The 225,742-nt window shown below is 71.8% G+C and carries 208 protein-coding genes, 2 pseudogenes and 1 riboswitch (1 of these 211 cut by a window edge); of the genes and pseudogenes, 134 read left to right on the forward strand and 76 right to left on the reverse strand.

The window, feature by feature from the left end; all coding sequences use genetic code 11:
* Positions 1-204: 204 nt before the first annotated feature.
* The 8 genes from map to truA all read left to right on the forward strand — a co-directional run bounded on the left by map (position 205) and on the right by truA (position 5,483).
* Positions 205-1,041, forward strand: a complete 837-nt coding sequence (map, locus tag ACFYQ6_RS09995) for a type I methionyl aminopeptidase (RefSeq protein WP_361584469.1) — start codon at positions 205-207, stop codon at positions 1,039-1,041.
* 223 nt (positions 1,042-1,264) lie between these two features.
* Entirely contained in the window at positions 1,265-1,486 is a 222-nt protein-coding gene (gene infA / locus ACFYQ6_RS10000; protein ID WP_003956442.1) for a translation initiation factor IF-1, read from the forward strand.
* A gap of 60 nt (positions 1,487-1,546) precedes the next feature.
* The gene (rpmJ, locus tag ACFYQ6_RS10005; RefSeq protein WP_003956441.1) at positions 1,547-1,660 is read left to right on the forward strand and encodes a 50S ribosomal protein L36; all 114 of its coding nucleotides are present in this window, start codon (positions 1,547-1,549) and stop codon (positions 1,658-1,660) included.
* A gap of 197 nt (positions 1,661-1,857) precedes the next feature.
* The gene (rpsM, locus tag ACFYQ6_RS10010; protein WP_145804037.1) at positions 1,858-2,238 is read left to right on the forward strand and encodes a 30S ribosomal protein S13; all 381 of its coding nucleotides are present in this window, start codon (positions 1,858-1,860) and stop codon (positions 2,236-2,238) included.
* Between the two features lie 106 nt (positions 2,239-2,344).
* On the forward strand, positions 2,345-2,749 hold the full coding sequence (gene rpsK / locus ACFYQ6_RS10015) for a 30S ribosomal protein S11 (protein ID WP_003956432.1): 405 nt from the start codon (positions 2,345-2,347) through the stop codon (positions 2,747-2,749).
* Positions 2,750-2,887: 138 nt separating this feature from the next.
* Complete coding sequence (locus ACFYQ6_RS10020) at positions 2,888-3,910, forward strand: DNA-directed RNA polymerase subunit alpha (RefSeq protein WP_003966937.1); 1,023 nt, start codon at positions 2,888-2,890, stop codon at positions 3,908-3,910.
* 134 nt (positions 3,911-4,044) lie between these two features.
* Positions 4,045-4,551 carry a 50S ribosomal protein L17 gene (gene rplQ / locus ACFYQ6_RS10025; RefSeq protein WP_014154578.1) on the forward strand — a complete coding sequence of 169 codons (507 nt, stop codon included), beginning with the start codon at positions 4,045-4,047 and terminating at the stop codon, positions 4,549-4,551.
* 77 nt (positions 4,552-4,628) lie between these two features.
* Positions 4,629-5,483: a tRNA pseudouridine(38-40) synthase TruA gene (gene truA, locus ACFYQ6_RS10030; RefSeq protein ID WP_388762281.1), complete on the forward strand. Its 855-nt coding sequence runs from the start codon at positions 4,629-4,631 to the stop codon at positions 5,481-5,483.
* Here the strand turns inward: truA and ACFYQ6_RS10035 are convergent.
* Positions 5,452-7,341, reverse strand: a complete 1,890-nt coding sequence (locus tag ACFYQ6_RS10035) for a hypothetical protein (protein ID WP_388762284.1) — start codon at positions 7,339-7,341, stop codon at positions 5,452-5,454. The two genes, truA and ACFYQ6_RS10035, sit on opposite strands and share 32 nt — an antisense overlap.
* A gap of 65 nt (positions 7,342-7,406) precedes the next feature.
* A complete protein-coding gene (locus ACFYQ6_RS10040) occupies positions 7,407-8,258 on the reverse strand; it encodes a hypothetical protein (RefSeq protein WP_361584462.1) in 852 nt (283 codons plus the stop codon).
* Positions 8,259-8,324: 66 nt separating this feature from the next.
* Between ACFYQ6_RS10040 and ACFYQ6_RS10045 the strand changes: the two genes are divergently transcribed.
* From ACFYQ6_RS10045 to glmM, 4 genes are all read left to right on the forward strand, one after another.
* Positions 8,325-9,944 (forward strand): ATP-binding cassette domain-containing protein, encoded by a 1,620-nt coding sequence (locus ACFYQ6_RS10045; protein WP_356737344.1) that lies wholly within the window; start codon positions 8,325-8,327, stop codon positions 9,942-9,944.
* 226 nt (positions 9,945-10,170) lie between these two features.
* Positions 10,171-10,614 (forward strand): 50S ribosomal protein L13, encoded by a 444-nt coding sequence (gene rplM / locus ACFYQ6_RS10050; protein ID WP_073744271.1) that lies wholly within the window; start codon positions 10,171-10,173, stop codon positions 10,612-10,614.
* A 46-nt stretch (positions 10,615-10,660) separates the two neighbouring features.
* The gene (gene rpsI / locus ACFYQ6_RS10055) at positions 10,661-11,188 is read left to right on the forward strand and encodes a 30S ribosomal protein S9 (RefSeq protein ID WP_031096420.1); all 528 of its coding nucleotides are present in this window, start codon (positions 10,661-10,663) and stop codon (positions 11,186-11,188) included.
* Between the two features lie 217 nt (positions 11,189-11,405).
* The gene (gene glmM / locus ACFYQ6_RS10060; RefSeq protein ID WP_361584457.1) at positions 11,406-12,764 is read left to right on the forward strand and encodes a phosphoglucosamine mutase; all 1,359 of its coding nucleotides are present in this window, start codon (positions 11,406-11,408) and stop codon (positions 12,762-12,764) included.
* An 8-nt stretch (positions 12,765-12,772) separates the two neighbouring features.
* Here the strand turns inward: glmM and ACFYQ6_RS10065 are convergent, their stop codons facing one another.
* Together ACFYQ6_RS10065 and coaA are read right to left on the reverse strand one after the other, a co-directional pair.
* Positions 12,773-13,732 (reverse strand): DUF389 domain-containing protein, encoded by a 960-nt coding sequence (locus ACFYQ6_RS10065; protein ID WP_361584455.1) that lies wholly within the window; start codon positions 13,730-13,732, stop codon positions 12,773-12,775.
* 18 nt (positions 13,733-13,750) lie between these two features.
* Entirely contained in the window at positions 13,751-14,743 is a 993-nt protein-coding gene (gene coaA / locus ACFYQ6_RS10070) for a type I pantothenate kinase (protein WP_361584452.1), read from the reverse strand.
* A gap of 178 nt (positions 14,744-14,921) precedes the next feature.
* Here coaA and ACFYQ6_RS10075 point away from each other — a divergent pair, with 178 nt between their 5' ends.
* On the forward strand, positions 14,922-15,737 hold the full coding sequence (locus tag ACFYQ6_RS10075) for a hypothetical protein (RefSeq protein WP_361584449.1): 816 nt from the start codon (positions 14,922-14,924) through the stop codon (positions 15,735-15,737).
* A 117-nt stretch (positions 15,738-15,854) separates the two neighbouring features.
* Here ACFYQ6_RS10075 and ACFYQ6_RS10080 read toward each other — a convergent pair whose 3' ends face one another.
* Positions 15,855-16,310 (reverse strand): HIT family protein, encoded by a 456-nt coding sequence (locus tag ACFYQ6_RS10080; protein ID WP_361584446.1) that lies wholly within the window; start codon positions 16,308-16,310, stop codon positions 15,855-15,857.
* A gap of 162 nt (positions 16,311-16,472) precedes the next feature.
* On the opposite strand from ACFYQ6_RS10080, the gene glmS reads away from it, so the two are divergent.
* From glmS to ACFYQ6_RS10120, 8 genes are all read left to right on the forward strand, one after another.
* Positions 16,473-18,320: a glutamine--fructose-6-phosphate transaminase (isomerizing) gene (gene glmS / locus ACFYQ6_RS10085; RefSeq protein ID WP_361584443.1), complete on the forward strand. Its 1,848-nt coding sequence runs from the start codon at positions 16,473-16,475 to the stop codon at positions 18,318-18,320.
* A gap of 12 nt (positions 18,321-18,332) precedes the next feature.
* Positions 18,333-18,701, forward strand: a complete 369-nt coding sequence (locus ACFYQ6_RS10090; protein ID WP_145804015.1) for a holo-ACP synthase — start codon at positions 18,333-18,335, stop codon at positions 18,699-18,701.
* A 4-nt stretch (positions 18,702-18,705) separates the two neighbouring features.
* Positions 18,706-20,157 carry an NAD(P)H-hydrate dehydratase gene (locus ACFYQ6_RS10095; protein WP_361584440.1) on the forward strand — a complete coding sequence of 484 codons (1,452 nt, stop codon included), beginning with the start codon at positions 18,706-18,708 and terminating at the stop codon, positions 20,155-20,157.
* Positions 20,158-20,191: 34 nt separating this feature from the next.
* A complete protein-coding gene (locus ACFYQ6_RS10100) occupies positions 20,192-20,578 on the forward strand; it encodes a DUF488 domain-containing protein (RefSeq protein ID WP_388762294.1) in 387 nt (128 codons plus the stop codon).
* A gap of 61 nt (positions 20,579-20,639) precedes the next feature.
* Complete coding sequence (gene alr / locus ACFYQ6_RS10105; RefSeq protein ID WP_361584434.1) at positions 20,640-21,794, forward strand: alanine racemase; 1,155 nt, start codon at positions 20,640-20,642, stop codon at positions 21,792-21,794.
* 79 nt (positions 21,795-21,873) lie between these two features.
* Positions 21,874-23,094 carry an alpha/beta hydrolase gene (locus tag ACFYQ6_RS10110; protein WP_361584431.1) on the forward strand — a complete coding sequence of 407 codons (1,221 nt, stop codon included), beginning with the start codon at positions 21,874-21,876 and terminating at the stop codon, positions 23,092-23,094.
* Between the two features lie 62 nt (positions 23,095-23,156).
* Positions 23,157-23,690 carry a tRNA (adenosine(37)-N6)-threonylcarbamoyltransferase complex ATPase subunit type 1 TsaE gene (gene tsaE / locus ACFYQ6_RS10115; protein WP_388762299.1) on the forward strand — a complete coding sequence of 178 codons (534 nt, stop codon included), beginning with the start codon at positions 23,157-23,159 and terminating at the stop codon, positions 23,688-23,690.
* A 169-nt stretch (positions 23,691-23,859) separates the two neighbouring features.
* Positions 23,860-24,057 carry a hypothetical protein gene (locus ACFYQ6_RS10120; RefSeq protein ID WP_388762302.1) on the forward strand — a complete coding sequence of 66 codons (198 nt, stop codon included), beginning with the start codon at positions 23,860-23,862 and terminating at the stop codon, positions 24,055-24,057.
* 55 nt (positions 24,058-24,112) lie between these two features.
* Here ACFYQ6_RS10120 and ACFYQ6_RS10125 read toward each other — a convergent pair whose 3' ends face one another.
* On the reverse strand, positions 24,113-24,670 hold the full coding sequence (locus ACFYQ6_RS10125; protein ID WP_361584422.1) for a hypothetical protein: 558 nt from the start codon (positions 24,668-24,670) through the stop codon (positions 24,113-24,115).
* A gap of 170 nt (positions 24,671-24,840) precedes the next feature.
* Between ACFYQ6_RS10125 and tsaB the strand changes: the two genes are divergently transcribed.
* The 9 genes from tsaB (at position 24,841) to ACFYQ6_RS10170 (ending at position 30,752) form a co-directional block, all read left to right on the forward strand.
* Positions 24,841-25,488, forward strand: a complete 648-nt coding sequence (gene tsaB, locus ACFYQ6_RS10130; protein ID WP_361584484.1) for a tRNA (adenosine(37)-N6)-threonylcarbamoyltransferase complex dimerization subunit type 1 TsaB — start codon at positions 24,841-24,843, stop codon at positions 25,486-25,488.
* Positions 25,485-25,976 carry a ribosomal protein S18-alanine N-acetyltransferase gene (gene rimI, locus ACFYQ6_RS10135; RefSeq protein ID WP_361584419.1) on the forward strand — a complete coding sequence of 164 codons (492 nt, stop codon included), beginning with the start codon at positions 25,485-25,487 and terminating at the stop codon, positions 25,974-25,976. Before tsaB ends, rimI begins: the two co-directional genes overlap by 4 nt.
* Positions 25,976-27,076: a tRNA (adenosine(37)-N6)-threonylcarbamoyltransferase complex transferase subunit TsaD gene (gene tsaD, locus ACFYQ6_RS10140; protein ID WP_388762306.1), complete on the forward strand. Its 1,101-nt coding sequence runs from the start codon at positions 25,976-25,978 to the stop codon at positions 27,074-27,076. Before rimI ends, tsaD begins: the two co-directional genes overlap by 1 nt.
* Positions 27,073-27,342: a hypothetical protein gene (locus ACFYQ6_RS10145; protein ID WP_361584413.1), complete on the forward strand. Its 270-nt coding sequence runs from the start codon at positions 27,073-27,075 to the stop codon at positions 27,340-27,342. Before tsaD ends, ACFYQ6_RS10145 begins: the two co-directional genes overlap by 4 nt.
* 145 nt (positions 27,343-27,487) lie before the next feature.
* Complete coding sequence (locus ACFYQ6_RS10150) at positions 27,488-27,844, forward strand: YciI family protein (RefSeq protein WP_361584411.1); 357 nt, start codon at positions 27,488-27,490, stop codon at positions 27,842-27,844.
* Positions 27,845-27,922: 78 nt separating this feature from the next.
* Positions 27,923-29,164, forward strand: a complete 1,242-nt coding sequence (locus tag ACFYQ6_RS10155) for an RNA polymerase sigma factor (RefSeq protein WP_388762309.1) — start codon at positions 27,923-27,925, stop codon at positions 29,162-29,164.
* A 72-nt stretch (positions 29,165-29,236) separates the two neighbouring features.
* Entirely contained in the window at positions 29,237-29,701 is a 465-nt protein-coding gene (locus tag ACFYQ6_RS10160; RefSeq protein ID WP_361584406.1) for a VOC family protein, read from the forward strand.
* Between the two features lie 78 nt (positions 29,702-29,779).
* Positions 29,780-30,052, forward strand: coding sequence for a DUF1876 domain-containing protein (locus ACFYQ6_RS10165; protein WP_356737382.1), 273 nt, complete (start codon positions 29,780-29,782; stop codon positions 30,050-30,052).
* A gap of 46 nt (positions 30,053-30,098) precedes the next feature.
* Entirely contained in the window at positions 30,099-30,752 is a 654-nt protein-coding gene (locus ACFYQ6_RS10170; RefSeq protein WP_388762314.1) for a hypothetical protein, read from the forward strand.
* Here the strand turns inward: ACFYQ6_RS10170 and ACFYQ6_RS10175 are convergent, their stop codons facing one another.
* On the reverse strand, positions 30,753-31,967 hold the full coding sequence (locus ACFYQ6_RS10175) for a methyltransferase domain-containing protein (protein ID WP_361584400.1): 1,215 nt from the start codon (positions 31,965-31,967) through the stop codon (positions 30,753-30,755).
* A 90-nt stretch (positions 31,968-32,057) separates the two neighbouring features.
* Here ACFYQ6_RS10175 and ACFYQ6_RS10180 point away from each other — a divergent pair, with 90 nt between their 5' ends.
* The 3 genes from ACFYQ6_RS10180 (at position 32,058) to groL (ending at position 35,510) form a co-directional block, all read left to right on the forward strand.
* Positions 32,058-33,005 carry a polysaccharide deacetylase family protein gene (locus ACFYQ6_RS10180; RefSeq protein ID WP_361584397.1) on the forward strand — a complete coding sequence of 316 codons (948 nt, stop codon included), beginning with the start codon at positions 32,058-32,060 and terminating at the stop codon, positions 33,003-33,005.
* A 472-nt stretch (positions 33,006-33,477) separates the two neighbouring features.
* A complete protein-coding gene (groES, locus tag ACFYQ6_RS10185) occupies positions 33,478-33,786 on the forward strand; it encodes a co-chaperone GroES (RefSeq protein WP_003966899.1) in 309 nt (102 codons plus the stop codon).
* Between the two features lie 98 nt (positions 33,787-33,884).
* Positions 33,885-35,510: a chaperonin GroEL gene (gene groL / locus ACFYQ6_RS10190; RefSeq protein ID WP_361584395.1), complete on the forward strand. Its 1,626-nt coding sequence runs from the start codon at positions 33,885-33,887 to the stop codon at positions 35,508-35,510.
* Between the two features lie 99 nt (positions 35,511-35,609).
* Here groL and ACFYQ6_RS10195 read toward each other — a convergent pair whose 3' ends face one another.
* Together ACFYQ6_RS10195 and ACFYQ6_RS10200 are read right to left on the reverse strand one after the other, a co-directional pair.
* Complete coding sequence (locus tag ACFYQ6_RS10195) at positions 35,610-36,383, reverse strand: SDR family NAD(P)-dependent oxidoreductase (protein ID WP_388762319.1); 774 nt, start codon at positions 36,381-36,383, stop codon at positions 35,610-35,612.
* A gap of 297 nt (positions 36,384-36,680) precedes the next feature.
* Entirely contained in the window at positions 36,681-37,361 is a 681-nt protein-coding gene (locus ACFYQ6_RS10200; protein WP_388762321.1) for an MOSC domain-containing protein, read from the reverse strand.
* Between the two features lie 82 nt (positions 37,362-37,443).
* On the opposite strand from ACFYQ6_RS10200, the gene ACFYQ6_RS10205 reads away from it, so the two are divergent.
* On the forward strand, positions 37,444-38,334 hold the full coding sequence (locus ACFYQ6_RS10205; RefSeq protein ID WP_361584387.1) for a LysR family transcriptional regulator: 891 nt from the start codon (positions 37,444-37,446) through the stop codon (positions 38,332-38,334).
* 94 nt (positions 38,335-38,428) lie between these two features.
* Here the strand turns inward: ACFYQ6_RS10205 and ACFYQ6_RS10210 are convergent, their stop codons facing one another.
* Positions 38,429-38,758 (reverse strand): WhiB family transcriptional regulator, encoded by a 330-nt coding sequence (locus ACFYQ6_RS10210; RefSeq protein WP_361584384.1) that lies wholly within the window; start codon positions 38,756-38,758, stop codon positions 38,429-38,431.
* A gap of 423 nt (positions 38,759-39,181) precedes the next feature.
* Between ACFYQ6_RS10210 and ACFYQ6_RS10215 the strand changes: the two genes are divergently transcribed.
* The 4 genes from ACFYQ6_RS10215 to ACFYQ6_RS10230 all read left to right on the forward strand — a co-directional run bounded on the left by ACFYQ6_RS10215 (position 39,182) and on the right by ACFYQ6_RS10230 (position 43,823).
* On the forward strand, positions 39,182-39,793 hold the full coding sequence (locus ACFYQ6_RS10215; RefSeq protein ID WP_003948568.1) for a response regulator transcription factor: 612 nt from the start codon (positions 39,182-39,184) through the stop codon (positions 39,791-39,793).
* Between the two features lie 586 nt (positions 39,794-40,379).
* Positions 40,380-40,955 carry a sigma-70 family RNA polymerase sigma factor gene (locus tag ACFYQ6_RS10220; protein WP_030123887.1) on the forward strand — a complete coding sequence of 192 codons (576 nt, stop codon included), beginning with the start codon at positions 40,380-40,382 and terminating at the stop codon, positions 40,953-40,955.
* A gap of 136 nt (positions 40,956-41,091) precedes the next feature.
* The gene (guaB, locus tag ACFYQ6_RS10225; RefSeq protein ID WP_361584381.1) at positions 41,092-42,594 is read left to right on the forward strand and encodes an IMP dehydrogenase; all 1,503 of its coding nucleotides are present in this window, start codon (positions 41,092-41,094) and stop codon (positions 42,592-42,594) included.
* Between the two features lie 104 nt (positions 42,595-42,698).
* Positions 42,699-43,823: a GuaB3 family IMP dehydrogenase-related protein gene (locus ACFYQ6_RS10230; RefSeq protein ID WP_361584377.1), complete on the forward strand. Its 1,125-nt coding sequence runs from the start codon at positions 42,699-42,701 to the stop codon at positions 43,821-43,823.
* 72 nt (positions 43,824-43,895) lie between these two features.
* Here the strand turns inward: ACFYQ6_RS10230 and ACFYQ6_RS10235 are convergent, their stop codons facing one another.
* Positions 43,896-44,516: a hypothetical protein gene (locus ACFYQ6_RS10235; RefSeq protein WP_361584374.1), complete on the reverse strand. Its 621-nt coding sequence runs from the start codon at positions 44,514-44,516 to the stop codon at positions 43,896-43,898.
* 129 nt (positions 44,517-44,645) lie between these two features.
* The gene (locus ACFYQ6_RS10240; protein WP_361584371.1) at positions 44,646-45,908 is read right to left on the reverse strand and encodes a nucleotide sugar dehydrogenase; all 1,263 of its coding nucleotides are present in this window, start codon (positions 45,906-45,908) and stop codon (positions 44,646-44,648) included.
* Positions 45,909-46,167: 259 nt separating this feature from the next.
* Between ACFYQ6_RS10240 and ACFYQ6_RS10245 the strand changes: the two genes are divergently transcribed.
* The 6 genes from ACFYQ6_RS10245 (at position 46,168) to ACFYQ6_RS10270 (ending at position 59,074) form a co-directional block, all read left to right on the forward strand.
* On the forward strand, positions 46,168-47,874 hold the full coding sequence (locus ACFYQ6_RS10245; RefSeq protein WP_361584368.1) for a glycerol-3-phosphate dehydrogenase/oxidase: 1,707 nt from the start codon (positions 46,168-46,170) through the stop codon (positions 47,872-47,874).
* 527 nt (positions 47,875-48,401) lie between these two features.
* The gene (locus ACFYQ6_RS10250) at positions 48,402-50,459 is read left to right on the forward strand and encodes a serine/threonine-protein kinase (RefSeq protein ID WP_361584365.1); all 2,058 of its coding nucleotides are present in this window, start codon (positions 48,402-48,404) and stop codon (positions 50,457-50,459) included.
* Positions 50,460-50,648: 189 nt separating this feature from the next.
* Positions 50,649-53,555 carry a protein kinase gene (locus tag ACFYQ6_RS10255; RefSeq protein WP_388763007.1) on the forward strand — a complete coding sequence of 969 codons (2,907 nt, stop codon included), beginning with the start codon at positions 50,649-50,651 and terminating at the stop codon, positions 53,553-53,555.
* A gap of 117 nt (positions 53,556-53,672) precedes the next feature.
* Complete coding sequence (locus ACFYQ6_RS10260) at positions 53,673-55,334, forward strand: serine/threonine-protein kinase (RefSeq protein ID WP_361584362.1); 1,662 nt, start codon at positions 53,673-53,675, stop codon at positions 55,332-55,334.
* 226 nt (positions 55,335-55,560) lie between these two features.
* Entirely contained in the window at positions 55,561-57,189 is a 1,629-nt protein-coding gene (locus ACFYQ6_RS10265) for a succinic semialdehyde dehydrogenase (protein WP_388762329.1), read from the forward strand.
* A gap of 49 nt (positions 57,190-57,238) precedes the next feature.
* Positions 57,239-59,074, forward strand: coding sequence for a GMC family oxidoreductase (locus tag ACFYQ6_RS10270; RefSeq protein ID WP_361584357.1), 1,836 nt, complete (start codon positions 57,239-57,241; stop codon positions 59,072-59,074).
* A 683-nt stretch (positions 59,075-59,757) separates the two neighbouring features.
* Here ACFYQ6_RS10270 and ACFYQ6_RS10275 read toward each other — a convergent pair.
* Positions 59,758-60,060, reverse strand: coding sequence for a chorismate mutase (locus ACFYQ6_RS10275; protein WP_356737418.1), 303 nt, complete (start codon positions 60,058-60,060; stop codon positions 59,758-59,760).
* Between the two features lie 312 nt (positions 60,061-60,372).
* Here ACFYQ6_RS10275 and guaA point away from each other — a divergent pair, with 312 nt between their 5' ends.
* The 5 genes from guaA to ACFYQ6_RS10300 all read left to right on the forward strand — a co-directional run bounded on the left by guaA (position 60,373) and on the right by ACFYQ6_RS10300 (position 65,579).
* Positions 60,373-61,959, forward strand: coding sequence for a glutamine-hydrolyzing GMP synthase (gene guaA / locus ACFYQ6_RS10280; RefSeq protein WP_361584353.1), 1,587 nt, complete (start codon positions 60,373-60,375; stop codon positions 61,957-61,959).
* Between the two features lie 116 nt (positions 61,960-62,075).
* The gene (locus tag ACFYQ6_RS10285) at positions 62,076-62,684 is read left to right on the forward strand and encodes a Uma2 family endonuclease (RefSeq protein ID WP_361584350.1); all 609 of its coding nucleotides are present in this window, start codon (positions 62,076-62,078) and stop codon (positions 62,682-62,684) included.
* A gap of 43 nt (positions 62,685-62,727) precedes the next feature.
* Positions 62,728-63,483: a class I SAM-dependent methyltransferase gene (locus ACFYQ6_RS10290; protein ID WP_361584347.1), complete on the forward strand. Its 756-nt coding sequence runs from the start codon at positions 62,728-62,730 to the stop codon at positions 63,481-63,483.
* Between the two features lie 243 nt (positions 63,484-63,726).
* Positions 63,727-64,995, forward strand: coding sequence for a hypothetical protein (locus tag ACFYQ6_RS10295; RefSeq protein ID WP_361584345.1), 1,269 nt, complete (start codon positions 63,727-63,729; stop codon positions 64,993-64,995).
* A 74-nt stretch (positions 64,996-65,069) separates the two neighbouring features.
* Positions 65,070-65,579: a DoxX family protein gene (locus ACFYQ6_RS10300; protein WP_361584343.1), complete on the forward strand. Its 510-nt coding sequence runs from the start codon at positions 65,070-65,072 to the stop codon at positions 65,577-65,579.
* On the opposite strand, the gene ACFYQ6_RS10305 is transcribed toward ACFYQ6_RS10300, so the two are convergent.
* Entirely contained in the window at positions 65,486-65,749 is a 264-nt protein-coding gene (locus ACFYQ6_RS10305) for a hypothetical protein (RefSeq protein ID WP_361584341.1), read from the reverse strand. The two genes, ACFYQ6_RS10300 and ACFYQ6_RS10305, sit on opposite strands and share 94 nt — an antisense overlap.
* Positions 65,736-67,070: a PspC domain-containing protein gene (locus ACFYQ6_RS10310; RefSeq protein ID WP_361584339.1), complete on the reverse strand. Its 1,335-nt coding sequence runs from the start codon at positions 67,068-67,070 to the stop codon at positions 65,736-65,738. Before ACFYQ6_RS10310 ends, ACFYQ6_RS10305 begins: the two co-directional genes overlap by 14 nt.
* A 173-nt stretch (positions 67,071-67,243) precedes the next feature.
* On the opposite strand from ACFYQ6_RS10310, the gene ACFYQ6_RS10315 reads away from it, so the two are divergent.
* Positions 67,244-68,530: a PspC domain-containing protein gene (locus ACFYQ6_RS10315; protein ID WP_361584337.1), complete on the forward strand. Its 1,287-nt coding sequence runs from the start codon at positions 67,244-67,246 to the stop codon at positions 68,528-68,530.
* Positions 68,527-69,222, forward strand: coding sequence for a response regulator transcription factor (locus ACFYQ6_RS10320; RefSeq protein ID WP_361584335.1), 696 nt, complete (start codon positions 68,527-68,529; stop codon positions 69,220-69,222). The genes ACFYQ6_RS10315 and ACFYQ6_RS10320 overlap by 4 nt, the downstream gene beginning before the upstream one ends.
* 135 nt (positions 69,223-69,357) lie before the next feature.
* Here ACFYQ6_RS10320 and ACFYQ6_RS10325 read toward each other — a convergent pair whose 3' ends face one another.
* The gene (locus ACFYQ6_RS10325; RefSeq protein WP_361584478.1) at positions 69,358-70,113 is read right to left on the reverse strand and encodes a GNAT family N-acetyltransferase; all 756 of its coding nucleotides are present in this window, start codon (positions 70,111-70,113) and stop codon (positions 69,358-69,360) included.
* Positions 70,114-70,137: 24 nt separating this feature from the next.
* Complete coding sequence (locus ACFYQ6_RS10330; protein WP_388762337.1) at positions 70,138-71,208, reverse strand: NlpC/P60 family protein; 1,071 nt, start codon at positions 71,206-71,208, stop codon at positions 70,138-70,140.
* Positions 71,209-71,566: 358 nt separating this feature from the next.
* Between ACFYQ6_RS10330 and ACFYQ6_RS10335 the strand changes: the two genes are divergently transcribed.
* Positions 71,567-71,920 carry a hypothetical protein gene (locus ACFYQ6_RS10335; protein ID WP_361584331.1) on the forward strand — a complete coding sequence of 118 codons (354 nt, stop codon included), beginning with the start codon at positions 71,567-71,569 and terminating at the stop codon, positions 71,918-71,920.
* A 55-nt stretch (positions 71,921-71,975) separates the two neighbouring features.
* Here the strand turns inward: ACFYQ6_RS10335 and ACFYQ6_RS10340 are convergent, their stop codons facing one another.
* The gene (locus ACFYQ6_RS10340) at positions 71,976-73,130 is read right to left on the reverse strand and encodes an NlpC/P60 family protein (protein WP_388762340.1); all 1,155 of its coding nucleotides are present in this window, start codon (positions 73,128-73,130) and stop codon (positions 71,976-71,978) included.
* Positions 73,129-73,288: riboswitch (cyclic di-AMP (ydaO/yuaA leader) on the reverse strand. Its footprint overlaps the gene before it by 2 nt.
* A 255-nt stretch (positions 73,289-73,543) precedes the next feature.
* On the opposite strand from ACFYQ6_RS10340, the gene pcrA reads away from it, so the two are divergent.
* On the forward strand, positions 73,544-75,982 hold the full coding sequence (gene pcrA / locus ACFYQ6_RS10345) for a DNA helicase PcrA (RefSeq protein WP_388762343.1): 2,439 nt from the start codon (positions 73,544-73,546) through the stop codon (positions 75,980-75,982).
* 48 nt (positions 75,983-76,030) lie between these two features.
* On the opposite strand, the gene ACFYQ6_RS10350 is transcribed toward pcrA, so the two are convergent.
* Positions 76,031-77,701 (reverse strand): M23 family metallopeptidase, encoded by a 1,671-nt coding sequence (locus tag ACFYQ6_RS10350; RefSeq protein ID WP_388762345.1) that lies wholly within the window; start codon positions 77,699-77,701, stop codon positions 76,031-76,033.
* A gap of 240 nt (positions 77,702-77,941) precedes the next feature.
* The gene (locus tag ACFYQ6_RS10355; protein WP_388762348.1) at positions 77,942-78,955 is read right to left on the reverse strand and encodes an esterase/lipase family protein; all 1,014 of its coding nucleotides are present in this window, start codon (positions 78,953-78,955) and stop codon (positions 77,942-77,944) included.
* 347 nt (positions 78,956-79,302) lie between these two features.
* On the opposite strand from ACFYQ6_RS10355, the gene ACFYQ6_RS10360 reads away from it, so the two are divergent.
* Entirely contained in the window at positions 79,303-79,716 is a 414-nt protein-coding gene (locus ACFYQ6_RS10360; RefSeq protein ID WP_356737449.1) for a cobalamin B12-binding domain-containing protein, read from the forward strand.
* A gap of 359 nt (positions 79,717-80,075) precedes the next feature.
* On the opposite strand, the gene ACFYQ6_RS10365 is transcribed toward ACFYQ6_RS10360, so the two are convergent.
* A complete protein-coding gene (locus tag ACFYQ6_RS10365) occupies positions 80,076-81,845 on the reverse strand; it encodes a DUF5691 domain-containing protein (protein ID WP_388762351.1) in 1,770 nt (589 codons plus the stop codon).
* Between the two features lie 146 nt (positions 81,846-81,991).
* Positions 81,992-83,068 (reverse strand): hypothetical protein, encoded by a 1,077-nt coding sequence (locus tag ACFYQ6_RS10370; protein ID WP_388762354.1) that lies wholly within the window; start codon positions 83,066-83,068, stop codon positions 81,992-81,994.
* 132 nt (positions 83,069-83,200) lie between these two features.
* Between ACFYQ6_RS10370 and ACFYQ6_RS10375 the strand changes: the two genes are divergently transcribed.
* The 6 genes from ACFYQ6_RS10375 to sucD all read left to right on the forward strand — a co-directional run bounded on the left by ACFYQ6_RS10375 (position 83,201) and on the right by sucD (position 90,986).
* On the forward strand, positions 83,201-83,653 hold the full coding sequence (locus ACFYQ6_RS10375) for an MmpS family transport accessory protein (RefSeq protein WP_361584312.1): 453 nt from the start codon (positions 83,201-83,203) through the stop codon (positions 83,651-83,653).
* Between the two features lie 119 nt (positions 83,654-83,772).
* A complete protein-coding gene (locus ACFYQ6_RS10380; RefSeq protein ID WP_388762357.1) occupies positions 83,773-84,894 on the forward strand; it encodes an AAA family ATPase in 1,122 nt (373 codons plus the stop codon).
* Positions 84,891-87,194 carry a DUF5682 family protein gene (locus ACFYQ6_RS10385; protein WP_388762360.1) on the forward strand — a complete coding sequence of 768 codons (2,304 nt, stop codon included), beginning with the start codon at positions 84,891-84,893 and terminating at the stop codon, positions 87,192-87,194. Before ACFYQ6_RS10380 ends, ACFYQ6_RS10385 begins: the two co-directional genes overlap by 4 nt.
* A gap of 73 nt (positions 87,195-87,267) precedes the next feature.
* Positions 87,268-88,461: a vWA domain-containing protein gene (locus ACFYQ6_RS10390; protein ID WP_388762362.1), complete on the forward strand. Its 1,194-nt coding sequence runs from the start codon at positions 87,268-87,270 to the stop codon at positions 88,459-88,461.
* Between the two features lie 437 nt (positions 88,462-88,898).
* The gene (gene sucC / locus ACFYQ6_RS10395; protein ID WP_356737461.1) at positions 88,899-90,080 is read left to right on the forward strand and encodes an ADP-forming succinate--CoA ligase subunit beta; all 1,182 of its coding nucleotides are present in this window, start codon (positions 88,899-88,901) and stop codon (positions 90,078-90,080) included.
* A gap of 21 nt (positions 90,081-90,101) precedes the next feature.
* The gene (gene sucD, locus ACFYQ6_RS10400; RefSeq protein WP_150488122.1) at positions 90,102-90,986 is read left to right on the forward strand and encodes a succinate--CoA ligase subunit alpha; all 885 of its coding nucleotides are present in this window, start codon (positions 90,102-90,104) and stop codon (positions 90,984-90,986) included.
* Positions 90,987-91,117: 131 nt separating this feature from the next.
* Here the strand turns inward: sucD and ACFYQ6_RS10405 are convergent, their stop codons facing one another.
* The gene (locus tag ACFYQ6_RS10405; protein WP_388762366.1) at positions 91,118-92,089 is read right to left on the reverse strand and encodes a DNA-directed RNA polymerase sigma-70 factor; all 972 of its coding nucleotides are present in this window, start codon (positions 92,087-92,089) and stop codon (positions 91,118-91,120) included.
* A gap of 91 nt (positions 92,090-92,180) precedes the next feature.
* On the opposite strand from ACFYQ6_RS10405, the gene ACFYQ6_RS10410 reads away from it, so the two are divergent.
* A complete protein-coding gene (locus tag ACFYQ6_RS10410) occupies positions 92,181-92,669 on the forward strand; it encodes a hypothetical protein (protein ID WP_388762369.1) in 489 nt (162 codons plus the stop codon).
* Positions 92,670-93,015: 346 nt separating this feature from the next.
* Positions 93,016-95,082, forward strand: a complete 2,067-nt coding sequence (locus ACFYQ6_RS10415; RefSeq protein WP_388763009.1) for a DUF6350 family protein — start codon at positions 93,016-93,018, stop codon at positions 95,080-95,082.
* 18 nt (positions 95,083-95,100) lie between these two features.
* Here the strand turns inward: ACFYQ6_RS10415 and ACFYQ6_RS10420 are convergent, their stop codons facing one another.
* The gene (locus ACFYQ6_RS10420; RefSeq protein WP_388762372.1) at positions 95,101-96,075 is read right to left on the reverse strand and encodes a hypothetical protein; all 975 of its coding nucleotides are present in this window, start codon (positions 96,073-96,075) and stop codon (positions 95,101-95,103) included.
* Positions 96,076-96,314: 239 nt separating this feature from the next.
* Between ACFYQ6_RS10420 and purN the strand changes: the two genes are divergently transcribed.
* The 3 genes from purN to ACFYQ6_RS10435 all read left to right on the forward strand — a co-directional run bounded on the left by purN (position 96,315) and on the right by ACFYQ6_RS10435 (position 100,165).
* Positions 96,315-96,971 carry a phosphoribosylglycinamide formyltransferase gene (gene purN / locus ACFYQ6_RS10425; protein WP_361584295.1) on the forward strand — a complete coding sequence of 219 codons (657 nt, stop codon included), beginning with the start codon at positions 96,315-96,317 and terminating at the stop codon, positions 96,969-96,971.
* Positions 96,958-98,511 carry a bifunctional phosphoribosylaminoimidazolecarboxamide formyltransferase/IMP cyclohydrolase gene (purH, locus tag ACFYQ6_RS10430; protein WP_388762375.1) on the forward strand — a complete coding sequence of 518 codons (1,554 nt, stop codon included), beginning with the start codon at positions 96,958-96,960 and terminating at the stop codon, positions 98,509-98,511. Before purN ends, purH begins: the two co-directional genes overlap by 14 nt.
* A gap of 208 nt (positions 98,512-98,719) precedes the next feature.
* Entirely contained in the window at positions 98,720-100,165 is a 1,446-nt protein-coding gene (locus tag ACFYQ6_RS10435) for a DUF2079 domain-containing protein (protein WP_388763010.1), read from the forward strand.
* 80 nt (positions 100,166-100,245) lie between these two features.
* Here the strand turns inward: ACFYQ6_RS10435 and ACFYQ6_RS10440 are convergent, their stop codons facing one another.
* Positions 100,246-100,995 carry an RDD family protein gene (locus ACFYQ6_RS10440; RefSeq protein ID WP_361584287.1) on the reverse strand — a complete coding sequence of 250 codons (750 nt, stop codon included), beginning with the start codon at positions 100,993-100,995 and terminating at the stop codon, positions 100,246-100,248.
* A gap of 227 nt (positions 100,996-101,222) precedes the next feature.
* Between ACFYQ6_RS10440 and ACFYQ6_RS10445 the strand changes: the two genes are divergently transcribed.
* Positions 101,223-102,101 carry a bifunctional methylenetetrahydrofolate dehydrogenase/methenyltetrahydrofolate cyclohydrolase gene (locus ACFYQ6_RS10445; protein ID WP_356737475.1) on the forward strand — a complete coding sequence of 293 codons (879 nt, stop codon included), beginning with the start codon at positions 101,223-101,225 and terminating at the stop codon, positions 102,099-102,101.
* 20 nt (positions 102,102-102,121) lie between these two features.
* Entirely contained in the window at positions 102,122-102,910 is a 789-nt protein-coding gene (locus ACFYQ6_RS10450; RefSeq protein WP_388762379.1) for a DUF3017 domain-containing protein, read from the forward strand.
* Between the two features lie 227 nt (positions 102,911-103,137).
* Here the strand turns inward: ACFYQ6_RS10450 and ACFYQ6_RS10455 are convergent, their stop codons facing one another.
* Positions 103,138-103,680, reverse strand: coding sequence for a DUF1707 domain-containing protein (locus tag ACFYQ6_RS10455; protein WP_388762382.1), 543 nt, complete (start codon positions 103,678-103,680; stop codon positions 103,138-103,140).
* A gap of 510 nt (positions 103,681-104,190) precedes the next feature.
* Here ACFYQ6_RS10455 and ACFYQ6_RS10460 point away from each other — a divergent pair.
* Together ACFYQ6_RS10460 and ACFYQ6_RS10465 are read left to right on the forward strand one after the other, a co-directional pair.
* Positions 104,191-105,264 carry a DUF2690 domain-containing protein gene (locus tag ACFYQ6_RS10460; RefSeq protein WP_361584282.1) on the forward strand — a complete coding sequence of 358 codons (1,074 nt, stop codon included), beginning with the start codon at positions 104,191-104,193 and terminating at the stop codon, positions 105,262-105,264.
* Between the two features lie 183 nt (positions 105,265-105,447).
* Entirely contained in the window at positions 105,448-106,437 is a 990-nt protein-coding gene (locus ACFYQ6_RS10465; protein ID WP_361584279.1) for a malate dehydrogenase, read from the forward strand.
* Positions 106,438-106,533: 96 nt separating this feature from the next.
* On the opposite strand, the gene ACFYQ6_RS10470 is transcribed toward ACFYQ6_RS10465, so the two are convergent.
* A complete protein-coding gene (locus ACFYQ6_RS10470; protein WP_388762386.1) occupies positions 106,534-107,271 on the reverse strand; it encodes an isocitrate lyase/phosphoenolpyruvate mutase family protein in 738 nt (245 codons plus the stop codon).
* A gap of 46 nt (positions 107,272-107,317) precedes the next feature.
* Complete coding sequence (locus ACFYQ6_RS10475) at positions 107,318-107,833, reverse strand: carboxymuconolactone decarboxylase family protein (protein ID WP_361582236.1); 516 nt, start codon at positions 107,831-107,833, stop codon at positions 107,318-107,320.
* Positions 107,834-107,880: 47 nt separating this feature from the next.
* Between ACFYQ6_RS10475 and ACFYQ6_RS10480 the strand changes: the two genes are divergently transcribed.
* A complete protein-coding gene (locus tag ACFYQ6_RS10480) occupies positions 107,881-109,278 on the forward strand; it encodes a PLP-dependent aminotransferase family protein (RefSeq protein WP_361582239.1) in 1,398 nt (465 codons plus the stop codon).
* Positions 109,279-109,698: 420 nt separating this feature from the next.
* A pseudogene (locus tag ACFYQ6_RS10485) lies at positions 109,699-110,088 on the forward strand (phosphatase PAP2 family protein); the annotation flags it as partial.
* 42 nt (positions 110,089-110,130) lie between these two features.
* Here ACFYQ6_RS10485 and ACFYQ6_RS10490 read toward each other — a convergent pair.
* Entirely contained in the window at positions 110,131-110,811 is a 681-nt protein-coding gene (locus ACFYQ6_RS10490) for a response regulator (protein WP_388762391.1), read from the reverse strand.
* A 7-nt stretch (positions 110,812-110,818) separates the two neighbouring features.
* Positions 110,819-112,282, reverse strand: a complete 1,464-nt coding sequence (locus ACFYQ6_RS10495) for a sensor histidine kinase (RefSeq protein WP_388762394.1) — start codon at positions 112,280-112,282, stop codon at positions 110,819-110,821.
* Between the two features lie 196 nt (positions 112,283-112,478).
* Between ACFYQ6_RS10495 and ACFYQ6_RS10500 the strand changes: the two genes are divergently transcribed.
* Together ACFYQ6_RS10500 and ACFYQ6_RS10505 are read left to right on the forward strand one after the other, a co-directional pair.
* The gene (locus ACFYQ6_RS10500; protein WP_361582242.1) at positions 112,479-112,754 is read left to right on the forward strand and encodes a hypothetical protein; all 276 of its coding nucleotides are present in this window, start codon (positions 112,479-112,481) and stop codon (positions 112,752-112,754) included.
* Positions 112,755-112,760: 6 nt separating this feature from the next.
* The gene (locus ACFYQ6_RS10505; protein ID WP_361582245.1) at positions 112,761-113,948 is read left to right on the forward strand and encodes a glutathionylspermidine synthase family protein; all 1,188 of its coding nucleotides are present in this window, start codon (positions 112,761-112,763) and stop codon (positions 113,946-113,948) included.
* Positions 113,949-114,061: 113 nt separating this feature from the next.
* Here the strand turns inward: ACFYQ6_RS10505 and rocD are convergent, their stop codons facing one another.
* Positions 114,062-115,270, reverse strand: a complete 1,209-nt coding sequence (gene rocD / locus ACFYQ6_RS10510; protein ID WP_361582247.1) for an ornithine--oxo-acid transaminase — start codon at positions 115,268-115,270, stop codon at positions 114,062-114,064.
* Between the two features lie 283 nt (positions 115,271-115,553).
* Between rocD and trpS the strand changes: the two genes are divergently transcribed.
* Positions 115,554-116,567: a tryptophan--tRNA ligase gene (gene trpS / locus ACFYQ6_RS10515; protein WP_361582249.1), complete on the forward strand. Its 1,014-nt coding sequence runs from the start codon at positions 115,554-115,556 to the stop codon at positions 116,565-116,567.
* 90 nt (positions 116,568-116,657) lie between these two features.
* On the forward strand, positions 116,658-117,248 hold the full coding sequence (locus ACFYQ6_RS10520; RefSeq protein WP_361582252.1) for a 2'-5' RNA ligase family protein: 591 nt from the start codon (positions 116,658-116,660) through the stop codon (positions 117,246-117,248).
* Positions 117,249-117,460: 212 nt separating this feature from the next.
* On the opposite strand, the gene ACFYQ6_RS10525 is transcribed toward ACFYQ6_RS10520, so the two are convergent.
* Positions 117,461-118,219, reverse strand: coding sequence for a decaprenylphospho-beta-D-erythro-pentofuranosid-2-ulose 2-reductase (locus ACFYQ6_RS10525; RefSeq protein WP_361582254.1), 759 nt, complete (start codon positions 118,217-118,219; stop codon positions 117,461-117,463).
* Positions 118,220-118,720: 501 nt separating this feature from the next.
* On the opposite strand from ACFYQ6_RS10525, the gene ACFYQ6_RS10530 reads away from it, so the two are divergent.
* Complete coding sequence (locus ACFYQ6_RS10530; RefSeq protein ID WP_388762401.1) at positions 118,721-119,686, forward strand: YihY/virulence factor BrkB family protein; 966 nt, start codon at positions 118,721-118,723, stop codon at positions 119,684-119,686.
* Here ACFYQ6_RS10530 and ACFYQ6_RS10535 read toward each other — a convergent pair.
* A complete protein-coding gene (locus tag ACFYQ6_RS10535; RefSeq protein ID WP_388762404.1) occupies positions 119,634-120,884 on the reverse strand; it encodes a D-alanyl-D-alanine carboxypeptidase family protein in 1,251 nt (416 codons plus the stop codon). The two genes, ACFYQ6_RS10530 and ACFYQ6_RS10535, sit on opposite strands and share 53 nt — an antisense overlap.
* A gap of 121 nt (positions 120,885-121,005) precedes the next feature.
* Here ACFYQ6_RS10535 and ACFYQ6_RS10540 point away from each other — a divergent pair, with 121 nt between their 5' ends.
* The 3 genes from ACFYQ6_RS10540 to ACFYQ6_RS10550 all read left to right on the forward strand — a co-directional run bounded on the left by ACFYQ6_RS10540 (position 121,006) and on the right by ACFYQ6_RS10550 (position 124,407).
* Positions 121,006-121,275, forward strand: a complete 270-nt coding sequence (locus ACFYQ6_RS10540) for an SCO4848 family membrane protein (RefSeq protein WP_361582262.1) — start codon at positions 121,006-121,008, stop codon at positions 121,273-121,275.
* Between the two features lie 121 nt (positions 121,276-121,396).
* Complete coding sequence (locus ACFYQ6_RS10545; RefSeq protein ID WP_388763012.1) at positions 121,397-122,725, forward strand: metallophosphoesterase; 1,329 nt, start codon at positions 121,397-121,399, stop codon at positions 122,723-122,725.
* 128 nt (positions 122,726-122,853) lie between these two features.
* The gene (locus ACFYQ6_RS10550) at positions 122,854-124,407 is read left to right on the forward strand and encodes an ABC transporter substrate-binding protein (protein WP_388762408.1); all 1,554 of its coding nucleotides are present in this window, start codon (positions 122,854-122,856) and stop codon (positions 124,405-124,407) included.
* On the opposite strand, the gene ACFYQ6_RS10555 is transcribed toward ACFYQ6_RS10550, so the two are convergent.
* The 6 genes from ACFYQ6_RS10555 to ACFYQ6_RS10580 form a co-directional block, all read right to left on the reverse strand.
* Complete coding sequence (locus ACFYQ6_RS10555; RefSeq protein ID WP_388762411.1) at positions 124,394-125,137, reverse strand: TetR family transcriptional regulator; 744 nt, start codon at positions 125,135-125,137, stop codon at positions 124,394-124,396. The two genes, ACFYQ6_RS10550 and ACFYQ6_RS10555, sit on opposite strands and share 14 nt — an antisense overlap.
* A 158-nt stretch (positions 125,138-125,295) precedes the next feature.
* Positions 125,296-126,072: a succinate dehydrogenase iron-sulfur subunit gene (locus tag ACFYQ6_RS10560; RefSeq protein WP_361582268.1), complete on the reverse strand. Its 777-nt coding sequence runs from the start codon at positions 126,070-126,072 to the stop codon at positions 125,296-125,298.
* Positions 126,072-127,826 (reverse strand): succinate dehydrogenase flavoprotein subunit, encoded by a 1,755-nt coding sequence (gene sdhA, locus ACFYQ6_RS10565; RefSeq protein ID WP_361582270.1) that lies wholly within the window; start codon positions 127,824-127,826, stop codon positions 126,072-126,074. Before sdhA ends, ACFYQ6_RS10560 begins: the two co-directional genes overlap by 1 nt.
* Positions 127,827-127,856: 30 nt before the next feature.
* The gene (locus ACFYQ6_RS10570; RefSeq protein WP_361582273.1) at positions 127,857-128,339 is read right to left on the reverse strand and encodes a succinate dehydrogenase hydrophobic membrane anchor subunit; all 483 of its coding nucleotides are present in this window, start codon (positions 128,337-128,339) and stop codon (positions 127,857-127,859) included.
* Positions 128,340-128,344: 5 nt separating this feature from the next.
* Entirely contained in the window at positions 128,345-128,725 is a 381-nt protein-coding gene (sdhC, locus tag ACFYQ6_RS10575; RefSeq protein ID WP_073744455.1) for a succinate dehydrogenase, cytochrome b556 subunit, read from the reverse strand.
* A 167-nt stretch (positions 128,726-128,892) separates the two neighbouring features.
* Positions 128,893-129,423 (reverse strand): 2-oxo-4-hydroxy-4-carboxy-5-ureidoimidazoline decarboxylase, encoded by a 531-nt coding sequence (locus ACFYQ6_RS10580; protein ID WP_361582276.1) that lies wholly within the window; start codon positions 129,421-129,423, stop codon positions 128,893-128,895.
* A 404-nt stretch (positions 129,424-129,827) separates the two neighbouring features.
* Between ACFYQ6_RS10580 and ACFYQ6_RS10585 the strand changes: the two genes are divergently transcribed.
* The 6 genes from ACFYQ6_RS10585 to ACFYQ6_RS10610 all read left to right on the forward strand — a co-directional run bounded on the left by ACFYQ6_RS10585 (position 129,828) and on the right by ACFYQ6_RS10610 (position 135,763).
* A complete protein-coding gene (locus ACFYQ6_RS10585; RefSeq protein ID WP_361582279.1) occupies positions 129,828-131,414 on the forward strand; it encodes a family 20 glycosylhydrolase in 1,587 nt (528 codons plus the stop codon).
* 115 nt (positions 131,415-131,529) lie between these two features.
* Positions 131,530-132,345, forward strand: a complete 816-nt coding sequence (locus tag ACFYQ6_RS10590; RefSeq protein WP_361582282.1) for a DUF4328 domain-containing protein — start codon at positions 131,530-131,532, stop codon at positions 132,343-132,345.
* A gap of 74 nt (positions 132,346-132,419) precedes the next feature.
* Positions 132,420-132,911 carry a hypothetical protein gene (locus ACFYQ6_RS10595; protein ID WP_361582284.1) on the forward strand — a complete coding sequence of 164 codons (492 nt, stop codon included), beginning with the start codon at positions 132,420-132,422 and terminating at the stop codon, positions 132,909-132,911.
* Between the two features lie 132 nt (positions 132,912-133,043).
* Positions 133,044-133,646, forward strand: coding sequence for a hypothetical protein (locus ACFYQ6_RS10600; RefSeq protein WP_361582287.1), 603 nt, complete (start codon positions 133,044-133,046; stop codon positions 133,644-133,646).
* A 270-nt stretch (positions 133,647-133,916) separates the two neighbouring features.
* Positions 133,917-134,600 carry an RNA polymerase sigma factor gene (locus tag ACFYQ6_RS10605; protein WP_361582290.1) on the forward strand — a complete coding sequence of 228 codons (684 nt, stop codon included), beginning with the start codon at positions 133,917-133,919 and terminating at the stop codon, positions 134,598-134,600.
* On the forward strand, positions 134,600-135,763 hold the full coding sequence (locus ACFYQ6_RS10610) for a hypothetical protein (RefSeq protein WP_361582293.1): 1,164 nt from the start codon (positions 134,600-134,602) through the stop codon (positions 135,761-135,763). Before ACFYQ6_RS10605 ends, ACFYQ6_RS10610 begins: the two co-directional genes overlap by 1 nt.
* Positions 135,764-135,953: 190 nt before the next feature.
* Here ACFYQ6_RS10610 and ACFYQ6_RS10615 read toward each other — a convergent pair whose 3' ends face one another.
* Complete coding sequence (locus ACFYQ6_RS10615; RefSeq protein ID WP_361582295.1) at positions 135,954-136,829, reverse strand: L,D-transpeptidase family protein; 876 nt, start codon at positions 136,827-136,829, stop codon at positions 135,954-135,956.
* A 327-nt stretch (positions 136,830-137,156) separates the two neighbouring features.
* Between ACFYQ6_RS10615 and ACFYQ6_RS10620 the strand changes: the two genes are divergently transcribed.
* Positions 137,157-138,746 (forward strand): methylmalonyl-CoA mutase family protein, encoded by a 1,590-nt coding sequence (locus tag ACFYQ6_RS10620; RefSeq protein WP_361582298.1) that lies wholly within the window; start codon positions 137,157-137,159, stop codon positions 138,744-138,746.
* A gap of 243 nt (positions 138,747-138,989) precedes the next feature.
* Positions 138,990-139,649 carry a leucine efflux protein LeuE gene (leuE, locus tag ACFYQ6_RS10625; RefSeq protein WP_361582301.1) on the forward strand — a complete coding sequence of 220 codons (660 nt, stop codon included), beginning with the start codon at positions 138,990-138,992 and terminating at the stop codon, positions 139,647-139,649.
* Between the two features lie 64 nt (positions 139,650-139,713).
* Here the strand turns inward: leuE and ACFYQ6_RS10630 are convergent, their stop codons facing one another.
* Entirely contained in the window at positions 139,714-140,172 is a 459-nt protein-coding gene (locus ACFYQ6_RS10630) for a MarR family winged helix-turn-helix transcriptional regulator (RefSeq protein ID WP_361582303.1), read from the reverse strand.
* Between the two features lie 202 nt (positions 140,173-140,374).
* Here ACFYQ6_RS10630 and ACFYQ6_RS10635 point away from each other — a divergent pair, with 202 nt between their 5' ends.
* The 5 genes from ACFYQ6_RS10635 to ACFYQ6_RS10655 are packed head-to-tail and all read left to right on the forward strand — an operon-like array spanning position 140,375 to position 147,636.
* Positions 140,375-141,340 carry a glycosyltransferase family 2 protein gene (locus tag ACFYQ6_RS10635; RefSeq protein WP_361582306.1) on the forward strand — a complete coding sequence of 322 codons (966 nt, stop codon included), beginning with the start codon at positions 140,375-140,377 and terminating at the stop codon, positions 141,338-141,340.
* 3 nt (positions 141,341-141,343) lie between these two features.
* A complete protein-coding gene (locus ACFYQ6_RS10640) occupies positions 141,344-142,693 on the forward strand; it encodes a polysialyltransferase family glycosyltransferase (RefSeq protein ID WP_388762422.1) in 1,350 nt (449 codons plus the stop codon).
* Positions 142,694-142,751: 58 nt separating this feature from the next.
* Positions 142,752-144,038, forward strand: coding sequence for a tetratricopeptide repeat protein (locus tag ACFYQ6_RS10645; protein ID WP_361582311.1), 1,287 nt, complete (start codon positions 142,752-142,754; stop codon positions 144,036-144,038).
* On the forward strand, positions 144,035-146,485 hold the full coding sequence (locus ACFYQ6_RS10650; RefSeq protein ID WP_361582313.1) for a polysaccharide pyruvyl transferase family protein: 2,451 nt from the start codon (positions 144,035-144,037) through the stop codon (positions 146,483-146,485). Before ACFYQ6_RS10645 ends, ACFYQ6_RS10650 begins: the two co-directional genes overlap by 4 nt.
* A 50-nt stretch (positions 146,486-146,535) precedes the next feature.
* Positions 146,536-147,636 carry an acyltransferase gene (locus ACFYQ6_RS10655; protein WP_361582316.1) on the forward strand — a complete coding sequence of 367 codons (1,101 nt, stop codon included), beginning with the start codon at positions 146,536-146,538 and terminating at the stop codon, positions 147,634-147,636.
* A 29-nt stretch (positions 147,637-147,665) separates the two neighbouring features.
* Here ACFYQ6_RS10655 and ACFYQ6_RS10660 read toward each other — a convergent pair whose 3' ends face one another.
* Positions 147,666-149,006, reverse strand: coding sequence for a polysialyltransferase family glycosyltransferase (locus ACFYQ6_RS10660; protein WP_361582319.1), 1,341 nt, complete (start codon positions 149,004-149,006; stop codon positions 147,666-147,668).
* Positions 149,003-149,986 (reverse strand): glycosyltransferase family 2 protein, encoded by a 984-nt coding sequence (locus ACFYQ6_RS10665; RefSeq protein WP_361582322.1) that lies wholly within the window; start codon positions 149,984-149,986, stop codon positions 149,003-149,005. Before ACFYQ6_RS10665 ends, ACFYQ6_RS10660 begins: the two co-directional genes overlap by 4 nt.
* 208 nt (positions 149,987-150,194) lie before the next feature.
* On the opposite strand from ACFYQ6_RS10665, the gene ACFYQ6_RS10670 reads away from it, so the two are divergent.
* From ACFYQ6_RS10670 to ACFYQ6_RS10690, 5 genes are all read left to right on the forward strand, one after another.
* On the forward strand, positions 150,195-151,580 hold the full coding sequence (locus ACFYQ6_RS10670; RefSeq protein WP_361582325.1) for a DUF6716 putative glycosyltransferase: 1,386 nt from the start codon (positions 150,195-150,197) through the stop codon (positions 151,578-151,580).
* A 20-nt stretch (positions 151,581-151,600) separates the two neighbouring features.
* Positions 151,601-152,839: an acylneuraminate cytidylyltransferase gene (locus ACFYQ6_RS10675; protein ID WP_361582328.1), complete on the forward strand. Its 1,239-nt coding sequence runs from the start codon at positions 151,601-151,603 to the stop codon at positions 152,837-152,839.
* Between the two features lie 12 nt (positions 152,840-152,851).
* Complete coding sequence (locus ACFYQ6_RS10680) at positions 152,852-153,787, forward strand: N-acetylneuraminate synthase family protein (protein WP_388762430.1); 936 nt, start codon at positions 152,852-152,854, stop codon at positions 153,785-153,787.
* Positions 153,788-153,798: 11 nt separating this feature from the next.
* Positions 153,799-154,839: a hypothetical protein gene (locus tag ACFYQ6_RS10685; protein ID WP_361582334.1), complete on the forward strand. Its 1,041-nt coding sequence runs from the start codon at positions 153,799-153,801 to the stop codon at positions 154,837-154,839.
* A gap of 324 nt (positions 154,840-155,163) precedes the next feature.
* Entirely contained in the window at positions 155,164-155,775 is a 612-nt protein-coding gene (locus ACFYQ6_RS10690; protein ID WP_361582336.1) for a hypothetical protein, read from the forward strand.
* A 35-nt stretch (positions 155,776-155,810) separates the two neighbouring features.
* Here ACFYQ6_RS10690 and ACFYQ6_RS10695 read toward each other — a convergent pair whose 3' ends face one another.
* The gene (locus tag ACFYQ6_RS10695) at positions 155,811-156,491 is read right to left on the reverse strand and encodes a macro domain-containing protein (protein WP_361582340.1); all 681 of its coding nucleotides are present in this window, start codon (positions 156,489-156,491) and stop codon (positions 155,811-155,813) included.
* Between the two features lie 264 nt (positions 156,492-156,755).
* Between ACFYQ6_RS10695 and ACFYQ6_RS10700 the strand changes: the two genes are divergently transcribed.
* The 11 genes and pseudogenes from ACFYQ6_RS10700 (at position 156,756) to ACFYQ6_RS10750 (ending at position 169,121) form a co-directional block, all read left to right on the forward strand.
* Positions 156,756-158,372, forward strand: coding sequence for an ADP-ribosyltransferase domain-containing protein (locus ACFYQ6_RS10700; protein WP_361582343.1), 1,617 nt, complete (start codon positions 156,756-156,758; stop codon positions 158,370-158,372).
* A 285-nt stretch (positions 158,373-158,657) separates the two neighbouring features.
* A complete protein-coding gene (locus ACFYQ6_RS10705) occupies positions 158,658-159,338 on the forward strand; it encodes a hypothetical protein (RefSeq protein ID WP_361582346.1) in 681 nt (226 codons plus the stop codon).
* 150 nt (positions 159,339-159,488) lie between these two features.
* The gene (locus ACFYQ6_RS10710; RefSeq protein WP_388762436.1) at positions 159,489-160,703 is read left to right on the forward strand and encodes an amidohydrolase; all 1,215 of its coding nucleotides are present in this window, start codon (positions 159,489-159,491) and stop codon (positions 160,701-160,703) included.
* A gap of 311 nt (positions 160,704-161,014) precedes the next feature.
* Positions 161,015-162,067, forward strand: a complete 1,053-nt coding sequence (locus tag ACFYQ6_RS10715; RefSeq protein ID WP_361582349.1) for a BMP family ABC transporter substrate-binding protein — start codon at positions 161,015-161,017, stop codon at positions 162,065-162,067.
* Positions 162,068-162,307: 240 nt separating this feature from the next.
* Positions 162,308-163,891 carry an ABC transporter ATP-binding protein gene (locus tag ACFYQ6_RS10720; protein WP_388763014.1) on the forward strand — a complete coding sequence of 528 codons (1,584 nt, stop codon included), beginning with the start codon at positions 162,308-162,310 and terminating at the stop codon, positions 163,889-163,891.
* Positions 163,891-165,009, forward strand: coding sequence for an ABC transporter permease (locus tag ACFYQ6_RS10725; RefSeq protein ID WP_361582352.1), 1,119 nt, complete (start codon positions 163,891-163,893; stop codon positions 165,007-165,009). Before ACFYQ6_RS10720 ends, ACFYQ6_RS10725 begins: the two co-directional genes overlap by 1 nt.
* Positions 165,006-166,271, forward strand: a complete 1,266-nt coding sequence (locus tag ACFYQ6_RS10730) for an ABC transporter permease (RefSeq protein ID WP_361582354.1) — start codon at positions 165,006-165,008, stop codon at positions 166,269-166,271. The genes ACFYQ6_RS10725 and ACFYQ6_RS10730 overlap by 4 nt, the downstream gene beginning before the upstream one ends.
* Complete coding sequence (locus tag ACFYQ6_RS10735) at positions 166,268-166,666, forward strand: cytidine deaminase (RefSeq protein ID WP_361582357.1); 399 nt, start codon at positions 166,268-166,270, stop codon at positions 166,664-166,666. The genes ACFYQ6_RS10730 and ACFYQ6_RS10735 overlap by 4 nt, the downstream gene beginning before the upstream one ends.
* Positions 166,667-166,789: 123 nt before the next feature.
* A complete protein-coding gene (locus ACFYQ6_RS10740; RefSeq protein ID WP_361582359.1) occupies positions 166,790-168,067 on the forward strand; it encodes a thymidine phosphorylase in 1,278 nt (425 codons plus the stop codon).
* Positions 168,068-168,165: 98 nt separating this feature from the next.
* A pseudogene (locus ACFYQ6_RS10745) lies at positions 168,166-168,755 on the forward strand (Uma2 family endonuclease).
* Positions 168,756-168,776: 21 nt separating this feature from the next.
* Positions 168,777-169,121: an STAS domain-containing protein gene (locus ACFYQ6_RS10750; protein ID WP_361582364.1), complete on the forward strand. Its 345-nt coding sequence runs from the start codon at positions 168,777-168,779 to the stop codon at positions 169,119-169,121.
* A gap of 7 nt (positions 169,122-169,128) precedes the next feature.
* Here ACFYQ6_RS10750 and ACFYQ6_RS10755 read toward each other — a convergent pair whose 3' ends face one another.
* The 4 genes from ACFYQ6_RS10755 to ACFYQ6_RS10770 all read right to left on the reverse strand — a co-directional run bounded on the left by ACFYQ6_RS10755 (position 169,129) and on the right by ACFYQ6_RS10770 (position 172,640).
* Positions 169,129-169,419 (reverse strand): hypothetical protein, encoded by a 291-nt coding sequence (locus ACFYQ6_RS10755; protein WP_388762443.1) that lies wholly within the window; start codon positions 169,417-169,419, stop codon positions 169,129-169,131.
* Between the two features lie 17 nt (positions 169,420-169,436).
* Positions 169,437-170,453, reverse strand: a complete 1,017-nt coding sequence (locus ACFYQ6_RS10760) for a sigma-70 family RNA polymerase sigma factor (protein WP_361582370.1) — start codon at positions 170,451-170,453, stop codon at positions 169,437-169,439.
* A gap of 70 nt (positions 170,454-170,523) precedes the next feature.
* A complete protein-coding gene (locus tag ACFYQ6_RS10765; protein ID WP_361582373.1) occupies positions 170,524-171,240 on the reverse strand; it encodes a L,D-transpeptidase family protein in 717 nt (238 codons plus the stop codon).
* An 89-nt stretch (positions 171,241-171,329) separates the two neighbouring features.
* Positions 171,330-172,640, reverse strand: coding sequence for an MFS transporter (locus ACFYQ6_RS10770; protein WP_388762448.1), 1,311 nt, complete (start codon positions 172,638-172,640; stop codon positions 171,330-171,332).
* A 62-nt stretch (positions 172,641-172,702) separates the two neighbouring features.
* Here ACFYQ6_RS10770 and ACFYQ6_RS10775 point away from each other — a divergent pair, with 62 nt between their 5' ends.
* Entirely contained in the window at positions 172,703-173,656 is a 954-nt protein-coding gene (locus ACFYQ6_RS10775; RefSeq protein WP_361582378.1) for a LysR family transcriptional regulator, read from the forward strand.
* A gap of 361 nt (positions 173,657-174,017) precedes the next feature.
* Here ACFYQ6_RS10775 and ACFYQ6_RS10780 read toward each other — a convergent pair whose 3' ends face one another.
* Positions 174,018-174,770, reverse strand: a complete 753-nt coding sequence (locus ACFYQ6_RS10780; protein WP_361582380.1) for an alpha/beta hydrolase — start codon at positions 174,768-174,770, stop codon at positions 174,018-174,020.
* 103 nt (positions 174,771-174,873) lie between these two features.
* Here ACFYQ6_RS10780 and ACFYQ6_RS10785 point away from each other — a divergent pair, with 103 nt between their 5' ends.
* Both ACFYQ6_RS10785 and ACFYQ6_RS10790 read left to right on the forward strand, forming a co-directional pair.
* Positions 174,874-176,028, forward strand: a complete 1,155-nt coding sequence (locus tag ACFYQ6_RS10785; protein WP_388762451.1) for an adenosine deaminase — start codon at positions 174,874-174,876, stop codon at positions 176,026-176,028.
* 134 nt (positions 176,029-176,162) lie between these two features.
* On the forward strand, positions 176,163-176,459 hold the full coding sequence (locus ACFYQ6_RS10790) for a hypothetical protein (RefSeq protein WP_361582385.1): 297 nt from the start codon (positions 176,163-176,165) through the stop codon (positions 176,457-176,459).
* 77 nt (positions 176,460-176,536) lie between these two features.
* Here ACFYQ6_RS10790 and ACFYQ6_RS10795 read toward each other — a convergent pair whose 3' ends face one another.
* The 5 genes from ACFYQ6_RS10795 to afsQ1 all read right to left on the reverse strand — a co-directional run bounded on the left by ACFYQ6_RS10795 (position 176,537) and on the right by afsQ1 (position 180,368).
* A complete protein-coding gene (locus ACFYQ6_RS10795; RefSeq protein WP_356737600.1) occupies positions 176,537-176,740 on the reverse strand; it encodes a PspC domain-containing protein in 204 nt (67 codons plus the stop codon).
* A gap of 91 nt (positions 176,741-176,831) precedes the next feature.
* Positions 176,832-177,407: a VanZ family protein gene (locus tag ACFYQ6_RS10800; RefSeq protein WP_388762455.1), complete on the reverse strand. Its 576-nt coding sequence runs from the start codon at positions 177,405-177,407 to the stop codon at positions 176,832-176,834.
* Between the two features lie 104 nt (positions 177,408-177,511).
* The gene (locus tag ACFYQ6_RS10805; RefSeq protein ID WP_388762458.1) at positions 177,512-178,162 is read right to left on the reverse strand and encodes a hypothetical protein; all 651 of its coding nucleotides are present in this window, start codon (positions 178,160-178,162) and stop codon (positions 177,512-177,514) included.
* Positions 178,162-179,694, reverse strand: coding sequence for a HAMP domain-containing sensor histidine kinase (locus ACFYQ6_RS10810; RefSeq protein WP_361582393.1), 1,533 nt, complete (start codon positions 179,692-179,694; stop codon positions 178,162-178,164). The genes ACFYQ6_RS10805 and ACFYQ6_RS10810 overlap by 1 nt, the downstream gene beginning before the upstream one ends.
* Positions 179,691-180,368, reverse strand: a complete 678-nt coding sequence (gene afsQ1 / locus ACFYQ6_RS10815; RefSeq protein WP_015578482.1) for a two-component system response regulator AfsQ1 — start codon at positions 180,366-180,368, stop codon at positions 179,691-179,693. The genes ACFYQ6_RS10810 and afsQ1 overlap by 4 nt, the downstream gene beginning before the upstream one ends.
* 182 nt (positions 180,369-180,550) lie before the next feature.
* Here afsQ1 and ACFYQ6_RS10820 point away from each other — a divergent pair, with 182 nt between their 5' ends.
* On the forward strand, positions 180,551-181,297 hold the full coding sequence (locus tag ACFYQ6_RS10820) for a SigE family RNA polymerase sigma factor (RefSeq protein ID WP_361582396.1): 747 nt from the start codon (positions 180,551-180,553) through the stop codon (positions 181,295-181,297).
* A 169-nt stretch (positions 181,298-181,466) separates the two neighbouring features.
* Here ACFYQ6_RS10820 and ACFYQ6_RS10825 read toward each other — a convergent pair whose 3' ends face one another.
* The gene (locus tag ACFYQ6_RS10825; RefSeq protein ID WP_361582398.1) at positions 181,467-182,171 is read right to left on the reverse strand and encodes a uridine kinase; all 705 of its coding nucleotides are present in this window, start codon (positions 182,169-182,171) and stop codon (positions 181,467-181,469) included.
* Between the two features lie 85 nt (positions 182,172-182,256).
* On the opposite strand from ACFYQ6_RS10825, the gene ACFYQ6_RS10830 reads away from it, so the two are divergent.
* Entirely contained in the window at positions 182,257-182,682 is a 426-nt protein-coding gene (locus ACFYQ6_RS10830) for a hypothetical protein (protein WP_356737611.1), read from the forward strand.
* 58 nt (positions 182,683-182,740) lie between these two features.
* Here ACFYQ6_RS10830 and ACFYQ6_RS10835 read toward each other — a convergent pair whose 3' ends face one another.
* The 3 genes from ACFYQ6_RS10835 to deoC are packed head-to-tail and all read right to left on the reverse strand — an operon-like array spanning position 182,741 to position 186,019.
* Positions 182,741-183,637: an aldehyde dehydrogenase family protein gene (locus tag ACFYQ6_RS10835; protein WP_361582401.1), complete on the reverse strand. Its 897-nt coding sequence runs from the start codon at positions 183,635-183,637 to the stop codon at positions 182,741-182,743.
* Complete coding sequence (locus ACFYQ6_RS10840; protein WP_361582404.1) at positions 183,630-185,066, reverse strand: aldehyde dehydrogenase family protein; 1,437 nt, start codon at positions 185,064-185,066, stop codon at positions 183,630-183,632. The genes ACFYQ6_RS10835 and ACFYQ6_RS10840 overlap by 8 nt, the downstream gene beginning before the upstream one ends.
* A gap of 5 nt (positions 185,067-185,071) precedes the next feature.
* The gene (deoC, locus tag ACFYQ6_RS10845) at positions 185,072-186,019 is read right to left on the reverse strand and encodes a deoxyribose-phosphate aldolase (RefSeq protein ID WP_361582560.1); all 948 of its coding nucleotides are present in this window, start codon (positions 186,017-186,019) and stop codon (positions 185,072-185,074) included.
* 124 nt (positions 186,020-186,143) lie between these two features.
* On the opposite strand from deoC, the gene ACFYQ6_RS10850 reads away from it, so the two are divergent.
* Positions 186,144-186,782 carry a PH domain-containing protein gene (locus ACFYQ6_RS10850; RefSeq protein ID WP_361582407.1) on the forward strand — a complete coding sequence of 213 codons (639 nt, stop codon included), beginning with the start codon at positions 186,144-186,146 and terminating at the stop codon, positions 186,780-186,782.
* A gap of 117 nt (positions 186,783-186,899) precedes the next feature.
* Here ACFYQ6_RS10850 and ACFYQ6_RS10855 read toward each other — a convergent pair whose 3' ends face one another.
* From ACFYQ6_RS10855 to ACFYQ6_RS10865, 3 genes are all read right to left on the reverse strand, one after another.
* Positions 186,900-188,540, reverse strand: a complete 1,641-nt coding sequence (locus ACFYQ6_RS10855; RefSeq protein ID WP_388762465.1) for a phospho-sugar mutase — start codon at positions 188,538-188,540, stop codon at positions 186,900-186,902.
* A 113-nt stretch (positions 188,541-188,653) separates the two neighbouring features.
* Entirely contained in the window at positions 188,654-189,478 is an 825-nt protein-coding gene (locus ACFYQ6_RS10860; protein ID WP_361582413.1) for a purine-nucleoside phosphorylase, read from the reverse strand.
* 104 nt (positions 189,479-189,582) lie between these two features.
* A complete protein-coding gene (locus ACFYQ6_RS10865) occupies positions 189,583-190,020 on the reverse strand; it encodes a gamma-glutamylcyclotransferase (RefSeq protein WP_073746014.1) in 438 nt (145 codons plus the stop codon).
* A 254-nt stretch (positions 190,021-190,274) separates the two neighbouring features.
* On the opposite strand from ACFYQ6_RS10865, the gene ACFYQ6_RS10870 reads away from it, so the two are divergent.
* Positions 190,275-191,714, forward strand: coding sequence for an NAD(P)H-quinone dehydrogenase (locus ACFYQ6_RS10870; RefSeq protein WP_356737623.1), 1,440 nt, complete (start codon positions 190,275-190,277; stop codon positions 191,712-191,714).
* Between the two features lie 122 nt (positions 191,715-191,836).
* Complete coding sequence (locus ACFYQ6_RS10875) at positions 191,837-192,805, forward strand: DeoR/GlpR family DNA-binding transcription regulator (protein ID WP_361582415.1); 969 nt, start codon at positions 191,837-191,839, stop codon at positions 192,803-192,805.
* An 85-nt stretch (positions 192,806-192,890) separates the two neighbouring features.
* On the opposite strand, the gene ACFYQ6_RS10880 is transcribed toward ACFYQ6_RS10875, so the two are convergent.
* Both ACFYQ6_RS10880 and ACFYQ6_RS10885 read right to left on the reverse strand, forming a co-directional pair.
* Positions 192,891-193,496, reverse strand: coding sequence for a helix-turn-helix domain-containing protein (locus ACFYQ6_RS10880; protein WP_361582418.1), 606 nt, complete (start codon positions 193,494-193,496; stop codon positions 192,891-192,893).
* 89 nt (positions 193,497-193,585) lie between these two features.
* Entirely contained in the window at positions 193,586-195,340 is a 1,755-nt protein-coding gene (locus ACFYQ6_RS10885) for a biotin carboxylase N-terminal domain-containing protein (protein WP_361582421.1), read from the reverse strand.
* A gap of 365 nt (positions 195,341-195,705) precedes the next feature.
* On the opposite strand from ACFYQ6_RS10885, the gene ACFYQ6_RS10890 reads away from it, so the two are divergent.
* Positions 195,706-196,155, forward strand: a complete 450-nt coding sequence (locus ACFYQ6_RS10890; RefSeq protein ID WP_361582424.1) for a hypothetical protein — start codon at positions 195,706-195,708, stop codon at positions 196,153-196,155.
* Positions 196,156-196,200: 45 nt separating this feature from the next.
* Here ACFYQ6_RS10890 and ACFYQ6_RS10895 read toward each other — a convergent pair whose 3' ends face one another.
* From ACFYQ6_RS10895 to ACFYQ6_RS10910, 4 genes are all read right to left on the reverse strand, one after another.
* A complete protein-coding gene (locus tag ACFYQ6_RS10895; protein WP_361582427.1) occupies positions 196,201-196,812 on the reverse strand; it encodes a nucleoside triphosphate pyrophosphatase in 612 nt (203 codons plus the stop codon).
* A 20-nt stretch (positions 196,813-196,832) separates the two neighbouring features.
* Positions 196,833-196,961 carry a morphogenic membrane protein MmpB gene (gene mmpB / locus ACFYQ6_RS10900; RefSeq protein WP_014047983.1) on the reverse strand — a complete coding sequence of 43 codons (129 nt, stop codon included), beginning with the start codon at positions 196,959-196,961 and terminating at the stop codon, positions 196,833-196,835.
* Between the two features lie 73 nt (positions 196,962-197,034).
* On the reverse strand, positions 197,035-197,241 hold the full coding sequence (locus ACFYQ6_RS10905; protein ID WP_361582431.1) for an acyl-CoA carboxylase epsilon subunit: 207 nt from the start codon (positions 197,239-197,241) through the stop codon (positions 197,035-197,037).
* A 15-nt stretch (positions 197,242-197,256) separates the two neighbouring features.
* The gene (locus ACFYQ6_RS10910; protein WP_361582433.1) at positions 197,257-198,837 is read right to left on the reverse strand and encodes an acyl-CoA carboxylase subunit beta; all 1,581 of its coding nucleotides are present in this window, start codon (positions 198,835-198,837) and stop codon (positions 197,257-197,259) included.
* 183 nt (positions 198,838-199,020) lie between these two features.
* On the opposite strand from ACFYQ6_RS10910, the gene ACFYQ6_RS10915 reads away from it, so the two are divergent.
* The 5 genes from ACFYQ6_RS10915 (at position 199,021) to hutH (ending at position 205,270) form a co-directional block, all read left to right on the forward strand.
* On the forward strand, positions 199,021-199,890 hold the full coding sequence (locus ACFYQ6_RS10915) for a biotin--[acetyl-CoA-carboxylase] ligase (RefSeq protein WP_361582435.1): 870 nt from the start codon (positions 199,021-199,023) through the stop codon (positions 199,888-199,890).
* A gap of 165 nt (positions 199,891-200,055) precedes the next feature.
* Entirely contained in the window at positions 200,056-201,255 is a 1,200-nt protein-coding gene (locus ACFYQ6_RS10920; RefSeq protein WP_361582438.1) for an adenylate/guanylate cyclase domain-containing protein, read from the forward strand.
* Positions 201,256-201,618: 363 nt separating this feature from the next.
* The gene (locus tag ACFYQ6_RS10925) at positions 201,619-202,431 is read left to right on the forward strand and encodes an enoyl-CoA hydratase-related protein (RefSeq protein ID WP_361582441.1); all 813 of its coding nucleotides are present in this window, start codon (positions 201,619-201,621) and stop codon (positions 202,429-202,431) included.
* A 63-nt stretch (positions 202,432-202,494) separates the two neighbouring features.
* Complete coding sequence (locus ACFYQ6_RS10930; protein WP_361582443.1) at positions 202,495-203,661, forward strand: GGDEF domain-containing protein; 1,167 nt, start codon at positions 202,495-202,497, stop codon at positions 203,659-203,661.
* Positions 203,662-203,719: 58 nt separating this feature from the next.
* Positions 203,720-205,270 (forward strand): histidine ammonia-lyase, encoded by a 1,551-nt coding sequence (hutH, locus tag ACFYQ6_RS10935; protein WP_361582451.1) that lies wholly within the window; start codon positions 203,720-203,722, stop codon positions 205,268-205,270.
* 60 nt (positions 205,271-205,330) lie between these two features.
* On the opposite strand, the gene ACFYQ6_RS10940 is transcribed toward hutH, so the two are convergent.
* Complete coding sequence (locus tag ACFYQ6_RS10940; protein ID WP_361582454.1) at positions 205,331-205,651, reverse strand: hypothetical protein; 321 nt, start codon at positions 205,649-205,651, stop codon at positions 205,331-205,333.
* A 108-nt stretch (positions 205,652-205,759) separates the two neighbouring features.
* Between ACFYQ6_RS10940 and ACFYQ6_RS10945 the strand changes: the two genes are divergently transcribed.
* The 5 genes from ACFYQ6_RS10945 (at position 205,760) to gdhA (ending at position 211,635) form a co-directional block, all read left to right on the forward strand.
* Complete coding sequence (locus ACFYQ6_RS10945) at positions 205,760-206,161, forward strand: hypothetical protein (protein ID WP_361582457.1); 402 nt, start codon at positions 205,760-205,762, stop codon at positions 206,159-206,161.
* Between the two features lie 181 nt (positions 206,162-206,342).
* Positions 206,343-207,608: an Ig-like domain-containing protein gene (locus ACFYQ6_RS10950; protein ID WP_361582460.1), complete on the forward strand. Its 1,266-nt coding sequence runs from the start codon at positions 206,343-206,345 to the stop codon at positions 207,606-207,608.
* Between the two features lie 140 nt (positions 207,609-207,748).
* Positions 207,749-209,224, forward strand: a complete 1,476-nt coding sequence (locus ACFYQ6_RS10955) for an ABC transporter permease (RefSeq protein WP_388762479.1) — start codon at positions 207,749-207,751, stop codon at positions 209,222-209,224.
* A gap of 46 nt (positions 209,225-209,270) precedes the next feature.
* The gene (locus tag ACFYQ6_RS10960; protein WP_361582466.1) at positions 209,271-209,954 is read left to right on the forward strand and encodes an ABC transporter ATP-binding protein; all 684 of its coding nucleotides are present in this window, start codon (positions 209,271-209,273) and stop codon (positions 209,952-209,954) included.
* Between the two features lie 295 nt (positions 209,955-210,249).
* Entirely contained in the window at positions 210,250-211,635 is a 1,386-nt protein-coding gene (gdhA, locus tag ACFYQ6_RS10965; RefSeq protein WP_361582469.1) for an NADP-specific glutamate dehydrogenase, read from the forward strand.
* 79 nt (positions 211,636-211,714) lie between these two features.
* On the opposite strand, the gene ACFYQ6_RS10970 is transcribed toward gdhA, so the two are convergent.
* Positions 211,715-213,877, reverse strand: coding sequence for a sigma-70 family RNA polymerase sigma factor (locus ACFYQ6_RS10970; RefSeq protein ID WP_388762482.1), 2,163 nt, complete (start codon positions 213,875-213,877; stop codon positions 211,715-211,717).
* 290 nt (positions 213,878-214,167) lie between these two features.
* Between ACFYQ6_RS10970 and ACFYQ6_RS10975 the strand changes: the two genes are divergently transcribed.
* Positions 214,168-215,601: a pectinesterase family protein gene (locus ACFYQ6_RS10975; protein ID WP_361582474.1), complete on the forward strand. Its 1,434-nt coding sequence runs from the start codon at positions 214,168-214,170 to the stop codon at positions 215,599-215,601.
* 50 nt (positions 215,602-215,651) lie between these two features.
* On the forward strand, positions 215,652-217,106 hold the full coding sequence (locus ACFYQ6_RS10980) for an RICIN domain-containing protein (RefSeq protein ID WP_388762486.1): 1,455 nt from the start codon (positions 215,652-215,654) through the stop codon (positions 217,104-217,106).
* Between the two features lie 119 nt (positions 217,107-217,225).
* Here ACFYQ6_RS10980 and ACFYQ6_RS10985 read toward each other — a convergent pair whose 3' ends face one another.
* Positions 217,226-217,597 (reverse strand): helix-turn-helix domain-containing protein, encoded by a 372-nt coding sequence (locus ACFYQ6_RS10985; RefSeq protein WP_361582480.1) that lies wholly within the window; start codon positions 217,595-217,597, stop codon positions 217,226-217,228.
* 83 nt (positions 217,598-217,680) lie between these two features.
* Here ACFYQ6_RS10985 and ACFYQ6_RS10990 point away from each other — a divergent pair, with 83 nt between their 5' ends.
* Both ACFYQ6_RS10990 and ACFYQ6_RS10995 read left to right on the forward strand, forming a co-directional pair.
* Positions 217,681-218,610, forward strand: a complete 930-nt coding sequence (locus ACFYQ6_RS10990) for an NAD(P)-binding domain-containing protein (protein ID WP_361582483.1) — start codon at positions 217,681-217,683, stop codon at positions 218,608-218,610.
* 107 nt (positions 218,611-218,717) lie between these two features.
* Entirely contained in the window at positions 218,718-219,095 is a 378-nt protein-coding gene (locus ACFYQ6_RS10995) for a helix-turn-helix transcriptional regulator (RefSeq protein WP_361582486.1), read from the forward strand.
* A 28-nt stretch (positions 219,096-219,123) separates the two neighbouring features.
* Here ACFYQ6_RS10995 and ACFYQ6_RS11000 read toward each other — a convergent pair whose 3' ends face one another.
* The 4 genes from ACFYQ6_RS11000 to ACFYQ6_RS11015 form a co-directional block, all read right to left on the reverse strand.
* The gene (locus tag ACFYQ6_RS11000; RefSeq protein WP_361582489.1) at positions 219,124-219,318 is read right to left on the reverse strand and encodes a hypothetical protein; all 195 of its coding nucleotides are present in this window, start codon (positions 219,316-219,318) and stop codon (positions 219,124-219,126) included.
* 250 nt (positions 219,319-219,568) lie between these two features.
* The gene (gene msrA, locus ACFYQ6_RS11005; protein ID WP_361582492.1) at positions 219,569-220,273 is read right to left on the reverse strand and encodes a peptide-methionine (S)-S-oxide reductase MsrA; all 705 of its coding nucleotides are present in this window, start codon (positions 220,271-220,273) and stop codon (positions 219,569-219,571) included.
* A gap of 69 nt (positions 220,274-220,342) precedes the next feature.
* Positions 220,343-220,549 carry a hypothetical protein gene (locus ACFYQ6_RS11010; protein ID WP_361582495.1) on the reverse strand — a complete coding sequence of 69 codons (207 nt, stop codon included), beginning with the start codon at positions 220,547-220,549 and terminating at the stop codon, positions 220,343-220,345.
* A 41-nt stretch (positions 220,550-220,590) separates the two neighbouring features.
* Positions 220,591-221,694: a hypothetical protein gene (locus ACFYQ6_RS11015; protein ID WP_361582497.1), complete on the reverse strand. Its 1,104-nt coding sequence runs from the start codon at positions 221,692-221,694 to the stop codon at positions 220,591-220,593.
* A gap of 79 nt (positions 221,695-221,773) precedes the next feature.
* On the opposite strand from ACFYQ6_RS11015, the gene ACFYQ6_RS11020 reads away from it, so the two are divergent.
* Positions 221,774-222,919, forward strand: coding sequence for a cystathionine gamma-synthase (locus ACFYQ6_RS11020; protein WP_356737679.1), 1,146 nt, complete (start codon positions 221,774-221,776; stop codon positions 222,917-222,919).
* 50 nt (positions 222,920-222,969) lie between these two features.
* Here ACFYQ6_RS11020 and ACFYQ6_RS11025 read toward each other — a convergent pair whose 3' ends face one another.
* Entirely contained in the window at positions 222,970-223,161 is a 192-nt protein-coding gene (locus tag ACFYQ6_RS11025; protein ID WP_361582500.1) for a DUF1059 domain-containing protein, read from the reverse strand.
* Positions 223,162-223,240: 79 nt separating this feature from the next.
* Complete coding sequence (locus ACFYQ6_RS11030) at positions 223,241-223,771, reverse strand: MarR family transcriptional regulator (RefSeq protein ID WP_361582503.1); 531 nt, start codon at positions 223,769-223,771, stop codon at positions 223,241-223,243.
* A 157-nt stretch (positions 223,772-223,928) separates the two neighbouring features.
* Here ACFYQ6_RS11030 and ilvA point away from each other — a divergent pair, with 157 nt between their 5' ends.
* Positions 223,929-225,158, forward strand: coding sequence for a threonine ammonia-lyase (ilvA, locus tag ACFYQ6_RS11035; RefSeq protein WP_361582506.1), 1,230 nt, complete (start codon positions 223,929-223,931; stop codon positions 225,156-225,158).
* Positions 225,159-225,412: 254 nt separating this feature from the next.
* Positions 225,413-225,742, forward strand: the start of a protein-coding gene (locus ACFYQ6_RS11040; protein ID WP_361582509.1) for an ATP-binding cassette domain-containing protein. 675 nt of this gene lie beyond the right edge of the window; only the first 330 of its 1,005 coding nucleotides appear in the window; it begins with the start codon at positions 225,413-225,415; its stop codon lies off the right edge, out of view.

The following is a 225,742-nucleotide window of genomic DNA, read 5'->3' on the forward strand; positions in this document are numbered from 1 at the left end:
TGGTGAGTTGCCCGGCGCTCGCCACGTACCGCGGGGTCACGGCGGGGGCTTGGGCGGCCCAAATGCCGCCCGGGGGCTCACCAAACCCCCTAAACACCCCACCCGCCGGCGGCGGCGCCCTCGGGCGCCGCGGCCGACTGTTTGCGGCCGTATCGTGGAGTACGGCTTCGACCTTTTCCTCCGTACCCAGAAAGGCGCCGAGCGATGGTGCAGATCAAGACCCCCGAGCAGATCGCGAAGATGCGTGAGGCGGGCCTCGTGGTCGCAGCCATTCACGCTGCCACGCGCGAGGCGGCCGTCCCCGGGGCGACGACGAAGGACCTGGACGAGGTCGCACGCAAGGTGATCGCCGATCACGGCGCGAAGTCGAACTTCCTGGGGTACGGCGGTTTCCCCGCCACGATCTGCACCTCGGTCAACGACGTCGTCGTGCACGGCATCCCGGACGAGAAGACCGTCCTCAAGGACGGCGACATCATCTCGATCGACGCCGGCGCGATCGTGGACGGCTGGCACGGCGACGCGGCGTACACCGCGTTCGTGGGCACCGGTCACGCTCCGGAGGTCGTCGAGCTCTCCCGGGTGACCGAGGAGTCCATGTGGGCCGGGATCGCCGCGATGAAGGTGAACAACCGGCTCGTCGACATCTCCAAGGCCATCGAGTCCTACATCCGCCGCCAGCCCCGCCCGGCCACCGGCAAGTACGGGATCATCGAGGACTACGGCGGCCACGGCATCGGCACCGAGATGCACATGGACCCGCACCTGCTGAACTACGTCTCCCGCAAGCGGGGCAAGGGCATCAAGCTGGTCCCCGGGGTCTGCCTGGCCATCGAGCCGATGGTCTCGCTCGGGACGCCGCAGACGAAGGTGCTGGCCGACGAGTGGACGGTCCTCACGACCGACGGCACCTGGTCCTCGCACTGGGAGCACTCCATCGCGCTGACCGAGCAGGGCCCGCTCGTCCTGACCGCCCCCGACTGCGGCCGGGCGAAGCTCGCCCAGTACGGGATCGAGGCGGCACCGGACCCGCTGGGCTGAGCCGGCACGACTCGCTGGGCTGAGCCGGCACGACCCGCTGGGCCGAGCCCGGCACGACGACTGCCCGCCCGATCCGTGTCTAAGGATCAGGGGAAGTGGGCAAACTTGACGGATTCGTCTTTTGGAGTCCGCTGACGTAGACTGACTCGTCGGCTCTCGTGCATCCCTGTGTCCACATGCGGTGACGTGAGTCGATCAAGGTAGCCGATTCGAAGGGCGAAGCGTGGCCAAGAAGCAAGGTGCCATCGAAATTGAGGGCACCGTGATCGAGTCCCTCCCGAACGCCATGTTCAAGGTGGAACTTCAGAACGGTCACAAGGTCCTCGCGCACATCAGCGGCAAGATGCGGATGCACTACATCCGTATCCTCCCGGATGACCGGGTCGTCGTGGAGCTGTCTCCGTACGACCTGACGCGTGGCCGGATCGTCTACCGCTACAAGTAGATCTTGCCGCCATCCCGCTTCGGCGTGGTGTGGGCACTGACCCGGAGAACCTGACATCCCATGAAGGTCAAGCCGAGCGTCAAGAAGATCTGCGACAAGTGCAAGGTGATCCGCCGTCACGGCCGGGTCATGGTCATCTGCGACAACCTGCGCCACAAGCAGCGCCAGGGCTGACGCACGACCACCTGCATCTCGCAGCTCTTCGCGCGACGCACGTAAACGTACATACGCAGAGCCCGTCCACGCTTCGGCTGACGACACCTCCGGCGGGGGCCGGGGACCCGGGCGTACCACCTCTTCCCCTGTGGACGAGGTCGGCGTTCGGGAGTGGCACTGTGGAAGACCCCCGAAATAACAACTGGAGCCATTGAATGGCACGCGTTTCAGGTGTTGACATCCCGCGCGAAAAGCGCGTGGAGGTTGCCCTCACCTACGTCTTCGGCATCGGGCGTACCCGGTCCAAGGAGATCCTCGCCGCCGCCGGCGTGAACCCGAACACCCGCGTTCGTGACCTGGCCGAAGAGGACCTGGTCAAGATCCGCGAGTACGTGGACGCCAACCTCCGCACCGAGGGTGACCTTCGCCGCGAGATCCAGGCCGACATCCGCCGCAAGGTCGAGATCGGCTGCTACCAGGGCATCCGCCACCGTCGTGGCCTGCCCGTCCACGGTCAGCGCACCAGCACGAACGCGCGTACCCGCAAGGGCCCGCGTCGCGCCATCGCCGGTAAGAAGAAGCCGGGCAAGAAGTAGTCCTCAGCGGACGCACTGCGCGTCTCCGGGGCACCCGGGGGTTCGCAGCAACCAGCGGTCTTCGCTGTAGGACCGATCACCTCCCCTCTCCATCTGGAGTCAAGACATGCCCCCCAAGGGTCGTCAGGGCGCAGCCAAGAAGGTGCGTCGCAAGGAAAAGAAGAACGTCGCTCACGGGCACGCCCACATCAAGAGCACGTTCAACAACACCATCGTCTCGATCACGGACCCCTCGGGCAACGTGATCTCCTGGGCCTCCGCCGGCCACGTCGGCTTCAAGGGCTCGCGCAAGTCCACCCCCTTCGCCGCGCAGATGGCCGCCGAGTCGGCCGCCCGCCGCGCGCAGGAGCACGGCATGCGCAAGGTCGACGTCTTCGTGAAGGGTCCCGGCTCCGGCCGCGAGACCGCGATCCGCTCCCTCCAGGCCACGGGCCTCGAGGTCGGTTCGATCCAGGACGTCACCCCGACGCCGCACAACGGCTGCCGTCCGCCGAAGCGTCGCCGCGTCTGATCCGCTCCGGCCGGTGACGGCCGTGCGTCAGTAGCGTGGGTCCGGGCGGCATGCCCCCTTTCGGGGCGTGCCGCCCGTACCCTTGTTTCATCTGTCGGGCATCAAATAGTGGGTGCCCACGACTGAAGGATTCGCACCATGCTTATCGCTCAGCGTCCGTCGCTGACCGAAGAGGTCGTCGACGAGTTCCGCTCCCGGTTCGTGATCGAGCCGCTGGAGCCGGGCTTCGGTTACACCCTCGGCAACTCCCTGCGTCGCACGCTCCTCTCCTCGATCCCCGGTGCCGCTGTCACCAGCATCCGGATCGACGGTGTCCTGCACGAGTTCACCACCGTGCCGGGCGTCAAGGAGGACGTGACCGACCTCATCCTCAACATCAAGCAGCTGGTCGTCTCCTCGGAGCACGACGAGCCGGTCGTGATGTACCTGCGCAAGCAGGGTCCCGGCCTGGTCACCGCTGCTGACATCGCCCCGCCGGCCGGTGTCGAGGTCCACAACCCGGACCTGGTCCTGGCCACGCTGAACGGCAAGGGCAAGCTGGAGATGGAGCTGACCGTCGAGCGCGGTCGCGGCTACGTCTCCGCCGTCCAGAACAAGCAGGTGGGCCAGGAGATCGGCCGTATCCCGGTCGACTCCATCTACTCGCCGGTGCTCAAGGTCACGTACAAGGTCGAGGCGACCCGTGTCGAGCAGCGCACCGACTTCGACAAGCTGATCGTCGACGTCGAGACCAAGCAGGCCATGCGTCCCCGTGACGCCATGGCGTCGGCCGGTAAGACCCTGGTCGAGCTGTTCGGTCTGGCGCGCGAGCTCAACATCGACGCCGAGGGCATCGACATGGGCCCGTCCCCGACGGACGCCGCGCTCGCCGCCGATCTGGCTCTGCCGATCGAGGAGCTCGAGCTCACGGTCCGTTCGTACAACTGCCTCAAGCGCGAGGGCATCCACTCGGTGGGCGAGCTCGTGGCCCGCTCCGAGGCGGACCTGCTCGACATCCGCAACTTCGGTGCGAAGTCGATCGACGAGGTCAAGGCGAAGCTGGCCGGTATGGGCCTGGCGCTCAAGGACTCGCCTCCCGGCTTCGACCCGACCGCCGCCGCTGACGCCTTCGGCGCCGACGACGACGCGGACGCCGGTTTCGTGGAGACCGAGCAGTACTGAGCCGCCTCCCGGCCGGGGGTGCCTGACGTCCAGGTGCCCCCGCCGGTCACGTAAGGACTTCCGCGGGGCGTCCGCCTCGCGGGAACTGACACCGGTACCTGATACGGCCGGTGCAGCACACAAGGAGAAACACCATGCCTCAGCCCGCCAAGGGTGCCCGTCTGGGCGGCAGCGCTGCGCACGAGAAGCTTCTTCTCATCAACCTCGCGAAGTCGCTGTTCGAGCACGGCCGCATCACCACGACCGAGGCCAAGGCCCGCCGCCTGCGTCCGGTCGCCGAGCGTTTCATCACCAAGGCGAAGAAGGGCGACATCCACAACCGTCGCCTGGTGCTGCAGTCGATCACGGACAAGAGCATCGTGCACACGCTCTTCACCGAGATCGCCCCGCGGTACGAGAACCGCCCCGGTGGTTACACCCGCATCACCAAGATCGGCAACCGTCGTGGCGACAACGCCCCGATGGCCGTCATCGAGCTGGTCGAGGCGCTGACCGTGGCCCAGCAGGCCACCGGTGAGGCCGAGGCCGCGACGAAGCGCGCCGTCAAGGAAGACGCCCTCAAGAAGGACGAGGCTCCGGCCGAGACCGTCGAGGACGCCAAGCCGGCCGACGCCGCCGCTGAGGAGTCCAAGGACGCCTGAGCGTTCTAGACCCAGGTACGGGCCCGCATCACCCTTCGGGGCGGTGCGGGCCCGTTCGGTTTCGAGAGGATCTTCGGGTGAGTGACGAGGCAGAGCCCGGCTTCGTACGGGTACGACTGGACCTTTCCTACGACGGGAAGGACTTCTCCGGCTGGGCGAAGCAGACCAGCAGGCGCACCGTGCAGGGCGAGATCGAGGACGCGCTGCGCACCGTGACGCGGTCGTCGGTGACGTACGACCTGACGGTCGCCGGGCGTACCGACGCGGGCGTGCACGCCCGTGGACAGGTGGCGCACGTCGATCTGCCGGTGGAGGTGTGGGCCGAGCACGAGGAGAAGCTGCTGCGGCGGATGGCGGGACGTCTGCCGCTGGACGTACGGATCTGGCGGGCGGCGGAGGCCCCGGCGGGGTTCAACGCGCGCTTCTCCGCGCTGTGGCGCCGCTACGCGTACCGGGTGGGCGACCGTCCCGGCGGGGTGGACCCGCTGCTGCGGGGCCATGTGCTGTGGCACGACCGGCCGCTGGACCTGGACGCGATGAACGAGGCCGCCGCGCTGATGGTCGGCGAGCACGACTTCGCCGCGTACTGCAAGAAGCGTGAGGGCGCGACGACCATCCGGACGCTCCAGAAGCTGCACTGGGTGCGGGACGCGGAGTCGGAGGTGCTCACGGCGACCGTCCAGGCCGACGCCTTCTGCCACAACATGGTGCGGGCCCTGATCGGGGCGGCCCTGTTCGTGGGGGACGGGCGCCGCCCGGCGGGCTGGCCGGCCGAGGTGCTGGCGGCGAAGGTGCGGGACCCAGGCGTCCACGTGGTGCGTCCGCACGGGCTGACGCTGGAGGAAGTGGCCTACCCGGCCGACGCGTTGCTGGCCTCCCGCGCCCAGGAGGCCCGGAACGTCAGGACGCTCCCCGGGGCGGGCTGCTGCTGACCGGGCGGCGGCGCAGGGCGCGGATCAGCTTGCCCGCGAAGTACAGGGCCACGGCGGTGGAGACGGTGGAGCGGAACCACCCGATGTCGGGTGTCCACCAGGCGTAGACCGCCGCCGCGGTGAACAGCAGCAGGGCCGCGGTGCGCAGCAGCCACCAGCGGGCCGGGTGCGGTTCGTCCGGGGGCGGGGTCTCCGGGTGGACGCCGTCCTTCGTGGTCATCGTGTCCCGCATGCCCGCGAGGAATCCGCGTCGGGCGAGTACCCGGGCGCCCGGGAGCGCGGCGAGGATCTCCTGCTCGCCGCCGTAGCCGTCGGGCAGCGGCGGGAGGCCCAGGGCGGCGACGAGCTCGCTCTGGTGGCGTGCGGGGTCGCCGGTGGCCCGCAGGAGGTGAGCCAGGGGCCGGGCGTCGGTGAGCCCGTACACCCGGGCGAGCGCGGTCGCCGTGGCGGTGGCCTCGGTGTGGTCGGTGGCGGGGGCGGCGGTCTCCCAGGTGTGGTCCGCCACCTTCCTGCCCCGGTGGACGAGGGTGAAGCTGCTGCGCTCCGGGGTGCGGTGCAGGATCAGGGCGGGCCAGTCCTCGGCCGTGGTGAAGTTGTCGGCCGCCGAGGTGAGCGGGTCCTCGGGGAGCAGGGCCGCGCGCTTGCCGCGCACGGGGTCCGGGACGATCTCGACGTACGTGTGCCGGCTGCCCGCCGGGGCCGTCCGCAGACTGTGCCCGCAGATCAGGGCGGCCTGGGCCACCTCGGTCGGGCCGGTGGAGGCGATGGCGACCGACCGGGGTGCCAGTTCGCGTTCCCAGTCGGGTGCGCCGGCGGCCGGAGCCGCGGGGGAGGCGCGGAAGAACGGGATCCGCATCGCCAGCTCGACGCGGGTGTCGGAGCGGGCCTCCAGGAACTCCGCGCGCGGCTCGCCGAAGTAGGTCCAGGGGAACGTCGTGGCGTGCACACCGATGCCGCGGAACGCGGTGAGGGCCTCCTCGTAGCGGTTCATGGACCACAGGACGAGGGCCAGGTGGTTGCGGAAGCCCGCGGCCTCCCGGTCCCCCGGGGCGTAGCTGTCGGACAGCGCCTGCGCGCGGGTCACCGCCGCCTCGGCGCGCGAGGTGTACGGGTCGGAGCCGGGTGTCTCCTCGTCGGCGATCAGGTACTCCACGACGGCCTGGAGCGGCAGTGCGTGGAGCCGGGAGCCGGGTGGTGCCTGGTCGGCGGCCCGCTCGGCGAAGGCGAACATCTCCTCGTGCGAGCCGTACCACTTGGCGCAGAGGTACTGGAGCGCCTGCACGTGGCAGCCCTCGTGGTGCGGATCGCGGGCGTTCGCCTCGGCCAGGTAGGTGTCGAAGACCTCGCGCGGCGCCTGGATGCCCCGCGCCTGGGTCAGCGCGATGCGCCACGGGACCGGATCGTGGGGGTTGAGCTCGGCGGCGGCCGAGATCACCGGCACCGAGTCCCGCAGCACCGCGTGGAACGCCCGGAACTGGTCGGCCTCGACGTGCTTGGCCCGGGCTCCCGTGCGGATCTGCCAGGCCTGGTTGACGTACTGGTCGGCCTTGACCAGGACGGCGTCGGGGTCCTCCGGGGACTCCTCGAGCCAGCTGTCCAGCCAGCCGGGGTGGTGCAGCGAGGCCCGTGCGAGGCGGGAGACGCAGGTGTCCCGGCGCTCCCACTGGGTGTGCCTGCGGGTGGCCGCGAGCAGCTCGGCGGCCGGGGCGTGGTCACCCGCCGCGGCGGCGGCGAGTGCCGCCCGCAGCGTGGAGTCGGGGGCGTCGAGGACCACGGCGTCGTCCGGCGGGAGGTCGGCGCCTATCGCGTCGCTGTGGCGCAGGACGCGCGGGATGGTGAAGAGGGCGGTCAGACGCACGGCGGCGGGTCCTCGGTCGAGGGGAGGGAGAGGGCTGGTGCGTGAGAGGAGGGACGTGCCGCGGATCAGGTGGCGGGAGCGCCCGCGGCGGCCGAGGCCTGTACCTCGCCGCGGTGGCGGATCTGCCGGAACGTGAAGTCGGTCAGGTCGTTGCCGACCGCGTAGACGTTCTTGTCCGCCGTGGTGACGTTCTTCCCGCTGGTGAAGCCGCCGACCGTGAAATAGGCGTAGCGCCCGTAGGAGTTGGCGGTGCGACGGCAGACCGATCCGCCGCGGCAGTAGGTGGGTACACCGGACCCGCTGAGGGAGGCGATGCCGCCGGAGGCCTGCTGGGCGGCCTTCCTGGCCTCGGCCTCGGTGCCGAAGACGGCGACCCCGACGGTGACCGCGACGCCGTCCTTGCTGTACGTGGCGCGGATGACCTGGTCGCAGCCGTTGCCGGTGAGGACCGATCCGAGGGCGCCCTGCGTGGTCGTGGCGCAGTTCGCCGTCCGTGCGGTGGCGCCCTTGAGGTAGACGCGGTCGCCCATGGTCAGCTTCTTGCCGGGGAAGAAGGCGTCGACGGTGACCGGGGCCTTGTCCTTCTTCTCGTCGGCTATGTAGTCCTTCGGGTCCGGCGGGGGCGGCGGCGCCACCGAGGAGAAGGACGGCTGGGGCGCGGAGCTCTCCGAGGGCAGGTCGGCGGGGGAGGGCAGGTCACCGGCGTTCCTGTCCGACCCCGAGGTGCCGCCGCCGTTGGTCGTGATGACGGCTGTGGCGACGATCGCGGCGACGGCGGCGGTGGCCAGGGCGCCTGTGCCGATCAGCAGCCACTTCTTACGCCTGTTGCGTGCCGCGGACGCCTCGGCCAGCGCCGCCCAGTCCGGAGTCCGGCTCTCTCCCGGCCCCCAGGAGGGCCCCCCTTGCCCAAAGCTCATGCGGCGAATCCTAGAGCCTCGGGAAACCGGTTGGGCCAGGGGTTCGCGGGCCGTGACAATGCTGTCATGGGACATCTTGAAGCGGGCCACCTGGAGTACTACCTGCCGGACGGGCGGGTGCTGCTCAACGACGCGTCGTTCCGGGTGGCGGACGGCGCGGTCGTCGCCCTCGTCGGGGCGAACGGAGCGGGGAAGACCACGCTGCTGAAGCTGCTGTCCGGGGAGCTCCAGCCGCACGGCGGCTCGGTCTCGGTGAGCGGCGGGCTCGGGGTGATGGGCCAGTTCGTCGGCTCCGTACGGGACGAGCGCACGGTGCGTGACCTGCTGGTCTCCGTGGCCCAGCCGCGCATCCGGGAGGCGGCCCGGGCCGTCGACGCGGCCGAGGAGCGCATCCTCACCGTCGACGACGAGGCGGCGCAGATGGCGTACGCGCAGGCGCTGAGCGACTGGGCGGAGGTGCGGGGTTACGAGGCCGAGACGGTGTGGGACATGTGCACCACGGCCGCGCTCGGTGTCCCGTACGAGAAGGCGCAGTGGCGTGAGGTGCGCACCCTGAGCGGGGGCGAGCAGAAGCGGCTGGTCCTGGAGGCGCTGCTCCGGGGCCCGGACGAGGTGCTGCTCCTGGACGAGCCGGACAACTACCTGGACGTCCCCGGCAAGCGGTGGCTGGAGGAGAAGCTCAAGGAGACCCGCAAGACGGTGCTCTTCGTCTCCCACGACCGGGAGCTGCTCTCGCGGGCCGCCGAGAAGATCGTGAGCGTGGAGCCCAGCCCGGCCGGTTCGGACGTCTGGGTGCACGGCGGGGGGTTCGGGACGTACCACCAGGCCCGCAAGGAGCGCTTCGCGCGCTTCGAGGAGCTCCTGCGGCGGTGGGAGGAGGAGCACGCCCGGCTGAAGGCGCTGGTCCTGCGGATGCGGCAGCAGGCGGCGAACAGCCCGGACATGGCGAACCGCTACCACGCGATGCAGACCCGCTTCAAGAAGTTCGAGGACGCGGGCCCGCCGCCCGAGCCGCCCCGCGAGCAGGAGATCAGGATGCGGCTGCGCGGTGGGCGGACCGGGGTGCGTGCCGTGACCTGCACCGGCCTGGAACTGACCGGGTTGATGAAACCGTTCGACCTGGAGATCTACTACGGCGAGCGGGTCGCGGTGCTCGGCTCCAACGGGTCGGGAAAGTCACACTTCCTGCGGCTGCTGGCGGGGGAGCCGGTGGCGCACACCGGTCAGTGGAAGCTCGGCGCGCGGGTCGTCCCCGGGCACTTCGCCCAGACGCACGCCCACCCGGAACTCCTGGGCCGGACGCTCGTGGAGATCCTGTGGCAGGAGCACTCCAAGGACCGCGGCGGCGCGATGTCGGTGCTGCGGCGCTACGAGCTGGAGCGCCAGGGCGACCAGGCCTTCGAGAGGCTCTCCGGCGGGCAGCAGGCGCGGTTCCAGATCCTGCTCCTGGAGCTGGCCGGCACGACAGCCCTGCTGCTGGACGAGCCCACGGACAACCTGGACCTGGAGTCGGCCGAGGCGCTCCAGGACGGGCTGGAGGTGTACGACGGGACGGTCATGGCCGTCACCCACGACCGCTGGTTCGCGAAGTCCTTCGACCGGTACCTGGTCTTCGGCTCGGACGGGGTGGTCCGGGAGTCCACGGAGCCGGTCTGGGACGAGCGCAGGGTCGAGCGGGCGCGGTAGGCCGGAGCGTTTTGACCCGTCCCGGGCGGGGCGGGTACTGTCGGGGGTTGTTATACGTATCGGCTTCGTCGTTCTCACGCGAGAAGCCCTTACGCAGGTTCTCTGGAGCAGTTACCAGTGGCTCGCATACGGGCAGTGTCCCCGGCAGTGTGAGCCCCAGCTGCATGATCGCTTCAGGGGTGCCATCTTTCTGGACCTCATCCACTGAAGAAGCGAAGGCTACGAAGTGCGTACGTACAGCCCCAAGCCCGGCGATGTCACTCGCCAGTGGCACATCATCGACGCTGAGGACATCGTCCTCGGCCGTCTGGCCACCACGGCCGCGAACCTCCTCCGAGGCAAGCACAAGGCGATCTACGCCCCCCACATGGACATGGGCGACTTCGTCATCATCATCAACGCCGAGAAGGTCCACCTCTCCGGCAACAAGAAGACCCAGAAGATGGCGTACCGCCACTCGGGCTTCCCGGGCGGTCTCCGTTCGGTGCGTTACGACGAGCTCCTCGCGAAGAACCCCGAGAAGGCCATCGAGAAGGCCATCAAGGGCATGATCCCCAAGAACACCCTGGGTCGTCAGATGATCTCGAAGCTCAAGGTCTACGCGGGCGACCAGCACCCGCACGCTGCGCAGCAGCCGGTCCCGTTCGAGATCACCCAGGTCGCGCAGTAGTTCCGGCCTCCCCCCTAAGACGTCAAAGAAAGATCTGAGGAGAATCGTGGCCGAGACCACTGCAGAGACGCCCGTCGAGGGCACCGAGGGCGAAGAGACCTTCGCCGAGGTGACCACCTTCGAGTCGGAGGTCCCCGTCGAGGGTGAGTACACCTCCGAGTCGCTCGCCGGCCGCTTCGGCGACCCGCAGCCCGCCGCCGGCCTTGGCCGTCGCAAGAACGCCATCGCCCGCGTCCGGATCGTTCCGGGCACCGGCAAGTGGAAGATCAACGGTCGCACCCTTGAGGACTACTTCCCCAACAAGGTGCACCAGCAGGAAGTCAACGAGCCCTTCAAGGTGCTCGAGCTCGACGGCCGTTACGACGTCATCGCCCGCATCTCGGGTGGCGGCGTCTCCGGTCAGGCCGGTGCCCTGCGCCTCGGCGTGGCCCGCGCGCTGAACGAGGCCGACGTGGACAACAACCGCGCCACGCTGAAGAAGGCCGGCTTCCTCTCCCGCGACGACCGTGCGGTCGAGCGCAAGAAGGCCGGTCTCAAGAAGGCCCGTAAGGCCCCGCAGTACAGCAAGCGCTAAATCGCCTGCTCGTTTGCATTACACGTTCGCCCCGGCGGCACACCCCGTGCTGCTGGGGCGTTCGTTTATCAGCCCCTCCGGGCGTATAACGGCTTAAGACGTTTGCATGCTTATAGGGCTGACGGCATCGCCGCGCCTCTTTGCTGCGCCTTGCCTTGCTTTGCCCTGTTTTGATTACTTTGGTTTTGCGGTTTCGGAGCACTTTCGGAGGACACCAGTGGGACGACTCTTCGGCACGGACGGCGTGCGTGGTGTTGCCAACGCGGACCTGACAGCTGAGCTCGCGCTCGGGCTCTCGGTCGCGGCGGCGCACGTACTCGCCGAGGCGGGCACCTTCGAGGGGCACCGGCCGACCGCCGTGGTGGGCCGCGACCCCCGCGCCTCCGGAGAGTTCCTGGAGGCCGCCGTCGTGGCCGGTCTGGCCAGCGCCGGGGTGGACGTCCTGCGCGTCGGCGTGCTGCCGACCCCGGCCGTGGCGTACCTCACCGGGGCGCTCGGTGCCGACATCGGTGTCATGCTCTCGGCCAGCCACAACGCCATGCCGGACAACGGCATCAAGTTCTTCGCCCGCGGCGGCCACAAGCTCGCCGACGAGCTGGAGGACCGCATCGAGACGGTCTACGAGCAGCACCGCACCGGCGAGCCCTGGGCCCGCCCCACCGGCGCCGGAGTGGGCCGGGTCACGGACTACGCCGAGGGCTTCGACCGCTACGTCGCGCACCTCATCGGCGTCCTCCCGAACCGGCTCGACGGTCTCAAGGTCGTCCTCGACGAGGCCCACGGTGCCGCCGCCCGTGTCTCGCCCGAGGCTTTCGCCCGGGCGGGGGCGGAGGTCGTCACCATCGGTGCCGAGCCGGACGGCCTCAACATCAACGACGGCTGTGGCTCGACCCACATGGACCTGCTGCGGGCGGCCGTCGTGGAGCACGGCGCCGACCTCGGCATCGCGCACGACGGTGACGCGGACCGCTGCCTGGCGGTGGACGCGAGCGGCGAGGAGGTCGACGGGGACCAGATCCTGGCCGTGCTCGCCCTCGCCATGCGCGAGGCCGGCCAGCTGCGCAAGAACACCGTCGTCGGCACGGTCATGTCGAACCTCGGCTTCAAGACGGCGATGGAGCGGGAGGGCATCCAGCTCGTCCAGACCGCCGTGGGCGACCGCTACGTCCTGGAGTCGATGAAGGCCGAGGGCTTCGCGCTGGGCGGCGAGCAGTCCGGCCACGTCATCGTCCTGGACCACGCCACCACGGGTGACGGCACGCTCACCGGGCTGATGCTCGCGGCGCGCGTCGCCGCGACCGGCCGGACGCTCGCCGACCTCGCCGGCGTGATGCAGCGCCTCCCGCAGGTCCTCGTCAACGTGCCGGACGTCGACAAGTCCCGCGTGGACACCTCGCCCGAGCTGGCCGCCGCGGTGGCCGAGGCGGAGCGCGAGCTGGGAGCCACCGGACGCGTGCTGCTGCGCAAGTCGGGCACCGAGCCGCTCGTACGGGTCATGGTCGAGGCCGCGGACATCGAGCAGGCGCGCGCGGTGGCCGGTCAGCTGGCCGACGTCGTGAAGTCCGCCCTCGGCTGACGCACCCCTCAGCGCACGGAAGGACCCGGCCGGACGGCCGGGTCCTTCCGGCGTTGTGCAGCCCACAGCGCCCTCTGCACCAGCAGCGTGCAGGTGCCCGCCAGCACGATGCCGCCCAGGTTGGCCAGCAGCTGCGCCGAGGACCCCCACGTCTGCTGGAGGTCCTGGTAGCTGAACGCGACCGCCGCGTTGGCGGCGGCCGGCACCGTGGTCACCGAGATCGCCACGCCGATCAGCGCCCCGGACTTCGCCGAGGTCAGCGAGAGCGTCCCCGCGATGCCCGCCAGGACCGCCACCACGAAGGACATCCAGTCCGGGTGCCAGATGAAGCCGGTGTTGGGCCTTTCGGCCGTGACCATGTCCGCGTCGAAGAGCCCCAACGCGTCCATCAGCCAGGAGAATCCGGCTGTCAGCACCATCGCCACGGCGAAGCCGCCGATCAGGGCCCACAGCGACCGTGCCACCAGCCGTGGCGCCCGCTGCACGAGCGCCGTCGAGATCCCGGCCAGCGGGCCGAACTCCGGGCCCACCGCCATCGCGCCCACGATCAGCACCGCGTTGTCCAGCATCACCCCGCAGGCCGCGAGCATCGTCGCGAGGGCCAGGAAGGCCACGTAGGTGGCGCTGAACGTCGACTCCTCGTGGGTCACCTCGCTCAGCTCTTCCCAGAGCACCGCGTCGGCGCCCTCTCCCGGCGCGGCCTTCTCCGCCTCTGCCGCGTGCTCGGAGAGGGTGAGGTCTATGTTCTCCACGGTGATCGAGCCGACGCTGTCGATGCCCAAGTCCCTCAGGGCGCCGATCAGTTCATCGCCCGCTTCCCGTGCCACATCGCACATGACCACGTCGCCGGCGGGGCTCCGCGCGGCACCCGCGAGCACCGCGACATGGGTGGTGCCGACGGTCCGCTCGATCAGCCCGAGCACCTCGTCGGTGCGGTCGGCGGGCACGATGAGGCGCAGATGCAGCACGGTGCACCCTTTCCGGAGTCAGAGCTTGCGCAGCGACAGACGCTGGACCTTGTGGTCCGGCCCCTTGCGCAGGACCAGGGTGGCACGGCCGCGCGTCGGCGCCACGTTCTCCAGCAGATTGGGCTTGTTGATGGTCCGCCACATCGTGCGCGCGTAGTCCAGGGCCTCCTCCTCGGAGACCTGGGTGTACTTGCGGAAGTACGAGAACGGGTTCTGGAACGCGGTCTCGCGCAGCCGGCGGAAGCGGTGCAGGTACCACTTCTCGATGTCCTCGGCGCGCGCGTCGACGTACACGCTGAAGTCGAAGTAGTCGGCGAGACCGACCCGGGTCCGGCCGTCCTTGCCGGGCAGCGCGGGCTGGAGCACGTTCAGCCCTTCGACGATCAGGATGTCCGGGCGGCGCACGGTGAGCCGCTCGCCGGGCACGATGTCGTAGATCAGGTGCGAGTAGACGGGCGCCGTCACCTCGTCCTTGCCCGCCTTGATGTCGGCGACGAAGCGGGTCAGCGCCCGCCGGTCGTACGACTCGGGAAAGCCCTTGCGCGACATCAGTCCGCGCGATTCGAGCTCCTTCATCGGCAGCAGGAACCCGTCGGTCGTGACCAGCTCCACCCGGGGGTGCTCCGGCCAGCGCGCCAGCAGCGCCTGAAGGATGCGGGCGGTGGTGGACTTGCCGACGGCGACGCTGCCCGCGACCCCTATGACGAACGGGGTGCCCCGCTGCTCCCCGTGCCCGTTGCCGGCGTCGCCCAGGAAGGTGTTCAGGGCGCCGCGCAGGCCCGAGGTGGCCTGGACGTAGAGGTTGAGCAGCCGGGACAGCGGCAGATAGACGTCCCGCACCTCGTCGAGGTCGATGACGTCGCCCAGCCCTCGCAGCTTCTCGACCTCCTCGGCACTCAGCGGCAGCGGGGTCTTGTCACGCAGAGCGCTCCACTCGGCCCGGGTCAGGTCGACGTAGGGCGTCGGCGCGTGCTCGGTGCGGCGCGGGCTCCGTGCGGGCGAAGTGATCACGTACTCATTGTCGCGGGAGTTCGGACGGAGTGGGGGGTGGGGTCGGTCACGTGGCCGACGCCGAAGGCCCGGTCGAGGGGCCCGGCGCTTGCGCTGGTAGCCTGCCGCCCCGCCGTCCGGACATGATCGTCCCGGGCGGCGTCTCCCGTATCCGTACGTACGCAGCATCGAGGTGCGCATGAAAACTGGCAGAACCGGCGCCGTCGCCGCATTCGCGGGGGCGGCCGTCGCTCTCTCCACCCTCACGGCTCCCGCCGCGCAGGCCGCCGGCACGGGAATCACGGTTTCCGAGGTCGTCGTCAACGGGGGGAAGTCCGTCATCGTGGGCACCTCGGACGTGAAGGAGCCGTCCCTCACCTTCCGGGTCACCCTTCCCGTCGGCTACAGCACGGCCGACTGGTCCGCGTGGTCCGCGCGCCCGTTCCTCTACCACGGCACCACCGTGGCCAAGGGGCTCGACAGCGGCGGGCTCCGCACCGGCATCTACACCTGCTACCCGACGACTCCCCGGATCGCGGACTGCGAGGGCAGCCTGTACATCGACCCGCGCTACGACCTCGACTCGAACAATGACGCCACCACCTGGAACATCGGCGTCCTGACGCAGCTCTGGAAGCCCAGCGGCGGGCTCGAGGCGGAGCAGGCCGTCACCGCCTCCGGCGGCGTGAAGGTCAAGCGCTGGGCGAAGGCCACGGTCAACGCCTCGCCCGAGCCGGTGACCAAGGGCGGGACGATCACCGTGACCGGCAGCCTCAAGCGGGCCGACTGGGTGAAGCACACGTACACCGGTTACGCGGGGAAGACGGTCAGCCTGCAGTTCCGCAAGGCCGGCAGCTCCGTCTACTCCACGGTCAAGACCGCCACGACGTCCAGCACGGGCGCCCTGAAGACCACCGTCAAGGCGTCCGCCGACGGCTACTGGCGCTGGACCTTCGGCGGCTCGTCCACCTCGGGGACGGCCACCGCGGCCGGTGACTTCGTCGACGTGCGCTGAACCACCCCTGCCGACGGCGCCCCGCGCGCGGTCGGCAGGGCGTCGGCACCGCGCCGCACGGGGCCCTTCGAAAGGCCCTCGCGCGGCACCGCGCCGCCCGGGGGCCGTTCGAAGGCCCTACGCGCCGCCGAGCTCCGCCTGGAGCGCGCGGGCCACGCCGTCCGCCTGCCCGGCCGTCACCCGCCGGCCCTCCGGAGGCCGCAGCAGCCCGAAGACGCCCGGTCCCCGGTACTGCGGCGGCAGATCGCCGTCGCGGGGCACGATGTGGAAGTGCACATGGGCAAAGCCCTCGGCCTCGGCGAACTGGACGACGTACGTCTTGTCGCAGCCCGTCACCGCACGCAGCGCCCTGGAGAGCCTGACCTGCCAGGTCCCCAGGCCGGCCGCCTCCTCGTCCGTGAGGTCGTGCACGGCGGTCAGGTGGCGCCGGGGCAGCAGCACCAGCCAGCCCGGCAGGGAGGTCCCGGTCGCGTGGGCCACCCGCCAGAGCCGGTCGTGGGCGACGCGCTCGCGCGGCGGAAGCGTGTCGAACTCCGCTTCCATGGCGCACGTGTAGCACTCGGAAGTCGTCATGGACCGAGAGCGTAGAACCGTCCGGCCGGGAACACGCCGGTCTCCGCGAAGGCGGTCCGGCCGGCGCACGGCGCCTCCGGCGGTCCGGCCGGGACACCTTTGGCGCAACAGCGGACACCCCGGCGACACCCCGGCCGGGGGAACCGGCCTTATGGTGGCGATATGTGCGGAATCGTGGGTTACGTCGGGACGCAGTCGGCGCAGGATGTCGTGGTCGCGGGGCTGAAGCGGCTGGAGTACAGGGGGTACGACTCCGCGGGGGTCGCCGTCCTCGCGGACGGCGGGCTGGCCGCGGCGAAGAAGGCCGGGAAGCTCGTCAATCTGGAGAAGGAACTCAAGGACCGGCCTCTCCCGGCCGGGAACACCGGTATCGGGCACACCCGTTGGGCCACGCACGGCGGGCCCACCGATGCCAACGCCCACCCGCACCTCGACAACGCGGGCCGGGTCGCCGTCGTGCACAACGGGATCATCGAGAACTTCGCCGCCCTGCGCGAGGAACTGGCCGGGCGGGGACATGACCTCGCCTCGGAGACCGACACCGAGGTGGTCGCCCATCTGCTGGCCGAGGCCTACTCGTCGGGCGGTGACCTGGCGGAGGCCATGCGGCAGGTGTGCCGGCGGCTTGAGGGTGCCTTCACCCTGGTGGCCGTGCACGCGGACGAACCCGACGCCGTGGTCGGTGCCAGGCGGAACTCGCCGCTCGTGGTCGGCGTCGGCGAGGGGGAGGTGTTCCTCGCCTCCGACGTCGCCGCGTTCATCGCGCACACCCGGTCCGCGATCGAGCTGGGCCAGGACCAGGTCGTCGAGCTGCGCCGGGACGGGGTGACGGTCACCGGGTTCGACGGCCGCCCCGCCGACGTGCGCGAGTACCACGTCGACTGGGACGCGTCGGCCGCCGAGAAGGGCGGTTACGCCTCCTTCATGCTCAAGGAGATCGCCGACCAGCCCAAGGCCGTCGCGGACACCCTCCTCGGCCGGATCGACGGCTCCGGCGCGCTCCACCTCGACGAGGTGCGCATCGCGCCGAGCGTGCTGCGGGAGGTGGACAAGGTCGTCGTCGTCGCCTGCGGGACCGCCTTCCACGCCGGGATGATCGCCAAGTACGCCATCGAGCACTGGACCAGGCTGCCCTGCGAGACGGAGCTGGCCAGCGAGTTCCGCTACCGGGACCCGATCCTGGACCAGCGCACCCTCGTCGTCGCCATCTCGCAGTCCGGCGAGACCATGGACACCCTGATGGCGGTCCGGCACGCCCGCGAGCAGGGCGCGAAGGTCCTCGCCATCTGCAACACGAACGGCTCGACGATCCCGAGGGAGTCCGACGCCGTCCTCTACACGCACGCCGGACCGGAGGTCGCCGTCGCGTCCACCAAGGCCTTCCTGACGCAACTGGTCGCCTGCTACCTCGTCGCGCTGTACCTCGGCCAGGTGCGCGGCACCAAGTGGGGCGACGAGATCCGCACCGTCGTCCGCCAGCTCTCCGAGATGTCCGGCGCCGTCGACCGGGTGCTGGCCACCATGGAGCCCGTACGCGAGCTGGCCCGCTCGCTCGCCTCCCACGGCACCGTGCTCTTCGTGGGCCGGCACGTGGGCTACCCGGTCGCCCTGGAAGGCGCGTTGAAGCTCAAGGAGCTCGCCTACATGCACGCCGAGGGCTTCGCCGCCGGAGAGCTCAAGCACGGGCCGATCGCGCTCATCGACGAAGGGCTGCCGGTCGTCGTCATCGTGCCCTCGCCACGCGGCCGTTCGGTGCTGCACGACAAGATCGTGTCCAACATCCAGGAGATCAGGGCCCGCGGCGCCCGCACCGTCGTCATCGCGGAGGAGGGCGACGAGGAGGTCGTGCCGTACGCCGACCACCTCATCCGGATCCCTGCTACGCCTACGCTTCTCCAGCCACTGGTCGCCACGGTTCCGTTGCAGGTGTTCGCCTGCGAGCTGGCGACCGCCCGGGGCAACGAGGTGGACCAGCCGCGCAATCTGGCGAAGTCCGTGACGGTCGAATGAGTGAGTGATGGCGTGATCATTGGGGTCGGGATCGATGTGGCGGAGATCGAACGCTTCGGCGCGGCGCTGGGGCGGACGCCCCAGCTCGCCGAGCGGCTCTTCCTGGAGCGGGAGTTGCTGCTCCCCGGCGGGGAACGGCGGGGCATCGCCTCGCTGGCGGCCCGCTTCGCCGCCAAGGAGGCGCTGGCCAAGGCGCTCGGAGCGCCGGGCGGACTGCTCTGGACGGACGCCGAGGTCTGCGTCGAGGACAGCGGGCGGCCGCGCCTGGAGGTCCGCGGCACCGTCGCGGCACGGGCGGCCGAGCTCGGCGTACGCAGCTGGCACGTGTCGCTCAGTCACGATGCGGGGGTGGCGTCGGCCGTCGTGATCGCGGAGGGTTGAGCGTATGCGACATGCCTACAGCGTCGAGACCGTACGGGCCGCCGAACAGGCGCTGATGGCACGGCTGCCGGAGGGGGCGCTGATGCGGCGCGCCGCCGCCGGACTGGCCGTGGCCTGCGGTGACCTCCTCCGGCGCAACGGACGGGTGTACGGATCGCGGGTGCTGCTGCTGGCCGGCAGCGGGGACAACGGCGGGGACACGCTGTACGCCGGTGCCCGGCTGGCCCGGCGCGGGGCCGGGGTGCGCGCCCTGCTGACCTCGCCGGGCAAGGCGCACAAGGCCGGGCTGGCCGCCCTGCTCGCGGCCGGTGGACAGCTCCTGGACGGCCCGGACCTCGGCGCGTTCGGCCCCGTCGACCTCGTCGTCGACGGCATCACGGGGATCGGGGGCCGCGGCGGTCTGCGCCCGGAAGCGGCGGAGCTGGTGCGCGTGGTCACCGCGGGCCGTGCGCCTGTGCTCGCCGTGGATCTGCCCAGCGGGGTGGAGGCGGACACCGGGCAGGTGCTGGGAACGGCCGTCCGCGCGGACGCGACGGTCACCTTCGGCGCGTACAAGCCGGGGCTGCTCGTCGACCCGGCCGCCGAGCACGCGGGCGCGCTGCTGCTCGTCGACATCGGCCTGGCCGGCGAACTGCCCGCCCGGCCCGACCTGGAGGCCCTCCAGTACGCCGACGTGGCCGCCCTGCTGCCCGTGCCCGGCGCGGAGAGCGACAAGTACCGCCGCGGTGTCGTCGGGGTGGCGGCCGGCTCGGAGCGCTATCCCGGGGCCGCCGTCCTGGCCGTCGCGGGGGCGCTGCGCGGTGGCGCGGGAGCCGTGCGCTACTCCGGGCCCGGCGCCGACGCCGTGATCGCCCGCTTCCCGGAGACCCTGGTGCACCCGGGGCCCCCGTCGCGGGCCGGCCGGGTGCAGGCCTGGGTAGCCGGACCCGGACTCGGCGACTCCTCGGCGTCCGAGTCGGCGGTGGCCGATGTGCTGGCCGCCGACGTGCCGGTGCTGGTCGACGCCGACGGGCTGCGGCTGATGGACGCCGCCACCGTCCGCGCGCGCACCGCCCCCACCGTGCTCACCCCGCACGCCGGTGAGGCCGCCGCGCTGCTCGGAGTGGGACGCGAGGAGGTCGAGGCCGGGCGGCTCGCCGCCGTACGGGAGCTGGCCGCGCGCTACCGCGCCACGGTGCTGCTCAAGGGCTCCACCACCCTGGTCGCGGGCGACGGGGACGCCCCCGTGAGGGTCAACCCGACCGGCACGTCCTGGCTGGCCACGGCGGGCAGCGGCGACGTGCTCTCAGGGCTGACCGGATCGCTGCTGGCGGCGGGTCTCGCCCCGCGTGACGCCGCGTCCGTGGGCGCCTATCTGCACGGGCTCGCGGCACGCCGGGCCTCGGACGGCGCGCCGGTCGCCGCCCAGGACGTCGCGGACGCGATCCCGGCCGCGTGGCGGGACGTGCGGGCCTGATCCAGGCTGGAAGCACGGGACGGAGGTGACCGGTGTGGGCAGCGGCAGCGACATCCGGGTGCGCAGGGTGTACGACCCGCCGGAGGAGGACGACGGCACCCGGGTGCTCGTCGACCGGCTCTGGCCGCGCGGTGTCTCCAAGGAGCACGCGGCGGTCGACGTGTGGGCCAAGGACGTGACCCCGTCGAAGGAGCTCCGCACCTGGTACCACGAGGACCGGTCCGCCGGCCGGTACGACGACTTCGTGGACCGCTACCGCACCGAGCTGGGCGACCCCGCGCACACCGAGGCCGTCGAGGCGCTGCTCGCCCTGGTGCGCGAGGGCGGTCCGGTCACCCTCGTCACGGCGGTGAAGGACGTCCCGGCCAGCCACGTCCCGGTCCTCGTCGACCACCTGGAGCACGCCCTCGGCCACCGGTGACCGCCTCACCGGGCACAGGAGGTCGAGGGCACAGGCGTACGGCTCTGAGAGACTGGGCGCGATGAACGAGACAGCGACCCTGAGAGCCCGTGCCGAGATCGACCTCGCCGCACTGCGCGCCAACGTGCGCACGCTGCGCGCGCGGGCGTCCGGCGCACAGCTCATGGCCGTGGTGAAGTCCGACGCGTACGGACACGGGGCGGTGCCCTGCGCCAGAGCCGCACTGGAGGCCGGCGCGACCTGGCTGGGAACCGCCACCCCGCAGGAGGCGCTCGCCCTGCGGGCGGCGGGGCTCGGCGGCCGGGTGATGTGCTGGCTGTGGACGCCCGGCGGCCCCTGGCGCGAGGCCGTCGAGGCGGACATCGATGTCTCGGTGAGCGGGATGTGGGCCCTGGACGAGGTCGTCGCCGCGGCCACCGGTGCGGGAGTCCCGGCCCGGGTCCAGCTCAAGGCCGACACGGGACTCGGACGCAACGGCTGCCAGCCGGCCGACTGGCCGGAGCTCGTCTCGGCCGCCCGGGCGGCCGAGGAGGCGGGCACTCTGAGGATCACCGGCCTCTGGTCCCACTTCGCCTGCGCCGACGAGCCGGGACACCCGTCGATCGCCGCCCAGCTGGACGTGTTCCGCGACATGGTGGCGTACGCCGAGAAGGAGGGCGTCCGGCCCGAGGTGCGGCACATCGCCAACTCCCCGGCGACGCTCACCGTGCCCGAGTCGCACTTCGACCTCGTACGCACCGGGATCGCCATGTACGGCATCTCGCCCAGCCCGGAGCTGGGCACCCCGGCCGACTTCGGGCTGCGTCCCGTCATGACGCTCGCGGCCTCCGTCGCGCTCGTCAAGCAGGTGCCCCAGGGCCACGGCATCAGCTACGGGCACCACTACACGACCACCGCCGAGACGACCCTCGCCCTGGTGCCGGTGGGCTACGCGGACGGCATCCCGCGCCACGCCTCGGGCCGAGGTCCCGTGCTGGTCGGCGGCGCCGTCCGCACGATCGCGGGGCGCGTCGCGATGGACCAGTTCGTGGTCGACCTCGACGGCGCCTCCCTCGCGGCGGGCGCCGAGGCGGTGCTGTTCGGTCCGGGCGACCGGGGCGAACCGAGCGCGGAGGACTGGGCGGTGGCGGCGGACACCATCGCGTACGAGATCGTCACACGCATCGGCGGACGCGTCCCGCGCGTCTACACCGACGCGGAACCCGGGCGCGGCTGACGACCGGACCGGGCCCCGCCGGACCGGGGCCCGGCGGGGGCGACGGCGACAACCTACGACGACGAAGGAGCACGGCACGGTGAGCGAGACCAGCGCGGAGGACGTGGTGGCGACGGCGGCCGTCGCGGCGGCCGGCTGGCGCCGGGCGGGCATCGCCGGGGCGGCGATAGGGGTCATCGCGGCGGGCGCCGCGGCCGGCGTCGCCGTGGAGCGGCTCACGGTCGGCCGTGGCATGCGCAAGAAGGCCCGCCTCGCACTGGACGCCTCCGGGCCGTACGGCTCCCTGCGCGGACTGCCGGGCCGGGCGATCGCCGACGACGGCACCGAGCTGTACTACGAGGTCGACGAGGTCGAGCCGGACGGCGGCACGAGTCCCGCGGGCGCGGGGGTGGCCGTCCCCGCGGGCTCCGGATCGCGCAGGCGCAGGCTCTTCGGCCGCAAGGACCCCGCGCCCGTCACCGTCGTGTTCAGCCACGGCTACTGCCTCGGCCAGGACTCCTGGCACTTCCAGCGGGCGGCGCTGCGCGGCCTGGTCCGCACGGTCCACTGGGACCAGCGCAGCCACGGCCGCTCCGAGCGCGGCCGGGCACAGGCCCAGGGCGTGCCGCTCGGGATCGACCAGCTCGGCCGTGACCTGGAGGCGGTCATCGCGGCGGCGGCCCCCGAGGGCCCGCTGGTGCTGGTCGGGCACTCGATGGGCGGCATGACGATGATGGCGCTCGCCGACCTCTTCCCGGAGCTGATCCGGGACCGGGTGGCCGCGGTGGCGTTCGTGGGTACGTCGAGCGGCAAGCTCGGCGAGGTGAACTTCGGGCTGCCGGTGGCGGGCGTGAACGCGGTGCGCCGGGTGCTGCCCGGTGTGCTGAAGGCGCTCGGATCGCAGACGGAGCTCGTGGAGCGGGGCCGGAGGGCGACGGCGGACCTGTTCGCGGGGCTGATCAAGCGGTACTCGTTCGGGTCGCGGGACGTGGACCCGGCGGTCGCGCGGTTCGCCGAGCGGCTCATCGAATCGACCCCGATCGACGTGGTCGCCGAGTTCTATCCGGCGTTCACGGAGCACGACAAGAGCGCCGCGCTGCCCGCGTTCCGGGACCTGCCGGTGCTGATCCTGGCCGGCGACAAGGACCTGGTGACCCCGAGCTCGCACAGCGAGGCCATCGCGGACGTGCTCCCGGACGCGGAGCTTGTCATCGTGCCGGACGCCGGTCACCTGGTGATGCTGGAGCACCCGGAGACGGTCACGGACCGGCTCGCCGATCTGCTCGTACGGATCGGAGCCGTTCCGGCCGAGGCTCGCTGATCTGCTCGTACGGATCGGAGCCGTTCCGGCCGGGGCGCGCCGATCCTCTAACGTTGGTCGGCATGGAAGCAGCGCACAACGGCCCGGTGACCGGCACCGCCGCACCGGGCATCGTCACCGTGGACGTGGCCGTCGAGTCCCCCGAACAGATGAAGGAGCTCGGGCGCCGGATCTCCGGTGTGCTGGCCCCGGGCGACCTGGTGATGCTCACCGGCGAGCTCGGCGCGGGCAAGACCACGCTGACCCGCGGTCTCGGTGAGGGACTCGGGGTCCGCGGTGCCGTGACGTCGCCGACCTTCGTGATCGCCCGGGTCCACCCGTCGCTGGGCGAGGGGCCCGCCCTGGTCCACGTCGACGCGTACCGCCTGGGCGGCGGACTCGACGAGATGGAGGACCTGGATCTCGACGTCTCGCTCCCTGACTCGGTGATCGTCGTGGAATGGGGCGACGGCAAGGTCGAGGAGCTCTCGGACGACCGGTTGCAGGTGGTGATCGACCGCGCCGTCGGGGACACCGACGACGAGCGCCGCACGGTGACGCTGGTGGGGATCGGGGCCCGCTGGGCCGGGCTGCGCGAGGAGCTGGCCGCACGCTGAGAGCCCGCCCGCCGGTCCCGGGCCGACGACGGCTCCTCCGGACGTCCCGGCGCTTTCCGACAGCTCGTCGGTAAAATGTTGCGCAGGGGAGGCCCGTCGTGGTCACATGGGTGGAGGGATTGGTTAGGTCTACCTAACCACGTCCCTCGACGAAGCCCGAGGAGGCAGCATGCCGGCACCCGAGCGTGAAGTGCAGCCGCAGTCGTCGCAGGTGGAGCCGCCACCGGTGTCCGCCGTGTCGATGAAGGACCTGCTCGCCTCCTGTGCGGCGGCGACGGCGGTCTCCACGCCGCCGCGCGACGATCAGGCGGACGAGGACGGCGACGAGCCGGTGGCCCGGCCCGCGGCGGGGCGCGACGCCGCCTAGCGGAGCGGCCGGCGCGGGACGGTGCGCGGGTACGTGAACCGTGTGGCGAAGCGCGTCACGGGACGACGACGACCTTGACGCCGACCGTCGCGAAGGTCCACAGCGCGTTGCCGTCGGCCCGCTTCATGCGCACCCCGCCGGTCTTCATCGTGGGGTCGGGGCTGCGCATCGAGCCGTCCTGCGCGGCGCTGAAGCCCACGGACACGTCGTCGACGTTCGCGAAGCGCACCACGTGCTCGATCAGGACCCCGTCCGAGCCCTTGATGGTGCCGGAGCGCGAGGTCACCTGGTAGACCCCGGGCAGAGGGCTCACGGCGCTCGGCATGACGGAGAACGTCCGGAGCGCCTTCTCCTTGTCGTCCACGATCCATACCCGCCGGTCCTTCAGCGAGTACACGACACGGGCACCCGTGTCGGAGTCCGCGGGCACCGCGAGAGGATCCTTCGCGGGCTTCGGCTTCTCGGAGGGCAGGGCGGCCGAGCGTGACGCCTCGGCGGAGGGGACGGCGACCGAGTCGGGCGCGTTCGCGGATGCCTGGTAGGCGAGGAAACAGACCGCGGCCACCGCCGCGGCAGTGAGCCCGGCCACGATTCCCGAGCTGCCCCTTGCCACCGTGAGCTCCCCTTTCGGATGCCGTCCGTCGCATGTCGTACAAGCATTTACGTCGTACACGCGTGTACCCGGGCGACGGTACCAGCAGCGGGAGGGCGGGCCGGGACGCTGCACAGGCTGCGATGGCCCAGTCGGCGGAGCCGTAGGCTGTTCGTGTGCTGCTGCTCGCCATGGATACCGCCACCCCCGCCGTCACCGTCGCCCTCCACGACGGCACCTCCGTCGTCGCCGAGACCGGTCAGGTCGACGCCCGCAGGCACGGGGAGCTGCTGCTGCCCGCCGTCGACCGGGTCCTCGCGGAGGCGGGCGTGAAACTCGACGCCGTGACCGACGTCGCCGTCGGGGTCGGCCCCGGCCCGTACACGGGGCTGCGCGTCGGCCTCGTCACCGCGGCGACCTTCGGGTCCGCCCTCTCCGTACCGGTGCACGGGCTGTGCACGCTCGACGCGCTCGCGTACGCCGCGGGCCGGGACGGCCTCGAAGGCCCCTTCGCCGTCGCGACCGACGCACGCCGCAAGGAGGTCTACTGGGCGCGCTACGAGGACTTCCGCACCCGGGAGGGCGAACCCTCCGTCGACCGGCCCGCCGACATCGCGGAACAGCTCGCCGGACTGCCCGTCGTCGGTGCCGGCGCCCTGCTCTACCCCGCCGCCTTCCCCGACCCCCGGGGCCCCGAGCACGTCCACGCCGGTGCGCTCGCCTCCCTCGCGGCCGAACGGCTGGCCACGGGGGCGCAGCTGCTGCCCCCGACGCCGCTCTACCTGCGCAGGCCGGACGCCCAGGTGCCGAAGAACTACAAGGTGGTCACCCCCAAGTGACCACCGCGACCGCTGTGCTGCGTGAGATGCGCTGGTGGGACATCGAGCCCGTACTGGAGCTGGAACACGAGCTGTTCCCGGACGACGCCTGGTCGGCCGGCATGTTCTGGTCCGAGCTCGCCCGCGCCCGCGGGCCGCGTGCCACCCACCGCTACGTCGTCGCGGAGGACCCCGCCGACGGCAGAGTCGTCGGTTACGCGGGCCTCGCCTCGGCGGGCGACCTCGCCGACGTCCAGACGATCGCGGTCAGCCGCGACCACTGGGGCGGCGGCCTCGGCTCCGAGCTCCTGACCGACCTGCTCCGGTACGCCACCGCCTTCGAGTGCGGCGCGGTGCTCCTGGAGGTCCGGGTCGACAACACCCGCGCGCAGAAGCTCTACGAACGCTTCGGCTTCGAGCCCATCGGTTTCCGCCGGGGCTACTACCAGCCGGGGAACATCGACGCACTCGTCATGCGCCTGACCGTACAAGGAACAGAGACAGACTGATGGCTGACGAACCCCTCGTACTCGGTATCGAGACCTCCTGCGACGAGACGGGCGTCGGCATCGTGCGCGGGACGACACTCCTCGCCGACGCGGTGGCGTCGAGCGTCGACACCCACGCCCGGTTCGGCGGTGTCGTCCCCGAGATCGCCTCCCGCGCCCACCTGGAGTCGATGGTCCCCACCATCGAGCGCGCCCTCGAGACCGCCGGCATCAGCGCCCGTGACCTCGACGGCATCGCCGTCACGGCCGGCCCCGGGCTCGCCGGGGCGCTCCTGGTCGGCGTATCGGCCGCCAAGGCGTACGCGTACGCCCTGGGCAAGCCGCTGTACGGGGTGAACCACCTGGCCTCGCACATCTGCGTCGACCAGCTGGAGCACGGACCGCTGCCGGAGCCGACGATGGCCCTGCTGGTCAGCGGCGGGCACTCCTCCCTGCTGCTGGCCCCGGACATCACCAACGACGTACGGCCGCTCGGCGCCACCATCGACGACGCGGCCGGAGAGGCCTTCGACAAGATCGCCCGGGTGCTGGACCTCGGCTTCCCCGGCGGCCCGGTCATCGACCGGCTGGCCAGGGAGGGCGACCCGAAGGCGATCGCCTTCCCGCGCGGCCTCAGCGGCTCGCGGGACCCCGCGTACGACTTCTCGTTCTCCGGGCTCAAGACCTCCGTGGCCCGCTGGATCGAGGCGAAGCGCGCGGCCGGCGAGGAGGTGCCCGTCCGGGACGTGGCCGCTTCCTTCCAGGAGGCCGTGGTCGACGTCCTCACCCGCAAGGCCGTCCGCGCCTGCAAGGACGAGGGCGTCGACCACCTCATGATCGGCGGCGGCGTCGCGGCCAACTCGCGGCTGCGCGCGCTCGCGGAGGAGCGGTGCGAGAAGGCGGGTGTCCGGCTGCGGGTCCCCAGGCCGGGCCTGTGCACCGACAACGGCGCGATGGTCGCCGCCCTGGGCGCGGAGATGGTGGCGCGCAACCGCCCGCACTCCGATCTGGACCTCTCCGCCGACTCCTCGCTCCCGGTCACGGAGACCCACGTCCCGGGTGCGCACAGCCACGACCACGACCACGTGCACGAGATCAGCAAGGACAACCTCTACTCATGACCGTCGCCCTGATGTGGGAGGCCCGCGCCACCGAGGGCCGGGGCGCGGAACTGCTGGAGTGGGCCAGGGCCCGGGCGGCCGAACTCGCCCGGGAGCCCCTGCGCAGCGAACTGCTGTGCGCCCCGCAGGACCGGGTGCTCGTGCTGACCTGGTGGGACGCGGCGTACGACGAGGAACTGCCGGAACTGCCGGAGCCGGATGCGGCGATGGTCACGCGCGCCGTGCACCGGTGGCGTTTCGAGTCGCTCGGTCCGGCGAACGGCTGATCCGGGACCGGGGGCAGGGCGGCGCGGAAGCACGGCAGAAAGAAATTCAGAAAATCTTTCCGGACGTGTCGATCCGGGCGTCTACCGTTCGACGCATGGGTGAGAGGCGGGGAACAGCCCCCGCCTCCGGAGTCGAGGAGACACCATGCCGCGCTACCTGACGATGGTCCGGGTCGACGAGAACAACGCCCCGGCCGAGGGACCCAGCCAGGGACTGATGGAGCGTATGGGGGCGCTCATCGAGGAGATGACCAAGGCCGGTGTCCTGCTGGACACCGCGGGTCTCACCCCCACCTCCCAGGGCACCAGGGTCACCTGGTCGAACGGCGAGTTCACCGTCACCGACGGGCCGTTCACCGAGACCAAGGAAGTCGTCGGCGGTTACGCCCTCATCCAGGCCAAGGACAAGGCCGAGATCCTGGAGTGGACCAAGCGCTTCCTCGCGGTCCACGAGTCGTACTGGACGGTGACCTCCGAGATCCGTGAGATCGCGGAGAACTGACAGCCCGACAGCAGGACAGCGTCCGGGGCGGGCGGTGGATCTTGCCGCGCCCGCCCCCGGCTGCTCTCATGGGTGCCCGTGACAGCAACGAACAGCGCCGTCGAGGCCGTGTACCGCATCGAGTCGGCCAGGATCATCGCCGGCACGGCACGCATCGTGCGGGACGTGGCCATCGCTGAGGAGATCGCCCAGGACGCCCTGGTCGCGGCCCTGGAGCAGTGGCCGGAGACCGGTGTCCCCGAGCGGCCCGGCGCCTGGCTCATGACCACGGCCAAGCGGCGCGCGATCGACCTCGTACGCCGCAAGGAGACGTACGCCCGCAAGCTGGCGGAGGTCGGCCGGAGCCTGGAGGACGTGCCTGCTCCGGAGCCCGCCGACCCGGACGCCATCGACGACGACGTGCTCCGGCTGATCTTCACGTCCTGCCATCCGGTGCTCTCCACCGAGGCCCGCGTCGCTCTCACCCTGCGGCTGATCGGCGGCCTGAGCACGGACGAGATCGCCCGGGCCTTCCTGGCGGCCGAATCCACCGTCGCCCAGCGCATCGTCCGCGCCAAACGCGCCCTCGGGCGGGCGAACGTGCCCTTCGAGGTGCCGCGGGGCACCGACCGGGACGGCCGCCTCGGATCGGTGCTGGAGGTCGTCTACCTCGTGTTCAACGAGGGGTACGCGGCGACCGCCGGGGACGACTGGCTGCGCCCCGCGCTGTGCGAGGACGCGCTGCGGCTGGCCCGGTTGCTGGCGGGGCTGATGGACCGGGAACCGGAGGTCCACGGGCTGGCGGCCCTCCTGGAGCTCCAGGCCTCCCGCATCCGCGCGCGGACCGGGCCGGACGGCACGCCGCTCCTCCTGGAGGAGCAGAACCGCGCCCGGTGGGACCAGCTGCTGATCAGGCGCGGTTTCGCGGCTCTGGAACGGGCGTACGCGCCAGGTGCGGCCCCGGGCCCGTACACGCTGCAGGCCGCGATCGCCGCCTGCCACGCCCGCGCCGTGCGGTACGAGGCCACGGACTGGCGGACCGTCGCCACGCTGTACGGCCACCTGGCGAAGGCCGCTCCGTCACCGGTGGTCGAGCTGAACCGTGCGGTCGCCGTCTCCATGGCCGAGGGCCCGGCCGCGGGGCTGGCCCTGACGGACGCCCTGGCGCGGGAGCCCGCGATGGCCGGCTACCACCTGCTGCCGAGCGTGCGGGGCGATCTGCTGGAGCGCCTGGGGCGTGACGGGGAGGCGCGGGAGGCCTTCGTACGCGCGGCGGAGCTGACGCGCAACGCACGGGAGCGGGAGTTGCTGCTCACCCGTGCGCACCGTGTGTCCCGATGAGTTCCGGGGCCGGGGGCGGTCTACCTTTCACAGCGTCCTGAGACGCACCGGACCGCGTGGAGGAGAGACACCATGCAGAAGATCAAGCCCTGTCTGTGGTTCGACGACCAGGCGGAGGACGCGGCTGCCTTCTACGTCTCCGTCTTCGGCGGCGACTCCCGCATCGAAGGCGTCATGCGTAACACCGGCGCGGCGCCGGGGGAGGCCGGCTCGGTCCTGACCGTGGACTTCGTCCTCGCCGGCCAGGAGTACACGGGGCTCAACGGCGGTCCCCACTTCACCTTCTCCGAGGCCATCTCCCTCACCGTCGACTGCGAGTCGCAGGAAGAGGTGGACCACTTCTGGACGGCGCTCACCGAGGGCGGCGAGGAGAGCCGGTGCGGATGGCTGAAGGACAGGTACGGCCTGTCCTGGCAGATCGTCCCGAGGGTGCTTCCCGAACTGCTCGCCGGACCCGACCGGGCCAGGGCCGAGCGGGCGATGAAGGCGATGATGGGGATGGGGAAGCTGGACGTGCAGGCCCTGCTGGACGCCTGAACCGCATGCCCCACGCGCGTGCGGAGGCGAGTGAACGGGCGCACCCTGGAAGCAGGAAAATCCCGGGAGGTGACCGTCATGATGGAGACAGCGGTCGGATGGCACGTCGAGCTGGAATTCGAGGAGGACACCCACCGCACCCGCGCGGCGGCTCTCGTACGGCTCAGTGACGGGACCGAGGTGCGGGCCCATGGATACGCCAGCCGGCACCCGTCCGACGCGGAGCAGCCACGGGTGGGCGAGGAGATCGCCGGAGCCCGCGCGCTGAACGAACTGGCGATGAAGCTGCTGACGAAGGCGCACGACGAGATCGACGAGGCGTCCGGCCGTACGTCGTATCCACTGACGTGAGGCGCCCGGGCCCGGCCGGTGCGGGAGCTCGGTTAATGTCTGGGTCATGCCACCCCGAGCACCGCTCCCGCCGCCGCCTCCGCCGGTGGCGATACGCACCTGGCCCGACCGCGACGCGCTGCTGAGGGACCGGGCGCTGATCCTCGGCGAGCTGGTGAAGATGTACGTCGGCCCCTCGCGTCTGGGCCTGACGCTGATGTGGGCGGGGGTCGCCGCACTGGGCTGGTCCCTGGCCGGGGCGGCGTTCCTCATGTTCGAGGACGCGTCCGACGCGCTCGGCACGGTGCCGGGAGTGCTCTGCCTGGCGGTGGGCGCCTGCGTCCTGATCCCCGTGGCCGGTCTGATGGCCGTCGGCGTCTCCAGGGACCTGCGTGTGCACCGGCTCCTCGTCGAGTGGGGCCGGCTGGACCGCGACGCCGGCAGGGATCTCCTGCTGCGCAGGCCGGGGGCGAGCCTCGCCTGGCTGCTGGTGTCGTTCACGCTCTGCGCCGCGGGGCTGTTCGGCTGCCTCGTGGTCCCGGCGACCGCGAGGGCGGGCGAGGAGACGTACGGACTGGTGGCCTGGCTGGTGGGGCTCGGCTTCATCGCCTGGCTCACCGGACTGACCGGGCTGGTCAAGGCGTTCGCCCACCGCCGCTGGGTGCTGCGGGTGCTCGTCGGCCGCCCGGCCGGCGAACCTCTGGTCAGGCTCGACGGCTGATCAGGGGCGGCCGGCCGGCTGTCCGATCAGCATCGTCGGCGCCCCGGCCACCCGGGTCAGGAAGACGGTGGCCGCGTGCGGCCCCTGGAGCTTCATCTTGCGGCGCAGCTCCTCGGGTTCCACGGCGGAGCCGCGCTTCTTGACGGTCAGGACCCCGACCTGGCGCTCCCTCAGCAACGCCTTCAGCTTCTTCATGTTGAAGGGCAGCTGATCGGTGATCTCGTACGCGGTCGTCGCCTCGGAGTCGTACGCCGTGTCGCTCGTGACGTAGGCGATCGTCTCGTCGATGAGCCTGCCCTCGCACCGCTCCACCACGGCGGCCACCAGATGGGCGCGGATCACGGCGCCGTCGGGCTCGTACAGATACCGCCCCACGGGACCGACCGGCGGGGCGGGGAGAGGGCCCTCGGAGACGAGGGTGGCGCGCGACGGGAGCAGCGTCGCCCGGAAGGCGCCGGGCGTGAAGCCCTCGCCGAACCAGAGCACGGCCTCCTTCACGTCGCCGCCGTCCGAGATCCACTCCGCCTCGGCCTGCGGTTCGATGGCCTCGTGGGGGACGCCGGGTGCGATCTTCAGCGCGGCACGGGGGGCCTTGAGCGCGGCTCCGGTCGCCCAGGAGAGCGGCGGTGAGTAGGCCTCCGGGTCGAAGATCCTGCCGCGCCCGCCCCGTCGCGCCGGGTCGACGAAGACCGCGTCGTACGGGGAGGTGTCGATCTCCGTGACGTCGGCGCACCGCACCTCGACGAGCTCCTGGAGGCCGAGCGCCTCGGCGTTGGCGCGGGCGACCTCGGCCGTGAGCGGGTCGCGGTCCACGGCCAGCACCGGGATGCCCGCCCTGGCCAGCGCGATCGCGTCGCCACCGATGCCGCAGCAGAGATCGGCGACGCTCCGTACCCCCTGCTCGGCGAACCGGCCGGCGCGGTAGGCCGCGACCGAGGTCCGGGTCGCCTGTTCCACGCCGTCAGGGGTGAAGAACATGCGGTACGCGTCCGCCGCCCCGAACTTCGCCACCGCACGCTGCCGCAGCCGCGCCTGGCCGAGTGCCGCCGACACGAGGGCCGCGGGGTGGGTGCGGCGCAGCCGGGTAGCGGTGGCCAGCTCCCGGGCGGGGTCGTGGTCGCGGAGTTCGTCGAGGAGGGCCGCGCCCTCGGGGGTGCGGAGGGCCGCGAAGGCGTCGAGCGGGTCGGCCTGGCCGGCGGGGGGAAGGGCGTTCACGCGTCCATTGTGAGCCAGCCGGGGGACGCGCCGTCTCTCGCGGAGGTGTCGCGGGAGGGGGTCCCGGCGCCGGTGGCAGGATGCGGCGCCATGCAGCTAGTACGACAAAACGAAAATTCACTGCCGAAGCGGTGCAGAACGGCCTGCACGGTCCTGGCGGCCCTGCTGGTGGCCGCCGCCGCGTCCGGGTGTGCCGACGGGGGGCGGGGGCGGGCGGCGGACCCGGGGAAGCGGGCTTCCCCGGCCGCCGGCCGGCCGGGTGCGGCGGCCGGGCCGGAAGCCGCGGCTGCCGAGGCGCGGGCCGAGCGGCTGAAGCGTCAGCAGGCCGCCCGTGCCGCCGCCGCGAAGAAGTGGGGCCTGGCGAAGGTGCCGCTGGCCGCCCCGGAGCCTCCGGCCGAGAAGCCCCGCATCACCACGCGTGAGGGATTCGAGGTGGAGGGAGGGGAGGCGCTGCCGCCGGTCTTCACCACCGTGCCCACCAAGGAGCGGATCGTCTTCCTGACGATGGACGACGGGGCGGAGAAGGACCCGGAACTGCTGCGGATGATGACGGAGCTGAAGATCCCGTACAGCGCCTTCCTCAGCGACTACGTGGTGAGCGAGAACTACGGCTACTTCAAGGACATGCAGGCCCGGGGTGTCACCCTCAGCAACCACACCCTCAACCACCGCTATCTCCCGGGGCTTTCGGCGGAGGAGCAGCGCCGGGAGATCTGCGGCGAGCAGGACAAGATCGAGAAGTACTTCGGGAAGCGACCCACCCTCTTCCGTCCGCCGTACGGCAACTACAACGGCGACACCCTCCGCGTCGCCAAGTCCTGCGGCATCAAGGCCGTGCCCCTGTGGGCCGCCGAGGCGTTCCCCGACCACATGGAGTGGCGTGAGTGGGACCGGGACCTGCACCCCGGCGACATCGTCCTCACGCACTTCCGCGGGCGCGAGGACTGGGGCGGGTCCATGACCGACATGATCCGCAACGTCATGAAGACGATCACGGACAAGGGGTACGCCGTGGCCCGGCTGGAGGACTACGTCTGAGTGCGCCGCGAGCCCGGCTGCCGGTACGCGGGGCGGCGAGGGCGAGCCCGGCTGCCGGTACGCGGGGCGTCCCGTTGCCGGGTCTCCTTGCCGGTACGTACGGCATCCGTCGCCGGGTCCGCCTGCTGGTGCGTACGGCGTCCGCCGCCCGGTTCCCCTGCCGGTACGTACGGCGTCCGCCGCCCGGTTCCCCTGCCGGTACGTACGGCGTCCGCCGCCGGAACACCGCGGCTCTCTCCCGCGTTGTCCCGGGCGTGCGCCGGTCGCGAGACGCCACGCGCGGGTGGTGAATTGGCACTCCGCTTGACCGAGTGCTAATCGCCGCCATAGTCTCAGTGCTGGCACTCCCCGATGGAGAGTGCCAGCACAACTGCGCGACACGGCAGGTCCGGCACCCGCGACGACGGATCGACCTGGTCGCCACCCACAGACTGTTAAACCCCGTGAGATCTCCGAAGGGGGAGACCGGATCGTGTCGACCACCAGCTCCAAGGTTGCGATCAAGCCGCTCGAGGACCGCATTGTGGTCCAGCCGCTCGACGCCGAGCAGACCACGGCTTCCGGCCTGGTCATTCCGGACACCGCCAAGGAGAAGCCCCAGGAGGGCGTCGTCCTGGCCGTGGGCCCGGGCCGCTTCGAGAACGGCGAGCGCCTTCCGCTCGACGTCAAGACCGGCGATGTCGTTCTGTACAGCAAGTACGGCGGCACCGAGGTGAAGTACAACGGCGAGGAGTACCTCGTCCTCTCGGCTCGCGACGTTCTCGCGATCGTCGAGAAGTAATTCACCCACGTTTGCTTCTGTTCTGCGCCCCTGGCCCCCTGCGAGACAACTAGCCGGGCGGCGAGGGGCGCAGTTCGTTTGAGAGGACAGCTCAGCCCATGGCGAAGATTCTGAAGTTCGACGAGGACGCCCGTCGCGCCCTTGAGCGCGGCGTCAACAAGCTTGCCGACACGGTGAAGGTGACGATCGGTCCGAAGGGCCGCAACGTCGTCATCGACAAGAAGTTCGGTGCCCCCACCATCACCAACGACGGTGTCACCATCGCGCGCGAGGTCGAGCTCGACGACCCGTACGAGAACCTCGGTGCCCAGCTGGTGAAGGAGGTGGCGACCAAGACCAACGACGTAGCGGGTGACGGCACCACCACCGCCACCGTGCTCGCCCAGGCCCTCGTCCGCGAAGGCCTCCGGAACGTTGCCGCGGGCGCCTCCCCGGCCTCCCTGAAGAAGGGCATCGACGCCGCCGTCAAGGCCGTGTCCGAGGACCTCCTCGCGACCGCGCGCCCGATCGACGACAAGGCCGACATCGCCGCCGTGGCCGCGCTCTCCGCGCAGGACCCGCAGGTCGGCGAGCTCATCGCGGACGCGATGGACAAGGTCGGCAAGGACGGCGTCATCACCGTCGAGGAGTCCAACACCTTCGGTCTGGACCTCGAGTTCACCGAGGGCATGGCCTTCGACAAGGGCTACCTCTCCCCGTACATGGTGACCGACCAGGAGCGTATGGAGGCCGTCCTCGACGACCCGTACATCCTGATCCACCAGGGCAAGATCGGCTCCATCCAGGAGCTGCTCCCGCTGCTGGAGAAGGTCATCCAGGCGGGTGGCTCCAAGCCGCTGCTGATCATCGCCGAGGACGTCGAGGGCGAGGCGCTCTCCACCCTCGTCGTCAACAAGATCCGTGGCACCTTCAACGCCGTCGCGGTGAAGGCCCCGGGCTTCGGTGACCGCCGCAAGGCCATGCTCGGCGACATCGCCACCCTCACCGGTGCGACCGTCATCGCCGAGGAGGTCGGCCTCAAGCTCGACCAGGCCGGTCTGGACGTGCTCGGCACGGCTCGCCGTGTCACCGTCTCCAAGGACGACACGACCATCGTCGACGGCGGCGGCGACTCCGCCGACGTCAAGGGCCGCGTCAACCAGATCAAGGCCGAGATCGAGTCCACGGACTCCGACTGGGACCGTGAGAAGCTCCAGGAGCGCCTCGCGAAGCTGGCCGGCGGCGTGTGCGTCATCCGCGTCGGCGCCGCCACCGAGGTGGAGCTCAAGGAGAAGAAGCACCGTCTGGAGGACGCCATCTCCGCGACCCGCGCCGCGGTCGAGGAGGGCATCGTCTCCGGTGGTGGCTCCGCTCTGGTCCACGCCGTCAAGGTCCTCGAGGGCAACCTCGGCAAGACCGGCGACGAGGCCACGGGTGTCGCGGTCGTGCGCCGCGCCGCCGTCGAGCCGCTGCGCTGGATCGCGGAGAACGCGGGCCTCGAGGGCTACGTCATCACCTCGAAGGTCTCCGAGCTCGACAAGGGTCAGGGCTTCAACGCCGCGACCGGCGAGTACGGCGACCTGGTGAAGGCCGGCGTCATCGACCCGGTCAAGGTCACCCGCTCCGCCCTGGAGAACGCCGCGTCCATCGCGTCGCTGCTGCTCACGACCGAGACCCTGGTCGTCGAGAAGCCGGCCGAGGAAGAGGCCGACGCCGGTCACGGCGGCCACGGCCACTCCCACTAGTACCGCCCCGTACGAACACCGAGGCCCGGTACCCCCGTCGCGGGGGTACCGGGCCTCGCTGTCTCACGCGGAGCCGGGCCTTCTGCCGGGCCGCCAGGGCTACTTGGGACCGTACGTCCGGCCCGCGCGGGAGGTGACCCCGCCGAGAAGGCTGCGGGGCGTCAGCTTCACGAGCCCCATCAGCGCCTTGTAACGCGGGTCCGGGATGGACACCGTCCTGCCCCGGGCCAGGTCCGCCAGTGCCTCGGTCACCAGCTTGTCCGCGTCGAGCCACATCCAGTCCGGGATGTTGCCGGTCCCCATCCCGGCCCGCTGATGGAACTCGGTCCGCACGAAGCCGGGGCACAGTGCCATGAGCCGCACCCCGGAACCCGCGAGGTCCTTCGCCGCGCCCTGGGTGAACTGCACGACCCACGACTTCGAGGCGCCGTACGTCCCACGGGGCAGGAAGGCCGCGACGGACGCCACGTTGACCACCCCGCCCCGGCCGCGCTCCCGCATCGGACCCGCCGCGGCCGAGGTCAGCCGCAGCACCGCCTCGCAGTGGACCTTGAGCATCGTCAGTTCGTCGGCCAGCGAGACGTCGAGATAACGCCCTTTGTTGCCGAAGCCGGCGTTGTTGACCAGCAGGTCGACCGGGCTCACACGGTCCGCCAGCCGTGCTTCGACCGCCTCGATCCCGGCGTCCGTGGACAGGTCGGCGGTCAGCACCTCGGCCTCGATGCCGTGTCCGTCGTGCAGCTCCGTGGCATGGGCCCGCAGCCGCTCCGTGTCGCGGGCCACCAGCACCAGATTGTGCCCGTCACTCGCGAGCCGCCGTGCGAAGGCGGCCCCGATCCCCGCCGTCGCGCCCGTAATCAGTGCAGTCGTCATACGCGGCACGTTAGTGCCCCGCGTGCACGGCGGCCGACCCGCCTCGTCCCGTGACCGCGGGCGCGATCCGGCGGCCTTGCATCCGGGGGTCGTTGTGGGTGTGCGTCGCCGGGCGGCCCGGAACCGCCCAGCCGCCCGCCGTTGGGACGGCCGCGGCCCCCGCTGCCCCGGCAGCCGGCGCTGAAGACGGCTGCCGGCCCCTGCTGCCCCGCGCGAAGACGGCCGTGGCCCCCGTTGCTCCGCGCGAAGACGGCTGCCGGTCCCCGCTGCCCCGGCAGCCCGGGCGGAAGGGCTCGTTCAGGAGGGTGTCGGGGTCCCGTGCTTCGCCACGTACTCCCGGGCGGCCCGCAGGGTCTCCGTGTGCAGCGCTTCCCCGGCGGCCAGCAGGCGGGGCAGCAGTTCCCGTTCCGTCGTCGTCGCCCGGAACTCCATGGCGGCCGTGATGTCGTGGTCGGGCAGGTGCACCAGCTCGACCGGATCGCCTGCACGGATCGTCCCCGGCTCGATGACCCGCAGATACGCGCCCGTCGCACCCTCACGCGTGAAGCGCCTCACCCAGCCGCGCTCGCCGAGATGGTCCGCGAAGGTCCGGCACGGAATGCGGCCCGACGTCACCTCCAGGAGCAACTCGCCGCCGACCCGCCACCGCTCGCCGATCCGCGCCTGGCTCACCGTGACGCCGAGGGTCGTCAGATTCTCGCCGAAGGCACCGTTGGGCAGGGGCCTGCCGAGCTCCTTCTCCCAGGCGTCGAGCTCCTCGCGGGCGTAGGCGTACACCGCCTGGTCCGAGCCTCCGTGGTGCCGGAGGTCGCACACCGAGTCCCCGGCCAGGCCGCTGCCGCCCGTGCCCTTGGGCCCCGGGTCGGTCACCCGCACGAGGCCGTCGGCCGGGTGTTTACCGATTCCGGTGAGCCCGCCGGGCCCGTCCGTGTGGGCGGAGGGAGCGGGACGGCCGACGTTCACGGTGAGGACCTTCATGAGGACACAGGGTAGCCCGCCGACCCCCAAAGACTCTCGGGATTAATCGACCGGAGCTACAAGATGCGCTTATGGTTGGAGGGTGATCGAAGCTCGTCATCTCCGTGTCCTGCGCGCCGTGGCCACCACTGGTTCGTTCTCCGCCGCCGCGCGTGAGCTGGGCTGCACCCAGCCCGCCGTCAGCCAGCAGATGAAGGCCCTGGAGAGCTCCGCGGGTACGCCGCTGCTGATCCGGACCGGCCGCGAGATGCGGCTCACCCAGGCGGGCGAGGCCCTGGTACGGCACGCGTCCGGCATCCTCGCCGGCCTCACCGCCGCCGAGGAGGAGGTCGCGGCGATCGCGGGGCTGAGGGCCGGCCGGGTCCGGCTCGTCTCGTTCCCGAGCGGGAGCTCCGCGCTGGTCCCGGGAGCGCTCGCGGCCCTGCGTGCCGCACATCCCGGCACCCAGGTCTCGCTCGTCGAGGCGGAACCGCCCCGCTCGGTCGAGATGCTGCGCGACGGCGACTGCGACATCGCGCTGGCGTTCCGCTACGGGCCGGTCGGCGGCGAGTGGGACGACCTGGTCGTACGACCGCTGCTCGTGGACCGGCTGATCGGCCTCGTCCCGGAGGGGCACCGGCTGGCCGGGACGGACGCGGTGGGCATCGCGGAGCTGGCCGACGAACCGTGGATCGCCGGCTGCCCTCGGTGCAGGCGGCAACTCGTCGAGGTCTGCGAGGCTTCCGGATTCACCCCCCGGATCGACTTCGCCACGGATGACTACCCGGCGGTGATCGGACTCGTCGGTGCGGGTCTGGGCGTGGCCGTGCTGCCGGAGCTGGCCATCGAGTCCGTACGCCCCAAGGGGGCACGCACCGTGACGGTGGAGCCGGCCGTGGAACGGGAGATCGTCGCGCTCACCCTGCCCGACCTCGCGCGGGTGCCGGCGGTGGCGGCCACGCTGGACCAGCTGTCGCTGGCGGCCTCGCGCTGACCAAAACGCCCCGCCGGCCCGGCCCACCCGTCCGGCGGCGGGCATGCACCGGTTCGGGGGAAACGTTTCTTCAGTCGGTTCCTCGCGCGGAGGGTCAGGTGTTGTCGGCCTCGCGGGCCGGCCCTGAGTGGGCGGAGATCAGTCGGTTCCGGGCCCGGCCCATGAGCTCCTCACGCTCGTCCTCGGTCAGGCCGCCCCACACGCCGTAGGGCTCCCGTACCGCGAGCGCGTGCGCGGCGCACTCGGCGCGCACCGGGCAGCGCATGCAGACCTCCTTCGCCGAGGTCTCACGGGCACTCCGGGCTGCTCCGCGTTCTCCTTCGGGGTGGAAGAACAGCGAACTGTCGACCCCGCGGCAGGCGGCCAGCAGCTGCCAGTCCCACAGATCCGCGTTGGGTCCGGGAAGGCGGGAGAAATCTGCCATTGCGTGTCCCCTCGAAACCTTGCTGAGTCGGAAACGGCGTCCTCGACCGTCGTTGCTCGTCGGCGACCTGAGTCCCGACCGTACATCTACGGTGTTAGTAGATGTAAATATGACTGATTGCGAATCTAGCCTCAGACGCCAGCAAAAGGGAAGAAAACCCGCTAAATGGGGCAGGTCGTTGAGAGGGAGAGTGGTTGACGGGTGAATGACCCCGTGTCCTTCTCCTCCGTGTGCACCCCCTCACTTAGAGTGCCGAACCGGGTGCTTCGGCCCGTAACTCTTTCGAGTGACCGTCGTTGATGAGGGCGAGGCGGTTGACGGAGATCGAGCTCGGGCAGATGTCCGAGGGGGTCAACCGCACAGGTGACGACTTGAATCAGCCTGGAGGCTCAAGGTGACGCGCATCAGCTGCGGAGGACGGTCATGACATCCGTCCTCGTCTGCGACGACTCCCCGCTTGCCCGAGAAGCGCTCCGCCGCGCGGTTGCGACCGTGCCCGGTGTCGAGCGGGTGACGACGGCGGCCAACGGCGAGGAAGTCCTCCGCCGCTGGGGGGCCGATCGTTCGGATTTGATTCTGATGGACGTACGCATGCCCGGTCTGGGGGGTGTGGAGACGGTCCGGCGGCTGCTCTCGGCGGACCCCGGGGCCAGGATCATCATGCTGACCGTCGCCGAGGACCTGGACGGTGTCGCGCTCGCGGTCGCCGCCGGGGCCCGTGGCTATCTGCACAAGGACGCCTCGCGTGCCGAACTGCGCGCGACCGTCACCCAGGCGCTGGCCGACCCGACGTGGCGGCTCGCCCCGCGCCGGCTGCGGTCCGCGGAGATGGGTGCGGCGCCGACGCTCACCGCGCGTGAGATCCAGGTGCTCGAAGGGATGAGCCACGGCCGTTCCAACGCGGAGATCGGGCGCGAGCTCTTCCTCTCCGAGGACACGGTGAAGACGCACGCGAGGCGACTCTTCAAGAAGCTCGGGGCCTCGGACCGTGCGCACGCCGTCGCGCTCGGATTCCGCTGGGGCCTGGTCCGCTGATGCCGCGGCGCGGCGCGTAGCGACGCGATCCCGTCCGCACAGCGGCGGACGGGACGACGGTGGCGGCGGACCTGCGGCCGGGCCCTCCCCATCGGTGCTGTGCGACGCTTCCCGGCCGATGCCGCATCCTTGAGGTGTGGAGTTCCTCCGGGAACATTCGGTCGAGCGGAAGGGGAGGGCGCAGGACATGACATCCGGCGCACCCGCTCAGAACTCTGGAGCACTCGCCCACGACGCCGCGGACGCGGCCCCGGCCGGCGAGGCGTCGGCCGGCAACGTCGAGGCGACGACTGCCGGCCGCCTCGACGGAGCGCCTGCCGGGCGCGCCGGCGGCGCGGATGCCGTCAGGTCCCCAGGCGCACCAGGAGACCGGCCCGCGGAACCGGACGTCCGGTCCGGTGACCCTGTGCCGCAACCCGGAGACCCCGCGGTCCGGGCCGGAGAGCCTGGGGCGCAACCCGGGGAGCCGGCGGTCCGGCCCGGAGACGCGGCCGTGCGAGAGCCCGGCGCACCCGCTGATAACGCTTCGGTGCACAACTCCGGACGCGATGCCTCGGATCGGACGGCGTCAAGGCACCATGGTCCGATGCGCGAGGACGGGACGACGGTGATCGGTGCTCTGGTGCACCGTGCCGTCGACGGCGACGCACAGGCCACCCATGACCTGCTGGCGCATGTGCACCCTCTCGCCCTGCGGTACTGCAGGTCGCGGCTGAACCGTCTTCCCGGTGATGCCCGTCACTTCGTGGAGGACCTCGCTCAGGAGGTCTGCGTCGCGGTCCTGATGGCGCTCCCGCGCTACAAGGACACCGGCAGGCCCTTCGAGGCCTTCGTCTTCGCCATCGCGGGCCACAAGGTCGCCGACCTCCAGCGCGCCGCGATGCGGCACCCCGGATCGACCGCCGTGCCCTCCGACGAGATGCCGGAGCGGCCCGACGATTCGCTCGGCCCGGAGGAACGCGCGCTGCTCAGCAGCGATGCGGCCTGGGCCAAGAAGCTTCTCGCCAATCTTCCGGAGAACCAGCGGGAGCTGCTGGTCCTCCGGGTCGCGGTCGGTCTGACCGCGGAGGAGACCGGGCAGATGCTCGGCATGTCCCCCGGCGCGGTCCGGGTCGCCCAGCACCGTGCCCTGAGCAGGCTGAGAGCCCTCGCGGGCCAGTAGGGGAGCCGACGGCACGGCCCCGGGCTTCTGTAGAAAGGCACAGAACCGCCGGGTGATCTTGCTCGTGGAATGAGACGCCCCGCGAGGCCGTTAGCATGGACATCCGCACCGATCAAGGCCATTTGGGGAAGGTGTCATGACTGCAAACGTCGACGGAGTGCCCGAGAAATTCGCGACGCTCGGGCTGACATACGACGACGTGCTGCTGCTGCCCGGCGCGTCCGAGGTTCTGCCGAACGCGGTCGACACCTCGACTCTCATCTCGCGCAACGTACGGGTGAACATCCCCCTGCTGTCGGCCGCCATGGACAAGGTGACCGAGGCCCGGATGGCCATCGCCATGGCCCGTCAGGGCGGCGTCGGCGTGCTGCACCGCAACCTCTCGATCGAAGACCAGGTCAACCAGGTCGACCTGGTCAAGCGGTCCGAGTCCGGGATGGTCACCGACCCCATCACCGTGCACCCCGACGCGACGCTCGGCGAGGCGGACGCGCTCTGCGCGAAGTTCCGCATCAGCGGCGTCCCGGTCACCGACCCGGCGGGGAAGCTCCTCGGCATCGTGACCAACCGTGACATGGCCTTCGAGTCGGACCGGTCGCGCCAGGTGCGCGAGGTCATGACGCCGATGCCGCTCGTCACCGGCAAGGTCGGGATCTCCGGCGTGGAGGCCATGGAGCTGCTGCGCCGCCACAAGATCGAGAAGCTCCCGCTGGTCGACGAGACCGGGGTCCTCAAGGGCCTCATCACCGTCAAGGACTTCAAGAAGGCCGAGCAGTACCCGAACGCCGCCAAGGACGCCGAAGGCCGCCTGCTGGTCGGCGCGGCCGTCGGCGCCAGCCCCGAGGCGCTGGACCGCGCCCAGGCGCTCGCGTCCGCCGGTGTCGACTTCCTGATCGTCGACACCTCGCACGGCCACAACAGCAACGCCCTCGACTGGATGGCGAAGATCAAGTCGAGCGTCGGCGTCGACGTCATCGGCGGCAACGTCGCCACGCGTGACGGCGCCCAGGCCCTCGTCGACGCCGGTGTCGACGGCGTGAAGGTCGGCGTCGGCCCCGGCTCGATCTGCACCACCCGTGTGGTCGCCGGTATCGGCGTCCCGCAGGTCACCGCGATCTACGAGGCCGCGCTCGCCGCGCGTGCCGCGGGCGTCCCGGTCATCGGTGACGGCGGCCTCCAGTACTCCGGCGACATCGGCAAGGCGCTGGCCGCCGGCGCGGACAGCGTGATGCTGGGCAGCCTCCTCGCGGGCTGTGAGGAGTCCCCGGGCGAGCTGATGTTCATCAACGGCAAGCAGTTCAAGTCGTACCGCGGCATGGGCTCGCTCGGCGCGATGCAGTCCCGTGGCCAGGGCCGGTCGTACTCCAAGGACCGCTACTTCCAGGCCGAGGTGTCCTCGGACGACAAGCTCGTCCCCGAGGGCATCGAGGGCCAGGTGCCCTACCGCGGCCCGCTGGCCAACGTCCTCCACCAGCTGGTCGGCGGTCTCCGCCAGACCATGGGCTACGTCGGCGCCGCCTCCGTCGACGAGATGGAGAGCAAGGGCCGCTTCGTCCGGATCACCTCGGCGGGTCTCAAGGAGAGCCACCCGCACGACATCCAGATGACGGTGGAAGCGCCGAACTACAGCAGGAAGTAAGGCATCAGCCCAGGTGAGGGGCGGACCGGGGTTCCCGGGACCGCCCCTCACGTGTGCGTCGGGGATACTGGACAGCGCAGACGTAGAGGAAAGGCCACATCATCGTGACTGAGATCGAGATCGGGCGCGGCAAGCGCGGTCGGCGGGCATACGCGTTCGACGACATCGCTGTCGTACCGAGCCGGCGCACCCGTGACCCGAAGGAGGTCTCGATCGCCTGGCAGATCGACGCCTACCGTTTCGAGCTGCCCTTCCTGGCCGCTCCCATGGACTCGGTGGTCTCCCCGCAGACCGCCATCCGCATCGGTGAGCTGGGCGGCCTCGGCGTCCTCAACCTCGAGGGCCTGTGGACCCGGCACGAGGACCCGCAGGCGCTGCTCGACGAGATCGCCGAGATGCCCGTCGAGACGGCCACCCCGCGGCTCCAGGAGATCTACTCCGCCCCCATCCAGGAGGAGCTGATCGGCCGGCGCATCAAGGAGGTGCGCGACTCCGGTGTCGTCACCGCCGCCGCGCTCTCGCCGCAGCGCACCGCCCAGTTCTCCAAGGCCGTCGTCGACGCGGGCGTGGACATCTTCGTCATCCGCGGTACGACGGTCTCCGCCGAGCACGTCTCGGGCGCGGCCGAGCCGCTGAACCTGAAGCAGTTCATCTACGAACTGGACGTCCCGGTCATCGTCGGCGGCTGCGCCACGTACACCGCCGCCCTGCACCTGATGCGTACCGGTGCGGCCGGTGTCCTCGTCGGCTTCGGCGGCGGCGCGGCGCACACCACGCGCAACGTCTTCGGCATCCAGGTCCCGATGGCGACCGCGGTCGCCGACGTGGCCGGCGCCCGCCGTGACTACATGGACGAGTCCGGCGGCCGGTACGTGCACGTCATCGCCGACGGCGGCGTGGGCTGGTCCGGCGACCTGCCCAAGGCCATCGCCTGCGGCGCGGACGCCGTGATGATGGGTTCCCCGCTGGCCCGCGCCACCGACTCGCCCGGCCGTGGCCGGCACTGGGGCATGGAGGCCGTCCACGAGGACGTGCCGCGCGGCAAGCTGGTCGACCTGGGCTCCGTCGGTACGACGGAGGAGGTCCTCACCGGGCCCTCGCACAACCCTGACGGCTCGATGAACATCTTCGGCGCGCTGCGCCGGGCGATGGCCACCACGGGCTACAGCGACCTCAAGGAGTTCCAGCGCGTCGAGGTGACGGTGGCGGACTCGCAGCACCGCCGCTGATCTCCCGCACGTCACACGCACGACGGCCCGGACCACCACGGTGGTCCGGGCCGTCGTGCGTGTGACGTGGTGTCAGCCGGCCTTGCGGGCGCCACCGAAGGCGGCGACGGGGCCGAGAAGCAGGAAGAGGTACGTCATGAAGTCGGCCTCCTGCTTCCAGACGTCGACGATGTCGCCGAAGTGCTCGAAGAAGACCTCGGAGAAGCCGACGCCCAGGCCGTCCGCGAGGATCATCGACATGCCGATGAGCTGGCCGAAGAAGACGGCGATGAGGGAGAAGACGGCGGCGGCGCCGAGGACGGCCGGGTTGGCGCCGCCGACCTTGCTCGCCGCGAAGCCGACCAGGAAGCCCACACCGATGGCCGCGTAGCCGATCTCGCGCTCGATGGAACCCGCGAGGACGCCGTAGAGGATTGCGGCGACGATCGCGGCGCCGAAGGCGACCAGCACGCCGACCCCGGCACCGCCGAGGGCCCGCGGGGCCGACGGGGCCGGCGGGAAGCCGCCGCCGAACTGGCCGGGCTGCTGGCCCTGCTGACCGGCGAACGGGTTGCCCGTCGGCGCACCGGGCTGCTGCTGGCCCGCGTAGGGGTTGCCGGGCGTGGGCTGCTGCCCCGCGTACGGGTTGCCGTCGGCCGGCTGGCCGCCGTAGGGCTGCTGCGGCGGGTTCGGCGGCTGTACGGGCTGGCTCATGGTGGTGATCCCCCTGGGACGGTGCGCACGGGCGTGCGAGGCACGGGTGTGCGAGAAGTGACGCCGCAGGCTAGCAGCCCACGCCGACACAGCCCACCGGGAATCCCGGCGGTCACCGTGCGGGGCGTGCTACAGCCGGTGGGCGGCGCCGGCCGGGGTGGCGCCCCGGGTGTCCAGGAGCAGCTGGGCCTTCACCGCGAGGCCCTGGAGGTCGTACGTGCGGTGGTGCTGCAGAAGCACCGTCAGGTCCGCCCCGGCGGCGGCCTCGTAGAGGGAGTCCGCACGCGGTACGGGCAGATCGCGTACGCGCCAGTCCAGGACGTGCGGGTCGTGGTAACCGATCTGGGCGCCCATGTCCATGAGCCGGCTCGCGATCTCCCGGGCCGGGGAGGCCTCCTGGTCGGCCAGGTCAGGCTTGTACGTGACGCCGAGCAGCAGGACCCGGGCCCCCCGCACGGACTTGCCGTGCTCGTTGAGCAGGGTCGCGCAGCGCTGGATCACATACCCGGGCATCCGGTCGTTGATCTCCTTGGCCAGCGAGACCATGCGCAGGGGGTGGCCGGGCGTACGGCTGTTGTACGGGAAGTAGCCGGGGTCCACGGGGACACCGTGGCCGCCGACACCGGGCCCGGGGCGGAAGGGCTGGAAGCCGAAGGGCTTGGTCTCGGCGCACCTGATGACGTCCCAGAGGTCCACCCCCAGGTCGTGGCAGAGCACCGCCATCTCGTTCACCAGCGCGATGTTGACGTGCCGGAAGTTGGTTTCGAGGACCTTCGTCATCTCGGCCTCACGCGGTCCCCGGGCCCGGACGACCTTGTCGGTGAGCCGCCCGTAGAAGGCAGCGGCCGATTCGGTGCACGCGGGGGTGAGACCGCCGATGACCTTGGGGGTGTGGGCGTAGACGTGGGTGCGGTTGCCCGGATCGAGGCGGCCGGGGGAGTGGGCGAGGTGGAAGTCGCGTCCGGCGCGCAGCCCGGACCCCTCCTCCAGCAGGGGGCGTACGACGTTCTCGGTGGTGCCGGGCGGTACGGCCGACTCCACCAGGACGGTGGTGTGCGGCCGGAGCCGGACGGCGAGCGCCCTGGCCGCGTCGGTCACGGCGCCGAGGTCGAGGGTGCGGTCCGGGCCGAGGGGGGTGGGGGCGCAGATCGCGGCGGTGCGGACCCGGCCCAGCTCCGCCGGATCGGCGGTGGGCCGGAAGCCCCCCGAGACCATGCGGCGGATGTCGGAGGCGCTGAGAGTTCCCTCGACCGGCGTACGGCCCGCGGAGAGTTCGGCGAAGGGGCGTGGATCGGTGTCGTAGCCGACGGTCTGGATTCCCGCGCCGACGGCTGCTTGGGCGAGGGGCAGGCCGAGGTGACCGAGTCCGATGACAGCAAGGTCTGCCGGCATGTGGGCCGTCCTTCCCTAAGACCAAGAATGCAGAAAGCGCAACCGCTGGGGACAGCGCAATGTCAGACTAGGCGTAAATATGACCTATATGTCGCATTCTTGGACTCTTGTGGGGCGGGTGTTGTCCACAGGCAGTGGCTGAAGTCGTCGAGCGCGGACAGAATCGAGTGGTGGGCACGGGCGCCCGGCCCTCCGGGCCGGTCCTCGCTCCCGTGCCGAACCACCCACCCCGATGCACCGGGATGACCGGGAGGCAGCAGTGAGGACAGCGACACTGGGACCCGCGGAGCGCACCGAGGCGCTTGCCGCGATGGCCGAGCGCGAACTGGACGTGCTGGTAGTGGGAGCGGGCGTGGTCGGCGCCGGGACCGCGCTGGACGCGGCCACCAGAGGACTCTCGACCGGACTGGTCGAGGCGCGCGACTGGGCGTCGGGGACGTCGAGCAGGTCCAGCAAGCTGATCCACGGCGGGCTGCGGTATCTGGAGATGCTGGACTTCGCGCTCGTGCGGGAGGCGCTGAAGGAGCGCGGACTGCTGCTGGAGCGGCTGGCGCCCCATCTCGTCAAGCCCGTTCCCTTCCTCTACCCCCTGCAGCACAAGGGCTGGGAGCGGCTCTACGCGGGTTCCGGCGTCGCGCTGTACGACGCGATGTCGGTGTCCTCCGGTCACGGCCGGGGCCTGCCCGTCCACCGGCACCTCTCGCGCCGGCGCGCCCTGCGGGTCGCCCCCGCCCTCAAGAAGGACGCCCTGGTGGGCGCCCTCCAGTACTACGACGCGCAGATGGACGACGCGCGCTATGTGGCGACCCTCGTCCGCACGGCCGCGGGCTACGGCGCGCAGGTGGCGAACCGGGCGCGGGTGACGGGCTTCCTGCGGGAGGGCGAGCGGGTCGTCGGCGCCCGGGTGCAGGACGTCGAGGGCGGCGGGGAGTACGAGGTCAGGGCCAAGCAGGTGGTCAACGCGACCGGGGTGTGGACGGACGACACCCAGGCGCTGATCGGCGAGCGCGGGCAGTTCCACGTCAGGGCGTCGAAGGGCATCCATCTCGTCGTGCCCAAGGACCGCATCCACTCCTCGACCGGGCTCATCCTGCGCACCGAGAAGTCGGTCCTCTTCGTGATCCCGTGGGGGCGGCACTGGATCATCGGCACGACCGACACCGACTGGGATCTCGACAAGGCCCACCCGGCCGCGTCCAGCGCCGACATCGACTACCTGCTCGAGCATGTGAACTCGGTGCTGAACACCCCCCTGGGCAGGGACGACGTCGAGGGCGTGTACGCCGGCCTGCGTCCGCTGCTGGCCGGGGAGTCGGACGCCACCAGCAAGCTCTCGCGCGAGCACACGGTGGCCCACCCGGCGCCCGGGCTCGTCGTCGTGGCGGGCGGCAAGTACACGACGTACCGCGTGATGGCGAAGGACGCCGTGGACGAGGCGGTGCACGCGCTCGACCAGCGGGTGGCCGACTGCGTCACGGAGGACGTCCCGCTGCTGGGCGCCGAGGGCTACCGCGCCCTCTGGAACGCGCGCGCCAGGATCGCCGCCAGGACGGGGCTGCACGTGGTGCGCGTGGAGCATCTGCTCAACCGGTACGGCTCGATGACGGAGGAACTCCTGGACCTCGTCCGCAACGACTCCACGCTGGGCGAGCCGCTCGCCGGCGCCGAGGACTACCTGCGGGCGGAGGTCGTCTACGCCGCCTCGCACGAGGGCGCCCGGCACCTCGACGACGTCCTGACGCGGCGAACCCGGATCTCCATCGAGACCTTCGACCGCGGCACGAGGTGCGCCCGCGAGTGCGCGGACCTGATGGCTCCGGTGCTCGGCTGGGACACGGACCAGGTCGAGCGGGAGGTGGAGCACTACCGCAAGCGGGTGGAGGCGGAGCGGGAGTCGCAACGCCAGCCGGACGACCTCACGGCCGACGCGGCACGTCTGGGCGCGCCCGACATCGTGCCGATCTAGGGTCTTCCGTCCGGACCAGGGCCTTTGCGTCGGGACCAAGCCCTTGCGTCCGGACCGGGGCTCTTGCGTCCGGGCCGGGCCGGGCTCCTGGGCCGGTCCGGACGCACGGCTCCGGGTGGGGTGCGCGGCCGGGCCGCCGCGCGGACCTTCCGCAGGAGCCCGCACGGGCACGGGGGTTGAGCCGTCCCGCCCATGGCGGCACGGGTCGGGGCGGGCGGCTTCCCGCCGTTGCCGGAGGCCCGCCACACGCCGGGGTGGCGACCGCCGGGGCGCGGCCCCTCGACGGCGAGCGGGGGGAGGCGCGACGATGTGAGGCGTGAGGTGTGGTTCGCTGGGGGCAGGCGCGCGGTTCCCGGGCGAGCGGGGCCGATGCGGGCGAGGCGGCGTGAAGAGCCCTGGATGTCCGCATGGCGGGGGGTTCCTCCCCCCGGTCGCGCAAGGGCCGCCCCGGACCCGGCACCATGACCGGTCCCGGGGTGAGGGACAATGAACGCTCTGCCAGGGCGGGTTGATCGCAGAGGGGACGCATGTCGGAGGCGGAGCAGGCGCAGGAGCCCCAACGGGACAAGGACGGACGTCTCCTCGCGGGGCGGTACCGCCTTGGGGAGGTGCTCGGCCGGGGCGGCATGGGCACGGTCTGGCGTGCTGTCGACGAGACGTTGGGGCGCACGGTCGCTGTCAAGGAACTGCGGTTCCCGTCCTCCATCGACGAGGACGAGAAGCGGCGTCTGATCACGCGAACCCTCCGCGAGGCGAAGGCCATCGCGAGGATCCGCAACACCAGCGCGGTGACGGTCTACGACGTGGTCGACGAGGACGACCGGCCGTGGATCGTCATGGAACTCATCGAGGGCAAGTCCCTCGCCGAGGTGATCCGCGAGGACGGGACGCTGACGCCGAGACGGGCGGCGGAGGTCGGCCTCGCCATCCTCGACGTGCTGCGCTCGGCGCACCGCGAGGGCATTCTGCACCGGGACGTGAAGCCGTCCAACGTGCTGATCTCCGAGGACGGCCGGGTCGTCCTGACCGACTTCGGGATCGCCCAGGTCGAGGGCGACCCCTCCGTCACCTCGACCGGCATGCTCGTCGGCGCCCCCTCCTACATCTCGCCCGAGCGCGCACGCGGACACAAGCCCGGTCCTCCCGCCGACCTGTGGTCGCTGGGCGGGCTGCTGTACGCGAGCGTCGAGGGCCGCCCTCCGTACGACAAGGGTTCGGCCATCGCCACGCTGACGGCGGTGATGACGGAGCCGGTCGAACCTCCGGTCCACGCGGGGCCGCTGGAGGAGGTCATCTACGGCCTGCTGGCCAGGGACCCCGACCAGCGTCTGGACGACGCCGGGGCGCGCGTCCTGCTCAAGGCCGTGATCAACGCCCCCGAACCGCCCCTCACTCCCCCTGCCGACTCCACCCAGGTCATGGCGCTGCCCACGATCGGCGACGCCACGAGCGGCAAGGGTGCGAAGGCCGCCAAGACCGGCAGGGGTGACTCCGGGAGCGGCGGGAAGGCGGCTGCCGCGGCCGCCGCCGGCGCCGCACACGGATCAGGCACCGCGACACCGGCCGTGGGAAGCCCTGCGGCCGAGACCCCGGCTTCCGGCGCGACCACCGCAGCGGCCTCCGCGTCCGGCGGGATCGGCGCGGCCGACAGCGCTCGCGAGCGGCTGCGCGGCGCCCTGCGCTCCGTACGCAACGCGAAGGCTCCTGCGGCCGCCGCGTCCGTTCCGCACACGCCCTCGCGCGCTCCGGCAACCCCCGCCGCCATGGCGTCGGCCTCCGGCCCTGCCGGAAGCCCCGCCAGGACCACCGCGTCGATCACCGACGTCGTGCCGCGCCGCACGCTGGCGGTGATCGCCGGTGTCGTCGTGCTGGCCGTCCTCGGTACGGTCCTCGCGCTCACCCTCGGCGACGACGGTGAGAGCGACAAGGGCGGGTCCAAGGGCGACACCACGACGTCGGCGGGCGCTGCGGCGGGCGGAGACGGCGCCGCCACCGGTGGCGGGTCGGGCAAGGACGAGACCAGCGGGACGGAGAAGGGCGGCGAGGACGGTCAGGGGGAGGAGAAGGGCGAGGCGTCCGCCGAGCCCTCGGCCTCGCAGGAGACCGGCGAACCCGGCCCCGACGCGCTGCCCTCCGGATACCGGACCGTCGGCAACAAGCAGTTCCACTTCTCCGTGGCGATGCCGGGCTCCTTCAAGTTCGACGCCATAGCGGGACAGAACTCCGGCGCGATCTACAACGCCGACGGAGGCTTTCCCCGCATCCAGATCGACTACAACGGCTCCCCGAAGGACGATGCTGCCGCCGCCTGGGCGGGCGCGGTCGCGGCGACCAGGAGTCTCAGCAACGGCTACAAGCACATCGGCATAAAGAAGGTCGAGTACAACGGCTACCCGACCGTCGCGGACTGGGAGTTCACCCGCAACCAGCAGGGCATGCGGGTGCGGGTCCTCAACCGGGGCTTCAAGGCCGACGCCACTCACGGCTACTCCATCATGATCAGCTGCAAGGCGTCCGAGTGGAACGGCGAGGAGTGCCGGACGCTCCGCGAGACGGCGTTCGCTACCTTCGAGCCCACCGACTGACCTGCCAGGAGGCCGAACAGGCGGCCGGGTTGTGGTGACCCGGCCGCGCAGCCGCGACTTGCCACGTATTGTGAGAGGGCGAGGACCGTACGCAGCCGGAATGGTGAGTCAATCGCACAGTAAGTGACCGCAATTGACAAACTCATGCGGTCTTCTTGGCCGGGGGACAGCGCGCTCTGGGGAGGCGTCGTGGACGACTACGCGGGTCGGGTACTTGCCGACCGCTACCGCCTTCCGTTGCCTCCGTCCGATGCGTACGAACTGGCCGAGACCCGGGCGTTCGACACATACAGCGGACAGGAAGTCCTGGTCCGCCAGGTGCCGTTGCCGGAGGTCGTGGACGCCGAGGTGCTGGACGCCGACGGGATGGCGTCGTCCGCCAGGCGCGCCCCGGGACGTACGGTGCGACGGTCGACCGATCCCGCGGTCCGGCGGGCCATCGAGGCGGCGCAGGCCGCGGCGCAGGTGCCCGACCATCCGCGCCTGGACCAGGTCTTCGACGTGTTCGCCGAGGCCGGATCACTCTGGATAGTGAGCGAGCTGGTCGCCGCCCGGCCGCTCGCCGCGCTGCTCGCGGAGCGGCCGCTCAACCCCTACCGGGCAGCGGAGATCGGCTCCGACGTGCTCACGGCCCTGCGGGTGCTGCACGCGCACGGCTGGACGCACCGCAACATCACCGTCCGCACGGTGCTGGTCTGCGACGACGGCCGCGTCGTACTGACCGGGCTGGCGGCCGGGGCGGCCGAGGAAGCCCTGTGCGGATACGTTCCCGTGCCGCAGCCGGACGGGGAAGAGGCCTACGGGCCCCCCGCCGTGGAGACGGGCCCCACCGGGCCGTACGAACCTGCCGAGGGCGGGACCGGGCCGGAAGCCCTCTCCCCGCCGCACACCTTCCGAGCCCCCGGCGCCCTCCCGGCCCCGGACGGGCCCCCGCACACGCCCCCCGCGCTCCCGGCCCCGGACGGGCTCCCGCACACGCCCCCCGCGCTCCCGGGCCAGGACACCCCGCACATCGCCGGGCCGGGCGCCCAGGACACCCCGTACATCGCCGGGCCACCCGCCCAGGACACCCCGCACGCCGCTGAGCCGCCCGCCCAGGGCGCCTCGCACGGGTCTGACGCCCTGCCCGCTCCCAGAGCGGCGGGCGACGGGCTGCCCGCCCCCGCGTCCCGCGCCGAGGCCGAGCCCGCCCAGCCCCCGGCCCCTCCCGGGGCGGGGAGCGCGGCGCAGTTGCGCGCCGCGCGCGCCGGTGCCATCGCCGCCTACCGTGAGGGCGCCCGTGCGGCGGCCCGTGCGGGGGAGCAGAGGCGCGCCGGTTCGAACCCGGCCGACCACGAACGTGACGCGGCCGAGGCCGAGCGCGAGGAGCCGGCGGCTCCCCCCGCGGCAGGCCCCCCGCAGCTGACGGGCGGCACCTGGGGCAGGGCCGAGGACGACGCCTACGCCTACCCGTACGACGACGAGGACGACGAGGACGACGACGAGGACCCGGGCGGCCCGCCGCCCCCCGGCCGTCGCGTCCACCTCGCGGGCACCTGGGGCGACGGCCCCGGCGCCGGCCGGCCCGTGCCGGCCGGGGGCAGCTCCGCAGGACCGGGACGCTCCGGTGAGGACGCGCTGCGCGCCGACGCCCAGCGCCTCGGCGGCGGAGCCGTGGAGCGCCGGGACCGGCTGCCGCAGCCGGCGGCCGCCGGGCGGCCCGCGGGCGGATGGGACGAGGTCGTGGCGGGCAGGGGCGACACACCCGCCTATCGCGGCCCCGCGACGCCCCTCGCCGCCGAACGCGCCAGGCAGGCCCGTATCGCCGTCGTCGGCGCCGTCACCGAGCGGTGGGCGCCCGAGCAGGCGGGCCCGGTCCACGACAACTGGCAGCTGGCCCCGCCCATCGGCCCCTCGACCGACCTGTGGGCGCTCGGCGCGCTGCTCTACCGTGCCGTGCAGGGTCACGCCCCGTACCCGGAGGAGAACGCGGCCGAGCTCGTCCAGATGGTGTGCGGCGAGCCGCCCGCCTTCGCGGAGGAGTGCGGCCCGCTGCGCCCCGTCGTGGAGTCGCTGCTGCGCCAGGACCCCACGGAGCGCCCCGACTTCGAGGAGCTGCGCGGCTGGTTGCGCTCCCTCGTGCGTTCGGCCCCCGAGCCCGAGGCGGGCGCCGACATCGTCACGATGCCGCCCGCCGACGCCACCCGCCTGCCGATCGTCCGCCGCCGTGGCGAGCTGGTGCGCAGGCGCCGGGGCCGGGGTGCGGCGCACGGCCGGCACCGGCAGGGCAGATCCCAGCGCCACGAGAAGCAGTACGAGAACCGGCAGGCGCACGAGAAGCCGCCGCGCACGCCTCGCGAACCCAAGGGGCCCAAGGTGCTGCGGCAGCCGCCGCCCGGCCGCCGGGCGCCCAGGCGTCTCGGACGGCTGCTGCTGGTGCTGATCCTCCTGCTCATGGCCGCGGCCGTGGCCTACGCCGTGCTGTTCATGCCCAAGGCGGATTCCGGATCAGGGGCGGGAGCCTCGCCCGCGGACTCCGTCGCGCCCGCCGACCCGGATTCCGGCAGCCCGTCCGCGGGGGCGACGCCGTCGTCCGGCGCCTCGGCGTCCTCCGGCTCGTCGGGCTCCGAGAAGCCGCAGACCAGCCGCTCCGCCGTCGCTCTCGCAGACGGTTACGAACTCCGCAAGGACGCCGAGGGCTTCGAGATCGGTGTACCGAAGGACTGGCAGCGCAGCCCGGCTGACGCGGACCGTCAGATCCGTTACGGCGCGGACGGGTTCAGCGTCCTGGTCGTCCCCGGCCGGGACACCGTCAAGACCCACGGCAGCGACCCGCTGGACTACCAGCGGACCGGCGAGCCCGAGCTGAAGCCCTTCCGTGAGTCCAGCTGGGCCACCTCGACGGGGCTGCGCCGTGTCGACGTCGGCAAACAGGCCATGGCGGAGGGGCAGTTCACCTGGCAGGAGAGCAGCGGCCGTCAGGTGTACGTCCGCAACCTGGTCATGATCGTGGACGGCAGGTACCACATCGTGCAGGTCATCGGCCCGGAGAACGAGCGGGACAAGGTCTCCGACATCTACGAGCAGGCCATCTCCTCGTACCGCGTGGGCTCCTGACGGGTCGGCAGCCGGAAGCGACAAGCATCACAGTGCGGTCTCGTGGGCGATGCGAGGTTACGTCGCGCCGCCCCCCGTCCGTACCCTGTCGTCCCGAGGAACGGGGCGAGGACACACGTGGAACACGCGCAGGGAACGGACGCGGGGATCGTACTGGCCGGGCGGTACCGGCTGGGTGACGTCCTGGGCCGGGGCGGCATGGGCAAGGTGTGGCGCGCCCATGACGAGGTGCTCCATCGGACCGTGGCGGTGAAGGAGCTGACCGCCGGGCTGTACGCCGCCGAGGCGGACCGGGCCGTGCTGCACGCCCGCACGCAGAAGGAGGCGCGCGCGGCGGCGCGCATCACCCACCCGGGGGTCGTGACCGTCCACGACGTCATCGACCACGACCACCGCCCCTGGATCGTCATGCAGTACGTCGACGGGCCCTCGCTCGCCGACGCGGCGAAGGAGTCCGGCGAGGTCGAGCCGCGCGAGGCCGCCAGGATCGGGCTGCACGTGCTGAGCGCCCTGCGTGCCGCCCACGGTGCCGGTGTCCTGCACAGGGACGTGAAGCCGGCCAACGTCCTGCTCGCCCGTGACGGACAGGTGCTGCTGACCGACTTCGGGATCGCCGCGATCGAGGGTGACTCCACCATCACCAGGACGGGCGAGCTGGTGGGTTCCATCGACTACCTGGCGCCCGAGCGGGTGCGCGGGGGCGACCCGGGACCCGCGTCCGACCTCTGGTCGCTGGGCGCCACCCTCTACACGGCGGTCGAGGGCACCTCACCCTTCCGCCGCAGCTCGCCCATCTCGACGATGCAGGCCGTCGTCACCGAGGAGCCGCCCCCTCCGCTGCGCGGTGGCGCGCTGGCACCCGTGATCACCGCGCTGCTGCGCAAGGACCCCGCGGACCGGCCGACGGCCGAGGAGACCGAGCGGATGCTCCTGGACGCGATGGAGGGACGCAGACCCCGGGCCGCGCAGGCGCACGTACCGACGCAGCGGGTGTCCGAGGAGGAACTGCGCGCCTTCTCCGTCCCGGACGGCTCGACGGCCCAGCTCTCCCAGCCCCTGCCCCCGCCGCCCGCGCCCCCGTACACCTCCGCGCCCGCCAGGCGGAGCGGCGGGGGACGCCGGCGCGTCGTGGTGCTGGTGCTCGTGCTGGCCGCGCTGCTGGGCGGGGCGGCCGGCCTGGCCGCGATGAAGTTCGGGGTCGACGGCGCGGGCACCGCCGGCGGCTCGGGGGAGCGCGGCACCGCCGGTCCGGCTCCCACACCCTCTTCCTCCGTGCGCTCCGCCGACCCGGCGGCGGAGGAGGTCACGCCGGACGAGATACCCGACGGCTGGAAGCGGGTCGCTGATCCCGAGGGCTTCAGCCTCCTCGTCCCCGAGGGCTGGGAGCGGCGGACGGACAGCGGTCAGATCGACTACACACCGGACGGCGGCGCCCACCGCATCCGGATCAGCCTCGATCCGCAGCCCGACTTCGACGACTCCCTCGCCCACATGCGGAGCATCGAGAAGGATCTGGCCGCACGGCTTCCGGGGTACGAACGTCTGACGCTGGAGTCGAACGTCTTCCGCGACCGCCCCGGCTCCCGCTGGGAGTTCACCTGGGTCGAGTCCAAGGACCATCCGGGCCCCCGGCACGGAATCGACCAGATGTACTTCGCCGAGAGGGGCGGTCCCGAGTACGCGCTCTACATGACCGGCCCCGACGAGGACCGGGAGGAGACGCGGAAGCTCTTCGAGACGATGCTGCGCAGCTGGCAGCCGCCGGAGAGCGCGGGCTGAGCGGCGCCGGGCCGCCTCCGGACCGCAGCGGGGGCGGGAGCGGTCGAAGATTCACGATTCCTGACGTCCGCCGCCCGGACCCATGGCGCATCGCTCCTGATCAGCGGTTATGCCGCCAGTGATCACTGGCTCGGTATCCATGGGCGGGAGGACTCTCGGGCGGGCTCTGTGAAAACCTGTTACCCACGGGTACCCAAAGTGGGCGGGTGGACATACTCTCGCCCTCATGACGGACTCGCAGGCCTCCACGACCACCTCCGCCGCCCGCGTCGGCACCAACCCGGTGGCCGCCGCCCCCGCAGGGGCGCGCACCGCCGCCGACGTGGTCACGCCCGAGGTGATCGCCCAGCTGACCCGTGACGTCGTCGGCTCCGGCCGCACGGCCAACCACAGCCCCTTCACCGGGGAGAAGCTGGCCGACCTGCCCGAGTCCACCCCCGAGGACGTCGAGACCGCCTTCGACCGCGCCCGCGCGGCCCAGCCCGCCTGGGCCGCGACCCCCGTCCGGGCCAGGGCCGCGGTGCTGCTCCGCTTCCACGACCTCGTCCTGCAGCGCCAGTCCGAGGTCCTCGACCTCATCCAGCTGGAGACGGGCAAGGCCAGGCTGCACGCCCACGAGGAGGTGCAGGCCGTCGCCGTCGCCGCCCGGCACTACGGGCGCAAGGCCGTCTCGTATCTGAAGCCGAGGCGGCACACCGGTGTCGTGCCGACCCTCACCAAGGTCACCGAACTGCGCCAGCCGCGCGGGGTCATCGGCCAGATCGCCCCCTGGAACTACCCGCTCGAACTCTCCGTCGGCGACGCGCTGCCCGCCTTCGTCTCCGGCAACGCCGTCGTGATGAAGCCGGACACGGAGACCGCGCTGACCGCGCTGTGGGCCCGCGACCTGCTCATCGAGGCCGGACTGCCCGCCGGGGTGTTCCAGGTCGTCCTGGGCGAGGGCCCCGTCGTCGGCCCCGCGGTCGTCAGCCGCGCCGACTACGTCTCCTTCACCGGCTCCACCCGCACCGGCCGCGAGGTCGCGCAGGGCGCGGCCGCCCGGCTCGTCGGCGTCTCCCTCGAACTCGGCGGCAAGAACGCCATGCTCGTCCTGGAGGACGCCGACGTGGAGAAGGCCGCCGCGGGCGCGGTCCGCGCCTGCTTCTCCTCGGCCGGACAGCTCTGCATCTCCATCGAGCGGCTGTACGTCCACGCCTCGGTCGCCGACGACTTCGTGGCGCGCTTCGCCGCCCGTACGAAGGCGATGCGGCTCGGCAACTCCCTCGCCTACGGAGCCGACATGGGCTCCCTGGTGGGCGAGCGGCAGCTGGAGACCGTCAGCCGGCACGTGGCCGAGGCCGTCGAGAAGGGCGCCACGCTCGTCGCGGGCGGTGTCGCCCGCCCCGACATCGGCCCGCTCTTCTACGAGCCGACCATCCTCGACGGCGTCGAGGCACCCATGTCCGTGTGCAACGAGGAGACCTTCGGGCCCGTCGTCTCCATCTACCGCTTCAGCGACGACGACGAGGCCGTGGCCCTCGCCAACGCCACCCCGTACGGCCTCAACTCCAGTGTCTGGACGAAGAACGCCGGGCGCGGCCACCGCGTCGCCGCGCGGCTGCGCACCGGCACGGTCAACATCAACGAGGGGTACGCCCCCGCGTACGGCAGCGTCCAGTCGCCCATGGGCGGCATGAAGGACTCCGGCCTCGGCCGGCGGCACGGATCGGAGGGCATCCTGAAGTACACCGAGGCCCAGACGATCGCCCAGCAGCGGCTGATCCCCCTCGCTCCGGCCTTCGGGATGGACGACGAGAAGTACGCGGCCTTCATGAGCCGCAGCCTCAAGGCGATGAAGGCCTTCCGGCTGCGCTGAACACCACCTCAGCGCCCCCCCATCTGTCCTTTTCGTACCGAGGAGAGCCATGTCCCAGGACAGCCCTGCCCAGAACCAGGCCGGCCCGGCCGCTCCCGCGGCGGACGACGACGCCTACGACTACGACGTGCTCGTGGTGGGTTCGGGCTTCGGCGGAGCGGTCTCGGCCCTGCGGCTCAGTGAGAAGGGGTACCGGGTCGGCGTCCTGGAGGCGGGCCGCCGCTTCACGCGTGCGACGCTCCCCAAGAGCTCCTGGGACATCAAGAACTACCTGTGGGCCCCCGCCCTCGGTCTGTTCGGCATCCAGCGCGTGCATCTGCTGGGCAAGGTGATGGTACTGGCGGGCGCCGGCGTCGGCGGAGGCTCCCTGAACTACGCCAACACGCTGTACGTGCCGCCGGCGCCGTTCTTCGAGGACGGCCAGTGGGCCGGGATCACCGACTGGAAGACGGAGCTGGCGCCGTACTACGACCAGGCGAAGCGGATGCTGGGGGTACGGCTCAACCCGACCGTCACGCCGGCGGACAAGCACCTCAAGGCCGTCGCCGAGTCCATGGGCGTCGGCGACAGCTTCCACCTCGCCCCGGTCGGGGTGTTCTTCGGGGACGGCCGCGACGCCGACGGAACGGCACGGGCGAAGCCCGGAGGAGAGGTCGCCGACCCCTACTTCGGTGGCGCGGGCCCTTCCCGCAAGGCATGTGCCGAGTGCGGCGAGTGCATGACGGGCTGCCGCCACGGCGCGAAGAACACCCTGAACGAGAACTACCTGTACCTCGCGGAGAAGGCCGGCGCGGTCATCCACCCGATGACGTCCGTCGTCGCGGTCACCGAGGACGCGGACGGCGGCCACCGCGTGTCGACCGTCCCGACGAACCGCCGCAAGGCGGCCCCGACCGTGCTGCGGGCCCGGAAGGTGGTCGTCGCGGCGGGCACGTACGGCACCCAGACCCTGCTGCACACCATGAAGGACGAAGGGCTGCTGCCCCGGCTGTCGTCCCGGCTCGGCGAGCTCACCCGTACCAACTCCGAGGGCCTCGTGGGGGCGCAGACCAGCGACCGCCGCTACCGCAGGAAGCACGGCATCGCCAAGGCCGACTTCACCCAGGGCGTCGCCATCACCTCGTCGATCCACCCCGACGAGAACACCCACATCGAGCCGGTCCGCTACGGCAAGGGCTCCAACGCCATGGGCGCGCTGACCATCCTCCAGGTGCCCTACAGCACGCACCGGGTGCTGAGCTGGTTCGGCAACGTCGCCAGGCACCCGTGGCTCATGATGCGCTCGCTGTCGAACCGGCGGTGGTCGGAGCGGACCATCATCGGCCTCGTCATGCAGTCGCTGGACAACTCGCTGACCGCGTACCGCAAGCCCGCGGGCGTCGGCAAGGGACTGCTCACCGCCCGGCAGGGGCACGGCTCGCCCAATCCGACGCAGATCGCCGAGGCCACCCAGGGCGCGACGCTGCTCGCCGAGGAGATCAACGGGTTCGCCGGGTCGAACATCGGGGAGCTGATGGGCACCCCGCTCACCGCGCACTTCCTCGGCGGCTGTCCCATCGGAGCGGGCCCCGACAAGGGCGTCATCGATCCGTACCACCGGCTGTACGGGCACCCGGGCATCTCCGTGGTCGACGGCTCCGCGGTCTCCGCCAACCTCGGCGTCAACCCGTCGCTGACCATCACGGCGCAGGCCGAGCGAGCCATGTCGTTCTGGCCCAACAAGGGCGAGGAGGATCCCCGCCCCGCCCAGGACGCGGCCTACGAGCGCCTGTCCGCGGTCCCGCCCAAGGCGCCCGCCGTGCCCGAGGAGGCCTTCGGCGCCCTGAAGCTGCCGTTCCTGGCCGTCCCGGTCGTACCCCCGAAGCGGGCCGTCACCGAGGCCTGAGCGGGGCAGCGGGCGGAGCAGCCACCCGGCCGGGCGAGGGCCACGCGTGACGCGGCGGCGTGAGGGGGACCAGGGAGCGGGACAGCGCGAAGGGGCTGCACCCCCCTCCGAGAGCAGCCCCTTCACGTACCTGCCGGTGACGTGCTGCTCCCGTTACGGGGGTACGGACGAGCCGGTGGTGTTCGCCATGCATGACCTGCGAAGCGGGTAAACGGTTGTCCCCGGCTTCACGGAATCCTCATGTGGCCCTCGCCACACCTGGTGCACCGTCGCCGATGTCGCTGATCCGTGGTCCCGTGCCCACCGTGCGGAAGGAGCCGCGCGCGGAAGGGGCCGGGCCGGCCGTACGGAATGCGGCCCTGGAGAGAGAGTCACGGTACGGAGGCCGCCGTACCGGAGAGAAGTCCGAGGGCGGCCGGTCCCGGGCGTCCCCGGGGCCGGCCGCACATGGGTGACCGGGCTGCTGTCCCCTGCCGACCGGTCACACGCGCCGGAACGTGGTCCCACGGCGTACCAGCGGTACGCCACACGTCCCGGCGGAGCCACGCGTGGATTCCTACCGATGCTTCCGCCCCTGGCTGGCACGGACACAGGGACCAACGAAGCCTCCGGCGGCCCGGTCACGCGCCGTACGGGTGAGACCGGGCCCGAACGCGGGTGCGGCCGTACAGCCCTTCCAGGCGTCACACCCGGCCGCGTGACAGCTCCAGCAGCGTCATCGCGAGCGCCGTGCCCGGCTTGCCCAGCGCCTCGCTGTAGTGGCCGAGGACGTCCATCTCCCGGGAGAGGTTCACCCGGCGGCCCCCGGACGTGATCCTCGCCTCCTGGATGACCGCCGAGACGGCCATCCGTTCCTGGACGAGACCGATGATCCGGTCGTCCAGGGCGTCGATGCGCGCGCGGGCGTCCCCGATCAGGGACGCGGCCTCGTCGGTGTGCGCGCCCGTCAGCTCGGCGGCGGTCCTGGTGGGTGCGGTGCTGTTCATCCGATGTCTCCCGGGGGCTGTGGGCCCCGGAGCCACAGGCCCGGAACGCAGAACGCCCCGGACCTGTCGGTCCGGGGCGCCTGGAAAGTTGCTCGTCAGTTGCTCAAGCAGCACGACCATGGCAGCCGGCGGACCGGATGCCATAGGTAAAGACGAAGATCGTGTGCTGACGCATGGGGCCAGTATGGACCTCGTCCCGGGCCCGGGTCCACGCCGGGCCCGGATGGTGAGACGGCAGTCCGGCGGGGCGTCACTCCACGGCCGGTAGAATTGGGAGGACCGACCCCCTCTCCACCGCCGGAAGGCCGCCTCGTGCCAGCAGCACCCCCCGCCGCCGCCGACATCACCACCGACGTGGTCCTCGTCGTCGACTTCGGCGCCCAGTACGCCCAGCTCATCGCCCGCCGCGTCCGTGAGGCCCGGGTCTACAGCGAGATCGTCCCGTCCACGATGCCGGTGGCCGAGATGCTGGCCAAGAACCCCCGGGCGATCATCCTCTCCGGCGGTCCCTCGTCGGTGTACGCGGAGGGCGCGCCCAGCATCGACCGTTCGCTCTTCGAGGCCGGGGTCCCGGTCTTCGGCATGTGCTACGGCTTCCAGCTGATGGCCACCACTCTCGGCGGCACGGTCGACGACAACGGCGCACGCGAGTACGGCCGCACCCCGCTCACCGTCTCCCGGACCGGCTCCACCCTCTTCGAGGGCACCCCCGCCGAGCAGGCGGTCTGGATGTCGCACGGCGACGCCTGCTCCGCCGCCCCCGAGGGCTTCACCGTCACCGCGTCCACGGACGTCGTACCGGTCGCCGCCTTCGAGAACGACGAGAAGAAGCTGTACGGCGTCCAGTACCACCCTGAGGTCATGCACTCGACGCATGGCCAGCAGGTCCTGGAGCACTTCCTCTACCGGGGCGCGGGCATCGAGCCGACCTGGACGACGACCAACGTCGTCGAGGAGCAGATCGCCCTGATCCGCGAGCAGGTCGGCGACAAGCGCGCCATCTGCGGCCTCTCCGGCGGCGTGGACTCCGCGGTGGCCGCTGCCCTCGTGCAGAAGGCCATCGGCTCCCAGCTGACCTGTGTGTACGTCGACCACGGCCTGATGCGCAAGGGCGAGACCGAGCAGGTCGAGAAGGACTTCGTCGCCGCGACCGGCGCGAAGCTGAAGGTCGTCGACGCGGAGAAGCGCTTCCTCGACGCCTTGGCCGGTGTGTCCGACCCGGAGCAGAAGCGGAAGATCATCGGCCGCGAGTTCATCCGCGTCTTCGAGCAGGCCCAGCTGGAGATCCTCCAGGAGGACGGCCCCGAGGTCGCCTTCCTGGTCCAGGGCACCCTCTACCCGGACGTCGTCGAATCCGGTGGCGGCACCGGCACCGCCAACATCAAGTCCCACCACAACGTGGGCGGGCTCCCCGACGACATCGAGTTCGAGCTCGTCGAGCCGCTGCGCCAGCTGTTCAAGGACGAGGTCCGGATGGTCGGCCAGGAGCTCGGCCTGCCGGAGGAGATCGTCCAGCGCCAGCCGTTCCCCGGCCCGGGCCTCGGGATCCGTATCGTCGGCGACGTCACCAAGGAGCGGCTCGACCTGCTGCGCGAGGCCGACGCCATCGCCCGCGAGGAGCTGACCGCCGCCGGCCTGGACCGCGACATCTGGCAGTGCCCCGTGGTCCTGCTCGCGGACGTCCGCAGCGTCGGCGTGCAGGGTGACGGCCGCACCTACGGCCACCCGATCGTGCTGCGCCCGGTCTCCTCCGAGGACGCCATGACGGCCGACTGGTCGCGCCTGCCGTACGAGACGCTGGCGAAGATCTCGACCCGCATCACCAACGAGGTCGCCGACGTCAACCGTGTCGTGCTCGACGTGACGAGCAAGCCGCCGGGGACGATCGAGTGGGAGTGACCCCCGCCCCCTGAGGTCAATGCCGATGCCGTCGCTCATTCGTTTGGGCGGCGGCATCGTCGTATCCACTGGGTACGCTGACCGAGGAGACGAGACTCAGCCCCATGGGAGCAACCATGAGTGCCGCACCCGACGACGAAGCGACCGAGCACTACCACTATCCGGTGCCCCCGCCCCAGGGATGGGTGGCGGAGGATCTCGATCGGCTTCCGGACCTGCCGCGGCACACCGAGCTGATCGACGGGAGTCTCGTCTTCATGAGTCCGCAGACCAGGTTTCACATGCGGACCATGCGTCTGCTGGAGACCTGTCTTCTTGACCAGGCACCGGACGAACTCGATGTCTTCCGTGAGTTCAGCGTCAAGCTGGACGCTCGCAACCGGCCCGAACCGGACGTGCTCGTGGTTCCGCTGGACGCGGACACAGGCCCGAAGGAGACCTGTCTGCGGCCGGAAGACGTCCTTCTGGCTGTGGAGGTCGTGTCGGAGGAGTCCGCGGTCAGGGACAGGGACGCCAAGCCACGGAAATACGCAGCCGCCGGGGTCGTGCACTTCTGGCGGGTGGAGCAGGGCGCCGACGGTCTGCCCGTCGTCTATGTGTACGAGCTCGATCCGGCTCTCAAGGCGTACACGGCGACAGGGATCTACCACAACACCCTGAAGCTCGACGTGCCTTTTCCCCTCGACATCGATCTCACCGCGATCCACAGGCGACGCCCCCGCTAATTCGGTGGCAAGAGGTCCGGCCTCCGTGGAATGGTGCCCCACCATGTCCGACGACGAAGTCCGCGCGCTCATGTCCGCCCCCGGGAACGACCGCCTCACCTGGAACACCCCGCTGTCCGAGGAGCACGCAGCCCAGCTGATCACGGCCTGCGCCCCCGAACCCGGCGCCCGGATCGCCGACTTCGGGAGCGGCTGGGGCGAACTGCTCCTGCGGCTTGTCGAAGCGGCACCCCGATCCACCGGGGACGGCATCGAGACCGACCCGGAAGCCGTCGCGCGAGGACGGCGCCTGGCGGAGGAGCGAAGGCTCACCGGCCGGGTCCGCTTCCACGAGACCCCGGCCACCGGACACACGGAGGACGCCTACGACCTCGCCGTCTGCATCGGTTCCTCGCATGCCTGGCCCGGCGGAACCCCTGACGCGCTGAAGGCCCTGCGGGCAGCGGTGCGGCCCGGCGGCCGGGTGCTGTTCGGCGACGGCTTCTGGGAGCGTGAGCCCTCGCCGGCCGCGCTGGAGGGGCTGGGCGCGGAGCCCGGCGACTTCGGCACGCTCCTGGAGCTGATCCGGCAGGCGGAGGCCGCGGGGCTCAGGCCGCTCCAGGTGACCGTCGCCGACCAGCGCGAGTGGGACCTCTTCGAGTCGGCCGCCAACATCGGACGCGGCGAGCGCTGGGCGCTGGCCAATCCGGGGCACCGGCTGCACGCCGGGGTGACCGAGGCCGTGGACGCGCGCCGCAGCGGCTACTACGGCGGATACCGCGGGACGCTCGGCCTCGCCTACCTCGTGCTCAGCGCCTGAGGACAGCGGTCCCCGGCGCCTGGGAACGGCAGTCGTCACCGCCTGCGAAACGCACCGTCACCGCCCGGGAAGCCCGGTCGCCGGCGCCGGGGCGACGCGCTCGACGGCGCCTGGGAATCGCACATCTCCGCGACACCCGCCCCTGGCCCGCCCCGATGCGGGGCGGGCCCGCCCCGTACGGCACAATTCGCAGAATTAGGCGGCGAGTTGGTTCGATCAGGGTGGGAAAGGGCGGCGTTCCCCGTGGCGTTGGACGAGGCCAGTACGAAGAGTGCGCACGGCGGCAGCTGTACGTGCGGTGACTGCCCGCACGGAGCACGCGAAGGACACCGGCGCGCGGTGGCGGCCTTCCTCACCAGACGGGACGAACTCGCCGCGGGCCGAGGGCTGCCCGCCGGGGTCGCACAGTCCGCGTCGGCGTCCCGCCAGTGGGTGTCGGACGAGCTGACCGAGTCCGCCCGCGCGGTCGCCGAGCACAGCCGCGAGGCGGGTGACGCGTGGCTCCACACGCTCTGGGTGCGCACCCTGGTGATCGTCTGGGGCGGTGTCGCCCTGCTGGTCGTCGGTGAGGCCGTCACCGCGATCGGCGCCGGCTGGTCCACCGCCCGCACGGCGGGCCTGGTCGCCGGCCTCGTCACCGCCGGTCTCCTGACCGGCGCCGCCCGCGTCCACCGCGCCCGCGGTGGCCTCCTCGCCCCGCTGATCGGGGAGGACAACAGGCTCTCCACCTCGCGCACCGTCGCCGCCTCCTGGGTGCTGCTCGCCGTCTTCGCGGTGCTGGTCCTCGCGCTGCAACTGGCGGGCGCGTCCGCCCACGCCGACCGGGACGCCCTGATCGAGGGCCTGGACCTGGTCCGCTCCGCAGGCGTGCTGAGCGTGCTCGCGCTGGTGTGCGCCGTCGCCGTCCTCGTACGCCGGGTGGTGACCGTACGCGTCCTGGCCCAGCGGCTGCAGAAGCTGCGCGCCGACCGGCCCAGGGCGGCCGACCTGCTGACGGACGACTCGGGGCGCGGCAGCTTCACCGATGTGCAGTACGTGCTGGTCAGCGCGGTCGCCGTGCTGTTCGCCGCGGTCCGGCTGGCCCGCCGGCCCGAGCAGTTGCCCGATCTGCCGTGGGGCCTCGCGGTCCTGGTGGCCGTCTCCGCGGCGACGTACTTCGCCGGGAAGTACGCGGAGGGCGGCCGCCCGGTCATCCTGTCCGTCGTACGGGCCAGGGAGGCCGGGGACCTGGACGCGCCGATCCGTACCGGCGACGACATCGAGATTCGTGGTGCCGGATTCGTGCCGCCGGGGGCCGGCAGCCCCGACCGGCTCGCCCGGGTCGTCGTCAGGATCGGCAGGGTGCACGTCCACGTCCCCCTCATCCCCGTCAACGGAGGCTTCGCCAACCCGGCCGACACCGTGCTCACCGTGCCCGTGCCCGTCGAGGTCGAACCCGGCACCGTGGAGGTCCAGGTCGTCACCGCCGCGGGTGTCGAGACCAACTCCTGCCTCATCGACGTCACGGACTGAACCGCACACCTGGTGAGCGGCCCCGAACCGGCGTACGTATGGTCTTCGAAGGGCCGACGGAAGGCGGGGCAGTGATGCATGGGTACGGTGGCGGAAACTACGGACTGGAGGCGCCGAGAAGCCTCGGCGACCGGGCACGGCAGTACGCGCTCCTGCCCCTGCGCCTCTTCCTCGGCGTCACCTTCGTCTACGCGGGTCTCGACAAGCTGACCGACAGCGCGTTCCTGTCGGCGAGCGGAGCCGGCTCCATCGGCGAGATGATGAACGCCGTGCGCGACAGCTCGGCGATCCCGGGCCTCGTCGACCTCGCCCTGAAGAGCCCCGAAGGCTTCGGCTACGCCATCGCGATCGGGGAACTCCTCGTCGGACTCGGCACCCTGGCCGGTCTGTGGGCACGGCTCGCGGCCCTCGGCGGCGCCCTGATCTCGCTGAGCCTGTGGCTGACCGTGAGCTGGCAGACCGAGCCGTACTACTACGGCAACGACCTGATCTACCTCATGGCCTGGCTGCCGCTGCTGCTCGCGGGGGCGGCGGAGTTCTCCGCCGACGCCTTCCTCGCGTCCCGGCGCCGGCGCAGCCGGTAGCTCACCCACGTCGTCGTGGCGGCGAGCCACAGGCCGCCGGCGAACACCGGGACGAAGAACGTCCAGGGAGCGTCCCAGGCTCCCGCCGCATCGGCCGCGTAACCGCCGGCCAGGGCCAGCATGGCGAGGCCGGCGACCGCCCGGCCGGGGCGGAACTCATGACGAAGCACGGATGACCTCCAGCTGTCCGACGCCGACTTCCACGCTCAGTTCGAGCGTGCCGGCGGGCTCACTCCCCCGGGGCGGCGCGAGGGTGCGCCGGACGTGGCGGTCGGGGGCGATGCGCACGTCCGTGCGCGGGTCGGCGGGGAACCGGACGTCGCCCAGACCCACCTCGGCGTCCACCTTCACCGTCGCCCCCGCCGGTACGACGACCCGGGCCCGGCCTGCCCCGACCCCGACGCGCGTACGCAGGGTGCCGTCCTTCGGGACGGTGACCCGGGAGAGGTCGAGCTTCGCGTCCCCGGTGCCCAGCTCGTACTCCGGCTGGACGGTGGCGATCCCGGCCGGACGCCACTCCTCGCGGACCCAGTCGGTGCCGATGTCCTCCGGCACGACGGACGCGCCCGCCAGCAGACCCGCCGTGATCATGGCCAGCAGTACCGTGCCGAAGCCGGTCCTGCCGAGCACGGAGGCGATCAGCAGGCCGAGGCCGAAGACCGCGAGCGCCGAGGCGAAGCCGAACTGCAGACTGACCCCCAGTGCGTGGGTCTCCCAGCTCAGCCCCGTGCCCAGGCCGCCCGCCACCAGGGCGAGCAGGAAGACGAGACCACCGACCGAGCGGGGGCCGCGGGTCCCCGGCGCACGGTAGGGAGGACGGTAGGGGGCCTCCGCCGTCGCACCGCTCCTGCTGATCTCCGCGGCCTCCGCCGTGGCGTTCGCCGGGCCCCACAGATATCCCGTGCCCGCCGGACCCGTCGTGCCGTCCTTGACGATCGGGTCCCGCCACCAGGACGGGCCGCCCGGAGTGGGCGGCGCCTTCACCTCGGGCGGTGCCCCGTGGCCGGCGCCGTGCGGCGCGCCTCCCGGTACGTAGGCCGTGGTGCCCGGGGCGTCCTCGGGCGCCACCGTCCTGCGGTGCTGCGTCCAGACCGAGAAGCCGACGACGCTCAGCGACAGCATCGCGGCGAAGGCCAGCATCCCGCCGTTGTGCAGCATCGACAGCAACAGCCCGCAGCCCACCAGCGCCAGCAGCAGGGCGACCAGGGACGCGCCCTCGACCCGGCCCGACAGCAGCCGGCGTGCCTCGTTCTCCTCCTCGCCCTCCAGGGGGAGCAGCAGCCAGGCGAAGCCGTAGAAGATCAGGCCGATGCCGCCCGTCACCGCGAGGACACCGAGCACGATCCGGAAGATCACCGGGTCCACGTCGCAGTACCGGCCGAGGCCGCCGCAGACCCCGGCCACCACCTTCTGGCGCGGGCTGCGCCGCAGCCGCGGGGCCGGCTCGGGGGGCGGCGTGACGCCGGGAGAGGCGTCCTGGGGAACGGTCATGGGTCCATGGTGACGGCCCGTACGCCCTCGTGGGACCCGCGACGACCCTGGCCGTTCCCTGATATTGCGTCCCGCCTGCCCCTGGGGGCCCGCCGTACGGCGGCCGGGCCCTCAGGGTCGAGTCCGGGCAGACCCTGATGCCACGGCCCGCCGGAACGTGTGACGATCGGTCCATGCCAGCAGCCACGACCCGAGCCCCGAGCTCCCACGCCCCGGAGCCGGAGGAGCCCGCGCCGCGCAAGCTGTACCGCAGCGCCGACGGGCGGATGCTCGGCGGCGTCGCGCGCGGGCTCGCAGGACACCTGGGACTGCCCGTCGCATGGGTCCGGTTCGTCTTCCTGGGACTGTTCTTCGCGGACGGCCTCGGGGCGCTCCTCTACGCCGTGTTCTGGATCGTCGTCCCGCTCGGTGTGGGCGGGGTGGAGACACCGCGGTCCCTCTTCGAGACCGCACCGGACGGCCGGCGCAGACTCCGCAAGCCGGACAAGGGCCAGGTCTTCGCCCTGGTCGCGCTGCTCATCGGCGCCGTGATCTTCGTCGGCAACGTCGACATGGGCAGCAAGGCGGACCGTTACGTCTGGCCCGCCCTGCTGATCGGCGCGGGCTCCGTCCTCGTGTGGCGCCAGGCCGACAACGCGCGGCGCGCCCGCTGGATCGAGGTCGGCCGCCGCCGCAGGGTGCTGCACCTCGCCCGGGGCCTGGCCGGCGTCGCCCTGGTCGGCCTCGGTCTCGCCGCCTTCATGGTGGTGCGGGGTTCGGCGGCCCAGCTCGGCACCGCGCTGACCGCGGCCATAGCGGTGCTCACGGGCATCGCGCTGCTCGCCGGGCCCTATCTCATCCGGATGACCCAGGACCTCTCCGAGGAGCGCCTGATGCGCATCAGGGCGCAGGAGCGGGCCGAGGTCGCCGCGCACGTCCACGACTCGGTCCTGCACACGCTCACCCTGATCCAGCGCAACGCGGACGACAGCGGCGAGGTCCGCAGGCTCGCCCGGGCCCAGGAACGCGAACTGCGCAACTGGCTGTACAACCCGGAAGGCACCGGCAAGGAGGAGGCCGAGGAACCCACGAGCCTCGCCGAGGCCGTCAAGCGCGCCGCCGCCGAGGTCGAGGACAAGCACGGGGTGCCGCTGGAGGTCGTGGTCGTCGGCGACTGCCCCCTGGACGACAAGCTGGTGGCGCAGATGCAGGCCGCGCGCGAGGCGATGGTGAACGCCGCCAAGTACGGTGGCGAGGGCGGCGCCGTACAGGTCTTCGCGGAGGTCGAGGGCCGCACGGTCTTCGTCTCCGTGCGGGACCGGGGGCCGGGATTCGACCTGGACGCCGTACCGGGCGACAGGATGGGCGTACGAGAATCGATCATCGGCCGGATGCAGCGCAACGGCGGTACGGCGCGGCTGCGTTCGGTGCCCGGTGGGGGCACGGAGGTCGAGCTGGAGATGGAGAGGGCGAGCGAATGACCGAGAACACCGAAGCGGCCGGGGGGCCGGAGCGCCGGGTACGGGTCGTGCTCGTCGACGACCACCGGATGTTCCGCACCGGAGTCCAGGCCGAGATCGGCCGCACCGAGGAAACCGGGGTGGAGGTCGTCGGCGAGGCCGCCGACGTCGACCAGGCGGTCACCGTGATCACCGCGACCCGCCCCGAGGTCGTCCTCCTCGACGTCCACCTCCCGGGGGGTGGTGGTGTCGAGGTGCTGCGCCGCTGCGCGCCGATGATGGGCGCGGTCGAGAACCCGGTGCGCTTCCTGGCGCTGTCCGTCTCCGACGCCGCCGAGGACGTCATCGGTGTCATCCGCGGCGGCGCGCGCGGCTACGTCACCAAGACCATCACCGGCACCGACCTGGTCGACTCCGTCTTCCGGGTGCAGGACGGCGACGCGGTCTTCTCGCCGCGCCTGGCCGGATTCGTCCTGGACGCCTTCGCCTCCACGGACGCCCCGCCGGTCGACGAGGACCTGGACCGGCTGACGCAGCGGGAGCGCGAGGTGCTGCGCCTGATCGCCCGCGGATACGCGTACAAGGAGATCGCCAAGCAGCTGTTCATCTCGGTGAAGACGGTCGAGTCCCACGTCTCGGCCGTGCTGCGCAAGCTCCAGCTGTCCAACCGGCACGAGCTGACCCGCTGGGCGACGGCGCGACGGCTGGTCTGAGGCCGGCGAGCGGTCCGGGCGCCGTGCCCGGCGCGAGTGCGGCGGCGGGTGTCGGGGCCCGGCGGTCGCGGGGACGGACGCCGCGGGGAGGGACGCCGCCGGGACGGACGCCGCGGGGGCGGACGGCTTTCGCGGTCACACGGGATCGAGCGAGATGTTGAGCTTCTCGCCCGTCCTGCGGTAGCCGATCCCGGCGTAGACCCGCTCCACGTCGGGCCCGCCCGGCTCCAGCCAGACGGTGTGGAAGCCGCGGTCGAAGGCGGTGCGGGTCAGCCAGGCGGAGAGGGCCGCGCCGACGCCCCGGCGCCGGAAGGACCCGGCGACGGCCAGCCCGGCCAGTTCGCCGATGCCCTCGGCCGGGGGCGAGCAGCCGCCCGCGCCGGCGGGCAGGCCGTCGACGGTGGCGAGGGCACAGACGCCTCCGTCAGCCGTCGCCGCGCGCAGCCAGGCGATCTCGCCCTCGTCGGGGCCGCCCTCGCCGCCGAAGCCGGTGTGCTGGACGGCCGCTGCCGCGGCGAACTCGTCGGCGGTGACCGGTTCGGCGATCCGCAGCCCGTCCACCGGCTTCGGTGTGAGCAGTCCGGCGGCGGTGCAGGCCATGACGGGGGCGCGGCTCTCCTCCGTGAAACCGGCTGCCAGCAGGGCCGGTTCGACGGCGGGCGCCCAGGAGGGCAGGAACTCCAGGCGGGGCAGCCGGTCGTGCTCGCGGAACGCCTCGACCAGGTCGGCGACGTCCCGTGCGGTGGGTTCGGCGTCCCGGTCGGGGATGGCGTAGTTGGCGAACTTCAGCTCCCAGCCCGGGTTGTGGCGCACGGTGAACGGTCCGACCCGGTAGTGGTCCGGGGAGCGGAGGGCCAGCGTGCGCGCGTAGTTCTGGATGTCCTTGTCCATGCCTCTGTCCATGGGACGGGGAGCCTAGGCGACGCGGGTCGCTCCCGCGAAGGGCATTTCGCTGATCGGCGCGATCCGGACAGGGGCGCCCGGACGCGGGGCGTGGATCATCTGGCCGCCGCCGATGTAGAGCCCGACGTGAGTGACTCCGGAGTAGAAGAACACCAGGTCCCCGGGGGCCAGTTCGGAGCGGGAGACGCGTTGCCCGGCATTGATCTGTGTGTACGTCGTGCGCGGCAGCGAGACCCCCGCGGCCCGCCAGGCGGCCTGGGTGAGCCCGGAGCAGTCGTACGAGGACGGGCCCGTCGCCCCCCAGACGTACGGCTTGCCGAGCGCCCCGTAGGCGAAGTCCACGGCCTGTGCGGCGCGGGCGTTGGGCGCCGCCACGGAGCCGCGCGGGGTGCTCCGGTCGGCGCGGACGGCGCTGCCGCCGTGCCCGGCGTCGGCGGAGCGCTCGTAGTCGGCGCGCTGGGCGGCGGTGAGGGTGGCCAGCAGCTTCCGGGCGTCGGCCAGCTTGGTGCGGACCGCGTCCTTCTGCTTCTTCAGCTCGGCCCGGCGGGAGGCGAGGACCTCGAGCTCGTCCTCGGCGCGGGCGCGCAGCTGCGCGAGGTCGCCGATCTGGCGGCGTACGCCGTTGACCGCACCGGCCTGGCGGTCGCCCGCCCGGTCCTCGAAGGAGGCGCGTTCCAGGTACTCGTCCGGGTCGGAGGAGAGGGCGAGCCGCACGGCGGGGTCGATCCCGGCGCTGCGGTACTGCGCGGTGGCGTACGAGCCGAGGAGGTCACGCGCGGCGTTGAGGCGGTCCGTCCTGCGGGCCGCCTCGTCGCGCAGGGCGTCCAGGGACTTCTCCGAGCGGGCCGTGGTCTCCTTGGCGCCGTTGTACTTCTCGGTGGCGGCCTCGGCCTCGTGGTACAGCCGGTCGACCTTGGACTTCACCTGGGCCGGTGTGAGCTGGGGCTCGGCCTGGGCGGCACCCTCCAGGCCGGTCGCGGTGGCGGCCCCGGCCAGGGCGAGGGTCGCGGCGGTGCGGGCAGCAGACCCGGTGAACAGACTCTGCTTGGGCTTGCGGTGAGCGGCTTTACGATGCGCGGCCACGGGGGTGGTTGCGTCCTTCCGTTCGACTGCCCGCCGGGGGTTGCCGGCGGGCCCGCCGGGGGTCCGCCGGCGGGCCACCACAGGGGGGAGTGGCCCGCCGCCGGATCTCCTGGCGGGGTGACCGGGGTGCCGTCCGGTACGGGGCGGCGGTGCAGAGTCGGTCACCTGGGAGGGACGCTAAACCCGGGGCAGGGGGAAGAGGCGTAATGACAGCAATTGCCTGCATGTGCTGTTTCGCTTCCGCAGGATGACCGGAAAAAGCAAGCGGAGTCCGGCAATCCGCGCAGACCGGAGGTCAACTCATCAGGAAGTCGTACCTGGCCGAAGAGTGGTGATATGGCCGCCGTAGGCTGCGGGCATGGACGTACTCATCAATGTCTTCGTGGCCCTGCACATCATCGGTATCGCCTCCCTGCTGGGCGGCTTCCTGACCCAGATGAAGGCCATGGGGGCGGGCACGGCGCGCTTCGTGCCGGCCATGCTGCACGGTGCGCTCACCATGCTCGTGACCGGCGTCGCGCTGGTCGGGCTCAACCAGGCCGACGACCAGGCCGTGAACAACGTCAAGATCGGCGTCAAGCTGCTCGTCCTGATCGTGATCCTGGCGCTCGTCTACGTGAAGCGGGACGAGGAGAAGGTGGGCAAGGGGGCGTTCGCGGCCGTCGGCGGGCTGACCGTCGCCAACATCTTCATCGCCACGCTCTGGACCTGAGCGCGGACGGGCGGGCCCGGGTGCCGGGCCCGCCCGCCGCTGGTGCCCCCGAGTGTCACGCCGGGCGCACGCTGCCGTAGATCGGCATGTAGTAGATCGACTCCTCGCGGACGTTCGCGCCCGGCTTCGGCGCGTGGATCATCATCCCGTCGCCCTTGTAGATGCCGACGTGGCTGATGTCGTCGTAGAAGAACACCAGGTCACCCGGTTGCAGATCGGCTGTGGCGACCCGGGTGCCGACCTCCACCTGGTCCCAGGTGGTACGCGGCAGATCGACGCCCGCCGCCTTCCAGGCGGCCTGGGTGAGCCCGGAGCAGTCGTACGAGGACGGGCCCGTCGCCCCCCAGACGTACGGCTTGCCGATCTGCGCGGCGGCGAAGGCTAGGACCTTGTCGGCCTTGGAGGCGTAGCCGCTGTCGGAACCCGTGCCGCCGGACCCCGTGCCCGCCTCCTCCTTCGCGGCCTCCTCCGCGGCGGCCTGGTCGGCCTTCTCCTTCGCGGCGGCGGCCTGCCGCTTCGCCAGCTCCTCCGCCTTGCGCTCGGCCTCCGCCTCCTTCTTGCGCTCCAGCTCGGCGAGCCGGGCCTTCTCCTCGGCGGTCAGCTGCGACAGCAGCGAGCGCGCCTCGGCGAGCTTCTCCTGCACCTGCTGCTTGCTGGTGCGCAGCGTGGCCTGCGACTCGGTGAGCGTCTCCAGGCTCTTCGTCGCCTCGACGCGCTTCGCCGCCGCCTCCTTCTGCTGCGTGCGGAAGTCGGCGACCGCCTTCTGCTGCTGGCTGGTCATCCGCGCCATCAGCTGGTCCTGGTCGAAGTACGACTGCGGGTCGTCCGCGAGGAAGAAGGTCGCCGTCGGCGCGATCGAGCCGGTGCGGTACTGCGCGGCCGCGTAGTTGCCCAGCTCCCGGCGCGTCTCGTTGAGCTTGTCGGCCCGCTTGGCCGCGGCCTCCAGGAGGGCGTCCACCTCGGAGCGCTGCTGGGCGGACGCGTCCTTGGCCTTGTTGTACTTCTGCGTCGCGGTGCCGGCCTGCCGGTAGAGGGCGTCGACCTTCTTCTGGACTTCCTCGATGCTGGGCTTCGGCTCGGCAGGGGCGGCCGTCGCGCTCTGGGTGGAGAGCAGGGTGACGGAGGCGAGTGCCGCGGTCGTGAGACCGACGGCGGGGGTGGTGGTGCGCACCCGTGTGCGCGGCTTGCGATGCGAGGCCAAGGCCGGCATCTCCTTCCGTGGACCGCCTACCGGGTTAGCTGTCGGGTTCGGGCGGAACGGAAGGCTGCCCTACGGTCGGTGGAGACGGACCGATTCACCCCGGTGCTGCGTGTGGGTCCCCGGTTCCGGGCTCCCGCGGGGAAGTACGGATTCGGCGGGGGTGCCCGTGCGGCGCGGTTCGCCTGAGGGGATACGGGGCACCCGTCGGAGCACGCTAGCCAACCCGTGGTGTCCCTGTGAAGGTTGATGTTCGATATGCCCGATACATTTTCGTGACCTTTTCGCGGCGGCGGTCCGCGCGGCCGTGAGCGCTCCCGGAATCTCACACTCCGTGGGCGGCGTGTCTCGGTACGCGCACAGCTCCGCCCCTTGTCGCCGATGCGGCCCGGGCTGTCGGTGCGGCGGCCTAGACTCGTGAGGCGATGAGCAGCCTCTTTGACGACAGTTTCCTGACCGGCCTCCAGCGATCGGAGGACGGCCCCCCGCCGCCCCCGGAGGAGCACGCCCCCGAAGCGGTGCCCGAGGGCCTCTTCGAGGACGTCTTCGACGCGCCTCCGCCCCCGCGTGACGCGTACTACCGCGACGGCGCCCCGCGCCCCGTCATCGACTCCGCCGCGCTGCTCCACGGGCTGAACACCGAGCAGCGTGCCGCCGTCGTGCACGCGGGCTCGCCGCTGCTCATCGTCGCCGGGGCGGGCTCGGGCAAGACCAGGGTGCTGACCCACCGCATCGCCCACCTGCTGGCCGAGCGCGGGGTGCACCCGGGGCAGATCCTCGCGATCACCTTCACCAACAAGGCCGCGGGCGAGATGAAGGAGCGCGTCGAGCAGCTCGTGGGACCGCGCGCCAACGCCATGTGGGTCATGACCTTCCACAGCGCCTGTGTGCGGATCCTGCGCCGCGAGTCGAAGCTCCTCGGCTTCACCTCGTCGTTCTCGATCTACGACGCGGCGGACTCCAAGCGGCTGATGGCGCTCGTCTGCCGCGACCTGGACCTTGACCCGAAGCGCTACCCCCCGAAGTCGTTCACCGCGAAGGTCTCGAACCTCAAGAACGAGCTGATCGACGAGGAGACCTTCGCCGGCCAGGCCGCCGACGGCTTCGAGAAGACGCTGGCCCAGGCCTACGCCCTCTACCAGGCGCGGCTGCGCGAGGCCAACGCCCTCGACTTCGACGACATCATCATGACCACGGTGCATCTGCTCCAGGCCTTCCCCGACGTCGCCGAGCACTACCGCCGCCGCTTCCGGCACGTCCTGGTCGACGAGTACCAGGACACCAACCACGCGCAGTACACCCTCGTGCGCGAACTGGTGGGACCGTCCGGAGAGGCGGAGGCGCCCGGCGAGCTCTGCGTCGTCGGTGACGCGGACCAGTCGATCTACGCCTTCCGCGGCGCGACCATCCGCAACATCCTCCAGTTCGAGGAGGACTATCCGGACGCGACCACGATCATGCTGGAGCAGAACTACCGCTCCACGCAGACGATCCTCTCCGCGGCCAACGCCGTCATCGAGCGCAACGAGAGCCGGCGCCCCAAGAACCTGTGGACGAACGCGGGCGAGGGCACCCGGATCGCCGGATACGTCGCCGACACCGAGCACGACGAGGCGCAGTTCGTCGCCGACGAGATCGACCGGCTGACGGACGCCGGTGACGCGAAGGCGGGCGACGTCGCCGTCTTCTACCGCACGAACGCCCAGTCCCGTGTCTTCGAAGAGATCTTCATCCGCGTCGGCCTGCCCTACAAGGTCGTCGGCGGGGTGCGCTTCTACGAGCGCAAGGAGGTCAGGGACGTCCTGGCCTACCTCCGTGTCCTCGCCAACCCCGAGGACACCGTCCCGCTGCGCCGCATCCTCAACGTGCCCAAGCGTGGCATCGGCGACCGGGCCGAGGCGATGATCGACGCCCTGTCGATGCGCGAGAAGATCTCCTTCCCGCAGGCGCTGCGCCGTGTCGACGAGGCGTACGGCATGGCGGCCCGCTCGGCCAACGCCGTGAAGCGGTTCAACACGCTCATGGAGGAGCTTCGCACCATCGTGGAGTCCGGTGCGGGCCCCGCCGTCGTGCTGGAAGCGGTCATGGAGCGTACCGGCTACCTCGCCGAACTCCAGGCTTCCACCGACCCGCAGGACGAGACCCGTATCGAGAACCTCCAGGAACTCGCCGCCGTCGCCTTGGAGTTCGAGCAGGAGCGCGCCGAGGAGGAGGGCACGGGGACGCTCGCGGAGTTCCTGGAGAAGGTCGCGCTCGTCGCGGACTCCGACCAGATCCCCGACGAGGACGAGGACGGCTCCGGCGTCATCACACTGATGACCCTGCACACGGCCAAGGGTCTCGAATTCCCCGTGGTGTTCCTGACCGGCATGGAGGACGGGGTCTTCCCGCACATGCGGGCGCTGGGGCAGGTGAAGGAGCTCGAGGAGGAGCGCCGGCTCGCGTACGTGGGCATCACCCGCGCCCGCGAGCGGCTGTATCTGACGCGGGCGGCGATGCGCAGTGCGTGGGGTCAGCCCTCGTACAACCCGCCGTCGCGGTTCCTGGAGGAGATCCCGGACCAGCACCTGGAATGGAAGCGCAAGGGACCGATGGCCGCGCCGGCGGGGCCGACGTCGGGGATCACCTCGTCGCTGTCCTCGGCGCGCTCGAAGGCCGGCCCGTCGGGCTTCGCGACCCGGCGCACCACCGACAAGCCGGTGGTCACCCTGGTGGTCGGGGACCGCGTCACGCACGACCAGTTCGGTCTGGGCACGGTGACGGCGGTCGAGGGCTTCGGCGACCAGGCCAAGGCCACGGTCGACTTCGGCGACGAGCGGCCCAAGAAGCTGCTGCTGCGGTACGCGCCGGTCGAGAAGCTCTGACTCTGTACGGGGCGAGGCCGTGGCCGCGGGGCCACGGCAGGCTCCGGCTCAGTACGGGTTGAGACCGTGGCTTCGGAGCCACGGCATCGGGTCGATCGCCGCGCCGCCGCCGGGCCGTACCTCGAAGTGCAGGTGCGGTCCGGTGGAGTTGCCGGAGTCCCCCGAGTAGGCGATGACGTCACCGGCCTTGACCGAACCGGAACGGATCTTGGCGGCGCTGAGGTGGCAGTACCACGTCTCGGTGCCGTCGGGGGCGGTGACGATCACCATGTTTCCGTACGCGCTGTTCAGCTGCGTGCGCACGGTGCCGTCGGTCGCCGCCATCACGGGCGTGCCGTACCCCACGGGGAAGTCGATGCCCGTGTGCATGGACATCCAGTTCACCCCGGCCTGGCCGTAGGTGGCACTGAGGCCGTGCTGCTTCACGGGCAGCGCGAACTTGGGGCGCGCGGCCTCGCGGCGTGCGGCCTCCTCCTCGCGCTTCTTCTTCTCCGCGGCCTGGCGCTCCCTCAGGTCGATGCGCTCCTGGGTGCGGCTGGCACGGTCGGCGAAGTTCTCGGCGTCGGCGTTGAGTGCGGCGAGCTGGGTGTCCAGCTTGTTGTTGGCCACGGCGGGCTGGACCGTGTCGGCCGCGGCCATGGACGTGGTGTCGTCCTTCGTCTCCTCGCCGCCGACGCCGCTCACCGAGGCGGCGGCGATACCCGCGACGCTCATCACGCAGGCGGAGGGGACGGCCACAGTGAGAAGGGCGGAACGCTTCGCCGGGGTGCGGCGCCTGCCGCCCCGGCCGCCGCCGCGCGGGGCGGCCGAACGGCTCACCGGGCGTGCGGGGGAGGCGGCGGGCTCGTGGGAGTGGCCCGCGGTCACGTCGACGAGGTCGGGCAGCGGCTCGGGCTCACCGGTCCCGGAGGCCCCGTCGTAGGACTCCGTGTGCGCGGTCTCGTCGGTACCGAGCGAGTCGTGGGACTCCTGGGCGCCGGCCGGCTCGTGGGAGTCGTCGATGCCGAGGACGTCGTGGGAGCCGAGGGCGTCGTGGGAGCCGAGGGCGTCGTGTGCGCCGTGAAGGTCGTGGGAGGCGAACTCGGCCGTTCCGTACGGCTCGTAGGCGGCAGTCTGGTGTTCGTACGAGGGATACGACGTCTGTTCGGGGGCGTACGCGGCGTTCTCGGGCGTGGCGCCGGTGTTCCAGGCGGTCGCGTCGTAGGCACCGGTGTCGGCGGTTCCGTAGCCCGCGTATCCGCCGGTCTCGAAGGCGGGGGTGGTGAAGGTGCCGGTCGCGTAGGCCGTGGAGTCGAAGGTCGTGGTGGGGAAGGCCCCGGTGTCGCCCGTCGCCCACTGGTCGGCCTGACCGGTCTGGCCGGTCTGGTCCCAGCCGGTGGTGTTCCACTGGCCGGTGCCCTCCACGGTGGCTCCCGGCGCGGGGATCCCGGGCTCGGACGTCCAGGCCGCGGTGGTGTCGTAACCCTGCGGCGCCTGAGGGTGGGCCTGGGCGCCGTAGGCGTCGTACGAGGCCTGCTGATGGGCGCCGGTGTCCCACTGGGAGGTGTCGTGGGTGCCGTAGCCGCCGTCGTACGCCGTGGCGTAACCGGTGTCGTACGCCGGCTGATGGCTGGTGTCGTGCTGACCCGGCAGTGTTCCGAAGAGCGGGTCGGTGTCGAAGCTGCCGGTTGACTGGCTGTCGTATCCGGCATACCCGGCGTGGGGGTGCTGGTCGTTCACCAACTTCTCTCTCGCCTCGGCAGCAGGACCTGTTTCCGGGTTCCGATGGGGGGATCCCCGGGGTGAGCAGTGGCCGCGACTGTACCCGGCGGTAGGTGAGGACGACAATCTTCGAGGGCTTCCGACCCTCCAGGAAACGGGCAATCGGCCGCCTTTCGGCGGACCGGAGAGTCAGGCTTGGCCCTATGTTCGAAATGCGTTCTATTTGAACGGGGTTGCGGGGCCTCGGCGACGGGGGGATCAGGCGACGGAAGCCGTTCCCGGAGCGCTGACGGAGGCACCGTCGGACTCGAGTGCCTCACGGATCGCGGACGCGACCGCCGGGTGGACCGGGAGCGCGAGATGGCCGATGCCGGTGACGCGTACGTTCACGGCGTCGAGGTCGGGGTGGTCGACGCAGGCCGTCTCCACCGGAAGCATCACCCGGTCCAGCTCGCTCCAGAAGCTGACGAAACGCGTCCGGCAGCCCGGGGCGGGGCGGCGCAGTTCCTGGATCAGATCGGAGCCGCCGCGCATCTGGCGGACGATGGGGTGCGCGCCGGCCAGCCGGGCGACCGCCGTCCCGCCGTGCGGAGTGCCGAGGGTGACCAGGGTGCGCACACGGCGGTCACCGCCGAGCCGCTGCACGTAGTACCGGGCGATCAGACCGCCGAGACTGTGGCCGACGATGTCGATCTCGCGGTGCCCGGTGCGGGCGCAGATCTCCTCCACGTGCCGTTCGAGCAGCTCGGCGGCGATGCGGATGTCGCAGGTCAGGGGCGAGTAGTTCAGCGACTCCAGATGGCGCCAGCCGTGCCGGGCCAGGGAGCGGCGCAGCAGCACGAAGACGGAGCGGTTGTCGATGAAGCCGTGCAGCAGGACGACGGGTGGTCGGTCGCCGATGGTGGGGAGCGCCGTCGTATCGGCCGGACGGGTGATTTTCTCGGGGTCGCTGTCCGTTCCTGTCCCCGTTGCTGTCCCCGTGCGCGCTGCCGGCCCTGCTCCTGTTCCTTCTCCGGGCGCGGTCCCTGCCCTCGTTCCCGTGTCCGTCCCCGTGTTCGCAGCAGTGTCCGGGTCGGTGTCCGGCGCCTTCGTGGAGCCGGGCAGCGGCAGGGGCGGCCGGCGCTCGGGGGTGAGCCCCGACGGGTAGAGGAGCACGTGCCCGGCGAGGATCAGCAGATCCAGCGCGGTGGCTCTGACCAGCGCCGACGGAAGCCGGACTGGGCGCAGACAGGTGCTGCGCATCAGTAGGGGTAGGAAGGACAGGACCTTCATGGCCGACCTCCTGCACTGGCCTGCGGGGGAGGCGGCTCCTGTGCCCCGCACGCCCTCATGGGAGTCACTGCGGAGGCGGTCGGCGGCTCTGGTGCGGCCGGGGGCCGTACCACCGTGCCGTGCGGCTGACGGCGCGGTGGTACGGCGACCTCGTTGCGGCTCCCGTGGCGGCGGTCCCTGCCCGGCCCGTGGGCCGCTCGTTGCCGGGATCGACGCTTGGCGAACATGTCCCATGTGTGATTTCCCCCTCCCGGTCCACCGCGAAACGACGCTGTGCGGGATGCTGTGGATAACGTTCGTTCACATTGCCGGGCCTTCAGGCACGGGAGACGCATGTGGAGGCATTGATGGGTGTGACCGGTCCGATCCGTGTGGTGGTGGCGAAGCCGGGCCTCGACGGCCATGACCGCGGGGCCAAGGTGATCGCTCGGGCGCTGCGGGACGCGGGCATGGAGGTCATCTACACGGGGCTCCACCAGACCCCCGAACAGATCGTGGACACGGCGATCCAGGAGGACGCCGACGCCATCGGCCTCTCGATCCTCTCCGGTGCGCACAACACGCTCTTCGCCAAGGTCATCGAGCTGCTGAAGGAGCGCGACGCCGCGGACATCAAGGTGTTCGGCGGCGGCATCATCCCCGAGGCGGACATCGCTCCGCTGAAGGAGCAGGGCGTCGCGGAGATTTTCACCCCGGGTGCGACGACGGCCTCGATCGTCGACTGGGTGAACGCGCACGTCCGGCAGCCCGCGGAGGCCTGAGCCCGCTGGGCGGGCCTGGGAGGCCTCTGGATCTGCGGACTGCGGAGTCCGTTGAGCCACCCCGGGAGAGCGCGCTGGGCCTGCGGAGCCACGCCGGGCCCGGGCGTCGTTTGGGTCCGGGTGTCCGTTGGGCGCCGGAGTCCGGGCCTGCGGAGCCCTGCTGGGTCAGGGTGTCGTTGGGTCCGGGTGTCCGTTGGGCGCCGGAGTCCGCTGGGCGGCATCGGTGGAGCGCTGGCACGTGGGGGCGGGGCCGGTGCGCCCTGCCCTCGCCGGTATTGCGCCCTTGCCGGTTGGCTCTGCCTCGCCGATCGGCTCTGCCTCGGCGGTCGCGCCGCTCTGCCGGTGACCGGCCCCTCCGGTCAGCCAACCTCTCCGGTCAGCCGGCTCCTCCGGTCAGCCCCGGCCCCTTCGACGCTGGCCGTCCCGTCCTGCCCTTGCTGCCCCTCCCGCGACTCCTTCTCCTCCCGCGCGTCCTGCCCCTCCCGCGCGTCCTGCCCCTCCTGTCCTCCCTGCGCCAGTTCCGCGTCCATCGCGGCGCGTAGGCGCAGGGTGGAGACCAGGCGCTGGAACGCCTCCGACCAGTAGCCACCCGCCCCCGGTGAAGCGCCCTCCGGTTCGTCCGGGGTGGTGGTGAGCACCGCGAGCCGATCTGCTTCGGCCGGGTTCAGGCAGCGCTCGGCGAGGCCCATCACTCCGCTGAAGCTCCAGGGGTAGCTCCCCGCGTCCCGGGCGATGTCCAGCGCGTCGACCACCGACCGGCCGAGCGGCCCGTCCCAGGGCACGGCGCAGACGCCGAGCAACTGGAACGCCTCGGAGAGCCCGTGCGCCGCTATGAAGCCGGCGACCCAGAGGGCCCGCTCCTCGGGGGGCAGGGTGGAGAGGAGCTTGGACCGCTCGGCCAGGGACGCGGTTCCCGGGCCGTTCGCCGGGGGTGTGGAGGGAGCGCCGATCAGAGCGCGTGCCCAGTCGGGATCCCGTTGCCGCACCGCCGCCCGGCACCAGGCGGCATGCAGTTCGCCCGCCCAGCCGTCCGCCACCGGCAGTGACACGAGCTCCTGGGCCGTGCGCCCGTCGAACGTCTCGCGCCAGACCTCCAGCGGTGCGGCCTCCACCAACTGGCCCAGCCACCAGGAGCGTTCACCCCGCCCCGAGGGTGGTACGGGAACGACGCCGTCGCGCTGCATCGCCGCGTCGCACTCGTGCGGCGCCTCGACCGCGATCGAGACCGCGCCGTCCGTACGGTCGGGATTCACGCAGGAGACGGCACGGGCCGCCATCCGCCCGGCGAGCGCCGAATCCGGCAGAGCGGAGAGCAACTGGGCCGCCGTGGAGCGGACATTGCGGCTGCGGTCCGCCAGGGCCGCTTCGAGGAAGGCCTCGTCCGCCCCGGAGAGGCGTGCCCGCAGCGAGTCGAGGAACATCAGCCGGTCCTCGGCCCGTTCCGTGGCCCAGGTGCCGGCGAGCAGGGACCGGGCGGCCCCGGGATCCCGCTCCCGTACGGCGTCGAGTAGAGCGACCCGCTCCGCGAAGAGGCCTTCCTCCCAAAGCCTGCGCACCGCCTCCGGATCCTCCGTCCCGGGCCGCTGCGCAGCCCGGGAGGAGGCGCGCAGCGCGAATCGCCACTCCGGATTCAGCGCGGCCAGCCAGAGCCCGCGCGGCCCGGCGAACGCCAGCGCGAGCGGACGCAGGTCCGTACGCGCCCGGGCCGCGTCGAGCAGCGCGGGCAGCAGCTCAGCGGGTGGGCGGAAGCCCCGGGCCCCCGCGGTGGCCAGCCACTGCGGGATGAGCTCGGTGAGATCCGGAGCCGTTCCCCGCCGTCCGCCACCCGGCGGAGCCGAACGGTCGGCCAGCAACTGTGCGAGCCGCCGGCGCGCCGCCGCGGGGAGCGGGGGCCGTGGGTCGTCAGGTGCCGGCGCGGGGAGCTCGGCCCCCGCGGCCGGACGCAGCCCGGCGCGTCGACGCACCGTGTGCACCGCAGCCACGTCGAGCAGCGCCGCAGGTCCGGACGCACCGCCCCCGGCCGGCCGCGGAGGGCGCCGGTCGGTGCCGAGCAGTGCCGAAGTGACGAGCTCCTCCCACGGGTCCACAGGTGTGCCGTGCGTCGTGAGGGTGGAGCGAGTGGCGGGCATCGGGGTCCCCTCCGGTGGCAGGTGGCAGGTGGCAGGTGGCAGGTGGCAGGCGGCAGGCGAATCAGGAAAGGCGGCAGGCGGATCAGGGAACGGGGGCAGGCGGACCGGGAAAGGCGGCAGACGGACCAGGGAAAGGGGGCAGGCGGTCAGACGAGCGCCACGGGTCCGCCTGTGCCGACCCCGCCGGGAGACTCGGGGCTCCAGGCCGCGATCGGCTCGAAGCCCCGGTGCCCGCATTCACCGAAGACGGTCAGAGGGCCGCCGCCCGAGAGCGCCACGAGCTTCCACAGGCCGGGCCGGGACAGGGCCCGGGGGTTGACCGGCAGGGCGGAGCCGTCCTCGGGGGCGATCAGCTGCCAGCCCTCCCCGCACGGCGCGGGTATGACAGCGCCCAGCGTGGCCGGCCAGGCCTCCAGCCAGGGGTCGTCACGCAGAGCCCGCCCGTACGCCGCGAGGGCGTCGGCCGTCGTGACACCGGGGGGCGGCGCCGGCGTGACCACGGGGTCGGCGAACTGCTCGCCGAGCTCCGCCCGCAGCCGCCCGCCGCCCGGGTACGGAGTCAGCTCGGCGTCGATCACCGCACCCACCGGCAGCGTTCGCGCCGGGACGCGTCCCGGCGCGCCGTAGGACAGCACGAGCGCCGTACGCCTCGACTCCGCGCCGTACAGCCAGATGCGGCGGGTGACGATCCGGCCCTCCGGTGTGTCGTACTGCGCGAGGACCAGCCAGTGGTCGCGGACAGCAGGCTTCTCGGGGGAGGCCGTCAGCCCCACGCGCGCACGCACCGTCGCGGCCAGGGGGCCGGGCAGCCGGTCGAGGCCGAGCCAGGCCGAGTCCAGCATGTGCAGCAACGCGCACTCCTCGAGCAGCCGGGTCGGCCACCCAGGGCCGGAGGCCGGGATCGACCCCAACTCCCGTACACCAGCCGCCAGTCCGGGGGCCTGGGCGTCGACCATGCGGGCGGCCGTCTCCTCCCACAGTCCGTACCCGGGCCGGTCGGTGGCGGCGAGCCCGCCCCGCAGCAGATCGGTGAGCCGCTGCTCCAGCTCCTGCGCGCCGCCGGTGACACGAGCGGCTCTGCGGTCGGCCCGCCGGGCGGCCCCCGCCGCCCGGCCGGCGTCCGTGGACGCGGCTCGGCTGTCCGCCGGCCCCTGCTCGGTCCGGGCCCGCTCTCCCCCGTCGGATAGCTCCATGGAACAGACGGTAGAACCCGCCACTGACAACGGGCCTTGAGCAACGGCACCGACAACGGGCTCCGAGCGGCGACTTCGTCCGTTCCGGGATGACTTGACCGTCTCACCGCCGTGCGCTTTCCTGCGAGGAAGAGTGTTTGCGCATCAAACGGGGGAATTCTGATGAATCGCACCATGCGCACCATCCATCACAGGCGCCTCACCCGTGCCGCGGCGTCCGCGCTGGCCGTCTGCGGCCTCGTACTCGGTGCCGGCGCCTGCTCCGAATCCGTCGAGAAGTCGGCGGGCAACGGCGTGGACGAGTTCGTGGACGAGACCTACGAGGTGACCTACGAAGTCACGGGGACCGGCGCCGACGAGATCCAGTTCCACGGGGGCGGGGGCGACGCCATGGACCCGAAGATCGAGAAGGTCAGTTCGCCAGCGCTGCCGTGGAAGAAGACCGTCACCCTGCGCGGAATCATGCCGGCCGCGGTCATGCCGGTGGGATCGGCCGAGGGTGCGGCAGACATCACCTGCACGATCACGTACAAGGGCAAGGTGATCGAGGAGGTGAAGGGGGAGGAGCTCCTCACGAGCGGCGGCTGCGTCGCCATCTCGCCCATCACCGGCTGACGTTCCGGCCGACACCCTGTCAGCTCCGCATCGGCCCCGGCCCCACGGCCGGGGCCGATTGTCAGTGGCATGGTGCACGGTGGAAACCACATCGGGTCGACCGATCCGGAGGGGGATCCATGACCGTGTCCGTACCGACGTCCGTATCGACCGACGCAGCAGGCGAAGCCCTCAGGCCGCACGCAGAGCACGTCTTCGCCGACGAGCTCGAGGCGCTCGCCGCCGCCGACGACCGCCCCCGGCCCGCACGTTGGAAGCTCTCGCCCTGGGCCGTCTCCACTTATCTGCTCGGCGGGACACTCCCCGACGGCACCCTGATCACACCGAAGTACGTCGGCCCTCGCCGTCTCGTCGAGGTCGCCGTGGCCACACTCGCCACGGACCGCGCCCTCCTCCTGCTCGGCGTGCCGGGCACCGCCAAGACGTGGGTGTCCGAGCATCTCGCGGCAGCCGTCAGCGGAGACTCGACGCTGCTCGTCCAGGGCACCGCGGGCACTCCCGAGGAAGCCGTTCGCTACGGGTGGAACTACGCGGAGCTGCTGACCCACGGGCCCGGCCGCGGGGCCATGGTGCCGAGCCCGGTGATGCGGGCCATGGCCGAGGGCATGACCGTCCGCGTCGAGGAGCTCACCCGCATCCCCGCCGACGTGCAGGACGCGCTCATCACGGTCCTGTCGGAGAAGACGCTCCCCGTGCCGGAGCTGGGACAGGAGGTGCAGGCGGTTCGGGGGTTCAACCTCATCGCCACGGCGAACGACCGTGACCGCGGGGTCAACGAGCTCTCCAGCGCCCTGCGCCGCCGGTTCAACACCGTCGTGCTCCCGCTGCCCGCGACACCCGAGGACGAGGTGGACATCGTGTCCCGGCGCGTCGCCCAGATCGGGCGCACGCTCGACCTCCCGGCGGCTCCCGAGGGCACGGCCGAGATCCGGCGCGTCGTCACGGTCTTCCGCGAACTGCGGGACGGCGTCACCACGGACGGCCGCACGAAGCTCAAGTCCCCGTCGGGGACGCTGTCCACGGCGGAGGCCATCTCCGTCGTCACCGGCGGCCTCGCGCTCGCCACCCACTTCGGCGACGGAGTGCTGCGCCCCGGCGACGTGGCGGCCGGCATCCTCGGTGCCGTCGTCCGCGACCCCGCGACGGACCGCGTCATATGGCAGGAGTACGTGGAGACCGTCGTCCGGGAGCGGGACGGCTGGAAGGACTTCTACCGCGCCTGCCGCGAGGCGGCCGGATGACGGCCCGAGGCCCCGGGCACGGCGGACCACTGCTGCTCGGGGTACGGCATCACGGCCCGGGCTCCGCCCGCGCGGTCCACGCGGCGCTGGAAGCGGCCCGGCCCCGGGCGGTGCTCGTCGAAGGGCCGCCCGAAGGGGACGCGCTGTTGCGGCTCGCCGCGGACGACCGGATGAAGCCGCCGGTCGCTCTGCTCGCCCACGCCGTGGACGACCCGGGGCTCGCCTCGTTCTGGCCGATGGCCGACTTCTCGCCGGAATGGGTGGCGATCCGCTGGGCGCTGGCGCACGACACCCCGGTGCGTTTCGTGGACCTTCCGGCCGCCAACTCCCTGGCGATGGCGGAGTACGCGGCGAAGGAGCAGGGGCAGGCCGGACGGGCCGTCGATCCGATCGGGACACTCGCGGAGACCGCGGGTCACGACGACCCCGAGCGCTGGTGGGAGGACGTCGTCGAGCACCGGGCAGCGGACGGACGGGCGGCCGACCCGCTCGCCCCCTTCGCCGCGCTCGCCGACGCGATGACGGCGCTGCGCGAGGCGCACGGGGACGGGGGCCACCCGCAGGACGCCGTCCGGGAGGCCTGCATGCGCCTTCGGCTGCGTAGCGCCCGCAAGGAGTTCGGCGAGGACATCGCCGTCGTGTGCGGCGCGTGGCACGTCCCCGCCCTCGCCGCGAGGACCACCGTCGCCGCCGACCGGTCGCTCCTCAAGGGCATTCCCAAGGTGCGGACGGAACTGACCTGGGTGCCCTGGACGCATCGCAGGCTCGCCCGGCACAGCGGATACGGCGCGGGGATCGAATCGCCCGGCTGGTACGGGCATGTGTACGGAGCCCCGGACCGGCCGGTGGAGCGCTGGATGACGAAGGTCGCCGGGTTGCTGCGCGAGGAGGACAAGCCCGTCTCCTCCGCACACGTCATCGAGGCCGTCCGGCTCGCGGAGACACTGGCCGCCCTGCGAGACCGCCCGGCCGTCGGTCTGACCGAAGCCACCGACGCGGTCCGCGCCGTCATGTGCGAGGGGTCGGACGTGCCGCTCGATCTGGTGCGGGACCGGCTCGTGGTCGGCGAGGTCCTGGGCGAGGTCCCGGACAGTGCCCCCGCCGTCCCCCTCCAACGGGACCTGGACAGACAGCAGCGCACCCTGAGACTCAGACCCGAGGCACGGGAGCGCGAGCTGGACCTCGACCTGCGCGGGGAGACGGACGCCGCCCGGAGCGGACTCCTGCACCGGCTGAGGCTGCTCGGGGTGGACTGGGGTGTCCCCGTCGCGGGCCGCGGCAGCACGGGGACCTTCCGGGAGAGCTGGCGGCTGCGCTGGGAACCCGAGCTGTTCGTGCGCATCGCGGAAGCCGGGGTCTGGGGCACGACCGTGCTCGCCGCGGCGACCGCGAAGGCCGAATCGGACGCCGTCTCGGTGACGTCGCTCGCAGGCGTCACCGCGCTCGCCGAGCAATGCCTCCTGGCCGGGCTGTCCGAGGTCCTGCCCGTCGTGATGCGTGCGCTCGCCGACCGGGCCGCACTCGACGCCGACGTCGGCCACCTCGCCGACGCGCTGCCCGCCCTGACCCGCGCCCTGCGGTACGGGGACGTCCGGTCCACCGACGGCGCGGCGCTGGCGGAGGTCACGGCCGGCATCGCCGAGCGCGTCTGCGTCGGCCTGCCGTCCGCCTGCACCGGTCTCGACGCGGATGCCGCGGCCGAGATGCACGGCCGGCTGGACGGTGTGCACTCGGCGATCGGACTGCTCGCCGGCGCCGTACGGACCGAGGGGCCTGCCGCCCGCTGGGCAGTCACCCTGCGCAAGCTGTCTGCCAGGGACGCCGTCGCCGGGGTGATCCGGGGGCGTGCCACGCGACTGCTGCTGGACGACGGGCTGCTCACGGAGAGCGAAGCGGCACGGCTGATGGGGCAGGCCCTCTCGCCCGGTACCCCGTCGGCCGAGGCGGCGGCATGGATCGAGGGATTCGTCGGCGCGGAGACGGGCGGGGGCATGCTGCTCGTCCACGACGAGCGGCTCCTCGGACTCGTCGACGCCTGGCTGACGGGCCTGCCCGCCGGGGAGTTCACCGGCGTACTGCCCCTGCTGCGCCGCACGTTCTCGGCCTACGACCCGGGCGTGCGGCGTGCCCTGGGCGACCTCGTACGCCGGGGGCCCGAAGCGGGGCGCACCGGTGGGGACAGCGCCACCGCGCAGGGCTTCGGCGAAGGACTCGACGAGGAACGGGCCGACGCTGTGGTCCCCGTGCTCCGGCTGCTGCTCGGCTCCGGAGCACCTGCGGAGCGGGCGGAGAACGGATGACCACGGGCCGGGCGGAGGCCGGGGCGAAGTACCCCGACCGTGCGCCACGAGGAACGACGGAGAGGAGAAGGCGATGACCGCGGCTCAGGCCGAGGAGGAGCGGCTGCGGCGTTGGCGGCTGGTGCTGGGCGCGGACGGCGCCGGGCCCACGGGACCCGCGCTCGGCGGACGCGACGCGGAGATGGACGCGGCACTGACCTCGCTCTACGGCGACGGGAAGAAGCCGGTCGGCGCGAGAAGGCCGGGCGGCAGGGGGCCGGCCGAGCGTTCCGGGGGCCTCGGGGCGTCGGCCCCTTCCGTCGCCCGCTGGCTGGGCGACATCCGCAGCTACTTCCCGAGCCCCGTCGTCCAGGTCATGCAGCGTGACGCCATCGACCGCCTCGGGTTGTCCTCCCTGCTCCTGGAGCCGGAGATGCTGGAGGCGGTGGAGCCCGACGTCCACCTGGTCGGCACCCTGCTCTCGCTCGGCAAGGCCATGCCGGAGACCACGAGGGAGAGCGCCCGTGCCGTCGTGCGGAGGGTGGCCGAGGACCTGGAGCGCCGACTGGCCGCCCGCACCCGGGCGGCGCTCACCGGGGCGCTGGACCGCTCGGCGAGAGTGGGCCGGCCGCGCCACCGGGACATCGACTGGGACCGCACGATCCGGGCCAACCTCAAGAACTACGTACCGCTGCCCGGAGGCGCGGGCACGGTGATCCCCGAGCGCCTCGTCGGTCACGCCCGCTCCGACCGGTCCGTACGGAAGGACGTCATCCTCTGCGTGGACCAGTCGGGGTCCATGGCCGCCTCCGTCGTCCATGCCGCGGTGTTCGGCGCGGTGCTCGCCTCCATGCGCACCCTGGCGACCCGGCTCGTCGTGTTCGACACGGCGGTCGTGGATCTCACCGACCAGCTCGACGACCCGGTCGACGTCCTCTTCGGCACCCAGCTCGGCGGCGGCACGGACATCAACCGGGCGCTCGCCTACTGCCAGTCCAGGATCACCCGTCCGGCCGACACCGTCGTCGTGCTCATCAGTGACCTCCACGAGGGGGGCATCCGTGACGGCATGATCGAGCGGGCCGCCGCGATGCGGGCGTCCGGCGTGCAGTTCGTGACCCTGCTGGCACTGTCCGACGACGGCACTCCGTCGTACGACCGGGAGCATGCCGCCGCGCTCGGGGCGCTCGGCGCACCGGCCTTCGCCTGCACGCCCGACCTCTTCCCGGAGGTGATGGCCGCCGCGATCGAGAAGCGGCCCCTGCCGATACCGGACACCGGCGTCTGACCGTGACGCGGCCGGTCCCCGCCGCCGCCCGGGAGGACCTGTGCACCTCTCGGCATGGCCGGGGCCGGGTACGTCCGCGCATCTCGACGTGGACGGACAGGGCGCCTTCGCGCACGCCGGCGTGGCCGGGGCCTGGCCCTTCCGCGACGGCGTCGAAATCGGAGCCGGATCCTCCGGATCGCGGCCCCGAACCGCTTCGAACCCACGCCGTTTTGTCCTCGGCACCCCGGTCACCAGCGTGATCTGTGACCGTTATCACCGCCCAGGTGTGATCTGCAATTTAGGGTCCGGGCGAGCGTGGGGGATAACCTGCCGGATGGACATGCCGCGTACCCGGTCACCGTGTGCGCCTCCCTAGTGACTGCGCAGTCACGTTGCCCTCGCGGCACGCCCACGCAGAAAACGAACCGCGAGACCACTAAAAGGGACGGACGCGCGTGGACCTGTTCGAGTACCAGGCGAGGGACCTCTTCGCCAAGCACGGTGTACCGGTGCTGGCCGGTGAAGTCATCGACACGCCTGAGGCAGCCCGCGAGGCGACCGAGCGGCTGGGCGGCAAGTCCGTCGTCAAGGCGCAGGTGAAGGTCGGTGGCCGAGGCAAGGCCGGCGGCGTGAAGCTTGCGGCAGACCCGGACGAGGCGGTCGCTCGCGCGACCGACATCCTCGGCATGGACATCAAGGGCCACACGGTCCACAAGGTGATGATCGCCGAGCTGTCCCCGGAGATCGAGGCGGAGTACTACGTCTCGTACCTCCTCGACCGCACCAACCGCACCTTCCTCGCCATGGCGTCGGTGCAGGGCGGCATGGACATCGAGGAGGTCGCGGAGAAGACCCCCGAGGCCCTCGCGAAGGTCCCGGTCAACGCCGTCGACGGCGTCGACATCGAGAAGGCCCGCGAGATCGTGGCCCAGGCGAAGTTCCCGGCCGAGGTGGCCGAGGGTGTCGCCGAGGCCATGGTGACCCTGTGGGACACCTTCGTTGCCGAGGACGCGCTCCTCGTCGAGGTGAACCCGCTGGTGAAGACCAAGGACGGCCGCATCCTGGCGCTGGACGGAAAGGTGTCTCTCGACGAGAACGCCGACTTCCGTCAGCCCGGCCACGAGGCGCTCGAGGACAAGGCCGCGGCCAACCCGCTCGAGGCCGCCGCCAAGGCCAAGAACCTCAACTACGTCAAGCTCGAGGGCGAGGTCGGCATCATCGGTAACGGTGCCGGTCTGGTCATGTCGACCCTGGACGTCGTCGCGTACGCCGGTGAGAAGCACGGCAACGTGAAGCCCGCCAACTTCCTCGACATCGGTGGCGGCGCCTCCGCCGAGGTCATGGCGAACGGCCTGGAGATCATCCTCGGCGACTCGGACGTCAAGTCCGTCTTCGTCAACGTCTTCGGTGGCATCACCGCCTGCGACGAGGTCGCCAACGGAATCGTCCAGGCCCTGGAGCTCCTCAAGTCCAAGGGCGAGGACGTCACCAAGCCGCTGGTCGTGCGCCTCGACGGCAACAACGCGGAGCTGGGTCGCAAGATCCTCTCCGACGCCAACCACCCGCTCGTTCAGCGTGTGGACACCATGGACGGCGCGGCCGACAAGGCCGCCGAGCTCGCCGCGGCTGCGAAGTAAGGGACGAGGGACTCCAACACCATGGCTATCTTCCTCACCAAGGACAGCAAGGTCATCGTCCAGGGGATGACCGGCGCCACGGGCATGAAGCACACCAAGCTCATGCTGGCCGACGGCACCAACATCGTCGGTGGCGTGAACCCCCGCAAGGCGGGCACGTCCGTCGACTTCGACGGTACCGAGGTACCCGTATTCGGCTCCGTCAAGGAAGCGATGGAGAAGACGGGCGCCGACGTGTCGGTCCTCTTCGTGCCGCCGGCCTTCGCGAAGGCCGCCGTCGTCGAGGCGATCGACGCCGAGATCCCGCTGGCCGTCGTGATCACCGAGGGCATCGCCGTCCACGACTCGGCCGCCTTCTGGGCGTACGCCGGCTCGAAGGGCAACAAGACCCGGATCATCGGCCCGAACTGCCCCGGCCTGATCACCCCCGGCCAGTCCAACGCCGGCATCATCCCGGGCGACATCACCAAGCCCGGCCGCATCGGTCTCGTGTCCAAGTCCGGCACGCTGACCTACCAGATGATGTACGAGCTCCGTGACATCGGCTTCTCGTCCGCCGTCGGCATCGGTGGCGACCCGGTCATCGGCACGACGCACATCGACGCCCTCGCGGCGTTCGAGGCGGACCCGGAGACCGACCTCATCGTGATGATCGGCGAGATCGGTGGCGACGCCGAGGAGCGCGCCGCCGACTACATCGCGAAGAACGTCACCAAGCCGGTCGTCGGCTACGTCGCGGGCTTCACGGCCCCCGAGGGCAAGACCATGGGCCACGCCGGCGCCATCGTCTCCGGCTCCTCCGGCACCGCCGCGGCCAAGAAGGAGGCCCTCGAGGCCGCAGGCGTGAAGGTCGGCAAGACGCCGACCGAGACCGCCAAGCTGGCCCGCGAGATCCTCGGCGGCTGACAGCCCACCGCGTCACCGCCGCACGGCGGATACGGCCGCGGGCCCGCACCCCTCCGCGAAGGGGGGTGCGGGCCCGCGGCCGTTTCCGTACGCCGGGGACACGGCAGCGGGCGGACCGGTCGCGGGCGCCGTCAGGGGATCTTCGGAACCAGGCGCTCCGGTCCGTGCGCCAGCTTCTCCCGCAGCAGCTTCTGCAGCTTCAGGTCCTGCGGAGTCAGCTTCTCGGGACCGCCTCGCGGGGGTACGCCGCCCACGCGTTCGGGCGGGGCCAGCGGCTGTTCGTACTGCGTGGGGGCCGTCTGCAGCGTGAAAGCCGTGGTTCCGATGAGCAGCACGGCGAAGCCGGCCGCCGCACGGGTCCAGAGCCGGGCGATGCGCTCCCCGGCCGCGCGCACGGCCGGGGCGGGAGGCGGTGCGGGCACGTCCTCGGCGAGGGCGAGCTCACCGAGCCGCTCGTGCAGCACCTCGGACCGGCCGACGTTCCCCGCGGGCTCGGCCAGGGCGGGCAGCCGCTCGGTGACGGACGCCCGGGCGTTGAGCAGCCGGCTCGCGGCGGCAGGCGTGCTCGCCTCGGTCTCCGCGGCCGTCTCGGGCAGCCCGAGGCCCACGCCGTCGTGGAGCAGCAGCGTGTGGCGGTACGAGGCCGGGAGGCCGAGCAGCGTGTCCAGCAGCAGCCGCCGCTCCGGGTCCTCGGGCAGCGGGTCGAGCCGGCGGTGCGTACGGCGCAGCCGGTGCCAGGGCGACATCGCGTACTCGTACGCCGCGGCCCGCACCCAGCCCGCCGGATCCCTGTCCCTGGCCACCTCGGGCCAGCGCTGCCAGGCGATACGGAAGGCGTGCTCGACGGCCTCCCGGCACAGCTTCCGGCGGCCTGTCAGCAGGTAGGTCTGGCGGGTGAGGCCGGGAGCCGCGTAGTCGTACAGGGCGTCGAACGCCGCCTCGGCGGTGAGGCTCGCCGGGGCCTCCGGGACCGGCGCGGCGGCCTGGACCGCGGCGGCCGGGGCGGGAGCGTGCGCGTGCGGCAGACGGAGTGCCGGCAGGTCGGTCGGCGCCCCACCCGACGACGGTACGGCCGTTGGTGGCGCGACGACCCTTCGTGGCACCCCCGATGACGGTGCGTCCGGCGAGGTCGCGGCGCTCGACGGGGACGCTGAGCTCGGCGGGGCGCTCGGTGACGGTGCGTCCGGTGGCGGCGTGGGGCTCAGCGGGGACGCTGGGCTCGGTGGCGGTGCGGTCGGCGAGGGCGTGGGGCTCGGCGGGGCGCTCGGTGACGGAGCAGCCGGCGAGGGCGCGGGGCTCGGCGGGGCGCTCGGTGACGGTGCGTCCGGTTGTGGCGTGGCGCTCGACGGGGACGCTGGGCTCGGTGGCGGTGCGGTCGGCGAGGGCGTGGGGCTCGGCGGGGCGCTCGATGACGGTGCGTCCGGTTGTGGCGTGGGGCTCGGCGGGGCGCTCGGTGACGGTGCGTCCGGTGGCGGTGCGGGTGCAGGCGCCAGGTGCGACGGCGGTGTGTCCTGTGGCGGTGCGATTGTCGGTGGTGCGCCGGTTGACGGTGCGTCCGGTGACGGGGCGGCCGGGGCGGGGGCGGTGCCGGGCTCGGTCGGGGACATGGTGGTGCTCCCGGTGGCTTCGACGGAGGGGTGCGGCTCGGGGCGGGTCTCGGTGGCGCCGATCAGCCGGGCGTAGGCCGCGCGCCGGCGGCCCCGTGGGCTGGTGCGCCCGGCTTCCCGGGCGCGGACGGTGGCGGGCGTGGCGCCCACGGCTGCCGCGACCTGCTCCTCACTCAGTGCCCTGGCCTCACGGAGCCTGCGGCGCTCCTCGGCGGAAGGCGGCGGGGCGGCGGGCGCCGGACCGGCGGAACTCCCTGCCGCGCCCGGAGTCATGGCCGTTCTCCGTCCGTGGTGCCACTGCACTGGGTGAAAAAGTACATAAACGTATATTGGGCGACACAGCGGCCATTCGCCCGTTACACGGAATAGGCGCGTGTCGTTGGCAGCATGGCCGTGTGACCCAAGTGACCGAGCGCAGCACGATGTTGCCCGCCGGGCGGAGCAGGTCCGCCGTACTCGTCTCCGCGTTCGGACGCGGGGTGATCGCCGCAGGGCTCGGACTCGGCACGCTGGCCGTCCTGGTCATGGTGCTGTGGATCAGCTCCCCGTACCCCGACAGCGGGCCGGACGGCGCCTTCCACGTGGCGACCTCGCTCTGGCTGCTCGCCCACGGCGCCGAACTCGTCCGGGCGGACACGGTCGGCGGTCACCCCTCGCCCATGGGCGCCGTGCCGTTGCTGCTCTGTGTGCTGCCCGTGTGGCTCGTGCACCGGGCGGCCAGGGACTCGGCCGATGCCGCCGGCGAGGGTGACGGCGACGAGTATGCCGCTGCCACGGACGCGACGGCCGCCGACGCGGAGGCGGCCGGCAGGCACTCGGCCGTCGGGGCCTTCTGCGCGGTGAGCGCCGGGTATCTGCTGGTGGTGCTGGCCGCGGCGGAGTACGCGCGGAGCGGTGCACTGCCGCCGGCGCGGGCCTCGCTCGCCTTTCCCGTCGCCTTGGTGGTGACCGGCGCCGCGGCCGTGGGGGTGTGGACCGCGCGGGGACGGCCGTTGACTCCGCTGCTGGTCTGGGCGCCGCTGAGGGTGCAGGAGGCCGCCGCCCGCACCCGTTTCCGGGCCAAGGCCGGTGCGGCGGTCAGGTCCGCGTCCGCCGGTCTGCTGGTGCTGCTGGGCGGCGGAGCACTGCTGGTGGCGGTGGCGCTGATGTGGCACGCGGGGGCCGCGAGGGAGTCGTTCACGGGGCTCTCGGGCGACTGGGCGGGCCGGGTCTCCGTCCTCCTGCTCGCGGCCGCGCTCGTACCGAACGCCGCGATGTGGGGGGCCGCCTACGGCCTCGGCCCCGGATTCGCACTCGGTACGGCGTCCACGGCCACCCCGTTCGCATTCACCGGGCCCCCCGCGCTGCCGGAGTTCCCGCTTCTCGCGGCGGTGCCCTCCCACGGTCCGGGTACGGCGGTGAACTGGGCGGCAGCCGCGGTGCCCGCCGTGGCCGCCCTGGCCGTCGCCCGGTTCACCGCACGGGGGGCGGCGCCGGTGCGCGGGATGCGCGGAGAGGCGTGGAGCCAGGGTCATACGGCGCTGGTGGCGGGGCTGGCCGCCGTGGGGTGCGGGACCGGTGCCGCGGTGCTGGCCGCGGCGTCGGGCGGCCCGCTGGGCACCGGGGCGCTGGCGGAGTTCGGCCCGGTGTGGTGGCTGGTGGGTCCGGCCGCACTCGTGTGGACGGCAGTGGTCGGCGTGCCGGCGGCGCTGTTGCTGAGGGCGTGGCGGCTGCGGGAGCAGCGGTGGGGCTGGCGGTGGGACGCGGCGAAGGACGAGCCGGTGCGGGCGGAGCGGAAAGCGGAGCAGACGGATCGCAAGGATGAGCGGAAGACGGATCGCAAGGCTGAGCGCGGCGCGGCTGACGGGCTCGGGGGAGCGGACGAGGAGCCGGAGCTGTACGACTTCCTGTCCGCCGACCCGTGGCACGAGGATGGGGCGAGAGAGACGCGCTGGGCGGCGCTGAAGAAGAGCTCGGGTGGCCTGATGGCGGACTTCCCGACGGGCCCTGGTCCTGCCCCGGGGGTGACGGCGACCGTGGACGAGCCTGCGCCGACCCGGGCGAGGCCCGACGCGACGCCGGTGCCGGAGACCGCGACGCCGGCGCCGGACGCGGCACCTTCACGCGAGGCCGCATCCGTGCAGGAGGCCGCACCCGTACGCGAGGCCGCATCCGTGCAGGAGGCCGTACCCGTACGCGAGGCCGCATCCGCGAAGAAGTCCGTACCCGTACGCGAGGCCGCATCCGCGAAGAAGTCCGTACCCGTACGCGAGGCCGCATCCGTGAAGAAGGCCGCACCCGTACGCGAGGCCGCACCCGTGCAGAAGACGGCGCCCGTACGGGAGGCCGCGATGCCCGCCTCAGGGATTCCCCAGGCGGTACCGGAGAGGGCGGCGGAGTCCGGTGCGGCGGCCGGCTCCGGTGGCGCTGCCGAGCCCGGAGAGCGGGCCGGCCGGGGTCCGGATGCCCCTGGGCACCCCGATCCCGGCCGGGACGACGCTCCGCGCTGACCGCGCGGGGCGGCGGAGCTACTTCCGCACGCCGAAGAAGGGCTCCAGCGGGTCGGGCAGCTTGTCGTTGCAGGACAGCGCGCCGGTCTTGGTGAGCGCGTCGTTCACGCAGGTGTAGTAGTCGCGGTAGACCAGCTGGACCGTGTAGCCGGTGGCGACGATCGCCAGGGCGAGCAGCGCCGTCACGAGGCCGCTGACCGCCGCCGTGGTCTGCTGGCGGCCGGTGTTCTGCGTGGCTCTCTGGGCCGCCCCGGGCGGGGTGCCCTGCGGGGTGGACGCGGGCGCCCGGTCCTGGCCGCGCGCGTCACCCGCGGCGCCCGTCGCCGCCCCGGACCCCTGGGTCTTCCGCGGACCGCCGCGCAGTGCGCTGATCGACCAGTACACGGCGAGGGCACCGAGGAGCATCGCGATCTCGGGGAGGTCGAACAGGGCGAAGAAGAAGGCCCACATGCCACCCAGAACCGCATAGCGCGCACGCCGCTGGGCCGGGTCCGTCGGGTCCCAGCGGAGCCCGCCGGGGTTGCCCTCGGGGCCACCGCCCTGGCCGCTCTGTCCGCCGGTACCACCGGGACGGCCGCCGAAGCCGCCGCCCTGCCGGCCGGGCTGCCGGTCGCTCCACTGACTGCCCCAGGCCGGACGGTCGTCGCCGCCGTCGTTTCCGCCGTTGCCCTGGTCACCCGGAGCGTGGGAAGGATGACGGGGCTGCCACGGCTGGTCGGGCCGGTCCTCGGGGGGCGCGGCGAACGGATTGTCGTCGGAGGGCCTGGAAGAGGACCCCGGAGAAGTCCCTCCCGCCGAGGAGGACCCCGACCCCGAGGGAGATCCCGACCCCGAGGAGGAGCCCGAGGACCCCGAGCCCGAAGAGGACCCCGAGCCCGAAGAGGACCCCGAGCCTGAAGAGGATTCCGGCGAAGAGGACTGGCGTTCCCGCATCAGCATGGATGCCCGCTCGGGCAGCGGGTGGCCAAGGGCGGTGCGGAGGCGGTCCGGCATGTGGTGAACGTCTTCCCCATCTCGTCATTTCCGCCCGGGGGCGGTTCCCTGACCCCTGACGCTACCTCTCGGCCACGCCCCCGTCCCGTGGGGGCCGCCAGGAGTGCCGGTATCGTTGCTGACGGTCGGACCGTTCGTAGAGTTCCCCGTATCCCGGGGCAAGCCTCTTTCGTACGACCATACAAACGCACCTCCTGTACATCGCGTACCCGCTCCATCACGCGAGAAAGGGCCCTGCCGTGGCCTCCCCGCCCCCCTCCGCCGCTCCGGCCCGTGTGGTCGTGCTCGTCTCCGGTTCAGGCACGAACCTCCAAGCGCTGCTCGACGCGATCGGTGACGACCCCGAGGGCTACGGTGCCCGGATCGTCGCGGTCGGCGCGGACCGTTACGGCACCGTCGGCATCGAGCGCGCCGAGCGCGCCGGACTTCCCACCTTCGTGTGCAAGCTCGGCGAGTACACGAGCCGCGACGACTGGGACGCCGCCCTGACCGAGGCCGTGGCCGCACACCGCCCGGACCTCGTCGTGTCCGCGGGATTCATGAAGATCGTGGGCAAGGGCTTCCTCGCCGAGTTCGGTGGCCGGGTCGTCAACACCCACCCTGCCCTGCTCCCCAGCTTTCCCGGTGCTCACGGCGTCCGCGACGCGCTCGCGTACGGCGTGAAGGTCACCGGGTGCACCGTCCACTTCGTCGACGACGGCGTCGACACCGGTCCGATCATCGCGCAGGGCGTGGTCGAGGTGACCGAAGAGGAAACGGTGGAGGGCGAAGCCGCCCTCCACGAACGCATCAAGGAAGTCGAGCGCAAGCTGCTCGTCGAGGCCGTGGGGCGGCTCGCCCGTGACGGCTATCGCATTGAGGGACGAAAGGTTCATCTCGGTCATGTCGGTGAATAAGCCCATCCGCCGCGCCCTGGTCAGTGTCTACGACAAGACGGGGCTCGAAGACCTCGCCCGCGGTCTGCACGAGGCGGGTGTCGAGCTGGTCTCCACCGGCTCCACCGCCGGGAAGATCGCAGCCGCCGGCGTCCCGGTCACCAAGGTCGAGGAGCTCACCGGCTTCCCCGAGTGCCTCGACGGCCGCGTCAAGACGCTGCACCCCCGCGTGCACGCCGGCATCCTCGCCGACCTGCGCCTGGACGCCCACCGCGAGCAGCTCGCCGAGCTCGGCGTGGAGCCGTTCGACCTCGTGGTCGTCAACCTCTACCCGTTCAAGGCGACCGTCGCCTCCGGCGCCTCCGACGACGAGTGCGTCGAGCAGATCGACATCGGCGGCCCCTCGATGGTCCGCGCCGCCGCCAAGAACCACCCGTCCGTGGCGGTCGTGACCAGCCCGGAGCGCTACGCCGACGTCCTCGCCGCGGTCAAGGAGGGCGGGTTCGACCTGACCGCCCGCAAGCGGCTCGCCGCCGAGGCCTTCCAGCACACCGCCGCGTACGACGTCGCGGTCGCCTCCTGGTTCGCCGACGGCTACGCGGCCGCGGACGACTCGGGCTTCCCCGACTTCTCCGGTGCGACCTTCGCCCGCAAGAACGTCCTGCGCTACGGCGAGAACCCGCACCAGCCCGCCGCGCTCTACACCTCCGGCGAGGGCGGACTCGCCGAGGCCGAGCAGCTGCACGGCAAGGAGATGTCCTACAACAACTACACGGACACCGATGCCGCGCGCCGTGCCGCCTACGACCACGCCGAGCCGTGCGTCGCGATCATCAAGCACGCCAACCCGTGCGGCATCGCCATCGCCGACGACGTCGCGACGGCGCACCGCAACGCGCACGCCTGCGACCCGCTGTCCGCGTTCGGCGGCGTCATCGCCGTCAACCGTCCGGTGACCGTCGAGATGGCCGAGCAGGTCGCGGAGATCTTCACCGAGGTCATCGTCGCCCCGGCGTACGAGGACGGCGCGGTCGAGGTCCTCGCCCGCAAGAAGAACATCCGCGTCCTGCGCTGCCCCGACGCCCCGGCCTCCACGGTCGAGGTCAAGCCGATCGACGGCGGGGCGCTCCTCCAGGTCACCGACCGGCTCCAGGCCGACGGCGACGACCCGGCCAACTGGACCCTCGCCACCGGAGAGGCCCTCTCCGCCGAGGAGCTCAGGGAGCTCGCCTTCGCGTGGAAGGCGTGCCGCGCGGTCAAGTCCAACGCGATCCTGCTCGCCAAGGACGGCGCCTCGGTCGGCGTCGGCATGGGCCAGGTCAACCGCGTCGACTCCGCGAAGCTCGCGGTCGAGCGCGCGGGCGAGGAGCGGGCCCAGGGGTCCTACGCCGCGTCCGACGCCTTCTTCCCCTTCCCCGACGGTCTGGAGATCCTGACCGCCGCCGGCGTCAAGGCTGTCGCCCAGCCGGGCGGCTCGGTCCGTGACGAGCTCGTCGTCGAGGCCGCGCAGAAGGCGGGCGTGACCATGTACTTCACGGGCACGCGCCACTTCTTCCACTGACCTCCAGGTCGCAGCACCACCGCGGGCCGCACCCTCTCCGGGGTGCGGCCTGCGGCGCGTCCCGGCGTACGGAAGCCGGTCGCCCCTCTGTTCTAATGAATGGCCTTGCCGGACCGTGGCGTGCGGGACCGGTGCGACCGGCAGTTGACCAGTGTGGGATCGGCGTTGCGGGGGCATCGTGGTTGATCTGAACCAGAGCGTGACCGAGGTGTCCGAGGACTCCGAGGACTCCGGGGAGCGGACACCCGCCGGTGTCACGCCACATCCGGCGCCGCTGCGCCCGTACCTGATCGCCGCCGCGGTCCTGTGCGCGATCTACTTCCTGTACGCCTACCTGCGGTACAGCCACTTCCAGTCGCCCTCCTGGGACCTGGGCATCTTCGAGCAGGAAGTGCGCGCGTACGCCGGGTTCGACGCCCCGGTCGTCGACATCAAGGGCCCCGGCTACCTCATACTCGGCGACCACTTCAGCCCTCTGGTGGCCCTCCTCGTCCCGCTCTACTGGATCTGGCCGTCCGCCGTCGCCCTGCTCTTCGCCCAGGCCGCGCTCTTCGCGGCCTCCGCCGTGATCGTCGGGCGCACCGCCCAGCAGATCCTGGGCGGGCGATCCGGTCTCTGCGTCACCATCGCGTACGGGCTGTCCTGGGGGCTCCAGGAGGCGGTGAAGGCGGACTTCCACGAGATAGCCCTCGCCGTCCCGCTGCTGGCCCTGGTCTGCCGCGCCCTGCTCCTGGAGTGCTGGCGGGCCGCCGTCCTGTGGTCGCTGCCGCTGGTGCTGGTCAAGGAGGACCTCGGCGTCACCGTCGCCGTCGTCGGCGTACTGCTGGCTGTGTACGGACGGCGGTTCCAGGGCTTCCTGCTGGCCGCCTTCGGCGTGTTCGCGTTCGTGATGACCGTCCTGGCGCTCATACCGGCGGCGAGCAGCGCGGGGACGTACGACTACTGGAAGAAGATCGAGGAGAACGGCGGGCAGGAGGTCTCCCTCCTCGACTCCGTCCTCGGTGTGTTCAACTCGTCCGTCAAGCTGGAGATGCTGGTCTTCCTCGTCGGCATCACCGCCTTCATGGCCCTGCGCTCCCCCCTGATCCTGCTCGTCCTGCCCACCATCGGCTGGCGTCTGCTCTCCCAGGACTCCAACCACTGGGGCATGGTCTGGCACTACAGCGCGATCCTGATGCCGGTGGTCTTCCTGGCCATGGCCGACGGCATCCGCCGCAGCAGGAGCTCGAAACGGCCCTGGGTCGTCTCCTACGCCGGTGTCGCCGCCCCCGTCGCGGTGGCGATCGCCGTCGCGCTCACCCAGCACCTTCCGTTCCGTGAGCTGCTGCGCCCGGAGACGTACCGCGCCGACGCGCGCACCCACTTCGCCGAGCAGGCTCTGGAGGCCATACCGGCCGGCGCCCGGGTGGAGACGGACATCACGCTGATGGCGCACCTCACCGGCGACCGCACGGTCTACTGGGTCGGCGGGGCCCCCGGCACCGCGCCCGACATCGTCGCGATCAACCGGGACTTCGGCTGGTCACGGCCGATCGACGACCCGGTGAAGTACGCCGAGCAGCTCCACCCCGAGGCGCGTTACCGCGTCACGCGCGAGGCGGGCTCCTTCGTCGTCATGGAGCGGACCAGCCCGGAGCCCGCGGCCTTCCGGTAGGGCGGTGCGGTGTCCTGGCCCGGACAGCACGAAGGGCCGGATCTCTCCGGCCCTTCGTGACGGCTGTACTGCGGTGCGTACTACTTCTTGATCACCAGGGTGCCGGCGGCACGGTCGTGCCAGCCCTGCAGCTTCCCGGAGTTGTCGAAGAACGGCGACAGGTAGACGAGGAGCGCGCCGATGTAGCAGAGGAAGACGCCGACGATCGGGATGATGTAGCGGATGAAGCTGCCGCCGACGCCCGGGTTCTGGCCGGTGTTCTCCTTGACCACGCGCAGGCCCACGGCCATCTTGCCGACCGTGGCGCCGACGAAGGCGATCATCAGCCACTCGTAGAGCAGGGTGATCAGGGCGAAGATCAGGATCGCCCCGAGCATCGTGGCGATGATGCCGGCGCTGGCGTCGTTCACACAGTCCTGGTAACCGGGGTCCATGTACGAACCGCAGTCGTCGGCGCTCTTGGCGATGCCCATGGCGCTGGCGAGACCGATGGCGCTGAGGATGCCGTAGAGCACACCGATGACGACACCGTCGATGGCACGGGCGCCGAGGCGGCGGCCCATCGAGGCGACCTGGACGGTGCCGAGGGCCGGGATGTTGATGTAGCCGCTGTTGGCCTGGATCGTCCCCGGGGCCTGCTGCGGGTAGCCGTAACCGGGCTGGCCCTGCGGCGGCACACCCGGCTGCTGCGGGTAGCCGTAGCCCGGCTGCCCCTGCTGCGGCGGAACGCCCTGGGGGGCCTGCTGCGGGTAGCCGTAACCGGGCTGGCCCTGCGGCGGCTGCTGGCCGTACGGGTTGTTCGGGTTCTGGTTCGGGTCGCCGAAACTCATCTGGGCGGTTCCTCCAACGTGCAAGCGGGGACGACGCGGCCGCACGGAGGAAAGAAAGGTCAGTGGTCCGCCCCCCGGTACTTCTGCGGCACTGCGGCCATCATCGTTATAAGCGACACGTAAGTTTGTCCAGTCGCACTGACTGGCTGTTGCTCAAGTGCAACATCGCGTGCGCCGGGGGACCCGCAATTGGTATGCGGGGCAGGTCATCCGCGAAGATGGGTGTCATGACTGCCCAGATTCTCGATGGCAAGGCCACCGCAGCTGCGATCAAGTCCGATCTGACCGTCCGCGTGGCGGCCCTCAAGGCACAGGGCATCACACCCGGCCTCGGAACCCTGCTCGTCGGGGACGACCCGGGCAGCCGCTGGTACGTGAACGGCAAGCACCGCGACTGTGCCCAGGTCGGCATGGGATCCATCCAGCGTGAACTCCCCGACACCGCCACCCAGGAGGAGATCGAGGAGGTCGTACGGGAGCTCAACGCCAACCCGGACTGCACCGGTTACATCGTGCAACTGCCGCTCCCCAAGGGGATCGACACCAACCGCATCCTGGAGCTGATGGACCCGGCGAAGGACGCCGACGGCCTCCACCCGATGAGCCTGGGCAAACTCGTGCTGAACGAGACGGGCCCGCTGCCCTGCACCCCGCAGGGCGTCGTCACCCTGCTGCGCCGCCACGGCGTGGAGATCAACGGCGCCCACGTGGTCGTCGTCGGCCGGGGCGTCACCATCGGCCGCCCGCTCCCGCTGCTGCTGACGCGCAAGTCCGAGAACGCTACCGTCACCCAGTGCCACACCGGCACCCGTGACCTTTCGTCGCACCTGCGTCAGGCCGACATCATCGTCGCCGCCGCCGGTGTGCCCCACCTGATCAAGCCCGAGGACGTGAAGCCGGGCGCGGCCGTGCTGGACGTCGGCGTCAGCCGGGACGAGAACGGCAAGATCGTCGGCGACGTCCACCCGGGCGTCGCGGAGGTCGCGGCCTGGATCGCGCCCAACCCGGGCGGTGTCGGCCCCATGACCCGCGCCCAGCTGCTGGTCAACGTGGTCGAGGCGGCCGAGCGCGCCGCCGCCGAGGCGTCCGCCGCATCCGCCGGCTGACCCGGACCGGGGAGAGCGGCATGGGTGCTGGTGCGAGTCCGGCGGACGGCACGCACGCGGACGGTCCGGCCGAGGAGGCAGGGACGTCCGCGTCCGTGAGGGCCGCCGCGCCCGAGGAGACGGCATCGTCCCAGCGGGCCGGGGGGCCCGAGGAGACGGCATCGTCCCAGCGGGCCGGGACGCCCGAGGAGACCGTGACGCCAGGGGAGGCCGGGATGCCCGGGAAGACCGTGACATCGAAGGACGCCGTGACGCCGGGAGACGCCACCGCGGCCGCGGAGGCCGCTGCCACACCCGGGGGTCCCGCGGCGCCCGAGGACGCCGGACCGGCCGGTGGGCCCGCCGAACCGGGCGGGGCGCCCGTGGCGGACGAGGGCGGTGGCGACCCGGCCGGGGCGAGCGGTTCGACCTGGGAGCCCTCGCGCCGCTTCTCGCTGACCCGGGACACCGCGCGCCCCGAGGGCGGTGGCCGTGCCGCCCCCGGTGACGCCCCCGCTCCCGCACGGCAGTGGCCGCTGCTCACCGTGCTCTGCACCGCGGGGATCGGGCTGCTGATCGTGGGGACCGACCTGTTCGCCGAGGCGTTCCGGGTCGGCGCCATGCTGATGGGCGTCGCCATGCTCGCGGGGGCGGTGCTGCGCTGGGTCGTCCCCTCCGTCGGCATGCTCGCCGTGCGGTCCCGGTTCACCGACCTCGTCACGTACGGCCTGATGGGGACGCTGATCGTGCTGCTGGCGATGATGGCGCAGCCCGATCCGCTGCTGGACCTGCCGTTCCTCCAGGACGTGGTCCACTTCACCATCCGCTGACACGGTGCCCGCACGGGCCGCCCGGCCGTCGGGCCGCCCGCACGGGGCCCCGGCCGTCGGGCCGCCCGCACGGGCCATCCGGCCGTCGGGCCGCCCGCACGGGCCATCCGGCCGTCGGGCCGCCCGCACGGGGCCCCGGCCGTCGGGCCGGGCGGCCCCGTTGCCGTGCGGCCTGTGTGCGGCGCGACGGACACCGAAGAGCTCCGCCGGCGGAACCGTGGGAAAGCTCAGCGTCGTGCGTGGCAAACGGTCAGCCGCCCGAATCCCATGGTCCCGGAGATCCGGATCGTCGGCCCGCCGGGGCCGGAGGGCTGCCGGACCCTGTGGCGCACGTCCTTCCACCCGGTGTTCAGATCCTCCATGTCGACGATCGCGTCGCGGGGCACCGTGATCCTGGCCCTGCCGGTGCCGAGTTGCAGCACGATGTCGATCACCGGATGCTCGACGACCGCCCGGGACAGATCCAGGCGCACCTTTCCGAACGCGGACTCGACCTTGAGGCGTCGGGGCACCCGCCATGCTCCGCGCCGCGTGATCCGTCCGCCCGCGGCGGCGATGGTGGACGTGGTGTCCGCCTTCCCGGCCGGGAGCGAGGCCAGAGGCGCCGCGAGCTGGTCATGTGTCCTGGCGGTCAGGGCCTGCTGGAGGCGCTCGTCCAGTTCCCCGTGCGAGAGGTGTCCTTCGGCGTACGCGTCCTGCAACCGCCGCACGGCCGTGTCGCGGTCGTCCTCGCCGATCGGCGACGGTGGGTCTTCCGGCAGAGGGGTCACTGTCCCACCATAGGTCCGGACCGGCGGTGGGTGTGCGTCAAGTGCCTTACAACGGCGAGCAATTGGCAGCGCGCTGCGTGGAGGGGGAGAGGGGTGCCCGTCCCCTCCCCCGAGAAGGGACGGACACCGGACCGGGCACACCGGTGCGGGAAGCACCGGAATCAGCTGAGTTGAGCGGCCTTGCCCTGTCCTGCGACAAGCGTCATGGACATGAGGTGCTGGTTCAAGGCCTGCTCGGCGCCTGTGGCACGGAAGTGACCATTCCGCCATCGTGTGATCGCCCCGCAACGGCCGGGTCCGGCGCTCGGTGACGCTACGGCGCACTACGGATCCCGCACTCATGCCGAATGCACCCGTGCGCCTCTTCGTCCGGAACTGCCGGCCTGGAACCGTGCATCCTTCTGGGTAGTCCGGAGCGCGGGGCCGAGCGTGCCGGGAAAGGGAACGGCCCGGCGCCGGGGGAGCGAGGCGCGCCGGGAGAGGCCCGGGGGAATCGACTGGGGGGAAGCAATGCCTCGTTGGAAGGCACTACCGGAAGAACTCGACCCGCAACTGCGGGAGTTCGCCGGTCAGCTGCGCCGGCTGGTGGACCGGAGCGGACTGAGCCTGGCAGCGGTCGCCGACCGCACCGGCTACAGCAAGACGTCCTGGGAGCGTTATCTGAACGGCAGGCTGCTCGCGCCCAAGGGGGCCGTCGTCGCGCTCGCCGAGGCCACGGGCGCGCAGCAGCACCATCTGACGACCATGTGGGAGCTCGCCGAGCGTGCCTGGAGCCGCTCCGAGATGCGCCACGACATGACGATGGAGGCCATCAGGATCTCCCAGGCGCGTGCGGCGCTCGGTGAGGCGGGGGTGGCGGCCGCCCCGCCGACGGGCAGACGCGCGGGCGGCGCCGACGGGGCTGTCTCCACCACCGCCGGTCTGAGGGGCGGCGGGGCCGTCCGTCCGCCGGCCGTCCCCGTGCAGCGTGGCTCCCTCGCGCGCGTTCCGCGGCAGCCGGGGCCCGGGGCGGTACCGGACTCAGAGGGCCGGGGCGAAGGCGGTGCCCGGGCGGGCCGTGCCCCCGAGGGGGAGACCGGCGGGCGGCGCAGGGTGACGATGTTCCTCGCGGGGGCGGTGGGCGCCTTCCTGCTGATGGCGGCTGCCGTGCTGCTGACCGACTTCGGCGGTGGCGGTGACGCCGTTGACGCGGTGGCCGCCACGACCCCGTCCGGACGACAGTCCTCGGGCAGCGCCTCGCAGCGTCCCGCCGGGGTCGGGTGCGAAGGCGCCGACTGCACGGGGCAGGACCCGGAAGCCATGGGCTGCGGAGGCCGGTCCGCCGACACGGTCGCCAGGGCAACGGTCGACGGCGGCCTCCTGGAGGTCCGCTACAGCGAGACCTGCGGCGCCGCGTGGGCCCGCATCACGCGGGCCTCCACCGGCGACACCGTACGGATCACCGCGGGCCCGGCGGAGGAGAAGGGCACGGTGGACGCGGACGCCGACGCGTACACCCCGATGGTCGCCGTGGCCGAGGCCTCCGACGCCAAGGCGTGCGCCACCCTCGCGTCCGGGACGACCGGCTGCGCCGTGGCCGAGTAGGCACAGGGCGGGGACCACGGCGGATCGCGGTACGTAACCGGCTGTGTGCGGTGCCACAGGGGGGCGGACGGCCGGGAGGGCGCGCGTCGGATAGCCTGACCGCTGGATATCTCTTCACGTCAAGATTCAGGGATGTCCAGCACCAGGGGCACCCCCACCGCCAGCTGTCTAACGGAGATCGCCATGACCCGCACTCCCGTGAATGTCACCGTGACCGGCGCAGCCGGCCAGATCGGCTACGCGCTGCTCTTCCGCATCGCGTCCGGCCACCTGCTCGGCCCGGATGTGCCGGTCAACCTCCGACTCCTCGAGATCCCGCAGGGCCTGAAGGCCGCCGAGGGCACCGCGATGGAGCTCGACGACTGCGCCTTCCCGCTGCTGCGCAACATCGAGATCACCGACGACCCGAACGTCGGCTTCGCCGGTGCCAACGTCGCCCTCCTGGTCGGCGCCCGGCCGCGCACCAAGGGCATGGAGCGCGGCGACCTGCTCTCCGCCAACGGTGGCATCTTCAAGCCGCAGGGCAAGGCCATCAACGACAACGCCGCGGACGACATCAAGGTCCTCGTCGTCGGCAACCCGGCCAACACCAACGCCCTCATCGCGCAGGCCGCCGCCCCGGACGTACCGGCGGAGCGCTTCACCGCGATGACCCGCCTGGACCACAACCGCGCGATCTCGCAGCTGGCCGCCAAGACCGGCGCCGCCGTCTCCGACATCAAGCGGCTGACGATCTGGGGCAACCACTCGGCGACCCAGTACCCGGACGTCTTCCACGCGGAGATCGCCGGCAAGAACGCCGCCGAGGTCGTCAACGACGAGGCGTGGCTGGCCGACACCTTCATCCCGACCGTCGCCAAGCGCGGCGCCGCGATCATCGAGGCCCGTGGCGCGTCCTCGGCCGCCTCCGCCGCCAACGCCGCCATCGACCACGTGTACACCTGGGTCAACGGCACCGCCGAGGGCGACTGGACTTCCATGGGTATCCCGTCGGACGGCTCCTACGGCGTCCCCGAGGGCATCATCTCCTCCTTCCCGGTCACCACGAAGGACGGCGCGTACGAGATCGTCCAGGGCCTGGACATCAACGAGTTCTCCCGCGCGCGCATCGACGCGTCGGTCAAGGAGCTCACCGAGGAGCGCGACGCGGTCCGCGAGCTCGGCCTGATCTGACCGGAGCCCCGGCCACCGGCCGGACCCGGAGCTCATGAGGGCGCCCCCCGGCGGCAGCTGCCGCCGGGGGGCGCCCTCATGAGCGGGCCCGTCCGCTCAGCGGCCGAGCAGGCGGTCGCCGAGTCCGCGCACCGCCTCCGCCGCCCTGCGCTGCAACTGGGGCCCGAAGGTGATCCGCGCCGCGCCCAGTTCGCCGAGCCTGCGCGTGGCCTCCGGGCCGTCGGGCGAACCGAGGGCGTTGAGCGGCACGGGTACCGCCGCGGCCAGACCGGGGAGCGCCTGGGCCGGGGCCATGATCGGATAGACGCAGTCCGCGCCGGCCTCCGCGTACAGCAGGGCACGGGAGATCGTCTCGGCGGCCACGTCCGTGACGTCCCGTCCCCCGTGGACGTACGTGTCCACGCGGGCGTTGACGAACAGGCGGTCGCCCGCCGCCGCACGCACCTGGGCGAGCCGGTCGGCCTGCCGCCGCGGATCGATGAGGACGCCGTCGGCCGAATCCTCCAGATTGCAGCCCACCACCCCGGCCTCCAGGAGACGTTCGACGAGCTCCACCGGAGCCAGCCCGTAGCCCGCCTCGACGTCCGCCGACACGGGCACGGACACGGCCCGGGCGATCCGGGCCACCGCAGCGAACATCTCGGCGGGAGGCGTCCGCCCGTCGGCGTGTCCGAGGGAGGCCGCGATGCCGGCGCTCGGTGTCGCGAGCGCCGGGAAGCCGGCGTCCTCGAACGCCCAGGCGCTCGGGACGTCCCACGGGCCGGGCAGGACCAGGGGGTCGCCGGGCTCGCGGCTGTGGTGCAGCGCGCGGAAGAGGGACACGGGCTCGTTCATCAGGGCTCCGGTGCGAGGAGGGGCGGAGGGCGGAGGTGCCGGCCCGTCAGTGGCCGAGCGAGCCGGGCGTGTAGTGGCCGGGCGCCAGTCGGCAGGTGACACCGAAGCGGTTCCAGGCGTTGATGACCGTGATCGAGGCGATCAGCTGGGCGAGTTCGGCCTCCTCGAACCGTGCGGCGGCCTTCGCGTAGACCTCGTCCGGTACGAAACCGTCGGTCAGGACCGTGACGGCCTCCGTCAGTTCGAGGGCCGCGATCTCCCGCTCCGTGTAGAAGTGGTGGGACTCCTGCCAGGCGCTGAGCTGGACGATCCGCTCGACGGACTCACCTGCGGCGATGGCGTCCTTCGTGTGCATGTCCAGGCAGAAACCGCAGTGGTTGAGCTGCGAGGCACGGATCTTCACGAGCTCCAGCAGCTTCGGGTCGACCCCCTTACGGGCCGCGGCGTCCAGCCGGACCATGGCCTTGTAGACCTCGGGGGCGAGCTGGGCCCACTGCAGGCGGGAGGGGTGCTCGGGGGCGCGGTCGTCGGTGCGGGCTTCGTGCTGCGTCTGAGTCGTCATGCCTACGAAGCTAACCGCCGGGTGGCGCACCGGTATGGTCCATTTCCATGACGGATTCCTGGGCCGCTTTCGGCGCCGACCTGCACATCGAACCGGTCGGGGCGGGACTGCGCAGCGGACTGATGAACGCCCTGCGGGACGCGGTGCGCACCGGGCGGCTGACCCCGGGGACCCGGCTGCCCTCCTCCCGTACGCTCGCCGCCGACCTCGGGATCGCGCGCAACACCGTGGCCGACGCCTACGCGGAACTGGTGGCGGAGGGCTGGCTCACCGCCCGGCAGGGCTCGGGGACCAGGGTCGCCCAGCGGGCGACCGCGGCCGGTGCCACCCGGGGGGCCCGGTCCCGGCCGGTGCGGCGGCGGCCCACCCACAATCTGATGCCGGGGTCGCCGGACGTCTCCTCCTTCCCGCGCGCCGAGTGGCTGAAGGCGGCGCGGCGCGCTCTCGCCTCCGCGCCCGACGCGGCGTTCGGCTACGACGACCCACGAGGCCGCGCCGAGCTGCGGACCGCGCTGGCGGACTACCTCGCGCGGGCGCGCGGGGTGTACGCCGATCCCGAACGCATCGTGATCTGCTCGGGATTCGTCCACGGGCTCTCGCTGATGGGGAAGGTGCTGCGGCGCCGCAAGGTACGCGCGACGGCCGTCGAGTCGTGCGGACTCGACATCCACTGGAACCTCCTGGCGGAGGCGGGTCTGCGCACCCCGTGCCTGCCGGTGGACGCGCTGGGCGCCAGGACCGGCGAGCTGGCCCGGGCGCAGGGCGTGGGCGCCGTGCTGCTGACCCCCGCGCACCAGTTCCCCACGGGGGTCCCGCTCCACCCCGACCGGCGGGCCGCGGCCGTCGACTGGGCGCGGTCCTCGGGCGGTCTGATCCTGGAGGACGACTACGACGGCGAGTTCCGCTACGACCGGCAGCCGGTGGGCGCGCTCCAGGGGCTCGATCCGGAGAGCGTCGTCTACATGGGAACGGCCAGCAAGTCGCTGGCGCCGGGGTTGCGGCTGGGCTGGATGGTGCTGCCGGAAGCGCTGGTCGAGGAGGTGTGCGACGTGCGGGGCGGTCCCGAGTGGATGTCCTCCACGCCGGACCAGTTGACCCTCGCGGAGTTCATGGGCTCGGGGGCGTACGACCGGCATGTGCGGGCCATGCGCCTGCGCTACCGCCGCCGCCGCGACCAGCTCGTCGAGGCGCTCGCGGAACGGGCCCCGGACGTCCGGGTCAGCGGGATCGCGGCAGGACTGCACGCCGTGCTCGAACTCCCCGAGGGCACCGAGCGGCCGGTGGTGCAGGCGGCCACCTGGCAGGGGCTCGCGCTGGAGCGGCTCTCCCGCTTCCGGCACCAGGACGCGCCGGCCGGCCGCGACGGCCTGGTCATCGGTTACGGCACCCCGTCGGAGAGCGGCTGGGCGGGCGCGCTGGACGCGCTCTGCCGGGTGCTGCCCTAGGAGACGGCGGGGACAGGGGCGGGAGACCGCCGGGGCCACGGGGGGCCGCCGGAAGGGTGCGGGGGAGGCGCCGTCGCGGAGTTCGGGGCTGTCAACCCTGACGAACGTCCAGGTCCGGGGGTGCCGTTCGGCCCGGGTCCTGCACGGCGCCCACTCCTACCTTCGGTTCCCATGAGACGAGAACCGTGGAAGAGAGTCCCGGCGGGCCGGCTGCTCGGTGCGTCGGCCGTACTGGGTGCGGGGGCGGGAGCGGTCGTGTGGCTGGCCCCCGGAGGACTGGGCGACGCCGGCGCGATCGAGGTGACCGACGGGGCCTCGGCGTCCCTGCGGCAGTCGCTGACCGGTGCGGTGGCGGACGCGCCGTCATGGCTGGGCCCCGTCCTGGAGGTCTCGGGCGAGGCCACGCTGGTGATCCTCGGGATGCTGCTGGCCTGGACGGCGTGGACGGCACTGCGGCGCGCCGACGCGCACGGGGTCGCCGGGTCCGTGCTGACCGGGATCGGGACCGTCGTGGCCTACGCGGCGAGCGAGGCCCTGAAGCTGGTGGTGGACGAGGAGCGGCCGTGCCGCGCCGTGCGGACGCTGTTCGAACCCGTCGCGGAGTGTCCCGCACCGGGGGACTGGTCGTTCCCGAGCAACCACGCCACCCTCGCCGCCGCTCTGGCGGTCGGGCTGGCCCTGCTGCGGCCCCGCCTCGCGGCGGTCACGCTGCCGCTCGCCGGGGCTGCCGCGCTGCTGCGCGTGCTGGTGGGGGTCCACTACCCGCACGACGTGCTCGCCGGCGCGGTGCTCGGCGGCGCCGTGGCGGCGGCCTCGCTGCTCGCGTTCCTGCCCCTCGCCCGGAGGGCGGCATCACGGCTGGGACGGCTGAGGAGGAACGACCCCGGCCTCATGGGCCACGACCGCCGCGGCGGCCCGGTTGTCGACGGCCAGCCGCGCCAGGATGGAACTCACGTGGGCCTTGACCGTGCCTTCCACCACGTGCAGGCGCCGGGCGATCTGCCCGTTGGACAGGCCGCCGCCGAGAAAGGCCAGCACCTCCCGTTCGCGGGCGGTGAGGGCGGCGACCCGTTCGCGGGCGGCGGAGCGCCGGCCGGCCAGGGTGCCGGCACCCGTCGCGGTGAGGTGGGCGACGACCCGGGCCGCGACCTTCGGTGACAGGTAGGCCGCGCCCTCGGCCACCGCGCGGACGCCCGCGATCAGTTCCTCCGGGTCGCCGGACTTGATCAGGAAGCCTGCCGCACCGCCACCGAGGGCCCGCAGGATGTAGTCGTCCTCGCCGAAGGTGGTCAGCATGACGACGCCTGTCGCCGGCGCCACGTCGCGGATCTCCGCCGCCGCGTCGATGCCGTTGAGTCCCGGCATGCGGATGTCGAGGACGGCCACGGCGGGGCGGTGGCGCCGGACCAGCTCCACGGCATCGTGCCCGTCGACGGCCTCGGCGACGACCTCGATGTCCGGGGCCGTGGCGAGCACGGCGCGCACCCCGGCACGGATCATCGGCTCGTCGTCGGCGATCAGCACCCGGATCACCGGACGCTCACGGGGTGATCGTGTCCAGGGACACCAACGTGTCCTTCCGGAAACAGAGTTGGTAGGAGTCGCCGGACCGGTCGTCGAACCGGTCGGCGGTCATCGCGTAGTACACGCACGTCGTGTCGCCTTCCGTCGGCTCGGCAGCGGGCGGTCGGTGGCCCGTCTGCCGGTCCGGCAGCAGGTCCTCCACCTCGGCACGATCCTGCCCCACGCGGAGGCGGGCGAAGTCACGCGGGTCCAGGACCGACTGCGAAGCCGTGTGCATCTCCCAGCCCGCGAGCGCACCGCTGAGCAGCGCCCCCGTCACCAGCGGAACCATCACCACGGCCACCATGGCCCGGCCCGCCCGGCGCCGGGCATGACGGTGCTCCTGCGGCAACCCGCCCTCCCGGGCGGGCACGGGTGCGAGCGGCGTTGGCGGGGAGGAGCGGGTGTGCGGGATGCGCGCGGTGACCGCGTAACCCCCGCCGCGCGGACCGTGTTCGAAGGAGCCGCCGGTCAGCCGCACGCGTTCCTCCATGCCGACGAGGCCGAGCCCCGCCCCTCGCGCCGAGGGCCGCGGTCCTGGCGGCGGGGGCGGGCCGTTCTCCACCACGATCCGTGTCTCCGACGCCGTGTGCGTGGCGTGGACGGTCGCTGACGCACCGGGCGCGTGTTTGGCGACGTTGGTCAGCGCCTCCCGCACGACCCGGTGCGCCGCCCGTTCGACGACGGGCGGCATGCGGTCCGCCTCGCCCTCGACGCGCAGCTCCACCGCGAGCCCGGCGGCGGAGGCCTCGGAGGCCAGCTCCGTGAGACCGGCGCTGCCCATGTCCCAGGGCGTGTCGCCGGTGTCCTCACGCAGGACACCGATCACCTCGCCCAGACGCTCCACCGCGGCCGCGGCTCTGGCCCTGATGTCACCCGCGGCCCTGCGATGGTGATCCTCCAGGCCGGGGGCCAGCTTGAGCGCGCCCGCCGACAGGGCGATCATGCTCAGATCATGGCCGAGCACGTCGTGCATGTCCTGGGCGATGCGCGCCCGTTCACGCAGCCGGGCCTGTTCGGCGACGAGCCGCTGCTCGCGTTGCAGCTGCCCCGCGCGCTCCCATCCCGCCCGTACGAGCTGCTGGTACTGGCGCCAGAAGCGGCCCGCGAACCAGGGCAGCATCAGGGCGGCGACCACCACGGCCACCAACCGGCCTGCCAGGGGCAGCCAGGCGGGCACGAGGGACAGGGCCACCACACCGGCCGCGAGGATCGCGACCAGGGCGAGGGCGGTCGGCGCCGTCCTGCCCGGCCGTCGCCCCGCCAGGAACGCGCTGACGGCGGTCGGGACGGCCCACCACGGGTTCGCCACGCTCAGACCGGCGGCCAGGGCGACGAGAAGGGGCCGGAGGTCCGGGGCGCGCCGTGACCCGTCCGCCCCCGTCCGGGGCCGGGCCCCGGACGCGGTCCCGGTCTCGTCTTTGTTCTTCGTGGTGTCCACGGCAGTGACGGTACGGACCCGGTGCGCCCGTCCGGCACTGCCGAAAGTCCAATCCCTGTGACGCTCCCACGGAGGACGTTCGTGGTACCCGGTTTCGGCCCCATGGGTCGGGCATCTAATCTGACTGGCGGTTCGCTACGGACGGGCACCGGCTCGACGGGCACCGGCTCGTGGAAACGACGGGGGAGAGCAGGACATGAACAGGCGCAAGCTGAGGTCGAGCACCGTGGTGCTCGGTGGCATGGGCGTACTCGCCGCGACGCTCACCGCGTGCGGATCGGAACCGGACGAGCGGTGCGTCGACCGGGTCACCCAGGAGATCCTGCCGGACTACGAGTGCGATGACAGCGACGGTCACGGCACGTACTACTACGGCGGCAGCAGCCACAACAACCGCGTGTCCGGCGGCAGTTTCGACAAGTCCGCCGTCGAACGCCACGGATTCGGCTCCTCCGGCTCCAGCGGCGGCTGAGATCCCATGGAACGCCGTACCACCGAACCGCGCACCGGCTGGCAGGAGACCGTCGAGGAGCAGGGGCTGATCTACCCCCTGACCCGCTACCCCGACGGCTCCCTGCGCCCGTACTGGGACGAGAGCGCCTACTACGTCTTCTCGCTCCCCGAGGTCGAGGCGCTGGAGGAGGTCGTGGAGGAGCTCCACGCCATGTGCCTCGCCGCCGCCGCGCACATCGTCGAGCACGACCGCTTCGCCGACCTCGGCATCACCGACCCCAGGCTGGCGCGCCTGGTCGCCGAGTCCTGGCGGCGCCGCGCCGAACTACCGTCCCTGTACGGCCGGTTCGACCTGCGGTACGACGGGACCGGCCCGGCGAAGATGCTGGAGTACAACGCGGACACGCCGACCTCGCTGGTGGAGGCCGCGAGTCCCCAGTGGTTCTGGATGGAGGAGCGCTTCCCCGGCGCCGACCAGTGGAACTCCCTGCACGAGCGCCTCGTCGACGCCTGGAAGCGGCAGGCCCCGCTGCTGCCGCCCGGCCCCCTGCACTTCGCCCACTCCGACGGCGACGAGCTGGGCGAGGACCTCATGACGGTCGCCTATCTTCGGGAGACCGCCGCGCAGGCCGGGATCGAGACGGAGGCGCTCTCCGTCGAGCGGATCGGCTGGGACCGGCTGTCCGGCCGCTTCGTGGACGAGCGGCTCCGCTTCATCCGCAGCTGCTTCAAGCTCTATCCGTGGGAATGGCTGACCACGGACCGTTTCGGGCCCCACGTGCTGAGCACCCTCGACAACGGCGGAGGCACCGGGACCACCTGCTGGATCGAGCCGGCGTGGAAGATGCTGCTCTCCAACAAGGCGCTGCTGGCCATCCTCTGGGAGCTCTACCCCGGCCACCCCAACCTCCTGCCCGCCTATCTCGACGGCCCCCGCGAGCTGGCCTCGGCGCACGGGGCCGGGTACGTCTCCAAGCCCCTGCTCGGCCGCGAGGGCGCCGGCGTCACCGTCCACGAACCCGGTAGCGGGCCGGTGACGCGCGACGAACCCTGCTGCTACCAGGAGCTGGCGCCGCTGCCCGACTTCGCGGGCAACCGCGTGGTGCTCGGCGCCTGGGTGGTCGGGGACGAGGCTGCCGGCCTCGGCATCCGGGAGTCCTCGGGTCTGGTCACGGACGAGTACGCCCGCTTCCTGCCCCACGTCATTCTCTGAGCCGGGCGGGCCGACGGGCCCTGGGCCCACCGCCCCCGAGCCGGGCCCCCAGGCCAGGCCCTGGGCCCACCGCCCCCGAGCCGGGCCGACGGGCCCTGGGCCCACCGCCGGGCTCAGGCGGCCGCCAGGACGACGCGGAGCTGGTCGAGGCCCCACTCCAGGTCCTCCTTGCTGATCACCAGCGGCGGGGCGATCCGGATCGTGGAGCCGTGGGTGTCCTTGACCAGCACCCCGCGGTCCATCAGCTTCTCCGAGATCTCCCGGCCCGTCCCCAGGGCCGGCACGATGTCGATGCCCGCCCAGAGCCCCCGGCCGCGTACGGCCTCCACCGCACCGCCCCCGACCAGCAGCCCCAGCTCGTGGTGGAGAAGGTCCCCCAGCTCGGCCGCCCGCTGCTGGAACTCGCCGGTGCGCAGCATCGCGATCACCTCCAGGGCGACGGCGCAGGCCAGCGGATTCCCGCCGAACGTCGAGCCGTGCTCCCCTGGGCGGTGGACACCGAGGACGGCGGCCGAGGACACGACGGCCGACACGGGCACCACACCTCCGCCCAGCGCCTTGCCCAGCACGTACATGTCGGGCACGACCCCCTCGTGCTCACACGCGAAGGTCCTGCCGGTGCGGCCCAGGCCCGACTGGACCTCGTCCGCGATGAACAGCACGTTCCGCTCCCGGGTGAGCTGCCGCACCCCGGCGAGGTAGCCCGGCGGCGGGACCAGCACCCCGGCCTCTCCCTGGATCGGCTCCATCAGCACGGCCACGGTGTTCTCGGTCATGGCCGCCGCGAGCGCGGTGAGGTCCCCGTACGGCACGATCTCGAACCCCGGGGTGTACGGGCCGAAGTCCGCCCGTGCCTCGTGGTCCGTGGAGAAGCTGATGACCGTCGTCGTCCTGCCGTGGAAGTTGTCCGCGGCGACGATGATCTTCGCCATGCCGTCCGGAACGCCCTTGACGCGGTAGCCCCACTTGCGGGCCGTCTTCACCGCCGTCTCCACGGCCTCCGCCCCGGTGTTCATGGGCAGGACCATCTCCATGCCGCAGAGGTCGGCGAGTTGCGTACAGAAGTCGGCGAACCGGTCGTGGTGGAAGGCCCGCGAGGTCAGTGTGACGCGGTCGAGCTGGGCCTTCGCCGCGTCGATCAGGCGCCGGTTGCCGTGCCCGAAGTTCAGTGCCGAATAGCCGGCGAGCATGTCGAGGTACCGCCGGCCCTCGACGTCGGTCATCCAGGCGCCGTCCGCCGAGGCGACGACGACCGGCAGCGGGTGGTAGTTGTGCGCGCTGTGCGCCTCGGCGGAGGCGATGGCGTTCTCCGTGGTCGACACGGGATCTCCGTTCGTCGTGCGGCAGGGGGCGGGGGTGGTGCCCACTTTGTATCGTCGGTCGGATCCAGGCCGGGGAAACCTGCGCCGTGCGGCGCGCCTCGTGCCGCCCCCCTGCCGGGGACCTCACGAGCGGCGCGCCCGCTCCCCCCCGGCCCGCCGGGAAGGAGCGCGGCCGGGCTCTCACCGGCCGGTCCGCGGCCGGCCGCACAGCGCCCCGCGCCGTGGCCGGATCTTTCCCCCACCGGCTGCCGGAGATCGGTTCCACACCTGAGACAATGGGTCCATGGCCTCTGATCGTCCCCGCGTGCTCTCCGGAATCCAGCCCACCGCAGGCTCGTTCCACCTCGGCAACTACCTCGGTGCGGTCCGCCAGTGGGTGGCGCTGCAGGAGTCCTACGACGCCTTCTACATGGTGGTGGACCTGCACGCGATCACCGTCCCGCAGGACCCCAAGGAACTCCGCGCCAACACCCGGCTCGCCGCGGCCCAGTTGCTGGCGGCCGGCCTCGACCCGGAGCGCTGCACGCTCTTCGTCCAGAGCCACGTCCCCGAACACGCCCAGCTCGGCTGGATCATGAACTGCCTCACCGGTTTCGGCGAGGCGTCGCGCATGACGCAGTTCAAGGACAAGTCCGCCAAGCAGGGTGCCGACCGGGCGACGGTGGGCCTCTTCACCTACCCGGTCCTCCAGGTCGCCGACATCCTGCTGTACCAGGCCGACCAGGTCCCCGTCGGTGAGGACCAGCGCCAGCACATCGAGCTCACGCGCGATCTCGCCGAGCGTTTCAACGGCCGCTTCGGCGAGACGTTCACCATCCCGGCGCCGTACATCCTCAAGGAGACGGCGAAGATCTTCGACCTCCAGGACCCGGCGGTCAAGATGAGCAAGTCGGCGTCCACGCCGAAGGGCCTGATCAACCTCCTGGACGACCCGAAGGTCACCGCCAAGAAGGTGAAGAGCGCCGTGACGGACACGGACACCGTGATCCGTTTCGACACGGAGAAGAAGCCCGGCGTCAGCAACCTCCTGGGCATCTACTCCACCCTCACCGGCACCACGGTCGCGGATCTGGAACAGAAGTACGAGGGCAAGGGGTACGGCGCGCTGAAGACCGACCTCGCCGAGGTCATGGTGGAGTTCGTCACCCCGTTCCGCACCCGGACCCAGGAATATCTGGACGACCCGGAGACCCTGGACTCCCTGCTGGCCAAGGGCGCCGAGAAGGCCAGGACCGTCGCGGCCGAGACGCTCGCCCTGACCTACGACCGGATGGGCCTTCTGCCCGCGAAGCACTGAGTCCAAGGACCCTGGCGAGATCACGGCCGAAGGGGCCACACTGGCGTCGGCACGACCGAAAACAGACCATCGACGATTGAGGAGAACGCTGTGGGGACCGTAACGCTTGGCGTTTCGATCGCGGTCCCGGAGCCGTACGGCAGCCTGCTCCAGGAGCGGCGCGCGAGCTTCGGGGACCCTGCCGCGCACGGCATCCCCACCCACGTCACCCTTCTCCCGCCGACCGAGGCACAGGCGGCCGACCTGCCCGCGATCGAGGCGCACCTCTCCCAGATCGCCACGGCCGGCCGCCCCTTCCCGATGCGGCTGTCCGGCACGGGCACCTTCCGCCCGCTCTCGCCGGTCGTCTACGTCCAGGTGGTGGAGGGCGCCTCGGCCTGCTCCTGGCTCCAGAAGCGGGTCCGGGACGCCTCCGGGCCGCTGGTGCGTGAGCTGCAGTTTCCGTACCACCCGCACGTGACGGTGGCGCACGGCATCGCTGAGGAGGCGATGGACCGCGCGTACGAGGAGCTCTCCACGTACGAGGCGGCCTGGACCTGTGGTTCCTTCGCGCTGTACGAGCAGGGCGCGGACAGTGTCTGGCGCAAGATCGACGAGTTCCCGTTCGGGGCGGGCGGCGGCACGCCCGCCGTACCGGCCCAGGGCGGCAGCTCGGTGGACCAGCCCTCCCTGCATCCCTGAGCGGGAAGCGGACCGGCCGCGCCCGGACGGCCTGGACGCGTCCTCGCCCCGCACGGGCCTGATCCGGACTCGGGGCCCCGTACCGGCCTCATCCGGGTACGCGGCCTACCGCACGCACCGGCCTGATCCGGACACGCGGCCAACCGCACGGCCTGATCCGGATACGCGGCTTACCGCACCGGCCTGATCCAGCCCCATCCGGATACGCGCCCTTACCGCACCGGAAGCCGCCTGAAGAGCGGCCTGGGGACGTGCCTCAGGGCGGCCATCACCACGCGCAGCGCGCCGGGCACCCACACGGTCTCCGAACGCCGCCGCAGCCCCGTCACGATCGCGTCCGCGACCGCCCCCGGGGTGGTGGCGAGCGGGGACTCCTCACGCCCCGCCGTCATGCGCGAGCGCACGAAGCCGGGGCGTACGACCATCACGTGCACCCCGGTCCCGTACAGCGCGTCGCCGAGCCCCTGCGCGAAGACGTCCAGCCCCGCCTTGCTGGAGCCGTAGATGAAGTCCACGCGCCGGGCGCGTTCCGCGGCCACCGAGGAGAGCACCACCAGCGAGCCATGGCCCTGCGCCTGGAGTGCGCCGGCGCACACGAGCCCGGCGGAGACCGCCCCCGTGTAGTTGGTCTGCGCCACCTGGACCGCGGAGAGCGGCTCCTCCTCGTCGCGCGCCTGGTCGCCCAGGACGCCGAAGGCCAGCAGCACCATGTCGATGTCGCCCTCCGTGAAGAGCTTCCCGAGCACCTCCTCGTGCGAGGCGGGATCGAGCGCGTCGAAGGCGACGGTGCGGACGCCGGCACCCAGCTCACGCAGCTCGGCCGCCGCCCGCTCCAGGGCGGGGGAGGGGCGGCCGGCCAGCAGGACGGACCGGGTACGGCGGGCGATCAGCCTCCGCGCGGTGGCCAGGCCGATCTCCGAGGTACCGCCGAGGACGAGCAGGGACTGCGGGGCGCCGAAGGCGTCCTTCACGGGTGACTCCTTGGGGGTGGCGGTGCGGTTGCGGAGCTGAGAGGCCCGGAACGGGGCCGGAGCCCGGGACGGCGCGACGCGTCCGACCCGAACGCGCCCGCCGGTTCGACCCGAACGCGCCCGGCGGTTCGACCGGAAGGTCCCCCGGTGGATCGGCCGGACCGGGCCGCGCCTGAGCGCTGTGCGCTGGGCGTACGCCCGGCGCGTTCGGGGGTACGTACGCCCCACGGGCGGTGTCCCCGGGGGCCGTCCCAGGCGTCAGAAGGCCGGACCGGGCCGCAGCGGCGTACGCGTGCGTACGAGGGCGGAGCCGCAGGGAGAGCGCCGGGGAGGCGCGGCCCCAGCCGGTCGAGGACACCGTGTCGGCGGACATGGTCGTGACCGTATCGCCCGCGAAAACCCATTTGAGGGATTTGTTACAGCACTCACCGAAATGGGTGATTGCTGATCCGGGAGGTCCGGGACGCCGGTTTTCCGTGCCCGGACGGGTACGCGTAGGTCATGGACTGGCTGAAGAACCTTCCCGTCGTCGGGCCGCTCGTCGCCCGGCTGATGGAGACGCACGCCTGGCGCTCGTACGAGACGCTGGAACGCGTCCACTGGAGCAGGCTCGCCGCGGCGATCACCTTCCTCAGCTTCCTCGCCCTCTTCCCGCTGATCGCGGTCGGCGCCGCGATCGGCGCCGCGCTGCTCTCCGAGAGCCAGCTCGCCAAGATCGAGGACAAGCTCGCCGAGCAGGTTCCCGGGATCTCGGACCAGCTCGGCATCGACAGCCTCGTGGCCCACGCCGGCACGGTGGGGGTGGTCGCCGGCGCGCTGCTGCTCTTCACCGGCATCGGCTGGGTCGGCTCCATGCGGGACTGCCTGCGCGCCGTGTGGGAGAAGGACGACGTGGACGAGGGCAACCCCGTCGTCCGCAAGCTCAAGGACGCCGGTCTGCTCTTCGGCCTCGGCGGCGCCGCGCTGGTGACCCTCGCCGTCTCCACCGGCGCTTCGACGGCCATCGGCTGGACGGCCGACAAGCTGGGCATCCCCGGGCACGGGGCGGGCGGGGTGCTGCTCCAGATCGCCGCCGTGCTCGTGGCGGTCCTCGCCGACTTCCTGATCCTGCTCTACCTGCTGACCCTGCTGCCCGGAGTGGAGCCGCCGCGCCGCCGCCTGATCGTGGCCGGGCTGGTCGGCGCGGTCGGCTTCGAGCTGCTCAAGCTGCTGCTCGGCAGCTACATGCGGGACGTCGCGTCCAAGAGCATGTACGGCGCCTTCGGGGTGCCGATCGCGCTCCTCCTGTGGATCAACCTCAGTGCGAAGCTGCTGCTGGTCTGCGCCGCCTGGACGGCGACGCCGAGCAAGGACGGGCGCAGGAGCGCGGAGGACGGCGACGGCGAGGGCGACGGCGACGGCGCCGGGCGGGACGTCAGCGGCGCGGGAGGCGGCGCACCAGGTCCGGCAGCGGCCAGCGCCGGTTGACCAGGAACGCCCCTGCCGCCAGGAGCAGCAGCACCCCGCCGACGACCGACAGCGCGGTCCAGACCCCGCCGGAAGCCGCCGCCGCGTGTGTGGTCTTCGCGGCCTGCTCCTTCTTGCCGGCCTTGTCCGCGCCGGAAGCGGGTTCCGACCCCTTCGCGGTGCCGGTCACGGCGGATTTCGGCGGCACCAGTTCGCCGACCGGGGTGACCTTGCCGCCGGCCGCGAAGCCCCAGTCCAGGAGGCTTGCGGCCTCCTTGTAGACGGCGTGGCTCTCCTCCGAGGAGGGGTTCATGACGGTCACCAGGAGGACCTTGCCGTCGCGTTCGGCGATGCCCGTGAAGGTGTTGCCCGCGTGGGTGGTGTAGCCGTTCTTGACCCCGGCGATGCCCTTGTACGGATCGACCCCGATGTCCCCGGTGATCAGCCGGTTGGTGTTCTGGATCTCGAAGCTCTCGCGCTTCTTGCCCTTCTTCTGCGCGCCGGGGAACTCCGCCGTCGCCGTGGCGGCGTACTCGCGGAAGTCGGCCTTCTGCATGCCGCTCCGGGCGAACAGCGTCAGGTCGTACGCGCTGGACACCTGGTTCGGGGCGTCGTAGCCGTCGGGCGAGACCACCCGGGTGTCGAGGGCCTGGAGCTCCTCCGCGTGCCGCTGCATCGCGGCCACCGTCGCGGGCACACCGCCGTACATCTCACTCAGCACATGGACCGCGTCGTTGCCGGAGCGCAGGAAGACGCCCAGCCACAGGTCGTGGACCGTGTAGGTGTGGTCCTCCTTGACGCCGACCAGGCTGCTCCCCTCGCCGATCCCGGCGAGTTCGTCCTCGGTCACCATGTGCGTCAGGGTCTTCGGCTGCAGGGCGGGCAGCACGGTGTCGGCGAAGAGCATCTTCAGGGTGGAGGCGGGCGGCAGCCGCCAGTGCGCGTTGTGCGCCGCGAGGACCTGACCGTTCTCCGCGTCGGCGACGATCCAGGAGCGCGCGCTGAGGTCCTTCGGCAGGACCGGGGCGCCGGGTCCCAGCTCGACCTGGGTGCCCTCCTCGCCCAGCCGCTTGCCGCCCACGGTCGACATCGGACCGGTCGGCTTCGGCTGTTTGTCGTCGGTCTTGTCCTTGTCCGCCGCCCCTGCGGGACTGATGACACATACGGACAGCAACGCAGCAGAGAGGACCGTCAATACGGTCTTTTTCAGAGCAGGCACGGTCGGAAACGTACAGGGCGTTGCTGGGTATCGGGACCCGGATGGCCGGACCCGCCGTGCATACCGCCGGGACAGCCCACCCCGTGCGAGCGGGCGGGAGCCCGGCGGCGATACTGGTGGCATGAAGCTCAGCCGCCCCGTTTCCTGGTTCCTGCTCGTCTTCGGAGCGTGGAGCTGGGTCATCTGGGTCACCTTCGTCAAGAACCTGTGGAAGGACGGCAGCGGACTCGCGTTCGACGACGCGGGCGACCCGACCGCCTACTTCTGGGTCCATCTCCTGCTTGCCGTCACCTCGTTTCTTCTGGGGACGGCTGTCGGGGTCATCGGGTTCCGTGGTCTCAGGGCCCTGCGCCGCGAGACCGGCGGCGAGACGGGACGCGCGGGATCGTGAAGAGCTGAGCGAAAGCCACGGCGAAGGTGTCCGCGCAGGCGGATGAGGGACCGGACGCGGGTGGGCGTCCGGACAGGATCGTTTCAGCGGGGGAGCGTACGTGATCGTGGTCTTCGTGCTCATGGCGGTCGCGGTTCTCGCGCTGCTCGCCGGGGTGCACCGCTATGTGTGGCGCCGGCTGATCGGTGACACCACACGGCCCGGCAGCGCCGCGCGCCGCGCCGGTACCGTCGCCGCGTTCGTGCTGCCGCTGCTCTCCGTCGGCGCCCTCACCGCCGGCCGCGCTGGCTTCCCGTTCTGGCTGCAACAGGTACTGGCATGGCCCGGCTATCTGTGGCTGGCCGCGCTGCTGTACCTGACGCTGGCTCTGCTGGCCGGCGAGGCCGTACGCCCCCTGCTGCGCCGCTTCCTCGCCCGCCGTGACACGGCGGCCGGTGCGGAGCCGAGGGAGCAGGTCCCGGCCACGGTCGCGGCCGCCACCGCCGAAGCGGACGCGGTCGCGGCCGCCACCGCCGAAGCGGACGCGGGCCCGGGCGCCCCCGCCGGCGCGGAGGCGGGCTCGGGCGGCACCCGGACGGATGTCGCTCCCCCCGCCGAGGCGCCCGCCTCCCCGCCCGTCGCCGACCCCTCGCGCCGCCTGTTCGTCGCCCGTGCCGTCGGCGGAGCCGCGGCCCTGGCGGGGCTCGGCACCGTCGGCCACGGCACGTACGGAGTGCTGCGCGGCCCGCGCACCAAGCGGCTCACCGTCCCGCTCGCCGGACTCCCGCGCTCGGCCCACGGCTTCAGGATCGCCGTGGTGAGCGACATCCACCTCGGGCCCGTCCTGGGCCGCGCCCACACCCAGCGCATCGTCGACGCGATCAACGCCACGAGCCCGGATCTCGTCGCCGTCGTCGGAGACCTCGTCGACGGGACCGTCGCCGATCTCGGGCCCGCCGCCGAACCGCTCGCCCGGCTCGAATCACGCCACGGCAGCTACTTCGTCACCGGCAATCACGAGTACTTCTCCGGCGCGGCCGAGTGGGTCGACCACGTACGCGAGCTGGGGATGCACCCGCTGGAGAACGCACGCGTCGAGATCGGCGGCTTCGACCTCGCCGGTGTCAACGACGTGGCGGGCGAAAGCGAGGGTCAGGGCCCCGACTTCGCCCGCGCGCTCGGCGACCGCGACCGCAGCCGTGCCTCCGTCCTCCTCGCACACCAGCCCGTCGTCATCGACGAGGCCGTGAAGTACGGGGTCGGCCTCCAGCTCTCGGGCCACACCCACGGAGGCCAGCTCTGGCCGGGCAACCTGCTGGCCGAGCTGGCCAACCCCACCGTCGCGGGCTACGAGCGTTACGGAGACACCCAGTTGTACGTCTCGCGTGGTGCGGGCGCCTGGGGCCCGCCCGTGCGGGTGGGCGCTCCCTCCGACATCACCGTGGTGGAACTCGCCTCCCACCAGGCATGACGTGAACCTGTGAGCTCTCTTTCCGGACTTTCAGATGTGAAGGTCGTGTGGTTGGGTGAGGGAGAACATGCGGCGATGTGCCTTTCTGTGCACATGAGCCGGGGTGGGTTGGTAAGGGAGCACGGCACATGCGGTCGATCCGGATACGGATTCTCGCGATTCTGGTGGTACTGATCATCGCGGGCGCAGGGGCCTGGCAACTTCTCCCCTCGGACGAGGCGGACGATTCCCCGATCGTCGTGGGCACATCGGACGAAGTCACCTCGCTGGACCCGGCCGGTGCCTACGACGCCGGATCCTGGGCGATCTACAGCAACCTCTACCAGTCCCTGATGACGTTCAAGTCCGGGGCGGTCGTCCCGGAACCGGACGCGGCGGAGAGCTGCGGGTTCGTCGGGCAGAAGCTCCAGACCTACCGGTGCACGCTGCGGAACGACCTGAGCTTCTCCAACGGGCGCAAGATCACGGCGTCGGACGTCAAGTACTCCTTCGAGCGGATGCTCAGGATCAAGGCGGACGCGGGCCCTTCGGTGCTGTTCCCCAGCCTCGACACCGTCGTGGCCGAGGGCCGCACGATCACCTTCAACCTCTCGGCCCGTGACGCGACGTTCCCGCAGAAGCTGGCCACGGGTGCGGGGTCGATCGTCGACCCCACGCACTACCCCGCGGACAAGCTCCGCACGGGCGGCCAGGTCGACGGCTCGGGCCCGTACCTCCTCACGTCCTACACGCCCGGCTCCTCGGCCGAACTGGTGCCCAACCCGGCCTACAAGGGCGCCCTGAAGACCACCGGGGGCGCGGTCGACATCCGTTACTTCGACGGCTCCGAGGCGCTCCGGACGGCCTGGGTGGCCGGCGACGTCGACGTCACGCACCGTCAGCTGCCGTCCGAGCAGCTGGCCGGGCTCGACCCGGGCGCCACCGACATGCGCGTCACCGAGGCCGACAGCGCCGAGATCCGCAACCTGGTCTTCGACGTCCGCAAGGACTCACCGTTCGCGGACAAGCGTGTCCGCCAGGCCGTCGCCTGGATCATCGACCGCGGGCCGCTGGTCGCCGATGTGTACCGGAGCACCGTCGACCCTCTCTACTCGCTGATCCCCCAGGGCTACATCGGTCACAGCACCCCCTTCTTCGACGCGTATCCCGAGCCGGACGCGAAGCGCGCCAGGGCCCTCATGGAGGAGGCCGGTGCGGAGCTCCCGCTGCACATCACCTTCGCCCACCGCGACGACGACGCGAACAAGGAGGAGTCGGCCGAGCTGGTCCGCCAGCTGGAGAAGGACGGCCTGTTCGAGGTCACGGAGAAGGCCGTCGAGTGGCAGGCCTTCCAGAAGGGCTACGCGGCCGGCGAGTACGACGCGTACACCGTGGGCTGGCTCCCCGACTTCCCGGACCCCGACACCTTCAGCCAGCCGCTGGTCGGCCGCGACAGCTCCCTGCACACCGGCTACCAGAGCGCCAGGATGGACGCCCTGATCTCGGCCACCCAGCAGTACAGCGACCGCGGCCGGACCTCGGCCGACTTCAAGGAGCTGCAGCAGCTGGTCGGCGAGGACGTTCCGCTGGTCCCGCTGTGGCAGAAGAAGGACTACGTCGTCAGCAAGCAGAGCGTGTCCGGATCCCAGTACCTCTCCGACGGCACCGGGATCTGGCGGCTGTGGGAACTCAGCTGGATCTGACGTCCCGGGCGCCGCGCGAGCCGGCGCCCGGCAGGAACTCCACCAGGACGTCGTGGATCTGCCGCACGAGCGGACGCAGCACCCGGAAGCGGGACAGCGCGATCGCCCGTGCGGCCAGCGGCGCGGTGCGCTCGACGAGCCTGCGGCTGCGTTCGGTGCCCTCGGAGCGGTCGTAGACCCAGAACAGCACCAGCCCCATCTGCATCAGCCACATCAGCTGCGGCAGCAGCACGGCCAGTTCCGCGTCGGCCTTGGCGTCGGAGCCCGACAGGCACCGCTCGTGCAGGGCGATGACCGCCTCACGGGCATCGGCCGACTCCCGCGAGAAGGGGGAGAGCGGGCTGTCCGGGTCGGCGGCGTTCTTGAAGAACTGGGCCGCGAAGCGGTGGTAGGGCCCGGCCACGTCCAGCCAGCACAGCAGCAGGCCCCTGATGCGTACGGTGAGATCGGTGTCCCCGGCCAGTACCGGCTGGACGGCGGCCGCGTGCTCGGCGGCGAGCCGGTCGTAGAAGCCCTGGACCAGGTGCTCCTTCGAGGAGAAGTAGTAATAGGCGTTGCCCACGGAGACGCCCGCCTCCTGGGCGATGGCCCGCATCGTGGTGCGGTCGTAGCCGCGCTCCTCGAAGAGCCGGAGCGCGGTCTCCAGGATCAGGGTGCGGGTCTGCTCGCTCTTCGGCGCCTTGGACTTCCGGGCCGGCCGGTCCGCCACGTTCTTCTCTTCCATCACCACGCCCCAAGGCTATCGGGGAGTCCCGGTGGTGCCCGCCGCCGCGGGGGCCGTCATCAGGAACCGGCAAGCCGCCGGACCACGCCCGGCCGGACACGGAAGAGGCCCCGTCCCGCGCACAGCCGTGCGCGGGACGGGGCCTCTTCGAGGTGACGCGGAGGTCAGAAGCGACGCGTGATCAGCGCGCGCTTCACTTCCTGGATCGCCTTGGTGACCTCGATGCCACGCGGGCAGGCGTCCGTGCAGTTGAACGTCGTGCGGCAACGCCACACACCGTCACGGTCGTTGAGGATCTCCAGGCGCTGCTCGCCGCCCTCGTCACGCGAGTCGAAGATGAACCGGTGCGCGTTGACGATGGCCGCCGGGCCGAAGTACTGGCCGTCGTTCCAGAACACCGGGCACGAGGACGTGCACGCGGCGCACAGGATGCACTTGGTGGTGTCGTCGAAGCGCTCGCGGTCCTCGGGGGACTGCAGACGCTCACGCGTCGGCTCGTTGCCCTTGGTGATGAGGAAGGGCATGACATCGCGGTAGGCCTGGAAGAACGGGTCCATGTCGACCACGAGGTCCTTGAGGACCGTGAGGCCCTTGATGGCCTCGACCGTGATCGGCTTCTCCGGGTTGATGTCCTTGATCAGCGTCTTGCAGGCGAGCCTGTTCTTGCCGTTGATCCGCATCGCGTCGGAGCCGCAGATGCCGTGCGCGCAGGAGCGGCGGAACGTCAGGGTTCCGTCCATCTCCCACTTGATCTTGTGAAGGGCGTCGAGCACACGCTCCTTCGGGTCGATCGAGATCTGGAAGTCCTGCCACTGGGCCTCGTCGGAGACCTCGGGGTTGAACCGGCGGATCCGGAACGTGGCCGTGATGTACGGGGAGTCGGCGAAGCCGGCCTCGGGCTCGGGGGCCTTGTCCGACTTCTCCAGGGTGGGGGTTGCCATCAGTACTTACGCTCCATCGGCTGGTAGCGGGTCGTGACGACCGGCTTGTAGTCGAGCCGGATCGACTCGGTGCCGTCGTCCGCGACCTCGCGGTACGCCATGGTGTGGCGCATGAAGTTGACGTCGTCGCGGTTCGGGTAGTCCTCGCGGTAGTGGCCGCCGCGGGACTCCTTGCGGGCCAGCGCGGAGGTCGCCATGACCTCGGCCAGGTCGAGCAGGTTGCCCAGCTCGATGGCCTCCAGCAGGTCGGTGTTGAACCGCTTGCCCTTGTCCTGGATGGACACGTCGAGGTAGCGCCTGCGCAGCTCGGCGATCTTGTCCACCGCGGTCTTGATCGTCTGCTCGGTGCGGAACACCATCACGTTGGCGTCCATGCACTCCTGGAGCTCCAGGCGCAGCGCCGAGACGCGCTCGGTGCCCGTGGAGTTCCGCAGCCGCTCGACCTGGTCCTGGACCAGCTGGGCCGGGTTCTCGGGAAGCTCGACGAAGTCGTTCTTCGCGGCGTACTCGGCGGCGGCGATACCCGACCGGCGCCCGAAGACGTTGATGTCGAGCAGCGAGTTGGTGCCGAGGCGGTTGGCGCCGTGCACGGAGACACAGGCGACCTCGCCGGCGGCGTACAGGCCCGGGACGACGGTGGTGTTGTCGGCCAGCACCTCGCCCTCGACGTTGGTCGGGATGCCGCCCATGGCGTAGTGCGCGGTCGGCTGGATCGGGATCGGGTCCGTGTAGGGCTCGATGCCGAGGTACGTACGCGCGAACTCGGTGATGTCCGGGAGCTTGGCGTCCAGCTGCTCCGGGGGGAGGTGGGTGAGGTCGAGGTAGACGTGGTCGCCCTCGGGACCGCAGCCGCGGCCCTCACGGATCTCCGTGTAGATGGAGCGGGACACGACGTCACGGGACGCGAGGTCCTTCATGACCGGCGCGTACTTCTCCATGAAGCGCTCGCCGTCCTTGTTGCGGAGGATGCCGCCCTCACCGCGGGCGCCCTCCGTCAGCAGGATGCCCATGCGCCAGATGCCCGTCGGGTGGAACTGGAAGAACTCCATGTCCTCCAGCGGCAGGCCACGGCGGTAGCAGGCGGCCTGGCCGTCACCGGTCAGGGTGTGCGCGTTCGACGTCACCTTGAAGAACTTGCCGGTGCCGCCCGAGGCGTAGATGACCGACTTCGCCTGGAAGACGTGGATCTCGCCGGTGGCCAGCTCGTAGGCGACGACGCCGGCGGACTTCTTGACGCCGTCCTCCTCGACGACCAGCTGGTCCAGGACGTAGAACTCGTTGAAGAACTCCACGCCCTCCTTGACGCAGTTCTGGTACAGCGTCTGGAGGATCATGTGGCCGGTGCGGTCGCCCGAGTAGCAGGCGCGGCGGACCGGGGCCTCACCGTGGTTGCGGGAGTGACCGCCGAACCGGCGCTGGTCGATCTTGCCCTCGGGCGTACGGCCGAACGGCAGGCCCATCTTCTCGAGGTCGAGAACGGCGTCGATGGCCTCCTTCGCGAGGATCTCGGCGGCGTCCTGGTCGACCAGGTAGTCGCCGCCCTTGATCGTGTCGAAGGTGTGCCACTCCCAGTTGTCCTCCTCCACGTTGGCGAGCGCTGCGGCCATGCCGCCCTGCGCCGCGCCCGTGTGGGAGCGGGTGGGGTAGAGCTTCGTCAGCACGGCGGTGCGGCTGCGCTTGGTCGACTCGATGGCCGCGCGCATGCCGGCGCCGCCGGCGCCGACGATGACGGTGTCGTACTTGTGGATCTGCATGGTTTTCCTCTGGTCCCTCTGTCCCGGCGCCTAGCGGATGTTCGGGTCGAAGGTGAAGATCACCAGCGTGCCCAGCAGGACGGTGAACACCGTGGCGGTGTACAGGAGCATCTTCAGCCAGAACCGGGTGTTGTCCCGCTCGGCGTAGTCGTTGATGACCGTACGGAGGCCGTTGGCGCCGTGGAGCATGGCGAGCCACAGCATCGCAAGGTCCCAGACCTGCCAGAACGGCGAGGCCCAGCGGCCCGCGACGAAGGCGAAGCCGATCTTGGAGACGCCGCCGTCCAGCACCAGCTGGATCAGCAGGTGGCCCAGGACCAGGACGACCAGCACGATGCCCGACAGGCGCATGAAGAGCCAGGCGTACATTTCGAAGTTGGTGCGCGAGCCCTTGGGGGTCTTGCCCGTGCGCTTGCGCGGGGGCTCGATCACAGGGGCCGGATTGTCGACGTCGTACAGGCTCACGCCCTCGACGTCACCGATCGCCGACGAGGAAGAAGTCTCGGTGGACATTGGCTTCAGCTCCCGAAGACTTCGCGTACGGCGTGACCGAGCACGGGGTACAGGGCCCCGACCATCAGCACGATCCAGATACCGAGGACGGTCCAGAGCATCTGCTTCTGGTAGCGCGGGCCCTTGGCCCAGAAGTCCACGGCGACGATGCGGAGACCGTTCAGCGCGTGGAAGAGGATCGCGGCCACCAGGCCGTACTCGAGCAGGGCTACGAGCGGGGTCTTGTAGGTGGCCACGACCTCGTCGTACGCCTCGGGGGAGACACGCACGAGAGCGGTGTCCAGGACGTGTACGAACAGGAAGAAGAAAATGAGGACACCGGTGACTCGATGAGCCACCCAGGACCACATGCCTTCCCGGCCGCGGTACAGCGTTCCAGCCGGCACGGAAGAACCCTCCGGGAGCGGGGATTGGGGTCGGCCGGCTTGACTGTCGGTCTGACCCGGCCGGGTACGGTCCACCGGCCCTGGCCATCGTAGCGACGCATTGTCGGTTCCATGGCGGCGGGGCCTGGCGGTGTGATCAAAGTGGCAATCAAACAGGCACGGACGGGCTACTGGGGGTCATATGCCACCGGGGGGAACGGGTCGGGCACCCGGCCCGCCTCCGTCACCAGCTCGATGATGCGGCCCCGGGCGAGTCGCCGCATCTCCTCCGCGGTCAGCGAGCGCTCCTCGTCCGGGTCGTGCGCCAGCCGGGTCCGGATGGCGGCCAGCACCTGGTCGACGTGGAGGGAGGGCCGCAGGCCGTCGAGGCAGATCACGAAGACGTGGCCGAAGCGGCTCTCGTACGCGGCGTGCGCGGCGCGCAGCGCCAGGTGGGCTGCGCGGGGCGCGTCGTGGTGCAGGCAGGGGGCGCTCTCCGCCGCGAGCGCCTCGGAGATGTCGGCGTGCGCGAGGTCGTACCCCGCCTCGTCGGAGGCGGCGAGCAGGGTGTCCAGGTCCGGATAGGGCCGGTGCGCGGCCAGTCTCAGGGCCCAGCGGTGGCTGCCGCAGCACTCCAGCAGGGCGGCTTCGGCCAGGTCCCGGGGCCAGGCGTTGAAGCGGGCGAGACCGCTCGAGTGGGCACTCCCGCGCGTACTCACGGACACTGGTTCCGGAATAGAGGCCTCCGCCGGGGTCTCCCCGACGGCCGGGGCGGTGCCCCGGCTCTGCACGGGTACGGCCGTCCGCCCGGCCTGCCGCTGTGGCTCCGGCAGGCCTGCGTGGGACTCGCTGGACCTGGACAGCGGGACTCCTCGAATGAGTGACATCTGTGACCCTGGAGAGGGGTCGGAGAGCGTCGAGGTTGCGTGGGGGGTGGAAGTGAGGACTGTGCCTTGTGTGCCGTCAACGCTAGCGAGGCCGCGTGACGCGTGACTGAAGGAAGCGCGAAATTCACCCGCACGGGAGAGTTTCGGAACGCCTGATGGACGCTCCAGTGGGGGAAATGCCTGACTTTCTCATCTTCTTTGGACTGTTTTTCTCCCGATCCGGAGGTTTCTGACCGATGTCGCCTTCACGTGGACCCCTGGTGGCCGGCGCGGCCGTCGCGGCGGCCGCCGCCGTCACCCTCACCGTCGTCGTCTGGCCCGAGGGCTCGGGCTCCGGGACGCAGAACGGGCCGGCGTCCGCTGCCCGCACCTCCGCCTCGCCGTCGCCCAGCCGGAGCTATCCGCTCTCCACGACGCCGCGGACGATACCCGCGGTGCGCGAGCACACCCCCGCACGCGGGCCCGGCTGGAAACCGGCCAAGGACAGCACGGTCGTGGCGGCCGACCCCGGGCTCACCGACGAGGCGAAGCTGCTCGCGCGGGAGCTGAAGATCCGCTACGGGGGTGAGAAGGACCCCGGCGCCGGCGACGTCCAGCTCACGCTCGCCTCCTCCGGCAAGGGGGGCCCGGAGTCCTACACGCTCAGGACCGCCGGGGACCGGGTCACCATCAGCGGTACCGGCCAGGCCGGGGTCTTCTACGGGACCCGCACGCTCAAGCAGTCCCTCGACGCCGACGGCTCCGTGCCCGAGGGCGTCGTCCGCGACACCCCCGACCGCCCCCAGCGCGGTCTCAACCTCGACATCGCACGCAAGTACTACTCGGTCGACTGGATCGAGGACCGGCTGCGCGAGATGGCCGACCTCAAGCTGAACCAGCTCGGCCTGCACTTCTCCGACGACCAGGCCTTCCGGATCGAGTCCGACACCCACCCCGAGGTGGTCTCGGAGCAGCACCTCAGCAAGGACGAGGTACGCCGGATCGTGAAGCTGGCCCAGAGCCTCCACATCACGGTCGTCGGCGAGATCGACTCCCCGGGACATCTGGGCGCCGTCCTGCGCGCCCACCCCGACCTCCAGCTGCGCAACACCCAGGGCGTCGCGCGGCAGGGCGCCATCGACATCTCCAAGTCCGCCTCCGCCAAGATCGTCGACGACCTGCTGGCCGAGTACGCCGAGCTCTTCCCCGGCGACTGGTTCCACGTCGGCGCCGACGAGTACCAGGCCCTCACCGTGAGCGATCCGGCCGCCTCCTACCCGCAGCTGGCCACGGCCGCGCGGGAGAAGTACGGCGAGGGCGCCACGGTCCAGGACCTCACCGAGGGCTGGCTGAACGACCGGGCGGCCGTCGTCCGGAAGGCGGAGAAGATCCCCAAGGCGTGGAACGACGGCTTCTTCAGCGGCGGCACGGTCACCGCCCACAAGGGCATCGAGGTCGAGTACTGGACGGGTAAGGAGATCGGCGCCCGGCCGCCCCAGGAGTACCTCGCGGAGGGGCGCGACGTGATCAACCTCAACGACGAGTTCCTCTACTACGTACTCGGCGAGCCCAACGACTTCACCTACCCGACGGGCAAGCGCATCTACGAGCAGTGGACCCCGTTCGTCCTGCGCGGCACCGAGCCGGTGGCCGAGCGCTACTCGAAGCAGATCCTGGGCGGCCGGTTCGCGGTCTGGGGCGACCTGCCGAACGCGCAGACCCAGGAGCAGGTGGCCGAGGGGATACGGATGCCGCTCAACGCCGTCTCGCAGAAGCTGTGGGACCCGCGCGAGCCGAAACTGACCTGGGCCCAGTTCGAGGAACTCGCCGACAGCATCCGGTGAGCGATGTCTGAGTAACCTTCGGGCTCGAAGCGCCGCGCACCCCCGGGAGGGGTGCGCGGCGTCGTCGTCCCCGCGCGCCCGTGGCGCGGGGGACCGGAACCCTGGGGGCCCCACCATGCTCTGTCTCACCTGCGGCACGAGACCCGTCGTCACCGCCGACGGGCGGTGCCGCGGCTGCGCCGTGCTCAGCCGGCGCGCCCCCGGAGGGCTGATGCCCGCGGCCGCGACACCGCCCGGAGAAGGGTGGCACCGGCTGCGCTCGCCCGAGGGGCTCGCGAAGGCCGTGATCGTGTCCCTGTCCGCGGTCATCGCGACGGACCTCCTGGCCGTGGCGGTGGGGCTGTACTACCGCGGGCTGCTCGGCGACGCGATCGCCGGGGACGGGAGCGGTTTCGACGGGGCGCGGGCGAGCGGAGCCGAAGCCCTCTACGCCAGGGCCGGCAGCCTGCAGTTGCTCGCGATGCTCGCCACCGCCGTCCTCTTCGTCATCTGGTTCCACCGCGTCCGGCACAACGCCGAGGTGTTCGACGCGAGCAAGCAGCCCATGAGGCCCGGCTGGGCGATAGGCGGCTGGTTCGTGCCGCTGGCGAACTTCTGGCTGCCGCGCCGGATCGCGGGCGGGATATGGGCCGCGAGCGCCGTGACGGACCCGGACGGCGCCCGGCGCACGGTCTCCCGGACGCCGCTCGACCTCTGGTGGGGGACCTGGATCTTCTCCCTGCTCCTCGCCCGGTACGCCGGCCGGATGTACGAGCAGGCGTTGATGGTGGAGGAGGTCGCGGACGCGGTCACCACCACCGCGGTGGCCGATGTGGCCGACGGCGTCGCGGCGGCGTTCGCGATCGTCGTCGTGCACAAGCTGACCCGCATGCAGCGCGAGCGGGTGGCGCTCGGGCCGGTGAAGTCGCCGGCGGGTCCTCCCAGGCATTGAGTCGACCCGATTCCGCGCTTCCCCGTGGTGTCCGGTGGGCAGGATGACCCCCCGGGTCGCGGGGGGAGTGAGACGTGGGTTTCTGGGGCTGCTATCTGGTGGGCCGCAGCGGTGAGCCGCTCATCGGCCACCCCGCGCTGCGCGGGGCGCGCGAGCGGCTGACGTTACGGGAATACCGCGCGGACGGCTGGCAGGTCTGGGCCCACCCCACCGAACCCTCGCTGGGCAGCATGACTGCCCTCGCCGACGCCGCGCGTGCGCCGGTGCTCCTCGGGTTCGTCATGGACGGCGTCTGCGTGGCGGTGGAGGCGGCGGCCCCGTACAGCGGCTCCTGGTACGCCTGTCTGGGCCGGGCTCCGATGGCCGCGCACATGGACCGGGACGGCATGACGATCGAGGACTTCTTCCTGCCGCCCGAGGACGCGGCCCAGCGCGCCGTGCAGTGGGCGGCGGAATCCGGCCATGGCGTCCTCGAAGGACCCCTGCTCGAACTGCTCCGCGTCGACTGGCCCGAGCGTTCCGCGGAGGAACTTTTCTTTACATTTCTGGACCGCCTGGGCGTCTAGAGCCGGTCCGGCCGAGTCTCGTGGTGATCCTCCGTGTCGGCACAGTGACGCTTTTCGGCCATCGGGCGCTGTATCCGGTAACGGGAAGCGCCGCGCTCCCGTGCAACCGATGGACGGATGGGGGAGGTGCCGATGAGTCTGCTGGAGCTGATCGCGGACGCCGACGAGCGAGGTCTGGCGGCGAGCGGGGTCGCCTGCCTGGACCGCTGCCTTCCGCCGCAGGAGGACGGGAGCGATCCGGAGCCGCTGCGCCCGCTCTGGGCGAGCTGCGAGACGGGCGCGGAGTGGGCCACCAGGCTCGACGCCGTGCTCGCGCGGCTGGCCGGCGCGGACGGCGACTCGGGGAACGCCGCCACGACGGCCCGGGTGGTCACGCTGCTCGCTGCCGCGCCCCGGGACTTCGCGGCGGCGCCGCTGCGCGCGTGGGCGGACGCCTGCTCGCTCCTCGCGCTGGACGTGCACGGGCGGTTCGACTTCCCGTCGGCGACCGACGCGGAGACGCTGAACCGCTGCCGGGTGGGCGGGCCGGTGGAGGGGGGCCCGCTCCTCGCGGGTGAGGTCCGCCGCCAGGCCGAGATCCTGGAGACCCTCTCCGAGGGTCCGGAGACGGCCGGCGGCGCGACGGGCCTGCGCAGGGTCATGGACGTGTCGGTCGAAGGCCGGCGGGTGCTGCGTGCGGTGATGTCCCGCCGCGCTCGCGGCCGGACCCGGCCCGGCGGGGCGTCCCTGGCGTGACGTCGTGCCGGCGCCGACGGAAGGACGGCCGGGGCCGCCACCCCCCACAGGAGAGGCCCCGGCCGTCTTCCACAGGGCCGCAGGGCGACCCCGTACTCATCTCAGCGCCACCGGTGCGTTTTCTGTCACACCGCGCTGTGTCAGGGAACAGTTGCGGGTTGTACAAGTCATGGACGGGGAACCGTCCGACCACGTAGCGTGCTGATTCGCGCAGGGTGGCGCAGCAGCAGTGACCAGCTGCGATTCGGATCAGCGGGGCGGGTTGAGGAAGTGCTGGGGGACGACGCGGAGCTGACCGCCGCGGTGCTCGCGGCACAGGACGGGGACGAGGACGCCTTCCGTACTGTGTACCGCGCTGTGCACCCGCGGTTGCTGGGATACATACGGACGCTGGTCGGTGAACCGGACGCCGAGGACGTGGCCTCCGAGTCCTGGCTCCAGATAGCGCGTGACCTCGCCCGGTTCAGCGGGGACGCCGACCGCTTCCGGGGCTGGGCGGCGCGGATAGCGCGCAACCGGTCCCTCGACCACATACGCATGCGGGGCAGGCGCCCGGCGATCGGCGGGGACGAGAGCGAACTGGCCGGCGAGCCCGCGGAGTCCGACACGGCGGGCGAGGCGCTGGAGTCGATGGCCACCGGACGGGCCATGTCGTTCATCGCGCAGCTGCCCCAGGACCAGGCCGAGGCCGTCGTGCTGCGTGTCGTGGTGGGGCTCGACGCGAAGACCGCGGCCCAGACCCTCGGCAAGCGGCCCGGCGCCGTACGCACCGCAGCCCACCGCGGGCTGAAGCGGCTCGCGGAGCTGCTCGGTGCCGACCCCGGCCCGGACGACGAGTTTCCGGTGGCGGCCAAGGAGCTCGGCGCCGTACCCGCGCAGAGGCCCGGCCGGCAGGGCTCGGTGGCGCCCGCCGGTGTGACGCATTCGCGTCCGTGGACGCAGAAGGACATGTGATGGCCGACGAGCAGCACCAGTGGCTTGACGCGGACGCAGCGGAGATGTTGCTCCGCGGCGATGCCGTCGAGCCCGTCGGCGAGCATGCGAGAGCCGAGGCCCGGCGACTCGACGCGGCACTGCGCACCCTGCGGACGCCGGAACCCTCCGGTGCCGAACTCCCAGGCGAGGCCGCCGTGCTGGCCGCCTTCCGTGAGGCGTCCCGTGGCGGGGAGCGTAGCGGATCCGCGAGCGCGGCGGGACCCGTCGGACGACAGGAAGCGCCGCACACCGTACGCATCGGGAACGCGCCCGAGGTGCCGTTGCGGCGCCCCCGCTGGACCCGGCCGGTGCGCTTCGGCCTCGCGGTCTCGCTCGCCGGGTGTGCGCTCGGCGGGGTGGCGTTCGCCGGGGGCACGGGCGTCCTGCCCACCCCGTTCGGCGGCGAGGGCCCTGCCGCTCCCGCCGTCTCGGTCTCGGCCGCCGCGACACCCGAGGAACTGGGCGCGGAGCTGCCCGACGCCGGAGCGCCGTCCGCCGCGCCCTCCCTCACTCCCGGGGCGTCCGCCTCTCCTGCGCCCTCGGACACGTCCGGCGGTGCGGACGCCGGTACGGCCGACGAAGAGGAGAAGGACGGCGACGGTACGCCGGGCCGCGACCGGGACCGGGAGACCGGCACGGCCGGCGGCGGCACCCAGGACGGCACGGACGGGCGGAGGCCCGGGGAGTCGGCGGCCGAGGTGTACGCGAGGTCCGTCCGGGCCTGCCGTGGCTATCGCGACGACACCCTGAGCGAGGAGGACGAGCGCCGCCTCCTCGAACTGGCCGACGGCGAGCGCAACCTGGACCGTTTCTGCGACCGGCTCCTGGACGGGGACGACCGCGGCGAGGACAGCGGCGGCGACGGCGGCCCCGGCCAGGACGACGACGAGGGCAACGGCGGGAAGAAGGGGGAGGGCGCCGGCGGTAACGGAACGCTCCCCTCGGTCATCTTCCGCACGCAGTCACCGGAGAGCGTGCGGTCACCGGAGGACGCCCCCTCCGCCGGCGGCACCCGGCCCGTGGGCGGCACGCTGTCCTCCGGGGGTACGCAGGGCGGCGCCCGGAAGGGTGGGGAGACCGTGCGGCCGACGGACGGTTCCTCCCGGAACTCGGCGTTCCAGCTCTCCTCCGTACCCCTCTGACCTGCGCAGACGTGGCCGCTGTAACGTTCTTCGGCGCTCCGGCGCAGTAGTGAGTGCCGACTGGTCATCGGCCGCGCAATGAGCCGGGGTTCCCCCCGTACCTTCGGCTCAGCGCACCCCGGCGCGGGCGGGACACGTTCCCCCGGTCCCGTCCGCGCCCCTCATCCGGTCGAGTCGGCCGACGGCCTCGCTACTGGTGGACGACGACCTTGTCGCCGTTCTTCACCTGCTCGAACAGCGCGGCGATCTTTCCCTCGTCCCGTACGTTCACGCAGCCGTGCGAGGCGCCGCTGTAACCGCGGGCCGCGAAGTCCGACGAGTAGTGCACCGCCTGGCCGCCGCTGAAGAACATGGCGTACGGCATGGGGGAGTCGTAGAGGGTCGAGACGTGGTGGCGGGACTTCCAGTACACCGAGAAGGTGCCCTCGCGGGTGGGCGTGTACTGCGAACCGAACCGAACGTCCATCGACGAGACGACCCGGCCGTCGATCATCCAGGACAGCGTGCGGCTGTTCTTGCTGATGCACAGGACTCGGCCCGTCAGGCAGCGGGCGTCGGGGCTCGCCGTGGGTGCGGCGGCCGGCGGATCGAGCTCCTTCGCCGTCGGCTTCCGTGTCATCGCGAGCAGCCGTTGCCAGGTCACCGTGTCGGTCCTGCCCGTGCGGGGCAGGCCCCGCTTGCCCTGGAACGACGTCACGGAGGCGGCGGTGGCGGTGCCGTAGTAACCCGTGGGGCTGCGGTCGAAGTGGCCGATCTGGCGCAGCCGGGCCTGGAGCTCCCGCACCTGCCGGCTCCGGTCCCCCGTGGACATCAGGGTCTCGGGCCGAGGCGAGGGCCGCGCGCTCGGCGTCCGGGACGGCGTGGCCGAGGGGCTCGCCGGGCCGCCGGACGGCTTGGAGTCGTCCGCCGTGCGCGTGGCCGCGGGAGTCGCGGCCGTGGGTTGCGTGACGCCCACGGCGCCGGGCTCGCAGCCCGTGGTCAGGCCGGCCAGCGCGAGCACGCCGATGGCCAGTGCCCTCGGAACGCGCCGTACACGCCCGAGGCTGTACGTCCGTACGTGTCTCATCCCGGCCCCCTGGCCCTCGGCCCGCACCGTCGCCGCCACGCGGCCCGGACATTCCGTCCGGGCTCCCGCACGCGGTTCCGTGCGGGGTCCCGCTCGGACATCTCGCTCGCACATGTCACCGGGACGTCCCACCGGGACGCCCTCTGAGACGGATTCCCGTCCTGCCCGGTCGCCGAATCCTGAGCATGATGGGGACCTGGGCCCGGATGCGCGGGCGCGGGCTGTGAGCAAGGTCCCAGCAAAGGCCCCTCGCAGGTCGTGGCGTCGCCGCTAGAGTCCGTCGCGAGACTTGTTACCGATAAGTAGCTTGAGCGGGAGGCACAGCACATGACGCGTGAGTCCGAGTCGGGACTGCCCATCGAGCCGGTGTACGGGCCGGAAGCACTCGACGGCTGGCGGCCCGAGGAGAAGCTGGGCGGCCCGGGCGAGTTCCCCTTCACGCGCGGTGTCTACCCCACGATGTACACGGGCCGGCCGTGGACGATGCGGCAGTACGCCGGATTCGGCACCGCGACGGAGTCCAACGCCCGTTACAAGCAGCTGATCGCCAACGGCACGACGGGACTGTCCGTCGCCTTCGACCTGCCCACCCAGATGGGACACGACTCGGACGCCCCGATCGCCTCCGGCGAGGTGGGCAAGGTCGGGGTGGCGATCGACTCGATCGACGACATGCGCGTCCTGTTCGACGGCATCCCGCTGGACCAGGTCTCCACCTCCATGACGATCAACGCCCCCGCCTCGCTGCTTCTCCTGCTCTACCAACTCGTCGCGGAGGAGCAGGGAGTTCCGGCCGACCGGCTGACCGGCACCATCCAGAACGACGTGCTCAAGGAGTACATCGCCCGGGGCACCTACATCTTCCCGCCGAAGCCCTCGCTGCGGCTGATCGCCGACATCTTCAAGTACTGCAAGGCCGAGATCCCGAAGTGGAACACCATCTCGATCTCCGGCTACCACATGGCCGAGGCGGGGGCCTCTCCCGCGCAGGAGATCGCGTTCACCCTCGCTGACGGCATCGAGTACGTGCGTACCGCCGTCGCCGCGGGCATGGACGTCGACGACTTCGCCCCCAGGCTCTCCTTCTTCTTCGTCGCCCGTACGACGATCCTGGAGGAGGTCGCCAAGTTCCGTGCCGCGCGCCGGATCTGGGCGAAGGTGATGCGGGAGGAGTTCGGCGCGAAGAACCCCAAGTCGCTGATGCTGCGCTTCCACACCCAGACCGCCGGGGTGCAGCTGACCGCCCAGCAGCCCGAGGTCAACCTGGTCAGGGTGGCCGTGCAGGGACTCGGCGCGGTGCTCGGCGGCACGCAGTCGCTGCACACCAACTCCTTCGACGAGGCGATCGCACTGCCGACGGACAAGTCGGCCCGCCTCGCCCTGCGCACCCAGCAGGTCCTGGCGTACGAGACGGACGTGACCGCGACGGTGGACCCGTTCGCAGGCTCGTACGTCGTCGAGAAGATGACCGACGACGTCGAGGCGGCCGCCCTGGAGCTGATGCTCAAGGTCGAGGACATGGGCGGCGCGGTCGACGCCATCGAACGCGGCTTCCAGAAGGGGGAGATCGAGCGCAGTGCCTATCGCATCGCCCAGGAGACGGACAGCGGCGAGCGCGTCGTGGTCGGCGTGAACCGCTTCCGCCTCGACGAGGAGGAGCCGTACGAGCCGCTCCGCGTGGACCCGGCGATCGAGGCCCAGCAGGCGGCCCGGCTCGCGAAGCTCCGGGCCGAGCGCGACCAGGGGGCGGTGGACGCAGCGCTGGCGGAGCTGCGGAAGGCGGCGGAGAGCGACGCGGGCACGGCCAACGTGCTCTACCCGATGAAGGACGCGCTGAGGGCACGGGCCACGGTGGGCGAGGTCTGCAACGCGCTGCGGGAGGTCTGGGGGGCGTACGTCCCGACGGACGCGTTCTGAGCGGCCGGCCCGTGCGTGGCGGGCGTCCGTCCCGTGCCGGCATCCTCGCCGACGCCCGCCCGTCCCTCGGCGGCGCCCTCGCCGACGCCTGCGCCCGTCCCTCGCCGACCCCCGCTCCCGGACACCCGCGCCCATCCCTCGCCGCCGCCCGCTCCCGAACGGCGAGGGGCGGCGGCGAGGGGTGATCCTCCGTATCGCGGACCACACGGACGGGGTGTCGTACCCGCGTGCGACACTCCGTTCATGCTGGGTGTCACCGATCTTCCGACCTATCTCGCCGGCCTGGTGCTGATCATTCTGCTGCCGGGGCCGAATTCGCTGTACGTGCTGTCCGTCGCCGCCCGGCGCGGGGTGCGCACCGGCTATGTGGCCGCCGCGGGTGTCTGGACCGGCGACACGGTACTGATGACGCTGTCCGCGCTGGGGGCCGCCTCGCTGCTCCAGACGACCCCGCTGCTGTTCGCCGTCGTCAAGTACGCCGGGGCGGGTTATCTGACGTGGATGGCCATAGGGATGCTGCGGGCGGCCGTCTCGACGTGGCGCGAGCGGCACCAGCGTGCGGCGGAGCTGGTGGAGGAGGGCGAGAAGCCCGTACAGGGGGTGGAACACCCCTACAGGCGGGCGCTCGTGGTGAGCCTCTTCAACCCGAAGGCCATCCTGTTCCTGATCTCCTTCTTCGTGCAGTTCGTCGATCCCGGTTACGCCTATCCGGCGCTCTCCTTCCTGGTGCTCGGCACGCTGCTCCAGATCGGCAGCTTCCTCTACCTCTCGACGCTGATCTTCGGCGGCACCCGGCTGGCCGCCGCGTTCCGCCGCCGCAAGCGGCTGTCGGCGGGGGCCACTTCGGCGGCGGGCGTGCTGTTCCTCGGCTTCGCGGCGAAGCTGTCCTTCAGCAGCGTCTGAGCGTTCCGGCCGGGTGCCGACTGCCGACTGCCGACTGCCGGGTGCCGGGTGCCGGGTGCCGGGCTCAGTGGTGCCAGGCCTTGCCGCCCACGTTGTGGATCATGCGCTGGAGGACCTTGAGGGCGGCGACGAACTCCTCGTCCGGGATTCCGGCGTGGATCTCCGCGCTCGCCCTGCTGACCCGCTCGACGGCCCTGGCGCGCAGCGCGTGCCCCTCGGGCGTCAGCCGGAGCCTGGTGTTCGCGTCCTCGGTGATCAGGCCCCGGGCGACGAGGGAGTCGATCTCGGGCTCCAGGGAATCGCCGACGCCCAGATAGCCGCTGAGCATCGCGACCACCTCGGCGCGCGGACGGCCGTGCTCGTCCGCCTCGGTGAGCTGGTTCAGCACCCACCAGGGCGGCTGGGTCAGGCCGTGTTCGGCCAGCGCGGCCCGGATGTGGGTCACGGTCGCATCGTGGGCGGCCCAGCTCCAGTAGCCGATGGGCTGCCGTGCCAGTCCTGCGTCGTCATGTGAGTAGTCCATGGCCCGGACGGTAGGACCTCAAGCGAAGTCGAGGTCAAGGCCCGCCCAGTCGGCGTACGAGGCGAGCCCGCCGGCGGGAGGCCCGCACGGCGGGAGTCACCCCGGGGACGCCCAGAGTTCACCGTTCGTCGGGCCGGGCGACACCCGCTCCTTCCTCCCCCTCACTAGCGTGTGCGGACCATGATCGAAGGTGAGGGCCCGCGTGCCGAAACTGTCCGTTGTCGTTCCGTTCCACAATGTCGGCGCCTTCGCCGACACGACGCTGGGCAGTCTCGCCCGCAACACCGGCCCTGACATCGAGTTCCTGCTGGTGGACGACTGCTCCACGGACGACACACCGGCCGTCATCGACCGCTGGGCCGACAGACTCCCGAACGCCGAGGTCATCCGGCACGAGAAGAACCTCGGCATCGCGGCGGCCCGCAACAGCGGCATCGACGCGGCCCGCGGTGACTTCGTCACCTTCCTGGACGGCGACGACTGGTACGCCCCCGGCCACCTGGGCCGGCTGCTGCACGCCGCCGCCGAGCTGGACTGCGACTTCGCCCGCACCGACCACGTCCAGGTCACCGGGACGAGCCGGGTCGTGAAGCGCGCGCCCGCGCCGCTCCGTGAGACCGTCCTGGACCCGCGGGAGGGCATCGCCTCGCCCGAGTGGGAGACGATGGTCGACTACCCCTTCGTCTGGGCGGGCGTCTACCACCGGCGGCTCTTCGACGACGGCGGCCACCGCTTCACCACCCGGCTGCGCACCGCCGAGGACCGGCTGTGGATCTGGCAGCTGCACCTGCGGGCCCGCACCTGCGCGGCGCTCAACCTGTACGGCATCTTCTACCGGCGCGGGGTCACGACCTCCCTGACCCAGATCAAGGACTCCCGCCAGCTGGACTTCTTCCCCGCCTACGACGCGCTGCTGGACGAGATCCGAGAGGACCGGGACGCGGAGATCCTCCTCCCCAAGGCGGTCCGTACCTACTGCGCGATGATCGCCTTCCACAACGAGAAGGCGGACGTGTACGAGCCCGCCACCTTCCGGCGCCTGCGCCACGAGTCGGCCGCCGCGCTGCACCGCATGCCGCAGCAGGTGCTCGACCACACCCTGACGATGATGGACGCCAAGCGCAGCACCCTGCTCAACCGCCTGCGTGACAAGCAGAAGGCCGCCTGACCCATGCCCACGCGACGCACCCAGATCTTCCAGGTATCGACCCTGTACGGGGCGGCCACGCTCGCCGCGGCCCTCGACGCCGGGCAGTTCGGACCGGGGCAGGACAGCCACCGCGTCCTGCTCGTCTCCAACAACGCCGCGGTCCCCGAGACCGCCCTCCGGCTGGAGGAGATGCGCGGCTACGGCGGCATCGCCGCCCGCTTCGACTCCGTCGTCGACTGGAACGAGGCCATCAGCCCGCACCACCCGAGCGGTTGGGGGCCGCGCGCCGAGGAGACCGAGCTCTGGCAGCGCGCCTTCCGCCTCGCCTGGGGCATCGACCCCACCGGGCCCGTCGAGCTCGCCGTCGAGTCCATCCAGGTCAACCCCGCCCGCGCACTCGCCGCGATCTTCGCCGAGAGCGCCGTGCACGTCTACGCGGACGGCCTGATGAGCTACGGCCCGACCCGCAACAAGGTGCCGCGCTCCATCGCCTGCCGCGTCCAACGGGTGCTCCACCTCGACCTCGTACCAGGACTGCGGCCGCTCCTCCTGGCGGAGTTCGGAGTCGAGCCCGAGCTCGTGCCGAGCGACGCCTTCCGCAAGGTGCTCGGCGAGATCGCGGGATCCGCCGACGGCGACCGGCAGCTCGCGGCGCTCGACGCCGAGGCGCCCACCGCCGTCCTGCTCGGGCAGTACCTCGCGGCCCTGAACATCCTCACCGCCGAGGAGGAGGAGGACCTGCACGTCCGCATGCTGCGCGGCGCGGTGCGGGCGGGCCACACCTCGGTGCTCTTCAAGCCGCACCCCACCGCGCCGGCCGGCTACTCCAAGGCCCTGGACGACGCCGCCGCCGAGCTGGGGGTGCGGCTGACCACGCTGAACAGCCCGCTGCTCGCCGAGACCCTCTTTGAGCGCTGCGCGCCCACCCTCGTCGTCGGCTGCTTCTCGACCGCCATGTTCACCGCCGCGGTGTACTACGGCATCCCCGTCGCCCGCGTCGGCACCGGACTCGTCCTGGACCGCATCACCCCGTACGAGAACAGCAACCGCATCCCGCTGACGATCGTCGACCACCTCGTGCCCGACCTGGACGAGCACGCGGGCGAGCCCGTCCCGCCCCTGCCGTCCACGGCACCCGACACCCTCGCGCCGCTGGTCAGGACCGTCGGCTACTGCATGCAGGCCGGCCTCCACCCCACGCTGCGCGCCGAGGCCGAGTCCTGGCTGCGGGAACACCTCGGCGCCGGTACACAGCACTACTTCAAGCGCCGCCGGCTGCAGAAGCTCACGCTTCCCGGCGGCGGCCCGCGGGGAGCGGCGATCCGGCTGCGCCGCACCGTACGACGCACCCGCACCAGCCTGGGCCTCTGACCCCGGGGCCGGGGCGCGCGCCCCGGTCGGCCACTGATCACAGAACGGCGGAACGAGCATGAGCCAGACCTTCACGGGGCTGCTCAAGGCAGTACGGGCCAGAACGGGACAGGACGCCACGGTGCAGACCGCGCCCGCCGCCCTGCGCCTGTGCGGTGACTACCTCGCCGGCCTCGCCGCGGGCGGCCCCATGAGCGACGCACGCCGGACCCGGCTGGTCGCCGCCATCGGCGGCCTCACGACGGCCTGCGGCACCGACGCGGACAGCCTGTTCGACGCGCTGCTGAGGACCGGCCTGTGTGCCCTGGAGCCGGGCGGCGAGACCGAGACCCGCCTCGCCCTGGACATCGCCGTGGAGGCGACCGGGCTGCGGCCCAGGTCCAAGGGCGCGTGGCGGTTGCGCGGGCGCGCCCTGGACGCCCTCGGCCGGAGGGACGAGGCCGTCGAGGCGTACGAGCGCCACCTGACGCTCCAGCAGAATCCGTCGTCCGCGCAGGACATCGTGCGCAGGATCGCCACGCTCAAGGAACTCCAGGGCTTCCTGGAGGAGGCCGCGGGGCTGGTCCCCGGCGAGGACGGCACCCGTCTGCGCGCCCTGCGCGACGCTCCCGCCGCCGAGGCGCGCACCGAATTCGCCGAGGTCGTACGGCAACGGACCGCCGGGTCCGGCGGTATGTCCGATCCCGCCGTCCGCCGCCTCAACACGCTGTACGCCGCCTACCGGCGCCTGCTGGACCGGGACAGGACCGCGGACCCGCTGCTCGGCGGCGCGGAGCCGCTCGGGGTGCCCGCGCTGCGCCGCCTCGTCGCCGGACGCTCCGTGGTCCTGGTCGCGGGCGCGCCCCGGGTCGCCGAGGAGGAGCGGGCCCCCGGCAGCGGACTCGCCGAGCTGATCGGCGGATACGACCTGGTGGTCCGCTGCGACGGCATCCCCGCGGGCGCCCCGCGCACCGGCCTGCACGCCGTCACCCTGCGCGGCGGCGCCCCGTGGACCGGCCCCGCCTGGAACGACCGGGCGGAGGCCCGGATCGTCTTCGGCGACACACTCGCGCACTGGCGCCGCGCCCTGCGTACCCGGCTGGCCGCGGGTGCCCAGGACCACGTCGGGGACGCCTCCCTGAGACATCCCCTGGACGATCCGGCGCTGCTCGGCGAGGACGGCTGGGGGACACGGACCAGCACCGCGTTCACGGTGCTCCGGCTGCTCGACTTCCTGGACACGGCAGGACGGCTCGACCTCATCGGTTTCGGACTGCCGGGGCAACTGCTGCCGCGCGAGCGCGAATGGGTCGCGGCCCACGCGAGACACGAGGACGAGACCGAGATGAGGACCGCGCTGAGATGAACACCCCCGCCGAACCCACCGCAGACAGACCGGCCGGGCCCGCCCACCCCGGAGAGCCCGCCCCCGAGGCCGCCGGCGACCGGGCCGCCGTGGACGCACCGGCCGCCCCCGAGGCCGCCGACGACCGGCGCGCCGTCACCGGCAAGCGGCGGATCGCGTTCGCCGCGTACACCGACGAGGACCGGATGACCGGCCTCCTGGTGCTGCTGCGGAGCCTCGCCCTCAGCGATCCGGCCGTCTGCGAGGACTTCCTCGTCCTGCACCCCGGACTGCCCGACTCCGCGTTCGACGCCGCCCGCCGGCTGCACCCCCGTCTCGTCCCGCGACCCGCCGGGGCCCCGCTCGACGTCTTCCGCCTGACCGGCTACGACACCGTCGTCGCTCTCGCCCCCGGCACGGTCGTCCTCGGCCCGCTCGCACCGCTGCTGGCCCTGCGCACGGGCGTCGCCGTCGTCCCCTCCGGCAGCCCGGACGTGCCGTACGGCGGACTCGCCGTGATCCAGCTCCGGGACGTGACGGCCCCCGTCCTCGGCGCGGCGGCGCGGGGTGACGAAGCGGCGGTCGGCCGGGCCCTGAGGGACGAAGGGCTCCTCGTGCCGCTCGCCTCCCGGTACGACGTCCCGGCAGGGCACCTGTACGACGACACCCCGGTCCCCGACAGCACCGTCGTCCTGCGCTTCGGCGCGGCCGGAAGCACCGAGGGACACGGCGCTGCACCTCTGCCCTCCGCCTCCTCCGCTCCGGCGCGCGCGGCGCGTGAGCGGTACGAACTGGACGACGAGGCATTCCGAGCCGCCTACTGCGCCCTGCCCGGCCCCAAGCACCCGGAACTGCTCCTGCACTGCGCTCTGCCGTTCCCCGACGGGGGGCGTACGCCGGTGGATCTTGTGCGGCAGGTCGCCGAGGTGCACCGACAGCAGGGACGTCATGACGAGGCCGTCGCCCTGCTGACCCCCGTCGTGGCGGGCCGGCCCGACCTGCCGCGCTGCCACGAGACGCTGGGCACGAGCCTGATGGCGCTCTCCCGCTACGAGGAGGCCGAGACGCACCTGCTCCTGGCCACCGTGTCCCCGGACTTCGCCGCCCGCGCCTACGGCCAGCTCGCCCGTCTCGCCTGGCTGCTCGGCCGGACCGAGGACGCGCGCGGCTACGCCCTGGACGGCCTCGACGCCGACCCCACCGACGCCAACTGCCATGCCTGGTACGTCCGTACCCGCTCCGGCCCGGTCCCTGGCCCGTCCGGTGACCAGGCGGTCCCGGGTGAACAGCTGGCCCACATCGCCCTGTTCGCGGACGGGCAGGAGAACGCGGGCGACAAGGTGCTGCCGGAGGCGGTGCGGATGTGCTTCGGCCCCGACACCGGGCCGGCCCGCTGGTACGAGCGGTCCGTGCACCGACTGGTCGACGAGCCGGGCCTGGAGGAGCTGAACGCCCGGCGCGGCATCGTCGTCGGCGGGGGCGGGCTCTTCCTCCCGGACACCGCGCCCAACGGCAACAGCGGCTGGCAGTGGAACATCCCCGACGCCGTCCTCGCCCGGATCACCGCACCGCTCGCCGTCTTCGCGGTCGGGTACAACGTCTTCGACGGCCAGCGCTACCGCCGCGAGCGCTTCGCGGCGAGCCTGCGCGCCCTGGTCGAGAAGTCGGCCTTCTTCGGTCTGCGCAACCAGGGCTCCGTCGAGCGGGTCAGGGAGCTCCTGCCGGACGGACTGCGCGACCGGGTGCGCTACCAGCCCTGCCCCACGACCGTGGCACGCCACCTCGACCCCGGGCCCGACGGCCCGGCGGGCGCGGAGCAGCGGGACGACACCGTGCTGGTCAACTGCGCCTACGACCGTGCGGGTCTGCGCTTCGGCCACGACTACGGCCACTTCCTGGGCGAGACCGCCGCCGCCGTACGCGCCATCGGCGAGCGCGCCGAGGTCCGTTACGCGGCCCACATGCCGGCCGACGAGAAGTTCGTCCACGACCTGCGCAGGGAGCACGGAATCACGCTCCCGGTGGAGCCGCTGTACCTGTTCTCCAACGACCGGATCCGCGAGCTCTACCGGCGTACCCGCCTCGTCATCGGCATGCGCGGCCACGCCGGGATGATCCCCTTCGGCTGCGGTACGCCGATCATCAGCCTGGTCTCGCACCCCAAGCTCGCCTACTTCCTCTCCGACATCGAGCGGCCCGAGTGGGGCCTCTCCGTCCACGACCGGTCCCTGGGCGCCCGCCTCGCCGAGCGCGCGGCCCAGGTGCTGGACCACCACCCGGCAGCCGTTGCCGACGTGCACGGCAGGCAGGAGCACCTCTGGTCGGTCACCCGCGCCAACCTCGGTGAGCTGCAGAGCCTCTTCGGACTGCCCGACCCCTTCTCCGGCCGTCCCGTCCCGCACGTCCCGGGCCCCCGGCCCGCCGAGCCGGCACGCGGCCTTCACCTGCCCGACACCCGGGCGAAGTGACTGTTCACCTGACCGGAGTTCACCCCGCACCCGCGCGTTCATAGCCTTCGATGACCATGTCTTCCTCTGTCTCCCCGGCGGGCGCGCCCGCCCCCTCCCTCTCCCCGCAGACCGGCCCCGACGCCCGCCCGCGCCGTGAACACCGTCACGACATCGATCTGGTCCGGCTGCTCTGCTCGGTCGGCGTGATCCTCTGCCACACGGGTTCGGCGTTCGTGAACACGGCGGGCCGCGAGGCCTCCGGCGGACCCGGTACCTACTGGGCCGGTCTGGTGGCGGACTCGGCGGGCCGCTTCGCCGTACCGCTGTTCTTCGCGATCGCCGGATGGGTCGTCCTCGTGGGCGCCCCGGTCCGCGACGGCCGGCAGCTGTGGCAGCGGATCGTGCGGATCGTGGTCCCGCTCGGGGTGTGGACCGCGCTCTACCTGGCCTGGGGGAGACTGCGCGGCACCAATGGCCACCCGGCCGGCGAGCTGGCGCTCGACGCGCTGTTCGCCTCGGTCCGCCCGGCCTACCACCTCTGGTACCTGTACGCCTACATCCCCGTGATCATGCTCCTCGCCTTCGCCGCCCTGGTGAAGTCGGGCAAGCGCCCCTGGGGCCTCGGCGTCGCCCTCCTCGCCCTCGGGGCGGCTCCCTCCCTCTTCGGCGACCTGTCCCAGGTCACCGGCCTGGACCTGCCGCGCTTCGGCTGGGGCTTCGGCCCGTACCAGCTGATCTACGCGGTACTGGGTGCCCTGCTGCTCGCGCTGCCCGAGGGGGCGTTCGGCAGGCGTGGGCTGTGGTGGGTGCTCCCGGCGTGCGGGGCGCTGGCCGCGATCGTCGCGTACCAGCACGGGGTGCACTACGCGATCCCGTACGCGAGCGTCCTGGTGGCCCTGTTCAGCGCGGGGGTTCTGTTCTCCCTGCACCGGGTGCGGGTCCCCGAGCGCCTGCGCCCCGCGCTGAGCCGGCTGGCGGGCGCCTCGTTCGGGGCGTACATGATCCACGTCCTGGTCCTGGGCGTGCTCGCCGATCTCCTGGTCGACGCCGGTCCCGGCCTGCTGACGGCGGCGGTGCTGGTGGTCGCCGTCACCGCCGCCACCACGGCCCTCTCCTTCGCCGCCGCTCTCCTGTGGACCCGCCTGGGCCTGACGCGCCTGCTGGGCTGAGCCCCGCGTGCGCGGGGCCCGCACCGCCGTCAGCGGCGCGCGAGGGCGCGGGCACGGCGGGCCATCCGCCGCAGGGTCGCGTTGCGGCGGAGGAGGACCAGGCGGTTGGGTACGGCGCCGGGAAGGGCGAGCGAGCCCAGGCGGCGGCGCTTGAAGTAGCGCCAGGTCCCCGCGTCGAGCCGGGTGGAGAGATAGCGCTCGGCGGCCGGGCGGAGGTCCGGGCGCACGCGCGGGCGCATCGCGAAGCCGACGGCCTCCAGCAGACCGCCGAGTGCCCCGGCCACCGTCTCCCGTCCCGGAGGCGACTGCTCCCGCACGGCGGCGGCGTCGGCCAGGTCGGGCAGCAGCGCGTCGATGACCGTCACCGGGATCCTGGCGGGGTTCTCGTACGGGGCGAGCCGCTCCAGGAGCGTGCCGGTTCCGGTCCTGGCCACGGGCAGGCCGTAGAACACCGAAGCGGTGAGCAGCGCGGTCGACGAACAGCCCACGACGAGTGCGGGCCGCAGCCGCTCGAAGAGGACCTCGGCCGGGACCGGGGCGCCGGGCACCTCGGAGGCCGGCACGGTGAGTCCGGCACCGAGGTGTGCCGCCTCCGCCCGCAGCGCCCCGGCGGAGGACGCGGGTGTGCGAGGGTGCGGCTGGAGGACGAGACGCGTGTGGCCGAGGGCCACCGCGCCGCGCACCATCCGCAGCCCGAGTTCCGCCTCGTCGGCTGCGGGGAGCGCTCCGGGCTCGGGGAGGAGCAGCAGAGCGGCGCCCTCGGGAGAGGAGAACCGGGGCGCGGCCTCGGCCAGTTCGCCGTACACCTTCAGCAGGGACGCGGTGGGCAGCGGCCGCGAGGGTACGTCGTACTCGGCGAGCAGCAGCGGCTCCAGGCCGGGAAGAAGGTCCGGGTGGAGCAACTGCCGGACGCGGGTGCCGATCAGCGGGCTGATCTTGCCGCCGGTCGGGCCGTATCCGGTCAGCCCCTCCGCGTACACCGTGACCGGACCGCCGGTGAAGATCTGGGCGAGGGCCTGGGCGGGGGAGACGTGCGGGGACTCCAGCACCAGCTCGACCTCCTCGTCCCCGAGGCCCCAGGCGCGGCGCAGATGGCGCTCCCACAGGGGTACGTCGTCGGGGCGAGGGGCCCAGGCCGCCGGGTGCAGGGGAGAGACGGCGTCGTTCCACGAGAGCACCTCGTCGAAGCGGGAGCGCAGTGCCTCGAACCCGGGCAGCGTGGTGGCCGGGGGCGCCGCCTCCGGGACGGCCGTGGTGTCGCAGAGCAGCAGGACGCGGCGGGGCGAGTCGGCGAAGCAGCCGGAGTCGACGGCCGCGGCGAGTACGGCCGTTCCGTGTGTGCTGGAGGCGGCGAAGATCTGGACGGTCACGCGGCAGTCGTCTCCTTGATGCCGGCGGGGCGGCGCCGCAGCCTGCGCAGCACGGTCGCCCGCTCGGTGTCCATGGTGTCCAGGACCTCGTTCAGGACGGCCTGCGGCATGCTTCTGAGCGCTGCCGAACCGAGTGATCGGAGAGTACGGGCCACCTGCGGTTCGAATTTGCCCACGGCCCCGACGTGATGGGCGATGACGGCGCAGTACGTCCGCACCGCTTTCGGCAGAAGTGTGTCCGCGTCACGGTCGGCGGCTGTTTCGGAAAGCACCTGGTCATAGGCGCGAATGAAATCCAGCTGGCGCTCGTCGCCGATCTGGGTGAGGGAGGACGCGACTCCTCTCCGGTAGAAATGGCTCAGATTTCCGAGCACGGCGAAGGATTTCGCCTGCCGGTGCAGCCGCCAGATCCAGGGCCGGTCCTCGGCGGTGCGCAGACCGTCCGTGAAATGCAGCAGCCCTTCGTCCAGCAGACCGCGGTGGTAGAGCCCGGCCCAGGCGAACGCGTAGTCCACCGACGTCGTCCGGGCGGCGGGCAGGATCGCGTCCCGGGGGGCGCTGACCACCCCGCGCGGACCGTGCGGGACGCGGCGCACCGTACGGGCCGTGCCGGTGACCTGGACGTGGTCCGTACGCACGAACTCACAGCCCAGTTCCTCGGTCCGCGCGAGGAGGCGGGCGTAGTGGTTGGGGGCGACCCAGTCGTCTCCGTCCAGGAAGCCGATGTACTCGCCGCGGGCCGCGTCCAGGCCCGTGTTGCGGGCCGTCGCCAGACCGGCGTTGCTCTCGTGCCGGAGTACGACCGCCCCCGGCACGTCCTCCTCGGCCCGGCGCAGGAGACCGGCCGTTCCGTCGGTCGAGCAGTCGTCGACGAGGATGAACTCGAAGTCCTCGCGGGTGTTGGCCCGCAGGCTTCTGAGGGTGTCGGACGCGTAGGCCTGGACGTTGAAGAACGGCACGATGACGGAGAGCTTGACCACGCCTTTCACGTTAGGGGCGGCCCCGGCATTTGCCTTGTCCCCCGCGCGTACGGAAAGTGAACGACGCGCGGCCGAAAAGTGAACCCGCATGCATTCGGGGCCGATTCACCCTGCCAGGGGGCCGGGTACCCAAGCGTCGACCGGCTGTTAACCATCTGTTGCCACCGCGTTGGGCCGCGGATCGGAATGGCTTCCTAGCTTTTACGACGTGCCCCCTCGTACCGATGACCTGGCCGCCCCGGCCGTCACCCCAGCAGCCGACAGCGCGGCCCTCCGTATAGCCGTGCTCGCCGACTCCGACACCCGGTGGAAATGGGGCGCGCTCACCGCGCGCCGCCTCGCCGGTGGCCCGGAGGCCGGAGCGGCGGACCGCCCCGTGGAGATCAGCGGGTTGCTGCTGCGCGGCCGGGCCACCCCCACGCCGAGGCAGCTCGCCGAGGTGGGCGAGGTCGGCGTCGACACGGGCCGGGTACGCGAGGTGACCACGGCCGAATTCCTGCACACGGTGCGGGACGAGGAGTACGACGTCGTGGTGCTGGCCCTCGTCGGAGGCGCCGTCCAGGCCATGCTGCACGGACTGGCCGCACTCGACCTGCCCCGCAGGCCCGTCGTCGTCACGGGCTACGTGGGCGTCGTCTACGAGAAGCTCGCCGACGGCCTCCTGCTGCGCCACGGCGCGGACGTCGTCCTCGCCAACTCCCGCCACGACGCCTCGCGTTTCCGCGCGGTGTACGAAGGGGTCGGCGCCGACGCCTCGTCCGTCACCGAGGCCGCCCTGCCGTTCCTCGGCGGGGAGCCCCACCGGGCACAGGAAGGGCGCGACACCGTGGTGTTCGCCGCACAGCCCTCCGTGCCGGCCTCCCGCGCCGACCGCACCTACCTGCTGCGCAGGCTCGTCGAGCACGCCCGGCTGCACCCCGGACGCGAAGTGCTGCTGAAGCTGCGCTCCAAGCCGGGCGAGCACACCACACACATCGAGGAGCTGCCCTACCAGCGCCTCGCCGAGCGGCTGCCCGGCGGGCTTCCCCCCAACTTCCGTCTGGTGTACGGGCACATGGGCGAGGTCCTGGACCGCACCGACCTGCTGGTCACCGTGTCCTCGACCGCCGCCCTGGAGTCACTGCACCGGCGCATCCCGACGGCGATCCTCTCCGACCTCGGCGTCCGCGAGACCCTCGGCAACCACCACTTCGTCGGCTCCGGGCTGATCACGTCCTGGGACCACCTCGACGGGGGCCTGCGCCCGGAGCCCGACGAGGAATGGCTCGCGGGACAGGGCGTCGCCGCCGACGGGACCTACGGGGCGGCCTACGACACCGCCCGCGCCCGGGTCGGCGCGCTGCTCGCCGCAGGACCGCTGCCCCGCCCCGCCCCCTACTACACGCCGGCCACCGCGCCCGGATACCTCCCCGGCATCCTCGCCCGCTACCACCTGGGCCCGGACGGCCGGCCCCTGCCGGGCGCCGTCACCCCCAAGGAGACGGGCCGGGTCCGGGGCGCGGTGCGCGAAACCGTGCGCAACGCGGCGCGCGGCGCCTACCGCCACGGCGTACAGCGGGTCGCCCCCGTGATCCGGCGGATGGGCGAGCTGTGACCACCGATTCAGGAGCAACCATGACCCCGCCACCCACCGTGCTCGCCGTGATCCCCGCCCGCGGCGGATCCAAGGGCGTACCCGCCAAGAACCTCGCCCAGGTCGGTGGCGTACCGCTCGTCGGCCGCGCGGTCCGTGCCTGCCTCGCCTCACCCGAGGTGACGGACGTCGTCGTCACCACCGACGACGCGGCGATCGCGGAGGCGGCCCGCGCCACGGGCGAGGCGCTGGGGGAGTCCTCCCGGCTGCACTGCGTCCAGCGCCCCGCGGCCATCGCCGGCGACACGGCGACCAGCGAGGCGGCGGTCCTGCACGCCCTGGACGCGTACGAGGCGATGGGCCACGGCCGGACGGCCGACGTGGTGCTTCTGGTCCAGTGCACGAGCCCCTTCGTCACCCGGGAGGACATCGACGGCGTCGCCACCGCGGTCGCCCGCGAGGGTGCCGACACCGCCGTCACCGTCGCCCCCTTCCACGGCTTCGTGTGGCGTGACGGCAGCGCGGTCGAGGACGGCACCTACGGCGTCAACCACGACAAGGCCGTACGCCCCCGCCGCCAGGACCGCCCCCAGGACTATCTGGAGACCGGCGCCGCGTACGCCATGGACGTCGCCGGCTTCCGCACCCACCGCCACCGCTTCTTCGGGCACACCGCGCTCGTGCACACCGACCCCGCCCGGGTCCTGGAGATCGACGACCCGCACGAGCTCGCCCGCGCCCGCCTCCTCGCGCCGCTCCTGGACCCCTCCCCGCTGCCCACGCGCGCGGACGTCGACGCCGTGGTCCTCGACTTCGACGGCACCCAGACCGACGACCGCGTCCACGTCGACTCCGACGGACGCGAGACCGTCGCCGTGCACCGGGGCGACGGACTCGGCATCGCCGCCCTGCGCCGGGCCGGCCTGCCGGTCCTGATCCTCTCCACGGAACAGAACCCGGTCGTCGCCGCCCGCGCCCGCAAACTCCAGGTCCCGGTCCTGCACGGCATCGACCGCAAGGACCTGGCGCTCAAGCAGTGGTGCGAGGAGCAGTCCCTCGCTCCCGACCGCGTGCTCTACGTCGGCAACGACGTCAACGACCTGGCCTGCTTCGGCCTGGCGGGCTGGCCCGTCGCCGTGGCGAGCGCCCACGACTCGGTGCGCGCCGCCGCGCGCGCCGTGACCACAACACCCGGTGGCTTCGGTGCCGTCCGCGAGATCGCGGCCTGGCTGCTGGGCCCCACCCTCACCACCGAAACCCCTGACACCCCCACCACGTAAGGAAGCACCACCATGAGCAACACCTCCCGCCTGCGCACCTTCGGCACCCGCACCGCCGGACCCGGCCGGCCCGTCTACGTCACCGGCGAGATCGGCATCAACCACAACGGCGACCTCGACAACGCCCTCGCGCTCATCGACGTGGCCGCCGAAGCCGGCTGCGACGCCGTGAAGTTCCAGAAGCGCACCCCGGAGATCTGCACCCCGCGCGACCAGTGGGACATCGAGCGCGACACCCCCTGGGGCCGGATGACGTACATCGACTACCGCCACCGCGTCGAGTTCGGCGAGGACGAGTACACCGCGATCGCCGAGCACTGCGCCAAGCGCGGCATCGACTGGTTCGCCTCCCCGTGGGACACCGAGGCCGTCGCCTTCCTGGAGAAGTTCGACGTGCCCGCGCACAAGGTCGCCTCCGCCTCCCTGACCGACGACGAGCTGCTGCGCGCGCTCCGCGCCACCGGCCGCACGGTCATCCTCTCCACCGGCATGTCGACCCCGAAGCAGATCCGTCACGCGGTCGAGGTCCTGGGCAGCGACAACATCCTGCTCTGCCACGCCACCTCGACGTACCCGGCGAAGGCCGAGGAGCTCAACCTGCGGGTCATCAACACCCTCCAGCAGGAGTACCCGAACGTCCCGATCGGCTACAGCGGCCACGAGACCGGTCTCCAGACGACCCTCGCCGCCGTCGCGCTCGGCGCGACGTTCGTCGAGCGTCACATCACCCTCGACCGCGCCATGTGGGGCTCCGACCAGGCCGCCTCCGTCGAGCCGCAGGGACTCACGCGTCTCGTGCGCGACATCCGCACCATCGAGGCCTCGCTCGGTGACGGCGTCAAGAAGGTGTACGAGTCGGAGCTCGGCCCGATGAAGAAGCTGCGCCGGGTCGCGGGCGTCGTCGCCGAGAGCGAGAACGCGCCGGCCGCCGAGCCGGTCGCGGTCTGACGGGCCGACCGGTGAACCTCGCCTTCGTCGAGAGCCCGGTCCAGCTCCTGAACGTCCTGGAGTGGACCCACATCCGGGGAGGAGACGACACGACGGTCGTCGTCCTCCCCCCGGTCGACCCGATGTCGCGCGGACAGCTGCGCAGGATGGCGGAGCTGGCCCGCGACGAGGGCATCACCGTCCGCTGGCAGGAGGCGCGCGGGGAGACCGGCGCGCCCCTGAAGGCCCTGCGGGCACTCACCGGCCTGATCCGCAAGGCCGACCGCATCGTCATCGGGGACCCCTTCTCCCGGTACGTGCAACTGCTGCTCACCCTGGTCCGCACCCGGCGGATCACCGTCGTCGACGACGGCACGGCCACCATGGAGTTCGTCGCCCAGCTGGCGCGGGGTGAACGCCTCGTGCGCTGGCACCGCCGGGGGAACAGGGGCCCGCGCGAGCTGCTGCTGGCCCCCGTCACCTCCGCGGCCCGCCGCAGCTTCACCCCGTCGGCGACCCGCTCGGTGGAGGTCTTCACGGCGATGCCGGTGGAGGCGCCCTCCGACATCGAGGTGACGGCGAACACCTTCGCCTGGACCCGGGAACGCTTCGGCCCGCCCCTCATCACCAAGGGCGCCGACCTGGTCGGCACGTCCCTGGTGGAGACGGGCGTGGTCGACCCGGCCCCGTACGAGGAGGCCGTCACGTCCCTGGCGCGCACCCACGGGGCGACGCGGTACTTCGCCCACCGCAGGGAGTCCGCGGAAAAGCTCCACGCCCTGGAAGCCGCCACCGGCCTGGAGATCGTCCGCCCAGACCTCCCGCTGGAGCTCATCGCCCGCAGAGGCCCCATCGGTCACACGGTGCTGAGCTTCCCCTCCACCGTGGTCCACACCCTGCCGCTGGCCCTGGCGGGCACGGGTGTGAAGGTCGCGGTGTGCGACATAGCGCCCGAGTGGCTGCGGGACACGGCGTCCCCGCGTGCCCAGGGCTTCCTGAGCGGGGTCACGGAGACAGCGCGCGACGTGCATCGGCTCGCCCCGTGGCGGGCCACCGCGGTGACGGAGGCGTGAGACGGGCTCCCGGGTGACCGACCGGGGTGACCGACCCGGGTGGCCGACCCGCTCATGAGCGGCCCGCTGATGTGGACTCGGCCGCCGGTGGGACGTACCGCCTCGGCCTGGCGCCGGTGAGGCGGCCGTGTCCGGCGGACGCGGACAGGGCGTACGGGGCCGGCCGCGCGCACCTCTTCGAAGGACCGGGCGGCGGTGCCGTTTCTGGGGGCAACCATGGGTTTGAGCACAGGAGTTGATGAGCAGTCAGGACGGTGTCGTCGATGGCCCCGGAGAGTCTTCCCCGGGCCCGCCACTCGACGAGCCGATCACCAGGAGCCTGTGATGAACCTCCCCTTACGCGTCCGCGCCGCGCTGCTCACCGTCGTCACCGGCGCGCTGGTCGCCGGCTGCACGGGAGGCGGTGACCAGGACGGGCCGACCGCCGAGCCGACGTCTGCCGCCGCCACACCGGTCGCGACCCCGTCCCCGTCCCCGACGCCGACCGCCACTCCCAAGCCTCTCACCGCCGCGCAGACCGCCGAGCTCGTCACCAACTGGTACACCGCCGGTGGCGAGACGGCGATGGTCGACCTGATCGGTGCGGTCAGAACGGTCGAGGCGGCCCGCAGCCCCGATGAACTGAGCTTGGTCAGCCTGGACTTCGGGCCACTGCTCGATGCCGTCGAGAAGGCCGGGCTGCCCGGGACGATCCCCGACGCCAAGACCCAGACCGCATGGTCGAGGGCCCTCGACAAACTGGAGGACGGTGCCAACGCCGTCCTCGAAGGGTCGCGGCGGGTCGGCGTGCCCGACTCGTCCGACGACCCCGACCGGGCGGCGCTGGGATGGCTCACCTTCGACGAGGGCGTCAAGGAGCTCAAGGCGGCCCAAGCGCGGCTGGACCGCCCCTTCGGCCTGCGGCCGTCGCCGGACCCCTGGAAGGAGCCGCGGTGAGCCCTCGGGCCGGGCGGACGTGCCGACCGGGAGTGTCAGCGGCTGCGTGAACCGCGCCTGGCGGGGTCGATCCGGACCCGCTGGGCGGGGGGCGCGGACTCCAGGTCGTCGAGCTGCGCGACGATCGTGCTGCGGAGCTCGTCGTAGTCCTCGAAGCGGTGGTCGTTGAACAGGGTCCAGCCCGACCACATCAGGTTGGCGCAGACCCGCGCCGGCACACGGCCGGTGCGGGCGCCCATGCCGACCAGAGCCACCGACGTGATGCTGCCGGGCTCCTTCCTGTTCTGCTGGTGGACCGCCTGGAAGGCGGCCGCGCACGCCAGTGCCACGTTCAGGGTCGCGCTCACGTTCTGCGAGGACCCCTCCATCGTCGGCGTCGGTATGAGGAACTTGGGCACGTCGGCTCCCGAAGGGACGCACACGGCGCTGCCCACGGGCAGGTTCCCCGCGAAACCGTCGCGGATCGCCCGCTGCACCCGCAGCTGGATGCCGGCGCCCAGGTGCCGCTTGACCACGGCGTCCACCCCGCCGTCCATCCTGCCCCGCGCATTGGTCGGATTGACCCAGGCGTCGACCTTCTCGTCGAGGATCGAGCCCTTGCGGATCTCGATCCCGGGCTCGTCGGCGAACGCCGCCCGCCACGCCTCCACGACGTCCGTGTTGACGTCGGTCAGAACCACCCGGACAGGCGGCGACTGCACACGGCTCGCGGTCATCATTCACTCCGATCGGCAGGTGGTCTCTCCACTGCTCCGAACGCTACCGGCGCCCACTGACAACGCCTCCGACGTGCGAAGTTGATGCCACATCAGGCGGTCCGCGAGGGCCGCCCGCGGCCTGACCGGGGCGGCGGGCGGCACCGGCCGCCGGATGTCAGTGGCCGGGGATATAACTCGTCACATGCGGGACCGATGCGTAGGACGCCGGCTCGCCGATGACCTTGCCCCCAGCACGGATCGACACCGCGGAGCGCCTCCACCATGAGCGATGCCAGCACCCCCGCCCAGCCCGGCCCCGACGACCCGCTCGCCCTCGCCGAGCTCTTCAAGGGCGGCGGCGAGCCGTGGCTCCCGCTGCTGAAGCCGGTCATCGAGGCGCACCCGGACGCCCCCGACTTCATCGGCCCGGACCGCGGGCCGGGGGTCGTACCCGTGCGGGAACTGACCTTCCAGGCGCTCAAGCCCAATCCGCCGCACAAGTGGAAGGTCGTCGTCTTCGGCCAGAACCCCTATCCGCGCCCGGAGAGCGCGACGGGCATCGCCATGTTCGACAACACCTTCCACGACTGGAAGGACAGCCAGTTCGGCAGGGTCGTCAGCATCCGCTGCATCATCAAGGCCGCGGCGATGTGGAAGTACGGCATACCCAAGAAGACCCCGATCGCCGATGTGCGGGCGCTGCTGAAGGAACAGGACACCGTACAGCCGCCGGAGTGGTTCCAGGCCATGCTGACGCAGGGCGTCCTCCTGCTGAACGCGGCACTGACCGCCAGCAGTGACGGGGCGATGGCGACGGACCGGCACACCAAGTTCTGGCGCCCTGCCGTCGAGCGCATCGTCGAGGAGATCCTCAAGGCCAAGCAGAACGCCGGCGAGGAGGACCGTTACGTCGTCTTCGCCTGGTGGGGTGCGCACGCGCGCAGCCTCAAGACCGTCGTGACCCGCCTCCAGAAGAAGTACCCGGGCGTGGAGGTCCGGCACATCGACCACCCCAACCCCGCGGCACAGGGCGACATCTTCTGCGACGGGGAGCACTTCGGCACGGTCAACGCCGCACTCGCGTCGCTGGGCGCCGACGAGGTCGACTGGCTGCCCAGCAAGGGGTGGAACACGGCCGACGAGGGGGCCGAGGGCACCGGCGACGACGTCTCGGCACGCATGGGCGCGTTCATCGCGTCGACCATGGAACTGCACCAGCTGTATCTGGACCGTCTGGCCGGGGTCAAGGACGAGGGTCTCGTCCTGCCCGCGATCACCGGCGTGTTCGACACCCCGCTCCTGGACTTCCAGGACGCCGTCAGCCCGGTCGCCTCGCTGCTGGCCGGCATCGGCAGGCATGTCGAGCGGTCGCGCGAATTCGGCAAGAGGCGCGCGGACGAGGCCGGGGGCGAGCTGTCCGCCGACGCCATCGCCGCGCTCTACCTGTACACCTGCGAGTCCGCGTTCTACCGCGAGATCAACGCCGTCCTGCGCTCCCCGGACCGGACGAAGGTGGTCCCCTATCTCCCGTACCTGCGGCTGCTGTTCTCGGCGGTTTCGGGGCTTCCCGCCCACACGCAGCCGCTGTGGCGCGGAGTGTCGCTGGATCTTCGCGCGCAGTACCCGCTGGGCCGCACGGTGACGTGGTGGGGCGTGTCCTCGTGCACGTCCGAACGCAGCGTGGCCCGCGCGTTCCTCGGCAGCCGCGGCAAGCGGACGATGTTCGAGGTCACCCCCGCCCGGGCGGTGGGCATCCGCAGCTTCTCCGCCTTCACCGGCGAGGAGGAGTACATCCTCGCCCCGGGTACCCAGCTCAAGGTCACGGGCGTCCGGGCGGAGCGGGGCGGCCTGTGCACGGTGAAGCTGACGGAACTGGAGGAGCAGACCCTCGTGTCCTGACCCGGACGCCCTCGGGCCTCGGAGGGCGTCACGGCCGGGAGTCCGGGAGGGGCTCCACGTCCGGGAGTCCGGGAGGGGTTCCACGTCCCGGAGCCCCGGGGAGAAGCTTCGTGCCCCGGAGCCCCCGGGAGGCGCCCTGCCCGGGAATCCGCCGCCTTGCCCGGAGGCTCCCGGGCGGGGTCCCGGAGACAACCCGGCATGGATGGGACACACCCCGGCGGTCGTCAACCGGTTACCGTAGATTGCCCGGTGACCGATCGTCCCGGACGTGAAGGAGTCTGCCCGGTGCCCAGCACTCTGAGCCTGCGGACGCTGGGGAAGCTGAGGACAGCCCCCGGCGGCGACATGGACTGCCGCATCGACTTCTCCGACGGGCCGGGCAGTTCCCGGCCGGTCGCTCACGTGGAACGCGAGCTGCCGCCCGGCGGCGTACCCGTCTATCTCGCGGCACGGAAGAGCGGCGCCCGCTCCTTCGCCCTGTGGACGGACGAGCACCGCCACGCGCGGGCCGCCACCCTGGTGACCGTCTCCGCGAGCGGGGGACGGGCGCAGTTCCAGGTGCTCGGCGGGCAGGGCGAACAGCTCGGGGTGATCACGCGGGACAAGGCGTTCAGCCGGGGGCTGCGCACGCGCTGGACCGTGTCCCCCGCCGGTGGCGCCGACGCGGTGGGATACAAGGGCCGGCTCTTCTGGTGGTGCGTGTGGTGGCCCTGCACCCTCTTCCTGCCGATCATGCTCGTGGCCCTCGTGTTCGGCGGAGGCGGCGGGGGCGGGGACTTCCCGCGCGGCCCCCGCAGCATCAAGTGGCGCTCCGGGGGGAAGGTGCCGCTGGAGTTCAAGTCCTCCGGCAACACGGTGCGGCTGTACGCGCCGGAGCTGGACTGGCGGCTCGGAGCCGCCCTCACGGCCTTGATCCCGACCTTCGACGGCTGGATCGGCACCCCCTGGGACGCGCGGAAGGACTGACCGGAGCCTCGCGGCCCGTCGGCAAGCGGCGGAGTTTACCCACCCGGAACGCCCGTCACACGCCGCGACGCCATCTTTTGTTCGTCTGTGCGGCTGAACTTTTGTTGATCTGTGGCCAGTTGCGGGTGGCAGGGGCCTACCCTTGACTGGGTGAACCTGTTGAAGTCCCGCGCGCCCCACGCCGAGGCTGCCATGCCCGGCACCCTGACCGACGATCTGCGTGCCGAGCTCATCGCCTTCCGCCGTGATCTGCACATGCACCCCGAGCTCGGCAACCAGGAGTTCCGCACCACCGCCGCCATCAAGGCCAGGCTGGAGAAGGCGGGGCTGGAGCCGGAGGTCCTGCCCGGCGGCACGGGACTCATCTGTGACGTGGGGGAGTGGGACGGCGTGACGCCGATGCTGGCGCTGCGCGGGGACATCGACGCACTGCCCATCCCGGACACCAAGGCGGGCGTCTCCTACCGGTCCACCGTGCCCGACCGGGCGCACGCCTGCGGGCACGACGTCCACACCGTGTGCGTCCTGGGTGCCGGCCTCGTGCTCAGCGAGCTCGACCGGCAGGGGCTGCTGCCACGCCCCGTCCGGCTGCTGTTCCAGCCCGCCGAGGAGGTCCTGCCCGGCGGGGCCGCCGACGCCGTCGCGGCCGGGGTGGTGGAAGGCGTCGGGCGGATCATCGGGGTGCACTGCGACCCCAAGGTGGACGTCGGGAAGATCGGCCTGCGGATCGGCCCCATCACCTCGGCCTGCGACCGGGTGGAGATCTCCCTCGACGGCCCCGGCGGGCACACCGCCCGCCCCCACCTCACCACCGACCTGGTCACGGCGGCCGCACGCGTCGCCACCGACGTGCCCGCGCTTCTCGCCCGGCGTGTCGACGCCCGGGCCGGGCTCGCGGTCACCTGGGGGCGGCTCCAGACGGGACACGCGCCCAACGTCATCCCGCAGCACGCGGAGCTGTCCGGGACGGTCCGCTGCCTCGACCTGGAGAGCTGGCGACAGGCGCCCGACCTGGTGCACGCGGCGATCGACGAAGTGGCCGGAATGTACCGGGCCAAGACCGTGATCGACTACGTACGGGGCGTGCCGCCCGTGGTGAACGAGGCCGAGACGATCGGCCTGCTCGACGCCGCGATGACCATCCGCCGCGGATCGTATGCGATCGAGGACACCGAGCAGAGTCTCGGAGGGGAGGACTTCTCCTGGTACCTGGAGAAGATCCCCGGGGCCATGGCCAGGCTGGGCGTACGCCCGCTGGGTGACACACGCGGCCTCGACCTGCACCGGGGCAACTTCGACGTGGACGAGGAAGCCATCACGGTCGGGGTGGAGCTGTTCACCGCCGCCGCCCTGCTGGACGCCTGACCGGTGCTGTCACCGCGCGGCGGAGCGGTCCCGGGACCTCCGTCCGTCCGCTCGTACGAGGGCCTCGCGACGGTCCCGGGGCCGGGCGCGGCCCGTCCCCGGGACGTCCGGCCCCCGCAGGGCCGGCCGGGGCGCCGGCCGTCCCTGCGGCCCGATCCGTCAATGGCTCGTAAGGCCTCTGGACACCTTCTGTTCGCGACGATCCGATAACGGCTTCCGTACAGGTCCTTATCTGACATCTACGCGCGTTACGATCGCGGCGAAACCAGCGCCGGAAGAGGCGCTTCGGTCAGGTTTGAAGGAGCCTTCCCTTGCGCCGGATCACCAGGATTGCCACCGTGGGCGTCATGTCCGCGGCACTCGCGCTGAGCGTCAGCGCCTGTGGCGACTCGTCGTCGGACAGCGCCACGTCGTCCGACTCCAAGGCCGACAAGACGGCCATCGCCTACGACATCGGTGGCCGTGGCGACCAGTCGTTCAACGACGCCGCCTACGCCGGTCTCGCCCGTGCCGAGAAGGAACTCGGCGTCAAGGGCACCGAGGCCGAGCCCTCCGAGGGCGAGTCGGACGCGGACAAGGTCCAGCGCCTGACCTCGCTCGCCCGCGCCGGGAACAACCCGGTGATCGGTGTCGGCTTCGCCTACGCGCCCGCCATCAAGAAGGTCGCGCCGAAGTTCCCGAAGATCACCTTCGGCATCATCGACGACGCCTCGGTGACCGGCGACAACATCGCCAACATCGTCTTCAACGAGGAGCAGGGCTCCTACCTCGCGGGTGTCGCCGCCGCCAAGGTCACCAAGACCAAGACGGTCGGCTTCATCGGTGGTGTCGAGACCCCGCTGATCAAGAAGTTCCAGGCCGGCTTCGAGCAGGGCGTCAAGGACACCGACTCCTCGGTCAAGGTCGTCCCGCAGTACCTGACGCAGCCGCCGAACTTCGACGGCTTCTCCAAGCCCGACCTCGGCAAGGCCGCCGCCCAGGGCCAGCTCGACAAGGGCGCCGACGTGATCTACTCGGCGGCCGGTCTGGCCGGTTCCGGTGCCATCGAGGCCGTCTCCAAGGCCGGCAAGTGGAACATCGGCGTCGACTCCGACCAGTACAACCAGGCGGGCCTCGCCGACTACAAGGAGTCGATCCTCACCTCGGTCACCAAGGACGTCGAGGACTCGGTCTTCAACCTGATCAAGTCGGTCCAGGACGGCAAGCCGCAGTCCGGTGAGATCCGCTACGGCCTCGACAAGGACGGCGTCGGCCTGGCCACGTCCAACCCGGCCTTCACCAAGATGACCGAGGTCATCGCCGCCGTGGACAAGGCGAAGCAGGAGATCATCGACGGCAAGATCACCGTCAAGACCGCCCCGTAACGGCTCCGGTCGTCAGGCTGGTTTCCCGTGGGCCCGGAGTGCGGACCGCCGCCGCTCCGGGCCCGTGGGGTGCTCATCGAAGAAGTTGTGCCCGTCGCAGTGCCCTGTTCGCACAGGCTCCTGACCCGGTGTCCGGGCCGTGCCGTGGTCCTACGCTTTACGATTCGGCAGCGCTACGCGTGTAGACAGCCCTCAGGCGCGATAACTTCACCCCGCCCCTCTGCCCCTGTGCCCCCGCTCCTGTCCGGCCAAGGAGAGTGCGTCATCAACGCGTCCAGCAGTCCCCCCGCCGTAGAACTGCACGGCATCACCAAGCGCTTCCCCGGCGTCGTGGCCAACCACGACATCGGCATCACCGTACGCAAGGGGACGGTCCACGCCCTCGTCGGTGAGAACGGCGCCGGAAAGTCCACCCTGATGAAGATCCTCTACGGCATGCAGAAGCCGGACGAGGGCACCATCGCGGTGGACGGCGAGCAGGTCTCGTTCAGCAACCCCGGTGACGCCATCGCGCGCGGCATCGGCATGGTCCACCAGCACTTCATGCTCGCCGACAACTTCACCGTCCTGGAGAACGTCGTCCTCGGCGGCGAGAAGCTGCACGGCATCGGCTCGGCCGCGCGCAAGAAGATCAAGGAGATCTCCGACGCGTACGGCCTGGGGGTCCGGCCCGACGCGCTCGTCGAGGACCTCGGAGTCGCCGACCGTCAGCGCGTGGAGATCCTCAAGGTCCTCTACCGAGGTGCCCGCATCCTCATCCTCGACGAGCCGACCGCGGTGCTCGTCCCGCAGGAGGTGGACGCGCTCTTCGCGAACCTCCGCGAGCTCAAGGCCGAGGGCCTCACCGTCATCTTCATCTCCCACAAGCTCGGCGAGGTGCTCTCCGTCGCCGACGAGATCACGGTGATCCGGCGGGGCACGACGGTCGGCACCGCCGACCCGGCGAACACCACCACCAAGCAGCTCGCCGAGCTGATGGTCGGCAGCGAGCTCCCCTCGCCGGAGACGCGCGAGTCCACCGTGACGGACGTGCCGATGCTGCACGTCGAGGGACTCTCCCTCAGCGTGACCGACCCCGACGGCGTCGTCCGCGACGTCCTGTCCGACGTCGGCTTCACGATCCACAAGGGCGAGGTCCTCGGTATCGCGGGCGTCGAGGGCAACGGGCAGACCGAGCTCATCGAGGCGCTCGTCGGGATGCGCACCCCGGACAGCGGCGTGATCACGCTGGACGCCGACGACATCTCGCGCACCCCGACGCGCAAGAGGCGTGAGGGCGGTCTCGGCTACATCCCCGAGGACCGTCACCGCCACGGCGTCCTGCTGGACTCCCCGCTCTGGGAGAACCGGATCCTGGGCCACGTCACGGAGAAGCCGAACAGCAAGGGCTGGCTGCTCGACCCGAAGGCGGCACGCGCCGACACCGAGCGGATCGTGCGCGAGTACGACGTCCGTACCCCGGGCATCGAGGTCACGGCGGCCTCCCTCTCCGGCGGCAACCAGCAGAAGCTGATCGTCGGCCGCGAGATGAGCCATCAGCCGAAGCTCCTGATCGCCGCCCACCCCACCCGTGGTGTGGACGTCGGCGCGCAGGCGCAGATCTGGGACCAGATCCGCGAGGCGCGCCGCGAGGGGCTGGCCGTCCTGCTCATCTCGGCGGACCTGGACGAGCTCATCGGGCTCTCCGACACCCTGCGCGTCATGTACCGCGGCCGGCTGGTCGCGGACGCCGACCCCGCCACCATCACACCCGAGGAACTGGGCTCGGCCATGACCGGAGCCGCCGCAGGTCACCTCGAAGCAGCACCGGAGGACGAGGCCTGATGAAGAAATTCGACAAGGACCGGCTGATCCTGGGCTTCGCCGGCCCCGTACTCGCCCTGGTCGTCGCCTTCGCGCTCAGCACCATCGTGCTGCTCATCTCCGACCGGGACCCGTTCGAGCTGTACCGGCTGCTGTTCGAGCAGGTGTCGTACAGCGACGTGCAGGTCCTGATCATCAACCAGGCCGGCACGTACTACCTCGCCGCGCTCGCGGTCGCGGTCGGCTTCCGGATGAACCTCTTCAACATCGGCGTCGACGGGCAGTACCGCCTCGCAGCGATGATGGCAGCCCTCGTCGGCGCCAGCGTCAGCCTGCCCGGACCGCTCCAGATCGCGCTGATCGTCGTCGTGGCGATGCTGGTCGGTGCCTTCTGGGCGGGCATCGCGGGCATCCTGAAGACCACGCGCGGAGTGAGCGAGGTCGTCTCGACGATCATGCTCAACTCCATCTCGACCTCGCTGATCGCCTGGCTGATCCTGCCGACGAACTTCGGTGACCAGGCGGCGGGCTCCAACAACCTGACGACCGGTGAGATCCCGGAAGCCGGATGGTTCCCCGGAGTCACCCTCAGCCCCGAGGCCGGCGACATCTACGGCTTCACCTTCGTCGCCGCGGGCTGCGGCCTCGTCTACTGGTTCGCCCTGAACCGCACCCGGTTCGGCTTCGACCTGCGCGCCACGGGTGCCAGCGAGAGTGCCGCCCAGGCGTCGGGTGTGGACGCGAAGAAGATGATCCTGACCTCGATGCTGATCTCGGGTGCGATCGCCGGTCTCGTCGGCATGCCGACGCTGCTGGGCGACACCCACACGTACAGCCTCGACTTCCCCGTGGGTCTCGGCTTCACCGGCATCACCATCGCGCTGCTCGGCCGCAACCACCCGGTGGGCATCGCCCTCAGCGCACTGCTGATCGCGTTCCTGGACAAGGCCTCGTCCCCGCTCGACCAGTTCGGTTTCGAGAAGGAGATCGCCACGATCATGCAGGGCCTGATCGTGATCTCGGTCGTCGTCAGCTACGAGCTCGTCCGGCGTTACGGGACCCGCCGCCAGCAGCAGAAGGTCGGCGAGGAACTCGCCGCCGGCCACGCCCTCACCACCGAGAAGGAGGCGGCCCTGTGAGTACCAGCAAAGTCTCCGCCGCACGCGTCGCCGCCCCGAAGGGCGGCGGACGGCGCAAGCTGTCCCTGCCCGTCGTCCTCCTGATCATCGCCGGTGCCCTCGCCCTCGTCTCGCTCGTGCGCCTCATCAGCGGCGCGGACGACGTGACGTCCGTCGGCCAGGTCAGCGGCGCCCTCGAACTCGCGGTGCCGATCGGGCTGGCCGGCCTCGGCGGTCTCTGGGCCGAGCGGGCCGGTGTCGTCAACATCGGCCTCGAAGGCATGATGATCCTGGGCACCTGGTTCGGTGCCTGGGCCGGTTTCCAGTGGGGCCCCTGGGTGGGCGTCCTGTTCGGCATCGTCGGCGGCGCCCTCGGCGGTCTGCTGCACGCGATCATCACCGTCACCTTCGGCGTGAACCACATCGTCTCCGGTGTGGCCATCAACATCCTCGCCGTCGGCGTCACCCGCTACCTCTCGAACTTCACCTTCGCCGAGGAGCCCGGCGGGTCCTCCAAGCAGTCACCGAGGCTCGAGGAGATCGACAAGATCACCATCCCGGGGCTGTCGGACTGGATGCAGGACCTGCAAGCACACCACTGGTTCTTCGTCTCCGACCTCGCCGGCATCATCGGCGGCCTGGTCACCGGGCTCTCGCTGCTGACCGTCGTGGCGCTGCTGCTCATCCCCGTCACCTGGTGGGTGCTGTGGCGCACCGCGTTCGGCCTGCGGCTCCGCTCCTGCGGCGAGAGCCCCGTGGCGGCCGAGACCCTCGGCGTGAACGTCTACAAGTACAAGTACATCGCCGTGACGATCTCGGGCGGTCTGGCGGGACTCGGCGGTGCCTTCCTGGCCATCGTCGCCACCAGCATCTACCAGGAGGGCCAGACCGGTGGCCGTGGTTACATCGGCCTCGCCGCGATGATCTTCGGTAACTGGATGCCCGGCGGCATGGCGCTGGGAGCGGGGCTCTTCGGCTTCACCGACAGCCTCAAGCTCCGCGGCGGCGCCGAGAACGTCCACGCGATGCTGCTGCTCCTGGCGATCCTGCTCGTGATCGTCGTGTTCTGGCAGCTCTACCGGAAGAAGTACCTGACCGCGCTGATCTCGGCGGTCATCTCCGCTCTGCTGTTCACCTGGTACTTCCTGACGGACCAGGTGCCGAGCCAGTTCGTCGACGCCGCGCCGTACGTCACCACGCTGCTCGTCCTCGCGCTGTCCGCGCAACGGCTGCGCATGCCGAAGGCGGACGGTGTGCCCTACCGCAAGGGTGAGGGCAAGTGACGGCCTCCACCCCCGTCGACTGGGAGAAGCTGCGCGAGGCGGCCCGGGACGCCATGTCCCGGGCGTACGCCCCGTACTCCGGCTATCCGGTCGGTGTGGCCGCCCTGGTCGACGACGGCCGCACCATCACCGGGTGCAACGTCGAGAACGCCTCGTACGGCATCGGTCTCTGCGCCGAGTGCGGGCTGGTCTCGCAGCTGGCCGCCACGGGCGGCGGCCGGCTGACCCACTTCACCTGCGTGGACGGCACGGGCTCGGTACTCGTCCCGTGCGGCCGGTGCAGGCAGCTGCTGTACGAGTTCGGCGGGCCCGGCCTCGTCCTGGAGACACCCGACGGTCTCCGCACGCTCGACGAGATGCTGCCGCAGGCCTTCGGGCCGCAGCACCTGGGCTGACGACGCCGTCCGGGACGGGCCGGCCGGCCCGCCCCGGACGGCGCGCCGGAACCTTCAACCTCTATGCGCGTAGAGTCACTCAGGACTCTCGCCTTTCCATCCGGCCGGAAGGACTCCCATCCCATGGACGCCATCTCCGTCATCCGCACCAAGCGGGACCGGGGCGAGCTCAGCCCCGAGCAGATCGACTGGGTCATCGACGCGTACACCCGCGGCGAGGTCGCCGACGAGCAGATGTCCGCGCTGGCCATGGCGATCCTGCTGAACGGCATGAACCGTACCGAGATCGCCCGCTGGACCGCCGCGATGATCGCCTCCGGCGAGCGGATGGACTTCGGCGCGCTCTCCCGCCCCACCACCGACAAGCACTCCACCGGCGGCGTGGGCGACAAGATCACCCTGCCGCTCGCCCCGCTGGTCGCCGCCTGCGGCGCGGCCGTGCCGCAGCTCAGCGGCCGGGGGCTCGGCCACACCGGGGGCACCCTCGACAAGCTGGAGTCCATCCCCGGCTGGCGCGCCCACCTCTCCAACGCCGAGATGCTCGACGTGCTGGACACCACCGGCGCCGTGATCTGCGCGGCGGGCGACGGGCTGGCCCCCGCCGACAAGAAGCTGTACGCGCTGCGCGACGTCACCGGCACCGTCGAGGCCATCCCGCTCATCGCCAGCTCGATCATGTCCAAGAAGATCGCCGAGGGCACCGGCGCGCTCGTCCTGGACGTCAAGGTCGGCTCCGGCGCCTTCATGAAGACCATCGAGGACGCCCGTGAACTGGCCTCCACCATGGTCGCGCTGGGCACGGACAGCGGTGTACGCACCGTGGCGCTGCTCACCGACATGGCGACCCCGCTCGGTCTGACCGCGGGCAACGCCCTGGAGGTGCGGGAGTCCGTCGAGGTCCTCGCCGGGGGCGGCCCGAAGGACGTCGTCGACCTGACCCTCGCCCTCGCCCGCGAGATGCTCGACGCGGCCGGACTCAAGGACGCCGACCCGGAGAAGGCCCTGGCCGACGGCTCCGCGATGGACGTCTGGCGCCGGATGATCTCCGCCCAGGGCGGTGACCCGGACGCCGAACTCCCCGTCGCCCGCGAGCAGCACGTCATCAGCGCCCCGTCCTCGGGTGTGCTGACCCGCCTCGACGCGTACGACGTCGGGGTCGCCGCCTGGCGCCTCGGCGCGGGCCGCGCCCGCAAGGAGGACCCGGTGCAGGCCGGCGCGGGCATCGAGCTTCACGCGAAGCCCGGCGACACCGTGACCGAGGGCCAGCCGCTGCTGACCCTGCACACGGACACCCCCGAGAAGTTCGAGTACGCCCTGAAGGCACTCCCCGGCTCGTACGACATCGCCCCGGCCGGAACCCCCTTCACCGCCACGCCGGTGGTGCGGGAACGTATCGCCTGACCTGCGGTTTTCTCTTTCGGGTGAACGGGACCGGTGGACCACCACCGGTCCCGTTCGGCATGCTGTTATCGGTGACGCCCCGATAAGAGGAGACCGCCATGAGCCCACTCACTGTCGATCCCGGGCCGGGCCACGGCCAGGACTGGGACGACCTCGTCCGGATCTGGGAGGAGACGGACGCACCCGAGGGCTGCAAGGTGGAGATCATCGAGGGGATCGTCACCGTGTCGCCACCGCCGTCCAAGGACCACAACACCACAGCGGCGTTGCTTCAGCGCAGGCTCTACACCGTCATCCCGGAGGACTGGGAGATCTACCAGACGCTCGGTGTCTCCGTGCCCGGACGGGCCGGGCTGTACATCCCCGACCTCGTCGTCCTGCCCCGCGAGCTCGCTCCGGGCCGGGCAATCGCGTACCGGCGGAAGACGTCCGGCTCGTCGTGGAGATCACCTCCCCGGCCAACGCCAACCACGACCGCATCGGCAAGGCGCACGGGTACGCGAAGGCCGGCATCGAGCTGTTCCTGCTGCTCGACCCGTGGCACACCGGGCGCCCGACCGCGACGCTGTACGGGGAGCCGAGCGACGGCACCTACCGGGTCCTGGAGGCGGTCGAGTACGGCGGGACGCTGACGCTGCCGAAGCCGTTCGGACTGGACCTGGACACGGGCGTCTTCCCGGTGAGCTGAGGCACAGGTGCACGGGAGCCGATGAGTTTCGGGTATCCCGCCGGTCTCCCTGGTGTGGATGCCATGACCCCGAACGCCCTCGTCCTCACCGGACGCGTCACCCGCGCCGATGTGCCGGGCCTCTGCGCCGAGCTGGAGGCGCTGCTGAGCGCCGCCCCCGCGGTCGCGGTCGTGGACTGCGACGTGGGCGGTGTCGTACGTCCGGACCTGACCCTGGTCGAGGCGATCGCCCGGCTGGGCCTCGTCGCACGCAGGGCCGGAGGCGTCGAGCTGCGGCTTCGCAACGTCCCGGACGAACTCGGGGCACTGCTCGGCCTGGTGGGGCTGACCGAGGTGGTGCGCAACGTCCGGCCGGTCACGGAGTGATCCGCACTCAGCGGATCACCGCGTAGTCACGGATCACGGTGGAGGTGCACACGGTCTGCCTCGCATACCCCTGTGCGTACTCCTCGGGCACCTTCTCCAGCGAGGCCACGGTGCTCTCCGACGGCGTCGGCGTGGGCGTCGGCGTCCCGCACGATCCCTCCGGCTGCGGACCGGGCTCCGGGTTGCCGACCGGAGCCCGCACGGCCGGCGCCGGGCCCGGACCGGTGGTCGCGGACGGCTCGCCCAGCCACAGCGTCGCCGCCCACCCGGCCACCGCCAGGGCGGCCCACCCCGTCACCAGAGGTCTGCCGATCCTCACGAGGCCACGTCGTCCAGATGGTCCGGGAGCCCGAACAGCGGGAACCAGCGCGGGGTGTCCAGGAAGCAGTGCATGCCGGTGATGGCACCGTCAGAGATGTCGATGACCTGCACCGCCCACGGCACGAATCCCGGCCCGTCCGGATTCGGCTTGTAGTGCGCGAAGGCCGGGGTCCCGTTGGCCTGGGTCGCCACCAGCCGGGAACCCTCGCAGCTCGCACCGAGGCTGAGCATGAAGCCCGTGATGTCGTCGTGGCCCCGCAGCCAGAGGTCGAACGGCGGCATGGTCATCACCGCGTCCTCGTGGAGCAGTGCCGTCAGCGCCGCCATGTCGTACCCCTCGAACGCCGCCACATAGCGGTCCAGCAGCTTGCGCTGCTCCTCGTCCAGGGGGTTCGCGGTGTCCGGGGCGGTGCTGTCCGTGTCCGCCAGGGTCGCCCTGGCCCGCTGCAGGGCGCTGTTGACCGAGGCCACCGAGGTGTCCAGGAGCTCGGCGACCTCGCTCGCCTTCCACGCCAGCACCTCGCGCAGGATGAGCACCACGCGCTGCTTGGGCGGCAGATGCTGGAGCGCGGCCACGAACGCGAGGCGCACCGACTCGCGTGCCACCGCGGCCTCCGCGGGGTCGGCCACCGACGGCAGGATGCGGCCGTCGGGCATCGGCTCCAGCCAGGTGTTCTCCGGGAGGGGATTCAGCGCGGCCTGGGCGAGTGGGGTGGGTCCGGTCAGATCCACGGGCCTGGCCCGCTTGTTGCCCGCGTTCAGCATGTCCAGGCAGACGTTCGTCGCGATCCTGTACAGCCAGGAACGCAGCGAGGAACGGCCCTCGAACTTCTCGAAGTTGCGCCAGGCACGCACCAGCGTCTCCTGGACCGCGTCCTCCGCCTCGAAGGCCGAGCCGAGCATCCGGTAGCAGTAACCGGTCAGCTCGACCCGGTGTCCCTCGAGGCGGGTGTCGACGTCCGCCGCCGCTGTCAGATCACTCATCGCTTCACCCCTGTTGCGCTGTGACACCGCTCACTCAGCACTGTGGAAGCTACCGCAGGGCACTGACAACCGGGGTGGGAAGAGTGGAAACCGCTGCTCAGGTGCCGGGCTTGCGTCCGTAGACGAAGACGTCGTCGCCGTTCTTCAACAGGTTCCAGTATGACTTCGCGTCCGCCGGGCGCATGTTGACGCAGCCCGCCGAGCCCGGGTTGTTGTACATGGACTTGGTGACCGAGTGGAAGGCCTGTCCGCCGTCGAAGAACTGGGCGTACGGCATGGACACGTCGTAGAGCGTCGACCAGTGGTCGATGTTGCGCCAGTAGATCTTCTTGAGGCCGGTCCGCGTCTCGTCACCGTTGCGGCCCGTGCGCACCGGGACCGGTCCGAACTTCAGCTTGGCGCCGTCCTGGATCCAGCTCAGCTGCCGGGTCAGGTCCACACACGCTATGCGGCCCTTGTTCGTGGGACAGTTCTTCGCCTTGTTCGGGGTCTTCCCGGCCGCCTTCTGGGCGGTGATGGTCTTCATCGTGCGCCAGGTGACAGGTCCCGCGTAGCCGGCGGCCGGGGTGATGCCCTTGGCGGACTGGAACGACCGGATCGCCTTGCAGTCCGCGCTCGACTGCCGGCCGTCCGCCGTCCGCCCGAGCCACTTCTCGACCTGCTTCTGGTACGGCCCGGTGGATGCCGTGCAGGACGCCGCCTGTGCGGCCGTCCCGGTGCTCAGCACCAGGGCCGGCGCCGCCACCAGGCCGGCGACGGCCAGGACGGCCCCGCGCCGTACCCGTGCGCCGCTCGTCTTCCCCATGATTCTCATGTACGCCTGCTCCCCTTCGCGTTCGCCCGCGGTGTGTGACTCCGCTTGTTGGACGCGCGCAGGGGAGCCGCGGTTGTGCCGGGAAGGTCTCAGTTGTGCACCGGTGCCGGTGCGCCGGCGCGCAGCCGCTCGGTCCTGGCCGCCCGGGTGCCGAAGAGGGTGATCGACAGGACACCGAGGACCGCCAGGACGCCCAGCGCGACCGTGCCCGCCCAGCCGCCGGTGTGGAAGGCGACGGCGCCGAGCGTGCCGCCCGCGCTGGAGCCCAGGTAGTAGGCGGACTGGTAGAGCGCCGAGGCCTGGGCTCGTCCCGAGGTCGCCGTACGGCTCACCGAGGACGAGGCGACCGCGTGCCCCGCGAAGAACCCGGCCGTGATCAGGACGAGCCCGGCCAGGACGGCGGCCAGCTGGTCGGCCAGGGACAGCAGCAGACCTGCGGCGGTCGTGGACACGGCGAGGTACAGCGCGCCCCGGCGGCCCAGCCGTGCGACCAGCCGGCCCGCGGCCGCGGAGGAGAGCGTGCCGACGAGGTAGACCAGGAAGATCGAGCCGACGATGCCCTGCGGGAGGCTGAAGGGCTCCTCCACGAGCCGGTAGCCGATCACGGTGTAGACGGCGCCGAACACCGTCATGAACAGTGCGCCGATCGCGTAGAGCCTGCGCAGCAGCGGGTTGGAGAGGTGACCGGTGACGGTCTTCGCGAGGGCCTTCGGGTTGAGCGAGGCCGGGGTGAAGAACCTGGCCTTGGGGATCATCAGGTGGAAGACCACCGCGCAGGTCACCGCGAGCAGCCCGATGGCGCCCAGCGCCACGCGCCAGCCCCACAGCTGGGCGATCCAGCCGGCCAGGATGCGACCGCTCATGCCGCCGATGCTGTTGCCCGCCACGAACAGGCCGATCGCCGCCACCAGTGCCTTGGGCCGCACCTCCTCCGCCAGGTACGCCATCGCGGAGGCGGGCAGTCCGGCCAGCGCCGCGCCCTGGATCGCGCGCAGCGCGATCAGCCAGCCGAGTGAGGGGGCGAACGGGACGAGCAGCCCGATCACCACGGCGACCGCCAGCGAGGCCGTCATCATCTGGCGCCGCCCGAAGCGCTCCGAGAGGGCGCTCAGCGGCAGGACGCACAGCGCCAGCGCGCCGGTGGCCGCGGAGACCGTCCAGCTCGCCTGCCCGGCCGTGGCGCCGAAGGACGCGGAGACGGCGGGCAGCAGGGCCTGCGTGGAGTAGAGGAGCGCGAAGGTCGCGATCCCCGCGGCGAAGAGGGCGAAACTCATCCGGCGGTAGCCGGGCCCGCCGGGGGTGAGGCGGTCCTGGGCGGCCAGGGTGGTGACGGCGGCGGTGGATGACGGAACGGCGGCGTCCAGCGTGATGGTGGACGCCCCGGTACTGGCAGGAGGCATGGGTCGAACGTAGACCGCACGGTTTCATGCGTCCAATGCATGAAACAGCGATAATCGTTCCCATGGTGCATCAATACAGCTCACAGCCCCGGCTGTCACCGAGTAGTTACGAAGAAGACATCCGTACCGTGCTTGCGCCCCGTCTCGCGTACTTCGAGGCGGTGGCCCGCCACGAGCACGTCACGCGCGCCGCGCACGAACTCGGTGTCCCGCAGTCGACGCTGTCGCGGGCCATGGTGAGGCTGGAACAGGACCTGGGCGTCGCCCTGTTCGCCCGCAGGGGCCGTACCGTCTCGCTCACCCCCGCGGGCCGCACCTTCCTCGGCTCCGCCGAACGCGCCCTGGCGGAGGTGGAGAAGGCCGCGGACTCCGTGCGGGCCGATGCCGACCCCACGGCCGGCAAGGTCGCCTTCGGCTTCCTGCACACCATGGGCTCCGAGACGGTGCCCGCCCTGATCCGCGCCTTCCGCGCCGACCACCCCAAGGTCCGCTTCCAGCTCGTGCAGAACTACGGCGAGGCGATGATCGAGCGCCTGCGCGCGGGCGAACTCGACCTCTGCCTCACCTCGCCCGTGCCCGACGCCCCCGACCTCGTGGCCCGGCGGCTGGACGAGCAGCGGCTGCGCCTGGTCGTCCCCGACGACCACCGGCTCGCGGGCCGCCGCCGCGTCCGCCTGGCCGAGGCCGCCGACGAAACGTTCGTCACCCTCGAGCCCGGCTACGGACTGCGGCGGATCACGGACGACCTCTGCGCGGAGGCGGGGTTCACCCCGCGCGTGGCGTTCGAGGGCGAGGAGGCGGAGACGCTGCGCGGCCTGGTCGCGGCCGGGCTGGGGGTGGCCCTGCTGCCGCCGCCCGCCGTCGCCAGGCCCGGTGTGGTCGAGCTGACGGTCACGGCCCCGCGCGCGGCCCGTGAGATCGGGGTGGCCTGGCTGGACGGCCACCCCGACACGCCGCCGGTGGCCGCCTTCAAACGCTTCCTGCTCTCGCGCAGGGGGAGCCTGCTGCCGGACTGACCCGCACGGCGCTCCCGGCCCGGCCCGAGCGGGCGCTCCCTCGGGGCCGCGCGGCCCTCCAGGACCGGCCCGAGCGGGCGCTCCCTCGGGGCCTGCGGCCACGGAGCGGGCACTCCCCGCCCGCCCCGAGCGGCCCTCCCCGCCCGGCCCGAGCGGGCGCTCCCTCGGTGCCGGCCACGGAGCGGGCGCTCCCGGCTCGGCGCGCGCGGACGCTCCCTGTTCGGCGAGAGCGGACGCTCCCCGCCTGGCGAGAGCGGGCATTCCCCGCCCAGCGAGAGCGGACGCTCCCTGTTCGGCCCGCGCGGACGCTCCCCGCCCGGCCCGCGCAGGCACTCCCTCAATGCCGCCGCGGGCGGCCCCCTCAGTGCCGCAGCGAACGCCCGAAACCCGCCGCGAGCGGCATCCGCAGCCCCAGCGGCGGGGGAGCGGCGAACGCGTCCGCGACCGGGCGGGCGTAGGAGCGGGCGAACAGCGAGCCCCCTATGAAGTCCGCGGCCAGTGACACGACTTCGGAGCGGTGCTGGCGCAGCGCGTGGCCGTCCGAGTGCACCTCGAAGCGGCACGTGTCCCGGTTGGACTTCTTCGCGCGCTCGGCCAGCCGGTAGGAGAGCTCCGGGTCCGTACGCGCGTCGTTCGTGCCGTGCACGATCAGCACCCGGCGCCCCGCCAGCTGCTTCACGGGCTCCGGCTCCGCGCCCTCCGGGAGCCAGGGTGCCATCGCCAGCACGGAGTTGACGGCCGAGTGCCCCGCGCCGCGCAGGGCGGCCCTGCCTCCCATGCCGTGCCCGACGAGGCAGACCGGGATGTCGCCGTAGCGGCGTACCACCTCGTCGGCCGCCCACAGGGCGTCGTCGGCCGGATCGCCGCCGCTGTTCCAGCCCCTGGTGCGGTAGCGCACCACGTGCACCGCGAGCCCGTCGGCTCCTCCCGCGCGGGCCAGGGTCCGGGCGAACGGCAGCTGCGCCGCGTACGAAAGGGCGGAAGGACGGCGCCGGGAGTCGGTCTCGCCGTCGGGGAGCAGCAGGACCACGCCGCTGACCTCGGATGCTGCTCCGGCCGTGAGGACGGCCCGTCCCAGCCTGGCGGCAGGCAGGGGAAGTACGCGCTGTGCCATGACAGAACAGTGTCAGAAGGGCAGGTGTATTCCATCTGGCTTCGCGGTCACTGTTACGCATCGGCAGTCGGCGTTCTACGCGCGTAGGCGTTAGAGTGCCCAGATGACGAGCCAGAGCCCGGATGTTCCCGGTCCCGACCAGATCCGCCGCGCGCCCAAGGTGCTGCTCCACGACCATCTCGACGGTGGCCTGCGCCCCGGAACCATCGTCGAACTGGCGCTCGCGCAGGGCTACGAGGCCCTGCCCGAGACCGAGCCCGACAAGCTGGGCGTCTGGTTCCGCGAGGCGGCCGACTCCGGCTCCCTGGAGCGCTATCTGGAGACGTTCGCGCACACCTGTGCCGTCATGCAGACCCGCGACGCCCTGTTCCGGGTGGCCGCCGAGTGCGCCGAGGACCTCGCCGAGGACGGTGTCGTCTACGCCGAGGTCCGGTACGCGCCCGAGCAGCACCTCACCGCCGGCCTGTCCCTCGAAGAGGTGGTGGAGGCGGTCAACGACGGTTTCCGCGAGGGCGAGCGCCGGGCGCGCGCCAACGGCCACCGCATCAGGGTCGGCGCCCTGCTCACCGCGATGCGGCACGCCGCCCGTGCCCTGGAGATCGCCGAACTCGCCAACCGCTACCGGGACCTGGGCGTCGTGGGCTTCGACATCGCGGGAGCGGAGGCGGGCTTCCCGCCCACCCGCCACCTCGACGCGTTCGAGTACCTCAAGCGCGAGAACAACCACTTCACCATCCACGCGGGCGAGGCCTTCGGGCTCCCGTCGATCTGGCAGGCCCTGCAGTGGTGCGGCGCCGACCGGCTCGGCCACGGGGTGCGCATCATCGACGACATCGAGATCGCCGACGACGGCAGCGTGACGCTCGGCCGCCTCGCCTCCTACGTGCGCGACAAGCGCATTCCGCTGGAGCTCTGCCCGACCTCCAACCTCCAGACCGGCGCCGCGGCCTCGTACGCCGAGCACCCCATCGGGCTGCTGCGGAAACTGCATTTCCGGGCCACCGTGAACACGGACAACCGGCTGATGAGCGGTACGAGCATGAGCCAGGAATTCGAGCGGCTGACCGAGACATTCGGATACACGCTCGACGACATGCAGTGGTTCACAGTCAATGCGATGAAATCAGCGTTCATTCCTTTCGATGAACGTCTGGCGATGATCAACGACGTCGTGAAGCCCGGATACGCCGAGCTGAAGTCCGAGTGGCTCTTCCGTCAGACGGTTGCGACCAGCGGTTCTTCCTTCGCGGCGGGCTGAGGAATTCTTCACGGAAACGGCCGGGACCACGGAATCCCGGCCGTTTTCCGTGTCCCGGCATGTTTGCGGCGGGGGTGCTTCGCTGACTACGTTGCAGAGCCGCTCACATCCCCTTCCCCAAGGATGAATTTCACATGAAGCAGTCTGCTGTCAGGACCCTCGGTGTCGCCGCTCTCGGTGCCGCTTTCGCCGCCGCCGGTGCGGGCAGCGCCTCCGCCGTGGCCGTGCCCGTGGACGCCGCGGCTGCCGCGCTGCCCGCCGGTGTCGCCCTCGACTCCGTGACGGACGCGCTGCCCGCCGTGCAGAAGGCCGCCGGCAACCTGCTCGACCAGCAGCAGCGCGGCAGCAGCGACCTCTCGGCCCCGGGCACGAACCTGCTCGGCGGCCTCCCCGCCGGCGGGCTGACCGGCGTCCTGCCGATCGGTGGCTGACCACCCGCACACGCCTGTGGGGCGCACACCCGTCGAGGGTGTGCGCCCCATAGCTGTTCTCCCCGTGGCTCCTGCGGTCACCAGGCCGTCGCGGCCGGTGACTTCTCCGACGGCAGCAGGATCCACAGCGCCAGATAGAGCAGGAACTGCGGGCCGGGCAGCAGACACGACACCAGGAAGATGACACGCATCGTCGTTGCCGAGGTGCCGAAGCGCCGTGCCAGCGCCGCGCACACTCCAGCGATCATGCGTCCCTCGACGGGGCGGGCAAGTGCGGCCATGGTGGGCTCCTTCGCGAACCGTTTCGGGGAGCGGTTCCGTCGCGCTCCCGGTCATTCCATGGTCGCTCCGTCCAGCGGACAAAGCATCGCTCTACGGGGCGATACCGACCCCGGTAATCGTCGGGGACGACCCCTGAGGGGCATCGCTCCGGAACGTACGGACCCCGGTCCGGGCGCGGTGGAGATCAGCGGCCCCGGCCCGGTTGCCCCGGCGCAGACGGGCTCTGGACAGCGGGACCACCAGCACATGCGCCAGCGCGACCCCGGTGGTGTTCAGCAGCAGCGAGTCGACGTCGACGACCTGGCCCGGCACACCCGTCTGCGCGAGCTCGATGGCCGTCGAGATCAGCGCGCCCGCCGCGACCGTACGGGTCAGCGACGCCCACGGGGAGACCATCAGCCGGCCGCCCGCCATCGGCAGCAGTATGCCCAGCGGAGCCAGCAGCAGGAGTCCCTCGCCGATACGGCGCGCCGCCTCGGCCGGGCCCAGGGCCAGATCCGCCCTGATCCCGGCGAACGGCCGGAGGTTCGCCGCAGTCATCCAGGGCACGTCCAGCGGGCGCAGGGTCAGCCAGCCGACGAACAGCAGATGCGCGAGGAGGAGGGCTAGCCCCGCCGCGCGGAAGTGGATGACGGCCGGGCCGTCCGAACTGTGACGCACGTCCACCAAGACGCCACGACCGGCAGGATCGGTTCCGTCCGGCTCCGCGAAGGCCGTGTGACGGGCGGCACGGGCACCGGGAACGGTACCGCCGCCGCCTGCCACCGGCGTCAGGACAGCTCGGCCGCGCCCACCGTGGGCACGTCGGCGGGCCGGTTCTTCGTCTCCGTCGTGCACAGATAACCCCGCGGCGCGTAGTCGCCCGGCCCGCCCAGCAGCACCGCGCCGCCGGTACCGAGGGTCTCGGTCTCCGCGTACGAGCACACCACCTGCGCCAGCGCCTCCGCCGGCAGGTCCTCCGGCTGCTCACCGAGGCGCAGCGTGCCCTCGGGGTCCCCCTTCCGGGGGCCCGACACCCGCAGTCCGGCCGGTACGACCGTGGAGAAGCCCGCACGCCGTTCCCCGGCGGAGGGCTCCTGCTGGAGCTCGCCCAGCAGGGCCTGCGCGACCGCCAGGCGGCCGGAACGGGACTCGTCCAGCTCGACGGTGCGGTCCACGGTCACCAGCTGCGAGGCGCAGACCAGATAGATCCGGACGGAGACGCTCTGCGGCGGGGGCGCGGGCGCCTCGCCCGACGCCGTCCTGCACGGCATCCGGGACGGCGCCGCCCCCGCGTCGACCGGCACGGTGGTGCTCCTGATCCCGCAGCCGGCGGCCAGCGCCGCACCCGCCACGACGGCCGCCAGCGCCACGGCCGCCCGGCGCGGGCCCCGGCGTACCGCCCGGCCGCGCGGTGCGCCGTGCGCCCGCTCGCTGCGCATCACTTCGCGCCGCCCTTCTCGTCCCGGTCCTGGTCGTCCTGCCCCGGCGGGCCGGTCAGGCTGTCCGCGTCACGGGGGAGCCGCAGCACGAACACCGCGCCCTCGCCGTCCGGCAGGTTCGAGGCCGTGATGTCACCGCCGTGGATGTGGGCGTTCTCCACCGCGATCGACAGGCCGAGGCCACTGCCCTCGGAACGCGGCCGGGAGGCACTCGCCTTGTAGAACCGGTCGAAGACGTGCGGCAGGACCTCCTCGGGGATGCCCGGGCCGTGGTCGCGCACCTCGATGACCAGCTCGTCCTCGTCGGTCCGTACGGACACCCGCACCGGCGAGCCGCCGTGCTTGAGGGCGTTGCCGATCAGGTTCGCCAGGATCACGTCGAGCCGCCGCGGATCGAGCCGCACCATGATTCCGCGCTCCGCGTCGAGATCGACCGCGTCCAGCCAGGCCCGGGCGTCGATGCAGGCGGTCACCTGGTCGGCGACGTCGACCGTGTCCAGGACGAGCCTGGCCGTACCCGCGTCGAAGCGGGTGACCTCCATGAGGTTCTCCACCAGGTCGTTCAGCCGCCGGGTCTCGCTCACCACCAGGTGCACCGCAGGCGCGATCATCGGGTCGAGGCTGTCCGCCTCGTCCTCCAGGACCTCGGCCACCGCGGTGATCGCGGTCAGCGGGGTGCGCAGCTCGTGCGACATGTCGGCGACGAACCTGCGGCTCGACTCCTCCCGCGCACTCATGTCCGCGACCTTCTTCTCCAGGGAGCTCGCGGCCTTGTTGAACGTGTGGGAGAGCTCGGCCAGTTCATCGGTGCCCGACACCACGAGGCGTGTGTCCAGCTTGCCCTCGCCGAGCTTGCGGGCCGCGTCACCGAGCCTCTGCACCGGCCGCAGCACCGTCGTCGCGGCCGCCTGGGCGAGCAGCGCCGAACCGACGAGCGCCAGCGCGGTGGCGATCCCCAGGGACCACGCCAGCGAGCTGAGGTCCTCGCGCTCCTGGTCGAGCGACTTGAGCATGTACCCGGAGGGACCACCGCCGATGATCTTCGTGCCGGCCACCAGGTAGGGGGTGCCGCCGATCGTCGTCCGCTGCCAGAACAGGTGGTACTCATGGGTGTTGCTCGACGTCAGCGGCTGCTTCTTGTCGACCTGTTCCTGCAGCGACGCGGGTACGTCGAGCTTGGTGAAGTAGTCGATGTCGGAGGACCCGGTCACCGGCTTGCCGTCGGACGTGCCGACCAGCAGCACGTGATAGCCGGGACCGCTGCTCGCCATCTGCTCGGCGGCGTCCCGCAGTTCCACCGCCGTGGGCTGGAGCGGCAGCGAGGCCGCCCGGTTCTGCATCTGGCGGCGGAAGTCGCCCAGCGCAGCGTCCTGCGTACGCGTCAGGACCGCCTCACGGTTCAGCCAGTACGCGATGCCCGAGGCGGAGACTGCGGCCGTGAGCGCCACCAGCGCGAACACGATCAGCAGCCGCAGCCGCAGACTGGTCCAGCGAAGACCCGCGAGTACGGAACGCTTCGCGGACACGGTCACTGAGGCGAGTCCAGCCGGTAGCCGACACCCCGCACGGTACGGATCAGGGTCGGCGAGGACGGAACGTCCTCCACCTTCGCCCGCAGCCGCTGCACACAGGCGTCCACCAGCCGCGAGTCACCGAGGTAGTCGTGCTCCCACACCAGCCGGAGCAACTGCTGCCGGGACAGCGCCTGTCCGGGGCGGCGGCTCAGCTCGAGCAGGAGCCGCAGCTCGGTGGGCGTGAGCTGGAGGTCCTCACCGTTCTTGGTGACCGTCATCGCGGAGCGGTCGATGACGACGCTCCCGAAGGTCGCCGAGTCGGTGGACTCCCTCTCACCCCGGCGCAGCACCGCACGGATACGCGCGTCGAGCACGCGGCCCTGCACGGGCTTCACCACATAGTCGTCCGCGCCGGACTCCAGTCCCACCACGACGTCGATGTCGTCGCTGCGCGCGGTCAGCAGAATGATCGGCAGCTGGTCGGTACGCCGGATACGCCGGCACACCTCGAAACCGTCGATCCCGGGCAGCATCACATCCAGCACGACCAGGTCCGGCCGCTGCTCCCGGAGCAGCTCCAGGCCGTCCTCTCCCGTCGCCGCGGTGGCCACTCGGTGGCCCTGGCGTGACAGCGAGAGTTCGAGGGCCGTGCGGATGGCGTCATCGTCCTCGATCAGCAACAGGAAAGGCACGGGGGTCATTCTGGCCCATGGTGGTGCCACGTTTCGACAAACCCCCCTACCCGATCCTCCGGCGGGACCGGCCGACATGCCCTGTGACAGCCCTGTGACAGTCGGGGGACAGCGCCATGAAACTGCCCCGGCAAGCTCATTGGCACACGGAACGAACGGACTCCACCGATGGGGGGCGCCAGATGAACGCACTGCACAGCACCACCTCAAGCGCAGTAGTCACGCGCCTCCACGACATCGGACGGAGCCCGGAGAAGTCCGGCGCCGGAGTACGGGGGTGCGTTCGTGGCGCCGGGCGTCAGCACGCGTCGTATCTGACGATGGTTGACGCGTCCACGGGGGAAAACGGGGGAAACGCGTACGGGGAGGGCTCGGGGGAGCGGACGGTCCCGGCACAGGCACAGGACGCCGAAGCGGCGTTCACCGCCTATGTCCAGGAGCGCCGTGCCTCCCTGTACGCGACCGCCTACCACCTGACCGGCGACCGGTTCGAGGCCGAGGACCTGCTGCAGAGCGCCCTCTTCTCGACCTACCGGGCGTGGGACAGGATCAGCGACAAGGCGGCGGTCGGCGGATACCTCCGCCGGACCATGACCAACCTGCACATCAGCGCATGGCGCAGGCGCAAGCTGAACGAATACCCGACCGAGGAGCTGCCGGAGACGGTGGGCGACACGGACGCGATGCGCGGCACGGAACTGCGTGCGGTGCTCTGGCAGGCGCTCGCGCGGCTGCCGGAACTCCAGCGCACGATGCTGGTCCTCCGCTACTACGAGGGCCGCACCGACCCGGAGATCGCGTCCATCCTCGACATCAGTGTCGGCACGGTGAAGTCGAGCATCTGGCGGTCGCTGCGGCGGCTGCGTGAGGACGAGGTCCTCAGCTTCGGCCGTGACGAGCAGGAGTCCTTCGGCGAGCTGGTGGCCTGAGGTCTGCGGGGGACACGGGGACACGGGGACAACGGGGGAGCACGGGGGACACGGGGGAAGGGCCGCGGCTTCGGGGGAGGCCGCGGCACGGGGGTGAACGCAGCGGGGGCGGACAGGCCGGGGGGTCCTGTCCGCCCCCGCTCGCGTGCTCCCGGCGGGGCGGGGTGCGTCAGTTCGCCACGCGGCTGCGCGGGGCCCGGCAGCGGCCCGCCGCGGCGTCGGCCAGCCGTCCCAGGGCCTCCTGGCGGGCACAGGGGTAGGCGCCCAGCGCGGCCTGGCGGGCCACGATGGCCCGCTCGGCACGCATCAGACGCCATCCGCGCCGCAGCAGGAAGGGCACCGACTTCCGGCCCTCCCGCAGATCCCGCACCAGGCGCCGCCGGAACGTCGTGGACGGACGCCCGCGCAGACACAGCGCGTCCGCCAGCAGGCCCAGCTCACGGCAGCGCTCCACGATGTCCGCCGCGAAGATTCCCTCGGCGACGAACAGGGGCGTGCGCTCGATGTCCAGCGTCTCGTGACCGGTCCGGGAGCTGGTGGCGATGTCGTACAGCGGGACGTGCGTGCGCCCCGTGCGGCACAGCTCGGCTATGGCCGCGACGGCCGCGTCCTCGTCCCAGGACAGTGCCGAGTCCCAGTCGATGTCCGTGCTGCCGGTGACCCGCGGCAGTGTCGGATCGTTTGCCTCCTTGTAGAAGTCGTCCAGGCGCAGCACCGGGAGACCGCTGCGAGCGGCGAGGGACGACTTGCCGGAGCCGGAGGGACCGGCGAGCAGCACGACGCGAGTGGGGATCGGTTGGGAACTCACAGAACAGAAGTGTGAGGCATTGACCCGCGCAGGGGATCCCCGGGAGGTCCTGTTGGTATCGAGCATCACACCTCAACTACTCTGCGACCACACCTCAACTACTCTGCGCGCACGAACGATTACCCGGCACGCCCCGATCAGGTGGGAAAACATGGCACGTCATGCACTGTCCAAGCCCCGGCACCGCGCGCTGCTGCGCGCCGGTCTGACCCTCACCGCGCTCGGTGCGGCGCTCGGCGCGGGGGGCGCCGCGGCCCAGGCCGCTCCGCTGCCCGCCACGCCCGCCACCGGCGCGGACACCGCGGACAGCACCCTGGGGGCGGTCGGCGACGCGGCGGCGCCGGCGCTGACCAGCGCGCTCGGCTACGGCCTCGCGGGGGCCGTCAAGCCCGTCACGGATCTCCAGCTGGACCCGCTGGCCGGTACGGGCGTGGACCCGCTGGACAACGCGGTGGGGGCGCAGGTCGCCGACTTCAAGCCGGTGACCACGGCGCTCGTCACCGATCCGATCACCAGCGGTGCCGCGCTCGGTGATCTGCCCGTGGTCGGGCAGATCACCGGCCTGGTGACCGGCTGACCGGCATACGCGTGCGTGGGGGGCCGCCCTTTCCGGCGGCCCCCCAGGCACGTCCGGGTCAGTACGAGGAGCCGGAGGCTCCCAGGGCGCCCGTCGGGTGCCAGACCGTCTTGGTCTCCAGGAAGGCCGTCAGGCGCAGGGTACCGGGGTCGGCGGTCCAGTCGCCCGTGTCCACAGCCTGTGGACGCAGCACGCGCTTGAGGTTGTCCGCCGCCGCGATCTCCAGCTCCTTCGCCAGAGCGGCGTCGGCCCCCGTGAGGTCGATGGCGTTGACGTCCTGGTGCGCCGCCAGCGGCGCCGCGAGCTCCGCCGTGCTGCCCGACAGGATGTTCACCACACCGCCCGGCAGGTCCGAGGTCGCCAGGACCTCGCCCAGCGAGAGCGCGGGCAGCGGAGCGCCGGCCGAGGCCACGACGACCGCGGTGTTGCCCGTGGCGATCACCGGTGCGATCACCGAGACCAGACCGAGGAACGACGACTCCTGCGGCGCCAGCACGGTGACCACGCCCGTGGGCTCCGGGGTCGAGAGGTTGAAGAACGGGCCCGCGACCGGGTTGGCCCCGCCCACGATCTGGCCGATCTTGTCGGTCCAGCCCGCGTACCAGACCCAGCGGTCGACCGCCGCGTCCACGACGGCCGCCGCCTTGGACTTCGACAGCCCTTCGGCGTCCGCCACCTCGCGGACGAACTGTTCGCGGCGGCCCTCCAGCATCTCGGCGACGCGGTAGAGGATCTGGCCGCGGTTGTACGCCGTCGCGCCCGACCAGCCGCCGAACGCCTTGCGCGCGGCCACGACCGCGTCACGGGCGTCCTTGCGGGAGGACCGGGGCACGTTCGCCAGCCACTTGCCCTTCGAGTCCGTCACCTCGTACACCCGGCCGCTCTCGGAGCGGGGGAACTTGCCCCCGACGTACAGCTTGTAGGTCTTGAAGACACTCAGTCGCCCGTCAGACATCGAGGTAGGCCTCCAGACCGTGACGGCCGCCCTCGCGGCCGAAGCCCGACTCCTTGTATCCGCCGAACGGCGAGGTCGGGTCGAACTTGTTGAACGTGTTGGCCCAGACGACGCCCGCCCGGAGCTTGTTCGCCACCGCGAGGATGCGGGAGCCCTTCTCCGTCCAGATGCCCGCGGAGAGGCCGTACTGGCTGTTGTTGGCCTTGGCGACGGCCTCGTCGGGGGTACGGAAGGTCAGCACCGACAGCACGGGGCCGAAGATCTCGTCGCGGGCGACGGTGTGCGCCTGGGTGACGTCGGTGAACAGGGTCGGCGCGAACCAGTAACCCGAGGAGGGCAGTTCGCACGGCGCGGTCCAGCGCTCGGCGCCCTCCGCCTCGCCCGTCTCGACGAGCGCGGTGATCCGGGAGAGCTGCTCCGCGGAGTTGATGGCGCCGATGTCCGTGTTCTTGTCCAGCGGGTCGCCGAGGCGGAGCGTGGACAGACGGCGCTTGAGGGAGTGCAGCACCTCGTCGCGCACCGACTCCTGCACGAGGAGCCGTGAGCCCGCGCAGCAGACCTGGCCCTGGTTGAAGAAGATGCCGGTGACGATGCCCTCGACCGCCTGGTCGACCGGGGCGTCGTCGAAGACGATGTTGGCGCCCTTGCCGCCCAGTTCGAGCGTGGCCTTCTTGTCCGTGCCCGCGATCTGCCGGGCGATGGCCTTGCCCACGGCGGTGGAGCCGGTGAAGGCCACCTTGTTCACGTCCGGGTGCTCGACCAGCGCCGAGCCCGCGTCGCCGTACCCCGTCAGGATGTTGACGACACCCTTGGGCAGGCCCGCCTGGCGGCAGATGTCGGCGAAGAACAGCGCCGACAGCGGAGTGGTCTCCGCCGGCTTCAGCACCACGGTGTTGCCGGTGGCGAGCGCCGGGGCGATCTTCCACGCCAGCATCAGCAGCGGGAAGTTCCACGGGATGATCTGACCGGCCACACCGAGCGGGCGGGGATTCGCGCCGTAGCCCGCGTGGTCCAGCTTGTCGGCCCAGCCCGCGTAGTAGAAGAAGTGCGCGGCGACGAGGGGGAGGTCCGCGTCGCGGGTCTCCCGGATCGGCTTGCCGTTGTCCAGGGTCTCCAGGACCGCGAGCTCCCGGGAGCGTTCCTGGATGATCCGGGCGATGCGGAAGAGGTACTTGGCGCGCTCGGAGCCGGGCAGGGCCGACCACTTCTCGAACGCCCTGCGGGCCGCCTTCACGGCCCGGTCCACGTCCTCGGCGCCCGCGCGGGCGACCTCGGAGAGCACCTCCTCGGACGAGGGGCTGACCGTCTTGAAGACCTTGCCGTCCGCCGCCTCGGTGAACTCACCGTCGATGAACAGGCCGTACGAGGGTGCGATGTCGACGACGGAGCGGGACTCCGGAGCCGGTGCGTAGTCGAATGCAGATGCCATGGGGATCAGTCCACCGTCACGTAATCGGGGCCGGAGTAGCGGCCGGTGCTGAGCTTCTGGCGCTGCATCAGCAGGTCGTTCAGCAGGCTGGAGGCGCCGAAACGGAACCAGTGGTTGTCCAGCCAGTCCTCACCCGCGGTCTCGTTCACCAGGACGAGGAACTTGATCGCGTCCTTGGACGTACGGATGCCGCCGGCGGGCTTCACACCGATCTGCACGCCCGTCTGCTCACGGAAGTCGCGCACGGCCTCCAGCATCAGCAGGGTGTTCGCCGGTGTCGCGTTCGTCCCGACCTTGCCGGTCGACGTCTTGATGAAGTCGGCGCCCGCGAGCATCCCGAGCCAGGAGGCCCGGCGGATGTTGTCGTACGTGGAGAGCTCGCCGGTCTCGAAGATGACCTTGAGCCGAGCGGAGCCGCACTCGGCCTTCACGGCGAGGATCTCCTCGTAGACCTTCAGGTAGCGGCCCGAGAGGAAGGCGCCGCGGTCGATCACCATGTCGATCTCGTCCGCCCCGGCCGCCACGGCGTCGCGTACGTCCGCGAGCTTGACGTCCAGCGCCGCCCGCCCGGCGGGGAAGGCCGTCGCGACGGACGCCACCTTCACCCCGGAGCCGGCCAGCGCGGCGACGGCGGTCGCCGCCATGTCGGGGTACACACAGACCGCGGCGGTGCGCGGGGTCGTACGGTCGGTCGGGTCGGGGTTGACGGCCTTGGCGGCGAGCGCCCGGACCTTGCCCGGGGTGTCCGCGCCTTCCAGCGTCGTGAGGTCGATCATCGAGATGGCGAGATCGATGGCGTACGCCTTGGCGGTCGTCTTGATCGAGCGGGTCCCGAGGGAGGCGGCGCGCGCTTCGAGACCGACGGCGTCGACGCCGGGCAGCCCGTGCAGGAAGCGGCGCAGCGCACTGTCGGACGCCGTCGCGTCGGCGAATGCATGAGCAGTGGTGGGCATGGTCACCACATGAGCATATCTACGCGCGTAGCGACCTGTACAGGGCCCGTCCCGATCCGGGCCATGCGCGGACCGCGCGAGGCCGCGCCCCGACCGTCGCCCCGCTTCAGGCAGAATCGGGAGCATGACGAGCCCCACACCCCCCACCGAGCCCGCCTACGCCGACCGGACGTTCCGTTCGGGCGCCGGGCTGGTCAGCGGCGCGCTGCTGATCCTGCTGGTCGGCTGGATCGGCGGCGACGCGGTGTTCCGGGGCGAAGGCCACGTGCCGTGGCTGGCGCTGGCCGCGCTGCTGACGGTGGTCCCGCTGATCGTCGCGTTCACCCTGCGCCCGGCGGTGTTCGCCGACGAGGAGCGGATCCGCATCCGCAACCCGTTCCGCACGATCGTGCTGCCCTGGGCCGACGTCTCCACTGTGCGCGCCGCCTACTCCAGCGAGGTCTTCACCCACGACGGCGACAAGTACCAGCTGTGGGCGGTCCCGGTCTCCCTGCGCGAGCGCAAGCGCGCGGCGCGGAAGGCCACCCAGCAGGCGCACGACGACCCGTACGGCAGGGCCTCCGTACACGCCGACGTCCGGGACTCGCAGGCCCGCGCGGCGGCGGCGGACCGGACGGTGAGCGACCTGAGGGAACTGGCCGAGCGTGCCGCCGCGCGGAAGGAAGCGCCCACCACCACCGCGTCGGTGCGCTGGGCCTACGAGGTGATCGCCCCCGCCGTGGTCGGCGCGGTCCTGCTCGTGGTCCTGCTGGCGATCGCCTGACCTTCCTCGTCGGGAAGTTGCGGACGCTGAAATGCCGACGAAACGGACACGTTCATGTCCCCGACTTCCCGATGACCCTCGCGGCCACCCCGTGGGGGCCGCTGACCGAGGGGCCGGTCAGATCCCCGCGGCCGCCGCCAGGTCCCGCTTGATGTCGGCGAGCAGCGCCGTGGCCTGCTCCCGGGCGGCCGGGAGGCCGTCCGCGCCGGGGACCGGCACCACGACCTCCAGGTAGCACTTGAGCTTCGGCTCGGTGCCGCTCGGCCGGACGATGACCCGGGCGCCCGTCAGGTGGTAGCGCAGTCCGTCCGTCGGCGGCAGCGCCTCCGTGCCCAGGGAGAGGTCCTCGGCCGAGGTGACGGGGAGGCCCGCCAGGGCGGCGGGGGGAGCCTCCCGCAGCCGGCGCATGGCGTCCGCGATGACCGTCAGGTCCTCCACCCGCACCGACAGCTGGTCCGTGGCGTGCAGGCCGTGTTCGAGCGCGAGGTCGTCGAGCAGGTCCAGGAGGGTGCGGCCCTCCTCCTTCAGCACCGAGGCCAGCTCGGTGATCAGCAGGGCGGCGGTGATGCCGTCCTTGTCGCGGACGCCCTCCGGGTCCACGCAGTAGCCCAGGGCCTCCTCGTATCCGTACCGCAGGCCGTCGACGCGGGCGATCCACTTGAAGCCCGTCAGCGTCTCCTCGTACCCGAGGCCGGCCTTCTCCGCGATGCGGCCCAGCAGCGACGAGGACACGATCGACTCGGCGAGGACGCCCGTGGCGCCCCGGCTCACCAGGTGTGCGGCGAGCAGCGCGCCGACCTCGTCGCCGCGCAGCATCCGCCAGCCTCTTTCGGCCGCCGCGTCCGGGACCGCCACCGCGCAGCGGTCGGCGTCCGGGTCGTTCGCGACGACGAGGTCGGGCAGCGCCCGGCGCGCGGTCGCGAACGCGAGATCCATGGCGCCGGGCTCCTCCGGGTTGGGGAAGGCCACGGTGGGGAACGCCGGGTCCGGGTCTGCCTGTTCGGCCACGAGCACGGGCTCGGGGAAGCCCGCCCGGGCGAAGGCGGCGGTCAGGACCGCCGTGCCGACGCCGTGCATCGCGGTGTACACGGTGCGGGCGGTCCGGGGCGAGCCGGGGCTCAGGACGGCGTCCGTACGCGCGAGATAGGCGGCCAGGACCTCGTCGCCGAGGATCTCCCAGCCTGACTCCGGGCGCGGCACGCCGTCGAGCGGGCCGACCGCCGCGATCTCCGCGGCGATCTCCGCGTCGGCCGGCGGCACGATCTGGGACCCGTCACCGAGGTAGACCTTGTAGCCGTTGTCGCGCGGCGGATTGTGGCTGGCCGTGACCTCCACACCCGCGACGGCCCCCAGATGCCGTATGGCGAACGCCAGGACGGGTGTGGGCAGCGGGCGGGGGAGCACCGCCGCGCGCAGCCCCGCGCCGGTCATCACCGCCGCCGTGTCCCGCGCGAAGTCGGCCGACTTGTGGCGGGCGTCGTAGCCCACGACCACGAGCCCGCCGGACTGCCCCCGCGCCTTCAGGTAGGCGGCTAGCCCGGCGGCGGCGCGGATGACGACGGAGCGGTTCATACGCATCGGCCCGGCGCCGATCTCCCCGCGCAGGCCCGCCGTGCCGAACTGGAGCGTGCCCGCGAAGCGGCCGGCGAGCGCCGTGAGGTCCCCGGCGTCGATGAGCGCGGCGAGCTCCGCCCGGGTCTCGGGGTCCGGGTCCTCGGCGAGCCAGGTCCTGGCCTGCGTGATGAGGTCCTGCTGCACGGTGTCCGCCTTCCTGCGGTACGGGGGTGGGGCCGGCCTGCGCCGCTGTGTGCGGCTGTCCGGGACTCGGCCCCGGACACCGGCGCCTCGGACTCGGGCGAGGCCGAAGCTGCTCAGATCCGGTCGAGTACCCGCGCCAGCAGCGCGCCCATCCGGGTGGCCGAGTCGCGGCCCGCCTGGAGAACCTCCTCGTGGTTCAGGGGTTCACCGCTCAGACCGGCGGCCAGGTTCGTGACCAGCGAGATGCCCAGCACCTCCGCGCCCGCCTCACGCGCGGCGATGGCCTCGAGGACCGTGGACATGCCGACCAGGTCACCGCCCATGACCCGGACCATGTTGATCTCGGCCGGGGTCTCGTAGTGCGGGCCGGGGAACTGCACGTACACGCCCTCTTCGAGCGTCTCGTCGATCTCCTGGCACAGCGCGCGCAGCCGCGGCGAGTAGAGGTCGGTCAGGTCGATGAAGTTCGCGCCCACGATCGGCGAGGCCGCGGTGAGGTTGATGTGGTCGCTGATGAGGACCGGCTGGCCGGGGCGCATGCCCTCGCGCAGCCCGCCGCAGCCGTTCGTCAGGATGACGGTCCCGCAGCCCGCCGCGGCGGCCGTACGGACGCCGTGGGCGACGGCGGCGACGCCTCGGCCCTCGTAGTAGTGCGTGCGGCCCAGGAAGACCAGGACGCGCTTCTCCCCGATCCGGTACGAGCGGATCGTGCCGCCGTGACCCTCCACCGCGGGGGCGGGGAACCCGGGCAGCGCGGTGACGGGGAACTCGGCCTCCGGAACGCCGAGCGCATCGCCGGCGGGGGCCCACCCGGAGCCCATCACCAGAGCGACGTCGTGGGTCTCGGCGCCGGTCAGCTCGCGCAGGCGGGCGGCGGCGTCGGCAGCGGCGGCATGCGGGTCGCCCTGGATGTGGTCCGGAATAACAGATGCGTTCACGCGGATGAGGGTAACCGGTGATTCCCTACGCGCGTAGATGCGTCCGCGCAGAGTCTGGCCGGTCGTACTCGTACTTTCCTACGGAAGGGGCCCGGAGGCCGTGCTCAGCAAGGGTGCTTGCGCAGGTTCATCACGTAGTCGTGCGGCGCGCCCGCGGACTCGGCGGCGTCCGCCACCTCGCCCAGGTACCGCGCGGACGGCAGCCCGCCCTCGTAGCCGTTGAGGACGTACATCCAGGCCGGTTCCTCGCCGTCCAGCGTGTGCACGCGCACCCGCATACGGCGGTAGATGTCGAGGCCGACGCCCTCCCAGCGGTCCATGGAGTCCTCGTCCATGGGGGCCAGGTCGTAGAGCGCGACGAACACCTGCGAACGGGGTGCCTCCACCACCGTGGCCAGCGCGCCCTCCCAGCCCATCTGCTCCCCGCCGAAGGTCAGCCGCCAGCCGTTGAGCCAGCCCGTGCCGCGCAGCGGGGAGTGCGGAGCGCGGCGCGTCATCAGCCGCGCGTCGAGGTTGCCGGCGTACGCGGCGTAGAGCGACATGGGGTCGAGGGTACGGGAGGTGACAGGGGGAGTGCGGGTTCCGCCGGGGAAGACCCCTCGGCCGTGAGCGGCAGGCGGGGGCGCGGAAGGCCGTGCCCCGGCCAGGCACGTTCCCGGATGGAGGGCCCCGGGGCGAAGCACCTTGGCGCGTGCGGGACAATGAATTACGTACTGCATACGCCGGGGCGATCCCCCGGACCCCCGGCCGGGGCGGCAGACGGCCGTGGGATGACACCACGCGAGGCGGACTTTTCGTGACCCGGATCGTGATCATCGGCGGCGGCCCCGGCGGCTACGAGGCGGCACTGGTCGGCGCCCAGCTCGGCGCGGAGGTGACCGTCGTCGACTGCGACGGCCTCGGCGGCGCGTCGGTCCTCACCGACTGCGTGCCCTCCAAGACCCTGATCGCGACGGCCGAGGTGATGACCACCTTCGACTCCTCCTACGAGGAGCTCGGCATCATCGTCGCGGACGACACCCCGCACCTGGAGCAGGCGGCGCGGGTCGTCGGCGTGGACCTCGGCAAGGTCAACCGGCGTGTCAAGCGTCTCGCTCTCGCCCAGTCCCACGACATCACCGCCTCGGTCACCCGGGCCGGCGCCCGGGTCGTGCGCGGTCGCGGCAGGCTCGACGGGCTCCAGGCCGCCGACGGGTCCCGCCAGGTCGTGGTGACCGCGGCCGACGGCACCGAGGAGCGGCTCACCGCCGACGCCGTGCTGATAGCGACCGGTGGCCACCCCCGGGAGATCCCGGACGCCCAGCCCGACGGCGAGCGCATCCTCAACTGGACCCAGGTCTACGACCTGGACGAGCTCCCCGAGGAGCTCATCGTGGTCGGCTCCGGTGTCACCGGCGCCGAGTTCGCCGGCGCCTACCAGGCGCTCGGCTCGCGGGTGACCCTCGTCTCCTCCCGTGACCGCGTGCTGCCGGGTGAGGACCCGGACGCGGCCGCCGTCCTGGAGGACGTCTTCCGGCGCCGCGGCATGAACGTCATGGCCCGCTCCCGCGCCCAGTCCGCCAAGCGCGTCGGCGACCGTGTCGAGGTGACGCTGGCGGACGGCCGCGTCATCTCCGGCACCCACTGCCTGATGGCGGTCGGCGCGATCCCGAACACCGCGGGCATGGGCCTGGAGGAGGCCGGGGTCCTGCTCAAGGAGTCCGGCCACATCCGCACCGACCGGGTCTCGCGCACCAGCGCCCCGGGGGTGTACGCGGCCGGTGACGTCACCGGGATCTTCGCCCTGGCCTCCGTGGCCGCGATGCAGGGCCGGATCGCGATGTACCACTTCCTCGGCGACGCCGTGGCGCCGCTGAACCTGAAGACCGTCTCCGCGAACGTCTTCACCGACCCCGAGATCGCCACCGTCGGTTACAGCCAGGCCGACGTCGACTCCGGCAAGATCGACGCCCGTGTCGTGAAGCTGCCTCTCCTGCGCAACCCGCGCGCCAAGATGCAGGGCATCCGGGACGGCTTCGTCAAGATCTTCTGCCGGCCCGGTACCGGCATCGTGGTCGGCGGCTGCGTCGTCGCGCCGCGGGCCAGCGAGCTGATCCACCCGATCTCGCTCGCCGTCGACAACAACCTGACGGTCGAGCAGATCGCCAACGCCTTCACCGTGTACCCGTCCCTCTCCGGCTCGATCGCCGAGGTGGCCCGGCAGTTGCACACCAGGAAGAGCGCGGGCGAGGCGTAACGCCGGCCGTTCCGACGACGAAGGGGCCCCCTATATCACCAGGGGGCCCCTTCCATGTGCAACTTCTGTTATTCGGCGCAAACTGCTGAAAAGCAACCTACGGCCAGGTTACTGTCAGTTTCGTGTTCGCTGCAGAACGTCGTCAATTGATCCTCGAAATGGTGCGCGCCAACGGGGCGGTATCGCTCCGTGAGCTCGCCCGCGTCGTCCAGACCTCCGAAGTGACCGTACGGCGGGACGTGCGGGCACTGGAGGCAGAAGGACTCCTCGACCGCCGGCACGGCGGTGCGGTCTTGCCGGGCGGTTTTACGCGGGAGTCCGGCTTTCCGCAGAAATCCCATCTCTCGACCGCGGAGAAGACGGCCATCGCCGACCTGGCGGCAGGGCTGGTCGGTGAGGGCGAGGCCATCGTGGTCGGCGCCGGAACGACCACGCAGGAGCTGGCCCGCCGGCTCGCGCGGGTGCCCGGTCTGACCGTGGTCACCAACTCGCTGCTGGTCGCCCAGGCGCTGGCCCATGCCAACCGGGTGGAGGTGGTGATGACCGGAGGCACCCTGCGCGGGAGCAACTACGCGCTGGTCGGCAGCGGGGCCGAGCAGTCCCTCCAAGGGCTGCGGGTCTCCCGGGCGTTCATCTCCGGGAGCGGGCTGACCGCCGAGCGCGGACTGTCCACGTCCAACATGCTCTCGGCGAGCGTGGACCGGGCGCTGGTGCAGGCCGCGGCGGAGGTCGTGGTCCTGGCGGACCACACGAAGCTGGGCTCCGACACCATGTTCCAGACCGTGCCCACGGAACTGATCACCCGTCTGGTGACGGACGAGCCGCCCGCCCATGACGAGCGTGCGGCCACGGAGCTCCAGGCGCTCGCCGACCAGGGCGTGGAGATCACCGTGGCGGGACCCGACACGGAGTCCCAGGCGGGGGAGCCCCTGCCGCCCGGACGTCAGCCCCGGCAGGACATGCCGCTGCCGGGGCAGCGGCGCACCCAGGGGGGCCACGGCGGGCCCGGAGGCCTCGGCCCGCAGCTGCGGAGCGCGGCGGCGCTGGCGGACGGCCCGGTGGGACGCGTCGCGGACCTGCGGCGCCGGTAAGCGTCTCCCGTCCGGATCAGGCCGGACCGGAGACCGGGTCCGGGGCGTGAGCCCCGGACGCGAAGCGTAAGGGTGTGGCGGAGCCTCAGCCGTTGCCCGGTGCGGCCGGATCGGCCTTCAGGCCGCGCAGGGTCAGCCGGAGCAGGCGGTCGGCCAGATCAGGGTCCGCCGGGGTCTGCTCAGCCGCCAGGGCGATCGCGTTCGTCAGTTGCAGCAGGTCGTCGACCGACACATCCGCACGCACCGAGCCGCTCGACTGTGCTCGGGCCAGCAGCCGCGCACCCGCCTGACGGAGCGGCACATGGCACGGCGTCAGGGCGGACGTCTCGTTGCCCGAAGCCGACATCAGTGCCTGCGCCAGGCCCCGGTACTCGCCGGCGTGGGTCACGATCGCGCCCAGCCACTCCACCAGGGCCGTGCACGGCCGCTCGGCCCGCTCCAGCTCCCGGGAACGTGCGAGCAGCGCGGTCAGGGCCTCCTGGAACACCGCGTTCATCAGGGCCTCGCGGTTCGGGAAGTGCCGGTAGAGCGTGCCGATGCCGACGCCCGCCCGCCGTGCGACGTCCTCCAGCGAAGCGTCCGTGCCGTGCGCCGCGAAGGACGCGCGCGCCTCCGTCAGCAGCCGGTCGTAGTTGCGGCGTGCGTCGGCGCGCATGGGCCGGGCCGGTGTCGCTGCCGTGCTCATCGCCATCGCGCTGTCCTCCTGAAGTCCGCTTCGCGTCCCAGGATGCCACTGGGGGCCCGGCGGATGCCGGGCCCCCAGTGCGGAAGAACGTGCGCTCAGTCCTTGATCTCGCAGATCACCGCGCCGGACGAGACCGACGTGCCGACCTCCGCGGACAGACCCTTCACCGTGCCGGAGCGGTGGGCGTTGAGGGGCTGCTCCATCTTCATCGCTTCGAGTACGACGACGAGGTCGCCCTCCTTGACCTCCTGGCCCTCCTCGACAGCGATCTTCACGATCGTGCCCTGCATCGGAGAGGCGAGGGTGTCACCCGAGGCGGCGGAACCCGCCTTCTTCGCCGCGCGGCGCTTCGGCTTCGCACCGGCCGCCAGGCCCGTACGCGCCAGGCTCATGCCGAGCGAGGAGGGCAGCGAGACCTCCAGGCGCTTGCCGCCGACCTCGACGACGACGGTCTCGCGGCCGGACTCCTCGTCCGCCTCCTGATCCGCGGGCACCGTGAACGGCTTGATCTCGTTGACGAACTCCGTCTCGATCCACCGGGTGTGCACCCGGAACGGGTCCGAGGTGAACGCCGGGTCGACCACGACCGCGCGGTGGAACGGGATGGCCGTGGCCATGCCCTCCACCTGGAACTCGGCCAGCGCACGCGCCGCGCGCTGCAGCGCCTGCTCGCGGGTCGCGCCGGTCACGATCAGCTTGGCCAGCAGGGAGTCCCAGGCCGGGCCGATGACCGAACCCGTCTCGACACCCGCGTCCAGCCGGACACCCGGGCCGGTCGGCGGGGCGAAGGAGGTGACGGTGCCGGGGGCCGGCAGGAAGCCGCGGCCCGGGTCCTCGCCGTTGATCCGGAACTCGAACGAGTGGCCGCGGACGGCCGGGTCGCCGTAGCCGAGCTCCTCGCCGTCGGCGATGCGGAACATCTCGCGCACCAGGTCGAGGCCGGAGACCTCCTCGGTGACCGGGTGCTCGACCTGGAGACGGGTGTTGACCTCCAGGAAGGAGATCGTGCCGTCCAGGCCGACCAGGAACTCGACCGTGCCGGCGCCGACGTAGCCGGCCTCCTTCAGGATCGCCTTCGAGGCGGCGTACAGCTCCGCGTTCTGCTCGTCGCTCAGGAACGGCGCGGGCGCCTCCTCGACCAGCTTCTGGTGGCGGCGCTGGAGCGAGCAGTCACGGGTGGACACGACGACCACGTTGCCGTGGGAGTCGGCCAGGCACTGGGTCTCCACGTGACGCGGCTTGTCGAGGTAACGCTCGACGAAGCACTCGCCCCGGCCGAACGCCGCGACGGCCTCGCGGACCGCGGAGTCGTACAGCTCCGGGATCTCCTCCAGCGTGCGGGCCACCTTCAGGCCGCGACCGCCACCGCCGAAGGCGGCCTTGATCGCGATCGGCAGCCCGTTCTTCTCGGCGAACTCCACGACCTCGGCCGAGCCGCTCACCGGGTCCGGCGTGCCGGCCACCAGCGGGGCACCCGCGCGCTGCGCGATGTGACGGGCGGCCACCTTGTCGCCGAGGTCCCGGATCGCCTGCGGGGGCGGGCCGATCCACGTCAGGCCGGCGTCCAGTACGGCCTGGGCGAACTCCGCGTTCTCCGAGAGGAAGCCGTAACCGGGGTGGATCGCGTCCGCCCCTGAATCCTTGGCGGCCTGGAGCACCTTGGCCATGTCCAGATAGCTGGCGGCCGGGGTGTCACCGCCCAGAGCGAACGCCTCGTCGGCCGCGCGCACATGCAGAGCATCCCGGTCCGGATCGGCGTAGACGGCTACGCTCGCGATTCCGGCATCCCGGCAAGCCCGAGCAACGCGGACAGCGATTTCGCCACGGTTGGCGATGAGCACCTTGCGCACGATGACTCCCTCCTTGAGAACAAGCTGAGTTTAGGGACTACCGACACGGCCGTACGACCCGTCCCCAATAGTGAACTTGCCCACACGGAGTGTGATTCGAGGATTCCTCGAGTCGCAAAATCCCTTGTCGCACCACGGTACGCCGGGATCCTCAACCGCACAGTAGCCACGAAGTGTGGCCCAAGTCTCTGTCCGGACGGTCAACGCCGCGCGGCGTTTCTTTGTGGACTCCCTACGAACGGCCCAGGGAATCTTTGCGGCACGCCCGGGGGCGGCGCCATCCGTACGTGACCCCTTGTCCGATGCATTACCCGTTAGTAGGGTCCGCGTCATCGCACGTACTACAGGTAACAGGGGGTGGCGCCGTGGTGCGCAGACCGGTGGCGTTCGTGACCGCGGTCGTTCTGTTCGTGGAGGCCGTGGGCATCGTGGCCGTCAACGGCGTCCTCGCGACGGTCGCCGGCAACCAGAGCATGTCGCTGGCCGGGATGGACCCGGATGCCATGGTCACCGGCACGTGGGTGATGGGCGGGGCGTCCGGCGTCCTGCTGGTCCTCTGCGGGCTGATACCCCTGCTGGCCGGGATACGCGACCGCGCCCCGGGCCGCTTCGGGAGGATCGCCCTCATCGCCTGTGCGGTGGTGCACGGCGTGCTGGGCGCCCTGGCGGTCGGTCTGATCGGCTGGACGGCCTTCGGGTTCCTGATGGCCGTCCTGGCGCTGATCGTGCTGACCCTGGTGATGTACGAGCGCGGTGAGCCGGAGGCCGGCGGGACCGGCACGGCCGGAACCGAAGGGGCTCCGGCCCCGGTGTGACCGGACCTCGGGCCGGGCCGCCTTCCGCTTCCTGCAGAAGTGCGATCAGACCCACAAGTCGGTGACGGAGAAGCCCAGTTCCCCCAGGAGCCGGCGCAGCAGCGGCAGCGAGAGCCCGATGACGTTCCCGTGGCTGCCCTCGATCGCCTCGACGAACGGCGCCGAGCGGCCGTCCAGGGTGAACGCACCGGCGACGTGGAGGGGCTCTCCCGAGGCGACGTAGGCCGCCACCTCGGCGTCGGTGGGCTCGCCGAACCTGACGACGGTGGACGCCGTCTCGGACGCCGTGCGGCCGGTCGCCGTGTCGACGACGCTGTGCCCCGTCCGCAGGACCCCCGAGCGGCCGCGCATGGACTTCCAGCGGGCGGTGGCCTCTTCGGCGTCGGCGGGCTTGCCGAGCGCCTCGCCGTCCAGCTCCAGCACCGAGTCGCACCCGATGACCAGCGCCCCCGCGGCCTCGGGACGGGCCGCCACAGCGGCGGCCTTGGCCTCGGCCAGGACGAGCGCCAGCTCGGCCGGGGTCGGTGCGGTGAGCGCGTCCTCGTCGACACCGCTGACGATCACCTCGGGGGCGAAACCGGCCTGGCGCAGGAGGCCGAGGCGGGCGGGGGACGCGGAGGCGAGCACGAGGCGGCGCTGATCAGTCATACCGGCCATCGTAGGCGGGGCCGGGCGTCTCAGCGGATGCCCAGGACGAACATCGCCACGACCATGGCGAGCGCGAGCAGCAACCCCGCGCGCCGCATCATGTCCTGGGCGTCACGCAGTTCCTTGGGGGGCTTGTTCTCGGGGTCGGACCACAGCATGCATCCGATGGTGCTCCGGAGACGGCTGCGGCGCCTGAGTACGCGTACTCAAGCGCCGCTCACCTGCTCCGCCTCAGGACGGCCAGTACGTCCGCGCCCAGGAGCGGGGACCCGGACGCAGCGCGCCCCGGCGGGCGATCCGCCCCGGGTCCGACCACTCCTCGGGGGGCATCGGGGCCCCCGACGGCATGACGGCCACCGCGGCGGCGCGCGCCCGGACCACGGCGAGGGCGGCGGCCAGCTCCTCCGGGGTCGGATTGCCCCGTACGACCTTGATCATGGTGACTCCCGGTGGTTAGAGGGGGATGTTGCCGTGCTTCTTGGGCGGCAGCGACTCGCGCTTCGTGCGCAGCTGGCGCAGGCCCTTCACGAGGTGCGCCCGGGTGTCGGACGGCATGATCACCGCGTCGACGTAACCGCGCTCGGCCGCGACGTACGGGTTGAGCAGCGCGTCCTCGTAGTCGGCCATCAGCTCGGCGCGGGTGGCGTCCGGATCGTCGGCGGCGGCGATGGTGCGGCGGTGCAGGATGTTCACCGCGCCCTGCGCGCCCATGACCGCGATCTGCGCGGTCGGCCAGGCGAGGTTCAGGTCGGCGCCCAGGTGCTTGGACCCCATGACGTCGTACGCGCCGCCGAAGGCCTTGCGGGTGATCACGGTGATCAGCGGGACGGTCGCCTCGGCGTACGCGTAGATCAGCTTGGCGCCCCGGCGGATGATGCCGCCGTACTCCTGGTCGACGCCGGGCAGGAAGCCGGGCACGTCGACGAAGGTGAGCACCGGCACGTTGAAGGCGTCGCACGTGCGGACGAAGCGTGCGGCCTTCTCGCTCGCGTCGATGTCCAGACAGCCGGCGAACTGCATCGGCTGGTTGGCGACGATGCCGACCGGGTAGCCCTCGACGCGCCCGAAGCCCGTGATGATGTTCGGCGCGAACAGGGCCTGGGTCTCCAGGAACTCCCCGTCGTCGAGCACGTGCTCGATCGCGGTGTGCATGTCGTACGGCTGGTTCGCCGAGTCCGGGATGAGGGTGTCGAGCTCGCGGTCCTCGTCCGTGGTCTCCAGGTCGGCCTCCTCCGGGAAGGCCGGGGCCTCCGAGAGGTTGTTCGACGGGAGGTAGGAGAGCAGGGACTTGACGTACTCGATGGCGTCCTTCTCGTCGCCCGCCATGTGGTGGGCCACGCCGGACGTGGTGTTGTGGGTACGGGCGCCGCCCAGCTCCTCGAAACCGACGTCCTCACCGGTGACCGTCTTGATGACGTCGGGCCCGGTGATGAACATGTGCGAGGTCTGGTCGACCATCACCGTGAAGTCGGTGATCGCGGGGGAGTAGACGGCTCCGCCGGCACACGGCCCGACGATCAGGGAGATCTGCGGGACCACGCCCGACGCGTGCACGTTCCGGCGGAAGATCTCGGCGAACAGGCCGAGCGCGGCCACACCCTCCTGGATGCGGGCGCCGCCGCCGTCGTTGATGCCGATGACAGGGCAGCCGGTCTTCATCGCGAAGTCCATGACCTTGACGATCTTCTCGCCGTAGACCTCGCCCAGCGAGCCGCCGAAGATCGTGAAGTCCTGCGAGTACACGCACACGGGACGGCCGTCGACCGTGCCGTAGCCGGTGACGACACCGTCTCCGTACGGGCGGTTCTTCTCGATGCCGAAATTGGTGGACCGGTGCCGCGCGAACTCGTCGAGTTCCACGAAGGAACCCTCGTCGAGCAGGAGCTCGACGCGCTCACGGGCGGTCAACTTGCCCTTTGCGTGCTGCTTTTCGACGGCACGGGCGGAACCTGCGTGTGTGGCCTCGTCAATACGGCGCTGCAGGTCCGCGATCTTTCCCGCGGTGGTGTGGATGTCGCTCTGCGGCTCGGACATCGGGTGGCGGCTCCCTGCCTGGTCACGGGGACGGCTGGTACATCCGGTACATCAAGTGACGCGCTGGACCGGTATGGGCTCGACGGCTACCTGCTCGTCGGCTGGTGTTAGCTACTGATCCGTAGCGTATCGGCGCGGATACGGTTCGGCAGTGCGTCGTTGGCCACACCTAATGTGGGTTGCATGACTCCTCCCGATGCGCCACACAACCGCTGGTCGGACCTCGACAGGCCGCCTCTGAACGTCGCGGCGCTCCGCCGCGGGCTGCTGAGACCGGACGGGCTGTGGACCTCGCTGGACGTCGTCGAGACGACCGGCTCCACCAACTCCGACCTCGCGGCACGGGCGGCGGGCGGCGGGCTCGCGGAGGGCACGGTGCTGGTCGCGGAGGAGCAGACCGCGGGGCGCGGACGTCTCGACCGGAGCTGGACGGCGCCGCCACGCTCGGGCATCTTCCTCTCCGTCTACCTGACCCCCGGCGGCGTACCCGTCGAGCGGTGGGGCTGGCTGCCGCTGCTCGCCGGTGTCGCCGCCGCGACGGGCCTCGCGCAGTCGGCGGGCGTCGACATGGCACTGAAATGGCCCAACGACCTCCTGGTGACCATCGCCGGCACCGAGCGCAAGACCGGCGGCATCCTCGCCGAGCGCGCGGGAGAGGGCGTCGTCATCGGCATCGGCCTCAACGTCTCGCTGCGCGCGGCCGAGCTGCCGGCCCCCCACGCCGGTTCGCTGGCGCTCGCCGGAGCGGTCTCCACCGACCGCGAGACCCTGCTGCGGGCCGTACTGCGTTCACTCGAACAGTGGTACGGGCAGTGGCGCGACGCGAACGGCGACGCCGCCGAGAGCGGGCTCCAGGCCGCCTACGCGGCGGGCTGCGCCACGCTGGACCGCACGGTGCGGGCCGAGCTGCCCGGCGACCGGTCCGTCGTCGGCGAGGCCGTCGCGATCGACGGCGACGGGCGGCTGGTGCTGGCCACGGGCGACGGACTCCAGGAGCCGGTGTCGGCCGGAGACATCGTCCACCTGCGCGGGGAGGAGGGCGGACTCACCTGATCCGGCGCTCGTGCGTGTGCGGCCGCACATACGGGTGATGTCACGTATGACGGACCCGTAACCATGTCACCGGGGACGTGAGCCAGGGCACACCTGCCGTATCGTTGAGGCGATCCAGCGACAGATCGGCAGGGCAGTGCGCAGGGAACGGGCAGGAGGCGGCCGGTGACCGTCGACGACACGAACTCCGACGACGGCGCGGAGCCCTCGTCGGGGCCGTCGGTCCACTCGACACCGCATCACGAGGTCGACCACACGGCCGAACCGACCGACGACCCTCTCGCGATCCGGCTGGAGGCCCTGATCCTGGGGGCCGACCGCCGCTACACGCCGTTCCAGGCGGCCAGGACCGCCGGGGTCTCCATGGACCTGGCCTCCCGGTTCTGGCGGGCCATGGGGTTCGCCGACATCGGGCAGGCCAAGGCCCTCACCGAGGCCGACGTGCTGGCGCTGCGGCGCCTCGCCGGTCTCGTCGAGGCCGGACTGCTCAGTGAGCCGATGGCGATCCAGGTGGCCCGGTCCACCGGCCAGACCACGGCCCGGCTCGCCGAGTGGCAGATCGACTCCTTCCTGGCGGGGCTGACCGAGCCTCCCGAGCCGGGCATGACCCGCACCGAGGTCACGTATCCGCTGATCGAGCTGCTCCTGCCCGAGCTGCAGGAGTTCCTGGTGTACGTGTGGCGGCGCCAGCTGGCCGCGGCGACGGGCCGGGTCGTGCAGACCGGGGACGACGAAGAGATGGTAGACCGACGGCTCGCCGTGGGCTTCGCCGACCTCGTGGGCTTCACCCGGCTGACCCGGCGGCTGGAGGAGGAGGAGCTCGGTGAGCTGGTCGAGTCCTTCGAGACGACCTCGGCCGACCTGGTCGCCGCGCACGGCGGACGGCTCATCAAGACCCTGGGCGACGAGGTGCTCTTCGCGGCGGACGACGCGGGCACGGCGGGCGAGATAGCGCTCCGGCTGGTCGAGGCGATGTCCCAGGACACCACGATGCCCGCGCTGCGGGTGGGCATCGCGTTCGGCACGGTCACGACGCGCATGGGCGACGTGTTCGGTACGACGGTGAATCTGGCCAGCCGGCTCACGTCGATAGCGCCCAAGGACGCGGTGCTGGTCGACGGGGCCTTCGCCGAGGAGCTGATCAGGAACGGCGACGCCCCGGCCTCCGAGGCGCAGGCGGCCGAGGAGGCCGCGGCGGCGGCGGAGCGGGTGCGGCTGGCGGAGAAGGAGGGCCGGGCGCCGGACGAGGAACCGCCGCTGCCGACGTACCGCTTCGGGCTGCAGCCGATGTGGCAGCGGCCGGTGCGCGGGCTGGGCGTGGTGGAGCCGTGGCTCCTGGCCCGCCGGGGCAAGCCCGCCACCTGACCGCGCCCGGCCCGCCCGGCTCCGGCCGCCGCTGCCCCCGCCGCCCCCGAGCGGGTGCCCGGCCGGCCTGAGGGGTCCCGTGTCCCCCGACGGCCCCTGCCCCGGCCGCCCCTGAGCGGGTGCCCGGGCCTGAGCGGTTTCGTGCGCCGGCCGGCCCCTGCCCCGGCCGCCCCTGAGCGGGTGCCCGGGCCTGAGCGGTCCCGTGTCCCGGCCCGCTCCTGCCCCGGCCGCCCTCGAACGGCTGCCCGGGCCTGAGCGGTCCCGTGTCCCGGCCGAGCCGGTGCCGCGCCGCGGCACTGTCCCGGTGGCGCGGCCACGCCTAGGATCCCCCTGGTAACGCTCGTTAACCGGAGGGGTGCAGTCATGGGTGTCGCGTCCGAGCAGAGGTTCGGGGAGTTCGTCGTCGTGAGGCGTCACGAGGGCCAGGAGCACGTGGCCGAGCTGGTGCTCGACCGCCCGAAGGCGATGAACGCCGTGAGCACCGCCATGGCGCGGGCCCTCGCCGAGGCGTGCGACGCGCTCGCCGCCGACCCGGTTGTGCGGGTGACGGTGCTCACCTCCAGCCACGACCGGGCCTTCTGTGTCGGTGCGGACCTCAAGGAGCGCAACTCCTTCAGCGACGCGGAACTCGTCCGGCAGCGGCCCACCGCCCGGGCCGCGTACACGGGCGTGCTGGAGCTGCCGATGCCGGCGGTCGCCGCGGTGCACGGATTCGCCCTCGGTGGCGGCTTCGAGCTGGCGCTGGCCTGCGACGTGATCGTGGCCGACCGCACGGCGGTGGTCGGGCTCCCCGAGGTGTCCGTCGGGGTCATCCCGGGCGGTGGCGGTACGCAGCTGCTGCCCCGCCGGGTCGGCGCGGCGCGCGCGGCCGAGCTGGTCTTCAGCGCCCGCCGCGTGGAGGCGGCCGAGGCGCGTGAGCTGGGCCTGGTCGACGAGCTGGTCGAGGCCGGCGGGGACCGGGAGGCCGCTCTGGCCCTGGCGGGCCGGATCGCGGCCAACTCACCCGTGGGGCTCCGGGCCGCCAAGAAGGCCCTGCGACTGGGGCAGGGCCTGGACCTGCGGGCCGGTCTGGAGGTGGAGGACGCGGCCTGGAGGTCGGTGGCCTTCTCCGGGGACCGGGCCGAGGGCGTGGCGGCGTTCAACGAGAAACGGACGCCCAGCTGGCCCGGCGAGTGACGCCTGAAGATCGTCAGCGCTGCCGACTGATCACATTCCGCCGAACCTACCTAAGCTGGGGCAATGGGCGGTGATGACGTACGGCTGCGCGCCGTGGTGGCGCTGGCGCAGGCGATGGCGGCGGCCTACACCCCGCGTGAGTCCTGGCGTGCTGCGGCGGCGGGGGCGTGCGAGGCGCTCGGCGGCAGCTTCGCCGCCCTCTCCGTGTGGGAGCGGGAGCAGGGCAGGCTGCGCGTGCTGGTGAACGCGGGCGAGCGGGCCGAGGGGGAGGAGGAGTTCCCCGAGGGTGAGGCCTACCCCGTGCACCAGTTCCCCGAGATCACCGAGTTCCTGCACGAGCGCTGGGCGGGCGGCGGCGAGCCCGACGCCTGGGTGGAGACCGCCGACGGCAGCCCGCCCCCGGGGGCGCCCGCCCGGGGCGCCCGGCCGTTCTGCCATCAGCGGGTGGCCGCGCTCCGCAGGCGCGGACGGGGCTGCTGCGTGGTGGCGCCGATCGTCCTGCACGGCCGGGCCTGGGGCGAGCTGTACGTCGCCCGCCCCGCCGGCGCCCCGGTGTTCGACCGGGACGACGCGGACTTCGCCACCGTGCTGGCCGCCGTCGTCGCGGCGGGCATCGCGCAGACCGAGCGGCTGGAGGAGGTGCGCAAGCTGGCCTTCACCGACCCGCTGACGGGCCTCGCGAACCGCAGGGCGGTCGACATCCGGCTCGACGAGGCACTGGAGGCGCACCGCGCCGAGGGGGCCGTGGTCAGCCTGGCCGTCTGCGATCTGAACGGCCTGAAGGCGGTCAACGACACGCACGGCCATGCCGTCGGCGACCGGCTGCTGGAACGTTTCGGCTCCGTGCTCTCGCTCTGCGGCGCCATGCTCCCCGGCGCCCTGTCCGCGCGCCTCGGCGGGGACGAGTTCTGTCTGCTGACCGTGGGGCCCTCCGCGGACGACGTCGTGCGGGTGTCCGAGGAGCTCTGCGCCCGGGCGGTCGCCCTGGAACTCGGTGACGGTGTCGCCTGCGGGGTCGCGTCCACGGGTGACGACATCGGCCCGGTCCAGTCCGCGCGCAGGCTCTTCCGGCTGGCGGACGCCGCGCAGTACCAGGCGAAGGCGGCGCACTCCAGGAAGCCGGTGGTCGCGGGGCGCGACGGTGACGTCATCCGGCTCGCCGACTCCCCGCCGCGGCCGGCCCACGACCGCCGGCGGTTGCGCGGCAACCCGCCGGGCGGAGACCGGTAAGGGTCCAGGCCCGGAACCACTGGTGACATGGCGGGTTTCAGTCCGTAGGCTTCTGAATATGGATATGCATACAGTCGTGGTGGGGACGTCCGGTACCACCGCCGAGGACGTCATCGCCGTGGCCCGTCAGGGTGCCCGGGTCGAGCTCTCCGCAGCCGCCGTCGAGGCGCTCTCCGCCGCGCGGGGGATCGTCGACGCCCTCGCCGCCAAGCCCGAGCCGGTCTACGGGGTCTCCACCGGCTTCGGCGCCCTGGCCAGCCGGCACATCAGCCCCGGGCTGCGAGCCCAGTTGCAGCGCAACATCGTCCGCTCGCACGCCGCCGGTATGGGCCCGCACGTCGAGCGCGAGGTCGTCCGGGCGCTGATGTTCCTGCGGCTGAAGACGCTCGCCTCCGGCCACACCGGCGTACGCCCGGAGGTCGCGCAGACCATGGCCGACGTCCTCAACGCGGGCATCACGCCCGTCGTCCACGAATACGGCTCGCTCGGCTGCTCGGGCGACCTCGCTCCGCTCTCGCACTGCGCGCTGACTCTGATGGGGGAGGGGGACGCGGAAGGCCCCGACGGCGTCGTGCGCCCCGCCGCCGAGCTCCTGGCCGCGCACGGCATCGCCCCCGTCGAACTGCGGGAGAAGGAAGGGCTGGCGCTCCTCAACGGCACCGACGGCATGCTCGGGATGCTCGTCATGGCTCTCGCGGACCTGAAGGACCTCTACACCAGCGCCGACATCACCGCCGCGCTCTCCCTGGAGGCGCTGCTCGGCACGGAACGGGTCCTCGCCCCGGAGCTGCACGCCATCCGCCCGCACCCCGGTCAGGGTGTCTCCGCCGGCAACATGCTGCGGGTGCTCGCCGGGTCCGGCCTCACCGGCCACCACCAGGACGACGCCCCCCGCGTCCAGGACGCCTACTCCGTGCGCTGCGCGCCCCAGGTCAACGGCGCCGGCCGCGACACCCTCGCGCACGGGCGGCTCGTCGCGGACCGCGAACTGGCCTCGGCGGTCGACAACCCCGTCGTCCTCCCGGACGGGCGGGTCGAGTCCAACGGCAACTTCCACGGCGCGCCCGTCGCGTACGTCCTCGACTTCCTGGCGATCGCCGCCGCCGACCTCGGGTCCATCACCGAGCGCCGCACCGACCGGCTGCTGGACAAGAACCGCTCGCACGGCCTGCCGCCGTTCCTCGCCGACGACGCCGGGGTCGACTCCGGGCTGATGATCGCCCAGTACACCCAGGCCGCGCTGGTCAGTGAGATGAAGCGGCTCGCGGCCCCGGCCTCCGTCGACTCGATCCCGTCCTCCGCGATGCAGGAGGACCACGTCTCCATGGGCTGGTCGGCCGCGCGCAAGCTCCGTACCGCCGTCACCGCCCTCGCCCGGATCGTCGCCGTCGAGCTGTACGCGGCCACCCGCGCCGTGGAGCTGCGGGCCGCCGAGGGGCTGACGCCCGGGCCCGCGTCGCTCGCCGTCATCGAGGCACTGCGGGCGGCCGGTGTCCAGGGACCCGGGCCGGACCGCTTCCTCTCCCCGGACCTGGCGGCGGCCGACGCCTTCGTACGGGAGGGAAAGCTCATCGCGGCCGTGGAGCCGGTGACCGGCCCGCTGGACTGAAGGCCGCGCACACGCGGAAGGGCTGCCGCGTCCGGGTGGACGCGGCAGCCCTTCCGGCGCTCAGAAACCGGTGCCCGGTACGGTGCCCCGGCGCATCGAGAACGCGACGAACCCCGCACCGACGCACAGCGAGACCGTGCCGCCGATGAGGTACGGCGTCGTGTCGACGCCCGCCCCGGTGTCGGCGAGCCTCTCGCCCGAGGTGAACTCCCCTGCGGCGGAGGCCTGTCGGGCCTGGTCGGTGGTACCGGCGGACGTGCCGGTGGAACTGCTCTGCGGGGCCGTCCCGTCGGTCGCCTTCGCGGAGGGGACGAACCAGAGAGCGCAGAGCAGGGTGCCTGCCGCTGTGGTGGTCAGCAGCGTGCGACGAGCGATGGACACAGAATCGATCCCCTTGCGACAGCCATCAGTTAGCCCCCCGGGCCGATGCTAAGCAAAGCAGCGGGTCGGAGGAAACCCACAGGTCCCGGGGGCCTTACGCTCCGGCCTATGAGCACTTCGGAGACACCCTCATTTGTTCGGCTTCGCGTGGAGATGGTGCTGGAGATCAGCGACGCGGACGCCCTGACCGGAACGGCGCTGGAGAGCATCGCCGCCGACTTCACCGCCGACGGGGCCTCCGCCGACGAGTCGGCCGAGGAACGCACGCATGCCGAGGAGACGGTCAGGGAAGACGGAGCGGAGGCCCTCGCCTCGCTGATCGACCCGTTCGACCTGATCAGCCAGGTGCCCGGCGTCGAGCTCGCCCAGGCCTCCTGGAGCAGCGAGACCATCGACTACGACCCCGACGCCGAGGACTGGGCAGCCGGAGAGGACGGCGACGAGGCGTACTACGGGATCGAGGACAATGAGACCGACGACGAAGAAGGCGGCGGGAAAACGGAACGCTGACGCCCTTGGGGCCCTCCTCAGGGGTGACGGGAACCGGCGCGCCCGCAGGTGCGTCGATCAGTGGTGTTCCCCACATCCACGCCGGATGTGGAACGGAACACCCGGTCGGGGTGTTCTTGGAACATTGACGGGGAATCGCCGTCGGGCGACCCTGTCCGGGGATCTTGGGGAATCGGCAACGATGGAGAAGCGTGTGATGACGGACAGCAAGCGGCGCAGGGGCCTCATGGCCGCGTCCGCACTGCTCGGCGGCGTACTGGTGCTTTCGGCCTGCAGCGACGACGGCGGTACGAACGCGGGCGCGAGTGCCGACAGCTCGAAGACGTCACAGGCACAGGTGGACGAGGCGGCCGCCAAGGACGCGTCGGAGGCGCAGATAACGATCGCGCCGAAGAACGGTGCCACCAACGCGAGCATCAACAACGCGGCCATCGTCACCGTCGCCAAGGGCAAGCTGACCGAGGTCACCATGACCACGTCGGCCGGTGACACCGTCGAGGGCACCCTCGCCGCCGACGGTTCCAGCTGGAAGCCCAGCGGCCAGCTGGAGCGCTCGACGACGTACAAGATCAGCGCCACCGCCGCCGACTCGGACGGCCGTGAGGCGCACGCCAACAGCTCCTTCACCACGGTCTCGCCCGAGAACAGCTTCATCGGGAACTTCACCCCCGAGGACGGTTCCACCGTCGGCGTGGGCATGCCCGTCTCGATCAACTTCAACAAGGCGATCACGAACAAGCAGGCCGTCCAGGACGGCATCACCGTGACGTCGAGCAGCGGCCAGGAAGTCGTCGGCCACTGGTTCAACAACCAGCGTCTCGACCTGCGCCCCGAGGACTACTGGCAGGGCGGCTCCACCGTCACGCTGAAGCTGGCGCTGGACGGCGTCGAGGGCGCCGACGGCGTCGTGGGTGTGCAGCAGAAGACGGTCACCTTCAAGATCGGCCGCAACCAGGTCTCGACCGTGGACGCCAAGGCGAAGACCATGACCGTCACCCGTGACGGCAAGACGGTCAAGACCATCCCGATCTCCGCGGGATCCTCCGAGAACCCGACGTACAACGGCCAGATGGTGATCTCCGAGAAGTTCAAGGAGACCCGCATGGACGGTGCGACGGTCGGCTTCACGGACGACGACGGCAAGGGCGAGTACGACATCAAGGACGTGCCGCACGCCATGCGGCTGTCCACGTCGGGCACCTTCATCCACGGCAACTACTGGGGCGCCAAGTCGATCTTCGGCAGCGCGAACACCAGCCACGGCTGTGTCGGCCTGTCCGACACCCAGGGCGCGGACGACCCCAACACCCCTGCCGCCTGGCTGTACGACAACTCCATGATCGGCGACGTGGTCATCGTCAAGAACTCCCCGGACAAGACCATCGCCCCGGACAACGGCCTCAACGGCTGGAACATGAGCTGGTCGGAGTGGACGGCCGGCTCCTGATCCCGTAGCCGGTACCCCTCCCCGCCCGAAGGCGGCGGCACCCGTACGACCCGGGTGCCGCCGCCTTCCGCGTACGCGTTCTCATACGGCTCTCATCGGGCACTTAACTCCTCATCACACCCGGTCCATATCTTCGCGCCATGTTCTTCACCTACCTCCGGCGCGAGCTGCGCCGCCGCAGAAAGGCGGCGCTCGTCGTCGCCTCGGGGCTCGCCCTCGGTATTGCGCTGGTCATCATCGTCAGCTCCGTCTCCTCGGGCATGAGCAAGGCCCAGGACAAGGTCCTCCAGTCGCTGTACGGCCTGGGCACCGACATGACGGTGACCAAGGCCGCGGCAGCCCAGGGCTCCGGCGGCAACGAGCGGCCCCGCTTCGAATTCGACGCCCAGGACGACGAGGACGAGACCCAGAGCACCGACCGGGTCATGGTCCAGGGCTTCCAGACGCTGGCCGCCAGCACCGTCGACAAGGTCGGCAAGCAGACCGGCGTCGCGGACGCGGTCGGCGGGCTCAGCCTGACGGTCATGAAGGTCGACGGGCAGTTCACCCGTGGCCAGTTCAAGCAGGACGAGAGCTCGGGCTCCGGTCAGGGCGGACCCGGCGGCGGCCAGGGCAGCGGTGGCCAGGCGCAGGGTGAGGTCCAGGGCGGCGGCGCGTCCTTCGACGTCAACTCCTTCACCGTGTACGGCACCGACGTCACCCAGCAGGGCCTCGGCCCGCTGACCTCCTCCAAGATCACCAAGGGCCGGACGTTCAAGGCCACCGAGACGAACGCCAAGGTCGCGGTCGTCGACTCCGCCTACGCCAAGGAGAAGGAGCTCGCGGTCGGCAAGACCGTCACCATCTCCGGCACCACGTACAAGATCGTCGGCGTCTCCACCGCGGACAGCGGCGACGCCGCAGCCAACGTCTACATCCCGCTGAAGCAGGCGCAGACCGTCGCGGACTCGAAGGACAAGGTCACCACGGTCTACGTCCAGGCCGCCGACTCGCAGCAGATCGACACCGTCAAGGCCGCCATCCAGAAGAACATCTCGGGCACGACGGTCACCACCTCCGCCGACCTGGCCGACACGGTCTCCGGCTCCCTCTCCACCGCCTCCGACCTGGCCTCCAGCGTCGGCAAGTGGCTCTCCATCGCCGTGCTGGTCGCCGCGTTCCTCGTCGCCGGCCTGCTCACCTCCTCCGCGGTCAGCCGCCGCGTCCGGGAGTTCGGCACCCTCAAGGCCCTCGGCTGGAAGAGCGGACGCGTCACCCGTCAGGTCGTCGGCGAGGCCCTCGTCAACGGACTGATGGGCGGCGTCCTGGGCATCGCCGTCGGCCTCGCGGGCGCCTACGCCGTGACCGCCATCAGCCCCACCCTCACCGCCCAGCTCGGCTCCACGGGCGGCGGAGGCGGCGGCATGGGCGGCGGCGGCGGCCCGATGGGCGGCGGCGGCCCCGGCCGCCAGACCGCGGCCAAGACCCTCGACATCGCCCTGACCGCGCCGGTCTCCCTCAGCACCATCCTCGTCGCCGTCGGCCTGGCGGTCGCGGGCGGACTGATCGCGGGAGCCTTCGGCGGCTGGCGGGCCTCCCGGCTGCGGCCGGCCGACGCGCTGCGCCGCGTCGCATAACCCCCGCCCCGCCCCTCCCCTCCGTACGTACAGCAGGAGTCCACACGTGTACCAGCTCAAGGGCGTCACCAAGCGCTACATGCGCGGCAAGACCCCCGTCGACGCGCTCGCGGGCGTCGACCTGACCATCGAGGACGGCGGACGGCTCGTCATCCAGGGCCCCACCGGCGGGGGCAAGTCCACGCTCCTGCAGATGCTCGGCGGACTGGACCGGCCCACCGCAGGCACCATCGAACTCGACGGTGTCGACCTGGCCAAGCTCCCCGAGTCCCGGCTCACCAAGGTCCGGGCCGAGTCCATCGGATTCGTCTTCCAGAGCTTCAACCTGATCCCGACGCTCACCGCGCAGGAGAACGTCGAGACGGCGCTCGTCCCGCTCGGCATCGGTGCGAAGGCCCGCCGCGAACGTGCCGCCGAGGCCCTGGAGTCGGTCGGCCTCGGTGACCGGCCCACCCACCTGCCCAGCGAGATGTCCGGCGGCCAGCAGCAGCGCGTCGCGATCGCCAGGGCACTGGTCAAGCGGCCGAAGGTGCTGCTCGCCGACGAACCGACCGGCAACCTCGACGAGTCCATGCGCGACGAGATCATGGAACTCCTCGACGGGCTGTGGAAGGAGCACGGCCTCACCTTCGTGATGGTCACCCACGACAGTTCACTCGCCCGCAAGGCCCCGAGGGTGGCGACCATCCGCAAGGGCAAGGTCACCGTCACGGAGAACGCGGCGGCCTGAACCACGGCGGCGCGGACCTCACGGCCCTCCTTCCGCGGCTGTGAGGTTCGCCACCCGGGCGCCCCTGCCGCGCGGGGCCCGTGAGGCCCGTCCGCCCCGGCGGGAACGGGCGAACGGGCCCGTGGACCCCCAGGGACGTGGTGAACAAGCGCGTCCACTGCGCGGATGTCGCCCGCACCGTCGCGGGCCGTGCTGGGAGACTTGCCGGGTGCAACGGTCCGCACGGACCGGGTGGCGCCTCCGGGGACAGGGAGCGCCGAAGGGCACGATCCCACCCACGGAAGGTCTTGATCAGATGCCGGCCAGTTCCGACTCCCTCTCCCTCACCCCGAACACCGCCGCGAGCCGGGTCATCGAGCCGCTCTACGCCGAGATCCTGCGGCGCAACCAGGGCGAGGGCGAGTTCCATCAGGCGGTGCGCGAGGTCCTCGAGACCCTCGGCCCCGTGCTGGCGCAGCGGCCGGAGTTCGTGGACGCCCGGATCATCGAGCGGATCTGCGAGCCCGAGCGCCAGCTCATCTTCCGGGTGCCGTGGTCGGACGACGCCGGCGACATCCACGTCAACCGTGGCTTCCGCGTCGAGTTCTCCAGCTCGCTCGGCCCCTACAAGGGCGGGCTGCGCTTCCACCCCTCGGTCAACCTCGGCATCGTGAAGTTCCTCGGCTTCGAGCAGATCTTCAAGAACGCCCTCACCGGCATGCCGATCGGCGGCGGCAAGGGCGGGGCCGACTTCGACCCCAAGGGCCGCTCCGACGCCGAGGTCATGCGCTTCTGCCAGTCGTTCATGACGGAACTCCACCGTCACCTGGGCGAGTACACCGACGTGCCCGCGGGTGACATCGGCGTCGGCGGCCGGGAGATCGGCTACCTCTTCGGCCAGTACAAGCGGATCACCAACCGCTACGAGTCCGGCGTGCTCACCGGCAAGGGGCTCGGCTGGGGCGGAGCCCAGGCGCGTACCGAGGCGACCGGATACGGATGCGTGCTCTTCACCGCCGAGATGCTGCGCGTGCGCGGCGAGTCGCTCGACGGCCAGCGCGTCGCCGTGTCGGGCTCCGGCAACGTGGCCATCTACGCGATCGAGAAGGCCCAGCAGCTCGGCGCGACCGTCGTGACCTGCTCCGACTCGGGCGGTTACGTCGTGGACGAGAAGGGCATCGACCTCGCCCTGCTCAAGGAGATCAAGGAGACCGGCCGCGGCCGGATCTCCGAGTACGCCGAGCGCGGCGGCGACCATGTGCGCTACGTCGCGGGGACCGGCGTCTGGAACGTCCCGGTGGACGTGGCCCTGCCCTGCGCCACCCAGAACGAACTGCACGAGGCCGACGCGCTCACCCTCGTACGCAACGGGGTGAAGGCCGTCGCCGAGGGCGCCAACATGCCCACCACCCCCGCGGCCGTCCACGTCCTCCAGGAGGCCGGCGTGGCCTTCGCGCCCGGCAAGGCGGCCAACGCGGGCGGTGTCGCCACCAGCGCCCTGGAGATGCAGCAGAACGCCTCCCGCGACTCCTGGACCTTCGCCCACACCGAGGAGCGCCTCGCGCAGATCATGCGCCACATCCACGACTCCTGCCACACGACCGCCGAGAAGTACGGCAGCCCCGGCAACTACGTGGTGGGCGCGAACATCGCGGGCTTCGAGATCGTCGCCGACGCGATGCTGGCGCAGGGCCTGATCTGACCCCTGCCCTCACCGCCCGTCCGACCCCCTCCCGCCGCGGTCCGGCCCGCGCCGTCCGGACCGCTCCCGCCGGCGCGGGTCAGGACGCGGCGGCGGGGGTCATCCGGGCGCCCGGCGCGGAGCCGGTCGGGGTGAGGAAGGCGGTACGGGGCAGTGTCGCGTCGGCCGGACGCGCGCCCTCGGCGGTGGACGGGTCGGTGGTGGTGAACATCGACGCTCCACCACCCTCGCCGTCCCAGGTGTTGCCGTCGGACCGGGAGGACTCGGCGAGCACGGTGTCCGGGCCTTCGCCGCTGTCGACCGCCGCGTTGGAGCTCAGCACGGCGGCGGCGGTGGGCAGATGGAAGTTCGTGCCGTTGCGGAAGGCGGTGTTGCGGGTGAGGCGGACCGCGCCCGGGTTCCCTTCGTCGTTGAAGCCGTGCCCGGCGTTGTCCCAGGCTGCGTCGTCGACGAGCACATGGGCGACGGAGGCCGCGGTGTGGCCGCCGCCGAGGGTGAACCCGTTGCCGTTGCGGTAGGACCAGGTGGCGCGCACCGTCACCGGGCTGGTGAAACCGCCCAGGTCGATCCCGTCGGCCCCGTTGCCGTACGCGCGGCAGCCGCTCACCGTGTTCCCGCCGCCCGAACCGAACTTGACCGCGAGGCCGACCCCGCCCGCCCGGCTAGGCCCGTTGGCGTAGAAGTCGCTGTCCAGCACGGTGTTGTTCTCGGTGCCCGCGTCCCTCAACGTGAGCCCGGACTCCGCGTTGCCGTGCATGGACAAGCCACGGAAGACGGTGTTCCGGCAGCCGCTGCACACATACGCGTGGCTTGCCGAGCCCCGGACCTCCAGGCCCTGCACGGTCCAGTTGTCCGCCGCCTGCGTGATCGCCCAGGAGGAGGCCGGCAGCCCGGAGGCGTCGATGACCGGCCGCTCGCCCCGGTAGTTGCTGAGGGTGATGCGCCGGTCCGGCGTACCGTCCGTCGTGAGGGACGTCTCCTCGGAAGGCCGGTAGGTCCCGCCGCGCAGCGCGATGGTCTGGCCGGGGCGGACGACGGACGCCGCCTTGGCCAGCGTGGCGAAGGGGCGGGCCCGGCTGCCGTCCCCGTCGTCCGAACCGTCGGGCGCGAGGTAGATGTCGGCGCTGGTCACCCCTATCGCCGTGCCCGTACGGCGCTCGGCGCGCGCCGTCGGGGCGGCGGACGGCGAGGCCGAGGCCGAGGCGGTTGGCGTCCGGGACGGCTTCGCGGGGACCGGGACCACCGGCTGAGCGGGGCGGCTCACGGCGGGGGGCGCCGCACGCGGAGCGGGTGCGGGGGAGTGCCACACGGGATAGGTCAGAGCCCCGGCCGCCACGGCGAGTGCCGCGGCCGACGCCGCGACGGACTTGGCCGTGAGGTGGTGCAGCAGATCGTGGACCCGGCCGGTGGCCGTCTGCCCGAGCAGGGAGGCAGCCTCCGCTGCGTGGCGTACGCCCTCGGCCAGCCCGCCGGGCACCGGCAGCAGGCCGAGTCCCGGCAGCAGTTTCTCCGGGGCGACCAGGCCGGTCCTCTGCGCCCCGCACTGCGGGCAGTCGCGTACATGGCGGGTGAGCCGCTTGCGCCAGAGGGCGCCCGTGCCCCCGTCCCAGCCGCGCGCGGCATCGGCCAGTCCGGGACAGCGGGGCGTGGCGGCCAGGGCGCGGACCACCGTGCGGGCGTCCTCCAGCCGCAGCTTCATGCGCCGTACCCGTACGGCGGTGTGCCGGGCGTTCAGGCCGATGGCGTGGGCGACGTCGGCACGGGCGATGCGGCCGGCCTCCTCCTCCCACCACAGGGCGAGCAGCCGCCGGTCGTCCTCGTCCAGCCACCGGGCCGCGAGGGCCAGATCCCGGCGCTGGCCCGAGAGTTCGAGCTCCGCCACGGTACGTTCGGCGAAGTCCGTGAGCGGGTCCGCGACGTTCTCCACCTCGTGCCCGTGGAAGCGGTCGCGGGCCGCCCGCCGCTGGTACTGCTGCACCTCCCGGTAGGCGATGGCCACCGCCCACGAACGGAACCGCTCCGGCTCGCGCAGTGACGGCAGCGCGCGGACGATCCGCAGCATGACCTCCTGCACGAGATCGTCCACATCCGCGTGACCGTTGAGCGCCCGCCCGACGATTCCGTATACCAACGGCAGGTGCGCGGCGAGGAGTTCCTCCATGGCCCGGGTGTCGCCCCTCCGGGCGTCACCGACCAGCCCCGGCGTGTCGTGCACCGCTCGGCCGGGCCCGCTGTCCGTCATCCCGCCACGGCTCCTCACTCGCTTCGGGGCCGGTCACCGGGGTCGCTGCTGACGTGGACCTGCCGACCCGGGGCCCAGAGGCAGGCATCGTGGCACAAGGGCAGGGAGTCGTAAAGAAGTTGTCCCTTCCACCACCGCCGCCACCTGCGGCGCACCCGCCCCGTCGGCCCCGGATCCTCGTCGCGGAAAAGTTTCTTCGGGATTTCTGTCATCCACACCCGCCCCACGCATCTACCTGGGCACTGCGGCTCACACCACCGCACCGTCCGGCCCATCCGAAGGAGCGAACGATGACCGAGAAACCGAACAGAAGGCGGCGCGCGCCGGCCGTCGCGATCGTGCTGGGGGGTGTCCTGGCCGGTGGGCTGGCGGCTCCGGCGGGGGCGGCGTCGTTGCCGGTGGCGGGGGGTGTGTATCAGCTGGCGGTGAAGAAGAGCGGGAAGTGTGTGGACGTGCCGGGGGCGTCGCCGGCGAACGGTGCGTTGTTGCAGCAGTGGGGTTGTACGGAGGGTGCGGCGTGGCAGCAGTTCACGCTGACGGCTGACGGGTCGGGGAAGTACCGGCTGGTGAACAGGTCGAGTGGTAAGTGCGTCGATGTGCCTGACTACTCGAAGGTCAGCGGGGTGCAGCTCCAGCAGTGGGGGTGTGCCGGTCAGACGAACCAGCAGTGGACGCTGACGGCGAGCGGTACGGACACGTTCCAGGTCGTCAGCGTGAACAGCGGTCTGTGCATGAGTCTCAAGGACGCCTCGACGGCCAGTGGTGCCGCGATCATCCAGGAGACGTGCACCGCCAACAGCAACAAGCAGTGGGCCTTCAAGCCCGTCGGGACCACCGGCCCTGCCACCGTCGCCGCCGACGGCACCGGCACCTACCGGACCGTGCAGGCAGCGGTGAACGCCGTCGGCAGCGGGAACGCGAGCCGCGTCACCATCACCGTCAAGCCCGGCACCTACCGTGAGCAGGTCACCGTCCCCGCCGACAAGCCCTTCATCAGCCTGAAGGGCCTCGGTGACTCACCGGACGACGTCGTGATCGTCAACAACCGCAACGCGGGCGACCACGGCCACGTCGGCTCCGCCACCCTCGTCGCGCTCGGTCACGACTTCGGCGCCACCAACCTCACGCTGTCCAACGACTTCGACGAGAACAGCTCCGACACCGGGGACCAGGCCCTCGCCCTCTACCTCGACGCGGACAGGGCCGTCCTGGACGACGTGCGGCTCCTCGGCGACCAGGACACCTTCCGGGTCAACGACAAGGCGCGCGCCTACATCGTGGACTCGTACGTCGAAGGCACCGTGGACTTCGTCTACGGCGGCGGGACCGCCGTCTTCCACGCCTGCACGATCCACGAGAAGCGGAGCACCGGCGGGCCGATCACCGCGGCCAGCACCCCCGCCGAGAAGACGTACGGCTTCCTCTTCTACCGGTCGACGGTGACGGGAGCGGCTTCGAACACGACCCAGCTCGGGCGCCCGTGGCGGCCGGACGCCCAGGTGCTGTACCGGGAGTCCTCGCTCTCCTCGGCGCTGGCCACCGCTCAGCCGTGGACGGACATGTCCACCAACTCCTGGAAGAACGCCAGGTTCTCCGAGTACCGCAACACAGGCGCCGGAGCCACCGCCAACGGCAACCGCCCGCAGCTGACGGACGCGCAGGCCGCGAACTACACCCCGCAGAAGTACCTGGTCGGAACGGACGGCTGGAACCCCGTGCGATGAGCACGGCCGCACCGCACACCCATGGTGACGACAGAGAGAAGGAACTCGAGATGAGTGAGCACAGGAAGCGTACGAAGGGGCTCGGTGCCCTGCTGGCGACCCTGCTGGTGGTGGTCGGAGCCCTCCTGGCCGGTGGGCTGGCGGCTCCGGCGGGGGCGGCGTCGTTGCCGGTGGCGGGGGGTGTGTATCAGCTGGCGGTGAAGAAGAGCGGGAAGTGCATTGATGTGCCGGGGGCGTCGTCGGCGAACGGTGCGTTGTTGCAGCAGTGGGGTTGTACGGAGGGTGCGGCGTGGCAGCAGTTCTCTTTGACGGCTGACGGGTCGGGGAAGTACCGGCTGGTCAATCGGAGCAGCGGTAAGTGCGTGGATGTGCCGGACGGTTCGAAGGTGAGCGGGGTGCAGCTCCAGCAGTGGGGGTGTGCCGGTCAGACGAACCAGCAGTGGACGCTGACGGCGAGTGGTACGGACACGTTCCAGGTCGTCAGCGTGAACAGCGGTCTGTGCATGAGTCTCAAGGACGCCTCGACGGCCAGCGGTGCGGCGGTCATCCAGGAGACGTGCACCGCCAACAGCAACAAGCAGTGGGCCTTCAAGCCGGTCTCCGGGCGCACCTGGTCCGACAAGGCCGACGGCTTCGCGTCCACCGGGGGCGGCACCACGGGCGGCGCGGCCGGCTCGAGCGTCACCGTCACGAACTACGCGGACCTGGTGAAGTACGCCACCGCCGCCACGCCCTACGTGATCAAGGTGGCCGCCGCGATCACGGTCAGCCCGTACGGCCACGAGATACCGGTCAAGTCCGACAAGACGATCATCGGCGTCGGCACCTCGGGCCATATCGTCGGCGGAGGCTTCTTCCTCGGCACCGGCATCCACAACGTCATCATCCGCAACCTCACCATCCGCGACACCCGGATGGCCGAGGACGACCCCGACGACAAGGACTACGACTACGACGGCATCCAGATGGACACCGCCGACCACATCTGGATCGACCACAACCGCATCGAGCGGATGAACGACGGGCTCATCGACAGCCGCAAGGACACCAGCTACCTGACGGTCTCCTGGAACGTCATGGGTGAGCAGAACAAGGCCTTCGGCATCGGCTGGACGGAGAACGTCACCGCCAGGATGACCATCCACCACAACTGGATCCACGACACCAACCAGCGCAACCCCAGCATCGACAACGTCGCCTTCGCGCACCTCTACAACAACTACATGCAGAACGTGACCTCGTACGGGAACCTGTCACGCGGGGCCTCGAAGACCGTCATCGAGAACAGCTACTACCAGAGCGTCGCCAACCCCTACTACGTCGACACCACCGCCGCGTCCCTCACCCAGACCGGCAGCATCTGCGTCTCCTGCACCGGCAAGCAGCAGACCAACGGGACGACGTTCAAGCCCGGTGACCACTACAGCTACAGCCTGGACCCGGCCGCGGACGTGCCCGCCCTGCTCAAGCAGTACGCCGGCCCGCAGAGCAACATCGGCGGCTGAGCCGCCGGCGGCAGCTGCCCGCCGCCGTCGCACCGGCCCGGTACGGAACACACCGTGTCCGTACCGGGCCCGTGGCCCGTGAGGCCTCCGGCGTGCACCGGCGCCGGAGTGCGGCGAGCTCAGGCGTGGGAGGTCCCGGCCACATCGATCGCTTCGAGCCGTTCGCGACGCGTCCGCTCGGTCCCCCACGCCCCGAGCGGCTCCAGGGCCTGATTGAGCGTGCGCCCGTGCTCGGTCAGGGAGTACTCGACCCGCGGCGGCACCTCGGCGTACACCTTCCGGTGCACGAGGCCGTCCTCCTCCATCTCGCGCAGGTGCTGCGTCAGCATCTTCTCGCTCACTCCCGCCAGACCTCGGCGCAACTCACTGAAGCGGCGCACCCGATGGGTGTCGAGTTCCCACAGGATCAGTCCCTTCCACTTGCCGCTCACCACGTCGAGCGCAGCGTCGATGCCGCAGATGTAAGGCCCGCATCTCGGCGCCTTGGCCATCGGTGATCCCCTAACTGGATGGTAAGTACCGCAGTAAATAGTGGGTACTTCCGAGAGTAGTGACGCCCACCGACGATGGAGGGGTGAACGAGCCACAGAACCTCACCACCAGTCAGGGCAGCGCCGCTGTCACCGTGATCGGGCTCGGCCCGATGGGCCGGGCGATGACGCGCACGCTTCTCGCCGCCGGCCACCGAGTCACCCTCTGGAACCGCACCCCGGCCCGGGCCGACGACCTCGTCGCCGAAGGCGCGACGCTCGCGGCGACACCCGGCGAGGCGGTCGAGAGGAGTGACCTCGTGCTCCTCAGCCTCACCGACTACCAGGCGATGTACGACATCCTCGGCGGTGCCACCGGATCGCTCGCCGGCCGGACCCTGGTGAACCTGAGCTCCGACACCCCCGAGCGGACCCGGGAGGCGGCGGCCTGGGCGGCGGGTCACGGTGCCGCCTTCCTCACCGGAGGCGTCATGGTCCCCGCGCCGATGGTCGGCACCGAGGCCGCCTACGTCTACTACAGCGGCCCCGGCGAGACCATGCGCACCCACCAGGAGGCCCTGGCCCTGCTCGGCACACCCAGGTACCTGGGCGAGGACCCGGGCCTCGCCCAGCTGATGTACCAGGCGCAGCTCACCGTGTTCCTCACGACGCTGTCCGGACTGATGCACGCCACCGCGATGCTGGGCGCCGCGGGGATGAAGGCGCGGGAGGTGCTGCCGGAGTTGCTCTCCACGGCCGACACGACCAGCGACATCCTGCGGGCCGGCGAGGACAGCCCCGGCGCCGCGCTGGACGCCGGGGAACACCCCGGCGACCTCAGCACGGTCACCATGATGGGTGCGACGGCCGACCACATCGTCGAGGCCAGCAGGTCACTCGGCCTGGACCTCGCGCTCCCGCTGGCGGTGCGGAACCACTACCGGCGTGCGATCGACGACGGACACGGAGGCGACAACTGGACGCGCATCATCGACGGCATCCGCACGCCGCACCGACCCGACCCGGCCCCGTGACGCGTCCTCGAAACCGCAGGACGACGACCGTTCTGCCGACAGCAGATCCGCCCGGCGCGGATCGGGTTCCCCACCCGCGCCGGGCGCTCCGCTCCTAGGCTGGGGCGATGAGCAGCCACGCATCGAACCGGGCCCGCGTCATCCCTCTGCGTCCGGTCCCCGTCACAGCGGGCCCAACTCCCGCGGCCAGAGAGCCTCTGTTGCGGGACGTCGTCGGGGACGTCCTGCGCCGCGAGCGGCTCACGCAGGAGCGGACGCTCAAGGACGTGGCCGAGGCCGCCCGGATCTCCGTGCCGTACCTCTCCGAGGTCGAGCGCGGCCGCAAGGAGGCGTCGTCCGAGGTACTCGCGGCGGCGGCCCGTTCCCTCGGGCTCGGGCTGGCGGACGTGCTGTCTCTCGCCCACGAGGATCTCGTCCGCCGGACCGCGCCGTCCCGTACGACCACGGCCCGCGGGCCGCTGGGAGCGGTCCGGCTGGCGGCCTGACCCCGGCCGGCCGGAGGGACCGCCGCCGTCAGGCGCTCATGTCCATGACGACACGGCCCTCGATCTCTCCGGCGGTCATCTCGTCGAACACGGCGTTGACGTCGGTGAGCGGCCGGAGCGTGTACGTCGGGTCGATCAGGCCGCGGGCGAAGAAGTCGACGGCCTCCGCCAGATCGGCCCGCGTCCCCACGATGGAGCCCCGTACCGTCAGGCCGAAGAGCACCGTGGAGAAAATGTCCAGGGGAACTGCTCAGGCGGCGGCCCCACCAGGGACAGTGTCCCGCCGCGCCTGAGGGACCAGACGCCCTGGGAGAACGCCTTGACTCCGGACCCGGCGCGACCGGTGGCCGGAGCGAGGCCAGGTGAACGTCGGCCGCTCGACGGGCCGTACCGGAACGCGCACCGTCCCCGGCAAGGAGGTGCCGGGGACGGTGCGCGTCGTGCGTGCGGGCGGACGGCCCGGGAACCTGCGGTCAGGCTCCCGGCGCCGGGGCGATGCCCGTCGGGCAGGCGCGGCCCCAGTTCGTCTCCGAGGGGGACTCCAGCGTGGCTCCCGTGCCCCCGATGCCGCAGTAGCCGTCGGGGTTCTTGTCGAGGTACTGCTGGTGGTAGGCCTCCGCGGGCCAGAACGTGCGGCCCTCGGCGGGAAGGATCTCCGTGGTGATCGTGCCGAAGCCGGAGCCCGTCAGCACCTGCTGGTATGCCTCCCGGGACGCCTCCGCGGCCTCCGCCTGCTCGGCGGAGTGGGTGTACAGCGCCGAGCGGTACTGCGTGCCCACGTCGTTGCCCTGGCGGAAGCCCTGGGTCGGGTTGTGGGACTCCCAGAAGAGCTTGAGCAGCTCCGCGTAGCTCACGGTCCTCGGGTCGAACACCACGCGGACCGCCTCCGTGTGGCCCGTCAGGCCCGAGCAGGTCTCCTCGTACGACGGGTTCTCGGTGTAACCGCCCTGGTAGCCGACGAGCGTCGTCCAGACGCCCTCGGTCTGCCAGAACTTGCGCTCGGCGCCCCAGAAACAGCCCAGCGCGAAGTCGGCGACCTCCAGACCCTGCGGATACGGGCCGCTCAGCGGGTTGCCGAGGACCGTGTGACGGGACGGCACCGAGAATTCGGGGGTGGGGCGGCCTCGGAGGGCCTCCTCGGGGGTGGGGAGCTGCGGGGTGCGGTTGGTCAGGAACATGCGGTGGCTCCTCCGGGGGTCGGGATTCGCTCCGTACAACACCGTGAGGGTGCCGTGGATTCCACGGCCTCAGGCGGCGGGGGCCGGAGGCTCGCGGTGCTCGCCGGGCGCGCCGGCCGGGGGTTCGCGGTGCTCGCCGGGCGCGCCGGCGGGAGGTTCGCGGTGCTCGCCGGGCGGGTTCTCGTAGGAGGCCATGTAGGCGGCCGTCTTCCTGCGCGCCCGCAGCCAGAAGAAGACGGCGAGGCCTATCAGGATCAGCGGGATCAGTCGTGCCATGGGGGTGCCTGTCCAATCCGGGGAGAGCGGGGCCGAGCCGGTCAGTGGGGCAGGGTCGCGGGGCTGCCGCCATTGGCCTCGTACCCCGCGACGGCCAGCGCACGGTACACGGTGTACTCGGCGGCCGGGTCGGGGTTCTGGGTCCAGGGCAGCGCGCCCACGTGGCCGTCGATGTGGACGAGCTGGTGCATGGCCTCGGACCAGCGCTCCATGCGGACGAGGAACATCACCAGGAGGTGCCGCACGTGCGCGAGCACCGGGTCGTCCGCGCGGGCCGCGTGCACCGCGAACAGCGCGCCCTCGACCGCCTTCGTCACGACGGTGCCGCGGTAGAAGCCCTGCACCAGATTGACCTCGGGCAGGTGCTCGTACACGGCGAACAGCGGCAGGGCGGCGAGCAGCGACCCCTGCGGGGCACGGGCCGCGGCCGTCGTCGCGAAGCGGTCGGCCTCCTCGCGCGAACCGTGCCACTTCTCGCACCAGAAGTGCAGCGCCGCGATGTGCGCTCCCATGTGCGCGGGGGCACGGTCGATGATCTTCGCCCACACCTGGTCGAACTGCTCGTGGGAGTAGCCCAGTCCGCGGGCCACGGCCAGCTCCACGATGTACGGCACGGGGTCGCCCGGGGCGAGCAGGGCCGCCTCGCCGCAGACCGTACGCGCCTCCTCCAGGATGATCCGGAAGTCGTCCGTGCCCACGGTGCCGGTGCGCCAGGCCTGCTGCACCAGGAACTCCGCGTGCACGGCTGCGGCGCCCGCGTCCTTCGGGGCCTCGGCCCGCCACGCCCGGAGCCACGCCCCGCCCTCACCGGGCCGCCGGGACAGTTCGAGGGAGGCGGCGCCGGCGAACGCCTGCACCCGCTGCCAGCGGATCTCACTCTCCTTGGGCGTGCCCGCGAGCAGTTGCGAGGCGGCCTTCCAGCTCTGGGTGCCCTGCACCACGTCCAGGACGTCCAGGAGGTCCTGGTCGGGTCCGGGCATCCGGACGTCCAGCTCCTCCTGGCGCGCGAAACCGTACGTGTCCGGGTCGGCGGCGTCGGGTGAACCGGGCGCGACCTGCCGGATTCCGCCGCGGCGTCGCAGCAGGACGGGGCCCACGACGGCGACGAGCATGCACACGGCGAGCAGGAACCACAGAATCTCCATGCGGTCCATTGTCCCCGGACGCGTAACGGAGCGGCGAGTGGCCCGTAACCACCCGCCCGACCAACTACGCTCGGGCCGCATGAGCGACCAGCACAGCTTCGAGACCCTCGCGATCCACGCCGGCAACACCGCGGATCCCCTCACCGGCGCAGTGGTCCCGCCGATCTACCAGGTGTCCACGTACAAGCAGGACGGCGTCGGCGGACTACGCGGCGGATACGAGTACAGCCGCAGCGCGAACCCGACGCGTACCGCCCTGGAGGAGAACCTGGCGGCACTGGAAGGCGGCCGCCGCGGGCTCGCCTTCGCGTCCGGCCTCGCGGCGGAGGACTGCCTCCTGCGCACCCTCCTCACGCCCGGCGACCACGTGGTCATCCCGAACGACGCCTACGGCGGCACGTTCCGGCTGTTCGCGAAGGTCGCCTCGCGCTGGGGCGTCGAGTTCTCGGTCGCCGACACCTCGGACGTGAGCGCGGTGCGGGCGGCGATCACCCCCCGTACCAAGGCCGTCTGGGTCGAGACCCCCTCGAACCCGCTGCTCGGCATCACGGACATCGCGGCCGTCGCCGACGTGGCCCGGCAGGCGGGCGCCCGGCTCGTCGTCGACAACACCTTCGCCAGCCCCTACCTCCAGCAGCCCCTCTCGCTCGGCGCCGACGTCGTGGTGCACTCCACCACCAAGTACATGGGCGGCCACTCGGACGTCGTGGGCGGCGCGCTCGTCGTCAGCGACCCGGCGCTCGCCGAGGAACTCGCGTACCACCAGAACGCGATGGGCGCCGTCGCCGGACCGTTCGACGCGTGGCTGGTGCTGCGCGGGATCAAGACCCTCGCCGTCCGCATGGACCGCCACGACGAGAACGCCGCCAAGGTCGCCGACCTGCTGACCCGGCACCCCAAGGTGACCCAGGTCCTCTACCCGGGGCTCCCGGAGCACCCCGGGCACGAGATCGCCGCGAAGCAGATGAAGGCCTTCGGCGGGATGGTGTCCTTCCGGGTCGCCGGCGGCGAGGAGGCGGCGGTCGAGGTCTGCAACCGCGCCCGGCTGTTCACGCTCGGTGAGTCCCTCGGTGGCGTGGAGTCGCTCCTGGAGCACCCCGGCCGCATGACGCACGCCTCCGCGGCGGGCTCCCCGCTGGAGGTCCCCGCCGACCTCGTCCGGCTCTCGGTCGGCATCGAGAACGCCGACGACCTGCTGGCCGACCTCACGCAGGCGCTCGGCTGACACGGCTCGGCGGCCGGGACGGACCGTCCCGGCCGCCGGACGGCGTGGGGTCAGGCAGCGACCTTCTCGTCCTCAAGCGTGCCCCGGATCTGTTCGCGCAGTTCCGGGCTGTCGGTGTGCTCGTGCACCGAGACCGCGTGTTCGGCGGCGGCCCGGACGACCTCTTCCTCCTCACCCGAAATGGCGAGTGAGCAGTTGGAGACGCTCGGATACTTGCGGCAGTCTGCGATCTTCCGTGTCATCACGGCCTCCTCGACTCTCGCGAGTGCAGGCCCTTCCAGGGTAGATCCGAACGGCCGGGCGGACAGGCCGGGAAGACCCTCAGTTCTCCTGCGCCGGCTGGTGCGCGGCCTGCCGCGCGGCCAGGGAGGCGTTGAACCGGGTCAGCAGGGCGCAGAACGTGTCGCGCTCGTCCTCGCTCCAGTCGCCGGTCACCTGGGACATCAGCTCACGGCGTGAGGCGCGGACCTCGTCCAGGCGGGCCTGACCGCGCGGTGACAGCTGGAGCACCACGGCGCGCCCGTCCTCCGGGTGGGAGGTGCGCTTGACCAGTCCGGTGTCCACGAGCGGCGCGACCTGCCGGGTCACCGTGGAGGAGTCGATCCCCATGCCCGCGGCCAGGGCCTTGACGCCCATCGGGCCTTCCACGTCGAGCCGGTTGAGCAGCAGATAGGCGGCCCGGTCCATCGAGTTGCGGACCTGGCCGACCCCGCCGAGGCGGGTCTGCTCGGCACGGCGGGCGAAGACGGCCACCTGGTGCTGGAGTGCATCGAGAAGGTGGTCCGTTCCCGGATGTCCGGGGGTCGCGCCCCCGGAAGGAGACGCAGCAGTCGTCATGTCCTGAGGGGGCATGGCCGGGGGCTCTCTTCGTGCGGTGTCGGATGGGTGGGGGACAGAGTACGCGGCCACGGGGCAACGTGTACCAGCGCTGCACAAACCTATGGACACCACCGCAGGCCGCCATGAGATGCGACGGTCCCGCCCGCTCCGAGCTGCAAGACTTGCCGTCATGACCTTCCGTACGTCAGGCCCCTTTCCTCCGCTCATCCTCGACGACGTCCGGGGGGCGCAGAAGATGTTGTCGGGGGTGGCCAGAACGACCGGAATGGAGGGCAGCCGTCATCTGAGCTCACTCGTCGGCGCCCCGGTCCACCTCAAGTGCGAGAACCTCCAGCGCACCGGCTCCTTCAAACTGCGGGGCGCGTACGTACGTATCTCGGGCCTCAGCCCCGTCGAGCGCGCTGCCGGAGTCGTGGCCGCGAGCGCCGGAAACCATGCGCAGGGTGTAGCACTGGCATCGTCACTACTCGGCGTACGCTCCACGGTCTTCATGCCGGTCGGCGCGCCCCTGCCCAAGGTCGCCGCGACCCGCGAGTACGGGGCCGAGGTGCGGCTGCACGGGCACGTGGTGGACGAGACGCTCGCCGCCGCCCAGGAGTACGCGGAGCAGACCGGCGCCGTCTTCATCCACCCCTTCGACCACCCGGACGTCATCGCGGGACAGGGCACGGTGGGCCTGGAGATCCTCGAACAGTGCCCCGAGGTACGGACGATCGTGGTGGGCATCGGCGGGGGCGGGCTCGCGGCCGGCATCGCCGTGGCGGTGAAGGCCCTGCGACCCGACGTCAGGATCGTCGGGGTGCAGGCGGCGGGTGCGGCGGCCTTTCCGCCCTCCCTGGCGACCGGGCATCCCGTGGCGCTGGACGCGGTGCAGACCATGGCCGACGGGATCAAGGTGGGGCGCCCCGGCGATCTCACGTTCCCGCTGGTCCAGGAGCTGGTGGACGAGGTCCGCACGGTCACCGAGGACGAGCTGTCCAGCGCGCTGCTGCTGTGCCTGGAGCGGGCGAAGATGGTCGTGGAGCCGGCCGGGGCGAGCCCCGTCGCCGCACTGCTGAGTGACCCGAAGGCGTTCCGCGGGCCCGTCGTCGCCGTGCTGTCGGGCGGCAACGTGGACCCCCTGCTGATACAGCGCATCCTGACGCACGGCATGGTCGCGGCGGGCCGCTACCTGAGCCTGCGGCTCCGGCTCACCGACCGGCCGGGCGCGCTGGCCGCGATGCTCGCCACCCTGTCCGTCGCCGACGCCAACGTGCTCGACATCCAGCACGTACGGACCGACCCCCGGCTCGGGCTCACCGAGGCCGAGGTGGAACTCCACCTGGAGACGAAGGGGCCGGAGCACTGTGAGGAGGTCGCCGCCGCGCTCCGGGAGGCCGGCTACACCGTGAGGGCCTGAGGAAAGGGACGGCGGCCGGGGAGCAAAACCGGTTGTGGGCCGCCCGGTATCCCCATAGCGTGCACCGCCGTGCGGTTCGCGAGCGGCGCGACGCCCGTGCCGATGTGCGGTTCGCGAGCGGCGCGAATCGTGACGGGCGCGACGTCCGTGCCGACGCGCGGTTCGTGACGGGCGCGATTCGTGACCGGCGCGACGGCACCGCGAATCCTAGGATCTGCTCAGGAGTACCCGAGAACCAACTGGGGGAATCCCGTATGCCAGGCGCCATCTACGCCGAAGGCCTGGTGAAGACCTTCGGCGACGTACAAGCACTGGGGGGCGTCGACCTCGACGTCCCCGAAGGCACCGTCCTCGGCCTGCTGGGGCCCAACGGCGCCGGCAAGACGACCGCCGTGCGTGTCCTGACCACCCTGCTCCAGCCGGACAGCGGCCGGGCCGTGGTGGCGGGCATCGACGTACTGAGGAATCCCGACGAGGTACGCCGCTCGATCGGGCTCTCCGGGCAGTTCGCCGCCGTCGACGAATACCTCACCGGCCGCGAGAACCTGCAGATGGTCGGGCAGCTCTACCAGATGGGCGCGCGC

The organism is Streptomyces sp. NPDC005494 (genome assembly GCF_042872025.1).
In the GTDB taxonomy this organism is placed as follows: Bacteria; Actinomycetota; Actinomycetes; order Streptomycetales; family Streptomycetaceae; genus Streptomyces.

Bases quoted from the DNA above. Each gene is read 5' to 3' on its own strand.
- map (WP_361584469.1), top strand. From the start codon at position 205: ATGGTGCAGATCAAGACCCCCGAGCAGATCGCGAAGATGCGTGAGGCG.
- rpmJ (WP_003956441.1), top strand. From the start codon at position 1,547: ATGAAGGTCAAGCCGAGCGTCAAGAAGATCTGCGACAAGTGCAAGGTG.
- rpsM (WP_145804037.1), top strand. From the start codon at position 1,858: ATGGCACGCGTTTCAGGTGTTGACATCCCGCGCGAAAAGCGCGTGGAG.
- rpsK (WP_003956432.1), top strand. From the start codon at position 2,345: ATGCCCCCCAAGGGTCGTCAGGGCGCAGCCAAGAAGGTGCGTCGCAAG.
- ACFYQ6_RS10020 (WP_003966937.1), top strand. From the start codon at position 2,888: ATGCTTATCGCTCAGCGTCCGTCGCTGACCGAAGAGGTCGTCGACGAG.
- rplQ (WP_014154578.1), top strand. From the start codon at position 4,045: ATGCCTCAGCCCGCCAAGGGTGCCCGTCTGGGCGGCAGCGCTGCGCAC.
- ACFYQ6_RS10040 (WP_361584462.1), bottom strand. From the start codon at position 8,258: ATGAGCTTTGGGCAAGGGGGGCCCTCCTGGGGGCCGGGAGAGAGCCGG.
- ACFYQ6_RS10045 (WP_356737344.1), top strand. From the start codon at position 8,325: ATGGGACATCTTGAAGCGGGCCACCTGGAGTACTACCTGCCGGACGGG.
- ACFYQ6_RS10075 (WP_361584449.1), top strand. From the start codon at position 14,922: ATGAAAACTGGCAGAACCGGCGCCGTCGCCGCATTCGCGGGGGCGGCC.
- ACFYQ6_RS10080 (WP_361584446.1), bottom strand. From the start codon at position 16,310: ATGACGACTTCCGAGTGCTACACGTGCGCCATGGAAGCGGAGTTCGAC.
- glmS (WP_361584443.1), top strand. From the start codon at position 16,473: ATGTGCGGAATCGTGGGTTACGTCGGGACGCAGTCGGCGCAGGATGTC.
- ACFYQ6_RS10095 (WP_361584440.1), top strand. From the start codon at position 18,706: ATGCGACATGCCTACAGCGTCGAGACCGTACGGGCCGCCGAACAGGCG.
- alr (WP_361584434.1), top strand. From the start codon at position 20,640: ATGAACGAGACAGCGACCCTGAGAGCCCGTGCCGAGATCGACCTCGCC.
- tsaE (WP_388762299.1), top strand. From the start codon at position 23,157: ATGGAAGCAGCGCACAACGGCCCGGTGACCGGCACCGCCGCACCGGGC.
- ACFYQ6_RS10120 (WP_388762302.1), top strand. From the start codon at position 23,860: ATGCCGGCACCCGAGCGTGAAGTGCAGCCGCAGTCGTCGCAGGTGGAG.
- tsaB (WP_361584484.1), top strand. From the start codon at position 24,841: ATGGATACCGCCACCCCCGCCGTCACCGTCGCCCTCCACGACGGCACC.
- tsaD (WP_388762306.1), top strand. From the start codon at position 25,976: ATGGCTGACGAACCCCTCGTACTCGGTATCGAGACCTCCTGCGACGAG.
- ACFYQ6_RS10145 (WP_361584413.1), top strand. From the start codon at position 27,073: ATGACCGTCGCCCTGATGTGGGAGGCCCGCGCCACCGAGGGCCGGGGC.
- ACFYQ6_RS10150 (WP_361584411.1), top strand. From the start codon at position 27,488: ATGCCGCGCTACCTGACGATGGTCCGGGTCGACGAGAACAACGCCCCG.
- ACFYQ6_RS10160 (WP_361584406.1), top strand. From the start codon at position 29,237: ATGCAGAAGATCAAGCCCTGTCTGTGGTTCGACGACCAGGCGGAGGAC.
- ACFYQ6_RS10165 (WP_356737382.1), top strand. From the start codon at position 29,780: ATGATGGAGACAGCGGTCGGATGGCACGTCGAGCTGGAATTCGAGGAG.
- ACFYQ6_RS10170 (WP_388762314.1), top strand. From the start codon at position 30,099: ATGCCACCCCGAGCACCGCTCCCGCCGCCGCCTCCGCCGGTGGCGATA.
- ACFYQ6_RS10180 (WP_361584397.1), top strand. From the start codon at position 32,058: ATGCAGCTAGTACGACAAAACGAAAATTCACTGCCGAAGCGGTGCAGA.
- groL (WP_361584395.1), top strand. From the start codon at position 33,885: ATGGCGAAGATTCTGAAGTTCGACGAGGACGCCCGTCGCGCCCTTGAG.
- ACFYQ6_RS10195 (WP_388762319.1), bottom strand. From the start codon at position 36,383: ATGACGACTGCACTGATTACGGGCGCGACGGCGGGGATCGGGGCCGCC.
- ACFYQ6_RS10200 (WP_388762321.1), bottom strand. From the start codon at position 37,361: ATGAAGGTCCTCACCGTGAACGTCGGCCGTCCCGCTCCCTCCGCCCAC.
- ACFYQ6_RS10210 (WP_361584384.1), bottom strand. From the start codon at position 38,758: ATGGCAGATTTCTCCCGCCTTCCCGGACCCAACGCGGATCTGTGGGAC.
- ACFYQ6_RS10215 (WP_003948568.1), top strand. From the start codon at position 39,182: ATGACATCCGTCCTCGTCTGCGACGACTCCCCGCTTGCCCGAGAAGCG.
- ACFYQ6_RS10220 (WP_030123887.1), top strand. From the start codon at position 40,380: ATGCGCGAGGACGGGACGACGGTGATCGGTGCTCTGGTGCACCGTGCC.
- guaB (WP_361584381.1), top strand. From the start codon at position 41,092: ATGACTGCAAACGTCGACGGAGTGCCCGAGAAATTCGCGACGCTCGGG.
- ACFYQ6_RS10235 (WP_361584374.1), bottom strand. From the start codon at position 44,516: ATGAGCCAGCCCGTACAGCCGCCGAACCCGCCGCAGCAGCCCTACGGC.
- ACFYQ6_RS10240 (WP_361584371.1), bottom strand. From the start codon at position 45,908: ATGCCGGCAGACCTTGCTGTCATCGGACTCGGTCACCTCGGCCTGCCC.
- ACFYQ6_RS10250 (WP_361584365.1), top strand. From the start codon at position 48,402: ATGTCGGAGGCGGAGCAGGCGCAGGAGCCCCAACGGGACAAGGACGGA.
- ACFYQ6_RS10265 (WP_388762329.1), top strand. From the start codon at position 55,561: ATGACGGACTCGCAGGCCTCCACGACCACCTCCGCCGCCCGCGTCGGC.
- ACFYQ6_RS10270 (WP_361584357.1), top strand. From the start codon at position 57,239: ATGTCCCAGGACAGCCCTGCCCAGAACCAGGCCGGCCCGGCCGCTCCC.
- ACFYQ6_RS10275 (WP_356737418.1), bottom strand. From the start codon at position 60,060: ATGAACAGCACCGCACCCACCAGGACCGCCGCCGAGCTGACGGGCGCG.
- ACFYQ6_RS10285 (WP_361584350.1), top strand. From the start codon at position 62,076: ATGAGTGCCGCACCCGACGACGAAGCGACCGAGCACTACCACTATCCG.
- ACFYQ6_RS10290 (WP_361584347.1), top strand. From the start codon at position 62,728: ATGTCCGACGACGAAGTCCGCGCGCTCATGTCCGCCCCCGGGAACGAC.
- ACFYQ6_RS10300 (WP_361584343.1), top strand. From the start codon at position 65,070: ATGCATGGGTACGGTGGCGGAAACTACGGACTGGAGGCGCCGAGAAGC.
- ACFYQ6_RS10310 (WP_361584339.1), bottom strand. From the start codon at position 67,070: ATGACCGTTCCCCAGGACGCCTCTCCCGGCGTCACGCCGCCCCCCGAG.
- ACFYQ6_RS10315 (WP_361584337.1), top strand. From the start codon at position 67,244: ATGCCAGCAGCCACGACCCGAGCCCCGAGCTCCCACGCCCCGGAGCCG.
- ACFYQ6_RS10320 (WP_361584335.1), top strand. From the start codon at position 68,527: ATGACCGAGAACACCGAAGCGGCCGGGGGGCCGGAGCGCCGGGTACGG.
- ACFYQ6_RS10325 (WP_361584478.1), bottom strand. From the start codon at position 70,113: ATGGACAAGGACATCCAGAACTACGCGCGCACGCTGGCCCTCCGCTCC.
- ACFYQ6_RS10335 (WP_361584331.1), top strand. From the start codon at position 71,567: ATGGACGTACTCATCAATGTCTTCGTGGCCCTGCACATCATCGGTATC.
- ACFYQ6_RS10340 (WP_388762340.1), bottom strand. From the start codon at position 73,130: ATGCCGGCCTTGGCCTCGCATCGCAAGCCGCGCACACGGGTGCGCACC.
- pcrA (WP_388762343.1), top strand. From the start codon at position 73,544: ATGAGCAGCCTCTTTGACGACAGTTTCCTGACCGGCCTCCAGCGATCG.
- ACFYQ6_RS10355 (WP_388762348.1), bottom strand. From the start codon at position 78,955: ATGAAGGTCCTGTCCTTCCTACCCCTACTGATGCGCAGCACCTGTCTG.
- ACFYQ6_RS10360 (WP_356737449.1), top strand. From the start codon at position 79,303: ATGGGTGTGACCGGTCCGATCCGTGTGGTGGTGGCGAAGCCGGGCCTC.
- ACFYQ6_RS10365 (WP_388762351.1), bottom strand. From the start codon at position 81,845: ATGCCCGCCACTCGCTCCACCCTCACGACGCACGGCACACCTGTGGAC.
- ACFYQ6_RS10375 (WP_361584312.1), top strand. From the start codon at position 83,201: ATGAATCGCACCATGCGCACCATCCATCACAGGCGCCTCACCCGTGCC.
- ACFYQ6_RS10380 (WP_388762357.1), top strand. From the start codon at position 83,773: ATGACCGTGTCCGTACCGACGTCCGTATCGACCGACGCAGCAGGCGAA.
- ACFYQ6_RS10385 (WP_388762360.1), top strand. From the start codon at position 84,891: ATGACGGCCCGAGGCCCCGGGCACGGCGGACCACTGCTGCTCGGGGTA.
- ACFYQ6_RS10390 (WP_388762362.1), top strand. From the start codon at position 87,268: ATGACCGCGGCTCAGGCCGAGGAGGAGCGGCTGCGGCGTTGGCGGCTG.
- sucD (WP_150488122.1), top strand. From the start codon at position 90,102: ATGGCTATCTTCCTCACCAAGGACAGCAAGGTCATCGTCCAGGGGATG.
- ACFYQ6_RS10415 (WP_388763009.1), top strand. From the start codon at position 93,016: ATGTTGCCCGCCGGGCGGAGCAGGTCCGCCGTACTCGTCTCCGCGTTC.
- ACFYQ6_RS10420 (WP_388762372.1), bottom strand. From the start codon at position 96,075: ATGCCGGACCGCCTCCGCACCGCCCTTGGCCACCCGCTGCCCGAGCGG.
- purH (WP_388762375.1), top strand. From the start codon at position 96,958: ATGTCGGTGAATAAGCCCATCCGCCGCGCCCTGGTCAGTGTCTACGAC.
- ACFYQ6_RS10440 (WP_361584287.1), bottom strand. From the start codon at position 100,995: ATGAGTTTCGGCGACCCGAACCAGAACCCGAACAACCCGTACGGCCAG.
- ACFYQ6_RS10445 (WP_356737475.1), top strand. From the start codon at position 101,223: ATGACTGCCCAGATTCTCGATGGCAAGGCCACCGCAGCTGCGATCAAG.
- ACFYQ6_RS10450 (WP_388762379.1), top strand. From the start codon at position 102,122: ATGGGTGCTGGTGCGAGTCCGGCGGACGGCACGCACGCGGACGGTCCG.
- ACFYQ6_RS10460 (WP_361584282.1), top strand. From the start codon at position 104,191: ATGCCTCGTTGGAAGGCACTACCGGAAGAACTCGACCCGCAACTGCGG.
- ACFYQ6_RS10465 (WP_361584279.1), top strand. From the start codon at position 105,448: ATGACCCGCACTCCCGTGAATGTCACCGTGACCGGCGCAGCCGGCCAG.
- ACFYQ6_RS10470 (WP_388762386.1), bottom strand. From the start codon at position 107,271: ATGAACGAGCCCGTGTCCCTCTTCCGCGCGCTGCACCACAGCCGCGAG.
- ACFYQ6_RS10475 (WP_361582236.1), bottom strand. From the start codon at position 107,833: ATGACGACTCAGACGCAGCACGAAGCCCGCACCGACGACCGCGCCCCC.
- ACFYQ6_RS10480 (WP_361582239.1), top strand. From the start codon at position 107,881: ATGACGGATTCCTGGGCCGCTTTCGGCGCCGACCTGCACATCGAACCG.
- ACFYQ6_RS10500 (WP_361582242.1), top strand. From the start codon at position 112,479: ATGAACAGGCGCAAGCTGAGGTCGAGCACCGTGGTGCTCGGTGGCATG.
- ACFYQ6_RS10505 (WP_361582245.1), top strand. From the start codon at position 112,761: ATGGAACGCCGTACCACCGAACCGCGCACCGGCTGGCAGGAGACCGTC.
- trpS (WP_361582249.1), top strand. From the start codon at position 115,554: ATGGCCTCTGATCGTCCCCGCGTGCTCTCCGGAATCCAGCCCACCGCA.
- ACFYQ6_RS10530 (WP_388762401.1), top strand. From the start codon at position 118,721: ATGGACTGGCTGAAGAACCTTCCCGTCGTCGGGCCGCTCGTCGCCCGG.
- ACFYQ6_RS10540 (WP_361582262.1), top strand. From the start codon at position 121,006: ATGAAGCTCAGCCGCCCCGTTTCCTGGTTCCTGCTCGTCTTCGGAGCG.
- ACFYQ6_RS10545 (WP_388763012.1), top strand. From the start codon at position 121,397: ATGGCGGTCGCGGTTCTCGCGCTGCTCGCCGGGGTGCACCGCTATGTG.
- ACFYQ6_RS10550 (WP_388762408.1), top strand. From the start codon at position 122,854: ATGCGGTCGATCCGGATACGGATTCTCGCGATTCTGGTGGTACTGATC.
- ACFYQ6_RS10560 (WP_361582268.1), bottom strand. From the start codon at position 126,072: ATGGCAACCCCCACCCTGGAGAAGTCGGACAAGGCCCCCGAGCCCGAG.
- sdhA (WP_361582270.1), bottom strand. From the start codon at position 127,826: ATGCAGATCCACAAGTACGACACCGTCATCGTCGGCGCCGGCGGCGCC.
- ACFYQ6_RS10570 (WP_361582273.1), bottom strand. From the start codon at position 128,339: ATGTCCACCGAGACTTCTTCCTCGTCGGCGATCGGTGACGTCGAGGGC.
- ACFYQ6_RS10585 (WP_361582279.1), top strand. From the start codon at position 129,828: ATGTCGCCTTCACGTGGACCCCTGGTGGCCGGCGCGGCCGTCGCGGCG.
- ACFYQ6_RS10590 (WP_361582282.1), top strand. From the start codon at position 131,530: ATGCTCTGTCTCACCTGCGGCACGAGACCCGTCGTCACCGCCGACGGG.
- ACFYQ6_RS10600 (WP_361582287.1), top strand. From the start codon at position 133,044: ATGAGTCTGCTGGAGCTGATCGCGGACGCCGACGAGCGAGGTCTGGCG.
- ACFYQ6_RS10610 (WP_361582293.1), top strand. From the start codon at position 134,600: ATGGCCGACGAGCAGCACCAGTGGCTTGACGCGGACGCAGCGGAGATG.
- ACFYQ6_RS10615 (WP_361582295.1), bottom strand. From the start codon at position 136,829: ATGAGACACGTACGGACGTACAGCCTCGGGCGTGTACGGCGCGTTCCG.
- ACFYQ6_RS10620 (WP_361582298.1), top strand. From the start codon at position 137,157: ATGACGCGTGAGTCCGAGTCGGGACTGCCCATCGAGCCGGTGTACGGG.
- leuE (WP_361582301.1), top strand. From the start codon at position 138,990: ATGCTGGGTGTCACCGATCTTCCGACCTATCTCGCCGGCCTGGTGCTG.
- ACFYQ6_RS10630 (WP_361582303.1), bottom strand. From the start codon at position 140,172: ATGGACTACTCACATGACGACGCAGGACTGGCACGGCAGCCCATCGGC.
- ACFYQ6_RS10640 (WP_388762422.1), top strand. From the start codon at position 141,344: ATGCCCACGCGACGCACCCAGATCTTCCAGGTATCGACCCTGTACGGG.
- ACFYQ6_RS10645 (WP_361582311.1), top strand. From the start codon at position 142,752: ATGAGCCAGACCTTCACGGGGCTGCTCAAGGCAGTACGGGCCAGAACG.
- ACFYQ6_RS10650 (WP_361582313.1), top strand. From the start codon at position 144,035: ATGAACACCCCCGCCGAACCCACCGCAGACAGACCGGCCGGGCCCGCC.
- ACFYQ6_RS10655 (WP_361582316.1), top strand. From the start codon at position 146,536: ATGACCATGTCTTCCTCTGTCTCCCCGGCGGGCGCGCCCGCCCCCTCC.
- ACFYQ6_RS10675 (WP_361582328.1), top strand. From the start codon at position 151,601: ATGACCCCGCCACCCACCGTGCTCGCCGTGATCCCCGCCCGCGGCGGA.
- ACFYQ6_RS10680 (WP_388762430.1), top strand. From the start codon at position 152,852: ATGAGCAACACCTCCCGCCTGCGCACCTTCGGCACCCGCACCGCCGGA.
- ACFYQ6_RS10690 (WP_361582336.1), top strand. From the start codon at position 155,164: ATGAACCTCCCCTTACGCGTCCGCGCCGCGCTGCTCACCGTCGTCACC.
- ACFYQ6_RS10695 (WP_361582340.1), bottom strand. From the start codon at position 156,491: ATGACCGCGAGCCGTGTGCAGTCGCCGCCTGTCCGGGTGGTTCTGACC.
- ACFYQ6_RS10700 (WP_361582343.1), top strand. From the start codon at position 156,756: ATGAGCGATGCCAGCACCCCCGCCCAGCCCGGCCCCGACGACCCGCTC.
- ACFYQ6_RS10725 (WP_361582352.1), top strand. From the start codon at position 163,891: ATGAAGAAATTCGACAAGGACCGGCTGATCCTGGGCTTCGCCGGCCCC.
- ACFYQ6_RS10740 (WP_361582359.1), top strand. From the start codon at position 166,790: ATGGACGCCATCTCCGTCATCCGCACCAAGCGGGACCGGGGCGAGCTC.
- ACFYQ6_RS10750 (WP_361582364.1), top strand. From the start codon at position 168,777: ATGAGTTTCGGGTATCCCGCCGGTCTCCCTGGTGTGGATGCCATGACC.
- ACFYQ6_RS10765 (WP_361582373.1), bottom strand. From the start codon at position 171,240: ATGAGAATCATGGGGAAGACGAGCGGCGCACGGGTACGGCGCGGGGCC.
- ACFYQ6_RS10770 (WP_388762448.1), bottom strand. From the start codon at position 172,640: ATGCCTCCTGCCAGTACCGGGGCGTCCACCATCACGCTGGACGCCGCC.
- ACFYQ6_RS10775 (WP_361582378.1), top strand. From the start codon at position 172,703: ATGGTGCATCAATACAGCTCACAGCCCCGGCTGTCACCGAGTAGTTAC.
- ACFYQ6_RS10780 (WP_361582380.1), bottom strand. From the start codon at position 174,770: ATGGCACAGCGCGTACTTCCCCTGCCTGCCGCCAGGCTGGGACGGGCC.
- ACFYQ6_RS10785 (WP_388762451.1), top strand. From the start codon at position 174,874: ATGACGAGCCAGAGCCCGGATGTTCCCGGTCCCGACCAGATCCGCCGC.
- ACFYQ6_RS10790 (WP_361582385.1), top strand. From the start codon at position 176,163: ATGAAGCAGTCTGCTGTCAGGACCCTCGGTGTCGCCGCTCTCGGTGCC.
- ACFYQ6_RS10795 (WP_356737600.1), bottom strand. From the start codon at position 176,740: ATGGCCGCACTTGCCCGCCCCGTCGAGGGACGCATGATCGCTGGAGTG.
- ACFYQ6_RS10805 (WP_388762458.1), bottom strand. From the start codon at position 178,162: ATGCGCAGCGAGCGGGCGCACGGCGCACCGCGCGGCCGGGCGGTACGC.
- ACFYQ6_RS10820 (WP_361582396.1), top strand. From the start codon at position 180,551: ATGAACGCACTGCACAGCACCACCTCAAGCGCAGTAGTCACGCGCCTC.
- ACFYQ6_RS10825 (WP_361582398.1), bottom strand. From the start codon at position 182,171: ATGCTCGATACCAACAGGACCTCCCGGGGATCCCCTGCGCGGGTCAAT.
- ACFYQ6_RS10830 (WP_356737611.1), top strand. From the start codon at position 182,257: ATGGCACGTCATGCACTGTCCAAGCCCCGGCACCGCGCGCTGCTGCGC.
- ACFYQ6_RS10835 (WP_361582401.1), bottom strand. From the start codon at position 183,637: ATGTCTGACGGGCGACTGAGTGTCTTCAAGACCTACAAGCTGTACGTC.
- ACFYQ6_RS10840 (WP_361582404.1), bottom strand. From the start codon at position 185,066: ATGGCATCTGCATTCGACTACGCACCGGCTCCGGAGTCCCGCTCCGTC.
- deoC (WP_361582560.1), bottom strand. From the start codon at position 186,019: ATGCCCACCACTGCTCATGCATTCGCCGACGCGACGGCGTCCGACAGT.
- ACFYQ6_RS10850 (WP_361582407.1), top strand. From the start codon at position 186,144: ATGACGAGCCCCACACCCCCCACCGAGCCCGCCTACGCCGACCGGACG.
- ACFYQ6_RS10865 (WP_073746014.1), bottom strand. From the start codon at position 190,020: ATGTCGCTCTACGCCGCGTACGCCGGCAACCTCGACGCGCGGCTGATG.
- ACFYQ6_RS10880 (WP_361582418.1), bottom strand. From the start codon at position 193,496: ATGGCGATGAGCACGGCAGCGACACCGGCCCGGCCCATGCGCGCCGAC.
- ACFYQ6_RS10895 (WP_361582427.1), bottom strand. From the start codon at position 196,812: ATGGCCGGTATGACTGATCAGCGCCGCCTCGTGCTCGCCTCCGCGTCC.
- mmpB (WP_014047983.1), bottom strand. From the start codon at position 196,961: ATGCTGTGGTCCGACCCCGAGAACAAGCCCCCCAAGGAACTGCGTGAC.
- ACFYQ6_RS10905 (WP_361582431.1), bottom strand. From the start codon at position 197,241: ATGATCAAGGTCGTACGGGGCAATCCGACCCCGGAGGAGCTGGCCGCC.
- ACFYQ6_RS10910 (WP_361582433.1), bottom strand. From the start codon at position 198,837: ATGTCCGAGCCGCAGAGCGACATCCACACCACCGCGGGAAAGATCGCG.
- ACFYQ6_RS10915 (WP_361582435.1), top strand. From the start codon at position 199,021: ATGACTCCTCCCGATGCGCCACACAACCGCTGGTCGGACCTCGACAGG.
- ACFYQ6_RS10925 (WP_361582441.1), top strand. From the start codon at position 201,619: ATGGGTGTCGCGTCCGAGCAGAGGTTCGGGGAGTTCGTCGTCGTGAGG.
- ACFYQ6_RS10930 (WP_361582443.1), top strand. From the start codon at position 202,495: ATGGGCGGTGATGACGTACGGCTGCGCGCCGTGGTGGCGCTGGCGCAG.
- hutH (WP_361582451.1), top strand. From the start codon at position 203,720: ATGGATATGCATACAGTCGTGGTGGGGACGTCCGGTACCACCGCCGAG.
- ACFYQ6_RS10945 (WP_361582457.1), top strand. From the start codon at position 205,760: ATGAGCACTTCGGAGACACCCTCATTTGTTCGGCTTCGCGTGGAGATG.
- ACFYQ6_RS10950 (WP_361582460.1), top strand. From the start codon at position 206,343: ATGGAGAAGCGTGTGATGACGGACAGCAAGCGGCGCAGGGGCCTCATG.
- ACFYQ6_RS10955 (WP_388762479.1), top strand. From the start codon at position 207,749: ATGTTCTTCACCTACCTCCGGCGCGAGCTGCGCCGCCGCAGAAAGGCG.
- gdhA (WP_361582469.1), top strand. From the start codon at position 210,250: ATGCCGGCCAGTTCCGACTCCCTCTCCCTCACCCCGAACACCGCCGCG.
- ACFYQ6_RS10970 (WP_388762482.1), bottom strand. From the start codon at position 213,877: ATGACGGACAGCGGGCCCGGCCGAGCGGTGCACGACACGCCGGGGCTG.
- ACFYQ6_RS10975 (WP_361582474.1), top strand. From the start codon at position 214,168: ATGACCGAGAAACCGAACAGAAGGCGGCGCGCGCCGGCCGTCGCGATC.
- ACFYQ6_RS10980 (WP_388762486.1), top strand. From the start codon at position 215,652: ATGAGTGAGCACAGGAAGCGTACGAAGGGGCTCGGTGCCCTGCTGGCG.
- ACFYQ6_RS10985 (WP_361582480.1), bottom strand. From the start codon at position 217,597: ATGGCCAAGGCGCCGAGATGCGGGCCTTACATCTGCGGCATCGACGCT.
- ACFYQ6_RS10995 (WP_361582486.1), top strand. From the start codon at position 218,718: ATGAGCAGCCACGCATCGAACCGGGCCCGCGTCATCCCTCTGCGTCCG.
- msrA (WP_361582492.1), bottom strand. From the start codon at position 220,273: ATGTTCCTGACCAACCGCACCCCGCAGCTCCCCACCCCCGAGGAGGCC.
- ACFYQ6_RS11010 (WP_361582495.1), bottom strand. From the start codon at position 220,549: ATGGCACGACTGATCCCGCTGATCCTGATAGGCCTCGCCGTCTTCTTC.
- ACFYQ6_RS11015 (WP_361582497.1), bottom strand. From the start codon at position 221,694: ATGGAGATTCTGTGGTTCCTGCTCGCCGTGTGCATGCTCGTCGCCGTC.
- ACFYQ6_RS11020 (WP_356737679.1), top strand. From the start codon at position 221,774: ATGAGCGACCAGCACAGCTTCGAGACCCTCGCGATCCACGCCGGCAAC.
- ACFYQ6_RS11025 (WP_361582500.1), bottom strand. From the start codon at position 223,161: ATGACACGGAAGATCGCAGACTGCCGCAAGTATCCGAGCGTCTCCAAC.
- ACFYQ6_RS11030 (WP_361582503.1), bottom strand. From the start codon at position 223,771: ATGCCCCCTCAGGACATGACGACTGCTGCGTCTCCTTCCGGGGGCGCG.
- ilvA (WP_361582506.1), top strand. From the start codon at position 223,929: ATGACCTTCCGTACGTCAGGCCCCTTTCCTCCGCTCATCCTCGACGAC.